Origin of the sequence: Caballeronia zhejiangensis (assembly GCF_022879815.1) — a bacterium.
Taxonomy (GTDB): domain Bacteria; phylum Pseudomonadota; class Gammaproteobacteria; order Burkholderiales; family Burkholderiaceae; genus Caballeronia; species Caballeronia zhejiangensis.
In genome coordinates this window covers 742250-965990 of the sequence record NZ_CP084284.1, presented here as the reverse complement: position 1 = coordinate 965990, position 223741 = coordinate 742250, and the positions used below count along the sequence as shown (strand labels likewise).

Genomic DNA, 223741 nt, shown 5'->3' with positions numbered 1-223741 from the left:
AAGCCGAAGCGCATATCCGTGAAACTCGGGGTTTCCCACTTCATAGAGCCTCCTTGTGCAATGATTGGCCAGACGGATGCCGGGCCATTGCGCGGTTCTTCTGCTGCAGGCGCCGTGCAAAGCCGCGCATCCCAAATCGACGCACTTTAGATGCTAGCGCGAGAACAGGTATGACACGATTGGAAATTGCACCGGCGTTCATTTAAATTTTTTATAGCGGTCTCGGGCGATTTCCCGAATCGTCAGGTGTCGTGCCGATCTTGTCAGGATCATGGACCGGGTCGGGTTCCATTGCCTCTCCCGGCCGAGGGATGACCCGGTCTGCTTCAGCAGGGTCGATATTGCTCAGATTATTGCCTCCGGGCGCACGCGGCTTGTCGTGCGTATCGGGAGCTGCGGGTTTTTCGGCCATTACATTTTCCTCGTCAAACACGTGCCTTGCGGAAAGATCGAAAGCGTGGGGCGGCAGGATTGAATGCCGCATTGCGGAATAAGCGAAAGTTATGTCGCTGTTACTCGACGCGCGTGGCTTCGCGCAGCACCGCATCTTCGCTGTCGAAATTGCGATCGGTCATTTTGTTGAGCACGGCCAAGACCTCGCCGTCCGCGCCATTGCTTTTCGCGAGCGTCAGAAGTTTTTCCTTGCCCATCGGATAGTCGGCGCCCTTTAGCACGCGCGCGATTTCTTCCGGGCGCGGCTCATCCGGATGCCGGTGATTCTGCGAATGCGCGGGATGCTGTGCCATTTCCGCCTCCTTTTCGATTCGACGATAACCCTGACGATTCAGCAACGCGCGTACCCGTCACCGGGATCGGTTGATGCTGAATTGTCGATACGTTCCAACCGAAATCGAGGCGAGACATAACATGGCTATTGCAGCAGACCGCATCTCCGACACCGAAGTCAAGGTCGGCGAGATCATCTATAGCTTCGACACCAAGGCAACTGCCGATGGCTTTCAGCAATGCCTCGGCAGCGACTCGGTCGAGACCTGCGCGAAGAACCACGCGCCGGTGTCGACACGCGCCGTGGCCGATGAGAGCGGTGCGCCGAAGGGCGAGCCGGGCAGCATCATTTCACCGTCGCTGGGCGGCATGCCTTGATGCACGCGGCTACAGTGCCGCGCTTGCCGTCGTCGCGCGCGGAGCGAGCGCGGTGCGTGTGAGCGCGTCGAGCGGCAGCGGCTTGTCGAAGAAATAGCCCTGCGCCTGCGCCGCGCCCATGTCGCGCAACACGGCGAGCGTCGCCGCATCTTCGACGCCTTCCGCGACGAGCGTCAGATCGAGCGATTCCGCCATGCGCACGATCGCGCGCACGATCGCACGGCTGCGCGGGCTTTCGGTCAGTTCGAGAATGAACGACTTGTCGATCTTGAGGCCGGTGAACTGGTATTGATGCACATAACTGAGCGACGAAAAACCCGCGCCGAAATCGTCGAGCACGACAGACATGCCGTTGTCGGCCAGTCGCTGCATGGTGCGCCGCGCGAGATCGGGCTCGGCCACGAGCGCGCCTTCGGTAAGCTCGAGGCACACGCGCGACGGCGAGACGCGATAGCGACGCAATAGCGCCAGAACGTCATCGGCGAATTCGGGGCGCGTCATGCTATAGCTGGAGCAGTTCACATGCACCGGCGGCCAGTGCGCGAAGCGCGCATTCGAGAGAATCGCGGCAACGCGTTCGAGCATGTATAGATCGAGTCTGCCGATGAGCCTCAAGCCTTCGACCGAAGGAAGAAATTCACCCGGCCCGACGATATGGCCATCGGGTTGATGCCAGCGGATCAACGCTTCGAGCGCGACGATCTCACCGCTCTTTACGTCGACGATAGGCTGGAAATAAGGCAGCAGTTCGTCATCGCGCTTGATCGCATTGCGCAATGCGCCCTCACGTTCCACCTGGTCCGACACCTGACGTCGCAGTTCCTGATTGAACACGACGAAGCTGTCGCGTCCCGCATTTTTCACGCGATACATCGCGGTATCGGCGTCGCGCAACAGGTCGGCGGGCTCGGTATGGAACTGGCTGTCCGCGCTCACGATGCCAATGCTGCACGACGAAAACACGACATGCTCTTCGATGTGAAAGGGCAGATCGAACGCGGCCAGAATACGCTTGGCGATCGATACCGCATCGCGAACGTGTGCATCCGGGGAGAGCACGGCGAATTCGTCCCCGCCGAGGCGCGCGAGCAGATCCGTCGAACGCAGGCAATCGCGCAAGCGCGCCGCGGCCTGAACCAGCAGCATGTCGCCGAAGTGATGGCCGAGGCTGTCGTTCACGACCTTGAATCGGTCGAGGTCGATGAACATCACCGAGAGTTGGTCGCCGCGCGTCTGATAGTCCTGCCATGCGCAGCGCAGCTTGTGCATCAGATGGCTTCGATTCGGCAAGCCCGTCAATGAATCGTGCGAGTTCTCATAAAGCAGGCGTGCGTTGACATCGTCGAGTTCGCGCGTGCGCGCCTGGACCCGCGCTTCAAGTTCGAGGTTCGCGGCATGCAGCGCTTCGGCATCGCGCCGACGCGAAAGCGCCGTATCGATATGCCGCGACACGAAGGTGAGCAGTTCCTGATCGCGCAGCGAATAGCGCACGAGCGGCGAATAGCTTTGCACGGCGAGCACGCCGCGCACGACATCGCCATCGAAGAGCGGAATGCCGAGCCACGATCGCAGACGCACTTCGCTATGCTCGATCTCGAACGCGCCTTCTTCGATGAGACGCAGCGCCTCCGCATGATCGATCAGCCGCGCGCGCCGCTCGCGGATCACATATTCGGTGAGGCCGCGTTGTCCGCGTCGCGGCGCGGGGCGCTCCTGCACGATTTCATCGACGTAATACGGGAACGACACTTCGTCCGTTTCCGGTTCGATGAGTGCGATATAAAAATTGCGCGCGTAAAGCAATTCGCCGACGATCCCATGCAGGCTGCGCAAGAACTCCATCATGTCGCCGGGACGGCTCGACAATTCTGCGATCTGGTAGAGCGCAGCTTGCAGATGCTCGGATCGTTCGCGCTCGGCGATGCCGTGACGCAGCGCCGCGTTGAGCTTCGACAGTTCGGACGTGCGGTGCGCGACCTGCTCTTCGAGATCGGCGCGATGCAGGATGCGGTCGAGCGCCATCGCCACATGTCGTGCGACGACCAGAAAGAGCGCGCGGTCCTCGACGGTATAAATGCGCGATACGTCATAGACCTGCATCGCGAGCATGCCGAATACCTCGTCGCTCGCATTCTTGAGCGGCGCGCCCATCCAGAACTCGGGGCGGTCGCCGATGCAATAGAAATGGCCCGCGCGCTCCGCCGCGCAAATATCCCCGGCGGTGATGAAAAGCGGCTGCGCGCTCGTGAGCACGCGACCCGTCATCGAAAGACGTTCCGGATTCAGGATGTCGTAGTTTTCGGCCGCGACGACGTCGGTATCGATGACGTCGACATAATACGGATACGTGATCTTGCCCGTCTTGCGATCGTAGAGTGCGAGATAGAAGTTCTCCGCGTCGATGAGCGTGCCGAGCCGTTCATGCACGCCGCGCAGAAAATCGGCGCGCTCGGGCACGGAACTCGCCAGATAGGCGATTTCATAAAGCACGCGCTGCGTGAGTTGCGCGCGTGCGAGGGCATCGGCCTGCACGCGCTCGCCGAGCGTGCGCGCGAGTTCGGCGAGATGCGCGTCGTCGCGATGCGTGACCGGCGCGAGCAGCCAGCCGAGCACGCTCTCGCCGCGTCCGGTCGGCCAGCAGTGCCAGCCGTTATCGATGCACACCTCCGTCAGGCGTTCCTCGGCGATGCCATGCGGCCATTCCTGCGCATCGGGAAGCGCTGCATCGCCGCGCCGCTCGAGATGCAACTGCTCGCCCGCGCGATACCACGCCCATTGCTGCGGGCAGCCCATCGCGGCGGCCTCGCGCAGCAATGCGTCGATCGATGACGCCACGCTCGCGAAAATCTTTTCATCGGTCGCCGCCACGGTTGCAGGCTCGACCGCGGTTGCGCGGGCAACCTGCGCGTCGTACGCGGGAAACACACTCATCGGCGCTCCAGGCCATATTGCCGCCACGTCGGGCGGGTCTCGTTCAGCGACTGCGCTCGCACGCTGCTCCGGGCGCGCGTAACAAGCAAAGGCTCTATATGGGTAACGGCACGGAGCATACAGCCTTGAGCATGCGGTTCAAAAAAAGCCGCTCGTGCCGCAATGCATACGGGCATTCATGCCGGATGCGCGGTTTCGACGCGATCGTGCCCGGTAAATCTCTCGCGATACGCCTGCGGCGACACGCCCAGCGAACGCAGAAAACCGCGCCGCATCGTTTCCTCGGTGCCGAATCCGCAGCGCGCGGCGATGCGCTTTACGGGAAGCGCCGTATCGCCGAGCAGGCGGCGCGCGGCTTCGAGGCGCATGCGTTCGATCGAGCGCGCGGGCGTCATGCCGGTTTGCGCGCGGTAATGGCGCACGAAGCTGCGCTCGCTCATGCCGACACGCGCGGCAAGCACGCCGACCGAAAGATCCGCCGCGAGATTTTCAGCGATCCACGCATGCAGCTCGCCGAAACGTTCGCCCGACTTCTGCAACGACAGCGCCGCGCTGAACTGCGCCTGCCCGCCGGGGCGCTTGAGGAACACGACGAGATGGCGCGCGACGTCGAGCGCGAGCGCGCGGCCGAGATCGTCTTCGACGAGCGCAAGCGACAGGTCGATGCCCGCCGTGACGCCCGCGGATGTCCATACGTCGCCGTCGCGGATGAAGATCGGATCGGGCTCGACGTGGATCGCCGGGAAGCGCGTGGCGAGTTCCCCGCAGCGCGTCCAGTGCGTCACGGCGCGGCGTTCGTCGAGAAGGCCGGCGGCGGCAAGCAGAAACGCGCCCGTGCAAACGGACGCCGTGCGCCGCGCGTGCGCCGAACGCGCGCGCACCCAATCGACCAGTTCACGGTCGTGCACCGCTTCGTGCACGCCCCAGCCGCCCGCGACGATCAGCGTGTCGCACGCTTCGCTCGCATCGGGCAATGCCTCGCCGACGAGCCCCAGTCCCGCCGACGCGTTCACCGTGCCGCCCCGCGCAACCACGCGCGGCTGATACGGCCGCTGCAAGCCCGCCGCGACCGCCAGGTCATTGGCGGACGCGAACACCTGCAACGGGCCCGCGACGTCGAGCAACTGCACGTTGGGGAAGGCGAGCACGTCGATGGTTCGCATGGCGTTTTCCACGAAAGACAAGTTGGCGTAAAACGTGGGTTATGTGTCGAATTCGCCATAGCGTAGCGGCGTAGCATCGGTTCGTCCACACGAAAAACACGCTCGATCAAGGAGAAAACGATGACGCTACATATCGGCCTGTTGCTTTTTCCTCGCGTGCAGCAACTCGACATGACCGGCCCCTACGACGTGTTCGCGCACATGGCCGACACGAAGGTGCATCTCGTCTGGAAGACGCGCGAGCCCGTCCGGTCGAGCGCCGGCATGATCCTGACGCCCGACGTGACCTACGCGGATTGCCCCGTGCTCGATGTGCTGTGCGTGCCGGGCGGTTCAGGCGTCGGCGATCTGATGGAAGACGAGGAAACGCTCGCCTTCCTCCGCGAACAGGCGGCGGGCGCGCGCTACGTGACCTCGGTTTGCACCGGCTCGCTCGTGCTCGGCGCGGCGGGGCTTTTGCGCGGCAAGCGTGCGACGACGCACTGGGCGTATCACGATCTGCTCCCGGATTTGGGCGCGATTCCGGTGCACGAGCGCGTCGTGCGCGACGGCAACCTGTTCACGGGCGGCGGCATCACGGCGGGCATCGATTTCGCGCTGACGCTCGCGGCCGAACTCGTCGGCGAGCACGAAGCGCAGGCGATTCAATTGCAGATGGAATACGCGCCGGCGCCGCCGTTCGACTCGGGCGATCCGGCGCGCGCGCCCGCCGCGGTCGCGAACGATGTGCGCGAGCGTTGCGCGCCGTCGCTGGCCGCGCGCAGTGCGATCACGGCGCGTGTCGCGGAACGGCTGAAATCGCATGCTTAATTCAAAATGCGCTTTGGTCTCATGCATGCGAAATGCAAAACGCCAAATGACTAGAAGCGCTTTTGCATGAAGTAGCGCGGCTGACCCGCATGAAAATCCGCGAGTTCGCCGAAAAGCTCGTAACCACAGCGCGCGTAGAGGGCGCGCGCTGCGGGGTTGACCGTATCGAGCCACGCGGCGCGGCATCCTCGTTTTTTTGCTTCGCTTTCGGCGGCTTCGAGCGCGCGTGCGCCGAGTCCGGCGCCGCGCGCGTCCTCGCGTATCCACAGCCATTTCACGAAGAGCCAGTCCCACGCCGTGTAGCCTGCGAGCCCGCCCAGAAAGTCGTCATCGCGATAGAGCGACACCGCCAGATCGCGTTGATGGCTCGGCCCGAGTTGCGCGCGATTGAACGCGGCAAGCCCGCCCGCGACGTCGCGCTCGAACGTCGCGTCGATCCAGTCGGTGATGGCGAGCGTGACGCCGGCGTTCATCGACGCGTGAGCGATTACGCTGCCGGGGCAACCGATGCCCCCTTGATACCGTGCCGTGCAAGCGCAGCGGCGACGAAGCCCGAGCGCTTCACATCCTCCACGAAGTCGCGCAGATAAAGCGCGGCTTCGTCGCCGCGGCGCTTCGGCAAGCCCATCGCCTGCTGGATCACCATGAAGCGTCCGTCGAGCAGGCGCAGTCCGGGCGTGCGTGACGCGTCGGCTTCGAGTTGCTGCTTCACGCCCGCGGCGACTTCGAGGCCGTCACGCAGGAAGGCTTCGACGACGGCCTGCGACGACGCCGTGCGTACGATCTGCGCATGCTTGATCTCGCGCGTGAGAAAGAGGTCATACGCGCTGCCCTTGCCGACCATGATGCGATTGCCTTCGCGATCCACATCTTCATTGCGCGTGAGCGGCGATGCCTCGCGCACGAGATAACAGCCTTCGATCAGCACGTACGGCGCGGTGAAGGCGATGCCCGCACCGCGCAGCGGATCGATCGCGAAGAAGCCGACGTCCGCGCTTTCGTTCGTGACGGCTTCGACCGATTCGGCGGCCCGGTCGAACGACGTGAAAGCGACAGGCACGCCGAGCCGCGACGCCAGCTCGCGCGCGATGTCCACCGATACGCCGCCCGGCTCGCCGCTGTCGGTGCGATGCGCGAGGATCGGATTGCCGAGATTGATCGACGCGCGCAGCGTGCCGGTCGGCGCGAAAGCGTTGAGCAAGGAAGAAGAAAGAGTCATGGTGTTGGTCGATGAGTTGAAGAGCATGGCGATACGAGCAATCCGATGCAGAATACGCGAACCGCAACCGCTCTGCCAAAGGAACGACATGCAACGCGAACGCATCGACAGCAGCGAAATCATTCGGCGTCTGAAGCTCGAGCCGCATCCCGAAGGCGGCTTCTTTCGCGAGACGTATCGCGCGAGCGGCAACGTCGTGCGCGAGGACGAACGCGAAACGCGTTCGGCGTCCACCGCGATCTACTTTTTGCTTTGCGATGGCGCGCATTCGGCATGGCATCGCATTCGCTCCGATGAAGTCTGGCACTTCTACGCAGGCGATCCGATCGACGTGCATGTGCTCAAAGCGAACGGAACGCTAGTCACGCATCGGCTCGGCAATGCGCTCGATCGTGCCGATGCCGTGTTTCAGACCGTCGTCGAAGCGGGCGACTGGTTCGCGGCGGAATGTCACGATAGAGAAGGCGTATCGCTCGTCGGCTGCACGGTGGCGCCGGGTTTCGAGTTCAGCGAGTTCGAACTGGCCGTGCCGGGCACGCTGGAGGCGCGCTATCCGCAACATCGCGAATTGATACAGCGCCTGAACCCCGAAGTATGACGATACGCACGCGAGTGCGGTTATCATCGCGCGCATCGTGGACAACAACACAAGGTCAGGCATGAGCGCAGTGCGCCGCGGGATTCAATCGATCGAAGTAGGCGGAGCGCTTTTGCGCGCGCTCGTGGACCACGGCGGCCCGATGCTGCTCGGCGATCTTGCGAAGAAAGCCGGCATGCCGTCGGCGAAGGCGCATCCTTATCTCGTGTCTTACGGCAATCTCGGCCTGATTCAGCAGGATCCCGCGACGGGCCGCTATGAACTCGGGCCGTTCGCGCTGCAAATGGGTCTGATCAGTCTGCAGCGCGTCGATCCGGTGCGCCTCGCGATTGCGGAAGTAGCGAACGTGACGCCCCGCATCGAGCATACGGTCGCGCTCGCGACTGCGGGCAGCTATGGACCGACCATCGTTCACATCCAGCAGGCGAGCGTGCCCATCCACGTCACGATGCGTACGGGCACGGTGATGTCGTTGCTGCAGACGGCGACGGGCCGCGCATTCGCGGCTTATCTGCCGCCGATGACCGTCGATGCGCTCGTCGCCATCGAGCGTGCGGGCGCGTTGCAGGTCGGCGCGCAACGGCGCGACTACACGCGTGCGCAAACCGACGCGATGCTCGCCGAAGTGCGCGAGCACGGCATCGCGCGGGCGATCGACGAGCCCGTCGCGGGCATCAGCGCGATGAGCGCGCCGGTCTTCGATCACACGCGCAATATCGTGCTCGCGATCACGGCGATCGGCCCGAGCGGATCGTTCGACGGCGCGTGGAACGGCGACATCGCGACGGCGCTGCACGCGTGCGCGCAGCGCGTATCGAAGATGCTCGGCTTCGTCGCAGTCTGATCGAAGTCGCGCGATCAAACGGGGCGCCAGTGCCCCGGCATTCACTTTTCATCCTCTGAAGTCCATATGGGCTTTGCTGCGTTTGCACGCCGCATTCCCGTGAACGGGCGTACCTTGAAGAAACCGTAAGCGGATGCAAGCGCTCGTCCGTGGCATTCGGGTAAACCTAAATTCAACAATGTAAAACGGCTTGTACAATGATGAACAACTAACCGAAAGCGAAGCGATTCGCGCCCGAGCCGACCTAGTCCTGTCAGACGAAAGCGACTCGACGATGGAGACGACCGAATGTCCGTGAACTACGCCTCTCTGCGCTTCGAATATGAACGCGCGCCCGATCACGATGCGCCCGCGTCGTCGCCTTATCCCGTTGCGATAGTCGGCGCAGGTCCGGTCGGACTGGCCACGGCCATCGATCTCGCGCAGCAGGGCGTGCGTACCGTGCTGCTCGATAACGACGACACCGTGTCGAGCGGCTCGCGCGCGATCTGCTTCGCCAAGCGCACGCTGGAAATCTTCGATCGTCTGGGCTGCGGCGACAGGATGATCGAGAAGGGCGTGAGCTGGAATGTCGGCAAGGTATTTCTGCAGGATGAGCTTGTCTACACGTTCAATCTTCTGCCGGAAACCGGCCATTCGCGACCCGCGTTCATCAACTTGCAGCAGTACTACGTCGAAGGCTTTCTCGCCGAACGCGCGATGCAACTGGAGCCATTGCAACTGCGCTGGAAGAGCAACGTGACCGGCGTGACGCAGCACGAGGATCACGTCGAACTGCAAGTCGAAACGCCGGATGGCGCGTATCCGCTCAAGGCGCGCTACGTGGTGGCCGCCGATGGTTCTCGCAGCGCGATGCGCAAGCTTCTCGGTCTGGACAGCCACGGCCGCACGTTCAAGGACCGCTTCCTGATCGCCGACGTGAAGATGAAGGCGCCGTTCCCGACCGAACGCTGGTTCTGGTTCGATCCGCCGTTCCATCGCAATCAGTCGGTGCTGCTGCATCGTCAGCCGGACAATGTATGGCGCATCGATTTTCAGCTCGGCTGGGACGCGGACCCGGTCGCGGAAAAAGAGCCCGAGCGTGTGATTCCGCGCGTGAAGGCGTTGCTTGGCGAAGACGCCGAATTCGAACTCGAATGGGTGAGCGTCTACACGTTCTCCTGTTTGCGTATGGACGACTTCAGGCACGGACGCATCATCTTCGCGGGCGATTCCGCGCATGGCGTGTCGCCGTTCGGTGCGCGCGGAGCGAACAGCGGCGTGCAGGATGCGGACAATCTCGCTTGGAAACTGAAGCTGGTCGTGAACGGCGATGCGCCGCATACGCTGCTCGAAACCTACGCATCCGAGCGCGAATACGCCGCCGACGAAAACATCCTCAACTCGACGCGCGCCACCGACTTCATCACGCCGAAGAGCGCCGTTTCGAGGCTCTTTCGCGATGCGACGCTCAATCTCGCGAGGGACTGCGCGTTCGCAAGACGCATGGCGAACAGTGGACGGCTCTCGGTGCCCGCGGTGCTGCGCGACTCGACACTCAATACGCCCGACAAGGAAGGCGACGCCTTCAATTGCGCGATGATTCCCGGCGCCCCGTGCGTCGATGCGCCCGTGCGCGTCGATGACCGCGACGCATGGCTGTTGCCGCAGACGCACGGCAGCGCATTCACGGGCATCTATTTCTGCGGGCTCGGACACGGCCCGGAAGTCTGCGCGCAAAGCCTGGCTGCTTTGTCGAACGGGCGGCTTCCGGTTCATGCGCTCGTCGTCGTGCCTCGAGGCATGATGTGTACCGTGCCCGGCGTGACGGTCGTGGAAGATGTGGAAGGCATGGTCGCGCATCGCTTCGACGCGCGTCCCGGCACGTTCTATCTGCTGCGTCCCGATCAGCACGTATGCGCGCGCTGGCGTGCCTTCGATGCCGCATCGGTGACGGCTGCGGTCAAGCGTGCAACCTGCAACGGATGATGAATCGTATGAAGCTCAATCTCGAACTGAATATCGCCGATCACGATGCGTTCTACGAGCGCCTCATCGACACGCACAACGGCCTCTCCGACGAAGCCAGCCACATGCTCAACGCGAAGCTCGTGTTGCTGCTCGCGAATCACATCGGCGATAACGAAGTGTTGAAAGAAGCGCTCGCGATGGCGCGTCAGGGCCTCGCCGCGAACTAGTCGTTCAGCGCGATGCCCATGCGCTCGCAAATGAACGCGCCGATGCTCGCGATGTCGTTCAGATCGAGCTTCGGCAAGTTTGAATCGAGGGCGGCGGCATCATCGGTTGCGATTGCAACTATCTCCACATCGCTCTTGTAAAGCGGATCGCGGCCCGCCGAGGGCCGCACGACTTCGAGGCGCGGCATTGTTTCGCGCGCGAATCCTTCGACGATCACGAGGTCCGCGTCACTGAGTCGCGCGGCCAGTTCGCTCAGCGGCGGCTCTGCGTCGCCATTCAACTCGCGCACGATCGCATAGCGGTACGGCGATGCGATCAACACTTCTCCCGCGCCCGCGCGACGAAAGCGCGCACTGTCCTTGCCGGGCGGTTCGAGCTCGATCGAATGATGACTGTGCTTGATGACGTTGACGGTGACGCCGCGTGCGCGCAGCCACGGCAGAAGCGCTTCGATCAACGTGGTCTTGCCTTGGCCCGAGCGGCCCGAGATGCCGAAGAGCGGCGGATGACGCGAGTTCATGCGAATGGTCGGCTGATTGTCCTGGTTTCGATCAAGCGAGTTTAACGGCTCGATGGCGAGCGGGGAGAAATCGCGCTATCGTCGGGCATTGCCTTTGCGGCGGAACGCGTCGGCGCATAGCGGGTTTCCGACCCCGACGCCTGCCGCCTCAGTGATTCAAGGAACCGACATGGCCGAAGACAATCCCAGCACCGCTATCGCACCGCAGCAGTTTTCCATCGACGTGATGCTCGAAAAATACGCCAAGGGCGACGAGACTCGCGTCGACGATATTTATCGCCGCGTGGCGCGCGGTGTCGCGCGGGCCGACCCTGAAGAAACGCGCGCGAAGATCGAAGCGGAGTTCGTCGATAACTTCAAGCGCGGCGCGCTAGGCGCGGGGCGCATCATGAGCGCGGCGGGCGCGGGCATCGATGCGACCCTCATCAACTGTTTCGTGCAGCCGGTCGGCGATGCGATACAGGGCGTCGATAGCAACGGCTTGCCGGGCATCTACGTCGCGCTGTTGCAAGCGGCCGAGACGATGCGTCGCGGCGGCGGCGTCGGCTATAACTTTTCCGCCATACGTCCGCGAGGCGCGCGCGTGCATTCAACCGGATCGGCGGCGTCAGGCCCATGCAGCTACATGGATGTATTCGATGCATCGTGCCGCACGGTCGAAAGCGCCGGCGCGCGGCGCGGTGCGCAAATGGGCATTCTCGACTGCACGCATCCCGATCTGCTCGAATTCATCGCGGCGAAGCACACGAAAGGACGCTGGAACAATTTCAACGTATCGATCGCGGTGACGGACGAGTTCATGCAGGCCGTCGCCGACGACGCGTCGTGGCAGCTCGTGCACAAGGCCGAGCCATCGCCCGCGCAACGCGCAGCCGCGGACATGCATCAGCGCGATGATGGCTTGTGGGTCTATCGCGAAGTGCAGGCGCGCGAAGTGTGGAACACGATCATGCGCTCGACCTACGATGTCGCGGAGCCGGGCGTCGTGTTCATGTCGCGCATGAACGATGACAACAACCTGCGCGCGATCGAGTCGATCCGCGCGACCAATCCATGCGGCGAGCAGCCGCTGCCCGCATACGGTTGCTGCAATCTCGGCCCGCTCAATCTCACGCGCTTCGTGCACGACCCGTTTGCGCAGATGCGTGGCGGCGCGCCGTCGTTCGACTGGGACGGCCTCGCGCACACGACGCGCACCCAAGTGCGTTTTCTCGACGACGTGCTCGACGTCACGCTCTGGCCGCTCGAAGAACAGGCGCGCGAAGCGGCGGCGAAGCGGCGCATCGGCGTGGGCTTTACGGGCCTCGGCGATACGCTCGTGATGCTCGGTTTGCGCTATGACGCGCAGGAAGGCCGCGATTTCGCTACGCGCGTCGCACGCACGATGCGCGACGAAGCATATCGCGCATCCGTCGAGCTCGCGAAGGAGCGCGGCAAGTTTCCGCTCTTCGATGCAAAGCATTATCTGCAAGAGGGCACATTCGCCTCGCGCTTGCCGGACGACATCAAGCGCGCGATTCGCGAGCACGGCATTCGCAACAGCCATCTGCTTTCGATCGCGCCGACAGGCACCGTGAGCCTCGCGTTCGCGGACAACGCATCGAATGGCATCGAGCCCGCGTTCTCGTGGACGTATCAGCGCACGAAGCGCATGGCCGACGGTTCGCGTCAGACCTTCGCTGTCGAAGATCACGCATACCGGCTGTATCGCGAGATGGGCGGCGATGTGAATGCGTTGCCCGACTACTTCGTGAGCGCGCTGGACATGTCCGCGCACGATCACATGGAAATGATGGCGGCGGTGCAGCCTTTCGTCGATACGTCGATCTCGAAGACCGTCAATGTGCCCGCCGATTATCCGTTCGACAAGTTTCAGGATCTCTATTTCGAAGCGTGGCGGCGCGGCTTGAAAGGGCTTGCAACGTATCGGCCCAACGAGACGCTGGGCGCGGTGCTGTCCGTCGCGCCTGCCGAAACGCCGAGCGATTCGCCGGACCCCGAGCTCGATCTCGATCCGTTGCGCATCGCGATCGATCATCGGCCCAAAGGAGAGCTGCCTGCGATCATCGAGAAGGTCGAGTATCTGACGCAGGCGGGCAAGAAGTCGCTCTATCTGGCGGTGTCGTTCATCGAAGTGACGGGGCGCATCGGCGGCGAGGACGTGACGATCGAACGGCCCATCGAGTTCTTCATTCCCACCGGGCAGCGCGACGAATCACAGCAATGGATCACGGCGACGATGCGTTCGATCTCGCTGGCCGCGCGCGGCGGCTTCGCGGCGCGCACGCTTCAGGACATGCGTAAAGTGTCGTGGGATCGCGGACAAGTGCGTCTCGGCGATGTCGAAAGGCTCGACGGACATCGCAGTCCGCGCTGGCACGATTCGGAAGTGGCCGCGCTAGCGTATGCGATCCAGCAGATTCTTCATCGACGCGGTTTTCTCGATGCAGAAGGCAACCAGGTACCGTCGCGCGTGCTTGCGCGCAAGGGCGCCGATCGCGCGCCGCATCCGGTAGCTGTAGCCGATGAACGCGATGACATATCCGAAGGTGCCGCGCAAGGCGAAATCGATCCACATAGCCTGCCCCTGATGCACGGCCGTAAATGTGCGACATGCGGCGCCAATGCAGTGATCCGCAAGGACGGCTGCGACTTCTGCACGGCATGCGGCGAAATCGGCGCGTGCGGTTGAGTTGAAAAAAAGGCGCGGGCATTCGTCCGCGCCTTCCTGTCACGCTCAATGCGAGCGTTCAGTGCTCTCCTGCTTCGTATCTTGTGCAACGCCCGGTTCATGCGCGCTGTGCTGCGTGAACGGATGCCACACCGGCGTGAGCGTTGGCAGTTCGTCGAGAAGCGAGAACTGATCGAGCGACGTGTTTTCGAACATGATGACCTCTTGATTCTTTTGCCGATCGCGCAATCAACGCGCGATCACGTTGCCTTGCGTCGCCGAGCCATTGGCGTATTCGACGATCCCGCGATTGCGCGCTTCCGCTTGCGCCGCATCGCGTGCGCGTTGATCGCTTTGCGCGGCGATGGCATCGCCCCACATGCTGCGATCCGGATACGTGTTGCGATTCAATGCCGGCAACGAGCCGTTCGAGTACGCGGCCGCGAGTTCGGCACGCACTTGCGCTCGTGTCTTGGGCGTATCGCTCGCATTGGCCTGAGTTTGCGTCTGAACCTGATACGTGCCTGCGTGGCCGATGCCCTGGCCGCTCTCCGCGAAAGCGGTCGTCGTGACGACGGCGGAGATGGCTGCGAGAGAAAACCCCGTGATGAGTTGTTTCATGCTTGCGACTCCTTTCATTCCGATGCAGCGTGCGGGCAAATGCGGATTGCATTCGGCGTTGAGCGTGCTGCGTTGGGATTGAATGTAGCCGCGCGATACCGGCGGATAAATGCCGTATCAGCGAATAGATTTATCGATTTCGGCGAATAATCGCGCAGAGGCTTGATGCGTGGGCGTTTGCAGGCGCGCTAGGCAAGCTGCTTATGGAAGAACGTAGTCCCGCAGAGCGTGCCGTCGGGCATCAAGGCGTAGTTCGGCACGACGCCGACACGCTGCCATCCGGCGCGTTGGTAGAGACGTTCTGCATCGCCGCCGGTGACGGTATCGAGCACGAGAACGGACTTGCCGGCTGCACGCGCGGCATCGTCGGCGGCGCTCATCAGATGCTGTGCAATGCCACGGCGTCGCGCGCGGCGCGCGACGAGCATCTTCGCGATATCGGCGCGATGCGGCTGATTTTCCGGCTGATCGATGACGACCTGCACCGTGCCGAGCACATGCCCGTCCGCGCTCTCTGCAACGAGCAGGATGCGTTCGTTGCGCACGACGCCATTGGCGACGCGCGTCCAGAATTCGACGGCGGTCGCGCGCGAAATAGGCAACATGAAACTGACCGACGCACCGCCTTCGACGCAATCGATGAGCACGTCCGCCAGCGCTTCGATATACCGCGTGACTTCATTCGCGCCGAGGCGGCGCACGGTAATCTCATTGTTCATGATTTGTTTTCCGTGGCCGCCTCTCGGCAGATGCTTAGCTATGCAACTATGTCCTCGGTGCCCGCGACTTCCGGCGTGCCATGCCGCACGATGGTCGGCGACGGCGTGCTCGTCGGCAGGCAGCGTTCCTCTGCATCCTTCTGACCTTGCAGCAACGGGCAGCGCTCGAACAACTCCGCGGCCCAGTCGACGAACACGCGCACCTTCGGCGACAGATGCCGGTTATGCGGATACACCGCGGAAATAGGCATCGGCAGCGGATTCCATTGCGGCAGCACTTCGATGAGCTCGCCCGCGCGCAGATGCGGCAGCGCCATGAAGCGCGGCACCTGGATGATGCCGACGCCCTTCAGGCCGCAGCTCAAATACGCTTCGGCGTCGTTCACCGCGATCATGCCGCGCATCTTCACTTCGATGGTTTCATCGTCGACGACGAAATCCATGTCCATGATGCGGCCCGTGCGGCTCGAAAAATAATTCACCGCCGTGTGATTCTGCAAATCGTCGATGGTTTTCGGCGTGCCGTTGCGTTCCAGATATTGGGGCGCGGCCACCGTCACGCCCTGAAACACGCCGATGCGGCGCGCGACGAGACTCGAATCCTGCAGCGTGCCCACGCGAATCACGCAATCGACGCCTTCCTGAATCAGATCGACCGGCTTGTCGCCGAAGCCCATCATCAGTTCGACTTCCGGATAGCGCGTGTGGAAATCGCATAGCTGCGGCATCACGATGAGCCGCCCGATCGCGCCGGGCATGTCCACGCGCAACTTGCCGTGCGGGCCTTTCCCGTTGTTCGAAAACGAGCCTTCCGCTTCTTCGATGTCCGCGAGGATGCGTACGCAGCGCTCGTAATACGCTGCGCCGTCCGGCGTGAGATTGAGCCTGCGCGTCGTGCGCTGAAGCAGCCGCACGTTCAGATGCGCTTCCAGATTCTGGATGATCGTCGTGACCGAGGCGCGCGGCAGATTGAGCGTGTCCGCTGCGCGGGAAAAGCTGTTGGTGTCGACGACGCGAGTGAAGACCTGCATTGCCTGAAGCCGATCCATGTTCTCTCACCTTCTTTACTTAGCGATGCAACTATTTAAGCGCGCGCTAAAGAATGACGGAAGAACAATCGCGAGGGATAACCACGATTGTTCGGTGCGACCGAATTGTGTTGCCGGATTATAGGCATTTATTAAAAAAGGCGCGGCCTCCAGAATTCGCAGCATCGCAACTTATGCGTGAAGGCCTTGCAGCATGGGCCTCGCACCGAGAATAACCATGGCAACACTGTTGGATCTGGAGTCGAGTCCGCGCTTGTGCATCGAAGATGTGCACATCACGGGACACGCGCAGCCGATCACGCTGCGCAGCTATCGTCCCGCATCGGACGGCACGATCCTGCCCATCGTTCTTTACTTCCACGGCGGCGGATTCATTCGCGGCGGACTCGACGACGCGGATATCGCAGCAGCGACGATCGCGCGCGATACGCCCGCGTGGGTCGTGTCTGTCGGCTATTCGCTCGCGCCGAAGTTTCCGTTTCCCGCCGCGCCCGAAGACGGCTATCGCGCCGCGCAATGGGCCGTCGCGCATGCGCGTTCGCAGCGCGCGGACCCGCAGCGCATCGGCGTCGTGGGCCATGACGCGGGCGGCAATCTCGCGACCTGCGTCGCGGCCATCGCGCGCGATCGCGGCGATATTCGCATGTCCGCGCAAGCGCTGCTCGCGCCGTTGCTCGACCCGAGCATGACGCGCCTCGCCGACGAACGCAAAGTGCTGTGCCCCGATTTCGAAGCATGCGAATGCGCGCAGTGGTATCGCGCGTATCTGCCGAATCCGTCGCAACGTCTGCATCCGTACGCCGCGCCGCTCGAATCGCGACGTCTCGGCGGATTGCCGCCCGCGATGATCGCGAGCGCCGAGCACGATCTGCTGCATATCGAGGCCGAGAAATACGCGGGCGAATTGATCGCAGCGGGTGTGCCGACCGAAGTCACGCGTCATTGCAAGACCTCGCATCAGGCGCTCGCCGCGCATCCCGAAGCGCTCGCGGATGTCGTCGCGTTCTTCAGGAAGCGCCTCGCACGCGCGAAGTAAGCGCGAAGTAAGCGCGAAAGATAACCGCAAGATTCGGCACGCCAGCCACGCATCACACAACAACAATCTCAACGCTAACCGGAGCCTTCACCATGTCATTCACTCGCAAACGCATCTACGCCGCGCTAGGCGCGGTGCTGATCGTCGCCGGCGCGGGCGGTTATACCGCCTTGCGCGGCCACGGCGATTCGGCGATCAACGAAGCCAAAGCCGCCGCGCACAGCCCGACTGCAACGGAAGTGGACGTCGCAGCGGTCGTGTCGAAGACCATCACCGACTGGCAAAGCTATTCGGGCAGGCTCGAAGCGGTCGATCACGTCGACATTCGTCCGCTCGTTCCCGGCACGATCGTCGCGGTGCATTTCAAGGACGGCCAGCTCGTGAAGAAGGGCGATGCGCTCTTTACGATCGATCCGCGTCCTTACGAAGCCGAAGTGGACCGCGCTCAGGCGCAGCTCGCGGCGGCGCAGGCGCGCAATGGTTATACGTCGACGGATGCAGCGCGCGCCGAACGCCTGCTCGCCGACAACGCGATCGCCAAGCGCGACTACGACGAGAAACAGAACGCTGCGCGCGAGGCCGTCGCCAACCTGAAGGCCGCGCAGGCTGCGCTCGAAGCCGCGAAGATCAATCTCGCGTACACGCATATCGTCGCGCCGGTGTCGGGCCGCGTGTCGCGCGCGGAACTTACTGTGGGCAACATCGTGTCGACGGGGGCGAATGCGCCTTTGCTCACGACGCTTGTTTCCGTATCGCCGATCTACGCATCCTTCGATGTCGATGAACAAACGTATCTGCGCTATCTCGGCCGCGATGCGGGCAGCACGGTGCCGGTGTCGCTCGGTCTCGCGAACGAAGATGGCTATTCGCGCGATGGCGTCGTCGATTCCGTCGATAACCGGCTCGATACGACGTCCGGCACCATCCGCGTGCGTGCGCGCTTCAACAATCCCGACGGCACGCTCGTGCCCGGGCTCTATGCACGCGTGAAGGTCGGCGGCGGCTCGCCGCATCCGGCCGTGCTCGTGGAAGACGAAGCGATCGGCACCGATCAGGACAAGAAGTACGTGATGGTCGTCGACAAGGACAACCGCGTGCAGTATCGCGAAGTCACGCTGGGTCAGACGCATGAAGGCCTGCGCGTGATCTCGAAGGGTTTGCAGCCGGGCGAGCGCATCGTCGTCAACGGCCTGCAGCGCGTGCGTCCCAACGATGTGATCAAGGCCAACAACGTCGCGATGAATGACGACGACAAAGCGCCCGCCGTGAAGACGGCATCCGCACAGTGATGCGCGTCATCCGCAACAGACAGAACTCGTCATGAACATATCCAAATTTTTCATCGATCGCCCGATCTTTGCGGGCGTGCTATCGGTGGTCGTGCTGCTGGCGGGCGTCATCGCGATGTTCAAGCTGCCGATCTCCGAATATCCGGAAGTCGTGCCGCCTTCGGTCGTCGTGCATGCGCAGTACCCCGGCGCAAACCCGAAGGTGATCGCGGAGACCGTGGCCTCGCCGCTCGAAGAGCAGATCAACGGCGTCGAGGACATGCTCTACATGCAGTCGCAAGCGAACAGCGACGGCAATCTCACGACGACCGTAACGTTCAAGCTCGGCACCGATCCGGACAAGAACACGCAGCTCGTGCAGAACCGCGTGAACCAGGCATTGCCGCGTCTGCCGCAGGACGTGCAGCGTCTCGGCGTGACGACGATCAAATCGTCGCCGACGCTGACGATGGTCGTTCACCTCAATTCGCCCAACGGCCGTTACGACATGACGTATCTGCGCAATTACGCGCTGATCAACGTGAAGGACCGGCTCGAACGCATCGCGGGCGTGGGCGAAGTGCAGCTGTGGGGCTCGGGCGATTACTCGATGCGCGTGTGGCTCGATCCGCAAAAGGTCGCGCAGCGCGGCATGACCGCGACCGATGTCGTCAACGCGATCCGCGAGCAGAACGTGCAGGTCGCGGCGGGCGTGATCGGCGGATCGCCGACGCTGCCGAACGTGCCGCTGCAACTGAACGTGAATGCGCGCGGCCGCTTGCAGAACGAGTCGGAGTTTCGCGACATCGTGCTGAAGACGTCGCCCGATGGCGCGGTCACGCATCTCTCCGATGTCGCGCGCGTCGAGCTGGCTGCATCGGAATATGGTCTGCGTTCGTTGCTCGACAACAAGTCGGCAGTTGCAATCGCAATCAATCAGCAACCGGGCGCGAACTCGCTGCAGATTTCCGACGAAGTCCGCAAGACGATGAAGGAACTGAAGGCGGACATGCCCGCGGGTCTCGAATACGAGATCGTCTATGACCCGACACAGTTCGTGCGCTCCAGTATCGAAGCCGTGATTCATACGCTCGCTGAAGCGATCGCGCTGGTGGTGCTCGTCGTGATCGTGTTCCTGCAAACGTGGCGCGCGTCGATCATCCCGCTGCTCGCGGTGCCGGTGTCGATCGTCGGCACATTCTCGCTGCTGCTTGCATTCGGATTCTCGATCAACGCGTTGTCATTGTTCGGGATGGTGCTTGCGATCGGTATCGTCGTCGACGATGCGATCGTGGTCGTCGAGAACGTCGAGCGCAACATCGAAGCGGGGTTATCGGCGAGAGAAGCGACGTATCAGGCGATGCGCGAAGTGAGCGGGCCGATCATCGCGATTGCATTGACGCTCGTTGCCGTGTTCGTGCCGCTCGCGTTCATGTCGGGTCTCACGGGCCAGTTCTACAAGCAGTTCGCGATGACCATCGCCATCTCGACGGTGATCTCGGCCTTCAACTCGCTGACGCTGTCGCCGGCGCTCGCCGCGCTGCTGCTGAAAGGCCACGACGAGCCGAAGGACTGGCTCACGCGAGGCATGGACCGCGTGTTCGGCGGCTTCTTCCGCGGCTTCAACAAGGTCTTTCATCGCGGTTCGGATGCGTACGGCAAGGGCGTGAAGAGCGTCATCAACCGCAAGGCATTGATGATGGTCGTGTATGCCGTTCTGCTCGGCGGCGCGGTGCTGATGGGCAAGATCGTGCCGGGCGGCTTCGTGCCCGCACAGGACAAGGAGTACCTCATCAGCTTCGCGCAGTTGCCGAACGGCGCATCGCTCGATCGCACGGAAGGCGTGATCCGTCAGATGTCGGATATCGCGCTGAAGCAGCCGGGCGTGGAAAGCGCGGTGGAGTTTCCGGGCTTGTCGGTGAATGGCTTCACGAACTCGTCGAGCGCGGGCATCGTGTTCGTCACGCTGAAGCCCTTCAAGGAGCGCGTGCATGACAAGGCGCTGTCCGCAGGCGCGATTGCCGGCGCGCTGAATCAGAAGTACGCGGGCATCAAGGGCTCGTTCATCGCCGTGTTCCCGCCGCCGCCGGTGCTCGGTCTCGGCACGCTCGGCGGCTTCAAGATGCAGCTCGAGGATCGCGGCGCGCTCGGCTATGCGGCACTCGCCGATGCGACCCAGGCGTTCATCAAGCGCGCATCGCAAACGCCCGAGCTTGGACCGACGTTCTCGAGCTATCAGATCAACGTGCCGCAATTGAACGTCGATCTGGATCGCGTGAAGGCGAAGCAGCTGGGCGTCTCGGTGACGGACGTCTTCGACACGATGCAGGTGTATCTCGGCTCGCTCTACGTGAACGACTTCAATCGCTTCGGACGCGTGTATCAGGTGCGCGTGCAGGCGGATGCGCCGTTCCGCGCGAATCCGGAAGACATCGGCTTGCTGAAGACGCGTAACGCGAATGGCGACATGGTGCCCTTGTCGTCGCTCGTGAAGGTGACGCCGACGTATGGTCCGGAGATGGTCGTGCGCTACAACGGCTATACCGCCGCCGATATCAACGGCGGTCCTGCGCCCGGCTATTCATCGGGCCAGGCGCAGGCGGCGGCGGAACGCATCGCGGCCGAAGTGCTGCCGCGCGGGATCAAGTTCGAATGGACCGATCTCACGTATCAGCAGATCCTCGCGGGCAACGCTGCGCTGTGGGTCTTCCCGATCAGCGTGCTGCTCGTGTTCCTCGTGCTCGCCGCGTTGTATGAAAGCCTGACGCTGCCGCTCGCGGTCATTCTGATCGTGCCGATGAGTATTTTGTCCGCGCTGGTCGGCGTATGGCTCACCGATGGCGACAACAACATCTTCACGCAGATCGGTTTGATGGTGCTCGTGGGCTTGTCGGCGAAGAACGCGATTCTGATCGTCGAGTTCGCACGCGAACTGGAGATGCAAGGCCGCACGATCGTGCAGGCCGCGATAGAAGCGAGCCGCCTGCGTTTGCGCCCGATTCTGATGACGTCCATCGCGTTCATCATGGGTGTGGTGCCGCTCGTGCTGTCGACGGGCGCGGGTTCGGAAATGCGTCATGCAATGGGCGTGGCGGTGTTCTTCGGCATGTTGGGCGTGACGCTCTTCGGCCTGATGCTGACGCCGGTGTTCTACGTGATCCTGCGCAAGCTCTCGCGCACCGAGCACGTAACGGACAAGCACGGCACGCATCCGCAGATGCGCGGTATTGGTGCTTCGGTCGAAGCGCAGTGAGGTGAATGATGAATAAGCTGCATGTTTTATCGAGTCTGATGGCGTCGTTGTTGCTGGTCGCGGGCTGCTCGCTCGCGCCGACCTACGAGAAGCCCGACGTCAATGCGCCGTCCGCCTACAAGGAAACGCCGCAAAAGACGCTCGATGCATCGGAAGCGGGTACGTGGAAGACCGCGCAGCCGTCCGAAGAGATGATGCGCGGCGAATGGTGGACGATCTTCGACGACGCCACGCTCAACGATCTGGAAAAGCAGGCGCAGGACGCGAACCAGAACCTGAAGGCGGCGGCCGCGCGCGTGAAGGAAGCGCGCGCGATCAACCAGACGGCGCGGGCGGGCTTGTTCCCGACGCTCGATGCGGGCTTCGGCCCGACGCGCGAGAAGTTCTCGCCGGCATCGCAGTTCCTGCCCGCCGATGGCAACGTGCCTGCGCAAACGCTGTGGCGCGCGCAGGCGAGCGTGTCGTATGAAGTCGATCTGTTCGGCCGCGTGTCGAACTCGGTGCAAGCCGCGAACGCGGACACGCAGCAAAGCGAGGCGTTGTTCCGTTCGGTGCAGTTGGCATTGCAGGCTGACGTCGCGCAGAACTACTTCAATCTGCGCGAGCTCGATGCGGAAAGCGATGTCTTCACGCGCACCGTGCAGCTACGCGAGGAAGCGTTGAAGCTCGTGCAACGCCGCTACACCGAAGGCGATATCAGCGAACTCGACGTGGCCCGCGCGAAGTCCGAGCTCGCGACAGCGCGTTCGGATGCGATGACGGTGCAACGTCTGCGCGCGGCATCGGAACATAGTCTCGCGGTATTGCTCGGCAAGTCGCCCGCCGAATTCACGATGGCCGCGAATCCGCTCAAGCCGGTAACGGTGCGCGTGCCGCCCGGTTTGCCTTCGGCGCTGCTCGAACGTCGTCCCGATGTCGCGGCGGCGGAACGCGCGATGGCTGCGGCCAATGCGCGTATCGGCGTGGCGAAGGCGGCGTTCTTCCCGTCGCTCACGTTGACGGGCTCGGGCGGCTTCGAATCCGCGACGCTCGGCGATCTCTTCAAGTGGTCGAGCCGCACATTCCTGCTCGGGCCGTTCGCGGGTACGGCGCTGAATATCCCGATCTTCGATGGCGGCCGTCGCAAGGGCAATCTCGCGAATGCGCGCGCGATATATGAAGAGGATTCGGCGAACTATCGTCAGCAGGTGCTCGTTGCGTTCCGCGAGGTCGAGGACAATCTGTCGGATCTGCGCATCCTCGAAGATCAGACCGCGACGCAGGACGATGCAGTGAAGGCGTCGGTGCGTGCCGCGCAGTTGTCGCGCACGCAGTACACCGAAGGCGCGGTGAATTACCTCGACGTGATCGATGCGGAGCGCACCGTATTGCAGACGCAGCGCGCCTCGGTGCAGTTGCGGGGCACGCAGGCGGTATCGACGGTGAATTTGATCCGCGCACTGGGCGGCGGCTGGGGCGATGCGAAGCCCACGCCGGTGCCCGAGCCGAGTCTCGCGCAGAAGTAGCATGAAGATGGCCCTGCATCGCGCAGGGCCATTTTTTCTCGGGGCGCGCATCGATGACAGCTCGATTGTTCGCCTCCCGGAACATATGTCTTCACCTGCGGGGCGTTTATCCGCACGGCTCGAATCCATAGAATTTCAATCATGGGATAGGGAGCCGATGATGAAAGACTTGATCGCAAAACAACTGTATCAGCCGGCGGTGGTGTTGCCACTGCTACTGTTGACGCGCCTGATGGTCACGCTCGACTTCAATCTCGCGCAAGTAATGTTCGTAATGGTATTGAGAGGTTCGCAGCACGCATATCAGTTCGCGCTGCGTCATGCGGTTTCGCGTCAGCGCAATGGCGCGAGCGTGAAGCATCTGCCCTGCAACAACTGCTGCTGACGCGCGCCGCGCTATCGACCTCAATACACTTCGGGAACGTACATCTCATCCGGCACGGGCTGGCGCAAATAATCGGGATTGAACACGCGGTCGGGCAGTTCGATCGGCGGATGCTCGACATCGTGATACGGCACCTGACTCAGCAAGTGATGAATGCAGTTCAGGCGCGCACGTTTCTTGTCGACGGCATGCACGACCCACCACGGCGCTTCGGGAATGTGCGTGCGCTGAAGCATCACTTCCTTGGCCGCCGTGTAGGCCTCCCATCGGCGGCGGCTCTCCAGGGCCATCGGGCTCAGTTTCCACTGCTTCAAAGGATCTTCGATACGCGCCTGGAAGCGCACTTCCTGTTCGTCGTCGGTGATCGAGAACCAGTACTTCACGATCTGAATGCCGCTTCGCACGAGCATCTTCTCGAACTCGGGAACCGAGCGGAAGAATTCCTCATACTCTTCGTCCGTGCAGAAGTTCATCACGCGCTCGACGCCCGCGCGGTTATACCAGCTTCGATCGAACAGCACGATCTCGCCCGCCGCCGGCAAATGCGACACGTAGCGCTGGAAATACCATTGCGTGCGCTCGCGATTGTTCGGCGCGGGCAGGGCGGCCACGCGGCACACGCGCGGATTCAGCCGTTGCGTGATGCGCTTGATCGCGCCGCCTTTGCCCGCCGCATCGCGTCCCTCGAACAGCACCACGAGCCGATGCCCCTCGTGCACGACCCAGTCCTGCAGCTTCACGAGTTCGCCTTGCAAGCGAAACAGCTCGCGAAAATAGGTCTTGCGTAACTGACGCTCTTCATCGGAGAAAGTCGATTCGCCGTCCAGGAAGCGATCGTCGATCTCCATCTCGAACTCTTCGTCGTAGCTGTCGATGATGTCGGCGTGGAAACGGCGCTGCTTTTCCGTCGTGTTCATGAGGGGCTCCGTGGCGTTCTTGGGCTGCCGCCGTCGCGATGACGGTCGCGGCGCGGGACGGCCGATTGTGACGACATTCGATGGCAGTCACATGACAGCGGCTGATTCGTTCATTCTAGCGAGCGATTCGCTGCTTTATGACGCGGCGTCGCGCGCCGTTAGAATGTTCCGGCACTTCGATGGGATTTTGAAGTTCGATTTCATCTTCCCCATATCAAGCGAGCGAACGCGATGACCGCAACGATCCATAGTTTCGACGAAGCTCAAACCGCGCGCCTCGTGCCGTATGATCGGCTCGTCGACACCCTCGCCGCGACGATGCTCGATTACGCGGCGGGACGCATCGTGAGTCCAGAGCGCATGGTGGTGCCGATCGAAGGCGGCGTGATGTTGTCGATGCCCGCGAGCGCCGCCGATCTCGCGATGCACAAGCTCGTGAACGTTTGCGCGGGCAACGGCGCGCTCGGCCTGCCGACGATCCACGGTCAGGTGACCGCCTACGATGCCATGACGGGCGTGCCGCAATTCATGCTCGATGGCCCGACGGTGACGGGCCGGCGCACGGCGGCGGTATCGATGCTCGCGATCCGCGCGCTTCACGATGCCGCGCCGCGCGAGGTGCTCGTCATCGGTACGGGCAAGCAGGCTGCGTATCACGTCGAGGCGCTCGCCGCTATTTATCCCGATGCGCGCATCGTCGTGCAAGGCTCGCGTCCCGGGCGCGCGCGCGAGTTCTGTGCGGCGCATGCATCGCTTTCGAAGCAGCTTGCCGCGCTCGACGAGACCACGATTCCCGATTCGATCGATGTCGTCATCGCCGCGACCACGAGCAAGACGCCGGTCTATACGTTGCCCGCGCGCGCGGGCCGCCTCGTGATCGGCGTGGGCGCATTCACCGCCGATGCCGCCGAGATCGCCGCCGCGACCGTGCATGCAAGCGCGCTTTACGTCGACGACCCTGCGGGCGCGCGTCACGAAGCAGGCGATTTCATTCTCGCGAGCGTCGAATGGAACGATGTGCACGCATTGGCGCTCGCGCTCGCGGCGCCGTCCAAAGCCGTTGATGCATTGCAACCGGTGATGTTCAAATCGGTCGGCTGCGCGGCTTGGGATCTTGCGGCATGTCGCGTCGCGCGTGCGGTTTTGTCGGAGGAAAGCGTCGCGGCGCGCTAGGCCGTGCAAGGGGAACGCCAGCTTGGAACGGTACTTGCTGTAAGTCTCTTTAATGACAGAGACGCCATAAGCGTCACATGACAAACGGCGCCAAGGTGCGCCACAGCAATCGAGCCAGCGAACTAACCCATGAAAAGTCGATACGACAGCAAGTGGCACCCGTGGATTCCGGCGCGCGACGACGGACGTGAGGGCGCGGGTGGCGCGGCGGACGGGGAACGCCAGACGACTCCGCATGCGAGCGCGGCGCCGCCTGCGGCTTATTTCATCTCGGTTCTTGAGCTTGCGACGGGCGAGAAACTCGGCAATGACGAGCGTCTGCGCGCCGTCGCGATGCTGGAATCGCAATTCGGTGCGGGGCGTCCGCGCACGCTGAAGGAAGCGGTGCGAATCTGCGCGGCGGCGATCGATTCATCGACGCTGCAGCGCATGGCGCGCGGCGCAAAGGCCTAGAACACGTCTGAAAAGACAGCTTCGGCGAAGCGCGTTTTTTCACACGTGTGTAAAACGCGCGTGCTCGCCGAAAAGTGCGCGAACGTTCGGTTGCGCCTTGACCGCTCTATTTGACGGTCTGAATGACTTCGAAGCCCTCGAATTCCGGATGACCGAGATAAAGCTGGCGCGTCTCACCGCCGGCATTGCGATGCGCGGCGCGAAACGCGTCCGAACGCGTCCAGTCTTCGAAGGCTGCCTGATTCGCCCATATCGTATGGCTCGAATACAGAACGTGATCGTCTTTCACCGGTCCTTTGAGCAGATGAAACTCGACGAACCCGGGCACATCCTTCAGATGCGTATCGCGGCTCGTCCACAGACGTTCGAAGTCGGCTTCGGCGCCGGGCACGATCTTGAAGCGGTTCATGGCGATATACATGTCGATGCGGTTCCTTCGAAGTAGTGACTCGATTGAGCGGATAAGAACGATCAGTCGCGCCCGAGTTCGACGATGGTCGTGAAGCCGCCGAAGAACATGCGTTGAGGATCGAACGGCGTCTCGCCGGATTCCATCATCGTTTTGAGGCGCGGGTCTTCCATCACTTTGGCGTTGACGCTATCGCGCTGCTCGCGCGATTCGTAGACGATATACGAGAACGCGACGGTCTCGCCTTCCTTCATCTGCACGCTCTGTGGAAACGATGTGAGCTTGCCGGGCTTCACGTCGTCGGCGATGGTTTCCACGAACTCCAGTGCGCCGTGTTCCAGCCAGATCTTGCCGGCGGCTTCGGCCATGCGGCGATAAGCGTCGACCTTGTCGATCGGTACGGGTACGACGAATCCATCCACGTAATGCGCCATCTGAGTCTCCTGGTTGAGTCGAACGCGCACCGCGCACGCGATGCGCTGTCTGCTTTGAGCTATTCGTATGGAGCGAAGTTCAGGGCGGTCCACGTATCGGCGGGCGAGGCGCGTTCCAGCACCGTGGACGAGAGCGGCGCGAAGTTCATCCCATAGATCGATGCGAGCGGCAGGCGAAGCGCATGCGCGAGCGCCACTTTCACGACGATCGCATGCGTGACGACGATGCAGCGCCCCGCGTCGAGCCGGTCGATCGAAGCGAAGCCCTCGGCGACGCGCGCGGCGAGCATGGCGACGCTTTCGCCGCCGTGCGAACGCGCATCGGGATCCGCGAGCCAGGCAGCGACATGTTCCGGTTCGCGCTCGCCCGTTTCGCGTATCGAATGCCCGCGCCAGCGGCCATAGTCGATGTCGTCGAACGCGGGAACGATCTCGAATGCATCCGCGATCCACGCCGCCGTTTCACGCGCGACGCGCGCGGGACTCGCAATCACGCGCGTGTCGGGCAAGGCGTGCAATGACGCGAGCTGCGCGCGCGCATCGCGCTCGGGAGGTTCGTCGCCGGTGGGAAAGTGCCCGGTTTTCATCGCGCGCGTGGCGGCGTGACAGAGAAGAATGAGTTCCAAGGCAGGTGGCGGTCGAATCGGAATCGTTTTACTTTGCAGCGGATCATCATAGAATGGCAAGCTTGCAGTGCGAGGAAGCCGGTGCAAACCCGGCACGGTCGCGCCACTGTGTGCGGTACGTCAACGCGAAAGCGCGGCGCCGCGAGTCAGACCCCGCTGCATGCTCTTCGTCAATCGGGACGCGCTTTTCCCTGGAGAACCACCATGAATGCTTCCAACGCGCCGGTCTTTTCCGCTCCGGTTTCCCCGTCACTCGATGCACCCGTGCCCATTCCGGTGCGTGAAGTGTTGCCGTGGGCCGTCTTCATCGGCCTCATTCTGCTGATCGCAATCTATTTCGTCGGCGCCGAACAGGGCGCGACGTCGATTTTCTCGGGCACGTACGTCCACGAATTCGTGCATGACGGCCGGCATTTGCTCGGCTTTCCGTGCCACTGAGGAAGCATCATGATTCGCACTTTGCTGATACGCGGCATGATCGCGGGACTGGTCGCGGGCCTGATCGGCTTCGGCTTCGCGCGTGCGTTCGGTGAACCGTCGGTGGCACGCGCCATCGCGTTCGAGGAACAGCACGAGCATGAACACGAACATGAGCACGGTCATGCCGATGCGGCTGCCACGCAAGCGCATTCGCACGATCACGGCGACGAAGCGCTCGTGTCTCGCGATACGCAAGCGGGCCTCGGCCTTCTGACCGGCGTCGCCGTGTTCGGCACCGCGCTCGGCGGTCTCTTCTCGCTCGTGTTCGCGTTTGCTTATGGACGGCTCGGCGCGTTGCGCGCGCGCGGCACGTCGGCATTGCTCGCGCTGTTCGGCTTCGTGAGCGTCGCCATCGTGCCGTTCCTCAAGTACCCGCCCAATCCGCCCGCTGTCGGCAATGCCGAGACCATCGGGCCGCGCACGGCGCTTTTCTTCGGCATGGTGGCGATTTCCATCGCGGCTGCCGTCTTCGCCGTGCGCTTGCAGCGGCGCATGGTGGCGCGGCATGGCGGGTGGAACGCGACGCTCATCGCGGCGGCTGCGTATATCGTCGTGATCGTGGCGGCGCAGGTCGCGCTGCCGTCCGTCGATGAAGTGCCCCCGGATTTCTCCGCTTCGCTGCTGTGGAATTTCCGCGTGGCCGCTATCGGCATGCAGGCGCTGTTATGGACGACGCTCGGTCTCGTGTTCGGTGCGCTCGCAGCGCGTGAACTCGAGCGGCCGGCGGTGAGAAGAATGGCTGCGGCGTAAGCGGTTCGGCGTCGCTCATGAAGCTCGCGCTTCGTCAGGAACGCGGGCTTTTCGTTTGCTCTTTCGCCGCACGACGCTTGAGCAATTCATCGAACAGATCGAGCTTCGCGGCATCGTCCATCGATCTGAAGGTCTTGATTTCCTCGCGGCTTCGGAAGCAGCCGAGGCACAGGCCCGTTTCCTGATCGAGCTTGCAGACATCGGTGCATGGCGAGCCGATGGGTTCCTGCGCTTTCGCGCGTTCGATGGTGAAAGCGAGATCGTCTTGCGTCGTTGTCATAGTGATTCGCCGCGAAAGAGCGCAGCGGCCGCGGCCGGATTCGACGGCCAGTAAGCGTGCATGTAAGTGGCCGACACCGAACCATGCCGATAGAGCGCTTCGCCTTCGGTGCCGGTCGTGGCATGAGCGGCCTTGAGCGCCGGCTGCATCGGCGTGTCGAGCGTCGAGTAGTGGAATGTGTGACCCGTCATCGCTCCATGCGTCGTGTCGATGCGCTGCATCGCGAGGCGCGACAGCTTGCGTTGCATCGCCGCGTCGCCGGGAAGGATGCCGAGCATCGCATGCCGCGTGCCTTCGATGTCGGTCAGCGTGTCGAGCAGATACAGCATGCCGCCGCATTCCGCGACCAAGGGCTTCGCTCGCTCGACGTGCGCAACGATCGATGCACGCGCGCGTTCGTTCGAAGCGAGCGCCGCGGCATGCAGTTCGGGATAGCCGCCGGGAAGATAGAGCGCGTCGGCATCGTGCGGCGCGGGTTCGTCGGCGAGCGGAGAAAACGTGCTGATGCGCGCGCCCATGGCGATGAGCACATCGACATTCGCCGGATACACGAACGAGAACGCCGCATCGCGAGCGATGGCGATATGCGCGCCGTCGAGCAGACGCGGCGGCGCGGGCAGCGTCGCATCGTCGAAATGAACGGGCGGCGGAAGATCGGCGAGCGTCGTTTGCGCGATTGCATCGGCGGCGCGGTCGAGCCGTGCGTCGAGGCCCGCGATTTCATCGGGCTGCGTGAGACCGAGATGACGCTCGGGCAAGGCGATATCGTCCGCATTCGACAGATGGCCGCAATAACGCAAGTCGACGGGGATAGTCTCCGACAACATCTGCGCATGACGCGCCGATGCAACGCGATTCGCGAGCACGCCATGAAAGGGCACATCTTCGCGATAACGCGCGAGCCCGAACGCGATGGCGCCGAACGTCTGCGCCATGCCGTGCGCGCCGATCACCGCGAGCACCGGTACGTTGAACGTGGCGGCCAGATCGGCGCTGCTCGGCGTGCCGTCGAAGAGACCCATCACGCCTTCGATGAGAATGAGATCGGCCTCGCGCGCGGCCTTGGCGAGCAACGCGCGGCACGCATCGAGCCCGACCATCGACAGATGCAGCGAATAAACGGGCGCGCCGCATGCACGTTCGAGAATCATCGGATCGAGAAAATCCGGGCCGGTCTTGAACACGCGTACCTTCAGTCCTCGGCGCGTGTGATGACGCGCAAGCGCCGCCGTCACCGTGGTCTTGCCTTGATGCGACGCACTCGCGCCGATGAAGAGAGCGGGGCAGTCGGGCATCGCTCAGAACTCGACGCCGCGTTGCGCTTTCACGCCTTGCTCGCGATACGGATGCTTCACGAGCCGCATTTCCGTGACGAGATCGGCAAGTTCGATCAACGCATCGGGCGCGTGGCGACCGGTCACGACGACATGCAGCATCGCGGGCCGCGCCTTCAGCACGTCGAGCACTTCATCGAGCGGCAGATACTCGTACTTGAGCACGGTGTTGAGTTCGTCGAGCACGACCATCTGATATTCGCCGCTCTCGATCATGCGGCGCGCTTCGTTCCAGCCCTTGCGCGCGGTGGCCATGTCGGCTTCGCGATTCTGCGTGTTCCAGGTGTAGCCATCTCCCATGGTGACGAAATCGCAATGCGCGATTGCGCCGAGGAAATCGCGCTCCGATGTATGCAGCGCGCCCTTGATGAACTGCACGACGCCGAGCTTCATGCCGTGTCCGAGCACGCGCACCGCCATGCCGAACGCGGCCGTTGTCTTGCCCTTGCCGTTGCCGGTATTCACGATCAAAAGGCCTTTCTCGTGATCGGCGGCGGCCTGCTTTTTCTCGTGGCCTTCCTTGCGGCGCTGGGTCATGCGCAGATGCGATTTGGTATCGGTTTTCACGGGAGCTCCAGAGAAAGACGGCCGTATCGTACAACAGGCGGCGGCTTAATTCTGCGCTAACAGACGGCAGGCATCATGCAATCAACGTAATCACCGACTCGAGGAGCAAGCAAATGGACGCGCTCTATCTCTATCTGGAACTCGTCGCGCTTGGCGTTCTCGTCTGGCTTTGCCGCGACAAGTTCAAACCGGTCGTGGCGAAGCCGCTCGCCGAAACGCCGCGTCCGCGCACGACCGCAAGACCGGTATTCATGTTCCGTTCGCGCGGGGCGCATGCATCGCTGCGATCGCGACGGTTACGCCACAATCGATCGTCTTTGGCACGATGAGCGTTCGCGCGTTGCCCGCGAGCAGCGCGCAAGGCTCGCATACGCCATCGACGTTCATATGCGCCATTGCATGATGCGATATCGCCGTGCGCGGCGCTTGCGCGATTTCATCGGCGCCGTAGAAGCGCAATGTCAGACGATGACGCTCGCAGAACGCGAGCAGTCCCGCCTCGTGCCGTTTCGCGTCGATGCTCGCGATGATGGCGATGTCGCCGAACGCAAGCGTGCCCAAAGCGCCGCGCACGGCGTGCTCGATTGCGTCGGCGCTCGCGCCCCGCCTGCAGCCGATCCCCACGGCAAGACGCGTGACAGCGGGCTGATTCATGTGAGCGATGACGGATTCCATGTGCGCCGACCTTACCACCTTTCTTGACGCTCGCGCCCGCCGGGCCTAGACTTTCACGCAGTTTTGGTGCTCGCGCGCGGATTCTCTCGTGCGCAGTTAAACGGGAAGCAGGGCGCGTTCCTTTCGATTCGTCGAACGCACGTCAACCTGCGCTGCCCCCGCAACGGTAAGCGATTCACCGCGCACGGCATTTTCATCGCGTGTACGGGAAGCCGGCTTCGAGGCCACTGCGCGTGAGAAACGCGCGGGAAGGCGAAGCGGCGTCGTCGTCAGCCCGGATACCGGCCAGACTTTGAGCGGGGCTTGCTGTCGCGGGGATGCGGCGCGGCCCATGATCCATAAAAGCGTGCGTTTCCCTTTCATCCAGCCGCGTTGCCAGGCATCGCGCGACATGAAGCGCATGCAACCGAAGCCACGGAGCGACGATGCAAACCCGCAAGATTCCCGTCACGGTCGTGACCGGCTTTCTCGGCAGCGGCAAGACCACACTGATGCGGCATATCCTCTCCAATGCGCAAGGCAAGCGCATCGCGGTGATCATCAACGAGTTCGGCGAGCTCGGCATCGACGGGGAGATCTTGAAGGGTTGCGGCATCGGTTGCGAGGATGAAGCCGGCTCGAAAGACCGCAATCTGTACGAGCTCGCGAACGGTTGTCTCTGCTGCACCGTGCAGGAAGAGTTCTATCCGGTCATGGAACAACTCGTCGAGCGGCGCGAGAGCATCGATCACGTGCTGATCGAAACGTCCGGTCTCGCTTTGCCGAAGCCGCTCGTGCAGGCGTTCAACTGGCCGTCGATCAAGAACGCATTCACCGTCGATGCCGTCGTGACCGTGGTCGATGGACCCGCTGCCGCGAGCGGTCAGTTCGCGGCGAATCCCGTCGCCGTCGATGCGCAACGCAAGGCCGATCCCAATCTCGATCACGAATCGCCGCTGCATGAACTGTTCGAGGACCAGCTTTCGTCTGCCGATCTCGTCATCGTCAACAAGACCGATCTCATGGATGATGAAGCGCTGCGAAAGGTCGAAGCGCTCGTGCGGCCCGAGATTCCGCCCGAAGTGAAGATCGTGCCCGCGCAGATGGGCAGGCTCGATGTGCATACATTGCTCGGTCTCGAATCGGCATCGGAAGAGACGATTCATTTGCGGCACGATCATCACGGTTCGCCCGATGAAGCAGGCCACGCCGATCATCATCATGACGAGTTCGATTCGGTCGTCGTGCATGGCAACGTCGAATCGCGCGAGCAGGCGCTGGCCGCGCTGCATGCGCTCGTCGAGCAGCACACGATCTATCGCGTGAAGGGTTTCGCTGCGTTGCCGGGCGCGGCGATGCGGCTCGTCGTGCAAGGCGTCGGACGACGCTTCGACAGTTACTTCGACCGCCGCTGGGAAGCGGGCGAAGCGAAGACCCAAAGCCGCTTCGTGCTGATCGGCGAAGACCTCGAACGCGCGACGCTGCAACGCGCGTTCGACGCCGCGCTCGCGAGCGCGCCCGTGCAGGCGTAACCGCGATGCATCTGCTCCGCACGACGCCGGGAGGCTTCGTCGACGACGCGCAGGGCGTCATGCGTATCGATCAGACGAGCGCGCCGATCGTCGTGCTCAGCTCCGCCGATACGACGCTCGCGTTGCTCGCGAGCGCGTTTCCGCGTCTCGAGCCGGGCTTTCCCGACGTGCGGCTCGCGAATCAATCGTTTCTGCGTCAGCCCGCATCGGTCGATTTCTATGTCGACGATGTATTGCGTCACGCGAAGGTCGTGATCGTCGATCATCTCGGCGGCGAATCGTACTGGCCGTACGGCATCGAGCGGCTCGTCGCGCTCGCGAAAGAGCGCAAGCAGATGCTCGCAATGTTTTCGGGCGATCTCACCGAGGACCCGAATCTTATCGGCAAGAGCACGGCCGATGCAGCGTTTTGCCGCGAGCTGTCGCGCTATCTGCGCGAAGGCGGCGCGCGCAATGCCGAGGAGTTTCTACGCGCGATCGCGCATCGCGCGTTCGGCTTCGGGCGCGAGCCGCAGCCGCCGAGTCCGCTGCCCGCCGTCGCGATCTATCATCCCGAGCGCGATATCGCGGTCATCGACGACTGGCAGGCGCGCTGGACCGAAGGCGCGGGCGTCGCCGCGATCCTGTTTTACCGCGCGCATTTGCAATCGGGCAATACGGCCGTGTTCGATGCGCTCATCGAAGCGCTCGAAAAAGAAGGCATGAATCCGTTGCCGATCGCGATTTCGTCGCTCAAGGAAAGCGTGAGCCGCGAAGTGGTCGAGCGTTTGTGCGCGCAGCATCGCGCATCGCTCGTATTGAACACGACGGCTTTTGCGGCGAGCGTGATCGGCGAGGACGAAGCGTTCGAAGTCGCGGGCGATGCGCCCGTGCTGCAAGTCATCCTGAGCGGCGGCAATCGCGATGACTGGCAGAAGGACAATCACGGCCTGAATTCGCGCGACGTCGCCATGCATGTCGCGCTTCCCGAAGTCGATGGCCGCATCATCACGCGCGCCGTGAGTTTCAAGGGGCTCGCATATCACTGCAAGCATACGCAGGTGGATGTCGTGCGCTATCAGGCCGACGCGGAGCGCGTGCGCTTCGTCGCCGAACTGAGCCGGCGGTGGACCAAGCTGCGTCATACGCCGAACGCGCAGAAGCGCATCGCGCTCGTGCTGGCGAACTACCCGGCGAGCGAAGGGCGCATCGGCAATGGCGTGGGACTCGATACGCCTGCATCCGCGATCAACATTCTGTCGATGCTCGCGCGAGAAGGCTATCGCGTCGGCACGATGCCGCCGAACGGCGATGCGCTCATCGCCGCGTTGACGGAAGGCGTGACCAACGATCCCGTCGTCCGCGATATGCGCCCTGCGTTGCAGAGTCTTTCGCTCGATGACTATCTCGACGCGTATCGCACACTGCCCGCCGATGCGCGCGCCGCGCTCGAAAAAACCTGGGGCGCACCCGAAGACGACCCGACGATCAGACGCGGCCGTTTCATGATCGCGGGCTATCGCTGCGGGGAAGTGTTCATCGGCATTCAGCCCTCGCGTTCGCGGCAGCGCAACGATTACGCGAGCTATCACGATGCCGAACTCGTGCCGCCGCATTCCTATCTCGCGTTCTACTTCTGGCTGCGTCTGCGCTTTCAGGCGGATGCGCTCGTGCATGTCGGCAAGCACGGCAATCTCGAATGGCTGCCGGGAAAGAGCGTCGCGTTGTCGTCATCGTGCTGGCCGGATGCGATTCTCGGACCGATGCCGCATCTCTATCCGTTCATCGTCAACGATCCGGGCGAAGGCAGTCAGGCGAAGCGCCGCGCGCAGGCCGTGATCATCGATCATCTTATGCCGCCGCTCACGCGCGCCGAGAACTATGGGCCATTGCAGGATCTCGAGCGTCAGGTCGACGAATACTACGAAGCGTTGATGGTCGATGTGCGCCGCGCCAAGCTGCTGCGCAAGACGATTCTCGCGAACATCGTCGAGAACCGGCTGCACGAGGAACTCGGGCTGGATGCGCCACGCGATACCGTGGGTGAAGACGCGTTGCTCACGCGCGCCGATGCCTATCTCTGCGAACTGAAGGAAGCGCAGATTCGCGACGGCCTGCATGTATTCGGTGTCTCGCCGCAAGGCGTGCAACGACGCGACACGCTGCTCGCGCTCGGCCGCTTTCCGATCGGCGACGGCCAGGGCGCGAACGCGAGCCTGATCGTCGCGATCGCACGGGATCTGCAATTGCCCGATATCTTCGATCCGCTCGATGCGGATTGGGCCGCGCCGTGGACCGGCCCGCGTCCGCAAGCACTTGCCGATGTGAGTGAAGCGCCGTGGCGTCATCAAGGCGATACGCGCGAGCGCCTCGAATCGTTAGCGATGCAACTATTGTCCGATGCTGACGCAGCCGCGCCCGGACCGCGTGCATCGCTCGTGCTCGAACGTCTGCGTGGCGATGTGCTCGCGCGGCTCGATGCGTGCGGCCCGCAAGAGCTGACGCAACTGAAGCGAGGTCTCGAAGGCCGTTTCGTGCCGCCGGGTCCGAGCGGCTCGCCTTCGCGCGGCAGACCGGACGTGCTGCCCACCGGCCGCAACTTCTATTCCGTCGATACGCGCGCATTGCCGACGCAAGCCGCATGGTCGCTCGGCGTAAAGTCGGCGAACGCATTGGTCGAACGCCATGTGCAGGATCACGGCGATTTTCCGCGGGCAATCGGCTTGTCGGTGTGGGGCACGGCGACGATGCGGACCGGCGGCGACGATATCGCGCAGGCGTTCGCGTTGATCGGCGTGCGGCCCAAGTGGGCGGCGGGCAGTCATCGCGTGACCGACTTCGAGATTCTGCCGATCTCGATCTTCAACCGGCCGCGCATCGACGTGACATTGCGCGTATCGGGCTTCTTCCGCGATGCGTTCGCGAATCTCATTCATCTCTTCGATGCGGCGGTGCAGGCCGTCGCCGAATTGGACGACGAGCCCGCCGATGTCAACCCGATCCGCGCGCGCATCCTTCGTGAGCGCGACGAGCTGATCGCGCGCGGCATCGAGACGAAGGACGCGCGGCGTCGAGCGGGCTGGCGCGTGTTCAGCACGAAGCCGGGCGCATACGGCGCGGGTCTGCAGGAACTGATCGACGCAAAGCAATGGCAGACCGATGCGGATCTTTCCGCCGCGTATCAAAGCGCGGGCGGCTACGCGTATTCGCAATCGGGCGACGGCGTCGAAGCACGCGCGAGCTTCGGCGCGCGGCTATCGACGCTCGATGTCGTCGTGCAGAACCAGGACAATCGCGAACACGATCTGCTCGATTCGAACGACTATCACCAGTTCCAGGGCGGCATGGTCGCGGCCGTGCGCTATCTGTCGGGCGTGCAGCCGCAGACGTATAACGCCGATCACAGCAATCCCGCTGCGCCGCGCGTTCGCACGCTGAACGAAGAGATTGCGCGCGTGGTGCGTTCACGCGTGGTCAATCCGAAGTGGATCGATGGCGTGAAGCGGCACGGTTACAAGGGCGCGTCCGAACTCGCGGCGACCGTCGATTACCTGTTCGGCTACGACGCCACCGCGCGCGTCGTGTCGGATCATCAGTACGCGCTGGTCACCGATGCCTATGTGAACGATGCCGACACGCGCGAGTTCATTGCGCAGCACAATCCGCACGCCTTGCAATCGATCTGCGAGCGTCTGCTCGAAGCGATGCAACGCGGTCTGTGGCAGCAACCCGCTGGCTATCGCGAGCAGGTCGAACGGCATCTGCTCGATGTCGAACAGCACATCGAAGGCCGACATTCTTGAACGAATCCATCACATCTGCCGTGTTTCCTTTTTCGGCGCTCGTCGCACAGGCGCCCTTGCAGCAGGCGCTTTTGCTCGCGGCCGTCGATCCTTCGATCGGCGGCGTGCTCGTGAGCGGGCCGCGCGGCACGGCGAAATCCACCGCGACGCGCGCACTCGCGGAGTTGCTGCCCGAAGGGAAGCTCGTGACCTTGCCGCTCGGCGCGAGCGAGGAACAGTTGATCGGCACGCTCGACATCCAAAGCGCATTGCGCGACGGCGGTGTGAAGTTTTCTCCGGGCCTGCTTGCGAAGGCGCATCGGGGCGTGCTGTATGTCGATGAAGTGAATCTCCTGCCGAATCCGCTCGTCGATCAGTTGCTCGATGTTGCGGCGAGCGGCGTGAACATCGTCGAGCGCGATGGCATTTCGCATCGGCACGACGCGCGCTTCGTGCTGATCGGCACGATGAATCCGGAAGAGGGCGAGTTGCGGCCGCAATTGCTCGATCGTTTCGGTCTTGCCGTGGAGATGAACAATTGCTTCGATGCGCTCGTGCGGCAACGTATCGTCAAGGCGCGTCTTGCATTCGATGCCGATCCTGATGCGTTTCGCGCGCGGCATCGCGACGAGCAGGCTTCGCTGGAATCGCGCATTCACGCGGCGCGCGCGGCATTGTCGTCATTCGATTTCGATGATGCGGTTCATGCGCGCGTGAGCGAGCTTTGCATCGAGGCGCATGTCGACGGCTTGCGTGCGGACATCGTCATGCTGCGCGCGGCGCGAGCGCTGGCTGCGTTGGAGGAAGCAGCGGGCGTGAACGTCACGCACGTCGAACGCGTCGCCGATGCGGTGCTTAAGCATCGGCGAAGAGAAGGGGAAGCGCCTTCACGCGAACCGGCAGGCCGCGAGTCGACGTCGCCCGATGCAGGCTCGAACCAAGCGGATTGGGGCTACATGCCGCCGGAGCCGACGGGAACCGCGAAGGTCAAGCAAGTGAGGCCGCTCGCCGCAAAAAAAGCCTGAACCATCGAAGGCGCGACGCGAATGCCTTCGACACAAGGCATCGTCTTCGATGGAACGAAGCGTTCGCGAAAGGCCGCAGCGCGACGCGCGAGGGCGAAGTCAGCGCGTCGATCGACTGGATGGCGACATTGCGCGCAAAGCGTTCCGCGCGTTTTGCTACGGAGCATTTGCGATATCGGCGCACGCAGGGCGACGGTGCGGTGCTGCATTGTTTTCTGCTCGATTGCTCCGGCTCGATGCTCGCCGGCGAGCGCCTTGCGCGCGCGAAGGGCATGCTCGTCGCGCTGTTCGATCGCGCTTATCGTGAGCGGGCGGAGATTGCGCTGATATGTTTCGGCGGTGCACGCGCGAAAGTGCGTCGTCAGCCGGGCGCGGCGCACTGGTTCAATGAGCGGTGGGTCGCGCCGATCGGCGGCGGTGGCGGCACGCCTCTCGCGCTTGGGCTGGCGAGCGCGGGAACGGTGCTTGAAAAAGCGGCTCGGCGCAGACCAGCGCAACGGCGCTGCTTGTGGGTGCTCACCGACGGGCGAACGAACGAGCAACCGCAAGCACCTCACGCAGCGGATGAGATCGTCGTCGTCGATTTCGAGGAAGGCGCGATTCGGGTCGGGCGCGGCGAGGCGCTCGCGCGCGAGTGGAGCGCGAGATATGTGCTTGCGGATGCGCTGATAAGAATCTCGGATTGTTGAGCAATCGATTCGAATATTGCCGACTGCCACGGTGATTGTCCGAATTTTGCGCGATCAGGCTTGCAGCGATTCAGCGAGCTATATCGACTTTATAATCGCCTGCATATTTCCGAGTTGTTTGGCTATGAATAATTAGGATAACAAATGTACAGACCAAGCTTTGCGGCCGCGTGGTCGGCATCCATGGAAATCTTCGATCCATCGAATCCGAGGGGAAGGTCGCGACGGTGATTGGTGGGAAGGTAGCCGCCAACATCAACGAGGTGGGTGCGGAAGCGAGGTGGAAGAACACGTGCGCGGTTCGCATGAGCTATATCTTGAATCACTCGGGCGTGACCATTCCAGCCATCGATGGGAAGGCGGTTTCAGGCGCTGATCGTCGACGCTACTTCTTTCGCGTGGTGGACCTCATCGAATTTCTCAAACAGCGTTGGGGCAAGCCGGAAACGATTGAATATCCGCCCTCGGGAGGCGGCAGGCTCGCAGGCAAAAAAGGTGTGATTCTCTTTGAAACGTCGGGATGGCGAGACGCACAAGGCCATGCCACCTTGTACAACGGTATCGTTTGCTACGACAGTTGTTACTTCAACGAACCTGGGGTTCGATACAGGACCGACCAGGCGCATTTTTGGAGCCTGTCATGAAGCGATGGACCAGCCTGGTGATTCTCGCGCTGGCGTGCGCTACGGCAAGCGGACAGACCATTCCCCCCAACGAAAACTCGCCGGAAGCGCCATCGCGTACCTACGCCCAGAATTACAAGGACATGGTCTTGGCCATATGCGTCGCCACAGCGTACAAAGGCAGTAACGACGCAGCCGTCGATGCCGGAAGTAGCGCGAGCGCACTGAGAGACTGGACTTATTACGACCTCGATAAAAGTCCCGCGGAAGTGGAGGCGCTAGTGCGCAAGTATCTACGGCGCGATTACTATAATCCGCTTGTCGAGGCCGAAGCGAAGGGAGCGGACATTCGCTTCGATTTTCTCAAGTGCCTCGACCTGTACCACAGCAAGGAATTGGAGCGGCTGGTCAAACGACGGGTAGCGCACCCTGACTGGACGGTACGTTCGCGTTCAAAAGCGGGCAAGCATTGACTCTCGACGCATCCTCAGTCATACCACCGCGGCGTATAAACCCAATCCCCGACGACACGCGTCATCGATGATCCGACGATGACCATCGTCCTCATGTCGACGAGCTCGCTCTTCAGTTCACCGAGCTCAATGACGCGCAAAGCCTCCGCCGGACGTCCGATATCTCTTCCCAGCACGACCGGCGTGTCCGAGTCCCGATATCGCTTCACGACGTCGATCGCACGATCGAACTGCCACGGCCGCGCCTTCGACAGCGGGTTATAGAAAGCCATCACAAGATCCGCTTCGCCTGCATGCGCGATGCGCTTCTCGATCACGCTCCACGGCTTCAAGTTATCCGACAACGACAACACGCAGAAGTCATGGCCGAGCGGCGCACCCGCGCGCGCGGCCGTCGCGAGCGAGGCCGACACGCCCGGCACGATCTGAAGCTTCACCGCATTCCATTCGGGATGCGTGGCGCGTCCTTCGTCGAGTGCTTCGAGCACCGCTGCGGCCATCGCGAACACGCCGGGATCGCCCGATGACACCACGATCACGCGTCGGCCTTCACTCGCGAGTTCGAACGCGTGTCGCGCGCGCTGCAGTTCCTCGCGATTGTCGGTGATGTGCACGCGCTGGTCGTCGCGAAACGGTCCCGCCATACGCACATACGTCTCGTAACCGAGCACGTCTTGTGCGTCGTGAAGCGCGCTTCTTGCGGCGGGCGTCATCAGTTCCGCCTTGCCGGGACCAAGGCCGATCACCGTCAGCGTGCCGCGCGCATGGCCGATCGATCCCGCATCGATCGGCGTATCGCTGACGTGCAGCGCAACGCCTCGCGCATCGTTGCGAGCGAATGGCGGGGCATCGCAGAAGCGCAACGGCACATCGAGCGCACGCGCCGCATCTTCGAGCGGACGCGAAGCCATGTAGCGAGCGGGCGCGGTCAACGCCGCGAGCGCAAGCGGTGCGAGACCACGTTCGTTCAAGGCAGCTCGCACGCGTTCGGCGACGTCATCGTCGTGTGAAATATCTTCGATCCACGCAAGCACGCAACGCGGATGAATCACGAGGCTGTTTTCATCGCGCGTGGCAAGCGGCGTGATGCGAACGGCAAGACGCGCATCGTCGTTGCGAGGCAGCGCGGCATCGTCGAGCCAGGGCGCGTGGCCTTCGATGCGCGTCGTCGCGCCCGCCAGCAGGTCGGACACGAAACGCTTGCCTTGCTCGATATCCGCAAGTGCATAACCTTCGGGCGGCGCCAGCAGACATTTCCCGAAGCGCAATTCGCCGCTCGTCGTGATCGCGGGTGCGACTTGCAAGGCGTCGCCGATCTCGCGCGCAAGCACATTCACGCCGCTCATGCCGCCCAGCAGCGGCACGATGGCGCTGCCATCCTGCGCGATGGCGAGCACGGGCGGTTCGTTGCCTTTGTCGGCGAGACAGGATGCAAGCGCGCGAATCACGATGCCCGCGGAACACAGCGCGACGATCGCCGCGCCCGACGCATACAGACCACGCACGTGCGCGCCGAAGTCGTCATACGCGATGTCCGCGCTCACGCGGCTCGCCAGTCCATGCACGCGCGATTGCGGAAAGCGCGCCTGAATGCGACGCGCGGTATCGAGCGCGCCCGCGCCGAGCACGACGATCGCCATCGGCATGGAAGCCTTCATGCGCGCCATTTTTTCCCCGGCACGACGAGCAGCGAGAAATACGGCGATGCCATCGGATCGACTTCATCGAGCGGCACGATGCGCTGGTTGGCCATCGTCGCGCGCTCGACATACAACGCGCGATCGTCGAGGCCGAGTTCGCCCAGCACGCGCCGCACTTTCTCGAAGTTGCGGCCGAGCTTCATGATGACGGCCGCATCGGCTCCTTCGAGACGGCGCTTCAGATCGTCTTCAGGCAGCACGCCCGACAGCACCGACAGACTCTGATTGCGATACACGAGCGGCACGCCGAGCACGGCCACGCCGCCGAGCATCGAGCACACGCCCGGCACGACCTCTGCATCGAAGCGTGCTGCGAGACGATCGTGCAGATACATGTACGAGCCGTAGAAAAACGGATCGCCCTCGCAGATCACGGCGACATCGCGGCCGGATTCGAGATGACCGGATATCGTGAGCGCGGCTTCGTCGTAGAACGCGCTGATGATCGTCTCGTAGCAGAGCGGCGGTTCGAGCGCTTCGGTCGTCACCGGATAGACGAGCGGCAGGCGCATCTGCGTATCGTCGAGATGCGATTCGATGATGCCGAACGCATTACCCTTCTTGCCCTTTGCGACGAAATACGCGACCACCGGCGCGGCCTTCAAAAGCCGCAGCGCCTTCACGGTGATCAGCTCCGGATCGCCCGGGCCGACGCCTAATCCAAAGAGACGTCCACGCATCATTCGGCCTCCGAAGCAAGTGCGTTCACTGCGGCCGCTGCCATCGCGCTGCCCCCGCGCCGGCCGAGCAGCGCGACGAAGGGCACGCCGCGGCTATCGGCGGCGAGCATCGCTTTCGATTCCGCCGCGCCGATGAAACCGACCGGAAAGCCGAGAATGAGCGCGGGCTTCGGCGCGCCGGCATCGATCATGTCGAGCAGATGGAAGAGCGCGGTCGGCGCGTTGCCTATCGCGACGATCGCGCCTTCGAGTTGCGCACGCCATAGTTCGAGCGCGGCGGCCGAGCGCGTGTTGCGCATCGCGCGGGCGCGCTCGGGAATCGAGGGATCGCTCAAGGTGCAGATCACGCGGTTGTCGGCGGGCAAGCGCGCGCGCGTGATGCCCTCGGCGACCATGCGCGCATCGCACAGGATCGGCGCGCCCGCTGCAAGCGCCTTTCTTCCGATGCTGCCCGCGCCGGGCGAGAAGCGCAGATCGCTCACGATATCCACCATGCCGCACGCATGGATCAGTCGCACGGCGAGCTTCTCCAGATCGGCGGGAATGGCGGCGAGGTCGGCTTCGGCGCGGATCGTCGCAAAGGACTGACGATAAATCTCCGCGCCGTCGCGGATGTAGTCAAGCATCGGCATGGCTCCGGGCGAGCCGTTCGGCCGCCTCTTCGATGGTCAGATTGCGCGCGACGGCTCGTGCGTCGCGATGTAAGTCGTATCGTCCGGGCGCGACTGCGTAGAGCGTGACCGGAACCGGATGCGCCGCCGCGCACGAACGCTCGCAGCCGCTCAGATGCACCTGCGTCTCGTCATCCGAAGGCAGGAGCGCGGCGAGCCGGTGAGCATCGGCTTTGGTATCGGCACGGCTCTTTGCGCAGCCTTCCGAACCCGCGCACGCGATGAGGCGCGCGAGCGGTTCGTGCGCGCCGGTTGCAAGGCCGAGCGCGTGCAGCCCTTGCAGCACGTCATGCGCTGAATGCGCCGCGAGGCCGGGAATCAGCACGCTTTGCCACGGCGTCATCGTCAGGCGGCTTGCGCCGTGTGCGTCGGCGAGATTGGCGAGCGCTTCGAGCGTCGTCGCATCGAGACGGCCCAGCGGCGTTTGCGCACCCGCGTACCACGTCGCGCGATGCGGCTCCTCGTGCGCGCCGAGACGCAGCGATGCATCGGCGGGTGCGCGTGTCCATGTCGCGATATCGGCGTCGAAACGTAAGGCGTCGAGAAAGCGCGCAACGCCGATACGCGCAAGCAGATCGCGCATGCGATGTTCTTCAGGCGTCGCCAGCGCGAGAAAGCTGCGCAACACGTTCAGGACGAACATCACGAGATCGTCGCGCGAGATCGCGCCGAGCGCCGGATCGCGCATCGTTCCGGCGAGGCCGAATGCGAAGCGCGCGCCATCCTCGATGGCGGAAAGCCAAACATCGTGCGGATGATCGAGCATCGCGAGGCGCTCGCCGGCGTCGAGCTGGAGCGCGAATTTCGGCGACAGCGCATGCAGCGACGCATCGGCCTGCATCGCATCGACGATCCGCGCGGCGAGCGCGCGCGTGCCGTCGTCCGCAAGCGGGCTCAGCATTACGTTGCGGATGTCGTCTGCGCCCGCCGTCGACGGGCCGAGGCCCGCGTCGAGGGCGATGTCGACGAGCGCGGCGTGGGCATCGTCGCGAATGCCGCGCAGTTGCAGATTCGCGCGATTGGTCACTTCGATCACGCCCGAGCCGTACTCGCGAGCCGCGCGCGCGACGGCCCGCGCCGCCCGCGTGCTCAACACGCCGCCCGCGAGACGCAGACGCGCAAGGCCGCCATCGCGCGCGGGCACGATGCGCATCAGGCCCGGGCATGCGGAAGCACGCGGCGTTGCGTTGAGCGATGAGCGGTCGAAAGAATTCAAAAGCGTGACCCGTTGGGCTTCGCGCGTGATGAGCGAACCGGTACACCCCGCCCGGTCGGCGTCGCGCGAATGCGTTGGATCGGCAGGTCTCTTGGCTGGCAGGTCGACATTCGCGCCGGCCTTCCCGGTAAAAACCAGTGGCAGTGGAGCGCGGACTCGCTGCGTACAATTGCGGGGGCAGCCACAGTTTTGCTGTGTTCCCTTTTAAGCCCTCGGTCTCACGACCCCGGGCGCCGACGGACCTGTATTATGCCCGCTTTTATCGACCCTCCGAGCGCTTCCGGCATGTATCCGGGAACGCGATCGGAATCGCTGCAAGGAGACCGCGCATGTCGAACTGGCTGACCGTGGTGGGCATCGGCGAAGACGGCTGGCACGGACTTTCCCGCGCCGCGCGTCGCGCGCTTCTCGACGCCCAGTCGATTCACGGCGGCGAACGTCATCTCGCGTTGCTGCCGGATCGCATCGCCGCGCGCCGCATGCCGTGGCCGAAACCCTTCTCGCTCGATGCCGTGCTCGCCGAACGCGACGGCAAGACGCGCATCTGCGTGCTCGCGAGCGGCGATCCGATGTGCTTCGGCGTCGGCGCGACGCTCGCGCGCGAAGTCGCCAACGGCGAAATGCGCGTCATTCCCGCGCCGTCGTCGCTGTCGCTCGCGGCGGCGCGCCTGTGCTGGGCGCTCCAAGACGCCGTCTGCGTATCGCTCGTCGGGCGGCCGGCGGCGTCGCTGCTCGCGAATCTGCATCGCGGCGTGCGCCTCATCGTGCTGAGCGCGGACGGCACGACGCCCGCCGCCGTCGCCACGCTTCTGACCGCGCATGGTTTCGGCGCGAGCCGCATGACCGTCTTCGAGCATCTCGGCGGCAGCGACGAACGCCGCATCGACGAGCGTGCCGACGACTGGCGCGAGCCCGTCGTTGCCGCGCTCAATCTCATCGCGATCGAGTGCCGGACGCACGCCGGCCACGCCGGGCCGCCGCTCACGCCCGGTCTCGCCGACGACGCCTACCGCCACGACGGCCAGTTGACGAAGCGCGACGTGCGCGCCGTGACGCTCGCGCGCCTCGCGCCGCAGCCCGGCGAACTGCTGTGGGACGTCGGCGCGGGCTGCGGCTCGATCGGCATCGAATGGATGCGCGCGCACGGCGCGTGTCGGGCGATCGCGATCGAAGCGAACGAGAGCCGTCAGCGTCTCATCGAATACAACCGCGATGCGCTCGGCGTGCCCGCGCTGCAACTCGTCAGAGGCGAAGCGCCCGCCGCGCTCGACGGCCTTCCCGCGCCGGACGCGGTGTTCATCGGCGGTGGATTGACGGTGCCGGGCCTGCTCGATGCGTGCTGGGCGCGTCTGCGTCAGGGGGGGCGGCTCGTCGCCAATGCGGTGACGCTGCAAAGCGAGGCGGCGCTCGTCGAATGGCGCGCGCGGCACGGCGGCGAGCTGACGCGCATCGGCGTCGCGCAGGCGGAACCGCTCGGCAGCTTCGATACGTGGCGTCAGGCGCTGCCGATCACCATCCTGCACGCGAGCAAACCGTGATGCGTCATGCGTGAAGAGACACCGGAGAAAGCCGCGCCGCTGCGCAGCGGCTACACGACAGGAAGCTGCGCGAACGCGACGAGTCTCGCGGCCGCGCGCCTCTTGCTGCTCGGCGAGACGAGCGAGCGCGCGGAGATCGTCCTGCCGAAGGGCCAGCGCGTGACGATGATGCTTTCGTTCTGCCGCCGTTTACCCGATGAAAGCGCCGCCGCCGAAGCCGGCGTCATCAAGGATGCGGGCGACGATCCCGACGTCACGCACGGTGCGCTCGTGTTCGCGCGCGTGCGACTGTCGGAGGAACCGGGCGTGCGTTTTCATGCGGGCGCGGGCGTCGGCACGGTGACGCGCGCGGGCCTCGCGCTCGCCGTCGGCGAACCGGCGATCAATCCGATGCCGCGCAAGATGATGACCGAGCATCTCGACGCGCTCGCAAAAAGCGTCGGCTATCGCGGCGGTTTCGACGTGACCATCGGCGTGGAGAACGGCGAAGCGCTCGCGCAGAAGACGATGAATCCGCGCCTCGGCATCGTCGGCGGATTGTCGATACTCGGCACGACCGGCATCGTCAGACCGTTTTCGTGCTCGGCGTACATCGCGTCGATTCATCAGGGCATCGATGTGGCGCGGGCGAACGGGTATCGGCATATCGCCGCGTGCACCGGCAACCAGAGCGAGGACGCGATGCGCGCGCGCTACGGCCTGCCCGACATCGCATTGATCGAAATGGGCGATTTCGTGGGCGCGGTGCTCAAGCATTTGCGCCGCGCGAGCGTCGACAAGCTGAGCCTGTGCGGCGGCTTCGGCAAGCTGTCCAAGCTCGCGGCGGGGCATATGGATCTGCACAGCCGCAGTTCGAGCATCGACTTGCCGCTGCTCGCCGTCTGGGCCGCCGATGCGGGCGCGAACGCCGAACTGCTGGCGTCGATGCGCGCGGCCAACACGAGTCAGGAAGCGCTCAAGCTCGCACGCGCCGAAGGCATCGCGCTCGGCGATATCGTCTGCCGACGCGCGCGCGATGTCGCGCTCGACGTGCTGCCGCCAGGCATCGAAGTCGAGACCTTCGCGATCGACCGGCAGGGCAATATCGTCGGGAGCGCGGCATGACGCGCGTGCTGCTGCTCGGCGGCACCGGCGATGCGCTCGCGATCGCGCGTGCGCTTCCTACGACGCACGTCTACAGTCTCGCGGGCCTCGGGCGCGTGCCGGGCGATCTGGCGTGCACGGTGCGCGTCGGCGGTTTCGGCGGCATCGACGGGCTCGTGCGATATCTGCGCGACGAGCACATCACGCTCGTCGTCGATGCGACGCATCCCTATGCCGCGCAGATGAGCCGCCACGCGTTCGATGCCTGCGCGCTCGCCGACGTGCCGCTCTGGGCGGTGCGCCGTCCCGCATGGCAGCCGCAGGCGGGCGACGACTGGCGCGAGGCGTCGGACTGGCGCGAGATCGTCGAATGCATCGCGCCGTTTCATCGGCCGCTTTTCACGCTCGGGCGCGAGGCGCTCGCGCATCTGCACGACATTCCCGCGTCGCAGCACTGGACGATTCGCTGTCTCGACGCGCATCCGGGCAACGCGCGCGCGAGCATTGTCGATGCGCGCGGTCCGTTCGATCTCGCCGGCGAGCGCGCCTTGTTCGACGCGGCGCGTATCGATGTCGTCGTCAGCAAGAACAGCGGCGGGCGGGCGACCGAGGCGAAGCTCGCGGTCGCGCGGGAACGCGGTATCGCCGTCGTCATGCTCACGCGGCCCGCGCTTCCCGACGCCGACCGTATTTTCGACGACGCCGCCAGCGCCCGCGACGCGCTTCAACACTGGCTCACCAGACCATGACCGTTTATTTCATCGGCGCCGGACCGGGCGATCCCGAACTCATCACAGTAAAGGGGCAGCGGCTGATCCGCGCATGTCCCGTGATTCTCTACGCCGGCTCGCTCGTGCCGACGCAAGTCCTCGACGGACATCGCGCGCTGAAATGCATCGACACGGCCGAGCTCGATCTCGACGCGATCGTCGCGCTCCTGCAGGAAGCGCACGCGAACGGGCACGACGTGGCGCGCGTGCATTCGGGCGATCCGTCGCTGTACGGCGCGATCGGCGAGCAGATTCGCCGGCTCGACGCGCTCGCGATTCCCTACGAAGTGGTGCCGGGTGTCACGGCGACGGCGGCATCGGCGGCGGCGCTGAAGCGCGAACTGACGCTGCCCGGCATCTCGCAGACCGTGATCTTCACGCGCTACGCGACGAAGACGTCGATGCCCGAAGGCGAGAGCCTCGCCGATCTCGCGCGTCATCGCGCGACGCTCGCGATTCATCTGGGCGTGCGGCATATCGAGCGCATCGTCGCGGAGCTCGTGCCGCATTACGGCGCGGACTGTCCCGTCGCGGTCGTGTTTCGCGCGAGCTGGCCGGACGAGACGTGCGTCGAAGGGACGCTCGCGAACATCGCGCCGAAAGTGCGCGAGGCGGGCATGGAACGCACGGCGATGATTCTCGTCGGACGCGTGCTGGCCGCCGACGGCTTCGCGGAGTCCACGCTCTACGCGAAGGATCGATGACGCGATGCGCGACCTCGACGCCGTCTTCGATGCGCTCGCGAAATCGGCATTCCGGCGCCGTTTCGCGCTCGGCGTGCGTGAGGGGAAAGTTTTAAGGGAGAAGGGCGTCGACACGGTCGTCGCGCAGGCGCATGAGCTGATCGGCAAGCGGCTTGCGCCGCAAGCGCCGCTGAACGACGGCAAGCAGACACCGTTTCGCGGGCATCCTGTCTTCATCGCGCAGCACGCGACGGCGACGTGCTGCCGCTCGTGTCTCGCGAAATGGCACGGCATCGCGGCGGGAAAAGCGCTCGACGACGCCGAGCGCCAACATGTCGTCGATGCCATCGAACGCTGGCTGCGCGCGCAACCGCTGCCGGCGGCGTCGAACCAGCCCGCGCCCGACAATCCGCAGCGCGAACTGCCTTTCTGACGCGCTCTAACGCGACGGATCGGCGCCCGCGGCTTCGAGACGCGCGCGCCGCACCGCCACGAAAATCAGCAACGCGAAAACCAGCGGTCCTACACCTACGCCGCAGTCCTTGGCCAACTGATTTCCCAACTGCGGATAGATCCACGCGAAAAACAGGATCGCGGGCTCGCCGCGCAGCCATCCGTCGCGCAGCGCGCGCGCGGCGATGAGTGCCAGCGGGATGCCGAGCCACACGCCGTCGTAGTTATAGATGTAGGGGCTGATCATGAACGTCGCGGCGACGAGCGCCGTCGCGCGAACTTCCAGTCCTTTCGCATTGCGCCATACCCACGCGACGGCGCAGATCGCCACGGTCGCCTGACACGCCTGCGCGACATAGGCGGGACCGGTCGCGACGTGCGCCATGCGCAGGCTCGCGAAGAGGCTCGCCATCTGGAACCAAGGAAGACTGCCGCTCGCGGTGAAACCGTTGGCATCGTGCAGTCCGTGCAGAAAGACCGGCAGGATGTCGAGGCCGAAGACGGCGACCGAAACCGTGGTGAACAGGATCGTCGTCAGCGCGGCGGCGATGAAGGTCGTCCACATGCCCGCGCACGCCAGCGCGAGCGGAAACAGGATGGCCAGATGCGGCTTGATCGAAAGCAGGCCGATGAAGACGCCCGCGAGCATCGGCCGTTTTGGCATCGAGAGAAATGCGGCGAGCGCGAGACTCGCGGTGAGCGCGGCATTCTGTCCCTGGGCCGCGTTGAGCCAGATGCCGGGAAACGCGACGATCCACATGATCATGTCGGGGATCGGCAGCGCGCGGCGGGCCAGCAGCACGAAGACGACCGACGAAATCGAAGCGAACAGCGCGTAGGCAAGCGGCGCCGACAGGAAGCCGAACGGCTGCACCAGCAGCAGAAAGTTCGGCGGATAGAACCACGGCCCCGGCAGGATGATGTGCGGCCCCAGTTGCTGCGCGACGTGCTTGATCGCGTCCGCCGAATAGGCGTCGAGCGGATGCCCCGCGAGCGCGAGGCGCGCAGCCGACCAGAACGTCAGAAAGTCCCAGCCGGCCGGATGACCTTTCTCCGCCACGGCACTGCGCACGGCGAGAACGAGCCCGTAACACTGGAGCACGACGAGGATCGTCGCGCAATAAGCGCTCACGCGCGAGCCGTTGAGCCAGCGCCGACCGGGCGCGCGTTCGATGGAAGCGGGTTGGGTGCTCATCCGTCCGATATCGGCCGGATGGCGCCGAAACTTTAGCGAACGTCCGCCCGCGCGCGTTACTCGCGAACGCGTCCCTTGGCGCGCCGCGCGAGCATGTTCAGGCCCTCGACCAGCGCCGAGAACGCCATCGCCGCATAGATGTAGCCCTTCGGCACGTGTGTTCCGAAGCCTTCGGCGATCAGCGTCATCCCGATCACGAGCAGGAAGCCGAGCGCGAGCATGACGATCGTCGGATTGCGCTCGATGAAGCGCGACAGCGGACCGGCCGCGAACAGCATCACGGTGACGGCGGCGATCACCGCGACGAACATGATCGGAATGTGCTCGGTCATGCCGACCGCCGTCACGATGCTGTCGATGGAAAACACGAGATCGAGCAGCAGGATCTGGCCGATCGCCGACAGCGGCGTCAGGCTCTTGCCCGACGCGGGGCCGGCGTGTTCGTCGGCGTCGTGCGTGACGTGATGGCGGATTTCCGTCGTCGCTTTCCAGACGAGAAACACGCCGCCCGCGATAAGAATCAGGTCGCGCCAGGAAAAGCCGTGCCCGAACGCTTCGAAGATCGGCGTGGTGAGGCGGACGATCAGCGCGACCGTGCCGAGCAGGCCGAGCCGCATCACGAGCGCGAGCGCGATGCCGATGCGCTGCGTGCGTTCGCGGTGCGCCGCGGGCAGCTTGTTGGTCAGGATCGAAATGAAGATCAGGTTGTCGATGCCGAGCACGACTTCCATGACGACGAGCGTCGCGAGTGCGGCCCAGGCGGCGGGATCGGCGAGAAGGGCAACGAGATAGTCCATGGTTCGGGAGCGTTCGAGATGAGGGCGAGATATTAGCCTGTTCGGCGGGAAAAATGAAATGAACTTGAAAGCTTGCGCCTGATCGAAACCAGCCGGTGACAATCCCCGACGCGAGATGTTGTTCAAACCGACAAATATCGGATTTGAAACGCTTATTTGCATCTGTTCGCGTGATGCACTGCCGCAAATACGGGTAAACTCCAATGCTTTCGCGCCGCGTGTTCGCGGCCGTGTTTAACTGTCGCCGCAAGGACACTGAGCAAGCCGCATGCAGCAAAAATCAAAACGTCTCGTCGAGCTGGACTTCTTCCGGGGACTGGTACTGCTGATCATCGTCGTCGATCATATCGGCGGCAGCATGGTGTCGCGTTTCACGCTGCATGCCTTCGCGCTCAATGACGCCGCCGAAGTCTTCGTGTTCCTCGGCGGCTTCGCCACGGCGACGGCCTACGCGTCGCTCGCGGAGCGCCGCTCCGAAAGCGCGGCGCGCAGGCGCTTCGTGAAACGCGCGTTCGAGCTTTATCGCGCGTTTCTCGTCACGGCGGCGCTGATGCTCGTCGCATCGTTCCTGCTGCGGCCCTTTTTTGGCCACGCGCCGAATCTCGCGCTGCATGACCTGGACACGCTGATGTCGCAGCCGGTTTCCTCGATCGCGGAAATTCTCACATTCGAGCGCCAGCCTTATCTCTCGGCCGTCCTGCCGATGTACGCGCTCTTCGCACTCGCCGTGCCGCTCATGCTGCCGCTCGCGCGCAGCAAGCCTTGGCTGCTGCTCGGTCTAAGCCTCGCGTTGTGGGCGTTCGCGGCGCAGATCGGCGAATTCATGCCGTCCGTCGACGACAATCTGTGGGACTTCAATCCCGCCGCCTGGCAGTTGATGTTCGTGCTCGGCGTGCTGGCGCGCTGCCAGCCGATCTATCAACGCGTGAGCGCGAACCGCTTCGGCTGGATCGTGAGCGCGGGCGCCGTGGCGCTGATCGCCGGCATGGCGTATTACAAGCTGCTCGTGCTGCCGCCGGTGCTGGACAGCGCCTTCAAGCGCGACCTTGCTGGTCCGCGCGTCGTGAATTTCCTCGCCATCGCGTGGATCGCGGCGAATCTGGCGCGCTACGGCGTCGTCAAGGCGGTGGCGACGCGCCTGCCGTGGGTCGGCGCATTGGGACGCGCGGGCATGGTGTCATTCGTGGCGGGAACGGTGATTTCGCTCGTCGTCGATTCGATCCTGTTCACGTTGACCGATGGCCTCATCAACGTGCCTGCCGGACTCGCCGCCGACGCCATCGCGATCGGCGCGCTGCTTGCCGTGCCGCATGTGCATCAGCGGATCTCGAACTGGCTCGGCACCCGTCAGCCGGTCCCGGCGACGGCCGCCGCCGCACCCGCGACGGTCGCCGCAGCCGACAATCGGGGGCGCGGCATACGGTGATCTCTTCGAAGCGGGCAGTCGAACTGCCCGCTTTTTTATCGCGCTTTCATTGCAACTAACGGTCTGATTTTGCCGCCGACTTCGATAAGCACCGCCCGCGAAGAACCGAGGCACAGGTCTTGCAAGCAGTCACCGAATACAACACAAAAATCGGACCTGCCATGCTCAAGCTCGCCATTCTGTTCGCGATCATTTCTGTCGTCGCCGGATTCTTCGGCTTTACGCGCGTATCGTCGGGTGCGGCGGGCATCGCGAAGATCTGCTTCTTCATCTTCCTGATTCTGTTCGTCATATTCCTCGTCGTCGCGATTTCGGCGGGCTCGCTCGTGCTGTAGCGCGGGAAAGCGCCGGGCGCCGTACCGCGTGGTTCCTCGCATCGACCCGCGTGCGGCGACGGTGTTACATTGCCCCGAGAAGACGTTCACGCGACCGTGAATCGAAAAGGAGGAGGCGATGCAGCATGCCATCGGCGCGGCCTTGCAGCCGGCGCAACGCGACGTCATCCGTCATTCGCACGAGCGCTCGGCCACGTTCGGGCTGTGCGAGACGATGCGCCCGGATTACGCCGTGCTGTCGGGCACGGAGCTCGCCGTCAAGCTCGATGAAAGCCGTGCGCTCTTCGCTCACGCGCTGCCGGTGATGGAAACGCTGTACGCGCAGATCGCCAATACGCACAGCATGATCGCGCTCACCGACGCGAGCGGATTGATCCTGCATTCACTCGGCGACGACGACTTCCTCGCACGCGCCGAAAAAGTCGCGCTGCGCGCGGGCGCGCTCTGGAGCGAGGAGCATCAGGGCACGAACGCGATCGGCACGACGATCGCCGAGCGCACGGCCGTCACCGTGCACGGCGACCAGCACTACCTGCGCGCCAATCACTTTCTGACGTGTTCCAGCGTGCCGATCCTCGATCCGCACGGCAATCTCTCCGGCGTGCTCGATGTCACCGGCGACCGACGCGGCTATCACCAGCACACGATGGCGCTCGTGAAAATGTCCGCGCAGATGATCGAGAACCGACTGATCGCGAGCGGGTTCAGCGACGGCCTGCGCATCCGTTTCCATAGCCGGCCCGAGTTCATCGGCACGTTGATGGAAGGCATCGCCGTATTCGATCTCGACGGGCGCCTGCTCTGCGCGAACCGCAGCGCGCAGTTTCAGCTCGGTCTCGAACTCGGCGCTTTGCGTTCGCAGACGCTCGATGCGCTGTTCGGCGAGCGCGTCGATGAACTCATCGCGCGCGCGGGCGATGCGCCTTGCCGGCTCGAACTGCATAGCGGCGTCGCGGTGTTCGCGAGCGTCGATTTTCACGCGCGGAACATGTCGAGCGTCCCGAGCACGACGAGCACGATTCCCGCACGCGAGCGCGCCGGTTCGAGCCTCGCCGATCTCTGTACCGGCGATGCGCAGATGAACGACATCGTCGCGCGCGTGCGCAAGGTCATCGGCAAGAACATACCGATTCTGATCGGCGGTGAAACGGGCGCGGGCAAGGAAATGCTCGCGCGCGCGATCCACGACGATTCGCCGCGCCGCGCGGGGCCGTTCGTTGCGGTGAACTGCGCATCGCTGCCGGAGACGCTGATCGAATCGGAGCTTTTCGGCTATGCGCAGGGCGCGTTCACGGGCGCGGCGAAGCGCGGCGCGATCGGCAAGATCGTGCAGGCGAACGGCGGCACGCTCTTTCTCGATGAAATCGGCGACATGCCGCTCGCGATGCAAAGCCGTCTGCTGCGCGTGCTGCAGGAACGCGTCGTCGAGCCGCTCGGCGCCGCGCGCGCGGTGCCGGTCGATTTCATGCTCGTCTGCGCGAGCAATCGCAAGCTGCGCGAGCGCGTCGCGCAGGGCGAATTCCGCGAAGATCTGTATTACCGGATCAACGGTCTTTCTGTGACGCTGCCGCCGCTTGCCGCGCGCTCCGACCTGCGCGCGGTCGTCGACAAGATTCTGCGGCACGAGCGTTTCGCCGGGCGCGTCGTGTACGTCGACGACGACGTGCTCGCGCTCTTCGCGCGTCATCCGTGGCCGGGCAACATACGGCAGTTGAGCAATGTCCTGCGCACGGCGTCCGCGATGCTCGACGATCACGACACGCATATCCGCATCGAACATCTTCCGCACGATTTCGTCGATGAACTCGGCGAACAGCCCACATTCGATAACGCAACGCCGCCCGCGAACGTCGCGCGTCTTGTCGACATCGAAGCGAGCGCGGTGAGCGCCGCGCTCAAGGCGCACGGCGGCAATGTATCCGCGACGGCGCGCGCGCTCGGCATATCGCGCACGACGCTGTATCGGAAGTTGCGCGTTTAATCGGCTGGCAATTTCGCGTCGGACGCGGGCAACGCGCCGCTGTGATCCTTCAGCCCGACGCCGGTGAGCTTCAGGCGGCGCGCTTCGTTCAGCAGCCACATCAGCTTGAATGCGGCGATTTCGTAGTCGAGTCCTTCGGGCCGCACATTCGATATGCAGTTGCGCTCGGCGTCGTTGCGTCCGGCGCGCGGCGCGTAGGTCACGTAAAGACCGAGGCTGTCGGGCGAACTGAGCCCCGGCCGTTCGCCGATCATTACGACGACGATCTGCGCCCGCAAAAGCTCACCGATGCGATCGCCGAGGGCGACGCGCGCCTGCGTCGCGATCACGACGGGACCGACGTTCCATCCGTCGAGCCGCGCACGCAATGTCGCGAGCAAGGGCGCGACGTGACGTTGCGCGGCGAAGGCCGACAAGCCATCGGCGGCGACGAAAACGATATCGCTTTCGGATGCGTGCGCTGCAAGCCGTTGCGCGCTTTCATCGTTCAGCACGCGGCCCAGATCCGGCCGACGCAGATAGCGATCGCGATCGGGCGCGGCGCTTTGCGCATCGAGCGTATCGAAGCCGGCGGCGCGAACGGCTTCGCGCAACGCGACGGTATCGAGCGGCTGATGCACCGCGTCGCGCGCCTGCGCATGCGCGAGTTCGAATGCGAGCAAGGGCGCGGTCGGCAGGCTGCTGCCCGCGCGGCCGAGCGCGATGCGCGCGTTGGTGAAGCGCCGCAGCGCGTCCCAGGCATCGGCGTTCGTCATGAGTCGATCCAGTCGAGCAAAGGTTGCGTGGGCGCGGCGAGCAGATTGCCGCGGCCATCGGTGACGCGCATCTTCGCGAGCCACGCTTCGAATTCCGGCGCGCGTTTCAGGTTCAGCGCGCGGCGGATATAGAGCGCGTCATGAAACGACGTGCTTTGATAGTTGAGCATCACGTCGTCCGCGCCCGGCACGCCCATGATGAAGTTGACGTTCGCCACGCCGAGCAGCGTGAGGAGCGTGTCCATGTCGTCCTGATCGGCTTCGGCGTGATTCGTGTAGCAGATGTCGCAGCCCATCGGCACGCCGAGCAGCTTGCCGCAGAAGTGGTCTTCGAGTCCCGCGCGGATGATCTGCCGTCCGTCATAGAGATATTCCGGGCCGATGAAGCCGACCACCGTGTTCGTCAGAAGCGGTTGGAAGCGGCGCGCGACCGCGTACGCGCGCGCTTCGCAGGTCTGCTGATCGACGCCGTGATGCGCGTTCGCCGACAGCGCGCTGCCTTGCCCCGTCTCGAAGTACATGACGTTATCGCCGACGGTCCCGCGTTTGAGCGAGAGCGCCGCGTCGCGCGCTTCCTCCAGCAACGCGAGCGACACGCCGAAGCTCGCGTTCGCGCGCTCCGTGCCCGCGACGGACTGGAACACGAGATCGACGGGCGCGCCTTGCTCGATGGCGGCGAGCGTGTTGGTGACGTGCGTGAGGATGCACGACTGCATCGGCACGTCGTAGCGCTGGCGGAAATCGTCCATCATCGCGAGCAGCTTGCCGATGGCGGCGGGCGAATCCGATGCGGGATTCACGCCGATGACGGCATCGCCGCAGCCGTACAACAGGCCGTCGAGCATCGATGCGGCGATGCCCTTCGGATCGTCGGTCGGATGATTCGGCTGCAGGCGCACCGAGAGATGCCCCGGCAGGCCGATCGTCGTGCGAAAGCGCGTGACGACCGGGCGTTTTCTGGCAGCGAGGATCAGATCCTGATTGCGCATCAGCTTGGAAACGGCGGCGGCCATCTCCGGCGTCACGCCCATCGTGATGCGTTCGAGCGCGGCGGTGTCGGTGGTATCGGCGAGCAGCCACTCGCGGAATTCGCCGACCGTCAGGTGCGCGATCGGCGCGAACGCTTCGCGCGAATGCGTATCGACGATGAGGCGCGTGACTTCGTCGTCCTCGTAGGGAATGAGCGGCTCGTCGAGAAACGCGGCGAGCGGCACCTGCGCGAGCGCCATTTTCGCGGCCACGCGTTCTTCCTCGGTGGCGGCCGCGATGCCCGCGAGTTCGTCGCCGGAGCGCCGCGGGCTGGCGCGCGCGAGCAGCGTCTTCAGATCGTCGAAGCGGTAGCGGCGCGCGCCAATCGTCTCGTGAAAGCTCATTGCTTTCCTCTCGGAAGCATCGATTCATGCACTTTAGCCGCTTTCGCGGGCATCGCGCGTCGGTCAAAAAAAGCGCGTCCGGGCCGAAATCCGCCCGCATGCGATAATTTTTCGCTCGATTCAGCCAAAACCCGCCCGCAAGCCCGTGAAAAACCTGCTCGTTCCCATCGATCGCCTGAGCGAGTTCGATGAAATCGTCGACGTCCGCACACCGCTCGAATTCGCCGAGGATCACATTCCCGGCGCGATCAACGCGCCCGTGCTCAGCAACGAAGAGCGCGTGATCGTCGGGACGATGTACAAGCAGGTCTCACCGTTCGAGGCGACGCGCGTCGGCGCGGCGATGGTCGCGCGCAATATCGCGATGCATCTCGACACGATCTTCGCCGACAAGCCGCGCAACTGGCGTCCGCTCGTCTATTGCTGGCGCGGCGGCAAGCGCTCCGGCTCGATGACGACGTGGCTCAACATGATCGGCTGGCAGGCCCGGCAACTCGACGGCGGCTACAAGAGCTATCGGCGCGACGTGATCGAGCGGCTCGGCACGCTGCCCGGACGTTTTCGCTATGTCGCGCTGATCGGCCATACGGGCAGCGGCAAGACGCGGCTGCTGAAGGCGCTCGACGCGGCCGGCGCGCAGACGCTCGATCTCGAAGGACTCGCCGCGCATCGCGGTTCCTTGCTCGGCGCGCTGCCGGGACGCCCGCAGCCGACGCAAAAAGCGTTCGATTCGGCGCTCCTGAAGACGCTTTCGGGCTTCGATCCGGCGAAACCGGTTTTTGTCGAAGCGGAAGGGCGGCGCATCGGATCGATCACGATGCCCGACGCCATCCTCGACAATCTGCACGCGGCGTCGTGCGTGGAAGTCGAGGCGCGGCGCGAGGACCGCATCGCGTTCTTGCTGCAGGATTACGCGCATCTTTTCGACGATCCCGTGTTTTTCAAGGCGCAATTGTCGAAGCTCGTCGCGCTGCATAGCCGGGAGCGCGTCGCGCACTGGCATCGGCTGATCGATGACAACGCGCGCGCGGAGCTTTTCGCCGAACTGATCGACCGTCATTACGATCCGGCGTATGGACGCAGCAGCCAGGCGCTCTATACGAAGCTGCCGCATGCGGCGCACGTGCTGTTCCGTCCGAACGACGCGGACAGCGTCGATCAGGCGAAAGCCTTGCTCGCCCGGCTCGCCGAGACGACGCCCGCGCTCTGATTCAATTTCATCACTCGAAAGAAAAAGATATGACCACGTTTTCACAACCTCGCGTCGCACGCGGCTGGCTGGTATTCCTGCTGATCGCCGTCGTGGGCCTGTTCTACGTGAAATGGTTTCCGTACTACAACCGCGCGTTCGTCGCGGCGAGCCAGCATTCGATCGGCAAATCCATTCTGATGGGCACGTCGGCGAGCGCGCCGGAGCCGTCGTGGCAAGCCGCGCTCGACTACGCGATCGCCTACGGCAAGGCCATCTGGCAGGCGATGGTGCTCGGCCTTCTGCTCGGCTCCGCGGTGCAGGCGCTGATTCCGCCGCGCTGGGTCGCGCGGGCGCTGGGCGAGCACAACTTCGGCAGCGTCGTGAACGGCGGGTTGATGTCCTTGCCCGGCATGATGTGCACGTGTTGCGCCGCGCCCGTCGTCGCGGGGCTGCGTGCGCGCGAAGCGGCGCCGGGCGCGGCCGTCGCCTTCTGGCTCGGCAATACCGTGCTCAACCCGGCGGCGCTGGTTTTCATGGGCTTCGTGCTCGGCTGGCAGTGGACCGGTTTGCGGCTCGTGCTCGGCGTATTGATGGTGTTCGGCCTCGGCTACGCGATCAACCGGATGGTGACGCCGGCGCAGGCGGCGTCGTCGCGTCAGGCGCTTGCCAAGCTGATCGAAGAGGACGAGCCGGGCACGGCGTTTTCGCGCTGGATCAAAATTCTCGGACGCATGACGTTGCGGCTCGTGCCCGAATACATCGTGCTCGTGCTGCTGCTTGGCGCGGCGCGCGCCTGGCTCTTTCCGCACATCGGTCCGGATATCGGCAACGGCATGTGGTGGATCGCGGCGTTTGCCGTCGCGGGCACGCTCTTCGTGATTCCGACCGCCGGCGAAGTGCCCATCATTCAGGCGATGCTTTCGCTCGGCATGGCGACGGGACCGGCCGGCGCGCTCTTGATGACCTTGCCGCCCGTCAGCGTGCCGTCGCTCGCGATGCTCGCGCGGTCGTTTCCGCCGCGCGTGCTCGCGTTCGTGGCCGCGTCGGTCGTGGTGTTCGGGATCGTTGGCGGGGTGATTGCGGCGGCGGTGTTCTGAACGCGCGCGGCGCCTCAATGAATCGCCGCGCCCGCCTTGATCAGCAACTTGAACGGCAGCGCGAGCAGCATCGCGCCGCCGACGCCCGCCATCCACAACGCGACGAACCAGAACACCTTGCGCGCGCGCTCAATGGTAGTGATGTTCGCCATGACGCACCTTTCCTCTGAAGACCCAATAGCCTAGCGTCGTGTAAGCGACGATCACAGGCAGAATCACCGCCGCGCCGACGATCGTGAAGAGCTGGCTCGAACGGGGCGCGGCCGCATCCCAGATCGAAACGCCGGGGAAAATCTCGTGCGGCGACACGCTCAGCACCAGACCCGAGTAGCCGAGAAACACGAAGCCGAGCGCGACGGCAAACGGCCGCTTCTCGTGACGCGATGCGATCGAGCGGCGCATCGCCCACGCGCAAACCGCGACGAGCACGGGCACCGGCAACATGCGATAGAACCACGGCGAATCGAACCAGCGCGACGCGATGCCCGCGTCTTGCAACGGCGTCCAGATGCTGACGACCGCGATCGTCGCGAGTTGCAGAACGGTCAGCGGCCACACGACGCGATACATCCGCCGCTGCAGATCGCCTTCCGTTTTCGCGATCAGCCAGCACGCGCCGAGCAGCGCATAAGTGACGACCAGCGCGCCGCCCGTGAAGATCGAGAAGGGCGTGAACCAGCCGAAGGCATCGCCGGAAAAACGGCCGTCGGCGACCGGAATGCCGTCGAGAAACGCGCCGAGCGCCACGCCCTGAAAGAACGTCGCGCCCGCCGATCCACCGATGAACGCCAGATCCCACATATGCTTCGTGCGCTGCGCCTTCGCGCGGATTTCAAACGACACGCCGCGGAAAATCAGGCACACGAGCATCAGCACGAGCGGCAGATACAGCGCGGACAGCACGGTCGAATAAACCATCGGGAACGCGGCGAACAATCCCGCGCCGCCGAGCACGAGCCACGTTTCGTTGCCGTCCCAGACGGGCGCGACGGTGTTCATCATCACGTCGCGATCGTGCTGATCCGGAAAGAACGGGAAGAGAATGCCGATGCCGAGGTCGAAGCCGTCGAGCACGACGTAAAGGAACAGGCCGAACGCGATGATCGCGGCCCAGGCGAGTGTGAGGTCCATGTTCTTAAGCTCCTTCGATGGACTGATTCGGAAGGCTGAGCGGACGCCGCGCGCTGCCGTCCGACGGCTGCGTCGACGCGCCCGGCAACGCGGGGCCGTGACGCAGCAGCTTCAGCAAGTAGTAGATGCCCGTGCCGAAGACGAAGGTGTAGACGATCACGAACGCGAGCAGCGACACGCCGACTTGCTGCGCCGTGACCGGCGAGACGGCATCGGCAGTACGCATCACGCCGTACACGACCCAAGGCTGGCGTCCGGCTTCGGTCGTGACCCAGCCCGCGAGCAGCGTGATGAATCCGCTCGGACCCATCGCAAGCGCAAAGCGATGGAACCAGCGCGCCTCGAACAGCTTGCGCCTGCGATGCAGCCACCACGCCGCGAACGACATCACGATCATCAGCACGCCGAGTCCGGCCATCACGCGGAAGCTCCAGAACACGAGCGTCGAGTTCGGACGGTCTTCCTTCGGGAATTCCTTCAGGCCGCGAATCTCGCCGTCCCAGCTATGCGTGAGGATCAGGCTGCCGAGATGCGGAATCTGCACGGCGTATTTCGTCGTTTCGGCTTCCATGTCGGGAATGCCGAAGAGATTGAGCGCGGTGCCGCCTTTCTCCGTTTCCCAGATGCCTTCGATCGCCGCGATCTTCGCCGGCTGATGTTCGCGCGTGTTGAGGCCGTGCGCGTCGCCGACGAGCGCCTGAATCGGCGTCAGGGCGAGCAGCAGCCAGAGCGACATCGAAAACATCTTCTTGATGGCCGGATCGCGCCGGCCTTTCAGCAGATGCCACGCGCCGGTCGCGGCCACGACGAGCGCCGCCACGATGAACGCCGCAATCGCCATATGCGCGAGCCGGTACGGAAACGACGGATTGAAGATGATCGCCCACCAGTCGACCGGCACGACATGATCGCCTTCGATGCGAAAGCCCTGCGGCGTCTGCATCCAGCTATTCGAGGCGAGAATCCAGAAGGTGGAGATGAGCGTGCCGATGGCGACCATCAGCGTTGCGCCGAAGTGCGCCTTCGGGCCGACCTTGTTCCAGCCGAACAGCATGATGCCGAGGAAGCCCGCTTCGAGGAAGAACGCGGTCATCACTTCATAGGTGAGCAGCGGCCCGGTGATCGGACCGGCGAAGCTCGAAAAGCCGCCCCAGTTGGTGCCGAATTCGTACGCCATGACGACGCCCGACACGACGCCCATGCCGAACGCGACGGCAAAGACTTTCGACCAGAAGAGACACAGCTCCTTGTAGACCGGCTTGCCGGTTTTGAGCCACGCGCCTTCGAGCACGGCGATGAAACTCGCGAGCCCGATGGAAAGCGCCGGAAAGATGATGTGGAACGAGACGGTGAACGCGAACTGGATTCGGGCCAGATCGAGTGCTTCGGGAGTCGAATGCATGATGACTTGTGCCTTGAAATTCACGCGCGCCCGCAGTCGGGAGCGGTTGTGTCCTGTGCTGATCGAGACGTGCGACGGGCCGGAGCTTAGCTCTGTTTCGAGACGGGTGTTGCGCTGCGTCAGTGAATTGTCATTGCGCGCAAATGCCGCAGTTTCAAGGGTTTAGCACCGCTATCGGATTGATTTCTCGATGATTTCGAGATGGAGATTTAGTGCGCTGCGGCAAGATCGCGCACGCGTTTTCGCGACAATCGACCGCACTGGAATCGCCGCGCGCAAGAGGCGCCGGTTTTGATCGGTTCAGAAAGAACTTTTACGTTGTCGCGGCACGGGACGTGCGACAGGCGCGGTTACCATAATCGCTTTTGACACGCGCGACGTGCGCGTAGGAAGGAGAAGCATCATGCGCCTCGATGACCAGCAGGAAAGTCAGAATGTAGAGGACCGGCGCGGCGGGGGCGGTTTTCGAATGGGCGGCGGATCGATCGGCATCGGGACGATCGTCGTGGCGCTCGCGGCGTCGTATTTCTTCGGCATCAATCCGATGACGATCATCAACGGCGCGCAAGTTCTGCATGGCAACGCGCCGCAACAGCAGGCCGCACCGTCCAATGCGCAACCGGCCAACGATCCCGGCGCCGTGTTCGTGCGCCGCGTGCTCGGCAACACGGAACAGACGTGGCAGCACATCTTTCGCGCGCAGTTCAATCAGGACTATCCGGCGCCGCGGCTCGTGATGTTTTCCGGCGCCACGCAAACCGCGTGCGGCACCGGGCAGGCAGCCATGGGCCCGTTCTATTGCCCGAACGACCGCAAGGTGTACATCGATCTTTCGTTCTATCGCGAGTTGCGCGACCGCTTCGGCGCGAGCGGCGATTTCGCGCAGGCGTATGTGATCGCGCATGAAGTCGGGCATCACGTTCAGAACGCGCTCGGCATCATGAACAAGGTCGATCAGGCGCGCTCGCGAATGTCGCGCGAGCAGGCGAACGCGCTGTCGGTGCGCGTCGAGTTGCAGGCGGATTGCTTCGCGGGCGTCTGGGCCGCGGTCGCGCAGCGCGAGAACGCCAAGCTGATCGAGCCGGGCGATTTCGAGCAAGGCTTGAACGCGGCGGCCGCGATCGGCGATGACCGTCTGCAACAGCAATCGCAAGGTCGCGTCGTGCCCGAGGCGTTCACGCACGGGACGAGCGCGCAACGCCAGCGCTGGCTGCGGCGCGGCATGTCATCGGGCGATGTCGCCCAGTGCGACACGTTCTCGACGCGTTCGCTCTGATCGACGGGCGCGCGTCGCGGCAACCGGACGCTGTGAATTGGTCTATTCTGAAGCCGTCGCAGCGTCCGTTTCCGGATAGTCCTTACAAACGCTGACATCGCGTTCGTCTCAAATTCATTAGAATCGCTGGTTTTCCGGGTTCGGCCCAGCATTGCCGCTGGCCGCGACTCGCACCGGAACATTCTCGTCCCGTTCATGAAGCGAATTCTGATCGTCAAAGTCACGTCTCTCGGCGATATCGTCGAGACGCTACCCGTCGTTGCCGATCTGCGGCGCGCGTTTCCTTCCGCCAAAATCGACTGGGCCGCGGACGCCGCCTTCGCCGATATCATCCGCTGGAATCCCGGCGTCGATCGCGTGCTGAGCGCGCCCTTGCGCAAGTTCAAGAAGGCGCGCAGCTGGAACGATCTGAAGGAGATCGGCGCGTCGATCGGTGAGTTGCGCGCGGAAAAATACGACGTGATCGTCGATATTCACGGTGTCTACAAGAGCGCGATCATCGCGTTCATCGCGCGCGGACGGCGGCGTTACGGGTATCTGAATCAGGATCTCGGCGAGCGCGGCGCGGCTTTCGCGTACAACGCGCGCTTCGGTCCGCGTCCGCTCACCGATGCCTGGCGCGGCATGCGCGTGAGCGTCGCGGATGCGCTCGGCTATCGTCTGGAAGACCCGCCCGACTTCAACATCCGCCTGCCCGCGCCCACCCGCGAACTGAACATTCCGCGCGACGCGCGCATCGCGATGCTGTTTCATGCGACGTCGGCGGACGTGAAGAAGTGGCCGCAGTCGCATTGGGGCGAAGTCGGCCGCTGGCTGACCGCGCGCGGTTATTCGATCGCGCTGCCGTGGGGAACGGAGCGCGAGCAGGACGAGGCGCGAGCCATCGCCGCGCTCGTGCCGGGTGCGACCGTGCTGCCGAAGCTGTCGGTCGTGGAATGCGCCCACTGGATTCAGGCGTCTGAACTCGTTGTCGGCGCGGATACCGGGCTCGTGCATCTCGCGCACGCCCTGCAGCGCCGCACCGTGATGTTGTTTGCCGCGACCTCGCGAGAGCATTTCGGCGTGAATGATCCCGGACGGTCGGTGTCGATCGGCGAAGAGGGCGCACCTCCCGACGTGCCGCAAGTGCTGGCTGCCATCGAAAGCGTGACGAATTCGCCGCAAAAACCCGTTCCTCATTCGGCCGAATCGGGCGCTACGGTTCGCTGAACATGAGTCGCAGCGAAACTTTGTGCGCATAAACTCATGCGACGCTTGGCCCGGTAGAAAATCCATCGCGCGGAAAAAATATCAGTACGCTAACGTAAAACTTGCCATACAGCACTTGACGGCAACCCCGGCAAGCACGACGATTGCGGAAAACACCTAAGAATCGTCCGATAAGATGACCGAAGAAACCGTCGCAGATGCGCGCCAGTCGCTGGCGCGTCTCGAACCGTCCGAGATTCCGCTTGGCACGCCGCTCGAATGGCCGATCGTCGCCGCAGATGGCGCGATGTTGTTCGACGCCGGCGCCGTCGTGCCGGACGGCGCGGCGCTCGAATTCATGTTCCGGCACTTCGAGCCGAATCGTGCGATTCAGGCGGCAGCGCCGAGCGCGCCCGAGGAAGAGTTCGCGAAGGACGGGCCGCTGACGCTGGAGGACATCGGTCTCACGATCGGCGCGCGGGTCGGCTTGCGCGGCACGGGCGGCACGGGTTCTGCCATGTACGCGAGCCGCGTGATCGGCTTTTCGACGCCGCGCCGCAATGGCGAGCGTTCGCTCTTCGTGACGCAGCCTTTGATGGCGGGATTCGATCCGCTCGTTCTGACGCTGGGCGAGCAGGTCGATCTGGTCGCGCTGACGGGGCGGGGCGTGTTCCGCTTCGCCTGCACCGTCGATGCCACCTGCCGCGAGCCGTTCAATTACGCGGTGCTATCGGCGCCGGGCGCGATCCGCCGATTGCGCACGCGCAAGTTCGCGCGGATGCCGACTCGTCTCGCGGCGCATTTCGCGGCCGTCGGGGAGCCGCAGAGCGCGCTGCAACTGGGCCGCGTGAGCGACATCAGTCCGTACGGCATGTCGCTGACCGTCGCGAATCCGGTCGCGCACATGGGCGAGCGTCTGCAACTTTCATTTCAGTTCAGGACCGATGGCGTCGAGGTGAAGATCGAGACCATCGCGATCGTGCGCCATGTCGGCGCGACCGATCCTGCCGATGGCAGCGCGGCGTACGGGCTCGAGTTCGAAACGCTCGAACCGTCGCAGCGGATCGCGCTGAAATCGTTTATGGCCGAGCACAGCTAAGCGGCCTCGACGCGCTTCAGGCGCCCGGAAAGCCGTCGGGAAAGAGCCGCTCGACCGCCGCCTCGAAATGCTGAATCGGCGCGGCGCCGCGCAGCGCGATCGGCGGCGGCGGTTCCTGGCCGGGCGCGGGCTCGCGCGACAGCACAGCGAACGGCACGCCCGTCACGCCGAGCTTCTTCGCGAACTCTTCGTCTTCGATCACGAGATCGGTGTACGTGCCGTCATCGAGCGCTTCCTCGAGCAGTTCGGGATCCACGCCGCAGGTCGCCGCGATGTCGAGCAGCGCGTCGGTATCGCCGATATCGATGCCTTCCTCGAAATACGCCTTGAAAATCGCCCGATGCACGAGATCGTAGCGGCCGGATTCGCGCGCGAACATCGCCGTCTCGAATGCCTTGCGGCTGCGCGGCGCGACCGGCGGCATACGCATCGTCACGCCGCGTTCTTCCGCCAGCGGACGCACCGATTTCTCCCACGATTCGACGATCTGCTCGCTGTTCGGATCGACGAGCGGCGTCGGCTCCGGACGCAATTCGAACGCGTGCCAGCGAATCTCGACCGCATCGCCGTATGCGTTGCGGAACTGGTCGAGCACGGGCGTCTCGAGATAGCAGAACGGACACACGAAGTCCGACCAGACGTCGATATAAAGAACTGACGTGGATGCCATGTGAGCCTCAAAAACGAACGGCGCGTGTTTGCGCCGTTTGACTGAACCGGGCGAACGCCGCGTTTCCGGCGACGTCCGCAAAACCGGTATGTTAGCGCGTGCGCGCCGCCGACGCGCGGTCGCGCGACGCATCAGAATCCGCCGTCGAGCTCGATCTTGCTGCCGTCGAAGAAGCGCGACAGGCGAAACGCGCGGGGATCGACGATCGGTGCGTCGTTCGCGACGATATCCGCCATCAGTCGGCCCGCGCCCGGACCGATGCCGAAGCCGTGCCCCGAGAAACCCGTCGCGATGAAAAGCCCCGGTTTGCCATCCACGCGGGAGATGACCGGCACGGCATCTGGCGTCACGTCGATATAGCCCGCCCACGCTTGTTCGATGCGCAATGGATTCAGCGCCGGAAAGAGCTTGCGGAACTCCGTGACCGCCGCTTCGTTGAACGATTCGACCGGCACCGGATCGAGCGTGCGCGCGGTTTCGAAGACGGTCGGCCGGTCGAGCGGCCAGCGGCGCGGGCGTCGAAGTTCCTCGAAGAAGCGCGCGTTGAGTCCGAGCTTGATCGAACCGATCTGGCTCCTGAGCGCGGGCAGGAATTTGACGAGGAGCCGAAAGCTGTCGGGCGTGATGTCGTGATAGCTGTGAAACGCATTCGCGATGGTGTAGCCGCCGTCCAGACGCTTGCGATAGCCCATTTCCTGATTGCACGCGCTGACGTCGGGTCCGCCGTCGAGCGGCGCGGTGCGCATGACCGACGAACGCACCATGAGTTGCGGCACATCTACGCCGAGACTGCCCGCGAAATAGCGCGTCCACGCGCCGCCCGCGATGACCACGCTCGAACAGCGGATGCGTCCGTGTTCCGTGACCACGCCGTGTATCGCGCCGCCGCTCGTTTCGATGCCGCGCACCGCACAGGGCGTGAGCACTTTCACGCCGCGTTCGCGCAGCGCTGCGGCCATGGCGGGCACGGCGCGTTGCGGTTCCGCGCGGCCATCGCTCGGTGTGTAGATGCCGCCCGCGAAGCGTCGCGACGTGCCGGACATCAACGCGCCGGTTTCGTCGGGCGACGTGATACGCGAATCGAGCGCGTCGCGGCCGACGAGCGCGACGGCGCGCGCGAGCCAGGCTTCGTGATCGGCGAGGGCTTTGGCATCGTCGGCGGCGTAGAGAATGCCGCATTCGCGAAAGCCGGTGTCGATGCCCAGTTCCGCATCGATGCGCCGCCAGAGCTTGAGGCTTTCGAGGCTCAGTTCGAGTTCGCGCAGGTCGCGATGCGTCGCGCGGCACCATCCCCAGTTGCGGTTCGATTGCTCGCCGGCGATATAGCCCTTTTCGCACACGGCGACCGACAAGCCTTTTTCGGCGAGCGCGCGCGCCGTGCTGATGCCGATGACGCCGCCGCCCACGACGACGACATCGACGTGATCGGGCGGCGTGCGGTCTTCGGTGATGCGTTCGGTAGGTGGACCCATGTGATGTGGTGTTGTGTTAAACGCGAACGGGCGATGATAGTCCAATGCGCAGGCTCCCTGCACCCGCTCGAGCGATCGGCTACGATGCAAGCGCTCGGGCTATCGAAGGGCGCCGTTCGGGCACGGCGCGTGCGAATCGTCGGTTCCAATTTATCTTCTGGAGAACTCTCGTGCAAAAGACAGCATCGGCAAAATGGAGCGGCGGCATCAAGGACGGCAAGGGTTTCATCTCGACGCAGACCGGCGTGCTCAACGAGGCGCCGTACGGCTTCAAGTCGCGCTTCGAGGAAGGTCCGGGCACCAATCCGGAAGAGCTGATCGGCGCGGCGCACGCGGGCTGCTTCACGATGGCGCTCTCGCTGCAACTCGAGCTGGCCGGCATGAAGGCCGAGAGCCTCGAAACCAAGTCGACCGTGACGCTCGATAAAGACGGCGACGGCTTCACGATCACCGCCTGCCAGCTCGATCTCAAGGCGAAGATTCCCGGCGCCGACAAAGCCGCTTTCGACAAGGCTGCGCAGGCCGCGAAAGAGGGCTGTCCGGTGTCGAAGCTGTTTGCGGGCAACGCGAAGATCACGTTGAACGCCGAGCTGGTGTCGTAAGCGGCGTGGCAGTCGAAGCCGAAAACGCGGACGGCCACATCACCCGTCCGCGTTTTTTTCGCGCGTCAGTTCCTCGATGATGAGCCGCGCGGGCGCCGGCAATGCCGCGCCTTTTCTGGTCACGACGCCATACGGCTCCGTGCGCGAACGCACCGCGATGGCAAGCCGCTTCGCGAGTCCGTGTCCGGCGAGAAACGTCGCCATGTCGAGCGGCATCATTGCGACGAGCGTCGGATCGCGCTGCAGCAGCAGGACGGTCGTGATGGTCGATGCCGTTTCGATCGGATGCAAGGGCAGCGGCAGCCCCGCTTCCTTGAACTCGCGCTCGTAGAGGCTGCGGATCGGCATGATGGCCGGATAGACGATCCATCGGCTCGAAGCGAGTTCGCTCAACTCGACGCGCGGTGCATCGACGAGCGCATGGGAGACGCCCGCGACGATCGCGAGCGGTTCGTCGCGCAACTCGACGTAGTGGTAATGATCCGGCTGACGCGCGACGCTCGCACGGCAGATCGCGACGTCGAGCCTGCCTTGATCCAGCAGCGCGAGCAGGCGCGCGCTCGTGTCTTCGACGACTTCGATGGTCAGCGCCGGCTGCCGCTCGCGCAGTCGCGCGAGTGCATCGACGAGCACGCCCGACACCGCGCCGGTGATCGCGCCGATGGCGAGCCGTCCGCCCGTGCCTTGCAGAATGCCCGCCATTTCCTCGCGTAAATGCGCGACGTCCATGTGAATCAGCCGCGCATAGCGGATCACGCAGCGCCCGAGTTCGTTCGGCTGAATGCCTTGCGCCGAACGCGTGAAGAGCGTGGCGCCGAGCGTCGCTTCGATCTCGCGCAGCGCCTTGGTCGCGCCGGGCTGCGTAAGCGCCATTTCGTCGGCGGCGCGATGCAGCGAGCCATGATCGTCGAGCGCGATCAGCAGGCGCAGTTGCTTGAGCCGCAAGCGCGCGGCGATGGAATCGGCATTCGGCAGCATGGTTTCGGCAGGCATAGGGACAACGAGAAGATAACGGAAAGTTATTGCCCCGGCAGCAGCTTTCATTATTCAAGCGATGCAGCGTTCTCTACATTGTGGGTTCCGTTCACCTCGTCAAGGAAATACCGACTCATGAAGCTGCTGCGATACGGCGCTCCCGGCCGCGAAAAACCCGGCCTTCTCGATTCCAGCGGCGCGATCCGCGACTTGTCCGGCGTCGTCGGCGATATCGCGGGCGATGCGCTCCTGCCCGAATCGCTCGCACGTCTCGCGAAGCTCGATCCATCGACACTGCCCGTCGTGCCTTCGAACGAACGCATCGGGCCGTGTGTCGGACGCATCGGCAAGTTCATCTGCATCGGGCTCAATTACGCCGATCACGCGGCGGAATCGAATCTGCCGGTGCCGTCGGAGCCGGTCGTGTTCAACAAGTGGCTCTCGGCGGTCGTCGGCCCGAACGACGATGTGCGCATTCCACGCGGCTCGAAGAAGACTGATTGGGAAGTGGAACTGGGCGTCGTGATCGGCAAGGGCGGCGCGTATATCGACGAAGCCGATGCGATGAGTCACGTCGCCGGTTACTGCGTCATCAACGATGTCTCCGAGCGCGAATATCAGATCGAGCGCGGCGGCACCTGGGACAAGGGCAAGGGCTGCGATACGTTCGGCCCGATCGGTCCGTGGCTCGTCACCGCCGACGAAGTGCCCGATCCGCACAAGCTCCCGCTCTGGCTCGAAGTCGACGGCAAGCGTTATCAGAACGGCAACACGAGCACGATGATCTTCAAGGTCGGCGAGATCGTCGCGTATCTCTCGCGCTTCATGAGCCTGCAACCGGGCGATGTCATTTCGACGGGCACGCCGCCGGGCGTCGGCATGGGGCAGAAGCCGGACGCCATCTATTTGCGCGCGGGACAGACGATGCGCCTCGGCATCGAAGGTCTGGGCGTTCAACAACAACGCACGGTGGACGCATGAACCGATACGACTTCACGAATCGCGCGGCTGTCGTGACGGGCGGCGCGCAGGGCATCGGCTACGCGGTGGCGCAGCGTCTATTCGAAGGCGGCGCGCGCGTCTCGTTGTGGGATCGCGATGAAGCCGCGCTGGCGAATGCCCGCGCGCGTCTGGGCGACGTTCAGACCGTGCTCGTCGATCTGACGGATCGCGATGCAGTTGCCAACGCGACGTCGCGCACGCTGGAGCGCTTCGGGCAAATCGACGTGCTCGTGCACAGCGCGGGCATCGCGGGCGCGAACGCGACGGTCGCCGATTACGCGCCGGAAGAATGGTCGCGCGTGATCGACGTCGACCTCAACGCGGCGTTCCATGTGAATCAGGCGATCGTCAGGGCGATGATCGCGCGCGGCTATGGACGCATCGTCAACATCGCGTCGATCGCGGGCAAGGAAGGCAATCCGAACGCGTCGGCGTACAGTGCGGCGAAGGCGGGCGTGATCGCGCTGACGAAGAGTCTCGGCAAGGAAACGGCCGGCCTCGATATCGCGGTGAACGCCGTGACGCCCGCCGCCGCGCGCACGAAAATCTTCGAGCAGATGAAGCAGGAGCACATCGACTACATGCTGTCGAAGATTCCGCGCGGACGCTTCGTCGAAGTGAACGAGATCGCATCGATGGTCGCGTTCCTCGCTTCGTCGGAGAACTCGTTCACGACGGGCGCGGTCTTCGATCTCTCCGGAGGACGCGCGACTTACTGAACACACGCGTCAAGACAAGAAAATCAAGGAGACAAGCCACATGAATACCTTCGCCGCCCCGCGCGAGGCGACGCTCGACGACAGCCGCATCTACAAGAAAGTGTTCTGGCGCTTCGTGCCGCTGTTCGTCGCGTGCTTCGTGTTTTCGTATCTCGATCGCATCAACATCAGCTTTGCGAAGCTGCAGATGCAAAGCGAGCTCGGCTTCTCCGACGCCATGTACGGCTTCGGGGCGAGCGTATTCTTCGTCGGATACTTTTTATTCGAAGTGCCAAGCAATATCGTTTTGCATCGCGTCGGGGCGAAGCGCTGGATCGCGCGCATCATGATTACGTGGGGCATCGCGTCGGCGTGCATGATGTTCGTGCGCAGCGAAACGTGGTTCTACGTGCTGCGCTTTCTGATCGGCGCGCTCGAAGCGGGCTTCGTGCCGGGCGCGCTGTACTTCTTCACGAAGTGGTTTCCGTCGTCGCGGCGCGGGCGCATCAACTCGTTTTTCATGGCGTCGATCGCGCTGTGCGGGATCATCGGCAGCCCGCTGTCGGGCGCGATCATGAAGTTCTGCGATGGCCTGAACGGCATGCCCGGATGGCAATGGCTCTTTCTGCTCGAAGGCATTCCGTCGGTGCTGCTCGGCTTTGTCGTGCTCGCGTTCGTCGATGACGACGTCGATCACGCAAAGTGGCTCGACGCCGGCGAAAAGCGCGCGCTGAAAGCGCAACTCGCGCGCGATCCGAAAGTCGGCGAAGTGCATTCGCTGAAGGCCGCGTTCAGCCAGCCCGTCACGCTCGTGATGGCGCTCATCTATCTGTTCCTCGCGATGGGCATCTACGGGCTCGTCTTTTGGATGCCGCAGCTCGTGAAAACCGCGGGCACGAGCGATCCGTTCATGATCGGCCTGATCTCGATGCTGCCTTACGCGGTCGCGGGCATCGGCATGATCCTGATCGGCAAGCATTCGGACCGGACCGGCGAACGGCGCTGGCACCTCGGCGCATGCGCGCTCGCGGGCACGATCGGTTACGTGCTGTGCGGCTTTTTCCCGACGAACACGGTGATGCTCGTGATCGGCCTCACGATCGCCGCGACGGGCATCATTACGTCGCTCGGGCTGTTCTGGATTCTGCCGACGCGCTTTCTCACCGGTATCGCAGCGGCGAGCGGCATCGCGCTCATCAATTCGGTCGGGCAGTTCGGCGGGATCATCAGTCCGTACATGGTCGGCAAAGTGAAGACGATGACCGGCAGCGCGACGCCCGGCCTCTATGCGATCGCGTGCGCGTGCCTGCTGGGCGCGATGCTGATAGTGTGGGGCCTGCCGCGCCGCCTGTATTTCCGCGAGAGCGGCAGCGAGTGAAGCGAACTCGACCGCGGGTCAGTGAGGCGCGTTGACCACCACGTACTGAACGGACGTGCCCGAGTATTGCGGCTGATACCACGTCGAGCCGCATTGCTGATACGTCACGCCGTTGACGCTGATCGCGGAGCAACTGGGCGGCAGTGTATGAACGATGGAGCCGACTATGGCTGCCGTCGCGACCACGGTTGTCGTGACGGCGGCAGCGGTTGCCACCGGATGGTCGTTGTACCAGCCGCCGTTGTTGTAGCAGCAGCCGTGGTTGTCACTGATGTTCTGCGCCGCATTCATCCGGTTATTGCTGATGTTTGTCGCCGCGTTCGTTCGGTTCGAACTGACCTGCTGAACGGTGTCCTGCCGGTTGCCCTCACGCGTCGTGCGGTTGGCTTGCCGTGTCGCGACATTGGTTTCATGCGCGCTCTGCCAGGCGCCGCTATTCACGGACGTTTGAGCGCCGCCGCGGACTTGAAAGGCGCTTGCCGTCGACGCGATTGTTGCCAGTAAGAGCGCCGCGCATGCCGTGCTTGAGAAGTTCTTCAAATTCATGATGATGATCTCTACATTAATCGATTATTGCGTGTCTTTGACCTGCACGATTTTGATTTCGCGCGCGTTCTCAGGGGCCGAGAATGCGAATGCGCCATTTCCGATTTCAGGATTGAGGTTCCAGCGATAAATCGCCGTGTATTGCGGCCGCTCCTTGTCCGACAATGTCACGATATTCAACTTGCACGGCAGCGGTTTATCGCCTTTCTGAACCCAGAGCTGCCAATCGACCGATTTTTCGTGGTATGCATAATGTGAGCACGTCGCGCCGTTTATTGTCTCGTCACCGAGATAGGCGGCGGAAAGCACTCTTTTCATGTCGTCCGGATTCGCTCCCAGCGTGAAAATATCGCTTAACGGCAATTCGATTCCGTACTTGTCGCCGAGATCGCTGATCAGTTCCTTGATGGTGGCCGGCGCCGGCACCGTCGCATAGTATTTGCCCGGCTCAGTGTAAAGCGTGAAGTGCTTTCCGTCGAAATAGGCGTGACGACTGCTGCCAGGCGCACCGCCGGAAATATCCGCCTTGAGATGATCGGGGCGATTTACGGTCAGCTTCGTCGTGTGCGACAACTGGACCAATTGTGCCGTTTTACCGTCCACCATGATTTGATCTGTCGTCGAATCGACATCCAGAACGAACTGCTTCACGGTTTGCATATAAGCGCTCATTTTGGCCAGCGCTTCCATTGCGGCGGGATCTGGTTTATGCGCGGTCGCCGTTTCCTTCGCCGATGCGCTTACCATGCTGCATAACGCGCCTGCAACCGCGGCGCACAGCGCGAGTTTCGCGAAGATAGTCGTCATTGTCTTCTCCTGAATTGATGATTGAAATTCGACGAGATAATCATCAGAGAATACCTTTTTGTTATAGGAACATGATTTAGTCCGCGTAAATTTTCTTTGCCGATTGAAATAAATTATATGATGGAAGTGCGTCAGTTCAACTGAAACACTGATTTTCGGTTTTTGCTTCGTGCCCGGCTGACGCGATTATTACGTTTTTTGACGTCGAACTTATTCCCGCCGTATTTTCGGCGCGTTGAATAAGTATTTCGTTTGGCGGCGCGCTGGACAATCGCTGCCTGCGACGCCTTTTATTTGAATAAACGCAATCTGTTTCGGATCAAAGCACAGATCGCAACGCTCGTTGGCGCTAGCGCGCCGGAGCGCTTTTGCGGGCGGCTTTCTGCGCGTACATCTTGCTGTCGCTTGCCGCGAGCAGATCGATCACCGACGAATGCCGATCGGCGTCGAACTGTGTCTGCCCGACGCTGAAGCGAATCCGATAACCCGGCGCCGATGCCGCATTGCTCGCGGCGAGCAATTCGCGCAGGCGATCGAGCGCGCGGCGCGTTTCGTCTTCGCGGGCGTCGGTCAGAAGGGCGACGAATTCGTCGCCGCCCAGACGGCCGATGACATCGCTCTCCCGCAGCGATTCGCGCAGCGCGGCGGCGAAGGTCACGAGCGCGCGATCCCCTTCCGCATGACCGAAGGTGTCGTTGATCTGCTTGAAATCGTCGAGATCGAAGAAGAGCAGCGACGCGTCGCGCTCAAGGCGCTTGCAGACGTTCAGCGCATGCTGCGCGAGCGCTTCGAAGCCGCGCCGGTTCGCGATGAGCGTCAGCTCGTCGACGGTCGCGAGCTCGATCGCCGCGATCTCCTGTTCCGCGATATGCGCGAGATCGCGCAACAGGCCGCGTTCGTCGCCGTCCAGCTCGCGCGGGCGCGTGTCAATGAGACAGAGTGTGCCGAGCTTGCTGCCGTTGGGCACCATGAGCGGCTGACCGGCGTAGAAACGGATGCCCGGATGGCCCGAGACGAGCGGGTTGTCGTGAAAGCGGACGTCTGCGCGGGCGTCGGGAATCATGAAGACGTCGTCTTGCAGGATCGCGTGTCCGCAGAAAGAAATGTCGCGCGAGGTTTCCTGCACGCCGAGACCCGCGCACGACTTGAACCACTGACGGTTTTCGTCGATGAGCGAGACGAGCGCGATGGGTACGTCGAAGACGCGGCGCGCGAGACGCGTCAACCGGTCGAAGCGTTCTTCGGCGGGCGTATCGAGGATGCCGAGCGTGCGCAGGGTGGCAAGGCGGGCGGATTCGTTCTCGGGTATCGGTGCGACGAGCATGTGTCTCCGTGCTTAACGTAACCACTGGAGCCGTTATTCTCTGACAATTGCGCAATAAATACACCCGTTCGTGCCGAAGGCGCGCGGTTGCGTTTTCGCTATGATGCCGATGGTCTGCGGCCCTTTGTCACGGCAATCCCTTCGCACGCGCGGCGCTCGCGCAGGTCCGATGCATTCGGCGCGTTTTTGCTGCAACCTCGTGGCTACATCGCAAGAGCCGACGATCCCATTCAACCGATCCGCCCGGAGCGCCGATGAAATTCAAGCTGGACTGGACCCTCGTTTCCCCGATTCTCGCGCTCGTCGTGCTGGCCGCGGCCGCTTTCATACACAGCGGCGCGCTGATCGTGCTCGCGGCCATCGCGCTGGCGTTCGCCGTGTTCGCGGCGGTGCATCACGCGGAAGTGGTCGCGCATCGCGTCGGCGAGCCGTTCGGCACGCTGGTGCTCGCGGTCGCCGTCACGGTGATCGAAGTCGCGCTGATCGTCTCCGTGATGCTTTCCGGGGGTCCGGAAAAAGCCGGTCTGCCGCGCGACACGGTGTTCGCCGCGATCATGATCTGCAGTTGCGGGATCGTCGGGCTGTGTCTGCTGATCGGCGGCTTGCGGCATCACGTGCAGGATTTTCAGCTGCAAGGCGCGAGCGCCGCGCTCGCGATCCTGTGCGCGCTTTCCGTGCTTACACTGGTCTTGCCGAATTTCACGAGCACGGTCGCCGGTCCCGCGCTTTCGACGTCGCAACTGATCTTCGTCGGCGTGATTTCGCTCGTGCTGTACGTGACGTTCGTGTTCGTGCAGACGATCCGCCATCGCGATTATTTCCTGCCGTTCGCGCCGCCGGCCGCCGCGGGCGTGCAGGACGAGGACGAGGCGCCGCACGCGCCGCCGCCGAGCAACCGGGAGGCGTGGGTCGCGCTCATCTTTCTGATGCTTTCGCTGGTTTCGGTGGTCGGGCTGGCGAAGCTGCTGTCGCCGGCGGTGGAAGCGGGCGTCGCGGCGGCGGGCGCGCCCGAGGCTGTGGTCGGCGTGGTGATCGCCGCGCTCGTGCTGCTGCCGGAAGGACTCGCCGCCTTGCGCGCGGCGCGCCTGAACCGCCTCCAGACGAGCTTGAATCTCGCGCTCGGTTCGGCGCTCGCGAGCATCGGATTGACTATTCCCACAGTGGCCGTCGTGTCGATCTTCATGGGCCAGCCGATTTCGCTCGGGCTCGCGCCCAAGGAAATCGTCATGCTCGCGCTCACGCTGCTCGTGTCCGTCATTACGCTCGGCACGGGCCGCTCGACCGTGCTCCAAGGCGTCGTGCATCTCGTGATCTTTGCGGCTTTCCTGTTTCTTTCGGTCGTGCCTTGACGCGCGTCGTCCGATCAATCGTGCGATTTTGTTACCATTCACGGTTTTTCGCGCGCGTCCGCGCGCGACGTTTCGCGGTCTCATCGAAAGTCCTGAAGGAAAAGCATGTCATTGAAGAAGTCCGCATCGTTCGCGATGCTTGCAGCACTCGCCGCCGTGTCTTTCTCGGCGCAAGCGAAGGAAATCACGCAAATCCGTTTCGCCGTCGATCCGTCCTATCCGCCGTTCGAATCCAAGCAGGCCGACGGCAAGCTCGCCGGCTTCGATATCGATCTCGGCAATGCGCTCTGCGCGCAGATGAAGGTCAAGTGCGTGTGGGTCGAAAACAATTTCGACGGCATGATTCCCGGCCTCAAGGCCCGCAAATTCGACGCCGTGTTGTCCGACATGGGCATCACCGAAGAGCGCCTGAAGCAGATCGATTTCACCGATCCGCTCTATGACACGCACGCGCAACTCGTCGCGCGCGCCGGCTCGGGCATCCTGCCGACGCCGCAGGCATTGAAGGGCAAGCGCGTCGGCGTCGAGCAAGGCACGGTGCAGGAGCGTTACGCGAAAGTGAAATGGGAGCCGCAAGGCGTGACCGTCGTGGCTTACGGCGATCAGGAACAGGTCGAGGCCGATCTCGTCGCGGGCCGCATCGACGCGATCTTCACCGACGCCGCGCAAGCCGCCATCGGCTTTCTGAAGAAGCCGCAGGGCAAGCCGTTCGCGCTCGTCGGCCCGATCGTCGAGGACAAGGCGATCATCGGTCCTGGCACGGCCATCGGTCTGCGCAAGGGCGACGCCGATCTGAAGAACGGCCTGAACAACGCGTTCGCCGAGATCAAGAAGAACGGCACGTTCAAGCGCATCATGGCGAAGTATTTCGAGACGGATATCTCGATCCAGTAAGCGCCGCCCGCCGCATTCGTTTTCGACCGGAAAGGCATCGTTCGCGATGCCTTTTCTTTTCGCTTTCGACGAGAGATACATCGAAGATGCAGGTTCATCATCATCCGCTCGTCGGCGCGTCGCTCGGCACAGGGCGCGCGATCACGAGCTATCGATTCGGTCCGCAAGACGGCGACGCGGCGCCGAAGGTCTATATCCAGGCTTCGCTGCATGCCGACGAATTGCCGGGCATGGTCGTCGCGTGGTATCTGAAGCGGCGCTTCGCCGAACTGGAAGCAGCGGGGAAGCTGAACGCGCGTGTCGTAGTCGTGCCGGTCGCGAATCCGGCGGGATTGAACCAGCATTGGTTCGGCACGCAAATGGGCCGCTTCGAGATGCGCTCGGGGCAGGACTTCAACCGGCGCTTTCCCGAGTTCGGCGCGGAATTGGCGCTCGAACTCAAGAACCGTCTGACGGGCGACGCGACGCGGAACGCTCGGCTCATCCGCGCGGCGCTGCGCGAGCATCTGGCGGCGCTCGAAGCGGCGACCGAGCTCGGATCGCAACGCATCGAGCTGATGAAACTCGCGTGCGACGCGGATCTCGTCATCGACCTGCATTGCGACTGGGAAGCCGTCGCGCATCTCTACACGACGCCCGGCGCGTGGCCCGCGATCGAACCGCTCGCGCGCTATCTCGGCAGCGAGGCGCAATTGCTTGCGGACGTGTCGGGCGGCGAGCCGTTCGACGAGGCGTGCACGGCGGCGTGGCGCTATCTGCGCGGTGCGCTCGGCGAGCGCTTTCCGATTCCGATGGGCGCGCAATCCGTCACGCTCGAACTGCGCGGCGTGCGGGACGTGTCGCACGAGATGGCGGCGCGCGATGCACAGGCGATCGTCGATTATCTGACGCACATCGGCATGATCGCAGGCGATGCGCCGAAGCCGCCGCCGCTGCGCAATCCCGCGACGCCGCTTGCGGGATGCGAGTACATCCACGCGCCGATGTCGGGCGTGATTCTGCATCGGCGCGAAATCGGCGAGCGGATTCGCGCGGGCGACGTCATCGCCGACGTGCTCGATCCGCTCGACGATCGCCTCGTGCCGCTCGTGGCGCAGACGGAAGGGCTGCTCTACGCGCGGCACTGGACGCGCTTCGCGACGGCGGGAATGCTGGTCGCGCGCATCGCGGGCGCGGACGCGGCGCGGCAGGGCGACCTGCTCGTGCCTTAGCTGCGCCTCGGTTGCGCGGCGGCGGGTACCATAGATTCGGCTGGCCTTACGTCATGGAGAACAAGAAACATGCTCAAGAACATCGATCCGCTGCTCAACGCGGACATCCTGCACGCGCTCTGCGCGATGGGTCACGGCGACGAAGTCGTGATCTGCGACGCCAACTTTCCCGCCGATTCCGTCGCGCGACAGACGGTGCTCGGGCGCGTGCTGCGGCTCGACGGCGTGAGTTCGCCGCGCGCGGTGCGGGCGGTGCTGTCGGTGCTGCCGCTCGATACGTTCGTCGATCATCCTGCTCAGCGCATGGAGGTCGTCGGCGACGCGGCCGCGCTGCCCGCCGTGCAACGCGAAGCGCAGCGTGAAGTCGATGACGCCGAGGGGCGCGCCGTGCCGCTGGCGTCGATCGAGCGTTTTGCCTTCTACGAGCGCGCGAAGAACGCGTATTGCGTGATCGCCACCGGCGAATCTCGGGGTTACGGCTGCTTCATCTTCAAAAAGGGCGTGCAGTTGGCGCCCGACGCGCCGGAGAAAAATTGACCGATCGACCTAGGGAATACCCTGTTGCTTTTTTGAAAACGTGTTGCGGTGCAGCGAGAAAGGCGTATAGTTAGGGTTATTCCCTAGCTACTTACCCTGAGAGACCCACATGAAAACCACCGCACAACAATCCCTGGTCGTTTCGTTCGGTTCCTGGCTGCGCGCGGCAAAGGCTGCGGTGCGTCGTGAGTGGAACCGTGCGCTGCAACTGCATCTCCAGAACTGCGAGATTCTCGTCGAATCGTATCGCCGCAAGTAAGCCGCGCGCGACAGCATCCCGGTCAAGAGCATCATCCGCAACGCCCCGGAAGTGAAGAGCTTCCGGGGCGTTGTCGTTTTCGCGCTTGACATGCAACCAAATGGTTGCATAATCCGTTCATGGATGACGATTCGGTTTTTCGCGCGCTCGCCGACGCGAGCCGCAGGCAACTGCTCGACCGGCTTCGCGAGGCGAACGGCCAGACGCTCGGCGATTTATGCGACGGCCTCGGCATGACGCGGCAGGCCGTGTCGAAGCATCTCGCGATACTCGAAGACGCGAATCTCGTGTCGACGCAGCGTCATGGCCGCGAGAAGCGTCATTTCCTTAATCCGGTGCCGATCCACGAGATCGCGCAACGCTGGATCAGCAAGTTCGAGCGTCCGCGGCTGGACGCTTTGTCCGACCTGAAACGCACGCTTGAAGGAGACGATCATGAGTAGCGACACGTTTGTGTATGTGACCTACATCCGCACGACGCCGGGAAAGCTGTGGGAAGCGCTGACGACGCCTGAGTTCGTTCGGCAGTACTGGTTCGGGATGCATCAGGAATCCGACTGGTCAGCAGGCTCCGCGTGGAAGATGCTGTTTTCCGATGGACGCGTCGCGGATGCCGGAGAAGTGCTCGAAGCCGAGCCGGGCAAACGCCTCGTGCTGAAATGGCGCAACGAATTTCGCGACGATCTGAAGGACGCGGGCTGGTCGCGCTGCACCTACGACATCGAGGCGCTCGGCGATGCGGTCAAGCTCACGGTCACGCACGTCAGCGAGAGCAAACCGTTCATCGAGGCCGTGTCGGGCGGATGGCCGAAGATTCTGTCGAATTTGAAGTCGTTGTTGGAGACGGGTTCCGTCGCGCTCGTCACGAAGTAACACGGCCATGAAAAACGGCGCGCTGTCCTCTCGGGCAGCGCGCCGTTTCGCTTCACGCGATAGAGCCGTCGATCAGATCGCCCAGCCGCCGAGATAGAAAACCGCGAGCACGACCGCGATCGCCACCGTGCCGACATTCAGCTTGCGCCATTCGCCCGCGACGATGCGGCCGATCACGAGCGTGCAAAAGCCGAGCATGATGCCCGTCACGATATTCGCCGACAGCACGATATACACCGCGCAAACGAGGCCCGACATCGTGTCGACCGTGTCCTCGAAATGCAGCTTGCTCACGTTGCCGAGCATCAGCAGGCCGACGTACATCAGCGCAGGCGCCGTCGCGTAGGAAGGCACGAGCGCGGCGAGCGGCGACAGGAACATCACCACCAGGAACAGCACGCCGACGACGCTTGCCGCGAGACCCGTCTTCGCGCCCGCCGCCACGCCCACCGACGATTCGATATACGCCGCAGCCGGCGCGCCGCCGAAGCAGGCGGAGAAGATCGAGCTGAGCGAATCGGCGGTCAGCGCGCGGCCGCCGTTGACGATGCGTCCGTTCTTGTCGATCTGGCCCGCTTGGCCCGCGACCGCGCGGATCGTGCCGGTCGCGTCGAACACGGCGGTCATCACGAGCGCGAGCACGCTCGGCAGTACGGCCATCGAGAGTGCTCCCTTGATGTCCATCGCACCGATCAGCGATGCATGGCCCGGCGCCGACAACGCCGGCAGCGCGAACACGCCATGAAAGCGCACGGACGGATCGAAGATCAGGCCGATCGCCGACAGGCCGATCACCACCAGCAGGATGCCGCCCGGCACGCGCCGGCGCTCCAGACCGAAGATCGCGGCGAGGCCCGCCACCGACATCAGCACCGGAAACGCCGTGATATGCCCGAGCGACACCGGCATGCCGGGCGCGGGATTCTTGATGATGAGCCCGACATCGTTCGATGCGATCAGCAGCAGGAACAAGCCGATGCCGATGCCCGTGCCGTGCGCGACGCCCGTCGGCAGATTGCGCAGGATCCACGAACGCACGCCGGTGACGGAGATCGCGGTGAACACGACGCCCATCAGGAACACGGCGCCGAGCGCGATGTTCGGCGTCAATCCCTTGCCGAGCACGAGACCGAAGGCCGTGAACGCAGTCAGCGAGATTGCGCAGCCGATCGCGATCGGCAGACGCGCCCACACGCCCATCAGCAGCGAGCCGAACGCGGTCGTGAGGCACACCGCGACGAACACCGCGCTCGTGTCGAAGCCGGCCTTGCCGAGCATGCCCGGCACGACGAACACGGAGTAGACCATCGCGAGGAACGTCGTAACGCCCGCGACGATCTCGCGTTTTTCCGTGCTGCCGGTTTTGGAAATGCCGAAATAGCGATCGAGAAATCCGCCGCTGGCGGTCTGAACGCTTTCCTCTCGTTCTGTGGGGGTGATGTCGATGTCGCCAAGCTGCTGGGCGGAGGATTCCAACATGAGCTGCTCCTTTATCAGCACGCTGAAACGGAACGCCGTGCGCCGCGCTTGTCAGCTCGCCGGCACCGCGGGTCCATCGTCAGGGTCGTCTCGTATGTAGTTCTGGATGAATGCCGGGTGACGCGCTCTGATGGCTGCACTCGGTCAGGACAGAGACTAGGGGAACAGAACGCGGGGTCCAATCCCATGAAAAACATGCCGCTCATGCCGAGCGGCTTATATGCCGCGAATCCCGCGCGGGGCGGGGCTCTCGCATGAGCGAAAAAAGGCCGGACTAGGGGAAACGCCTAGTCCGGACCGGGCCGCTATTTTACTCGTTCGACGTTGTAAGGCGCGTTACTGGATGACGCGCGACACGCCGCGTCCGCGCGGATCGGACATCGGTTCGGGCTTGTCGCCGTCGATGCGGATCGCCTGAATGTCGCCATTGAAGTTCTGCATCGTGAACTTGTAGCCCTTGTCTTCGAGCTGCTTGACGACGCTCGCGTCGAGCTGATGGAACGGCTCCTGATAGATCGTGTCCGGCGGCAGCAACTGATGATGGAATCGCGTCGCGCCGACGGCTTCCGCCAGCGGCATGTCGAAGTCGTACACGTTCGTGATGACCTGGAAAATCGACGTGAAGATGCGCGAGCCGCCCGGCGTGCCGATCACCATCGCGACCTTGTCGTCCTTCGTGAGGATGGTCGGCGTCATCGACGAAAGCGGACGCTTTTTCGGCGCGATGGCGTTCGCATCGCTGCCGACGACGCCGAACATGTTCGGCACGCCCGGCTTCGACGCGAAGTCGTCCATTTCGTCGTTGAGCACGACGCCCGTGCCTTCCGCGATCACGCCCGAGCCGAAATACCCGTTGATCGTGTACGTGTTCGATACCGCGTTGCCCCATTTGTCGACGACCGAAAAGTGCGTCGTTTCCGCCTTCTCGGGCATCGACGTGCCGAGTCCCGGCTGCACGCTCTTCGTGTCCGAAGGCTTGTCGGGATTGACTTCCTGCGCACGCTTCAGGATGTAGTCGTCGTTGGTGAGCTGCGCGACCGGCACCTTGTAGAAGTCCGGATCGCCGAGATATTGCGCGCGGTCCGCGAACACGCGCTTCTCGATTTCGGCCACGAGATGGATGTACTGCGCGGAATCGAGCGGCACGTCCTGGAACTTGTCCTTGAGGTCGGCCTTCATCTTGAGCAACTGCACGAGGCCGACGCCGCCGGAGCTCGGCGGCGGCGCGGTGATCACGCGATAGCCGTTCCAGCTCGCCGTGATCGGCTGACGCCACACCGCCTTGTAGTCCTTCAGGTCGCGCGTCGTGATGAGGCCGTGGCCTTCCATCGACTTGGCGATCAGCTCGGCGGTTTCGCCTTCGTAGAAGCCTTTCGCGCCTTTATCGGAGATGCGCTGCAAGGTCTTGGCGAGATCCGGCTGCTTGAACACCTGACCGGCCTTCATGCCGCCGAAGTACAGATCGAAGTTGGTCTTGCCGGCGAACTCCTTCGATGCGTTGTCGCGTCGCGAGACGAGCTGATCGTCGACTTCGAAGCCGTCCTGCGCGTACTTGATGGCCGGCGCGAGCACCTGTTTCCACTTCAACTTGCCGAAGCGCTTCTGCGCTTCCCACATGCCCTGGACCGTGCCCGGCACGCCCACCGCGCGATGCCCGATGAGGCTCATGCCCTTGATGACCTCGCCCTTGTCGTCGAGATACATGTTGCGCGTGGCCGAAAGCGGCGCGCGCTCGCGATAGTCGAGGAAGTACGGACGATGATCGACGTAGAGCGTCATGAAGCCACCGCCGCCGATATTGCCCGCTTCCGGATACGTCACGGCGAGCGTGAAGGCGATCGCGACGGCCGCATCGACCGCATTGCCGCCCAGCTTGAAGATTTGTTCCGCGGTGTCGGCGGCGTATTTGTCGGCGACCGCGACAGCCGACGCGGTCAGCACCGCCGGCTGATTGTCGGTGGTTTTTGCGTAAGCCGGCGCCGTCTCGACGAATCCCGCCGTCATGAGCGCCGACGCGACGATGGCGCCGAGTGCGACCGAGCGGATGCGAAGTTCCTTTTTCAAAAGCATCTCCTGCGTTCTCCTTTATTGCATGCGACGAAAGACCAGCGCTTTATATACCACGAGCCGCGCGACGCTCAGGGCATCAACTGGCCGCCGTTCACGTCGATGATCTGGCCCGTCACATAGCGCGACATCGCTTCCGACGCGAGATAGAGGAACGCGCCGCTGCAATCGTCCGGCTCGCCGATGAAGCCCATCGGAATTGCCTTGCGGAAGGATTCGAGTTGTTCCGGCGATGTGAAGCGCTCCTGAAACGGCGTCTGGATCACGCCGGGCGCGACCGCATTCACGCGGATGCGATCCGGCATCAGTTCCTTCGCCATGCCCTTGGTGATGGTGCTGACGAAGCCCTTCGACGCCGCGTAGAGGAGCGCGCCCGGCCCGCCGCCGTTGCGCGCCGCCACCGATGTCACGTTGATGATCGAGCCGCCGCCGCCCGAGCGCAGCGACGGCAGCGCCGCGCGCGTGAACGCGACGACCGAGCGCGCGTTGATGTGCATGATCTCGTCGAAGAGCTCGTCGCTCGCGGACGCGATCGGCTCGCGTTTCACGAGACTGCCCGCGTTATTGATGAGCACGTCGATCTTGCCGAAGGTATCGGCGACTTGCGCGACGGCGGCATCGATGGCTTTTGAATCGCGCACATCCGCGCCGACGGTGATCGCCGTGACGCCGAGCGCGCGCACGTCCTTCGCGACTTCCTCGGCCTTGTCTTTCGAGCTGTTGTAGTGCACCGCGACATTCGCGCCGTATTGCGCGAACGCCCGCGCCGCCGCCGCGCCTATGCCGGTGCTCGCGCCGGTGATGAGAATCGACTTGCCTTTCAGATCGTGCATGTGTGCTCCGTATGGATGAGGGTTTGAAGCGGGCGCAACAGACGAGAGTATGAAACGGAAAACCGATCGGCGGCCGAGTGGCGCGCGGTGCGTCAGTCCTCCGCGAGAGGCGCTTCTTCGGCGGCCTCGAACGAATAGTGCTCGACCACGCGCTTCACCGAACTTCGGAACGATGCGACGAGATCGGAGCGGATGCCGCTGCTCGGATACGACAGCACGTATTCATACTCGATGTCGGTCTCGAACGGCCGCACGACCACGCCGTGCGCGCGCCAGACCTTGGCCGCGAACGGCTCGACGATCGAAATGCCGAGCCCGCCCGCCACCATCGCGTAACGCGTGTGCGCCGTGTCGGTGAAAACGGTGTAACGCGGCCGGTCTTCCGTCGATGAAATCAGCGATTGCTCCGCCTCGTACGGCTGGCGCGCGTTCGGCAGCCAGCCGATGAGCTTTTCGCCGCGCAAGTCGGAAGGGCGCACGATCTTCTTCTTCGCGAGCTTGTGCGTCGTGGGCATCGCGCACGACGCGCGCGCCTTGAGCAGCGTCTCCACCTCGATGCCCGCGACCGCCGGAAACGCCAGGCTCAACGCGACATCGGCCTTGTGGTTCTGCAGGTTCACCAGCACTTCCGGCACTTTCACCGAATCGACCTTGATCGGCACGCCGGGATGACGTTCGGTGAAATCGGCGAGTACGGGCGGCAAAAGCGTGGTCGCGAGCACGGGCATGCATGCGACCGTGAGGCTGTCTGAAGCTTCCTCGCGAATCATTGCGGCGACCTGCTTCAAGCGCTCCAGGCCGAGGAAGTTTTCCTCGACGGACTTGTAGAAGCGCAGGCCGGCGGTCGTCGGATTGAGACGGCCGCCGATGCGCGAGAACAGGCTGAAGCCGAGATCGGCTTCGAGATCGGCGATCAGGCGGCTGATTGCGGGCTGCGTCACATGGAGTTTTTTTGCTGCGCCGACACTGGTGCCGGTCATGATGAGGCTGCGAAATGCCTCGATCTGGCGGAAACGGATCATCTTTCGGACGGCTCTAAAGCGGCGGTTATACGGCGACGCAATCTTATAGGAAACAAACACTTGCTGCCTTAACCCTGTTCAGCTAACCAAAGCCCGAAAGTGCGTTAAACCAACAAATTGAACGACTATTCGAAAAATTTAGTGACTATAAGCACATGTGAGTGGCATCCGTCTTATTGATACGAAATACTCGCCGCCAGCCTGAAGCACGAATGAAAGCGTCTACGTAAGAAATATCCGCCAGACGCGCGGTTTTCAACGAGTTATCGGCATTGGCGCGCCGACAGAAGATAGAAAGCAATACGTTAGATTCTCCGGGCTTGAAGCTGCTTTGTTTATCCCAACGGCGATAAACGATCCGCTACACGAAGGACTGCCAAATTTCGAAAGCCCGGCGAAAGGCAACAATCGATAAACGAGACAGGAAAGAGGATTCCCCATGACGTTTTTTGCCGTTCCCCACGCATCGATCCAACGCACGAAACTCGCCGCCGCCGCGGCGCTGCTCGCGTTCTCCGCGCTGAACGCGTCGGCCGCCATCGTGCCGCCGGGTGTTGCGCTCGCCGCGAAGCAGGAACTCGTGCGCAACAACGGCTCGGAGGTCGAGACGCTCGATCCGGCGCTGGTCGAAACCGTGGTGGCGGCCAACGTCTCGCGCGACCTGTTCGAGAGCCTGACCGCGACGAATTCGGACGGCACGGTCGTGCCCGGTGTCGCGGAAAAATGGGAACAGAAGGACGCGACGACCTGGATTTTCCATCTGCGCAAGAACGCCCGCTGGTCCAATGGCGACGCCGTCACCGCAAACGATTTCGTGTACGGCTGCCAGCGCTTCCTCGACCCGAAAACGGCGTCGTCGTATGCGAGCGTGTACGGCCCGTTCCTGCTGAACGGCGCGGATATCGCCGCGGGCAAGAAGCCGGCGAGCGCGCTCGGGGTGCGCGCCATCGACGCGAGCACCGTCGAAATCAAGACCGCCGGACCCGTGCCGTTCCTGCCGGAACTGATGTCGAATCCGAACCTCGGGCCGGTGCATCGCGCGACGATCGAGAAATTCGGCAAGGAATGGACGAAGCCGGGCAACATCGTCAGCAACGGCGCGTTCCAGTTGAAGGACTGGCAGGTCAACAGCAAGCTCGTGCTGACGAAGAACGCGAACTACTGGGACAAGGCGAACGTTCAACTGACGCAAGTCACGTATCTGCCGGTCGAAGACGAGAACACCGACGTCAAGCTGTTCCAGTCCGGCGAGAACGACATGACGTATCAGCTTCCGACCGGCACCTATGCGAAGTACAGCCAGCAGTTCCCGAAGGACATCCGCAACTCGCTGATTCTCGGCACGCGCTACTACAGCTTCAACAATCGCGATCCGCTGCTGAAGGACGTGCGCGTGCGCAAGGCGCTCTCGATGGTCATCGACCGCGACCTGCTCGCGCAACGCGTGACCGCCGATGGTCAGACGCCGCTTTACGGCCTGCTGCCGAAGGGCGTGAGCGGCGCCGACGTGTCGAACTACGAATGGGCGACGTGGCCGATGGCCAAGCGGGTCGAGGAAGCCAAGAAGCTGCTCGAACAGGCGGGCGTGAAGCCCGGAACGAAGCTGCGATTCGCGATGAACACGAGCGATTACAACAAGAAGATGGCGATCTTCGTCGCATCGGAATGGAAGTCGAAGCTCGGCCTCACGATGGACATCGAATCGATGGAGTTCAAGGTGCTGTTGAAGAAGCGCCATGAAGGCGACTATCAGATCGCACGCAACGGCTGGGTCGCCGATTACAACGACGCGACGACCTTCCTCACGCTCGTGCAATGCAAGTCGGAGCAGAACGACAATTTCAGCTGCAACCCGAAGGCCGACGCGCTCATCAAGGAAGCCGGCGAAACCACGGATCAAGCCAAGCGCACGCAGTTGCAGACGCAGGCCGCGAAGATCGTAATGGACGACTATCCGATGCTGCCGCTCCTGCAATACGGCCTGCCGCGCCTCGTGAAGAGCTACGTCGGCGGATACTCGCTGAAGAATCCGATGGATCATTACGGCAGCAAGGATCTCTACATCGTCAAGCACTGACGGCAAGGAGCCTTTCATGTGGTCCTATACCTTGCGGCGCGTGTTGCTCACGCTGCCGACGCTGCTGATCGTCGTGACGATCTGCTATCTGCTCCTGCACGCAACGCCGGGCGGTCCGTTCGATGGCGAGCGCAAGATTCCGGCGGAAGTGCTCGCGAATCTGCAGGCGAAGTATCACCTCGACGAGCCGCTGTGGAAGCAGTATGTGTTCTATCTTCGAGACCTTCTGCACGGCGATCTCGGTGCGTCGTTCCGTTATGCCGACTGGAGCGTGAACGATCTCGTGCTTCGTGCGCTGCCGGTGTCGCTGACGATCGGCGGCGTGTCGATGCTGCTTGCCATCGTGATCGGCGTCGCGCTCGGCATCGCCGCGGCACTGCGCCGCAATAGCATCGCGGACTATGTGCTGATGCTCGCCAGCAACGCGGGCAATGCGTTCCCGTCGTTCGTGCTCGGGCCGGTGTTGATCCTCGTCTTCGCGATCCTGCTCAAGTGGCTGCCCGCGGGCGGCTGGAACGACTTCCAGTTGCGCTATATGGCGCTGCCCGTCGCGCTGCTCGTGATGATCAACGTCGCCACGGTCGGCCGCGTGACGCGCGCGAGTCTGATCGAAGTGCTGAACACGAACTACATCCGCACCGCGCGCGCGAAAGGCTTGCCGATGCGCACCATCGTGCTGCGCCATGCGCTGAAGCCGACGCTCATTCCTGTCGTCTCGGTGATCGGCCCGCTCGCGATCTCGTCGATCACGGCGGCGGTCGTCACGGAATCGGTGTTCTCGCTGCCGGGCATCGGCAAGCTGATCGTGAACGGCGCGGCCAATCGCGATTACACGCTCGTGCTCGGACTCGTCGTGCTCGTCACGGTGGTGGCCGTGCTGCTCAACCTGCTGGTCGATCTCGCGTATGCGTGGCTCGATCCGAAGATTCGTTACTGAAAGGGCGCGCGATGAAATCTGCTTCTCTTGCACCGATGCTCGAAAAGGCGGTCGCCGGCCGCAGCCCGTGGCAGGACGCGCGCGCGCGTTTCCTGCGCAACAAGGCGGCGGTCGTGAGTCTCGTGCTGCTCGTGCTGATCACGCTCGCGTGCATCGTCGGACCGTGGTTGTTGCCGAACGAATTCGATTCGACCGACTGGAACGCGACGAGCGTCGCGCCGACGCTCGCCAACTGGCATCTGTTCGGCACCGACGACACTGGCCGCGATCTGCTCGTGCGCTGCCTGATCGGCGGGCGCGTGTCCCTGATGATCGGCGCGCTCGCCACGCTCACGTCGGTGACGCTCGGCATCCTGTGGGGCGCGGTCGCGGGCTTCGTCGGCGGACGCGTCGATAACGCGATGATGCGTATCGTCGACATGATGTACGCGATTCCGTATCTGCTCATCGCTATCCTGATGGTGACGCTGCTCGGCCGCGAGTTCTATCTCGTCGTCATCACCATCACGATCTTTTCGTGGATGGACATGGCGCGCGTCGTGCGCGGCCAGACGCTGTCGATCCGCTCCAAGGAATATGTCGAAGCGGCGCGCGCGATCGGCGTGCCGACGCGGCGCATCATCGCGCGGCATGTGGTGCCGAATCTGCTCGGCATCGTCGCGATCTATACGACTGTCACCGTGCCTGCCGTCATCCTCACGGAATCCGTGCTGTCGTTCCTCGGCCTCGGCGTGCAGGAACCGATGACGAGTTGGGGCGTGCTGATTCAAGACGGCGTCGGCGTGATGGAGTCGTCGCCGTGGATTCTGCTGTTCCCGGCGGCGCTGCTCTCGATCACGCTTTACTGCATCAACTTTGTCGGCGACGGGCTGCGCGACGCGCTCGATCCGAAGGACAGGTGAGCCATGCCGCTACTCGAAGTCAACGATCTGCAAGTCGAATTCAGGACGCACGACGCCGCCGTGCGCGCCGTCAACGGCGTGAATTTCACGCTGGAAGAGGGCGAGACGCTCGGCATTGTCGGCGAGTCGGGCTCGGGCAAGAGCCAGAGCGTGCTCGCGATGCTCGGCCTGCTCGCATCGAATGGGCGCGCGAGCGGACGCGCGATGTATCGCGGCGAGAATCTCATCGGCATGACGAATCGCGCGATGAACCGCATCCGCGGCAATCGCCTGTCGATGATCTTCCAGGATCCGATGAGCTCGCTCAATCCGTATCTCACGATCGAGCGGCAGATGACCGAAGTGCTCGAACTGCACAAGAACGTCACGCGCCGCGAAGCGAAGAGGCGCGCAATCTCGTTGCTCGAAGCCGTGCGCATTCCCGAGGCCGCGCATCGCATCGGGCAGTATCCGCACGAGTTGTCGGGCGGCATGCGTCAGCGGGTGATGATCGCAATGGCGTTGCTGTGCGAGCCCGAAGTGCTGTTCGCCGACGAGCCGACCACCGCGCTCGACGTCACCGTGCAAGCGCAGATTCTGCAATTGTTGCGCAATCTCCAGCATGACTTCGGCACGTCGATCGTATTGATCACGCACGATCTCGGCGTCGTCGCCGGCTTGTGCGAAAAAGTCATGGTGATGTACGGCGGGCGTGTGATGGAACAGTGCGATGCGAACACGTTGTTCGCGCAGCCTTCGCATCCGTACACGGTCGGCCTGTTGCGCGCGTTGCCGCGTCTCGATCACGACGGCGGCGAGCTGACCGGCATCCCCGGCAATCCGCCGAACATGGCCCATCCGCCGGCGGGCTGTCCGTTCCACGAACGATGCGCCGATGCAAGCGATGAATGCGCCGTCGATGCGCCCGCGCTGAAGGCGATCGGACCGGGCTGGCTGCGGGCCTGTCATCGTCCGGTTCATCTGATCAAGAAGGAAGCGAGCCATGTCTGACGCGACGATTCTCTCCGTGCGCGACATGCGCGTGCATTTTCAGGTGAAGCCGAAGAACCGTCTGCCGTGGGCGGCGCGCCGCACGCTAAAGGCCGTCGACGGCGTGAGCTTCGATCTCAAGGCGGGCGAGACGCTCGGCGTCGTCGGCGAATCGGGTTGCGGCAAGTCCACGTTGTCGCGCGCGATCCTCAATCTCATTCCCGCGACGAGCGGCGACATCGTGTGGATGGGCGCGCGCTTGTCGGGCGCTTCGACGCGTGAATGGCATCGCGTGCGCGGCGACGTGCAGATGATCTTTCAGGACCCGCTCGCATCGCTCGATCCGCGCATGACGATCGGGCAGATCATCGCGGAGCCGCTCGTCGAGCATCGGCCGGGCATGAACACGCGCGAAGTCGAAGAACGCGTGCGCGCGATGATGGCCAAGGTCGGTCTGCGCGAGCAGATGATCAACCGCTATCCGCACGAGTTTTCGGGCGGGCAGTGTCAGCGCATTGGCATTGCGCGGGCGCTGATCGTCGAGCCGAAGCTCGTCATCTGCGATGAACCGGTGTCCGCGCTCGATGTGTCGATTCAGGCGCAGATCGTCAATCTGCTGAAGTCGCTGCAAAAAGAGATGAAGCTCGCGCTTATCTTCATCGCGCACGATCTGGCCGTGGTGCGGCACATCTCCGATCGCGTGATGGTGATGTATCTCGGCCGCGTGATGGAGCTCGCGGAGAAGCACGCGCTCTATGACACGCCGCGCCATCCGTATACGCGGGCGTTGCTGTCGGCGGTACCGGTACCCGATCCGGCCGTCGAGCGCGCAAAGACCGTGCAGATTCTGTCGGGCGACATTCCGAGCCCGATCGATCCGCCTTCGGGCTGCGTGTTTCATACGCGCTGTCCGATGGCCGACGCGCGTTGCGCACGCGAAGTACCGGTGTTGCGCGCGCTTGGTGAGAGTTCGTCGGCCGCCTGTCTGTATGCGATGGCCCCGGCGTAAAGGGACACTTTCTCTTTTACTAGCGCGTCCCTGAACGGACCGTTCGTGCCGATCCTTCGCGATCGACGGGTACGGTTCACTTTGTCGAGTAATTCGGAATCCTTTCTAGTTGTTCATTTCATGTTGTTTGCGGGTCGAGTCAGTGGAGATACTTTTCATGAAAAAACAAAAAACGTCAGCGGCATTGTCCATTTTGCTTTTCGGCGCTTATATCGCCGCAGCCGTTCCGGCACATGCGCAACAGGCGCCGACGCAGGCCGCGCAGGCGCAGCAGCCATCCGCCGACGATGATCTGCTCACGCGTCAAAAGGCGCTGGCACCGGATTCGCCGCCCAACACGGAAGCCGATGCGCCCGTCAGCAATCAGGCGAAATCGAAGGGATTCATCGAGGATTCGCACTTGAATCTGTTGATGCGGTCCTTCACAGAGCATGACGAATTCAAGGGCGCAGGCAAGAAGGACGCGTGGGTCCTCGGTGCGCAGGCCGTGTTCGAGTCGGGCTATACGAAAGGGCTGATCGGCGTGGGTGCGGACGTGTCGCTCTTCGGTGCGTTCAAGCTGAACGGCGGGCAGGGCGCGGGCAATCGCGTGCACGTTTCCTCGAGCGGCGACCCGAGCGGCGCGAACCAGCTCGCGTGGGCGTATCCGGGCGTGTGGGACGTGAAGGCGCGCGTGTCGAACACGGTGCTTAAATACGGTCAGCAACTCTTCGATAACCCGTTCCTCGTGCCGCACGACAACCGCGCGTTGCCGCCGACGTATCGCGGCTTCTCGCTTGCCAGCGACGAGATCAAGAACCTGACGCTCAAGGCCGGCACGGTCGATGGCGTGATCGCGCGCGGCATGACGACCGTCACCGGCCTCACGACGGAATACGGCGGCACGCACGTCTCGCAGTTCACGTACTTCGGCGGCGACTGGACACACGGTGACGATACGGCCGTCTCGCTCTACGGCAGCGTCGCGAACAACGTATGGCAGCAGTACTACCTGACGGCGACGCAGAGCATCGGCGATCCGAAGAGCATCCGCTGGACGGGTTCGTTGAACTACTACTACACCGGCGCGATCGGCGACAAGCGTCAAGGGTCGATCAACAATAACGCGTATTCGCTCGCGCTCGCCGGCACGCACGGCGCGCATACGGTGCAGTTCGCGTTCCAGCAGATCGTGAGCGATCAGACGTTCGACTACATGGGGCAATCTGCGGGCGATTATCTGTCGAATTCGCTCGATGTCGACTACAACCAGCCGCATGAAAAATCGGTGAGCCTGTCGTATTCGCTCAACCTCAAGGAATACGGCCTGCCCGGCGCGAAGTTCGCGTTGTGGGGTGCTTACGGCTGGGGCGCGGATGGCAGCGCGATGGCTAACGGCGACAGCGCTCAGGCGGCTAACTATCTGGTGAACGGCAAGCCGATCAGCGGTACGCACTACGAAATCGGCGTGATCCCGAGCTACACGATTCCCGACGGCAAGTTCAAGAACACGTCGATCAAGTTCTACTACATGCATCATCACAGCAATAGCGCGTACTATCCGGACGGCACGAGCGACGTCTACCGGCTGATGGTCAATGTCCCTGTGAACGTGTTCTGAAAACGCCTAAAAACACCGCAGCGTAAACCCTACAAAAATACCCGTTTACATTACGTTTAACTTTCATTTATAAAGAGAGGGCGTGCTGCGGATTGCCATGTCTCGCCCACGCTCATCGCCCGGCAGGTCTCCCTCTGCCGGGCTTTTTTTCGTCTGTACGATCCGCGCTCACTGCAGCTTTCATGCGCTTACACCGTTTCATCCTCTAAGTGAAAACCCCGCCATTTCTTTCGCTTGACTTACTTGATATATCACATACTGTGTATATGCGCGCAGCATGAATGGGCGTCGCGGGAGGCGTCGTTCGACGTCCGCATACACAAGGCATATTTGCCAAGGAGACAGGCATGGGAATGAACCAGATGGGCCGCGATGACAAGGCGTCGCGCCTCGCGTCGCCGTGGGTGCAGTTGGTTTTCGGCGTGATCTGCATGGCGATGATCGCGAACATGCAGTACGGCTGGACGCTCTTCGTCAATCCGATCGACGAGAAGTACCACTGGGGCCGCGCGGCCATTCAGGTGGCGTTTACGATCTTCGTCGTGACGGAGACATGGCTCGTGCCTATCGAGGGTTATCTCGTCGACAAGTACGGTCCAAGGCCGGTGGTGGTCGGTGGCGGGCTGCTATGCGCGATCGCGTGGGCGATCAACTCGGTGGCGTCGTCGCTGCCGCTTCTGTACTTCGCCGCGGCGGTCGGTGGCGTGGGTGCGGGCGCGGTGTACGGCACGTGCGTCGGCAACGCGCTCAAGTGGTTCCCGACGCGGCGCGGACTTGCTGCGGGCATCACGGCGGCAGGCTTCGGGATGGGTTCCGCCGCGACCGTCGTGCCGATCGCGCACATGATCAAATCGAGCGGCTATGAAGCGACGTTCCTGTGGTTCGGTCTCGGCCAGGGCCTCGTGGTCTTCCTGCTCGGCATGGCGCTCTATGCGCCGCCCGCGCAGTTGCTCGCGACGGTGAAGAGCACGGTCAAGGCCGCGGTCTACAACGCGAGTCCGAAGCAGGTGCTGCAGTCGCCGATCTTCTGGGTCATGTATCTGATGTTCGTGATGATGGCCGCCGGCGGCCTGATGGCGACCGCGCAGCTCGGTCCGATCGCGAAGGACTTCGGCTTGCACGATTCGCCCGTGTCGATACTCGGCTTGACCTTGCCCGCGCTGACCTTCGCGCTCACGATCGACCGCGTGCTCAACGGTCTGACGCGGCCGTTCTTCGGTTGGGTCTCGGATCGCATCGGACGGGAAAACACGATGTTCGTCGCGTTCGCGATCGAGGCGGTGGGCATCGTCGCGTTGTCGAAGTACGGGCATAGCCCGATCGCGTTTGTCGTGCTGACGGGCATCGTGTTCTTCGCGTGGGGCGAAATCTACAGTCTCTTCCCGGCGACGTGCGGCGATACCTTCGGTCCGAAGTTCGCGGCGACGAACGCGGGCCTGCTGTACACGGCGAAGGGCACGGCGGCGTTGCTGGTGCCGTTCTCGAGCGTCATCACGACGATGACCGGCAGCTGGCACGCCGTGTTCATGCTTGCGGCGGGGATGGCGGCGATATCGGCGCTGCTCGCGCTTTTCGTGCTGAAGCCGATGCGCAATGCACATTCGCAGACCCAGCAAAGTCTCATGCAACAAGGGCTAACCAAAACGAACCAGATATCTTCCTGAAATTAGCCTGGTTTTCACTGTCGTCCGCGAACGTCCTTGTGCCGGTTCGTGGCCGAGCAGTGCTCGTGTGAAGGTCCTCTCCGCGCGTCTTCGGCTGAAGCCGCGCGGAGAAGGGAGCGGGTCAAACGGGCCGCCGCTTCGGCAACTTATTAATTTGTGTCACACCGCGTTACAATTCCGCCTTCCACATAGGCGGCATTCATGAGAACGCTGGGACAAGCTTTTAATAAGAACGGCCGAGAGGACAGTAATAATTTCCTGCTGTTGCGTCTTATCGCCGCTTCGCTCGTTGTCTATGGGCATTCGTTCGCGCTTGCCGCCACGACCAACGGTCTCAGAGATTTCACGACGTCGATCCTGCATTACCGATATTCGGGCGATCTCGGTCTGCATATCTTTTTCGTCATCAGCGGATTTCTCATCACGTTCAGCTTCGATCGTCGGCACAGCGTGAAAGACTTCGTCATCTCGCGCGCCCTGCGTCTGTTCCCGGCGCTGGTCGTTTGCATGGCGCTGCTCGCCTTCGTGCTCGGACCGTCGTTGACGACGCTTTCGCGCGGAATCTACTTCGAGTCACCCGAGACGTACGGCTTTGTCTGGCGCAACGCCTCTCTGTATGAGTATGCCGAGCGCTTGCCCGGCGTCTTCACGGACAATCACGCGCGGAACGCCGTGAACGGAACGCTGTGGAGCATCTGGGTCGAGGTCCGGCTTTACGTCCTGGTACTGGTGTTCGGCGCGCTCGGCGCGCTTCGCAGTCGATGGGTCGCTAACCTCTGCATCGCCGCCCTGGTCGCGATCGGACTCTTCGCGCCGACCTACATGCCGTTCATCACGGGCGATCCGTCCAACCTTCGCGTTGCCGTGTTTTTCGCCGCTGGTGTCTTTCTCTACGTCAACCGGGATTTCATCCCGCTGAACCGCCAGGGTCTCTTCGCGCTGCTGCTTGCGGCGGTGCTTTCCTACCGTCAGCCGGCGTTCGAGATTGCCTGCGGCGCGGTGATTGCCTATGGCGTGTTCATGATCGCCTTCGCGCCAAAGCTCAATCTCGGACCCATCGAAGACTATTCGTACGGGATCTATCTCTATGGCTGGCCGATTCAGCAGGTCGTGAATCACTTCTATCCGGACGGCTCCGCGCTACAGATGATGCTGATCGCGCTGCCCGGTTCCTGGCTCGCGGGCGCGCTCTCTTGGTATTTGATCGAGAAGCAGGCGCTCGGATTGAAGGCGAGGTATTCGGGCGCCAAAAAGGCGAAGGCCGCGGGCGGCGTTGCGCTGTGATGACGATGATCCTTGCGACCCGGCTTGTCGCCCGCCTCGCGCCATCGAATCAGAACCGCGTGCCGACGCTGCAGCCGCCGAAGCCGCCGCCGTTGGTGGCAAAGCCGCTGCATCCGAAGAGGCCGCAGCCGGAAAGGGCGAGCAAAGCGGCGATGAGCGTCGCCGCGGCGCAAAGAGAACGAAGGTGCTTCATGGCGGGATCGGAATCGGAATCGGGAAAGCCGGACGCGATTCTCGCGGAACCCTCGCTTCCCGATGTCAAAATCCGTCGCCGTCTCAACCTGGCTTGCCATCCGCGCGCGGCTTGAAGAGCGGCGCGGCATAAGCGGCGACGTAGAGCCCGAACGCAAGAACCCAGCACGACCCAGCCGCAAAGACCCACGTCGAATGCCACGAAGGCGCGACGAGCGGCCCGAGCACGCGCAGTGCGCCCGCTGACATCACGAGCGCGTAGCACGCGACATCGCGGGTGTCCGCGACGAGCGGCCGTCCGGTATGCCCGCGCGCGGTGCGCGTGATCATCGCGATGATCGCGCCGCCGATCGCGCCAGCCGCGAACGCATGCATCGCGAGACTGTGCGGCACGCGTGTCCATCCGAGCGCCGACAGCGCGAGCAGTGCGAAGCCGAGCGGCAGCCACGCATAAGCGAGATGCAGGATCGCGAGAATCGGCCGGCCGCGCACCGCGTACGAGCGCCAGCCGATCATCCGCGCGAGATGCACGCCGCAGGCCAGCAAGGCGATCGGCGCGACGATCGCGCCATCGAGCGCGAAGGCGTCCGCGACAAACGCCGCGATCGTGAGCGGCGCGGCCATCAACTCGACGAAGCGCCAGCGCCGTGCGATGAAACCGGGCATTGCATTGGCGGTGAACATCGGGATCACGCGTCCGCCGATCACGCCGACGAGCAACACGACGATGCCCGCCGACGCACACACCGCGCGCATCGCGAGATCGGGGCGCGCGTCGATGGCGAACGCGTGGAACGCGGCGTTCAGCGCGCCGAACGCGAACACAACGACCGCGATGAAGTAGTTGCGCCGGTTGCCCGCCTCGACGAGCACCCGCAGCAGCAGAATCGCGGCGACCGGCAGGAACGCGCTATCGACGATCGCCGCCGGCAGCGCCGGGCCGCTCCACACGAGCACGCGCCCGGCGAGCCACAGCAGCACGAGCGATGCGAGTGTCGCGCCCTTGGCCGTGTCGCGTCCGGTCCACGCGCGCACGGCCGTCAGCAGAAAGCCGGCGACGATCGCCGCCGCGAACCCGAACACCATCTCGTGCGCGTGCCAAGCGACCGGATCCGCGCGCAGCAGATAGCCGCCGAAGAGCGGCACGCCCGACAGCACCAGTAGCCACACCGTCACCGAGAGCGCGCCGAACGCCGCGCCGCACAGGTAGAACGGCCGGAAGCCGAGATCGAACAGCGCGAAACGCGGCCGATGCTCCGGCGAACGCTTCTGCGGCGTCGCGATGAAAACGGTGTCGGGTTCTGCGATCTTCATGTTGTCCTCAATGCGGGATCGGCTGCTTGACCGGATCGCCATCGCCGACGATCGCGAACACGAGCAGCTTTGCCGGCTTCGTCGCGCTCGCATTCTTCGACACGATGTGATGCGCGCCCGGCGGTTCGTACCACGATTCGCCGGGGCCATACGTCTTCGCGCTTCCGCCTTCGAGCTGCGAAGTCACGCGGCCCTCCAGCACGTAAGCGAAGATCGACCCCGGATGCATGTGCGCCTCCGACGACTGTCCCGGCTTGTACGAGACGGTCGCCATCAGCACGTTCTTGCCGGCCACTTCCGGCACGGCCTGCTTGATCATCGGCGTGACGAGTTCCGCGCCCGCCGCGTCGTGCGCGCCGGCGCTCGCTGCACCGATCATCAGCGCGGCCGCCAGCACGAGAATTTCGCGCTTTCTCATGTCGATGCCCTCACGCCGGCAGCTTGCGGAAAGCGATCGCGAAACGGTTCCAGCTATTGATCGCGGAAACGAGCAGCGTCAGGTCGACAATTTCATCGTCGCTGAAATGGGGCTTCACGGCTTCCCACACGGCATCGGGTACGTGGTCTTGCGACACCAGCGTCAACGCCTCGGTCCATTCGAGCGCGGCGCGTTCGCGATCGGTGAAGAACGGCGTCTCGCGCCAGACAACGACCGTCGCCAGCCGCCGATCAGTTTCGCCGCCCTTGCGCGCATCGGTCGTATGCATGTCGACGCAAAACGCGCAGCCGTTGATCTGCGATGCGCGCAGCCGTACCAGTTCGGTCAGCGATTTCTCGAGCGCGGACTTCGCGATGCGCTCCTCGACGCCGACCAGCGCCTTGATTGCTGCGGGATTGGCTTTGTAGAAGTCGAGACGGGGTTCCATTTGCGTATCCTCTTTGCCTGGGTTCTGAAAGTGCGCCAGATCGGCGCGGCAAGAGCAGATTAGGCGTCTGGCTGGCCTTTTGAAATGGCCGGTTTCTACAAAATCGAGGTAACCACTTGCAAAGGCTGGAACGCGCAAAAAAACCCGCGGCCAAATGCGCCGCGGGTCGAGGGCCGCACCACGCACGGAATCAGTCGAGCGCGGCGGCCGGGCCGAAGAACTCGTAGCGGCTCTGCGCTTCGGGCACGCCGAGCGCCTTCAGATGCTTCTTCACCGCCTTCATGAACGCCTTCGGCCCGAGGAAGTAGGCATCGACATCGCGGTTCTTCGGCAGCCACGTATCGAGCAGCGTTTCGTCGACAAAGCCGATGCCGTGCGCTTCGAGATCGCCATCGCGCTTGTGCTCGTAGCAGTAGAAGCGCTTCAGTTGCGGATGGCGCGCCGCCAGTTCCTCGATCGCCGCACGGAACGCGTGCACGCCGCCGTGCCGCGCCGAGTGGATGAAGTGCACCGGGCGTTGCGTTTTGAGCGCGGCTTGCAGCATCGCGAGCGTCGGCGTGATGCCGACCCCGCCGCTGATGAGCACGAGCGGCTTGTCGTTGTGTTCGAGCTTGAAGTCGCCTGCGGGCGGATAGAGATCGAGCACGCTGTTTTCGCCGACGTGTTCATGCAGGAAATTCGACACCTTGCCATTCGCCTCACGCTTCACGCTGATGCGATATTCGCGGCCGTTCGGTGCGGCCGAGAGCGAGTAGTTGCGGCGCAGTTCCTCGCCGTCGATGAACAGGCGCAAGCCGATGTACTGACCCGGATGGAAGTCGAGCAGCGCGCCGCCGTCTTCCGGCACGAGATAGAAGGACGTGATCTCGTCGCTTTCCTTCTCCTTGCGCGCGACGACGAAACGCCGCGTGCCGCGCCAGCCGCCCGGCGCGTTTTCGCGCTCGCTGTAGATGCCTTCCTCGAGTCCGATCAGCAGATCCGCAAGTTGCCCATAGGCCGCGGCCCACGCCTCGATGACGGCGTCGGTGGCGATTTCCGCGCCGAGCACCTCACGGATCGACGCGAGCAGGCAGCGTCCGACGATCGGATAATGTTCCGGCTGGATGTCCAGCGCGACGTGCTTGTTGATGATCTGGCCGACGAGCCCGCCGAGCTTCTCCAGTTCGTCGATGTGCCGTGCGTACATCAGCACGCCGTTGGCGAGCGCGCGTGGTTGCGCGCCGCTTGCCTGGTGCGCCTGGTTGAACATCGGGCGGACCTCGGGATACTCGCTGAGCATCTTGTTATAGAAGTGCGTGGTGAGGGCTTCGCCGCCGCTTTCCAGAAGGGGAACGGTCGCTTTGACGATGGCACGGTGTTCTGCTGACAGCATTGTTCGTTTCCTCGTGTGATAAAGGCGAAAGCAGGGCGCTTTCGCGTCTGAATTCTTCGGCAGAATCTATACACGATCCGTGCCAGAGTAGAATCGTCGATAAATCAATCGTTTATTATCAAACATGGTCGATTCGACTCTAGTCAAAAGGACTGCTGACGTAGTCGCAATGACTTCACGCGTGCTGCTCGATGCGCTCGTTCCGCTTATCGAGGACCTGTCGAGCGAGATGCCCGACACCGAGCGCTACCGCCGTTTGCTGCACACATCGCGCGCGCTGTTTCCGAGCGATGCGTCCGCGCTCTTGCGGCTCGACGGCGACACGCTCGTGCCGCTCGCCATCGACGGTCTTTCGGGCGATACGCTCGGCCGGCGCTTTCGCGTGAGCGACCACCCGCGGTTCGCACGCATTCTCGCGCGCGCTGAACCGACGCGCTTCGCCGCCGGCTCGGACTTGCCCGATCCCTACGACGGACTGGTCAAGGGCGTGAGCGGCGGTCTGGAGGTGCACGATTGTCTAGGCTGCCCGCTCGTCATCAACGGGCGCGCGTGGGGCTTGCTGACGCTCGACGCGCTCGATCCCGCGCGCTTCGACGGCATCGACATGGCTTCGCTGCAGGCGTTCTTGAGTCTCGCGGCGGCGACCGTGAGCGTCGCCGAGCGCATCGATGCGCTCGCGAAATCGAGCGAGGCCGAGCGTCAGCGTGCGGAGGTGTATCGGCAGGCGAGCGGGCCGCGCAGGCGCGAAATGATCGGCAGCAGCGAGCCGCATAACCGCTTGCAGGAAGAGATTGCGATCGTCGCGTCGAGCGATCTGACCGTGCTCATCACCGGCGAGACGGGCGTCGGCAAGGAGCTCGTCGCGAGCGAGATTCACGCGCTTTCGCCGCGCGCCGACAAACCGCTCGTCAGCCTGAATTGCGCGGCGCTGCCCGATACGCTCGTCGAAAGCGAGCTCTTCGGGCATGTGCGCGGTGCGTTTTCGGGCGCGTCGTCGGACCGGCGCGGGAAGTTCGAACTCGCCGATGGCGGCACGCTCTTTCTCGATGAAGTCGGCGAGCTGCCGCTGCCCGTGCAGGCCAAGCTGCTGCGCGTGCTTCAGAACGGCCAGTTGCAGCGGATCGGCTCGGACAGCGAGCACAAGGTCGACGTGCGGCTCATTGCCGCCACCAATCGCGATCTCGCCGAGGAAGTGCGTGAAGGGCGCTTTCGCGCGGACTTCTATCATCGGCTGTCGGTGTATCCGCTCGTCGTGCCGCCGTTGCGCGAACGCGGACGCGACGTCTTGCTGCTCGCCGGCTACTTTCTCGAAGAGAACCGCTCGCGCCTCGGCCTCCTGAGCCTGCGTCTTTCCGCCGATGCGCAAGCCGCGCTGCTCGCGTATCGCTGGCCCGGCAACGTGCGCGAACTGGAGCATCTGATCGGACGCAGCGCATTGAAGGCGCTCGCGGCGCATCGCGAACGTCCGCGCATCCTCACGCTCACCGCCGCCGACCTCACGCTCGCCGGCGACACCGCACTGGCCGCCGATGCCGCGACGCGCGTCGAAGCCGCGCCGCTGCCCGCGCCGGGCGCCGACTTCCGCGACGCCGTGACGGCCTACGAACGCACGCTCATCCTCGACGCGTTGAAGCGTCACAACCAGAACTGGGCGTCGGCGGCGCGCGAGCTCGGTCTGGATCGCGCGAATCTCAATCGCCTCGCCAAGCGCCTCGGGCTCAAATGAGCAACACCTCGTTCATCTCGAAAGGATGGACATGGCCGCGCAAAGCGACTATCTACAGTCCTTAGCAGATCGGGTCGACGTCGTTGCTCGTCTCAAAAAGATGCGGTTCATTGTTCGAACGCAAAAAACACTCGGATTTGTCACGCGCATCGATGTGACAGATTGAGACAATCTCTGAGTTGGGAAAAACGGGCGATCTCTTCTAAGATCAGAAAAGCCTAGCGCAACCCATCTGCAGCAAGAACATTGCAGCGCCTTGAAGAACCGAGCCGGACGAGCAGCACGCGCCCGGCACATCGAACACGGCAAATCGACAACGGGGGTTACGTGCGAAACGTGGCAAAGCTCGGCACATTCTTTTGGTCCGCGCTCTTCGCGTTTTTCAGCATCGGAGCGTTCGCGGCCGACAACGCGCCGCTGGAGCGCGCGCCCGACACGATGCAGGCCCGCGTGATGGGATGCGCCACATGCCACGGCTCGCAGGGCCAGGGCACCGACAACGACTACTTCCCGCGTCTGTCCGGCAAGCCCGCCGGCTATCTGTACAACCAACTGCTCGCTTTTCGCGACGGCCGGCGCAAGTATCCGCCGATGAATTACCTGCTCGCGTATCTTCCCGACGCGTATTTGAAGCAGATCGCGGAATACTTCGCGAGCGAACATCCGCCGTTTCCGCCGCCGTCGCCCGTCACCGTCGATTCGAAGACGCTAGAGCTCGGCAAGACGCTCGTCACGAAGGGCAACGCTACGCGCAACGTGCCCGCCTGCGTGAGCTGCCACGGCGCGTCGATGACCGGCATGGAGCCGGCGATTCCCGGTCTGCTCGGCCTGCATGCCGACTACATCAGCGCGCAACTCGGCGCATGGCGATACGGCACGCGCTCGACGGTCGCGCCGGATTGCATGGGGCAGGTCGCGAAACTGCTCTCCGACCGCGACATCACCGCGATCGCGGCCTACCTCGCGACGCTGCCCGCGCCGGCCGATCCGGTGCCGGTCGCCGCCGGTTCGCTCAAGATGCCGCTCGCGTGCGGCAGCGTCCACAACTAAGCGAGGACCCGACGTGCTCCGTTTTCGCCCATTCCGAGCGCTGACCGTCGCGGTCTTCATGGCGGCGTGCGCCGCGCCGATCGAACATGCCATCGCGCAGAGCGCCGACGCCGCGACCGTCAAGCGCGGCGAATATCTCGCGCGCGCGGGCGATTGCATCGCGTGCCATACGCTGCCGGCGGGCAAGACGTTCGGCGGCGGCCGTCCGATGGACACGCCCTTCGGCACGCTCTTCACGCCCAACATCTCGTCGGACAAGGAGACGGGCATCGGCAGCTGGAGCGCCGGCGAGTTCTACACGATGATGCACTCGGGCAAGTCACGCGACGGCTCGCTGCTTTATCCCGCGATGCCCTATACGTCCTATACAAAAGTCACGCGCGCCGACTCCGACGCAATCTACGCATTCCTGATGTCCACGCCGCCGGTGCATCAGCCCAACCGGCCGCACGAATTGCGTTTTCCGTTCAACCGACGCGAGCTGCTGTACGGCTGGCGTTCGCTCTTCTTTCGCGAGGGCGAGTATCAGCCGGACGCGACGCAATCCGCGGAATGGAACCGCGGCGCGTATCTCGTCGAAGGGCTCGGTCATTGCTCGATGTGCCACACCGCGATCAACGCGCTCGGCGGCAATGTGAAGTCGAAGGCGTTCGAAGGCGGGCTGATCCCGATCCAGAACTGGTACGCGCCGTCGCTCACGTCGAACAAGGAAGCGGGTCTCGGCGACTGGAGCATGGAGGACATCGTCGGCCTGCTGCATGCGGGCGTGTCGAATCGCGGCGCGGTGTATGGACCGATGGCCGAAGTTGTCTACGACAGTCTGCAATATCTGAGCGAGGAAGACGTGCGCGCGATGGCCGTCTATCTGAAGGCGCTGCCCGCGCGTTCCGGCGACAAGCCCGCGCCGCCGAGCCAGGCGGCCGTCGAGGCGCGCTCGGATCTCGCGCCGCTCGGCAAGAAGGTCTACGACCAGCACTGCGCCGAATGTCACGCGACGCAAGGCCAGGGCAAGCCGCCCGATTTCCCGCCGCTCGCGAACAATCAATCGATCGTGATGAACTCGTCGGTGAATCCGATCCGCATGGTGCTGAACGGCGGCTATCCGCCGGGCACGTTCAAGAACCCGAAGCCTTACGGCATGCCGCCGTTCGCGCAGTCGCTCTCGGATGTCGAGGTCGCGGCGGTCGTCACGTATATCCGCACCGCGTGGGGCAACCACGGCACGCCGGTTTCCGTGAAGGAAGTGAACGAGCTGCGTTCGGCGCCACTTTATTGAGCATCGACGACACCATGACCGAAGACCCGAATGAACTCGCGAAGGAAGACGCGCAACTCGACGAGATCGTGAAGCGCGGCCCGTCGGGCGCGATCGCGCTCGCGGGCATCTCGACCGCGATCGTGATCGGCATCTGGTTCATCTTTTACTTCGCCGTGTTCCTGCCGCGCGGCGTGATCCAGTGATTCATTAAGGCGTCGCATATGGCCATCCATCCAAGCTCGCACGATGTCGCCGAACGGGTCGAACGGCGCTGGGCGATTCTCGTGCTCGCGATCGTCGTCGTGCTGGTCGGCATGGTCGTCTACACCGGCGTGCACTGGGCGATGATGCCGCCCTCGCGCGTCGAGACGGTCCGCCCGGAAACGCTGCACGTATCGGGCGAATTCATCGAAAGCAATCTCGGCAGCGCGCCCGAGGCGGACGGCTCCGTGACGGTGCGTATCGTCGCGCAGCAGTATTCGTTCACGCCGCAATGTCTTGTCGTGCCGGCGGGCGTGCCGGTCACGTTCCGCGCGACGAGTTCGGATGTCGTGCACGGCTTTCTGATCACCGACACGAACATCAATTCGATGCTGGAGCCGGGCTATGTCTCGACCTTCAAGACGACCTTCGACAAGCCGGGCGACCATCTGATGCCTTGTCACGAGTATTGCGGCACCGGGCATCAGAACATGTGGGCGCATGTGAAGGTGGTGGATCGCGCCGAATTCATGCAGATGGCCGACAAGATGCCGGCCAATTCGCGGAGACTGTCCTGTGTTCAATAGCAAGCGCCTCGTCCTCGCGCATTTCTGGCTGGCGTTCATCGCCTTCGGTGTCGCGCTGCTGCTCGGCGCATGGCAGATGCTCGTGCGCAGTCCGCTGCATCCGTGGCTGCAGAATCCGGAGCTTTACTATCGCTCGGTGACGGAGCACGGCACGGTGATGGGCTACGCGTTCCCGACGCTCATCGCGATGGGCTTCGGCTATGCAGTCAGCGAGCTTGCGTTGAAGCGCCCGCTCGTGGGTTTGCGCTTCGCGTGGCTCGGCTTCTGGCTCGTCGCGATCGGCGCGGTGACGGCCACTGTGCCCGTCGCGATGGGTCTCGCATCCGTGCTCTATACCTTTTATCCGCCGATGATCGGCAACGTGTTCTATTACGTCGGCGTCGTGTTCGTCGTGGTCGGATCGTGGGTCTGGGTGGCGCTGATGTCGGTGAATCTCGCGTCGTGGAAGCGCGAGAATCGCGGCAAGCCGATCCCGCTCGCGATGTTCGCGACCGTCGCGGGCGCGTATCTGTGGGGTTGGACGGCGGTGGGCGCGGCCATCGAAGTGCTGTTCATGATTCTGCCTGTCGCGATCGGCTGGAAGACGACCATCGACGCGGGACTCGCGCGCGTGTTCTTCTCGTGGACGCTGCACGCGATCGTCTACTTCTGGCTGATGCCGGCGTATATCGCGTATTACACGATCATTCCGCGCGCGATCGGCGGCCGTCTCTACAGCGATGCGATGGCACGCATCTCGTTCATCCTGTTCCTCGTCGTGTCGATGCCCATCGGCATTCATCACTTGTTTGCCGATCCGCAAGTCGGCTCGGGCTTCAAGTTCATGCATTCGGTCTTTACGACGCTCGTCGCCGTGCCGACGTTGCTGACCGTGTTCACGATCTGCGCGTCGGTGGAGATTGCGGCGCGGCTGCGCGGCGGACGCGGCCCGCTCGGCTGGATCAAGGCGTTGCCGTGGGATAACCCGATGATGCTTGCGCTCGCGTTCTCGTTCGTGATGCTCGGTTTCGGCGGCGCGGGCGGGCTCATCAACATGAGCTATCAGCTCGATTCGACCGTGCACAACACGCAATGGGTGACGGGGCATTTCCATCTGATCTTCGGCGGCGCGATCGTCATCATGTACTTCGTGATCGCCTACGATCTGTGGCCGCATCTGACGGGCCGCGCATTGCAGAGCGTGAAGCTGATGCGCTGGCAATTGTGGCTGTGGTTCATCGGCATGATCGTGCTGACTTTTCCGTGGCATTTCGTCGGCATTCTTGGCATGCCGCGACGCATGGCGTTCTACGACTACAACGATCCGGCGCTTGCGGCGCAGGCGCTGTCCGTCGTGATATCGGTTGTCGGCGGGCTGATTCTGGTTGTGTCGGCGGTGCTGTTTTTCATCGTGCTGATAAGGGGACATCGCGCGCCGCTGGTGCAGCCCGAGGCGTTCCGCTTCAGCCGCGCGGTGCATGAGCCGCGCACGCTTCCGGTGGCGTTGAACAGCTTTGCGCTGTGGCTCGTGCTGATGATCGGGCTTACGCTCGTCAACTACGGCTATCCGATTGCGCAGTTGCTGGCGCGTTCGGACACGGCGGTGCCTGCGGTGCCGATCGGAGCGCAGCGATGAGCGACGAACGCCTCTTCACATTTCGCAATCGCTGGTTCACGGTCAGCGTGTTGGGGACGATCGCGGTTGCGGTGGTATCGGCGCTGATAGGGTTCGTGTGGCTGCCTTCGGTGCAGCGCGATGCGCAGTTCGCCGGCATCTGGAATGCGATCTGCAGCGCGGCGGGCGTGCCGCGCGAGTGGTATGCGAGCGGCGCGGCGGTCGAGCCGAAAGAGAAGCTGACGAGCGTCGAGATGACGCCTCAACTGCTCGACAAGGTGAGCGCGAATTCGATCGGACGTGGCGCGACGCTGGCTCTACGCTGCACGATGTGTCACGGCGAGCGTGGCATGAGCGAGGCCAACTCGCCGAATCTGGCGGGGCAATATGCGTCGGTGATTTACAAGCAATTGATCGATTTTCAGAAGGGCGCGCGGAGCAACGCGGTGATGTCGCCGATGGCGATGAATCTTTCGGATCAGGACATGCGCGATCTCGCTGCGTATTACGCGAACTTGCCGCGGCCGCCGGCGCAGCGCAAGGTGAGCAGTGCGCTTGCGCCGCCGATCGTCGCGCACGGTGCGCCGATGAGAAATATCGCTCCTTGCGCGGTGTGTCATGGGGGCATCGATACGAAGGCGGGGAGTCCGTGGCTCGATGGCTTGCCGGCGGCTTACACCAAATCGCAGTTGCTGGCGTTTGCCAATGGGACGCGGACCAACGATATCGATGGGGTCATGCGCAATGTCGCGCGCAACATGACGCCCGAGGAGATCGATGCTGCTGCCATGTATTACGCGCGGGAGTTGAATTCGGGGGCGAATGCGAAGTGATGTTTGGTTTGCCTTCGGCTTCTATCAAATCCGATTACGCGTCGCTCTATTGGCACTTCCCCTGTGCGGGGCTGCAGTAACTAAAACTAAAGAAAGCAGCTACTGATAGGCCGGCGGTCATGCGCGATTTGGCAATCGGGGATGCGTGTGCTTCGCTAGTGACATCGCTATCGCACTGCGTGCGCAAACCGATGGTTTCCCTTGAATGCCCGGCGGCAGCGCGTAGCGCTGTGCCGATGCTTTTTCGTGCTGAACCAGCGCGCTCAACGCATTCGGGCGGCAGACCGTGCGCGATCCAAGCTGGATTGGGCCTATGAGGGCACTCTTTAGGCGAGTGCCATCTGCGATGAGAGAACTACCCAAATTGCGTGTGACCGCGGGCCTGAAAAGCTGCTTTCTTTGCTTACTTTCTTTGCAGCGGCAAAGAAAGTGAGTGCCGCCCCGCACAGGGGCAACGCCAACAGACCGACACGAAAACGGGATCCGGCGACATAGCCCAGAGCTAGAATGCACGCCTCACCACCGCAAGACAGAGCACCCTATGAAGGCATCCACATCAATCCGCCACGAGCAACTCAGCGACATCGACGCGATCGAAATACTGACCACTGCCGCATTTCTCGATATGCCCTATTCGAGCCACACCGAGCAGTTCATCGTCAACGCATTGCGAAAAACGGGCCGCCTCACGCTATCCCTCGTTGCGGTGGAAAACGGCGACATCATTGGGCATATCGCGATCTCGCCCATCAGCATCAGCGCAACCGCGAGCGGCTGGTTCGGCCTCGGTCCGCTTTCCGTGACGCCCGCGCGTCAACGCGAAGGCATCGGCGGCGAACTCGTGAAGGAAGCGCTCGCGCACCTGAAGCGCGATGGCGCCGCGGGCTGCGTCGTGCTCGGCGATCCAGGTTATTACGGACGCTTCGGCTTCCGACCCGAATCCGCGCTCACGCTCCCCGGCGTGCCCGCCGAATACTTCCAGGCGTTAGCTTTCAGCGAAAAAGTCCCCGCCGGAACCGTTTCTTTCGACAAAGCCTTCGATGCCCGCGCCTGACGCCTGAAAGCAATCGCCGCTAAGCCGCAAGGGGTTTCGTTGCCGCGAGAGAACGCTTTCTGTATCGTGGCCCGAAGAATGCTGAAAAAGTCAGCAGGCCAAGGAAAGAACCCCGAAATGGAACCTCAAAGCGAAGCGATAAAAACCGACGTGTTGATCATAGGCGCGGGCCCGGTCGGGCTATTCGCGGCCTTCGAGGCGGGCGTCATCGGCCTCTCGTGCCAGATCGTCGATACGCTCGGCCGCATCGGCGGACAGTGCATCGAGCTCTACCCCGACAAGCCGATCTACGATATCCCCGCGATTCCCTCATGCACCGCGCGCGAGCTCGTCGATCGCCTGCTGGAACAGATTCGTCCCTTCGACGTGCCGATCCACCTCGATCAACGCGTGCAATCCGTCACGCAGCGCGATGACGATCATCGCTGGACCGTGACTACCGAAAACGGCATGACTTTCGATTGCGCCGCGATCCTCATCGCCGCGGGCAACGGCGCGTTCGTTCCGCAGCGTCTGCAGTTGCCCGAAGCCGCCGCGCTCGAAGGCCGCGACGTGCATTACAGCGTCTCGCGCGCGGCCGATTTCGCGGACAAGGAGATCGTCGTCGCGGGCGGCGGCGACTCGGCGCTCGACTGGGCGCTCGCATTGAAGGACATCGCCAGGAAGCTCACGCTCGTGCATCGGCGCAACGGGTTTTCGGCAGCCGCGAATTCCGTCGCGACGATGAAGCGCGCGGTCGAAGCCGGTGAGATGTCGTTCGTCGTCGGCATGATCGAATCGCTCGATGCGCCCGATGGCGTGCTGCGCGGCGCACGCATCAAGCAGGTGGAAGGCTCGACCGATCTGGCCGTCGACAAGATCGTCGCGCTCTACGGTCTCGTGTCGGAGCTCGGGCCGATCGCGACATGGAATCTCGACGTGCGCGGCGGCCGCATCGAAGTGGATACGTCCAACTATGAATCGTCGCGGCCGGGCATTTTCGCAGTCGGCGATATCGCCAACTATCCGAACAAGCAGAAGCTCATTCTGTCGGGCTTTCACGAAGCGTCGCTCGCGTTGCGCAAGGCGTATTCGTACGCGTATCCCGAGAAAAAGCGCGTGCATGTACATTCGAGCTACGACGCCAAGCTCGCCGAGCGCGTGAGCGCGGCGCACACGGCCGATCACGCGTGATCGCACGCATCGTCGGATGGCTGTTCCTCGCGTTGCTCGCCGGCGCGGCGATGTTCGGCTACGCGGTCTATTCGAAACGCATCGTGCTGCCCGAGCGTTACGATCCTTTCGCACCGCTCGACGTGCGCGCGCCGCAAGGTCCGCTCACGCGCTTCAAATTATGGCGCACGATGCACGACGCGCAACGCTGCGATGCCGCGCTCGCACGCTCGGGTCTCGTCTATCGCGAGATGGCCGATGCGACCGGACCGGGCGGATGCGCGCTCCAAAGCGTCGTACGCGTCACGCAATCGCAAGACGTGCGCTTCAGCGCGCCGTTTCTCGCGACGTGTCCGCTCGCGCTCGGCATCGCCTACTTCGAGCATCAATATCTTCAGGCGGCCGCGCTCGATACATATGGCGAGCGCATCGCGCGCATCGAGCATGTCGGCAGTTATGCTTGCCGCAATGTGAATCATCAGCAGGACGCGGCGCTGAGCCAGCACGCGAGCGCGAACGCCATCGATCTAACCGGCTTCGTGCTCGATGACGGACGCCGCATCACGCTCGCTCGTTGGGACGATGCCGCGTCGCCCGACGGCCAGTTCCTGCGCCGCGTTCACGAAGGCGCGTGTCATGCCTTCGATACCACATTAGGCCCCGACTACAACGCCTTGCACAAGACGCACTTTCACGTCGACATGGGTCCGTATCGCGTTTGTCGCTGAACTACGCGTGTCGATGCGAAGGATTGCGGCACGTCGCATGATCGTGCGGCTGATCGTTCCACGCCGATCCGAGGATGATGCTGCAGAAGTTCAGGCGCCTGTAGTTCGGGTCTTTCAGCGCGAGGACATCGGCCTTGACGTTGCCGAAAGTGGATTCCGGCTTGGCGATCGTCCCTTTGGCGAAGGCGTCGATGATGCCTTCCTTGAAGTTCGCCTCGCGCGGATGCGCCGCAACGACGAGCCGGCGTTGATCGGCGCTGAACTCGTCGTAGGCGAGACCGAGCACATCCATCTCGACGCCCGCCGTGACGAGCGCGACCACCGGTTTCTTGTGCTGCGGAATGCCGGGCGTCGTGTGCAGCGCGATCGCATCCCACACCTGCTCGATCTCGCTTTCGCCGATGCCATGCCCGCGCAGGAAATCGCGCGCCGCGTTCGCGCCATCGACTTCGAAGCGGTCGTGCGGGCTGCTGTATGCATCGGTGAGGCCCATGTCGTGGAACATCGCGCCGATATAAAGCAGTTCGGGATCGTATTTCAGCCGCTTGCGTTCGCCCGCGAGCGCGCCGAACAGGAACACGCGGCGCGAGTGATGATAGAGCAGGTCGGGTTCCGTATCGCGTACGAGTTGCGTGGCTTCGCGCGCCATCTGGCTGTCGGGAATGCTCATGCCTGCGATGATTTCGCTCATGTTTGAAGCTCCGGAATGTGAGTCGATGAAAGACGCGAAGCGTCGTGCGTTGCTAAAATCGCGCAGCGCGTCCGATGCCTTCAGTCTCTTCAAAAGGCGCTCGCGTCTCAATCGAAACGACGCGTCGAACTCTGCCAGGCGCACGCCGTCTTCCGCCACGCGCGCTCATCACCGACTTTCTCTCCGATGCCGACAGTTGCAATCGCAATCTTTCAGGGCGTGCAGGCGCTCGATGTGGCCGGTCCCGTCGATGTCTTCGCGGAAGCGAACGGCTTCATCGCTGCCTCGGACGCGTATGAGATCACGCTTGTCGGACCGGAGGAGCGCATCGTGCGCGCGTCGAACGGCACGCGGCTCGTCGCGGATCTGCCGTTCGACAAAGCCGATCGCCATTACGGCACGGCGCTCGTCGCGGGCGGTCCGAGCCTTCCCGTCGATGAACCCGATCGGCGCCTCTGCACCTGGCTCGTCGATACGGCGTCGCGCTGCGAGCGTTACGGCTCGATCTGCACCGGCGCATTCGCGCTCGGTCACGCGGGCCTGCTCGACGGCCGCAATGTCACCACGCACTGGCAGAATGCGCCGCGGCTCGCGGAGCGTTTTCCGCGCGCACGCGTCGAACTCGATCGCATTTATATGCGCGACGGCAATCTCGTCACGTCGGCGGGCGTGACGGCGGGCATCGATGTCGCGCTCGCGCTCGTCGCCGAAGATCACGGCGCGCAAGTCGCGCTCGCGGTCGCGAAACGGCTCGTCGTATTCGCGCAGCGGCGCGGCGGACAATCGCAGTTCAGCCCGTATCTGAGCGCCCCCGCCGACGACACGTCGCCGGTCGCGAAAGTGCAGGCGTACGTCATGGAGCACATCGGCGAGCGGCTGTCCGTCGCGCGCATGGCGAGCGTCGCGGGCATGAGCGAGCGCAACTTCGCGCGCGCCTTCGTGCAACTCGCGCAGTTGACGCCGCACGAGTTCGTCGAACGGGCGCGCGTCGACGCGGCGCGCAATATGCTCGAAAGCAGCGACAAGCCGCTGAAAACCGTCGCCTACGACTGCGGCTTCGGCACGGCGGACCGCATGCGGCTCGTGTTCACGCGGCGGCTCGGTGTATCGCCGAATGATTATCGACTGAGCTTTCGCACGCGCTTTGTGAAGTGATCGGGGCGTTGGCGCGCCGACGCGTGACGCCGGGTTCGCTAAAATTCGAGATGAACGCGGCCCGTGCGACAGTGCGCGCGCCGCAGAATCCACCCTCGACATATCGGAACAGCGAATGACGAAACAAGAGACCGCCACGCAAGATCCCTACGAACGACGCGCACTGCTGCTGCATCTCGGCGACGTGCTGGAGTCCGTGTTTTGCCTGAGCCAATGCGCCGACGAATACGCGAGCATCGGCGAAGCGGTGAAGGGCAACGACGCGCTCGCGGGCTTCACGCTGCTCGGCTTCGTCGACGCGACCATGCCGCCGCGCGATTTCATCCGCCGTGCATCGGGTGCGTTTTTCGTTTGGCCGAAAGCGCTGCTCGATGAAACGCTGAATCGCCCGATGCTGGCGAACACCGTGAAGCACGATCTCTTCGCGGACAACGCGAAGGGCTGGAACGCCTACATGGAAGAGCGGCGCAAGGAAGTGCCGTGGTTCGGCGAGGATCTCCCCGAAGTCGCAACGAGCGCGGCGCCTGCGCACGAAGCCACGCCGGCAGCGGAAGCGGAAAAGCCGTCGCGCTATTCGACGTGGCCGTGGCCGGACAAGCCGGCCGACGCGTGATCTACTGCTTCTTGCTCATGCCGCTCGCGCCCGAGTCGAAGCCGAGTCCGTTCGGCCGGTCGGGCGCTGCGCCCTTGCCCGATGACGTCTTGCCCGGCCGCGTCTTCAGCGCATCGCTGGCATTCGCGGCGGCCGCAGCGGGCGGCGTCACGTTTTTCTCCTGATACGCGGGCGTACTGTCGTAATCGAGCTTGTTCGGTTTTTGCGGCGCCTGCTGCGCGCTCGCCACGACGGCCAATGTGCCGCCGAGCAGAATCCCCGTCATGCGCCCGAGTGTGCCGATTGTGGGTCTCATCTGCTTCCTCCCTTTGTTCTGCACGTTCTCTTCGTTCAGCAAGGCGCGGACCCGCCCGCAAGTGGCGCGCGGTCGCAGACCCGCCGATGCGTAAAGCATGCTTGTCCGCGCGCAAGGCTTGCTGCGATAGGCGGCGCGCGTCTGGCGCGCGTTGATTGTGGTCAAAGGCGCGACCGACCCTCGCTCGGACAATTCTCACTTTTAACGTGAGTGAGCTAAAAATGAGAAAGGGTCTCGGGGCAATCGTCATGGCATGCGCGGCGTTGTTCGCGGGCGCGGCGCAGGCGGCAGGCGATGCATCGTCGAGCGATGCGATGGGCGGCATCCACGCCGGCGATGTGCTGGTTCGCCTGCGCGCGATCAGCATTCAGCCCGATGTGACAGCGGGGGGCACGCTCGGCACGCTCGGTGTCAACGTCAACAACGCGATCGTGCCGGAGGTCGATTTCACGTACATGATCCGCGATGACATCGGTGTGGAATTGATTCTCGGCACGTCGCGGCATCAGGTGACATCGAACATCGGCGGGCTTGGCGGCGTGGGCGTGCTGCCGCCGACGCTGCTCCTGCAATATCACTTCAATCACGCGGGGCGCGTGCGTCCGTATGTCGGCGCGGGCGTGAACTATACGTACTTCTACAACGACAAGCTCAAGGCGGGCGACACGCCGGTGTCGATCAAGCACAGCAGCTTCGGCCCGGCGTTGCAGGTGGGCGTCGACGTACAGGTGGCGAAGAATTTGTTCGTCAACGCCGACGTGAAGAAGATCTGGATGCGAACGAGCGCATCGGCGGGCGGCGCCGATCTCGGCTCGCTCAAGATCGATCCGTGGGTGATCGGCCTTGGCGTCGGCATGAAGTTCTGATGCGCGGTTCATCGCGGCAAATGTGCGCCGCGCCGCGCATCGTCTGAAAGTTGGCGGAAGATGCCAGTGCTTCTGGCGTGGACGGTTCGGCGGGCGCGGTATCCTTGACAGCAGGCCCGGCGCAGACTCGCGTCGCTCGAAGTGTGTCCGAGCGGCGCAAGAAACTGCAACGACTAATAAAACCGCATCGGGGAACTGCAAGCCAATGAGACCTTCCACTTACGCGGGATTCGTTTTGCTCGCGGCGTGTGGCGCCGCCTTCGCGCAACAGCCGCTCACCGTGCCAGGCCGCAGCCAGAGCGCGTGGCAGCAATCGATCGATAACGCCGCCTGCTACGGCTACGCCAATCAGACGACCAAAGTGAACATGGCGCGCGAGTCGCAAGCGCCATCGCGCGACGCTCAGGCGCAGCGCGACACGCGCACGCTCACGCCGCCGCGTCCGGTCGAGCCGCCGTTGCCGGCGAGTGCGGCGGGCGCATCGGGTGCGCTCGCGGCGTCTGCGGCGGCGCCTGCATCGGGCGCATCGGCGGCGATCGCCGCGTCGGGTGCGTCCGGCGCGACGGGCGTGACCGCCTTGCCGCATCCCGCATCCGGCGCGATGCCCGGCATGCCGGCGATGCCCGCATCGATGGCGGCGGGCGCATCCGGCGCATCCGACGCGATCTACGGCGGCGACATGAAGATGCCGCCGCTGCCGCCGCCCGAGCCGCCGATGACGCGCTACTGGCGCGCCTACAGCGAATGCATGCAGAACCGCGGCTACTTCACCCGATGAATCAGCCGCTTCACGAAGGCGGATGTGCGTGCGGCGCGGTGCGGGTGCGCGTCGCGGGCGCGCCGAAGGAAGTGAATCTGTGTCACTGCATGACGTGCCGGCGCATCCACGGTGCGCCGTTCGGCGTTTACGCGATCTTTCCGCGCGATGCGTTTGCCGTGACGGGCCAAACGGTCGCGTGGGCGAGCTCCGCGACGGGCAGGCGGCATCATTGCCCGCTGTGCGGATCGCCGGTCTATCTGGCGTTCGACGGCGTCGACGAAATCGAGGTGCCGACCGGCATCTTCGATGAAACCGGCCTTTATCCGCCGCAGTACGAAATCTGGTGCAAAAGCGCCGAGCCGTGGCACGACGCGCAAGGACGGCCGCGCTTTGTACGCGGCGCGCCCTGATTCAACCCGTCAGCATTCGACGATCGCTTTCACGACGCCCGCTTTCGGATCGAGCAGCGACGAGAACTGCGTCGGCACATCGCTCAGCGTCAGACGATGCGTGTTGAGCGCATCCGTCGGCACTTCGCCCTTGCGCATCGCGGCGAGCACGGTCTCGAAGTCCTCGGGCGTCGCGTTGCGGCTCGCGAGCAGCGTCGCTTCGCGCTTGTGGAACTCCGGATCGGCGAAGGAAATGCGATCCGGCACGATCGACACCAGCACGTACTTCCCGCCGTGCGCGATGAATTCGAAGCCGCGTTCCATCGCGCGCGAATTGCCGGTCGCGTCGAACACCACATCGAAGAATTCGCCATTCGTGAGCGTCGACAGTTGTTCCTTGTCCTGCTCGCCGATCTGCACGGTCGCGTCCACTTTCAGTTCGCGCTTGCAGAACGCGAGCCGGTCTTCGCGCGTATCGAGCGCGGTGACGTTCGCGCCGCGCAGCCGCGAGAAGGTGATGGCCGCCATGCCGATCGGACCCGTGCCGACAACCAGCACGCGCTGCCCCGGCTGCACGTCCGCGCGACGCACGGCGTGCGCGCCGATCGCGAGGAATTCGACCATCGCGGCCTGATCGAGCGTGACGCCCTCGGCCTTATGGACGAATTGCGCGGGCAGATTCAGATATTCGGTGAACGCGCCATCGCGATGCACGCCGAGCACCTGAATGTTCACGCAGCAATTCGTCTTGCCCTGACGGCACGCGATGCACTTGCCGCACGACAGATACGGCATCACGTAGACGGTGTCGCCCGCCTTCAGCCCGCTCGATGCGTCCGCTTCCTCGATCACGCCCGACAGCTCGTGGCCCATCACGCGCGGATACGACAGATAAGGCTGATTGCCGGTGAAGATGTGCAGGTCCGTGCCGCACACGCCGACGCGCTTCACGCGCAGCAGCACTTCGTTGTCGGCGCGCTGCGGTTTCTCGCGCTGTTCGGCTTTCAGGGTTCCGGGCGTTTCGCAGATGACGGTCAGCATGCTGGATGTCTCGATATGTCGTTGGAGTGGGGCGTCCGTCAATCTAACGATGCGCGCCGATTTGGTCAAGCCAATTTCAATATCGAAAAAGTGGTAAGGCCGGATGCGCAGCCAGCGGCGCGGGCGGTTTCGCCTTATATTTCCACCAGAGCAAATCGCTCGGACAAGCGAAAAAAGGACGGCAAGTGCAGCAGCTTCATGAATTCGTCGAGCGGCATCCGCGGCTTTTCGTGCTGTCGGGCGCGGGCATCAGCACGGAATCGGGCATTCCCTGTTATCGCGATCGCGAAGGCCAGCGCACGGGCCGCGCGCCCATTCTGCTGAAGGACTTTCTCGGTTCGGACTACGCGCGCCGGCGTTATTGGGCGCGCAGCCTCATCGGCTGGCCGGTCGTGCAGAACGCGCAGCCGAACGCCGCGCATCACGCGCTGCGCGCGCTCGCCGCGCGTTCCCGGGTACATCGGCTCGTCACGCAGAATGTCGACGGATTGCACACGCGCGCCGGCAATCCCGATGTGATCGAGCTGCACGGCAATATCGGGCGAGTGCGCTGCATCGAATGCGGCGAGCGGCATACGCGCGCGGCCGTGCAGCGGATGCTGGAAGCGGCGAATCCGGATTTCGTCGGCTATACGGCGCCCGCGGTGCCCGACGGCGACGCGCATATCGAAGATCTCGATTTCGCCGCCTTCGACGTGCCCGGCTGCACGCGCTGCGGCGGCGTGCTCAAGCCCGACGTCGTGTTCTTCGGCGAGAGCGTGCCGCGCGCGCTCGTCGACGACGCGGCACGCTCGCTCGAAGCCGCCGATGCGATGCTCGTCGTCGGCTCATCGCTGATGGTGTATTCGGGCTATCGCTTTTGCGAGTGGGCCGCGAAAAGCGGCAAGCCGATCGCGGCCATCAACATCGGCAAGACACGCGCCGACGCGCTCCTCGCGCTGAAAGTCGAAGCGCCGTGCTCGGACGCGCTCGAACGCCTGATCGAGCATCTCGACGCACGGCCGGTGACGCGCTGACGCTTACTTCGCTTCGCGCGCAAGCGCCGCGATGCCTTCGACGAGACGCTCGGCATCCGACATGCGCGAGAAGAGCGCGGGCGTCACGCGGACGACTTCGCCCGCGTCGGGGCCGGGCCGCGTCACCGTGAAGACGCCGAAGCGATCGCGCAGCGCGGCGACGATCGCATCGCAACCTGCTTTCGTCGCGCGCCCGTTCAGGCGGAACGCAGTGATGCCGGCGGTCATCGACGGATCGTGCGGCGTCAGAATCTGCACGCCGGGAAGCTCGCTCGCGGGCTTCGCCCAGGCATCGCGCAACGCACGCAGACGCGCTTCCTTCGCCTTCGCACCGATGCGCCGATGCACGTCCAGCGCCGACGGCAGCGTGAACCACGCGGCGAAGTTCGGCGAGCCGGTATGCACGCGCGCGCGGATATCGTCGGCGGGCCAGGAGCGGTCGCCGAGATACGGATCGATCGACGCGACGTGTCCCTTCCGGATGTAGATCGCGCCGCAGCCGAGCGGCGCGCCGATCCACTTGTGCAGGTTCAGCGCGGCGAACGGCGCGTTCAAGTCGGGCACGTCGAAAGCGAGTTGCCCCCACGAATGCGCGGCATCGACGATCACGTCCGCGCCGGCTTCCTTCGCCATCGCCGAAATCTCCGCGACCGGGATCACGAGGCCCGTCGCGAAGCAGACGTGCGACAACAGCACGAGCCGCGTGCGCGGATGCGCGCGCAGCGCCTTCGCGTAGGTGTCGAGCACCGCTTCGCGCGTCGCGGGCTCCGGCATCGTAATACGCACGGGCGTGACGCCGCGCCGCTCGCGCAGCCATTCCATCGCGTCCTTGCCGCACGGGTAATCGAGATCGCTGTAGAGCACCGTGTCGCCCGGCGCGAGGCGGTTGTGGCCGCTGATGAGCGCGAGCAGCGCTTCGGTCGCGTTGCGCGTCAGCTCGATCTCCTCGACCGCGCAGCCCATTTCCATCGCGACGCGCTCCCGCAAACCCTGATACAGCGACATCAGATGCGGGCGGATCAGAAGCGTCGTCTCGCGGTTCACGCGCTCGGTCCAGTAATGGAACATCGCCTTGACCGGCTCGGTCATCGCACCCCAGAAGCCGTTCTCAAGGTTGATGAGCTCGTCGGAGTGACGCCACAGCGCGCGCACCGCATCCCAGTAGCGTTCGTTCGTGGCGAGACCGGCGGTTGGCGTCGGCGGAAGCGTCGCGAGCGCATCGGCGAATCCGGGCGTGCGCTGATCGAGGATCTCGGGCATCGGAATGTAGAAGTTCGTGGAAAGAAAATGAAATGCTTACCTAACTTCGCGCATCTGTATGGTAACGGTATTACCGAACGTCGTGGACAAAGTGCAGACTATTTGCATCTTTTCCCTTCAGTCCAAAAATCGTGAGCCGTAATCAGCTTTAGAGCGTCGCGCATCTTTTGCGCTCGATCGTTCGCTCGCGTAGCAGTATGCCGCGCGAAGCGATCACACGGACGCCGTATGTCCCCCGAACGGACCCTGAGAGAACCCTGAAAATGAACCTCAAGAACATCACGATCAAGAACAGGCTGATCGCTGGCTTCGGCATTCTGGCGGTGCTGGTCGTGCTGGTGGCAGGCATGTCGCTGCGCGCGCTGTCCGTCGCGACGGACGGCTTCGCGCACTATGTCAACGGCATCAACGCGCGCGCCGATGTCGCCGGTCAGATTCGCACGGCCGTCGACCGCCGCGCGATCGCCGCGCGCAATCTCGTGCTCGTCACGAAACCGTCCGATATCGAACTCGAGCAAGCCGAAGCCACGCGCGCCCACGAGGACGTGCAGGCGCGCCTGAAGCAACTCAACGACATGCTCGCCAGCGCGAGCGATACGAGCGACAAGGCGAAGAGTCTCGCCGCCGAAATGATGCGCGTGGAGGCGCTGTACGGTCCCGTCGCGACGAAGATCGCCGGGCTGGCGCTCGCGGGCAAGCACGAGGAAGCGGTGACGGCGCTCGACGACGAGTGCCGTCCGCTGCTCGCGCAACTCGTCAAGGCCACCGACGACTACGCGGCCTACACCGCGACGCGCCGCGAGGAAATCGTGCGCGCGGATCAGGCGAGCTATCGGACGCAGCGCAACGTGCTGATCGCGCTATGCGTGGTGGCGGCGCTCTTCGCGGTGATCGGCGGCGTGCTGGTCACGCGCTCGATCACGGCGCCGATCGGCGAGGCGGTCGGCATCGCGCAGACGGTGGCGCGCGGCGATCTGACGAGCCGCATCGTCGCGAATACGAAGGACGAAACGGGCGATTTGCTGCGCGCGCTCGCCACGATGAACGCGCGCCTCACCGACATCGTGAGCCGCGTGCGCGAAAGCAGCGGCGCGGTCGGCGGCGCGGCAAAGGAGCTCGCGACCGGCAATACCGATCTGAGCCAGCGCACCGAAGAGCAGGCCGCTTCCCTGCAGGAGACGGCGGCGAGCATGGAAGAGCTCACGTCGACGGTGCGTCAGAACGCCGAGAACGCGCAGCAGGCGAGTTCGCTTGCATCGAACGCGTCGGATATCGCGAAGAAGGGCAGCGATGTCGTCGGCCGAGTCGTGAACACGATGAACGGCATCAGCGACAGCTCGGACAGGATCGCGGATATCACGGGCATCATCGAGGGCATCGCGTTCCAGACCAACATTCTCGCGCTCAACGCGGCCGTGGAAGCGGCGCGCGCGGGCGAGCAGGGCCGCGGTTTCGCGGTCGTCGCGAGCGAAGTGCGCAGCCTCGCGCAGCGTTCGTCGACGGCGGCGAAGGAAATCAAGGAACTGATCGCGGATTCGGTGGGCAAGGTGCGCGACGGCTCGCTGCTGGCAAGCGAAGCGGGCACGACGATGGCCGAAGTGACGCAGGCCGTCGCGCGCGTGACGGACATCATGCAGGAGATCGCGGCGGCGTCCGCGGAGCAGGGGCGCGGCATCGAGCAGGTGAATCTCGCGATCACGCAGATGGACGAGGTCACGCAGCAGAACGCCGCGCTCGTCGAAGAAGCCGCCGCCGCCGCGACGTCGCTCGAAGAGCAGGGGCGCAGGCTCAACGAGGCGGTCGCGTTCTTCACGGTGGAAGGCGCGACGGCTGCGATCACGCAGGCCGCGCCGCGCGTGGCGCACGCGCCGCGCACGCCGGTTGCGAAACCCGCGCCGCGCGTCGCTCAAGCGGCCGTGGCGCAGCCCGCCACCGCCGACGGCTGGAGCACGTTCTGACGCCGCTTCAGGCGTTCACGTCGACGATCACGCGCCCCTTCACCTCGCCGCGCAGCAGACGCGCGGCGACGTCGGGCGCATCGGCGAGCGGGATCGTCGTCGCGACGCTTTCGATGGTCGCGACCGGCACTTCATCGGCGATTGCCCGCCACGCCGCGATGCGCCGCTCGCGCGGCACGTAGACGCTGTCCACGCCGAGCAGCGCGACGCCGCGCAGGATGAACGGCGCGACCGACGCCGGCAGATCCATGCCTTGCGCGAGGCCGCACGCGGCGACTGCGCCGCCATAGCGCAGGCTCGCGCAGATGTTCGCGAGCGTGTGACTGCCGACGCAATCGACGGCCGCCGCCCAGCGCTCTTTCTGCAGCGGCTTGCCCGGCTCGGAAAGCGTCGCGCGCTCGACGATATCCGCCGCGCCCAGTTCGCGCAGCCGCGCGGCTTCCTCGGGACGGCCCGTCGACGCGATCACGCGATAGCCGCGCTTTGCCAGAATCGCGACCGCGAAGCTGCCGACGCCGCCGTTCGCGCCCGTCACGAGCACGTCGCCGTCCTGTGCGCCGATGCCGTGCTTTTCCAGCGCCTGCACGCAAAGCATCGCGGTATAGCCCGCGGTGCCGACGGCCATCGCCTGGCGCGTCGTGATGTTCGCGGGCAGCGCGATCAGATGAGCGGCGCTCACGCGCGCCTTCTGCGCGAGCCCGCCCCAATGCGTTTCGCCGGCGCCCCAGCCGTTCATCACGACTTTGTCGCCGGGCTTGTAATCCGGATGCGAACTCGTCTCGACGACACCCGCGAAGTCGATGCCCGGCACCATCGGCCAGGTGCGTACGACGGGCGCCTTGCCGGTGATCGCGAGTCCGTCCTTGTAGTTGAGCGTGGAGAAGTCGACGCGCACGAGCACGTCGCCGCCATCGCCGGATGAAGCGAGTCGGGCTTCGTCGATCGACTGAATGGACGCGACCGTGCGGTCGTCCTGTTTGTCGAGGATGAGGGCTTTGAACATCGGCTGGCTCCGGTTGAACGCGGGCGAGGCGGCGCGCGGCCGCCCCGTCAGGCACTACGGCGAATCAATGATGCTCGAATTGCGCGCGCGGGATCGGCGTCGCCTTCACCTTGTTGTACTGGAACTCGGGCAGCGCCTTGATCGCCTCCTTGGTCGCGCCCGCGAGCACGAACTGGCCGTTTTTCACGTCCAGTTGCTCGATCGGAATCGCGACGTCGTGACGCGCCACGCCGAGGAACTTGTTAGCGGCGATGATCGCGAACGAAACGGACTTGTCGGGCGCGACGATGATGTCGTTGATGACGCCGACGCGTTGTCCCTGTTCGTTGACGACCGGCTTGTTCAACACGGATTTCTTGATGCTCCAGCCATCGATGATGGCGGTCGATACTTCGACGGATACGCCGAGCGGCTGCGTGCCTGCGACTTGGGCGAACGATGCCGTGGAAGTCAGGCCAAGTGCCGACGATGCAACGAGCAGTGCCACGAGTTTCGATTTCATTGGTTCGATTCCTCAAAGGATTGGGGCAATCCGGTTCAATTGAAATGCGCGATTCAAGCTTCCAGCGCGGTAGAAGTTTGAACGTTTATCGTGGTTTCTGCAGGAACGGTGTCAGGTGGCGTCGCGCGCACTGCAATAGTGCGAACGTGCGGTGCGCGCGGTCAATGCGAGATCCGCTTGAGCGCGTCGCCTTTGTGAACGGCGCGCTTGCCGCTCTTGTTGCTTTCGACTTCGAAATGCGGATCGTCGTGCGATGCGTTGACCGTGTGGCCGTCGAGCGTCGTGCGCTCGGTGACGATGCGCACGATGCGGCCCGTCGTTTCGCCTTGCGGCGTATTCCAGCGGACGTGATCGTGCAGCTTGAAGGATTGGCCCATGGCTTGCGCTCCCGGAAAAAGTGGACGTTTCCCGAAGCGCAACGGCCATGCCCGTCATGTCAGGCGGGAAAGCGTCGCCTCGTCGGACTGGCCGTCGAAATATCGGCGCAGCGCTTCTTCGAAGACGGCGGGATCGTCGGCGGTGTGCGCGAAAAGGGTCATCGACGAATGGAATTTCATGTCGTCCGGATAGCCGAAAATCTGCCCGGCAGTGCGTCCCTGCAGCCCGTTGACGATGCGCGTCAGCTCGACGAGCCGCGCGCCCAGCACGGGATGCGCGAGATAGGCGCGGGCTTCGTCGCGCGACGAAATCGCGTAGTGCTGCGCCATTGCGCTGTGCCCGAGGCCGACGATCTGCGGGAACACGAACCACATCCAGTGCGTGCGTTTGTGGCCGGCGGAAAGCTCGGCGCGCACGTCGTCGATGACGCTTTCCTGTGCGTCGACGAAACGCTGCAGGTCGTACGGATCGCTCATGCTCATCTCCTTACGCGACCGCATCGGCGATGCGCTTTCGCATCGCTTCATCGGGATAGTTGCCGATGCCCGCGCGCGCGTTATCGATCATGTATTCGCGGCGTCCGGTGCCGGGGATCACGCAGGTCACGGCCGGGTTGCCCAGCACGAACTTCAGCAGGAGCTGTGCCCACGACGTGCAGCCGATTTCCTGCGCGAAATCCGGCAGCGGCCGGTTGCGCAGGCCCGCGAGCAGCGATCCGCCGCCGAACGGCTGATTCACGATGACCGCGACGCCGCGCTCGGCGGCGAGCGGCAGAAGGCGCGCTTCGGCATCGCGGTCGTTGGCGGCGTAGTTGATCTGCACGAAATCGATGCGCTCCGAGCGCAGCACCGCCTCGACCTGCGCAAACGCGCTCGACGTGTAATGCGTGACGCCGATGTAGCGGACCTTGCCGGCGGCTTTCCAGTCGCGCAGCGTGGCGAGATGCGTGCGCCAGTCGAGCAGATTGTGAATCTGCATGAGATCGACGCGATCGGTCTGCCACAAGCGCAGCGATTGCTCCATCTGCGCGATGCCGGCCTCGCGTCCGTCGGTCCAGACTTTCGTCGCGATGAACGCTTTGTCGCGCGTATGCGATTGCGCGAGCAGCGCGCCCGCGACGGCTTCGGAGGAGCCGTACATCGGCGATGAATCGATTACCGAGCCGCCCGCGGCGAAAAGCGCGCGCAGGACCTCGGCGAGCTCGCGGCGGCGGGCGGGGTCGTCGCCGGCGTCGAAGGTGCGCCAGGTGCCGCAGCCGATGACGGGCAAAGGCTCTTTCGTCGACGGGATCGGGCGGGTGTGCATGGGTTGGGCTGCCTGTGCCGTGTCGAATGCCTGCGTGGCGAGCGCGGCGGCGGTCAGGCGGAGGAAAGCGCGGCGGTTGGGCATGGGCGGGGCGATGTCAGCGGGAGAGTTTGCATAGTAGAGAACATCGGGCGATCCGTTTCGAACGTTCGTCAGCGAACGCGCAATCCGACGCCGATGCTTTCATCGGCACAGCCCAGTGCCACCCACGATTCTTTCTCTCCCCGAAACGCCTTTTGACGCAAAGTGCCTTCCCCCATTGGGCCGATACATCTACCTTGGATTGACGCTTTTTTGCGCTCGCGATGCATCGGGGAACTAACATACCGCCTCCCGCCCGCAGCCTTCCTACAAAAAATCAGCATGGCCGATATCGACAACATACGAGACATGGCGCCGCTCGACCTCATCCGCACTTTGCGAGCAGCAGGACGCGCCGCCGAAGCCTGTGCGCTCGCCGGGCAACTCGCCGCGTCGGCGAACCCGGATTGCTGGCTTGCCCAACTCGGCGTCGACCTGAGCTTTCTCGGGATGCACGCGCAAGCCGAGAAATTCCTGAAGCTCGGACTCGAAGAGCCGCTTTCGCAGGCCAATCGATACGCGCTGACCGAAGAGCTATGCATGGTGCAGTTCGCCCTCGGCAAGTTTCACGAGGCGAACGAACGCTATCGCACGATCCGCGGCAGATCGTATGCCGAAGTCTTTCATCAACTCGTTCTCGAATCCGATCCCGATTGGGCCGGCGCGCTCCCGGACAAGCTGCTCGGCATGGACGAGTCCGTCGCGGGCAAGCGAATTTTCATTTCCGCGGAGGGCGGCTTCGGCGATTTCGTGCAGTTCTCGCGCTACATCGACGCGCTGCTGCGCGAAGGGGCGAGCATGATCGTCTCCGAGCAATTTTCGGGTTGGGAGGAAGTCTTCCGACAGAGCGAGCAGGTCAAGCTGTCGATGGCGACGCAAGAGCAGCGCGCGGCCGAACTCGCGTGCTGCGATCGCGTGACCTTCGGTTTCAGTCTCTACGCGCGCTATCAACGCTCGCCATACTTTCCGATGGAAAATCCCGCCGCGCGCATCGCCATCGATCCGGCCAAGCGTTTGTCCGATGACGCCAATGCGCTGCTGAACGTCGAAACGACGCGCCCGAAAATCGGCCTGATCTGGAGAAGCGCGAGCGGCGTGCGGCACGAACCGTATCGTTCGATGCCGCTTCAGCGGCTCGAATCCTTGCTGACGAATCAGGCTTGTCAGTTCTATTCGCTGCAAGTCGGCGAACTCGGCGACGACGAACGCGCGATCATGAACCGCCACGGCGTGACCGATATCGCGCCGCATCTCTCGACCTTCGGCGACACGGCCCGCGTGCTGGAGAAGCTCGATCTGCTCGTCACCATCGATACGGGCACGGGGCATCTCGCCGGCGCGCTGAATCGGCCGGTGCGGGTGTTGCTGTCGCGGGCCTGCGACAGCCGCTGGCTCGACTGTCAGCGCTTCACGCCGTGGTATCCGTCGATGCGGCTCTATCGTCAGACCCAACTGGGCGACTGGACGCAGCCGCTCGCCGATCTCTGCGCCGACCTCGCATCCTTCAGTGCTTCTTCAGCGCCGGCGCCGTCCGCCGAAAGCCCCTGAAGCGCTCGCGCCGATGTTCCTCGTCGAAGTGCGCGCGCGCGGGCTTCACGAGATCGCTGCGCGACACGATGCCGACGAGCCGCCGCGACGCCTCGTCCGCGACCACCGGCAGGCGCTCCAGTTCATGCACGGCGAGACGCGTCGCGGCAAGGCGGCACGGCTCGCCCGGCAGCGCGAACGCCGGCGCGCCGTGCTCCATGCGCTGCAAGGCATCGCCGATGCTGACGCCCGACTGCGCCACCGGCGACGCCCCGATCAACGTCCCGAGCGACGCCCGGTCCAGCATGCCGACGAGCACGCCTTCGCGCACCACCGGATACGCCCGATGCACCTGTTGCGGCCCGAAATGCTTCGCGAGCACGTCGGAAAGCGGCGTGGCGGCGTCGATCGTCAGCACGTCGCGCGTCATGACTTCATCGACGTGATGGCGCTCCAGCGGATCCACGCCGTATTCGCGATAGATGTGATAACCGCGCCGCGCGATCTTCTCGGTCATGATCGAGCGCTTCATGACGACGGTCGCGAAGCCGTGCGCGACGAGCGTCGCGGCGAGCAGCGGCAGGAGCGCGTTCGCATCGTGCGTGAGGCCGAAGGCGAAGACGATCGCGGTGAGCGGCGCGCCCAGCGTCGCGCCGAGCGTCGCGGCCATGCACACGAGCGGCCAGAGCGCGGTGTCGTGGCCGGGCAGGATCGCGCCGAGCGCGGTGCCGAGGCCCGCGCCGAGCATCAATAGCGGCGCGAGCACGCCGCCCGAGGTGCCCGAAGCCAGCGCGACGACCCAGATGATCGCCTTCACGGCGAGAATCGACAGCGCCACCTGAATCGCGATGTGCTGATGCAGCAGATCGCCGATCACGTCGTAGCCCACGCCGAGCGCGCGCGGCTCGAGATATCCGCCGATACCGACGATCACCGCGCCGAGCGCCGGCCACCACATCCAGTGAATCGGCAGCTTGTGGAACAGGTCTTCGAGCTTGTAGAGCGCAGCCGACAGCCCCGACGCCAGCGCGCCCGACAACAGCCCGGCCACGAGGCACGAAAGCAGCGAAATCATGTGCGGCGGCGGCGTTTGGAGCGGAAAGAGCGCGCCCGTACCGAACACCGCCGCGCGCGCGAAGCCCGCGACCGCGCAAGCGAGCGCGACCGGCAGAAAGCTGCGCGGCCGCCATTCGAACAGCAGCAGTTCGACCGCGAGCAGCACCGCCGCGACCGGCGTGCCGAACACGGCCGTCATGCCCGCCGCCGCGCCCGCGACCAGGAGCGTCTTGCGCTCCGCGGCGGTCACGTCGATGCATTGCGCGATCAGCGAGCCGAGCGCGCCGCCCGTCATGATGATCGGGCCTTCCGCGCCGAACGGCCCGCCGCTGCCGATCACGATCCCCGACGACAGCGGCTTCAGGATCGCCACCTTCGGCGACATGCGGCTCTTGCCGAACAGGATCGCCTCGATCGCCTCCGGAATGCCGTGTCCGCGAATCTTGTCCGAGCCGAAGCGCGCCATCATGCCGACGATCAGTCCGCCGATCACCGGAATGCCGATCACCCACGGCCCGAGCGTATTGAGCGCGGGCGAGTTGTCCTCGAGCGAAAGCGCGCCGAAGAAAAACAGGTTCGTGAACAGATGGATGAGCGCAAGGAGTACGACGGCCGCGAGCGTGGCGATGCCGCCGATGACGGCGGCGAGTCCGCATATCTTCAGCAGCCGGTCGTTGACCGAAAAGTCACGTTTGTGATGGTCCATGAAGGCGCTCCAGGAATTCAGAAATCGATCTGCGGCACGCGGAACGCGCCATCGAGAGACTTGATCTCCGCGCGATGCAGCGCGGCGAGGCGCGTGAGCACTTCTTCGCCGCGCGCTTCGAGATGCACCCGCACCTGACGGCGATCCTCTTCGCTCTGCGCGCGTCGCACGAGCCCGGCCGCCTCGCAGCGCGTGACGAGCGCCACCACGCCGTGATGATGCGATTGCAGCCGCTCCGCGAGTTCGCCGACCGTTGCCCATTCGCGCCCCGGATAGCCCTTGATGTGCAGGAGCAGCAGATATTGCAGCGGCGTGATGCCTTCGTTCTGCGCGGCCTGCTCGGAGAAGCGCTCGAAGCGCCGCATCTGATAGCGGAATTCGGACAGTTGCTCGAAGTCCGGCTTGTCGAGTTTGCGCGGAGTGTTCATCGGATTTCAGTGGACGCGCTCAGGCGGTCTTGCGCTCGCCCGCGAACGATTGTCGATAGAGGCCGGAGATCAGATCGGCTTCGGTGATCATGCCCGCGAGCTGATCGTGCGCGCCGACCACCGGAATGTGGTGATGCCCCAAGTGCGCGAACATCGGCACCAGATCGGCGATGGCGGTGCTCGTCTTCACGGTGCAGACGTCGGTTGTCATCAGCGAGGCGACGAGCGGCGGCGTCGTCGACGGGCCGCGCATCAGCCGCTCGATCGCCTGCTGCGCGCGTTGCCCGATGCCGTCGCGGCGCACCGGCGCCAGGTCCGCGCGCGTGACGATGCCGCACACGCGGCGCGTCGCGTCGATTACCGGCAGCGCCTTCACCTGATGCCTGTCGATGAGCGCGAGCGCCGCCTGCGCGCTCGTCTCGGGCGTCACGGAGACGATCGCGCGCGACATGATGTCGGCGCACGTGAACTCCGTGAACCGGCGCGCGTAGGCCTGCAACTGCGCTTCGCGAAGCAGCGCTTCGAGATCGTCCGGATCGACGTCGAGCAATTCGCTGCGGCGCGACAGCACGGCCTGCAGGTCGGCGCGCGTGAACGAGTCGGCGCCGGGCGGCGCGACCGCGGGTTTCGGCGCGGCGTGGCCGTGCGGATAGCGATGCCCGGTGAGCGCGTGAAATGCGATCGCCGACACGAGCAGCGCCGCCGACTGGATCGCCACCGGCGCGAACACGAAGCCATAGCCGAGCGCGTGAATCGACGGCCCGCCGAGCACGGCGGTCAGCGCGACCGCGCCCGAAGGCGGATGCACGCAGCGCAGCGCGAACATCGCGCAGATCGCGAGACAGATGGCGAGCGCGGCAGCGTCGACGGGATCGTGAACGAACATCGCGCAGCTGACGCCGACCGTCGCCGACACGATGTTCCCGCCGATGATCGACCACGGCTGCGCGAGCGGACTCGCGGGCACGGCGAAGAGCAGCACGGCGGACGCGCCCATCGGCGCGATGAGATACGGAATCGCGGATGCATCGCCGATCAGCAGATGCGCCAGCCCGCCCGTCAGCGCAATGCCGATCAGCGCGCCGAGCCCCGCGCGCAATCGCTCGGTCCAGCGCAGCGTGACCGGAGCGGGAAGAAAGCCTTGGAGCCAGCGAAGCAATGCGATACGCGTCACTTTTCAGCGTTCCGGGAAGAGTCAGTGGAAGGTCACACTGGCTGGCCGGATCGAGGGCGCGAAAAGCAAGCGTGCGACAATCGTAAAATTGTATCGCAATATGATACAAAATGTCGCGCGCTTCGATTCGTCCCAGGATTCGTCGCACTTTTGATCCGGTTGAACGGGCGTGCGCGGCCGCCATGTCCTCCTGTACGATGAGTTTTCCCTTGCGCGGCGCGGACACTTCGACATGGCACGTCGCAACATTTCCCGGATGGCGTGCTACATCGCGTTCGCGTGCGCGTGGCCGTGCGCGGCGGTCGCGGCGGACGAAGACCCGTCGACGATCGTCAGCGACGTTCATGAGTTCGTCGTCGCGAGCGACGGCTCGCTCACCGAAGACGACATCACCGTGCTGCGCGCGAACACGTCGGCGGGCGTCGACGAAATCGCGCAGCGCTACGTCTGGTATGACAAGAGCGTGTCGAAGGTGGAGATCGTCGAGGCCTATTCGATCGATGCGAGCGGCGCGCGCCACGACGTCTCGCCGGATCAGATCCGCGACGTTCAGGAGCCGCGCTCGGCGGGCGCGCCGACGTTTCAGGACGCGAAACTGCGCGCGGTGATCTTTCCGGCGATGGGCATCCGCTCGACCGTGCATCTGCGTTTTCGCAAGAGCCAGGCGGCGGCGGTCATTCCCGGGCAATTCAACTATTACGTCGATCCGGGGCAGCGGCCCGTCGTGCAGCAGACGCTCGTCTTCGATCTGCCCGCCGACAAGCCGCTTTATGCCGATGCGCGCGGCTATGTCGCCGAGCCGCCCGTCACGGCGAACGGGCGCACGCGTTACGCGTTCACGTACCGGCACGATCGTTTCGCGCGCATCGAAAGCGGCTCCGTGGGCTATGCGCAATACGGCGATCGGCTGATGGTCACGACCTTTCCCGATTACGCGAGCTTCGCGAAGGCCTACCGCGACGCCGCCGCCGATCCGGGCGCGACCGATCCCGCAATCCGCGCGCTCGCGCAATCGCTCACGCAAAACGCCGCCGACGACCGCGCCAAAGCCAAAACGCTCTACGACTGGGTGCGTCACCATATCCGCTACGTCGCGATGTTCATCGGGCAGAGTCCGGCCGTGCCGCATCGCGTGACGGACGTGCTCGCGAATCGCTACGGCGATTGCAAGGATCACGTCGCGCTCTACGGCGCGCTGCTCGATGCCGTCGGCATTCGCAACGAGCCCGCGCTCATCGGGCTCGGTTCGGTCTATACGCTGCCGTCGGTGCCCGGTTACGGATCGGGCGCGATCAACCACATCGTCACCTGGCTGCCGGATCTGAACGTGTTCGCGGACAGCACGGCGGCGAGCGTCGAATTCGGCTTTCTGCCGCTCGCCGACATGGACCGGCCCGCGCTGCTCGTGAATACCGGCGCGCTGGCCCGCACGCCCGCGACGCAGCCGCTCGCGCGCACGGCACGGCTGCAGATCGAGGTCGCGGACAAGGGCGAGGCGAATTTCGCCTACTGGGTCGAGGACGCGGGATGGAGCGCGGAAATCGAGCGGATCAACCTGCGTCTCGCGAATGCGCAACGGCGCGACCAGATCGCGGCGGACCGGCTCCGTTACACGAATCTGCGCGGCGCGGGGGCGTTGACGACGAGCGACGTCGATGCAACCGGCGGCCCGTTCGCGACGACGCTGCGCGGCACGCTCGACGACATCGTCTGGCCGACGGGCACGACGGCATTGCCCGCGCTGTCGAGCCTGTCGGGCGGCATCGCGACGGCGGTGCGCAACTGGCTCGCCGAGCGCACGCGCACGCAGCCGTATCTGTGCATCGGCGGCACGTTCGACGAAACCGCGCAGATCACGCTGCCGAAGACGACGCACGTCGCCGAAGTGCCCGACGATCTCGATCTGACAAGCGATGTTTTTCGTTATCGCGCGCGCTATGTGTTCGATCCGTCGACCAACGTGATCCAGATATCGCGCACGCTCGACGCCCGCTTCGGCAGGCAAGTCTGCACGCCCGACGATTTTCGGGCGGCGCTGCCGCTGCTCAAGAAAATCGAGCGGGACACGCAGGCGCAGATCATCCTGAAAGCGCTGGGCGGATGAACCTCACTCCATGTCCCGCGCGACGCGAAAGCCGTTCTGCGATTGCCGCACGCTCGAGCTGTACTTGAAGCGCGTCGCCGACTGCATGTAGGCCGCGCCTTCGCGCCACGAGCCGCCGCGAATCACGCGCACGCTGCACGACGGATCGTCCCAGGCGCGGCCATCGGCGGGCGCGTTCTTGTAGGAACTGTGCCAGCAGTCGGCGACCCATTCCCAGACGCTGCCGTTCATGTCGTAGAGGCCGTACGGGTTCGCGGCGAACGATCCGACCGGCGTCGGCGCTTCGGGCTTGTACGGATCGCCGCAATCCTTGCAGTCGGCGGTGCCTTTTTTCATCTGATCGCCCCACCAGTACGTCGATTGCGTGCCGCCGCGCGCGGCGTATTCCCATTCCGCTTCCGTCGGCAAGCGATACGGCTTGCCGCCCACCTTGCTCAGCCATTTGACGTAGACCTGCGCGTCGTCCCAGCTCACGTTGCGCATCGGCGCGTTGCCGGGCGGCGTCGATTCGCCTTCGGGCGCGACGCGCGTGCATGCGCCCGCATCGGCGCAGGCGTTCCATTGCTCGACGGTGACTTCGTATTTGCCGATGGCGAACGCACGCCCGACCGACACGCGATGCGGCGGCTTCTCGGCGGGATCGTCGTTGTTGCTGCCCATCGTGAAGCTGCCCGCGGCGATCGGGATCAGCACAGGGCACGCCGGGCAATCCTTGATCTCGCCGCCGCTCGCCGTCTTGGCGGCCGGTTTGGTGGTCACGGCGGCGGGCGGCGCGGCAGGCGCTGCCGCCGTGCTCGGGCGCGGTTTTTCAGGCGCGGCAGCGGTAGCCGGCGCGGACGGCGCGGGCGTCGGCTTCGGCGCGGGTGCGGGTGCGGCCGGTGCGGCGGTCGCGGCAGGTGGCGCGGAAGCGGCGGGCTTTGCATTTCCGGCTGCGCGCAAACGCTCGATGCGCGCCTTCGCGAGCGCCGCGAATCGGCCGTTCGGATAAGCCTTCAAATAGGCTTCGTAATCGCTCGGATAGGTGCTGTCCTTGATCGAATCCCAGAACGTCAGTTCGTACTGCTCGTTGCTGTCTTTCGGCAGAATGCCGCGCGTGCGGACGATGCTGGCGGATTCGGCAGGCACGATGGCGGTCGCGTCCGCTATACGCATGTTCGACGTCGTATCGGCGATGGCGAAGCCGTCATCGAGCGTGGACGCGATCCACGGCCGCTGCGCGCCATGCGATGCCCGCGCGACATCCGATGCCGCCGCAGCGAACGCCGCCGGCGTCACCGATGACCGCGCGCCCAACGCGTGCAGCAACGCCGCGGTATAGCGCCCGTTGCGCGCGTCTTCGGATGCGGCATCGCCCGTCGCAGCCGCATACGCGACGAGCGTGCGCGGCGGCAGCGTCCACGTCCGCGCGCGCGTTGTCTCGAAGGGATCGGTGAGACACATGTCGAGCACGACGATGTTCGCCGCGTCCGGCCGCGCCCGCGTGATGCGCTCGACGATGTCCCGCGCGGAAATCGCATCGCGCACGAGCGTCGCGGGGCGTTGCTCGCGCGCGTCGAGCGGCACGAGCAACGCATCGCCGCCCGCCTGCAATCCGTGGCCGGCGAAATAGACGAGCGCCGTATCGTCGGGGCCGAGGCGCGCGGCGAACGCATCGAGTGCCTGGCGCATCGCGGCTTCGTCGAGATTCGTGCGGCGCGTGACGTCGAAACCGAGCGCGCTCAGCGCGATGCTCATGTCGTCGGCATCGCGCGATGCGCTCGCGAGCGGCTGATCGAGATAGTCGGCATTGCCGATCACGAGCGCGAGATGACGGGGCGCGTGTGCGATCGTCGAGATCGGGGAAGAGGGCGGCGCTGTGACCGATGCCGCGTTCGCTGATACGAGCGTCTGGCCGATCGTCAGGACAACGCTCGCGATAAGAAGAGTTCGCCACATGTTCACACCCTGTCCGTCCGGCTTTGAGTGGAGGGCATCGCACTGCATTCGCGTGCGATGCCAACGCTTCGGGTACGGCATCAACAACGATAGCACGCGCTCAGACGCCGCTTAATCCCCTGAAAGGAGGTATTCGTCATGAGGTTAATCAGGCCCCCCGCGTGACCGTATCTTTTTTAAACGTTACGTCCTAATCTAAAAACCAGCGACGCAGCATCAGGTAATCCGCATCGCGCTCGAGCACGAGCGTTCGTCCGTGCCCGGAGCGATTTCCCTGGCCCATCCGCGAGGCCTTTCAACGAGAGAGGCGTGCATAACATGCTGAGAAGAACCGTGCTTGGCGCGCTGGCTTCCCTGGCCGCATTGGCCGCCGATTCGTCGTTTTCCGCCGCGCGTGCCCGCACGCCCGCGCCGCCGAACGCCGAGGCGTACATCATCTGGCCGCCGGACGGGGCCGTGATCACGGGCGGCAAGCTATGGGTGCGCATGGGCTTGCGCAACATGGGCGTATGTCCGAAGGGCGTCGATCTGCCGAACGTGGGGCATCACCATCTGCTCGTCGATACCGATCTGCCGCCGCTCGATCAGGAGATCCCGTCCGATCGCAATCACCTGCATTACGGCGCGGGCGAAACCGATGCTCGCCTCGAATTGCCGCCGGGCAAGCACACCTTGCAGTTGCTGATGGGCGACTACAACCACGTTCCGCACGACCCGCCGGTGTATTCGAAGAAGATCACGATCATCGTGAAATGAGCTGTGCACTTGCCGAGGGCACATGACATGAACAAACGATCCGCTGATGCGCTCGCGCTGCCGCGTTCGCTCCTCGTCGCCGCCACGCTCGCGACGGCGTTCGCCGCGCCTCATGCACTCGCCGGGACGACGCCCGCGCCGGCCAACGCGTATGCGTACATCGGCTTTCCGAACGATGGCCAGACCGTGCCCGCGGGCAAGCCGTTCCGCGTCTGGTTCGGGCTGCGTTTCATGGGCGTCGCGCCGCGCGGCGTGAAGTTTCCGAACACGGGGCATCATCATTTGCTGATCGATGTGGACCTGCCGCCGATGGATCAGGAGATTCCATCGGATCGCAATCATCTGCACTACGGCGCCGGCGAGACCGAAACGATGATCGAACTGCCGCCGGGCAAGCACACGCTTCAGCTTTTGATGGGCGATGACAAGCACATACCGCATAACCCGCCCGTCTATTCCCGAAAGATCACGATCTACGTCAAGTAAGTCCGGGCGCCGCGTGATGCATCGAGCGGCGCCTTTCCCGATTGCTTTCATCCAACTCGTATCCGCGTGCGTATCGCGGAGGGGATCGTTCGTCCCCTGCAAATCGCACGGGTGTTGCCGGGCAACAGACAGTGAAGATCGGAAGTGTCGGGCGGGCAGCATCATCGGCTTAGAAGGACAGATGCAGCGTAAATCGGCGCAGCCCATATGCAGCGCGGCGCGCAGAGAAAAACGCATGACGCATGACGCGATTGGCACAGCCTGTGCATTGAATGGCGGCGAGCAGACAAGTTGCTCCGAGCCACCACCGAATGCGCGACGCGCACCCAAGGAGAGCGGAAATGAAGACGCTGACCATCAAGGACCTTCCCGTCACCGAAGATCTCGACACGCGTGCAATGTCGGCGGTGCGCGGCGGCTCCGCGGTCCTGTTTCCCGGCTTCATCTCGATGAACGGCACGACGCTCTCGATGCCGTTCAATCCGCAGCAGATCATCAATCAGACGCAGACGACGTTCAATCAGAACGGCAGCAACATCGCCTTCGCCGAAGCGCTGAAGTCGCAGTCGACAGTCACGCCGACGCAGAGCGCGAAGAACATCGCCAACGTGAACTTCGGCATCGCGGGCGATCTCGCATAAGCGAAACGTCGCGAGGAATGAACCGCATATCGGTGCGGTAAGCATCGAGGTAGTCGCAGCAAAGGCGGGGCGCGGGGAGCTTCGCCGTAACACCGCCCTCAGCATCGGGCGTAGTGGTTCGCGCGCGGGTCGCATCCGTCGCCGGACCGCGTCACGACGACGCGCGACGTGCCTCAAGAGCACGCGCGCGCAACGTGACTTAACCCGTATGGAGTCGCGGCGCGCCGTGTGATTTACTTGAATGACCGGACGGCCGGCGCCGTGCTTCTCACCCATGAAACTGACCGTCGGTGCGCGTTCACCGGGAGCGAGATCGTGCGAGCCTTGTTGCCATCGTTAGGGCTGGTTGCAGCCGCGCTGCTTTCGGGCTGCATCGACGTGACGCCGCCGACGTATCAGCGGCCCGACACGCCCGAGAAAACCGCCTTCACGAAGACCGACGCAGCGAAGGTCGCCGCATCCGACACGATCCGGCCCGACTGGTGGAAGCAGTTCAACGACCCGTATCTCGACTCGCTGGTTGAAAAGGCCATCAGCGGCAACTTCGACATCAAGGTGCTGGCCGCGCGCATCCAGGTGGCGGGCGCGCAGATCGGCGAGGCGCGCGCGGGCGCGTTGCCGTCGATGGATCTCGGCGCGGGCGCGAGCTTCGAGAAGACGACCGGCCAGCAGTTCTCGAAGCAGTACAACCTGGCGACGCAGGTGAGCTGGGACATCGATATCTGGGGCTCGGTGGAGAAGGGCGTGCAGGCGCAGAAAGCCGAATTCCGCGCGACCGAGGCCGACTGGCGCGCCGGTTATCTCGAACTCGTCGCACTCGTCTCGACGACGTACTTCCAGATTCTCCAGTTCGACGATCAGATCGATCAGCAGAAGCAGACCATCGCGACCAACCAGCAGATCCTGACGATCTTCGAAGGCATGCAGAAGAACGGCCTCGTGCCGAAGACGCAGGTGCTCACGCAGCGCGCCGAACTCAACCGGCTGACGCGCGAGTTGCTGGAGTTGCGCCGCTCGCGCGATCTCGCGAACAACGCGCTCTCGACGCTGATGGGCGTGCCGGCAGGCGAGTTCCGGATGCCCGACGGCAAGCTGCAAAAGCGCGTGCAGATTCCGCCGGTGCCGGAGGGATTGCCATCGCAGTTGCTCGCGCGTCGCCCCGATCTGATCGCGGCCGAATATCGCGTGCTCGAAGCGTATGACCTCGTCGGCCAGGCGAAGCTCGCGCAACTGCCGACCATCAACCTGACCGGACGCGCGGGCACTGCAAGCTTTCAACTGACCGATCTCCTGAAGATCTTCACGCTGAGTTTCGTGCCGAGCATCAATATCCCGATTCTCGATCCGTCCGTGCGCGCTCACGTCAAGACGACCGAGGCGCAGACGACGGTGGCCGAACAGCAATATCGCAGCACGGTGATGAACGCGTTCGAAGAAGTGGAGAACGCGCTGGTCAATCTCGATTCGCATACGAAGCAGCGCGTCGAGCTGCAACAGGAAGTGGATCAGTTGACGATCGTCGCCGCGCAGATCGACGCGCAACTGAAAGAGGGCGTGATCTCGCAGCTTCAGGTGTTCGAGACGGAGCGCACGCTGCTCGCGGCGCAACTCGCGCTGCTCGCGAACCATCAGCAAATTCTGTCGGACACGGTGACGCTTTATAAGGCGCTCGGCGGCGGCTGGCCGACCGTCGATGTGCAAAGCGCAAGCAAGGACGGATTGAAGTGAAGCACTCCATGAATAATGTGCACCAAATTAATAATATGAATTGCTAACGATCGTGCCGGATCGCTCATGGATGGCGTGATGCAGCGGTGCAGCACGATTGACTACGACGATGCGTGACTTAAACTCTCAACAGCCGCCGGCTGCAAATGACTTCGATTACGGCGCGGTCCAACTTGTCCATGCGCCCGACGTTGCCGGGCAATCCTCTGGCGCGTCGGCGGCAGCGGCTGGACGTACCTCGTGACATGGACATGGCTCAAGGCTTTTCCGTGGCGGATCCGCAGCCGAGCGTGGGCGAGGCGTTCGACGTCGTCCTGAAGCCCGCGCCGCATGGCGAGCTTGCGCGCGAGCTGGCGGAGAGACTCACGGAGATCCGTATCGACGAAAATCTCTTCGCTATCGGCCGCGCCGAAGCGCCGTTCGATACGAGTCCGCCCGAAGCCGTGGCGCAGCTCTCGCGCCGTCATGCGCGCATCTTCATCGAGCACGGGTTCGTCTATATCGCCGATCTCGCCAGCAAGAACGGCACGGCCGTAAATGGCACGCCCGTGCGCGAGACGCCCGCGCGCGTGCGAAGCGGCGATGTCATTTCGTTCGGCAGCAAGCTGTCGTATCGCGTGCAGTTCGCGCCGCGCGCGCGGCGTCTGAATGCGCCGAAACCAATCGGCCTCACGCTCACGCCGCAGCGCGACGATCTCGGTCTTCAGCCGATCGAACTCGCGCAGTTTCCGTTTCTCGTCAGCAAGACCGACGACACGTTTTCGCGTTATCGCGATGAGTATCCGCATCAGGTCAATTACGTGTCACGGCGCCACGCGCATGTGTTCATCAAGGGCGGCGCGCCGTTCGTCGAGGACCTCGGCAGCACCAATGGCACGTTCGTGAACGGCGAGCGGCTCGGCGCGTCGGCGGTCGAACTGAAGAACGGCGATACCGTCGCGTTCGGCGGAACGCACTTCGCGTACGTGGTGCATCTGCACGGCGACGAAAGCGAATCGACGCTCACGGAAATTGTCGCGCAGGTCGCCGCGCCATCGCACGACGACGAATCCGACAGCGACAAGACGACCTTCGTCGGCTCGGCGCATTCGTTTCTCGACATCTTCTGCGTCGATCAGGCCGCGGCGCGCGAGGATGAAGTCAACGAAGAGGCGCAGCCGACACCCGCCGAGGAAAAGCGCCCGGACGCGCGCGCCGCGAAGCGCAGCAAGTTCGGGCTCTTCGTGTCGGAGTTGCGCCGTGTGCTCGCGAACGACGATGCGCGCGCCGCGCGCCGCGCGCGCATCATCGTGGCGTGCGTGCTGACGGCGCTCGTTGCAGTCGGCGCCGCGCTTTTCTATAGCGGTTCGAACGAGCGTGAGGCCAAATCGCTGATGGAGCACGGCGAGTACGCCGAGGCCGCGGCCGTCACGAACGATTATCTGAAGACGCATCCGAAGGACGCGCCGTTCACGTCGATGAACACCGAGGCCGTGCTCAAGTCGAACGTGCCGCGCTGGCTTGCTGCACTGAAAAAGGGCGATTTCGCGAACGCAGACGCGATCATCGCGCAGATGCGTTCGCTCAGCGAGCACAACGCAGACGTGCATTCGCTTATCGACGAACTCGAATGGATCGGCAAGCTGGAAAGCTTTGTGATGAGCCGTGGCGGCGCCGAAGCGCCGATCCGCATGTACGGCGACGAGCCGCGCATCGGCGCAATCCTGAAGCATTGGGAAGCGGACGCGGCGGGACATCAGCGCGATCTGGACCGCATCGCGGGCTATGTGCCCGAGTTCCGCGATCCGTATGCGCTCGCGCTGAGTCATCTGCGCAAGCTGCAAAGCGACGATTCGGTGTATCTCGCGGCCATCGAGAGGCTCGATGCCAGCATCGCGAAGAATCTCGGCCAGGACGATCCCGATGCGATCGGCGCGGCGTTGAAGGAATATGCGGACAAGTATCCGCGGCTCGCGGGTCTCGATCGCGTGCGCGCCGATCTCGATGCCTACGCGGGCTTGCGACGCAGCATCAACGGTGCGAGCCTCGCGCCGCTCGCGGGTTCGGTCAGCAAGGCCCATTTCTCGACGCCGCCGTTCCAGGAAAAATTTCGGCAGATGACCGCGAGCCAGTTGCCGCCGCCCGACGTGCTCGCGCAATACACGAGCGTCGCGGATGCATGGAATCGCGGACAGAGCGCGCAGGCGATCGACGCGCTGCAAAAGCTGCCTCAAGGCTCGTGGACGCAGACCGTGCAGAAGGAACTCGCGCACAAGAAAGCCGTGGCCGCGCAGTTCGCCGAGCTGCAAAAGGCGCGCGGCTCGAAGGGCTACGAAGACGCGCTGCTGTCGTTCTACGAGACGCTCGATCTCGAGAGCGACGCGTTCTACGCGAAAGCTGTCGCGCCTGAATTCACCGCGTTGAAGGACAGGGCGACGGCCCGCGCGCAAGCGTTGATGACGCAGGCGCAAACGTCGTGGCAGCAGTATCGGACGAACGGCGGCATCGGCGGATCGCAGCGGCTCGAATCGGGCGTCTCGGATGTGTTCCGGACGCAGGCACGGCTGCTGTCCGACGCGGAAGACGCGGCCACGCGCGGCATGCGTATTTTCCGGCAGGTTAAGGCGGACAGCGCGACGGCGAAGTGGACCGCGCTCGCCAATGAGATCAGCACCGAAGCGGATCTGCAACGGCGTTCGCTGCAGGATCTGCGGATGGTGCTCGAACCGGGGCTTCTCAATACCAAGCTGAGTCTGATCGGCGGAGGCACGAGCAGTGAAGAGAGACGCACACCTTAAGCCGCTGTCGGAGGCGCTAGGCGAACACGGCGCCGAAGGCATCGCGATTCTCACGGCGGAGCCCGCGCGGCTCACGCAGGGCCTTGTCTTCGCGATGGTGGCGCTCGTCGCGTCGGCGCTCGTGTGGTCGTTCGTCGGCCATGCGGACGTGATGGTGACGGCGCAAGGCACGCTCGCGCCGGAATCGGAAGTGCGGCGTTTCTATGCGCCGATCGACGGCGAGCTCGCCGATCTCTATATCGCCGAAGGGCAGCCCGTGCGCAAGGACGATGTCGTCGCGCGCCTGAATGCGCGCGGTGCGATCGAAGCGGCGACCAATGCGCTCGAAGCGCAGCTCAAGCTCGACGATGCCGAGCGCGAATGGAAGCAGTTCCCCGAAAAGAAGCTGCTGATGGAGCGCAAGATCGCCGCGCTCAAGGATCAGATGGATGTGGAAGAGCATCAACATCAGCAGCGCGTGGCCGAAGGCACGAGCAAGCTCGCGGAAGGTCAGAAGGCGCAGTTGCAGGAAGCGCGCAGCACGCTCGAAAACGCGCGCCGCGCCCGCGATGCCGCGAAGGTCGAACTCGACCGCTTTCAGCGTCTGCTCGCGTTGCCGGGCGGCGGCGGCATTGCGGAAGCGCAGGTCGATCAGAAACGCAATGCCTATCTCGAAGCGGACGGCGCGTATCGCGTCGAGCAATCGCGGCTCGCGGAACTCGACTTCCGTCTGAGTCACGATTTCACGCAGGCCAAGCGTCAACTGGAAACGAGCGGTCAGGAAGCGACGAGCCTGCGTCTGCAATACGAAGCCGCGATGCGCGAAGTCGCGAGCACCGAAGACAAGTTGCGTTTGCAACTACAGACCGCGCGCCTCGTCGCGGATGCGGCCGCGCGCATCAAGTTCGAGAACATCGACAAGGACAATTTCCTGTTGATTCTCGCGCCGGTGTCCGGCGTGGTGACGGACGTGACATCGACGCAGCCCGGCGACAAGATACAGGCGAACACGCCGCTCGGCGGCATCGCGCCGGCCAATGCGAAGCCGGTGCTCAAGATCGAGATCGCCGAGCACGACCGCGCGTTTCTGCGCGAAGGGCAGCGGGTGAAGCTCAAGTTCAATGCGTTTCCTTATCAGCGCTATGGCGTGATCGAGGGCACGCTCGCGTTCATTTCGCCCGCGACCAAGCCGAGCCCGACGAGCAAGCAACCCGTCTACGAAGGACGCGTGACGCTCGATCGCGATTCCTATCAGATCGCGGACACGAAGTATCCGCTGCGTTACGGCATGACGGCGACCGCTGAGATCGTCGTGCGCGAGCGGCGCCTCATCGATCTCGGGCTGGATCCGTTCCGCAATGTAGCGGGATAAATATGGGGGGTTACACGGGCGCCGCAACGCGAACATGATGCGCAATTCAACATGGAACCGAACGGAGAACGATATGACGGCGATTGTGCGTATCGACGACGAAGTGGTCGACGTCGGCGAATTCATCAGGTTATTGAAGTTGAATGGTCAGTTCGACAGTCTCATCGAGCAGCTCGTGCGCGACAAGCTCACGGTGCGCGCGGCGAAGAAGTCGGGTATCGCCGTGAGCGACGATGAAATCCAGAATCGCGCCGATCAGTTTCGGCGCATTCGCGGTCTGCATCGCGCGGCGGACATGAACAATTATCTCGATGCGCTGCATGTGAGCCTCGACGAGTTCGAGGTCTTCATCACCGACACGCTGTATCAGGAAAAGATGCTCGACAAGGTAGGCACGGCGCGCGAGATCGAAGAGTACTTCCAGCTCAACTCGCCGAAGTTCGACAGCATCGAAGTCAGTCATATCCTGCTCGACACCGAAGGCAGCGCGAAGGAAATGATCTCGTATCTGAACGACGATCCCGACAGCTTCGCCGACATGGCGCGCGAGCACTCGCTCGCCGACACGCGCGACGCGGGCGGCGTGATCGGCCGCGTGATGCGCGGACAGATGAAACCGGACGTCGAAGCGAAAGTCTTCAACGCGGAGGTCGGCGATCTGCTCGGGCCGTTCGTATCGGCGGACGGCGCATCGTATGAGATTTTCGCGGTGACGGCGAAGTATCCGGCGAAGCTCGACGAGGACGTGTCCGCGGAAATTCGCCGCCTGCTGCGCGAAGACTGGATGATGGCGCGTGCGCAGGAACACGTCATCGAAGCACGCTGATCGACCGGAACGCGACACGACATGGACGCTCCATCGAGCCTTGATTCGCCTGCCGACTTTCTTTCGTCGGTGGAGATTCTTTCGCCCTTCACGCGCGAGGAAATCGAGCAATTCGCGGCGCAAGCGGAGTCGCGGCGCTTCGGTTTCGGCGAGACCGTGTGCAACGCGGGCGATGCGGCCGATGGACTCTATATCGTGAAAGCGGGGTCCGTGCGTATCTTCACCGAAGAGCACGGCAAGGAAATCAGCATGGGGGTGAAGAAGGAGCGCGAGACCTTCGCGGATATCGCGATGCTGCGCGACTATCGCCATGAGTCGTCGGTGCGCTCCTCCGGCAAGACCGAGCTGCTGTTCATCCCGCGCACGGCGATCGACCCCGTCATCGCGAAGAATCCCGCCGCGCTCGCCTTCGTCACGAGCTATGTCGCCATTAACTCGGCGGGCGGCTTCGTCGCAAAGCTCTTCGATCTGCGCGGCAAGCTCGACAAGGCCGAACTCGAAGAATGCGTGCGCAGCGTCGGCGTGAAGCGTGTCGCGGAAGGCAAGGAGATTCTCAAGCAGGAGTCGCGCGACGACCGGCGTCTCTATGTCGTGCGGCAAGGCGAAGTGCGGATCGTGCGCGAAGAGGGCGGCGAGCGGCATGTGCTCGCGACGCTCGGTCCCGGCGAGATCTTCGGCGAGAAGGCCTGCGTGATGCGCCAGGAGCAGATGGCCTCCGCCATCGCGAGCACCGATACGCGCCTGCTCGTGATTCCCGAGAAGACCGTGCACTTCATCATCGAGCGAAACGTGAAGCTGCGCGAAGTGCTCGAAGAGCGCATCCGCTTCACCGAGCGCGAATTGCAGCGGCAGAAGAAGATTACCGAGCGCCGCAAGTTGCCCGCAATGCTCGATCTGCACACGAAGCCCGAACTAGGCGAGCGCGTCATCAAGCGCTTCGCGTGGATCGAGCAGGCGGAGGAGATGGATTGCGGCGCGGCCTGTCTCGCGATGATCTGCCGTCACTACGGCATCAACATGACGCTCGGCAAGCTGCGCGAACTGGCCAACGTCACGACATCCGGCGCGACGCTGGATTCACTCGCACGCGCCGGCGAATCGCTCGGCTTCACGACGCGCGGCGTGCAGTGCACGTTCGAATCGTTGCGCGGCTTCGAGATGCCGTTCATCGCGCATTGGGAGGGATACCACTACATCATCGTCTATGGCGTGTCGAGCGAGAACGTATGGGTCGCGGACCCGGCGATCGGCTTCAGGAAGATGACTGTCGGCGAGTTCGAGCGCGGCTGGAGCGGGACGTGTCTGCTTTTCACGCCGGGGCAGGATCTCACGCAAAAGGCCGTGTCGCGTTCGCCGTGGCTGCGTTTCGTCGGCTATCTGAAGCCGTACAAGAAGATCCTGCTGCATCTCTTTCTCGCGACCTTCGTCATTCAAGTGCTGGGCGTGATACCGCCGCTCATCATCCAGAACATTCTCGATGGCGTGATCGTGCATCAGAACGTGAACCTGCTTCATGTGCTGATCGCAGGGCTCATCATCGCGAGCCTGTTCACGCAGCTCATGACGACGATACGCGCGTATCTCGCGAACTTCATGGTCCGCAACATGGACTTCGCGATGATGTCGCAGTTCTTCAGGCACACGTTCTCGCTGCCGTTCGGCTTCTTCGCGAAGCGCAAGACCGGCGATGTGTTCGCGCGCTTCCAGGAGAATCACACGATTCGCGCGTTTCTCACCGAATCGACGGTATCGACCGTGCTGAACCTGCTGATGATCTTCATCTACTTCACGATCATGTTCCTCTACAACGTGAAGCTCACGTTGCTGCTGATCGCGTTCGTCATCCCGATGATGGTGCTCACGGTCGTCGCGACGCCGCGCATCAAGCAGAACGCGCGCGAAACGTTCTCAGCGGGAACGGATGCGCGTTCGTATCTGATGGAAGCACTCGGCGGCGTCGAAACGGTGAAGGGCATGGGTATCGAGCGCGCGGTGCGTCTCAAGTGGGAAAAGAAGTATGCGAAGTCGCTCGAAGTGCAATACAAGTCGCAGCGCTTCAATATCGTGGTGGGCTTGTGCAGCCAGTTGCTCAATGCGGCGACGACCATCGGCGTGTTATGGGTCGGCGCGAATCTCGTGCTTGCGCGCGAACTGACCATCGGGCAACTGATCGCGTTCAATGCCTACATGGGCAGCGTGCTCGCGCCGCTGATGGGTCTCATCAACTTGTGGAGCCTGCTGAACGATGCGGGCGTCGCGATGGAGCGGCTCGGCGACGTGCTCGATATCGAGCCGGAGCAGAAGCCCGAAGACATGCAGCAGCGCGTCATGCTGCCCGACCTGCAGGGCGATATCAGTTTCAACGGCGTGTACTTCCGTTATGGCGAAGGCGATGCGCCCTACGTGCTGGAGAACATCAGCTTCGATATCAAGCCGGGCGAGCTGATTGCGATCGTCGGGCGCAGCGGCTCCGGTAAAACGACGCTCGCGAAACTGCTCGTCGGTTTCTATGCGCCGAGCGAAGGCAAGATGACCGTCGATGGCTACGATATCAACGTCGTCGATAAAGGGTTCTTTCGCGCGCAGATCGGCTATGTGATGCAGAGCAACCTGCTGTTTTCGGGGACGATCGCGGAGAACATCGCGAGCGGCGATGAAGCGCCGGACAGAAGGCGTATCGAAGAAGTCGCGAAGATGGCCGACGCGCACGCGTTCATCGCGAAGATGCCGCTCGGTTATGAGCAGGTGGTCGGCGAGCGCGGCGTAGGGTTGTCGGGCGGACAGATTCAGCGCTTATGCATCGCGCGGGCGCTGTATCACGATCCACGTCTGCTCGTATTCGACGAAGCGACGTCCGCGCTCGATACGCAATCTGAAAGCAATATTCTCGGCAACATGCAGGAGATTTTGAAAGGGCGCACGGCGGTCATCATCGCGCACCGCCTTTCGACGATCATGCGCGCCGACAAGATTCTCGTGCTATACGAAGGCGGCATCGTCGAACAGGGCAAGCATGACGAACTCGTCGCGAGAAAGGGCATGTACTACCAACTCGTGCAAAAGCAACTGAGCGCAGCATGAAAATACTCGACCAACCGGAAAGCGATACCAGCGCGCCCGCGTCATCGGCGATTTCGTATGCGGGGCTCATCGAGAAGATCGAGATCTTGCGCTCGACGCTTCGATGGACCTCGCGGCTCGAGCGTCCCGAGATCGAAAAGCTGTTGCGGCAGGCGAGCACCCTGCGCGACGAAGTCATGCAACTGTCGCACAAGGAGCGCTTCGTGCAGGCGGCGGCCGCCGAACCGAAGCGCGATCTTCCGCCGGGCGCGCGGCGGCAGGCGCTGATCGAACGCAGCTTCGTATTCGAAGGCACGTTCGGCGATAACCCGAAGTTGCTGGAAGCGCTGGAAATCGCGGAAAAAGCCGCGCCGACGGACTTGCCGGTATTGATCGATGGCGAAAGCGGCACCGGCAAGGAATTGATGGCGAAGGTCATTCACGCGAACGGATCGCGTGCCGACAAGCCGTATATCTCGGTGAACTGCGGCGCGATTCCGGACAATCTGCTGGAGTCCGAACTATTCGGGCATCGCAAGGGCGCGTTCACCGGAGCGAGCAATGATCGCAAGGGAAAATTCGAAAGCGCACACACGGGCACGATCTTTCTCGATGAGATCGGCGAACTGCCTTTGCAGGGGCAGGTGAAGCTGTTGCGCGTACTGGAAGCGCATGAAATTCAGCGCGTGGGTTCGGACGAGCCCATCGCGGTGGATACGCGCATCGTCGCGGCAACCAATCGCAACTTGCGCAAGTTCTGCGACGAGGGGCGTTTTCGCGAGGATCTGTTTTATCGGCTGAGCGTCATTCATCTGACGCTGCCTGCTTTGCGTGAACGGCGCGATGAAATTCCGCTGCTGCTCGCGTATTTCGGCGACGAAGCGGCCGCGACATTGAAGCGCCGGCCGGTGAAGTTGTCGCCGCGGCTACGGGATTTTCTGCGCAACTATGACTATCCGGGGAACATCCGCGAGTTGCGGAACGTGGTGTACCGCCTCGCGTGTCTTGCGGGCGATATGGCCGACATCGATCATCTGCCGGTCGATATACGGCCGAAGTCATCGCTCTCGCTCGCAATGGGCGGGCCGGCGGCGAGCGGAAACGGCATCGCGACGGCGAGCTCGCTCGCGGAAGCGAAGCGCGTCGCCAGCGACGAAGCGGAGCGCGCGTTTCTCGAACGAGGCTTGCAGGAAACCGGCGGAACGGTGGCCGAGCTTGCGAGACGGTACGAGATGAACCGCTCGCATCTGCAGATGCTTTTGAAAAAGCACGGGCTGCATTCGAAGGAGTTTCGAGCGGCGGCGCAGAAGAACAAGGAGGCGGGCGGTTGAGCCGCCTTTAAATCGACGGATTCACCTGCGTCTTATCCGTCGCCATCAAATCGACCGCATGCGCGACGACCACTGAAATATTGTCGCGCCCGCCCCGCGCGAGCGCGATTTCCAGCAGCCTTTGCGCGGCGACATCGCAATTGCCCGGCGCGAGCTCGCTCATCATTTCGGCTTCGCTGACTTCGTTCGATAAACCGTCGCTGCATAGCAGGAACGTATCGCCGTCGTTCAGGGCGAGCGTGTTCTCGTCGAGTTCGAGCACATCGAGCGCGCCGACCGCGCGCGTGATCAGATGCTGCGCCGGATGATGCAGCGCTTCTTCCGCCGTGAGTTGCCCGCGCGCCTTCAGTTCCTCGACGTGGCTGTGATCGCGCGTGAGCTGCACGAGCCGTCCCTGGCGCAGCAGATAGATGCGGCTGTCGCCGGCCCATACATAACCGCACGCGCCATCGCGCGCAGCGAGCACGACGACCGTGCTGCCGATGCGCGACACCTGGCGCCGCGCCGCTTCCGCACGCAGCTTGTCGTTCACGTCGAGAAGACGCGCGCGGGCATCGGCGATGGTGCCCGCAAGATTGTTCGCCGGCGATACCTTCGCGAGGCTCTCGATCACCATCCGGCTCGCCAGATCGCCGACCGCGTGGCCGCCCATGCCATCGGCGACGGCCCACAGTCCGCGCTCGGGCGCATCGAGCAGCGCGTCTTCGTTGATCTGCCGGACGCAGCCGGTGTCGGTGCGGGCGGCGGATGTCCATCGAAACTCGGTGGTGAAGGTCACGGCAACCTCCGGAATGCTGGGTGACGCGGCGTCGGGCGGGCCTTGCGGACGATCCCGCTCATTGTGTACCAACGCGCGTCCGAAGCGAATCTTGATCTGCACCGCTTTAGCCCGCGCGATTCCCCGCGACCGAATTCGGGCTGACGGTAAGGGTCGCGCCGTTGCCCGTATTGCTGACCGCGACGTTCTGAAACTGATTGACCATCTGGCCGACCGTGATGTTCGTCACGTTATTGGTGATGTTGTTCGTGACCGCGTAGATGTTGTTGGTCACATCGACCAGCGTAATCGCGCCGGCTGCGGCCCCGCCGCCCGATGAACGCTCCACGAAAGGCGTGATCCAGCCGAACACCCACGGCGCACCGCCTCCGCCGCTGATGGCCGACATCGCCGCGTGATCCAGCACGCGGTCGTATTCGAGATCGCTGACGGTCAAGGCGCACATGTCGTTTCTCCGGGATGGCCTGTGAGCAGGACGCACGGATCAATGCAAGGCCCATGCCGACGCACGCCAAATGGCGGAGATTGCGTCCGAATCGCCGATGGGGCGGCGTTCTGGCGGCATCGGCGCAAACGAAATGGCAGGGTGCCGAATCGCATCCGTTGGATCGTCGCCAACAAGCGATGTTGGCGTCGCGCCGCATAACCAACACACGCGGCGCGCGTCCGATCGGCCCGCACGACGCGAATTCTGGTGCAGCAGGTCCAACAAACACGCAAGAAAACTGTTGGCCCATGAAAAACACAACGCCGTCGAAACACGCTCGCGATTCCGCAATAACCACACGTAATCAATGGCTTATCGAAACTGGCAAGGAAGATGCAAAAGGCTAGGCAACCCGGCGCCGAACAAACACCTGGCGCCAGCAAAGAAAAATCGGAGCCAGCCATGTCAACCAACCAGCAAATCGGACTGATCGAACAGCAAGCCGCCGCGAACGGCTTCTCGCTCGACGACGAACCCGCGCTCGGCACCGAACTCGTCACGCGCCGTTCCGGCTATGAACATCACGGCATCTACGCCGGCAACGGCATGGTTATCCACTATGCCGGTTTCGCGAAGTCGCTGCATCGCGGCCCGGTCGAGGAAGTCCCGGTCGAGCAGTTCGCCGCCGGTCATGAAGTCACGATCCGCCAGAACCCGGCCGCGAAGTTCGTCGGCATGGAAGCGGTGCGCCGCGCCCGCAGCCGCCTCGGCGAAGACAACTATCACCTGCTCACCAACAACTGCGAGCACTTCGTTACGTGGTGCCTCGACGGCCGCGCCCGCAGCCGTCAGGTGCAAGCGTGCTTCATCGATCCCCACGCGGCCGTCAGAGCCGTGGCGGGACTCTTCCGCGCCTATGTCGCCGCCGAACGCCGCCGCCGCATGAATGTGGCGCTCGCAGCCTGAACCTCACGTTTTGCCGATCGATTCCGAGGAGACCATCATGCAAACCACCGAAAACTCGCTGCACTGGGCCGTCGACAAATGGCTCGCCCCGACTGCCGCGCATCCGGCACGCGTCGTGCGTCTGTGCCGTTCGCATGTCACCGGCGCGCGCTACGTCTGCATCGAGGCCCAGCATCCGGGCGGCCCGCTCGCGATCATCTTCTTCCGCCATGACGACGGCACCTGGAACGTGTTTCCGCCGCAAGCGAAGCGTCCGTCGATGAGCGCGGCGCGCCTCGCCGCCTGAAGGCGCGTACGATCGGCCGGGACGCGTCGGGCGGCCCCGGCTTTGACACGGCAATCCCGCTGCCGCTACTCTAGGCGCATCGTCGCGGCCATTTGGATGAAGCCGCCGGTCGCACGGAAGCAGCAGGTCGTGGTAGTTTTGCGTCCGTGAACCAGATCGTACATTTTCGAGGTATTGCCGATGACCCAGCCCGACTCCTCTTCCTCCGCCCGCGCGACGCCCGATTCGAACCTCGGCGACAATCCGCTCGGCATCGCGGGGCTGGAGTTCGTCGAGTTTTCCAGCCCCGATCCTGCAGGGCTCGCCCGACTGTTCGAGACGCTCGGCTTCGTGCCCGTCGCGCAGCACATCAGCAAGGCGGTGACGCTCTTTCGCCAGCGCAGCATGAATTTTCTGTTGAACGCGGAGCCGGATTCGTTCGCGTCGCGCTTTGCCGAGTCGCATGGCGTCGGCATCGCGGCGATCGGCATTCGCGTGCTCGATGCGCAGGTCGCCCACGAGCGCGCGCTCGAATACGGCGCGTGGGATTTCGAGGGCGAAAAAATCGGCCCGAACGAGCTTGCGATTCCGGCGATTCAAGGCATCGGCGATTCCCATATCTATTTCGTCGATCACTGGCCGGGCAAGAACAGCGGCGAGACGTCGATCTACGACATCGACTTTCGTCCGATTCCCGGAGCACGCGCGGATCTCAACGGCACCGGCCTGCTCGAAGTCGACCACTTCACGCAGACGGTCGGCGCAGGCCGCATTCAGGAATGGCTCGATTTCTATCGGGAAGTGCTGCACTTCTCGGAGATTCATCAGGTGCATCCGGACTGGCACGTCTCGCAGGATTCCGCCGTCACGCTTTCGCCGTGCGGCGCGATCCGCATTCCGGTGTACGAGGAAGGCACCTATCGCACGGATCTGATGCAGCAATATCTGCCCGATCACGAAGGCGAGGGCGTGCAGCATATCGCGCTGGCATCGGCGGATATTTTCGCTTCCGTCGATGCATTGATGGCGCGCGGCGTGCGCTTCCTGCAGCCGCCGCCGCGCTATTACGACGAGATCGACGAGCGTCTGCCGGGCCACGGTCTCGACATCGGAAAGCTGCGCACGCGCGGCATTCTCGTCGACGGCGAGATTCTCGGAGACGGCACGCCGCAGCTTTTTCTGCAGACGTTCGTCGAGCGCAAGCCCGGCGACATGTTCTTCGAGATCGTCGAGCGGCGCGGGCATCACGGATTCGGCGAGGGCAATCTCGCCGCGATCGCGAAGGCGCGCGGCTGACGCGACTCATTGCACGACGACCGTCCCCGTCATGTGCGGATGCAGCGAACAGAAGTACTTGTACGTGCCCGGTTTGTCGAACACATGCGAGAAGCTGTCGCCGCTGTCGAGCGGATCGGACTTGAAGCTCTTTCCCTCGTCGGCGACGGTATGCAGCATGTCGTCGTGATTCACCCACGTCACCTTCGTACCGACGGGCACGGTAATCGTCGCCTGATTGAACGCGAAGTTGTCGATGGAAACGGTCGGCGCGTTCGCCAGCGCGACCTGTTGCGCGGGTTCTGCCGCGCACGCCGACGGAATCGCCACGCCGATGACGCCTTTCACGACCAGCGCAAGCGCGGCCTGGCGCAGCAGCTTGCCGGCGAGCGGGCGGAGATTGTCGGGCGAAACGTAGTGCGCAATCGTCGATGCGATCATGACTGCACCCCCGCGAGCGACGTATCGGTGACGGCAAGTTGCCCGCGTCCCGCGATATGCGTGACTTCGCGCAGGCCGAGCATCGTGCGCAATTGTTCGGATGGCACTTTCATCGGCCCCGGACCGGACGGTGCGCCCGGCGCGGGCTGCGGAAACGCCGTCGACATCGCCGAATAAAAGCGCATCTCTCCCTCCACTTTCTGCGCCACCTGATGGACGTGGCCGTTCAGCACCGTTACCGAGCCGAAGCGTTTCAAGAGCGCGAGCGCCTGCGCGCTGTCGTCGGTGCCCCATCCCCATTGCGGATACAACGCCCACAGCGGAATGTGCGCGAACACGACGATCGGCGTGCTGCTCGATTTGCCCTGCAGATCCGCCTTGAGCCACGCGAGCTGCGCATCGCCGAGAAAGCCGAGGCCGCCGCCCTTCAGGTCGATCACGTTGGTCAGGCCGATGAAATGCACGCCGCCCTGATCGAAGCTGTACCAGTGACGCGTGCTGCCTTTGCCGTATTGCCCGGAAAAGCGGTCGAAAAACGCGTTGCCTTCTTCGACCAGCACGTCGTGCTCGCCGGGCACGTAATGCACGTCCATGCCCGACTTGCCGATGATCTGCGTCGCCGTGTCGAATTGCGCAGGCTTCGACAGATGCGTGATGTCGCCCGTGTGGATCATGAACGCGGGGCGTCTTTCCATCGCGCTCACGCGGTTGATGGCTTCTTCGAGCGTGCTCGTCGGCTCCGTGTTCGGATCCTTGTTGAAGCCGATGTGACTGTCGCTGATCTGCACGAAGCTGAACGAGCCGGTCTGCTCGGCCGCTTCCACCGACGAGATCAGGCGCGAAACGGGCACGCCGCCGCTCACCGTCCAGATGACGCCGGCGCCCGCCCAGGCCATGCACGAAAGTGCGGTGCGGCGGCGCTTGCCGTGCTCGTCGAGTTCGTCGCGTTGCTGCGCGGGCGGCAGTGCGTTCGGGTCGGGTTTCATGATGGTTCCTTTGATGATGACGGCCGCGGTTCTTGTCGTTCGAATCGGTGAAGTCGGGCCCACGGCGGCTCGGTGCATGGGCGCGAAGCCGGCGATGCCCGTTGCGGCGGGCAGGATCGCGTTGGCATCCGTCCATCGAACCAGCGAATGCGGCGGGATATTCCCGCTATATTTTTTTGAGTCGCCGTTGCAAACGGGAATAAAGCGCCCGCGTGAGGAGTAACGGATGGGAAGGCGCGGAAAAGCGATGCCGCCGCGCCCGAACGAAGTTTTCCGAACGTGATTGTGGAAAGGAGACCCGCGCGATGTGGCCAGGCAGGTCGAAAGAAGACAGGTCCGGGCGCCGCGGCCAGGCGGACGCCGAGGCGGTCCACGCGCGCTTCGAAGCGACGGTGATGCCGCATCTGGACGCCGCGTACAACCTCGCGCGCTGGCTGTCGGGAAGCGCGAACGATGCCGACGATGTCGTGCAGGAAGCCTATCTGCGCGCGTTCCGTTTCTTCGGCGGATTCGAAGGCGGCGAGGAGGCGAACGCGCGTGCGTGGCTGCTCGCGATCGTGCGCAATACGTGGTTCACGGAGTGGCGGCGGCGCGTGCAACTCGCCGACGCGACGCCCTACGACGAGGAACTGGGCGGCGACGAAGCCTTGCCGGGATGGTCGGAGGAAGGCGCGGCCGATCCCGAAACGCTCGCCGTGCGCCGCGACGAAATTCATCTGGTGCATCGCGCGCTGGAGGCGCTGCCGATCGCCTTTCGCGAGGTGCTGGTGTTACGCGAACTCGAAGACATGAGCTACAAGGAAGTCGCATCCGTGACCGGCGTGCCGATCGGCACGGTGATGTCACGGCTCGCGCGCGGCCGCAAGATGCTGGCGGGGGCGGTGCGCGCGGCCCAGGGCGGGCAGGACAAGCCGAGCGTGCGCCTCGTGCGCCGCGCGGGACCGGGTCACGCAGAGGAGTCGGGAAATGGAAAATAACGACATTGCCTCGCTCGATGCGAGGCTTACCGATGGTTCGCTGTATCAGCGCGCGCCGGTGCATCTGCGCACGCAAGTGCTGGCGCGCGTGCGGGCTCAGGCCGAGGAAGAGGCGTGCAGGCGCGAGCCGGCGCGTCCGGCGAAACGCGGCTCGCGCAATCCGTTTGCCGCGCCGTGGCCGTTCTTCGGCGGCGCATTCGCGGGCGCGACGCTCTCGGCGCTCGTGCTCGGCACGATGCTGTGGTTCCAGGCGCTGCCGCTCGTCTCGTCCGTATCGACGGGCTCGCCCATCGCGCAGGAGATCGTGTCGAGCCATGTGCGCGCGCTGATCTCGGATCGTCCGATCGACGTGTTGTCCAGCGACAAGCACACGGTGAAGCCGTGGTTCAACGGCCGGATCGACTATGCGCCGCCGGTGATCGATCCCGCGGGTCCGGGCTTCGCGCTCGTCGGCGGACGGCTGGATTACATCGATCATCGGCCGGTGGCGGTCGTCGTGTATCGCTACCTGAAGCATCCGATCGACGTGTACGTATTTCCCGAGCGCAAGGGCGAAGCGAAGACGGAGCCGGTCGTCACGCAATCCGACGATGGTTACGCGCTCGCGCGCTGGAATCACGATGGCATGACGTTCTGGGCCGTCACCGATGCATCGGGCGCGGTGCTGCGTCAGTTCGCGCACGCGATCGAAACCGGTGCGCCGCGATAACAAGTGCATCGCGCAAACGCTGTCATCGCTGCGATAGCCTGAAGAGTGCGCAAGGTTACGCGCGGTCATCCTCCGGGATGCCGCGCGTTTTTTTCTTTGGCGTTACGCGTATACCCGCTGTTTTCTCCGTTTCGAAAGCCATGAAAACGCTTTGGGATGCTGTCTAAATTCGCATCTTTTCCGGGTTATGCCGGGCTTTGCACAGTTGCGATGCATTGGGTGTGGCCTAACGCTCGTGCTCTTCGGGTATGTCCGAATATGGTCATATCCTTACATTTTTCTAAACTCGCTCACAGTCTATGTAATCGATAACGCGGAATGCGTTTAAAAGGCATTGCGAAGTTCGCCGCGTTGCATGGGACTTTCAAATAACGAATCAGGCGACGGAGACACACATGAAGATGAAGCTCATTGCGAGCACGCTCGCGTTCGGCGTTTTCTCGTTGGCGCACGCGGCCGACCCGATCAAGATCGGCGTCGATGGTCCGTTCACGGGCGGTTCGTCTTCCATGGGTGTCAGCATGCGCGATGGCGTGCGTCTTGCCACCGCCGAGATCAACAAATCTGGCGGCGTGCTTGGGCGTCAGATCGTGCTGGTCGAGCGCGATGACGAAGCGAAGAACGAGCGCGGCGTGCAGATCGCGCAGGAGCTCATCAACAAGGAGAAGGTTGTCGCGGTTGTCGGCTATATCAACACGGGCGTAGCGCTCGCATCGCAGCGCTTCTTTCAGGAAGCGAAGATTCCGGTGTTCAACAATGTCGCGACCGGCACGGTGGTGACGAAGCAATTCGACGATCAGCCCGATAACTACGTGTTCCGCAACGCTGCCGCCGATCGCATTCAGGCACCGATGATCGTCGAGGAAGCGGTGACGAAGCGTGGCTTCAAGAAGGTCGCGATTCTCGCCGATTCGACCAACTACGGCCAGCTCGGCCGCGAGGATCTGGAAAAGGCGCTTGCCGCGAAAGGCGTGAAGCCCGTCGCCGTGGAGAAGTTCAACATCAAGGACGTCGACATGACGGCCCAGTTGCTGAAGGCGAAGGAGGCGGGTGCGGAAGCGGTGCTGACTTACGGCATCGGGCCCGAGCTTGCGCAGATCGCGAACGGCATGGCCAAGCTTGGATGGAAGGTGCCTTTGATCGGTAGCTGGACGCTTTCGATGGCCAATTACATCGACAATGCCGGCACTAACGGCGAAGGTGCGCGCATGCCGCAGACTTTCATTCAGGAAGCGAACACGCCGAAGCGCAAGGCCTTCATCGAGGCTTATCTGAAGGAATTCAAGCCGAAGAACGAGCGGATCGATTCGCCGGTTTCTGCTGCCCAAGGTTACGACTCGGTGTATTTGCTTGCTGCGGCCATCAAGCAGGCGGGGACGACGGATGGGCCGAAGGTCAAGGAAGCGCTCGAGAATTTGAACACTAAGGTCGAAGGTGTCGTGATGGTGTACGACAAGCCCTTTACGAAGGGCGATCACGAGGCTATTACGCCGAATGTGCCGGTTATCGGGGAGGTGAAGGGCGGGCGGGTGATCTATGCGTATGACGCCGATAAGAAAGGCGGCGGGACTCTGCGGTCCAAGCAGACCACTACTGCGTCGAATTGATTTTTTTATATCGCCGGATCCCGTATTCGTGTCGGTCTATTAGCGTTGCCCCTGTGCGGGGCGGCACCTACTTTCTTTGCTGCTGCAAAGAAAGTAGGCAAAGAAAGCAGCTTTTCAAGCCCGCGGTCACACGCAATTTGGGTAGTTCTCTCGTCCTCGATGGCACTCGCCTAAGTGTCGCCCTCAAAGGACCAATCGGGCTTGGATCGCGCACGGTCTGACGAGCTAGTTTCAGATGGCCGCTGGTTCAGCACGAAAGAGCTTCGGCACAGCGCTACGCGCTGCCGTTGGGTATGCAAGGGAAACCAAAGGGCGGCGATTGCAGTGAGATGGAGACGTTAGTAGAGAAGCACGCGCGGACCCGATTGACCGGTCGGCCGCGAAGCGGGCCGGAGCTATTTGGTGCTGAACCCGTTTGGCGTGTGGTGCGATGAGACGGACCGTGCGCGAGCCAAGCCCGATTAGGTGTTTGAGGGCACTCTTTAGGCAGCCCACGAAGGACGAGAGGACTACCCAAATTGCGTGTGACCGCGGGCGTATCAGAAGCTGCTTTCTTTGCTTACTTTCTTTGCAGCAGCAAAGAAAGTGAGTGCCGCCCCGCACAGGGGCAGTGCTAATAGACCGACGCGAGAGCGGGATCCGGCGACGACACCGAGCCGACACGAAAACGCGATCCAGCAAAACAGCATCACGCAAAAGCTATAGACCGAAGCGAAATCAGGAATCTCAAGAAGCGCAGACCTGCACAAGAAAAACCCCGACCATGATCCTCCTTCAACTCGTCTATAGCGGCATAGCACTCGGCATGATCTACGCCGTGATCGCGTTCGGCTATCAACTCACCTTCGCCACATCCGGCACGCTGAACTTCGGCCAGGGCGATGCCCTGATGCTCGGCGCGCTCGTCGGCCTCACGCTCGTATCCGCTGGCGTCAACTACTGGCTGATGATTCCGCTCGTGTGTCTCTTCGGCCTCACGCAGGGCGCGTTCGTCGAACGCATCGGCGTGCGGCCCGCCATCAAGATCAAGTCCGAGTTCGGCTGGATCATGTCGACGATCGCGCTCGGCATCATCTTCAAGAACGTCGCGGAAAACGTCTGGGGCCGCGACGATCTGCGCTTTCCTTCGCCCCTGCCCGAAGCGCCACTGAAGGTCTTCGGCGCAAACGTGCTGCCGATGGAATTGCTCGTCGTCGGCGGCGCGCTCGTGATGATGCTCGCGGTCGAGTTCTTCAACCGCAAGACGATCTTCGGCAAGGCCGTGGTCGCGACCGCGAACGATCGCGATGCAGCGTCGCTCATGGGCATCAACACCGGCCTCGTCATCACGTTTTCATATGCGCTTTCGTCGTTGACCGCTGCATTTGCAGGGGTTTTGATCGCGCCGCTGACATTGACCGGCGCGACGATGGGCGCGGTGCTCGGCCTCAAGGCGTTTGCCGTGGCGATCATCGGTGGCTTGTCGAGCGGCATGGGCATCATCGTCGGCGGGATGATCCTGGGCATCGCGGAGACGACGACCGGCTTCTATATCTCCACCGGCTACAAGGACGTGCCGGGACTCGTGCTGCTCTTGATCGTGCTCGCGGTCAAGCCCGCAGGTCTCTTCGGCAAGACGGCGATCAAGAAAGTCTGAGGCGGCGACGATGAAAGCAAAGAACTGGATCGCGGCGCTCGTCGGACTCGCCGCACTCGCAATTTTCCCGGTGGCGTCGGGCAATCCGTACTACATCCACCTCGTCGAAACCATCATGATCTACGCGATCCTGCTGTTCGGGCTCGATATCGTCGTGGGTTACACGGGGCAAGTGTCGCTCGGTCACGCGGGATTGTTCGGCGTGGGCGCATACACGGCGGGCGTGCTGTTCATCAAGCTCGGCATGCCGTTCTATCTGACCGCGCCGCTTTCGATTCTGATCACAGCCGGCTTCGGCGCGATCCTTGCATTGCCCGCGCTGCGCGTGTCCGGTCCGTATCTCGCGATGGTGACGCTCGCGTTCGGCACGATCATCCAGATTCTCATCAACGAGATGGATTTCCTCACCAACGGACCGATGGGTCTCAAGATCCCGAAGCCGATGTTCGCGGGACACAGGCTCGATGAGGTGCAGTACTACTGGCTCGTCGCGGCGCTGCTCGTCGTGTCGCTGATCGTCGTGCATCGCGTGCTGAAGTCGCATCTCGGGCGCGCATTCGAAGCGCTGCGAGACAGCCCGATCGCATCGGACTGCATGGGCGTGTCGGTGTATCGCTACAAGGTAATTGCATTCGTAATCAGTGCGGGATTCGCGGGCCTCGCGGGCTGCCTGTACTCGTATTCCGAGCAATACATTTCGCCTAACACCTATAACTTCGAACTGACCATCCTCTTCCTGCTCGCCATCATCATGGGCGGACGCAAGACGCGCACGGGCGCGATCATCGGTTCGACGGTGATCGTCATGTTACCCAAGCTGCTCGACGATATCTCCAACTTCCGCGTCGTCGCGACGGCGCTGGCGGTCGTCGTCGTCGCGGGCGCCGCGCTTGCGCTCGCGAAGAAGACCACGACGCCGCAGCGCGTTGCGGTGCCGATCGTCGGCACGGCGGGACTAGCGGTGTTTTCGTTCTGGATCGAGGCGCTCACCGACTGGCGTCTGACCATCTTCGGTCTGATGATCCTGCTCGTCGTTTATTACCTGCAGGATGGCATCGTCGGCTTCGTGCGCAAGACGCTGAACCTTGGCCGCGTGCGCGTGACGAAGGTCGATACCGATGAGCTCGCGAGCCATACGCGCCAGGACGATGCCGTCGCGGCGGTCGATACGGAAGGCGCGGATACGATCCTCGACGTGCGCGGCGTGCTGATGCAGTTCAGCGGCCTGAAGGCGTTGAACGATGTGAATCTCACTGTGAAGCGCGGCACGATCCACGGCCTCATCGGTCCCAACGGTTCCGGCAAGAGCACGATGATGAACGTGCTGACGGGCATCTATGTCCCGACTGCTGGCGCGATCGAATACGAGGGGCAATCGCTCGCGGGGCGTACGTCGTCGAAGATTGCGCTGTCGGGCATCGCTCGGACGTTTCAAAACGTGCAGCTCTTCGGCGAGATGACGGCTTTGGAGAATGTGCTCGTCGGCTTGCATCACACGTTCAGATCGAACATCGCGGATGTCGGCGTGATGAGTCCGCGATATCGGCGCGAAGAGCGCGCGGCGCGCGAGCGTGCGTTCAACATGCTTCGTTTTGTGGGCCTGGAGCATGTCGCCGGAGAGGAAGCGCGCAATCTGCCCTACGGCAAGCAGCGTCTGCTTGAAATCGCGCGTGCGTTGGCGCTCGATCCGCAATTGCTTCTGCTCGATGAACCCGCGGCCGGATTGACCGCGCCGGATATTCGCGAACTCGTCGCGATCATTCGCAAGGTGCGCAATCATGGCATCACGCTTGTGTTGATCGAGCATCATATGGATGTGGTGATGAGCGTTTGCGATACGGTTTCCGTGCTGGACTTCGGGCAGAAAATCGCCGAAGGGAAGCCTTCCGAGATTCAGGCTAATGAGAAGGTTATCGAGGCTTATTTGGGGGGGCAGGCGGCGCAGGTGGCTTAGGTTTTGTTTTCGCCGGATCCCGTTTTTTAGTGGTCTATTAGCGTTGCCCCTGTGCGGGGCGGCACCTACTTTCTTTGCTGCTGCAAAGAAAGTAGGCAAAGAAAGCAGCTTTTCAAGCCCGCGGTCACACGCAATTTGGGTAGTTCTCTCGTCCTCGATGGCACTCGCCTAAGTGTCGCCCTCAAAGGACCAATCGGGCTTGGATCGCGCACGGTCTGACGAGCTAGTTTTAGATGGCCGCTGGTTCAGCACGAAAGAGCTTCGGCACAGCGCTACGCGCTGCCGCCGGGTCCGCAAGGGAAACCAACGTGAGGCAAGTGCAGTGAGATGGAGACGTTAGTAGAGAAGCACGCGCGGACCCGATTGACCGGTCGGCCGCGAAGCGGGCCGGAGCTATTTGGTGCTGAACCAGTTTGTTGTGTGGTGCGATGAGACAGACCGTGCGCGAGCCAAGCCCGATGGGGCCTATGAGGGCACTCTTTAGGCAGCCCACGAAGGACGAGAGGACTACCCAAATTGCGTGTGACCGCGGGCGTATCGGAAGCTGCTTTCTTTGCTTACTTTCTTTGCAGCAGCAAAGAAAGTGAGTGCCGCCCCGCAGTGCTAATAGACCGACACGATCACAGGATTCCCCCAAAAGCCGAAAAAGAAAAATGCTGACGATAACAAACCTCCACGCCGGTTACGGCAAAGTCAAAGTCCTCCACGGCATCTCACTGAACGTGCCGAAGGCAAAAGTCGTCACGCTGATCGGCTCGAACGGCGCCGGCAAGACCACGACGATGCGCGCCATCTCCGGCATGATCAAGCCGACCGAAGGCGAAATCACAATGGGCGTCGGCAGCAACTCCAAGCGCATCGATTCGCTCGATTCGCACAAGATCGCGCGCCTCGGACTCGCGCATTCACCGGAAGGACGCCGCGTATTCGCGACCATGTCCGTCACCGATAACCTGCTGCTCGGCGCTTTTCCGCGTCTCACATGGTCGCGCCCGAAGGGCGATGTCAGCGCCGATCTCGAACGCGCGATCGAACTCTTTCCGCGTCTGAAAGAACGCCGCAATCAACTCGCCGGCACGCTATCGGGCGGCGAACAGCAGATGCTCGCCATGGCGCGCGCCATCATGCTCAATCCGGACCTCGTCCTGCTCGACGAACCGTCGATGGGTCTCGCGCCCATTCTCGTCGACGAAGTCTTTCGCATCATCGAGCGCCTCAAAGCGGACGGCGTCACGATGCTGCTAGTCGAACAGTTCGCAGCCGCAGCGCTCAATGTCGCGGATTACGGCTACGTGCTCGAAAACGGACGCGTCGCGACGCACGGCCCGGCAGAGCAGTTGCGCAACGATCCGTCGGTGAAGGCGGCCTACCTTGGCGCGAGTCACTGATTGCCGCACTGCGGCAGACGCAATCCGCTCTATCATGATCGGAGCGCGACCGCGCGCGTCCGACATCGTGAAAGGAGCTGCCATGATCAGCGGCAAGACCACTCTGATTGCTCACCTCGGCTACCCGACCGAAGCGTTCAAGGCGCCGATGATCTACAACCCCTGGTTCGACAAACAGGGCATCGATGCGGTCGTCGTGCCGATGGGCGTCAAACCCGACGATTACGTCGCGTTCCTGCCGCATCTGTTCAAGCTGACGAACATCCGCGGCGCGCTCGTCACCATGCCGCACAAGATCACGACCGTCGGCCTGATGGATGAAGTGAGTCCCACCGCGCGCATCGCCGGAGCCTGCAACGCAATCCTGAAGCGCGAAGACGGCAGGCTCGTCGGCGATCAGTTCGACGGCGCGGGCTTCGTGCGCGGCGTCGAGCGCAAGGGCCGCAAACTCGCGGGCACACGCGTGCTCGTGCTCGGCAGCGGCGGCGTCGGCTCGCCGATCGCGGCATCGCTCGCGGCGGCGGGCGTCGCGGAACTCGCTATCTTCGACACCAACACGGCGTCCGTCGAAGGGCTCGCCTCGCGCTTGCGCGAGCACTATCCGAACCTGATCGTCAGAACCGATACGAAAGATCCCGACGGCTTCGACGTCATCGTCAACGCGACACCGCTCGGCATGAAGGACACGGACCCGCTGCCGTTCGATATCGACCGCATCGCGCCAGGCACGTTCGTCGGCGAAGTGGTGATGAAGTCGGAATACACGCCGCTCCTGCGCGCCGCGAAAGACAAGGGCTGCGCCGTGCAGGTCGGCACGGACATGCTGTTCGAGATGATTCCGGCGTATCTGGAGTTCTTCGGCTACGGCACCGCCACTGCCGACGAGCTGCGCGCGGTCGCTCAGATCAAATACGCGTAACGAAGCCTGCGCGGACATAACCGCGCTTCGTTCCTATACTTTTATCGACACAGCAAGGCAGACGCTCATCCTCTGACAAATAGGCCGCCCGCATGCGCGGCTCGGAAAAGCAGGGAGGAATCATGGGATCGACTGCACCCGGCTTGCCGGCCGATGACAATCACGCGCCGAAGCCGCACGGCCATCCGGCATTGATGGGGCTCTCGCTCGCGGCGCTCGGCGTAGTCTACGGTGATATCGGCACGAGTCCGCTCTATACGCTCAAGACCGTGTTCGATCCCGCGGGCGGCCTGCCTTTGCAGCCGGCGAACGTGATCGGCATCGTGTCGCTGATCTTCTGGTCGCTCACCATCATCGTGTCGCTCAAGTACGTGACGCTGATCCTGCGCGCCAACAATCACGGCGAAGGCGGCATCATGGCGCTGCTCGCGCTCGCGGCATCGTCGGTGGAATCGAAGAAGCGGCTGAAGCATGTGCTGCTGCTCGTCGGCGTGATGGGCGCGGCGCTCTTTTACGGCGATGGCGTCATCACGCCCGCCATTTCCGTGCTGAGCGCAGTGGAAGGCCTCGAAGTGGCGGCGCCCGGCCTTCAGCCTTATGTCGTGCCCCTCACGCTCGTCGCGCTGGTCGCGCTGTTCGTGATGCAAAAGCACGGTACGTCGGGCATCGGCGCCGTCTTCGGGCCGGTGATGGTGCTGTGGTTCATCGTGCTGGCCGTGTCGGGGCTCATGAACATCAAGGATTCGCCGCATATCCTCGCGGCGCTCAATCCGCTCGAAGGACTCGAGTTCTGCATGCGGCATCGGTGGCTCGCATTCGTTGCGCTGGGCGCGGTCGTGCTTTCGCTCACGGGCGCCGAAGCGCTCTATGCCGACATGGGCCACTTCGGTTCGCGGCCGATCCGCCTGACATGGTTCGCGATCGTCTTCCCCGCGCTCGCGCTCAACTATCTCGGTCAGGGCGCGCTTCTTATCGCCGATCCCGCCGCGTTGCAGAATCCGTTCTACCGGCTCTTTCCATCGTGGATGCTGTATCCGATGGTCGTGCTCTCCACCATCGCGACCGTGATCGCATCGCAGGCCGTGATCTCGGGCACCTATTCGATGACCAAGCAGGCGATGCAGCTCGGCTTTCTGCCGCGCATGAGCGTCGTGTACACATCGGCGCGGGAGATCGGGCAGATCTATGTGCCGGGCATCAACTGGACGCTCCTGCTCGCAGTGGTCGCGGCCGTGCTCGGCTTCGGCTCGTCGACGGCGCTCGGCTCCGCATACGGCATCGCGGTCACGGGCACGATGCTCATCACCACGTTGCTGACGTTCTTCGTGATCCGCTATGCGTGGCGATACAACTGGGCACTATGTATCTTCGCCACCGCATTCTTCTTCGTGATCGACGCGATGTTCTTTTCGGCGAATTGCCTGAAGATTGCGGACGGCGGCTGGTTCCCGGTGGCGATCGGTCTCGTGATGTTCACGATCATGGCGACGTGGGGACGCGGTGCGCAGATGATGATTCAGGAAGCGCGCGCGCGTGCGGGCACGATGCCGCTCAAGCCGTTTCTCGCCAACCTGCTCGAACGTTCGCCGGCGCGCGTGGAAGGCACGGCGATCTTCATGTCGAACGATCCGAGCGGCGTGCCGCATTCGCTGCTGAACAACCTCATGCATAACCGCGTGCTGCACGAACACACGGTCTTTTTGACGGTCGCGACCGAGCCTGTGCCATGGGTCGACGAAGCGCGCCGCGTGTCGATCGAAACGCTCGGCAACGGCTGCTTCCAGGTGACGGTGAACTACGGTTTCAAGGACGAAGTCGATCTTCCCGCCGCGCTGGAAAAGTGCCGCGGGGCCGGGCTGAAATTCGATCGCGCGACGATCTCGTACTTCATGTCGCGCGCGACCGTCGTGCCGACGCCCGGCGCCGGCATGGCCTTATGGCGCGAACGGCTGTTCGCGATCATGTTGCACAATGTCGGCAACGTCGCGGCCTATTTGCGATTACCGGCCGATCGCGTGATCGAACTCGGCGCGCGCGTCGAGATATGACGGCGCAAGTCAGCGGATTTGCGTGCGTTCGACGCAAGCAGGCGGCGCGTATTCAAGCGAAACTCACGATAAGAAATGCGGCAGACAGGAGACGCCATGACCGCCAGCAACACGCCGACCCGCCATCCGTTTCCATCGACAGCGCGCCTCGTCGAACGCGGCAAGATCTCGTCCGCGCGCGAGGCCGTGCGGCTGATACGCTCGGGCGACACGATCGCGACGAGCGGTTTCGTCGGCATCGGCTTCGCGGAGGAAGTGGCGATCGCGCTCGAAGAACGCTTCGTCGAAGGCGACGATCCGATCGCGGACCTCACGCTCGTGTATGCGGCGGGCCAGGGCGATGGCCGCAGCAAAGGCCTCAATCATCTGGCGCGCGAAGGGCTCGTCAAGCGCGTGATCGGCGGGCACTGGGGACTCGTGCCGGGCCTTCAGAAGATGGCGATAGAGAATCGCATCGAAGCGTATAACTTGCCGCAAGGCGTGATCTCGCAGCTCTTTCGCGATATCGCCGCGCATCGGCCAGGGCAACTTTCGACGGTCGGGCTCGGCACCTTCGTCGATCCGCGCAACGGCGGCGGCAAGCTCAATGCGCGCACGACGGAAGATCTCGTGCGGCTCATGGAGATCGACGGCACGGACTATCTCTACTACAAGACCTTTCCGATCGACGTCGCCATCGTGCGCGGCACGACCGCCGATCTCAACGGCAACGTCACGATGGAAAAGGAAGCGCTGACGCTCGAAGCGTTGTCCATCGCGATGGCCGCGCGCAATTCGGGCGGCATCGTGATCGCGCAAGTCGAGCGGCTTGCGGAATCGAACACGCTCAACTCGCGCCAAGTGAAGATACCCGGCGTGATGGTCGACTGCGTCGTACTGGCAAAGCCCGACAATCACTGGCAGACCTTCGGCGAGCAATACAGCGCGGCGTTTTCGAGCGAATTGCGCGTGGCCGCGAGTTCGGTGCCGCCGATGTCGCTTACGGAACGCAAGATCATCGCGCGGCGAGCGGCGTTCGAATTGATGGCCAATAGCGTCGTGAATCTCGGCATCGGCATGCCGGAGGGCATCGCGAGCGTCGCGAACGAAGAGCAGGTGATCGATCTCTTCACGATGACGACGGAGCCGGGCGTGATCGGCGGCATTCCCGCGGGCGGCCTCAATTTCGGCGCGGCGACGAATACGCAGGCGATCATCGATCAGCCGTATCAGTTCGACTTCTACGATGGCGGCGGCCTCGACATCGCGTTCCTAGGTCTTGCGCAAGCGGACGGCGAAGGCAATCTCAACGTGAGCAAGTTCGGGCCGAAGCTCGCGGGCGCGGGCGGCTTCATCAATATCAGCCAGGCGGCGAAGAAGGTCGTGTTCGTCGGCACTTTCAATGCGGGCAAGCTCCATGTCGCGATCAACGAAGGCAAGCTCGAGATTCGCCGCGAAGGCGAATGCCGCAAGTTCGTCGATGCCGTCGAGCATCGCACGTTCAGCGGGCGTTATGCGGCGGAGCGCGGGCAGACCGTGATCTATATCACCGAGCGCTGCGTGTTCGAACTCACGGACAAGGGACTTGCGCTGACCGAGGTCGCACCGGGCGTCGATATCGAGCGAGACATCGTCGCGCAAATGGGTTTCGCGCCGATCATGGACACGCCGCCGCGTCTGATGGACGAACGCATCTTCCGCGATGCGCCAATGGGCTTGCGCAATATCCTGCTGAGGCTCGATCTCTCCGAACGCTTCAGCTACGACGCGGAGAAGAATCTCTTCTTCATCAACTTCGAAGGCCATGAAGTGAAGAGCCTGAGCGATGTCGAAGCGATTCGCCGCGAAGTCGAAAAGCAGTTAGCGGGCGTGACGACGAAGCCGCACGCGATCGTGAACTACGATAACTTTTCGATTCGCCCCGACATGCTCGACGCGTATTCGGAAATGGTCACGAAGCTCGTCGATGGACACTATGACCGCGTGACGCGCTATACGACGAGCGGCTTTCTAAGGCTGAAACTCGGCGACGCACTGAAACGTCGCGGCGTCGCGCCGTATATCTACGAAAGCCCTGAAGAAGCGCGCGAACACGAATCGAAACGCGCGTCGGAATGAAGCAAGGGCCGCGATTCGAGCGGCCCTTCGAATGTCATCCGCGAGCGGGGCGACGCGGCGCGGCTTCTCGCTGATTGCGCAGCCTGCTATGACGTATGCCGTAGCCGAAGTAAATGACGACGCCGATCGCCATCCAGACGATGAGCCGTATCCACGTATCGGCGGGCAGGCCGGACATCAGAAAGAGCGATGACAACGCGCCGAGCGGCGCGACCACATACACCGCGGGCGTCTTGAATGCGCGTTCGAGATTCGGCTGCGTGATGCGCAACACGAGCACGCCGATGCACACCACCATGAACGCGAACAGCGTGCCGATGCTCACGAGTTCACCGACGAGACCGATGGGCAACAGTCCCGCAAGAATCATCACGATGATGCCGGTGATGATGGTCGTGATATAGGGCGTGTGAAAGCGCGGGTGAATCTTCGATGCGAACGGTGGCAAGAGTCCGTCCTTCGCCATCGAATAGAAGATGCGCGGCTGCGACAGCAACAGCACGAGAATCACCGACGTCAGACCGAAAATCGCGCCCAGTTTCACGATGGGCGAAAGCCAGCGCATGCCGATCGCATCGACGCCGACTGCGATCGGGTCCGACACGTTCAGCTTGTCGTAAGACACGATGCCGGTGAGTACGTACGAAACGAGCACGTAGAGAATGGTGCAGATCGTGAGCGAACCGAGAAGGCCGATCGGCATGTCGCGTCGCGGATTGCGCGTCTCCTGCGCGACGCACGATACCGAATCGAAACCGATATAGGCAAAGAACACGACGGCCGCGCCACGCAACACGCCGCTCATGCCGAACACGCCCGACTCGCCGGTATTCGGCGGTATGAACGCGCCGGTCGGATTTTGCGCCGTGACCCAGTGGTTCGTATCGACATAGGCGATGCCCGCCGCGATGAACGCGAGCACGATCAGCACCTTGATGACGACGATGAAGCTGTTCACACGCGCCGACTCGCGTATGCCGATAACCAGAAGAATCGTGATGAGCCCGACGATCACCATCGCGGGCACGTTGAGGATCGCGCCGACATGACTCCAGCCGTGACCGGGATCGTAAGCGAAAGGCGCTTTCGCAAGCTGCTCGGGTATGTCGATGCCGATCGAATGCAGAAAGCTCACGACATAACCCGACCATCCGATCGCGACGGTCGTTGCGCCGACCGCGTATTCGAGTATCAGATCCCAGCCGATGAGCCACGCAATCAGTTCGCCCATCGTCGCATAAGCGTAGGTGTACGCGCTCCCCGATACGGGCACGGTGGAAGCCATCTCTGCATAACACAGGCCAGCGAGCGCACAAACGATTGCGCCGAGCACGAAAGAGATGATGATCGCGGGGCCGGCGTTGGTGGCGGCCGCGTGGCCCGTCAGCACGAAAATCCCCGCGCCGATGATGCAGCCGATGCCGAGCAACACGACATCGAGCGCGGTGAGCGAACGCTTCAGCGCGTGGCCGCCGTGTTCCTGAAGCACTTCCTCGCTTTCGGCCGCTTCGCTTTGCAACGCAGCAACGGACTTTCTTTGCATGACGGTCACGATCGCCTCCTTATGCGGCGGCAGCGTGGCCACGCCGGGTGGCGCGGCGAATTCTGTCGCCTGTTCGACTGCGCGATGATCCAGGTGCCTGCGGCCTTGCACTTGCACGTTCGGTCTGACGTATGTGTCTCGTGATAGCAGATTTCGCCGGCGAATTCGAGCGCGGCGCCGTGCGAAACGCGAGCAACGGACATTTACGAAATATGCTTATTCACGGCGTCGCGGGTACGGAGCAGGAAACGTGCCGCTGGCTATATCCGCCGTGGCTCGTGCGGCGCGACGCATGACCACACGACGCCAGCGGTCATCAATTGCCGATGCATCGCGCACTATAATCACATTCACGATTGCAATCCTTAACCCGGAAACCGTTCTTATGCATATGGAACGTTCACCGGCCTTTTCCTCACGTGGAGATTTGATATGGCTATACGCATTGGTGATGAAGCCCCCGATTTCACGGCAGAGACGACCGAAGGCACGATTCGCTTTCACGAGTGGATCGGCGACAAATGGGCAATCCTGTTCTCGCATCCGAAGGACTTCACGCCGGTTTGCACGACCGAGCTCGGTTATATGGCCAAGCTCAAGCCCGAGTTCGACAAGCGCAATACGAAGGTGATCGGCCTCTCGATCGACCCGGTGACGAATCACTCGCAGTGGGCGAAGGACATCGAGGAAACGCAGGGCACGGCGGTCAACTATCCGATGATCGGCGACGCGGATCTCAACGTCGCGAAGCTCTACGACATGATCCATCCGAACGCGAGCGGCGCGAATCCGCGCACGGCGAACGACAACGCGACGATCCGCGCGGTGTTCATCGTCGGTCCGGACAAGAAGGTGAAGGCCACGTTCACGTATCCGATGAGCGCGGGCCGCAACTTCGACGAAGTGCTGCGCCTGCTCGACGCGCTGCAACTGAACGCGAAGCACACGGTCGCGACGCCGGTGAACTGGAAGCCGGGCGACGACGTCATCATTCCGACGTCCGTCTCGGATGAAGACGCGAAGAAGAAGTATCCCGAAGGCTTCAAGACGCTGAAGCCCTATCTGCGCACGGTCGCGCAGCCGAAGTAAGACACGGCGCTTCCGGGCGTCTCAGGCGCCGGCCCGCGAAATGCGGACCGGCGCTTTTCATTTCGCTCAGTTATGCCCCGTGCGTCGCTCGGGCGACGTTTCGACTTCGCCGGGCCTGCGCAGCATCTTGTCCACTTCGCCCGCGTGCAGTTCCTCGACCTGGATCATCTGCCGCGCGTATTCCTCCAGCGCGACGGAACGGTCTTCGACGAGCGAGAGCAACTCGCGATATTGACCGAGCGCGACGTTTTCCGATTGCAGCGATTCGCGCAGGATCGTCGCGATGTCGAACGTGTGATTGTCGAGCAGCGGGCCTATCTCAAGCGACGGATACGCGCCGAGCGTCGTGATCCATTCGCCGGCCTGATGCGCGTGCAGCAGGGATTCATCGGCCTGTGCGCGCAGCCACGAGACGATGGGAATGCGTCCGAAGCCGAAGACGAGAAACGAATAGTGCGTGTAACGCACGACACCCGCCAGTTCGGATTCGAGAATCTTGTTCAGGACGCCGACGACCCTTTCCTTTTCGAGCTCTGCCATTCTTGCCTCCGTTTTTCAACGCCGCGCATGCACAGGCATGACTCATTGTAGTCACGCGCGCGGCGCATGCGAGGCGAAAGTGCGGCGTCCGGGCGCGCAAGATGCGCTCCCGGCGGGCCATGAAGGCGATGCGGGCGGCCTGCCCGCCGCTGCATCCGAATGGTGATTCAGAACCGGCTTCAGGCGATTTCTTCGATCCAGAGCGAGGCCGTGCGCGACAGCACTTGCGACATGGCCGCTCGCGCGCCGTCGCCGTCGGCGGTTTCGATCGCGCGCACGAGCCTGCCGTAATCGCCGAGCTGCGAATCGGGCACGCGCGGCAGCGCATGGGGCTGATTGCGCAGCGCCGCCTTCATGGTGCGGATGCCGACGCGCACGACGCTGCCCATCTGCCGTAGCACTTCATCGCCGCTTGCATCGACGATGGCGGCCTGCAGCGCCTCTTCGGCGGCGGACTGCAAGGGTTCGGACGGGCTCGCATGCAGGAGCCGCTGATAGGCCGCGTTGATGGCGATGCGCTGATGCCGGTTCGCACGCGTCGCGGCGAGCGCGGCGGCAGGCGGATCGACGAGCGCACGAAATTCCATCAGCCTGCGGATGCAGTCGGGATCGTGCAGCGCACGCATGCGCCACTCGGCGACTTCCGGGTCCATGATAAGCCATTCGCGTGCAGGCTTGATGCGCGTCCCCGTCTTGGGCCGCACGTCGAGCATGCGGCGCGAGATGAGAATGCTCAACGCCTCTCGCATGATGGTCCGGCTCACACCGTGCTTCTTCGAAAGAATGACTTGTGGCGGAAGCACGTTGTCCTGGTATTCGCCGCTCACGATGCCCGCGACGAGTTGATTCACCACGCGCTTGACGAGCGATGCTTCATATCCATGATTCATGTTTTTGTTCTCGTGATAACGCCCGCGCCTGCGGCTTCGAGCTGCTCGTCGCCGAGCGGCAAGGCCAGCGCTTGTCTAAGTTCACGGCGCCTCGGTGCGCCGCACGGTCGACCGCTCGCGTGATGCGCTTGCCCGGCACGCCGTGTATTTGGTCCCCCGGATTTGACTACTCGATGCGGCCTTGGCCGCACACCCCGCAGCGGTCGGCATTGTTTGGACAGCGTCGTCGATCCGCTGAAAGAAGCGTATTGTGCGTGGCCCGTTTTAACAATATGGTGAGCCGCGAATTCGACTGACTATGGTGCGTCCGACCACAAAATCGCGTGGACACGGGCAGATGCGCGAATCCATGCGAAGTCCGCAAGCGTTTGCGCAACATCCGTGACGTAACGGACAGTCCGCAGCCATGTGTTACCTTTTCGAGCCACAGTTCAACATCGCAACGGGAGAAGCGAAACATGAAAGTCGCCGTCATGGGTGCGGGCGCGGTCGGTTGTTATTACGGCGGCATGCTCGCGCGCGCGCGTCACGAGGTCGTGCTGATCGCGCGGCCGCAGCATGTCGAGGCGATCGAACGCGACGGCTTGCGGCTCGACACGCAGCATTTCGACGAACGGGTACACGTCGCCGCGAGCACCGATGCGAGCGCCGTGAAGGGCGCGCAACTCGTGCTCTTCTGCGTGAAGTCCACGGACACCGAAAGCGCCGCGAAGGCACTCGCGCCTTATCTCGAACACGATGCGCTGCTGCTGTCGCTGCAAAACGGCGTCGAGAATGCGGAGCGCCTGCGCGAACTGTTGCCGCAAGAGGCGGCGGCCGCTGTCGTGTACGTCGCGACGGAAATGGCGGGGCCGGGGCACGTGAAGCACAACGGACGCGGTGAACTCGTGATCGAGCCATCGACGAAGAGCGAAGGCGTTGCGCGTGCGCTCGTGGCGGCGGGCGTGCCGACCGAAATCTCCGACAACGTGCGCGGCGCGCTATGGGCGAAGCTCGTGCTGAATTGCGCCTACAACGCGCTGTCCGCGATCACGCAGTTGCCTTATGGAAAGCTCGTGCAGGGCGAGGGCATTACACGCACGATGCGCGATGTCGTCGACGAATGCCTTGCGGTCGCGAAAGCGGACAACGTGACGATTCCCGGCGATGTCGATGCCGCCGTGCGCCGTATCGCCGAGACGATGCCGAATCAGTTCTCGTCGACGGCGCAGGATCTCGCGCGCGGCAAGAAGAGCGAGATCGATCATCTGAACGGGCTGATCGTGCGGCGTGGCGAAGCGCTCGGCGTGCCGACGCCGGCGAATCGCGTGCTGCATGCGCTCGTCAAGGCAATCGAGAGCAAGGGTTCGTAGGCGCGTTTTAGACGGACGACGGTCGTTGCCGGGCACGGGCGATGCTGAGTATGAAGCACGCACAGAAATCACCGTGCGCAGGCCAACATACCGGAGGTTCACCATGAAATCGTTCGTCAAAGCCGTGGCCGTCGCCGCTGTAGTGGTGGCGCCGGCGCTTTCATTCGCGCAAACCGATTCGTCGCTTACGCGGGGTCAGGTGAAGGAAGATCTGAGGCAGGTCGAAGCAGCGGGCTACGATCCGTCGCGCTCGGACCAGACTTCGTATCCGTCGGATATCCAGCGCGCCGAGCGCCGCGCATCGGGGCAGAACAATGCCTATAACGCCGATATGAATTCCTACGGCGGCGCAACCAGCGGCCGCTCGGCTGCAGGCATGCGCGCGATGCCGCGGATGGACAACGACGGCACCAAGCCCCTTTATTTCGGTCATTGATGCTGCGAGGGGCCGGGTTCTGCGTGTTCGACGCAACGGCGTTACCATCGATTCTTCCGTTCGCTATGGTGCGTTCGTTCGCAGGAAGACACTCATGGATAAAGCCGTCAAGATTCCCGGTCCCGATCATCCGATCACGATCGAGCGCAGTCCGTCGCGCGTGCTGGTCAAAGCGGGCGGACGCGTGATCGCCGATACGACCGAAGCGCTTTCATTGCGCGAGGCATCGTATCCCGAGGTGCTATATGTGCCGCGCAAGGACGTGGACATGTCGCAACTCGAACGCACGTCGCACTCGACATACTGCCCTTACAAGGGTGAGTGCAGCTATTACAGTATCCCTTCAGATGGACAAAAGTCGGCCAACGCGGTGTGGTCGTATGAGTCTCCTTATGAGGCTGTTGCGTCGATAAAAGATCATCTCGCGTTCTATCGAGATCGCGTGGATTCGATCGAAACCCGCGAAGCGTAATGCTCAATCGAGAAACGATCTGGCGCGATGTTTGAGCATCGCGCTGAAGTCGTCCAGCCAGCCGATCGAAAGACGCCAGCTCTGCCAGTAAAGATCGACGTCGAAGCGCGCACCGGGCGACACTTCCACCAGGTCGCCGTTTTCGACGTGCTGCGCGACGAGCCGTTGCGGACACATTCCCCACGCCAGCCCCGACGTGCACGCGCGCACGAAGCCCTCGCCATGCGGCACGACATGCGCGGGCGGTTCGATCTCCGCGCGGCTCATGCGTTTGATGAAGCGCTTCTGCAATTCATCCTTTTCGTTGAAATTGACGCAGGGCGCGCGGCGCAACGCATCGCGCGTGAGGCCATCGGCGAAATAGCGCGCGAAGTACGCGGGCGAACATACCGCGCGATAACGCATGCGTCCGAGCTTCATCGAACGCCAGCCGGGAACGGGCTCGGCTTGCGTGGTGATCGCGCCTTGCACATCGCCTTCGCGGATGCGTTGCGCCGTGTGATCCTGATCGTCGACGACGACATCGAGCAGCAGTTCACGTTCGATGCAAAAGTCCGCCGCGGCGTCGATGAACCATGTGCTCATGCTGTCGTCGTTCACCGCGATGCGCAATTTCGCGCGCCGCCCGCTCTGCGCGCCCGGTAAGGCTGGCATGTGCCCGCCGAGTTCGGCTTCGAGCAATTGCACGCGTTCGGTGTGGCGGCACAAGAGCGCGCCGGAAGCGGTTGCTTCGCATGGTTGGCCGCGCTTGACGAGCAGGGCGCCTACGCGCTCTTCAAGGAGCTTCACGCGCTGCGAGACGGCCGAAGGCGTGACGTTCAGTTCGCGCGCCGCACGCTCGAAAGAACCGGTGCGCACGACGGCAAGCAGCGAATCGAGGAGAGCGTACTCGAGCATTAGCGTTCCTTAATCGGAATTAGAAAGTTTAGCTGTGTGAATGTACATCAGACGCGCAAACTAGAGCCTTCTTCCATTCCGATCAAGCGACGCGATGCAACCGAACCCGTTCAAACTCGAACGCTATTTCTCGCAGCACGAATTCACCGCGCGCCATCTGTTGTGCACTTCCGATCCCGAATCGATGTCGATCGGCGAACTGCTTGCATATGAACCGGACTCGATCGACGGTCTGCGCGATACCTGGCTCGGTTATACGGAATATCCCGGCGCACCCGCGCTGCGGCGCGAACTGGCGACGCTGTACGAGAACATCGATGCTGACGAGATCATCGTGCACACGGGCGCTCAGGAAGCGATCTATTCGTTCATGAACACGATGCTCGCGCCAGGCGATCACATGATCGTGCATATGCCGGGCTATCAGTCGCATTACACGGTGGCCGAGGCGCTGGGCGTGAGCGTTGCGCCGTGGAAGGCGCGGGAAGAAGCGGGCTGGTCGCTCGATCCGGCGGAGCTCGAAACGCTCGTCACGCCGGCCACACGCGCGCTCGTGATGTGCGTGCCGCACAATCCGACCGGTTATCTGCCGTCGCGCGACGTGTTCGATGCGATCGTCGCGTTCGCGCGCAAGCATGGACTATGGCTATTCAGCGACGAGGTGTATCGCGGGCTCGAACATGATCGCGCGGATCGTCTGCCCGCCGCATGCGATGTGTACGAGCGCGCGATTTCACTCGGTGCGCTCTCGAAGACGCACGGGCTCGCCGGCCTGCGCCTCGGCTGGATCGCGACGAAGAGCGCGCAAGTGCTCGAACGCATGAGCACGTTCAAGGACTATCTCACCATCAGCAACAGCGCGCCGAGCGAGTATCTGTCGGCGATTGCAGTGCGCCACACTGATGCGCTTATCGAACGCAATGTTTCGATGATCCGCGCGAATCTGGGCGTGCTAGACGCCTTCTTCGCGCGCCATGCGGATCGTTTCGAGTGGCATCGTCCGCGCGCGGGCACGATCGGTTTCGTGCGGTTGAAGCGCGAAGGCGCCGAGCGGTTCTGCGCAGAACTGCTCGAACGCACGGGCGTGCTCCTCTTGCCCTCGACGCTGGTCGATCACGGCGACGAGCATGTGCGCCTCGGTTTCGGCAGGCGCAACATGCCCGATGTGCTCGCGATCGTCGATGCCTATTTGGATGCGACCGTCACGAGCACCGCGTCCTGACGATAGGCGTCCGGAAACATCTGCTTCAGGTTCGCCACTTTCGGCAGATCGTTGATCGCGATATAAGGGCTTTCCGGATGCTCCGTCAGATAGTTCTGGTGATAGCCTTCGGCCGGATAGAAGCCCTTGTAGTCTTCGATCTTCGTGACGATCTTGCCGCCATACACATGCGCCTTGTCGAGCTGCGCGATATACGCATTGGCGATCTCGCGCTGCGCTGCGTTCGTCGGGAATACGGCCGAGCGATATTGCGTGCCGTGATCGGGGCCTTGATAGTTCAGTTGCGTCGGATTGTGCGCGACCGAAAAGAAGATCTGCAGCAGCTTGCCGTACGACACCTGCGCCGGGTCATACGTGATCCGCACCGATTCCGCATGACCGGTATCGCCTTCGCTCACGCGATCGTATTGCGCCGTGCCGGCCGCGCCGCCCGCATAGCCCGACAGCGCTTCCTTCACGCCGCGAACGTGCTGAAACACGCCTTGCACGCCCCAGAAGCAGCCGCCCGCGAATACGGCCGTTTCCGTATGCACGGCCGTCGCGCTTTCGTCATGCACGGGCGGCGGAATCTTCACGGCTTCCTCGCTCGAATGCGCGACGCGCTGCAGTGCGAACGCGCCCGCGAACAATACGGCCACGCTGACGGCCTTGAATGTCATGCTGTTGGTCCTGAACATGTCTGCTCCTCAAGAAGTCGCATTCAACCGAACGTGAAGGCATACGCTTCGACGCCGGGGTCGAGAAATTCGATGGTGAACGTGCGGTCGGCGACGGGGCCCGCCTGCCGCACCAACTGATAGAGGCGCTGTTCGGTCACGGTGCCGCTTCCGTCCGCCTGAATGTCGCTGCCATGCGATGCGCCCGGCGCCGCGCCATCGATGCTCACGCGAAAGCGCACCGGCTTGCCATCTTTCGACGGCCCGAGCACGAGATGCAGATCGCGCGCATGAAAGCGATACACGATGCGCCCCGTCGCGCCTTCGAGCGTCGCGTGCTCGGCGCCGACCTTCCACGCGCCCGCGAGTCCCCAGTCGTTGACGTCGAGGGCGTTGGGCGCGGCATAGTCGTGAATGCGATCCTGCGTTTCGCCGCCCGGCGACATGAACTGCTGCGCGCGTTCGTAACCGATATACGTTTCAGGCGAACGCATGTCCGCGTTGTCGGCCTGCATCATCGCGCCCTGACCGATGTCGTTATCGTCATGCTTCGCGCTCATCGCCATGGCAGGCGCGGCGCCGTGACCCGCTTCGGCAAGCAGTTGCTGAATCACCTGCTCGGAGTGCGCATAATCGCCTTCGCCGAAGTGGTGATAGCGGATATCCCCCTTGGCGTCGATGAAATAATGCGCCGGCCAGTACTGATTATTCAACGCGCGCCAGATCGCGAAGTTGTTGTCGATCGCAACGGGATAATCGATACCGAGATCGTGAACCGCCTTCTTCACGTTATCGACGTTGCGCTCGAATGCGAACTCCGGTGCATGCACGCCGATCACGACAAGCCCCTGATCGCGATACTTCTGCGCCCACGTCTTCACATACGGCAACGTGCGCAGGCAGTTGATGCACGAGTACGTCCATACATCGACGAGCACGACCTTGCCACGCAACGCTTCCTTTGTAAGCGGCGGCGAGTTGAGCCATTGCACCGCGCCATCGAGCGAAGGCAGCGTGCCTTCCACGGGCAGCGGCGCGGGGTTCGGCGACTTCGGCGGCTCGGTGCTCGCGCGCATCATCGCGGGTCCGTTGTTATCGACGTTCGCCGTGTTCGCGGACATCATCATCGCGCCCTGGTTCTTGTTCGAGAGCTTGTCGACGAGCTGTTGTTCGATGCCCGAGGTCGCGACCGTCGATACACGAGCGAGCACGCCGGTGTCCAGCCCGAGCCCGATCGCGACAACGCCGAGCAGCATCGCCCCGCCGATGCCGCGCCGCACCCATTCGCCTGCGCCGAGCGAGCGCTTCATCGCGGCGAACACGCGTCCGCCGATCAGCAAGGCAACCGCGAGCGAGGTCGCCGCGCCCGCTGCATACGCGAGCAGGAGCAGAGTCGTGCCGACGCTCGCGCCGTTGAGCGCCGCGCCCGTCAACACGAGTCCGAGGATCGGGCCTGCGCAGGGCGCCCACAGAAGACCGGTCGCGATGCCGAGCATGAACGATCCGACGAAGCTCGGCTTGCCGTCGCCGCGTTGCGCGAATGCGGTGAGACGATTGCCCGCGCTCACGAGCGGATGCATCACGCGCTCGGCGAGACTCGGCAACAGCAGTGTGAGGCCGAACACTGCGAGCAGGACGATGGCCGCCCAGCGACCGTATTGATTGGCCTGCGTGACCCAGCCGCCACCGACGGCCGCGAGCGTCGCGACGACGGCGAAGGTCAGGCCCATGCCCGCGAGCAACGGCAAGCCGCTTTTCACGAACGGCTGATCCGCGCGCGAGAACACGAAGGGAAGCACCGGCAGGATGCACGGACTGAGAATCGTCAGCGCGCCGCCGAGATAGGCAAGAACGATGAGCAGCATGATGGTATCGGGTGGTCGAGGTTGATCGGAGTGCTGGCGCGATTCAGGCTGCGCCGGGCGTGAAGTTCATCGCGACGCCGTTCATGCAGTAGCGCAGGCCCGTGGGCTTCGGACCGTCGTCGAAGACGTGGCCCAGATGACCGCCGCAGCGCCGGCAATGCACTTCGGTACGCACGACGCCGAACGAGCCGTCGATGCGCGTCGCGACCGCATGATCGAGCGGCGCCCAGAAACTCGGCCAGCCGGTATGACTGTCGAACTTGGTGCGCGAGGAGAACACCGCCAGCTTGCAACCCGCGCAACTGAACGTGCCCGCGCGATGCTCGTCGTTGAGCGGGCTCGTATAAGGGCGTTCGGTGCCTTCGCGGCGTAATACGTCGAATTGCACCGGATCGAGTAGACGATGCCATTCATCGTCGCTATGGACGATTTCGAAGCTTTCCTGCGTCTTCGGATCGGCCGCGAGCGCGCGAAAGCGTCCGCCCAGTGCGAACGCTGCGGCGGCGGCCGCGGTGCCTGTGAGGAGAAAGCGGCGGCGGGTTTGCATGATGCGTGCCTCGTGTTCGAGTGGTGTAGCGGCATCGTATTCGCGCGCGCATCCCCGAGTCCTCACCGAAAGTTAAATTAAATGTGATACTTGGCCGCGCGCTTTTCTGCACAATGGCACAGACGCTCGTCCATTGTTCTGCGGATTGGGCGCGCGTGTTTTTCTCTGCCGATAACATTCCTCATGGATCATCCGAAACGCATTCTGATTGTCGAAGACGACATGCATATCGCCGATGTGCTGAGTCTCAACCTGCGCGACGAACGCTACGAAGTCGTGCATAGCGCCGATGGCGCCGAAGGGCTGCGCCTGCTCGAACAGGGCGGATGGGATGCGCTGATTCTGGATCTGATGCTGCCCGGCGTCGACGGCCTCGAAATCTGCCGGCGTGCGCGCGCGATGACACGCTATACGCCGATCATCATCACGAGCGCGCGTTCGAGCGAGGTGCATCGCATTCTCGGCCTCGAACTCGGCGCGGACGACTATCTTGCGAAGCCGTTCTCGGTGCTCGAACTCGTCGCGCGCGTGAAGGCGCTGCTGCGCCGCGTCGATGCGGTCGCGAAGGACTCGCGGCTGGAGACGGGGCGCATCGAAGTGGCGGGCATCGCGATCGATCCGCTCGCGCGCGAAGCATGGGTGGATGGCGCGCGCATCGAACTCACGCCGCGCGAGTTCGATCTGCTTTATCACTTCGCGCGTCATCCGGGCAAGGTGTTCTCGCGCATGGACCTGCTCAATGCGGTGTGGGGTTATCGGCATGAAGGTTATGAGCACACGGTCAATACGCATATCAATCGTTTGCGCGCGAAAGTAGAGAAAGATGCCGCCGATCCGAAGCGCATTCTCACGGTATGGGGCCACGGCTATAAGCTCGCGGCGCAATCGCCTGACGGCAAGGATGGCGCGTCGTGAAGCTCACCTTGTCGCAACGGCTCTTCGCGGTGTTCTGCGTGCTGTTGCTCGCGTGCTGCGGCGCATCGGCGTGGCTGCAGATTCGCGCGAGCGATCTGCGCGAGAAGGAAGTCATTCAGAGTCTTTCGCGCGGGCTTGCGGCGCATATCGCGCGTGACGGCGCGCTCGCCGATGCCAACGACATCGATGCGCCCGCCGTGCGCCGGCTCTTCAGTCAGTTGATGGTGGTGAACCCGAGCGTCGAAGTCTATCTGCTCGATAACACGGGGCGCGTGCGTGCCGACGATGCGCCGCCCGGACATCTCAAGCGCGATCATGTCGATCTCGCGCCGGTGCGGCAGTTCCTCGACGGCGCCGTGTTGCCGATTCTCGGTGACGATCCGCGCAGCGAGGGCAAGCGCAAAGTCTTCAGCGCAGCGCCGCTCGCCGCGCCCGGCAAGCCGCCGTTCGGCTATGTCTATGTCGTGCTGCTCGGCGAGGAGCACGATGCGCTGGCTGCGAAGGCATCGGCGAGCGCGGTGTTGCGCACCACGCTCGCGTCGATGGGCCTCGTCACATTGCTCGGGCTCGTCGCGGGCCTGGTTGCATTCGGGCTCGTTACGCGGCCGCTGCGCCGCCTCACCGAAGCAATGCGCAAGTTCGACGCGCGTGGCGCGCCAGCAGAACCGCCGGCGCTCGCGCGCATCGACACGCCCGATGCGCGGGCGAACGAACGCGACGAGATCGTCGTGCTCGAAAGCGCGTTCGCGCAGATGGCGGAACGCATCGGCGAGCAGTGGCGCGCGCTGGGTCAGCAGGATCGCGAGCGTCGCGAGATGGTCGCGAACATCTCGCACGATTTGCGCACGCCGCTGTCATCGCTGCATGGTTATCTCGAGACGCTGTCGCTCAAGTCCGACACGCTGCCGGATACCGATCGGCGTCGTTATCTGTCGATCGCGCTTGCACAGAGCGCGAAGGTGGGTCATCTCGCGCAGTCATTGTTCGAACTGGCGAAACTCGAACACGGCATGGTCGCGCCCGAAGCCGAGGCGTTCTCTCTCGCCGATCTGGTGCAGGACGTATTCGAAAAGTTTGAACTGCCCGCGCAATCGCGAGGCGTGCGCCTGAATGCCCAGATCGCGCCACGCTTGCCGAACGTAACGGCGGACCTCGGCATGATCGAGCGCGTGTTCACGAATCTGCTCGATAACGCGATCCGTCATACGCCTGCGCAAGGCGTCGTCGACGTGACACTTGCACTTGCGCGCGAACAATCTGACAGAGTGGAAGTCACGATCAGCGATACGGGTACGGGCATTCCGCCGGAAATGCGCAAGGCGCTTTTCATGCGTCCGTTCGCTTCGGGCGGCGCGCATCGCGGCGGGCTAGGGCTGCTTATCGTACAACGCATGCTGCAATTGCACGGCAGCCAGATTCGCCTGATCGATTCGAAAGACACGGGCACCACGTTTCACTTCGATCTGCCCGTCGCCTTTACGCAGACCGGCAATGGCGCGCCGCAAGTGCGCGGAGGGCGCGGTTAAAAAGAAGCCCGGCATTTCTGCCGGGCTGAATGGGATGGTCGTCGCCTGCGCCTGATCGCGCTGTTGGATTGCGCGTGCGGCGTTGCCCGGCCTGACCATCCGCGTGGACGTTTTCGTGAAAACCGAACGAAGCAAATTGCAGGGGCACTATCTTGCCCGTTTGATGACGTTTTAGTCTCTCAGACTTAAACCAATCTTAAGAAGTGTGCCGCGTGTGAAGTGCGCGTCGAGCGGCGCAGGTGAAACGGCGCGTAATCTGCGTGGCGTCTTTGCTTAAGCAAGTTATACGGTTTCTTTAGAGGCTCCTCTTCATTGCATTGCGAATTGATCGGCCGATATGGCCGCAGGCGACGATGGAAAAAAATGCCGAACGACAGCCGCGCGAAAGCGCGGAACGTTCTTTCATGTGGAATCTTTCCTTGGTTTCCTGCAATATGTTTGCTAGCATGTAATCGAGTCGCAGCCGCCGCGCATGGTTGCTGGTCAAAAGTTACGGCGCTGTGGCGTGGCAATCAATAAGACCCGCCGAGGTCAATATTAAGCGAAAGCGCACACAAGTCGCGCCGAGTCGCTCGTGTCAGAAGGTTCCCGCGAGTCCACTGCTGCATCATGCAGCGGTGCGGATTCGTGCGCAATGCTATATGTGCATTGTGAAAGGTCTAATAAGCATAGACGTTTATCGCATTTCGTGTTCTTCGCTATATGAGTTCTTTCTTTCAGCGTGGGAAATAGAAACATGCGAATTATTAAAACGTGCTCAACTGAATCTTCATAGACAGGTTTCTTCGACCTGGCCGCAGTGCATGACGCTTTCGGCGATGCGCGCAAGGCGATTTGGCGCAATGGCGAGCGTTGCGCATATCTTCTGGCGTTGCAGGTGATTTTCCAGGCAACCGCATGCCGTCTTCGAAATCCGAATGACGGTGGAATGTCACACTCATACGATCCGCGCACCTTGCGGGAGGAAACGTGGAAACGGAACTCAGTCAACGGCTTGCGAAAGTGTTATGGCGGTGTGCATCGCACGGACAAGTGCTGACCTATCAGCGCTTTCATGCGCTATGCGACAAGGGGGTGCCACTGCCGCAGCGTTATGCCGCGCTCGAATCCGCAATCAAGGCACTCGGGGATGTGCACGACATCGACTACGGCGTGCTCATGGCGCTCGACAGCGGCTTGCCCGGCGCCGAGTTTTTCCAGCGCTACCTGCGTCATCGTCACGGTGAATACGTGATGCAGATGGGTGACCCGAAATATCATCGACAGACGCTTGCACGCAAGCGCACGCTCGTCGCGCGCGAACGCGATCGCGTGTATGCACACGCCCGGATGGTCGAGGAGGAGCGGGCGAGACAGGCGGCATGATTTCGCCTCACGCTTCGACTTCTTTCGCGTCTTCGAGGCCAGCCTTCGCCAGCACCCAGTCACAGAAACATTTCACTTTTTCGACATCACGTTCGTTGGCGCGATAAGAGAGAAAGTGCGTCTCCCTTGCGAGCGGCGCGAACACACCCGCGCCCAACTCGATCAGATCGCCGCGCGCAAGCTCGCGCTCGGCGAGGCGCGTCGTTTCCAGCGCGACGCCCATGCCATCCACCGCCGCGGATATCGCGAGCGCCGCACGGTCGAACGAAGGCCGCGGCCCGCGTGGCATGTCGAGCCCATTGAGCTCGAACCAGCCGGGCCACGTCACACGGCTGAGTTGCGAGTCGATCAGCGTCATCCTCGCAATGTGCTCCGGCGCTGGCACGCCTTCCTGCAACAAGGACGGAGAACACATCGGGATGATGCGCTCCGTGCCCAGTGCGCGCGAGACGACACCGGCACGTTCGTGTGCGAAGCCATATGAAATGGCAACGTCGACTTCGCGCGCGCGTGCGAGATCGGCGGGCTCAGCGTCCGACGACAGACGTATCGTCACGTTCGGATGGGCCTGCATGAATTCGGGCAGACGCGGCCCGAGCCATTTCACGGCGAAGCTTGGCGCGCAATGAACGGCGAGCACTTGCGCGAGCGGATCGAGCGTGACTTCGGCGCATGCGGCTTCGATGACATCGAACACGCGTCCGAGACTTTCATGCAGGCGACGGCCTTCGGACGTCGTCTCCACGCGCCGGTTGCGCCGATGAAAGAGCGGCCTGCCGAAATACTGCTCGAGTTCCTTGACCTGATGACTGATCGCCGATTGCGTGAGATGAAGCTCGCTTGCGGCAAGCGTGAAGCTTTCCAGACGCGCGGCTGCTTCGAATGCGCGCAGGAGTACGAAGTTCGGAATGCGCCTCATGGAAACACCTTATGCATGAGAGCCTGTCATGGATGGATGAACAGGCATCGTTTGTCTTTCTGGTTTGAGGTGACGAACATGTGAGCGATCCAGACGCATGACATAACCAGGAGACAAAGCATGAGTTCCCACAGTCCGGTTGCGTATCTGACAGGCGATGAATCGTCGACGTATGCGAAGGTGACATGGCGTCTGCTGCCATTTCTCTTCGTGTGCTATCTGTGCGCGTATCTCGATCGCATCAACGTGAGCTTCGCGAAGTTGCAGATGCTCAACGATCTGCATTTCAGCGACGCCGTCTACGGTGCGGGCGCGGGCGTGTTTTTCGTCGGCTATCTGCTGTTCGAGGTGCCGAGCAATCTCATTCTGTTGCGCGTGGGCGCACGTCGCTGGATCGCGCGCATCATGGTGACGTGGGGCGTGATCTCTGCCGGCATGATGTTCGTCACGACGCCGACGAGCTTCTACATCATGCGCTTCATGCTCGGCGTGGCCGAAGCAGGCTTCATTCCGGCGATCCTGCTGTATCTCACGTACTGGTTTCCCGCTTCGCGCCGAAGCAAAGTAACCGCGCTCTTCATGACGGGCATTCCGATGTCCGGCGTCGTTGGCGGGCCGCTGTCCGGCTGGATCATGACGCATATGGGCGGCGCGCACGGCATCGCGGGATGGCAATGGCTCTTCCTGCTCGAAGGCCTTCCGACGGCCGTTCTGGGCGTGGTCGCGTACTTCTATCTCGACGACAAGGTCGCCGATGCAAAGTGGCTCAACGACTCGCAAAAAGCAATGCTCGAAGCCAATCTGCGCGACGAAGAGCCGGCGCATGCGCTGCATTCGGTAAAGGATGGATTGTTGCATCCGAAAGTACTGCTGCTGTCCGTGACGTACTTTTTCTTCACGATGGGGCTCTACGGCGTGAGCTTTTGGCTGCCGACGCTCGTCAAGGCGAGCGGCGTGACCGATCCGCTCGATATCGGCCTGCTCTCGGCGATTCCCTATGCAGCGGGCGCCATTGCAATGCTCGCGGTCGGCCATAGCTCGGACAAGCGTGGCGAGCGACGCTGGCATCTTGCGGGCGCGGGTTTCGTCGGCGCGCTCGGCCTTTTTATGAGCGTGATGTACGCGCACTCCACGTTCTTCGGCATGATCGGTCTCACGCTCGCGACGATGGGCGTGGTCACGACCATCTCGCAGTTCTGGGTTCTGCCGTCCGCGATTCTCAGCGGCGGCGCTGCGGCCGCGGGCCTTGCGCTTGCGAATTCCGTGGGCAGCATCTCGGGCGTCGTGAGTCCCTGGCTCATCGGCGTGATCCAGACGCAGTCGGGTTCGACGGGCAGCGGCGTGCTCGGTCTCGCGGCGAGTTGCGTGATCGGCAGCCTGCTCGTGTTCGCGGTGCCCGCCGCGCTCGTGAACAGCCGCCGTCGCAGCGACTGACTCGCGCACGCCAAGCGAAACGGCCCCTTGAAACAGGGGCTTTCGCCGTCGATGCAACTCGCAACCCGTGCGTGAGATCACGTTGCTTCCGATTCCCGTTCGCGTTGCTCGCTCAGCACGACGCCGAGCCGTTCGACGAGGTTTCTTCGCGCGTTGGCGGTATGCAGATCGGTAAGTTCGGCGGCACGGTGGCCGTTGCCTTCCGCGATGGCCGCCGCGATGGCAGCATGTTCGTCCCAGATCGATTTGCGTTGTCCCGATGCCTGCAGCACGGCGCCCATCACGCGGCGCAGATGAACCCAGTGCGTCTGCGCGGTCTCGGCGATCAACGGATTGCCCGATGCCACGTAGATCGCGTTATGAAAGGCCATGTCGGCATCGATCATCGCCTTGACATCGTCGCTCTTCGACGCGCGCCTGCCATTGGTGATGATCGCCTTGTCGATCTTCGCGCCGCGTTCGGCGGCGAGACGCGCAGCGAGCGAATCCAGCGCGCCGCGAATCTCATAGAGATGACTGATCCATGCGGGGTCGAGCGGCGTGACGAGGAGACCGCGTCCGGGCGCATCGACGACAAGACCGTCTTTCTTCAGCAGACGCAGCGCCTGCAGGACGGGTGAGCGCGAAATCGCAAGCTGTTCGGCGATCTCTTCCTGCGTGATGCGCGTGCCGGGCGCGAGCGAACCCGAACTGATGGCGTCGAGCAGAACTTTGTAGACCTCGTCGACATAGTCGGTGCGGGCCTGGAGCTTGAGAAGTTTGGCGGGCATGATTCGAGCGTAAGTTCTGGATACAGAATACGGCAAGGGTACAGCGGGCCGGCCTTACGCGTCAACGCAACGTTATCGCGTGCCTGTTTTCATTCACGTTTACCCATAGAGACAACGCCGATCCAAATCGCTAATCTTTGTATACAGAGTTCGGAGTTCGGAAGGCAGAATTCAGGTCTCAGGCATCGATCGATTCAACCCCACTCGAAACAGGATTTCCCATGACCATCAAATCGGACAAGCTGGAAGGGCATCAGAGCAGCGGCGGCGCGGCCGCGACAGTCAAGAAGCTCGTGCCCTACGGCGGTTACTACGTGAACAAGGTGCCGGGCCACGATCCGGAACTGACGGAGACGGGCCCCGGGACGCCGATGGGTGAATACATGCGCGCCTTCTGGCATCCGGTCTGCATGTCGATGGAGCTGACCGACACGCCGCGCTTTCTGAAGATCCTCAACGAAGAACTGGTGGCATTCCGCGACGGCAGCGGGCGTGTGGGTCTGCTGCACGCGCATTGCGCGCATCGCGGCGCATCGCTCGAATACGGCGCGATTCAAGAGCGCGGCATCATGTGCTGTTATCACGGCATGGTGTTCGACGTGGACGGCGCGTGCCTGCATGTGCCGTTTCCGAAGGGCGAAGAGAAAGAGGCCGAAAAGTACGCGTGTTCCATTCGGCAGGGTGCGTATAAGGCAGTCGAGCGTCACGGTCTCGTGTTCGCTTACATGGGACCGCCGGAAAACGAGCCGCCGTTTCCGGAGTGGGAAGGCGACTACACCGTGATGCCCGGCGACGAACTCGTGCCCTACAGCAATTTCCAGCATTGCAACTGGTTGCAGGTTCAGGACAACGCCGCCGATAACTTTCATCCGACCGCATTGCATGCCGCGAAGAACGTGGTGAAAGGACAGTTCCAGGGCACGACGTTCGACGAAGTCGGCGCAGCGTCGATGGAAGTCGCGCCCGACATGCATTTTCAGCCGGTCCAACAAGGCCGCAGTCTCGCGTGCGCGGGCGCGCGCCGCGTGAACAAGGACCGCTTGTTCGTGCGCGTGCAGCATCAAGTGCTGCCAAATCTGAGCCTGCATGCCTATACATCGGAAGATGGTTCGAAGAAGAAGCTCTTCAGCCGCTTTCATATCATCCGATGGACGGTTCCGGTCGACGACCAAAACAGCAAGATGATCGGCTGGCGCGTCATGGGCCCCGGCATCGATACGCGCGGTATCGGCAAGAAGGAACTGGTGGGCTATGAGTCGATCGACTTCCTCGACGGCCAGGTCGCGATGCGTCGTCCCGAGCGCTTCGCCGAATACACGATCGAGGACATCGTGCCGATTCCGCCCAACCATCGCGAGCGTGCGAACTACAAGCTGGCGCAATACGCGCCCGGCGACTACGAAGCCATCATCAGCCAACGGCCAATCGCGGTGCATGCGCTCGAGAATCCGACCAAGTTCGACGCGGGCCTGTTCCTGTTCCGCAAGATGCTGCGCGACGCGTTGCGCGGTTCGAATCCGGCCGCGTCGGCGCAAAACTTCGCGGAATGGTTTCGTGAGAACGCGGGCGCGCCGAATAGCTTCTGCTCGGGCAATGTGTTCGAGATTCCCGAAGGCGAAACCGTCGAAGAAGAAGTCGTGCGCCGTCGCAAGGTGACGAGGCAGATCGTTGCGATCCTTGCGGAAAGCGAAAAGCTGAAGGGTGATGCACGTACCGCATTCGTACGCGAACGCTTCGAGGAACTCGAACTCGCGATGAAGCAATAAGCCGGCCGACGAGGGCGCACGGCGCTCTCGCGATGCGGGATCATCGATTCGAGGAAGTCGACCATGTCAACACAATCCATCTCGACCGACGCGCAGAGTCAGACCTTGAATCTGCTCGTGCGTCAGGTCCGCTTCGAAGGCCGAGGCATCAATTCATACGAACTCGTCGATCCCGACGGTGCGCCGTTGCCGCCTTTCACGGCGGGCGCGCATATCGACATTCATCTCGCGGGCGGCGTCGTGCGGCAGTATTCGATCAGCAATGCGCCACGCGAGCGGCATCGCTATGTGATCGCCGTATTGCGCGATGAACGCGGGCGCGGCGGTTCGAAGGCGCTTCACGAGCAATTGCGCGTGCAGGACATCGTGCGTGTAAGCCGGCCGCGCAATAACTTTCATCTCGTCGACGGCGCGCGCCGCGTGTTGCTGATCGCGGGCGGGATAGGCATCACACCATTGAAGGCGATGGCGCATGAACTCGACGATGCCGGTATCGAATACGAAATGCATTACTGCGCGAAAGATGCGGGCAGCGCAGCGTTCGCCGAGGAATTCGAGCTCATGCGCGCAAGCGGGCGTCTGCATTTTCATTTCGATGGCGGCGATCCATCGGCGGGCCTCGATATCGGGGACTTGCTGAATGCGCCCGGCGAAGGCGAGCACGTCTATTACTGCGGTCCAGGCGGCTTCATGCAAGCATGCGCGGATGCGGCGCGGCACTGGCCGTCCGGAACGGTGCATTTCGAGCACTTCAAGGCACCTGAGCGCAACGCTGGCGAGCAGGCCGCCAACGATGCGAACGACAGCTTCATCGTGCGTATCGCGAGCACAGGACAGGAAATCGAAGTGACGAAGGACGAGAGCATTGCCGATGCACTGGCGAGAGCGGGCGTGTTCATCGACACATCATGCTGCGCGGGCTTGTGCGGTACGTGCAAGGTGCGTTATCTCGAAGGAGACGTCGAGCACAACGACTGCATCATGAGCGAAGAAGAAAAGACCGACTATCTGACCGCGTGCGTGTCGCGTGCGACGAGCAAGGTACTCGTATTGGATCTCTGATAGAGAATCGATCTTCCAAAAAGTCATATAGGCAGGCGAGGGGACTCGTCTGCGGCCAATCTGACGTTATGCCGACGAACCTTGCATAAAGAAATGAGCGGTAGCTCACACAAGCCATGTCTTATGCGCCAATAGGTAGCTCATTCGCACCTATTCGCCGGTGCAACCCGTGTTACGAAGAGGACGCTTAATATAATCGTCTCAATACCTCGCGATCCCGTATTCGGCGGGACGTTGACGGCCAGGCATTGCAAGAACGGGACGACGAGTCATCGATCCTTGCGCGCCACCAAAGACGAGGACGAGATCGATATGAGACCGGTTGTATTCGGGAACCGATTCGGATGGCTGCACGCCGGAAGCGGCACGCGCGGCGTAGTGCTCTGCAATACCTATGGGCACGAATACGTGTGGACATATAGCGGCATGCGGCATCTCGCCGAAGCGCTGTCTGCGCGAGGCATATGGGTGCTGCGTTTCGACTATCGAGGCACGGGCGACTCGGCGGGCGCCGATCTCGCACCGGATCAATTCCAATCGTCTGTCGACGACGTCGACGCGGCCATCGAATGGCTGAAGACATCGACAGGCATAGAGCACGTCACGTTATGCGGCTTTCGCGTGGGCGCCGCGTTCGCGCTCGAGGCCGCATTGCGTCAACCGGTCGATGACCTCGTACTGCTCGCACCCGTTGCGAGTGGCCGCGTGTATATGCGCGAGTTGAGCATCGTGCGCAAGACATGGCTCGAACTGCTTGCACCGCCTTTGCGTGAGATGCAAAAGGACGACGCGCGGCTCAACGTCCTCGGCCAGGTTTATAGCGATGAATTCAAAGGCTCATTGCAGGCGATCGATCTCGTCGCGAGCGTAAGAGACGCTGCGGCGGCACCAGCGCGTCGCGCGTTGGTCATGAATATGAAGGCGGGCGGCACGGATCCATTGTGCGACGCGCTCATCGAAAAGGGCGTGGAAGCACAGGCGCGTCCGTTCGAAGATCTCACTGGCTTTCTTCAGGAAACTGCATTCAACGCATTGCCGCGCGCAGCGTTCGCCCAAGTCGTGGAATGGATCGCTGGCAAGGATTCATCAAACAGGCAAGCGCCGTCGTCGGCCGATGCCTTTGACTGGTCCGCTCTAAAGATAGACACACCCGAAGCTATCGAACGCCCAGTACGCATCGGCGACGAAAAGCTTTTCGGCATTTTGTGCGAGCCGCGCACGGGGGCCGCGCGAGGTCCGGTGTTTCTCATTGCGAATACATCGGCGAGTGCGCGCGTCGGCGACAGCCGGCTATCCGTTCGCATTGCACGCGAGCTTGCGCGGCGCGGCATCGCATCATTGCGTTTCGATGCGCGAGGCCGAGGCGACAGTCCGGCCGCGCCCGGCGCAGTGCAATCGGATACGGCGTTCGGCCGAATCTATAACCAGATCGCGACTGACGACACCGCGGCCGCCGCACGCTGGCTCGCGCGGCAGGGCTACAAGTCGATCTTTGCATTCGGCGTGTGCTCGGGCGCTTATCACGCGCTCAAGGCGGCGGTCGCCGAGAATGCGATCAACGGTGTCGTCACAGTCAATCTGCCGACGTTTAAAAGACCGGCGGACGTCGCGCCCGACGGCTTGCGTCAATCGACGCGCAATTCCATGGCGGGTTATGCATTCTCGATGCTCGATCCGCAGAAATGGAAAGCGATCCTGCGCGGCGAAAAGCAGTTGATGCGCGTATTGCGCTTCGTGCTCGGCTATATGGCGACGCGCGCGCGTTCGCGTATCGTCGATGTGTTGAGGCTCGACCGCCTGAGCAGCACGGCGCCGGAGCTCGCGACCGAACCGGGACCGATCATTCGTGCGCTCGATGCCAAAGGCGTAAAGACAGCGCTCGTCTATGGCGCGTACGATGCGGGCATGGATCTGATCGCCGCGCATTTCGGCAAGCAGGGCGCGCGACTGTCGCGCTATCCATCCGTGCGAATGGCGATCTTTTCGGACCTCGATCACGCCCTCTTCATGACGACCGGTTCGGCGCATGTGGTCGCGGTGTGCGAACGTATCGCGAAGGAAAACACATCGCCCGTTGCAGATCCGGTCTTTTCAGGCAGAGAACCCGTCGTCTTGTGATTGAAGCGAGCTTGCTTCGGCGCGTCGGTCATGCGTCAGGCGAGCTCGCCGTGACTTGAGTATCCTTCGCTATTGGAACGTGCCCATATCGGGCAGCGTCCAGTGGGGAACTCATGTCGGCGGACTTCGTCCGGCACATGCGCGCCGCGAGATCCGCTCAACACAACGCACAGGAGTCTGGCGATGTCGATTGAAAAGGTTCTATACCGTGCACATGCTCATGTCACTGGCGGGCGCGACGGCCGCGCGACCGTGCCCGAAAGCAATCTGGATCTCAAGCTGACAACCCCGAAAGAACTCGGCGGCGGTGGTGGCGATGGCACCAATCCCGAGCAACTCTTCGCCGCAGGGTATAGCGCGTGCTTTATCGGCGCGATCAAATTCGTCGCCGCTCGCGACAAGATCACGCTGCCGAAAGATGTCGCGGTGGATGGCAGCGTGGGCATCGGTCAAATCCCGAACGGTTTCGGCATCGAGGTCGAATTGAAGATCTCGCTACCGGGAATGGATCGCAGCGAGGCACAGGCGCTTGTAGACAAGGCGCATATCGTCTGTCCTTATTCGAATGCAACGCGCAATAATATCGACGTCAAATTGACGCTGGCATAAGCATGTCGAATGTTCGGGGGCCTTTCTCCTGAACGCTCGAATGCACGCGGAGGAAGCGATGCTGACATCTGGAATCGATCACGTAGGTCTCACTGTGCGCAATCTCGACGCAACGCGTGACTTTTTCGTTCAATGTCTCGGCTGGCAGATCGTCGGCGAGCGGTCCGAGTATCCCGCCGTATTCGTATCGGACGGAAAGCTGCTGGTTACGTTATGGCAGGTGAAGGATGAATCGGCGCCTATAGCATTCGATCGGCGAAAGAATATCGGGCTTCATCATCTCGCATTGCGCGCAACGGATGAAGCCGCACTCGCGACGATTCTCGAGCGCGTGTCGACATGGCCGGGAGTGGCAGTGGAATTCGCGCCGGAACTGCTAGGAGCCGGTCCAAAGCGCCACATGATGATTTACGAACCGGGCGGCATCAGGATCGAATTCGATTTCGATCCGCGTGTATAGATTGAAACTCCGGACCGCAAAGAAAACGGCGGAGTCGTGCACGAACTCCGCCGTTTGTGTGAATACAGTGTCAGGCAATCAGAAACGGCGTCCGATCTTTAACCGATGCGAGCCATGCGGGTGCGCGGCCACGACCGCTCCACGTTGCGCCGCTTTCCGGATCGCGATAGAGCGCGGGTTGAGGGCCGCGCGGTTGTCCCTTTGCTTTGCGCTTGACAGCAGCGCGCGTTTTTCCTTTAGCCTTGGTTCCCTGCGCGCTTGCTCCAACCGCAAACTTGCTACGGTCCTTTGCATTGGCGATCCAGCCCGGCGCGCGTCCGCGGCCGCTCCAGGTCGCACCGGTCTTTGGATCCCGATAGGCGACTGCGCCGGGCTTCTTCGCGGAAGCCGAACTGCCCGCCTTCTTGCGTGAACCGGAATAGCTTTCGATGTCCGAGATGGTCAATCCATGGCTCGACATCAGGTGATGAATCTTTTGCAGCGCATTCTCGGATTGTTTTGCAACGAGCGCATCCGCTTTCGCTTGAAGTGCTTCGATACGCGCCTGAATACTTTCTAGCGTTGACATGAGTTACCTCTAATAGATCGTCGATCGCACTATGCCATGCACATCCGCAATGCGCTAGAGGAGATTCGTGTAAATGCGTAGCAGTGGAAAGTCTAGAATATCGCTCCAGGACGGTAAGTGGTGAGACGCACATTGCAAATCCAGATTTCACTCCGGTTCGAATAAGAAATGGAAGTTGCTTTAGACATTTTCTTATCCGTTCGTGCGCGTCTCCATGTTGCGAAACATCAATCGTCAATTGCAGTAAGCGCTGATTCAACTTCCGCGATAGGTGCCGAAACTCCAAGGCGAACAAAGCAGCGGGACGTGATAGTGCTGCGTCGCATCGGCGAGCGTGAAGCGAACCGGCACGACGTCCGCGAATACATCGGGCGTCTTGAAGTAATCGGCGACCCAGAAGCGCAACTCGAAATTCCCCGCTCGCGCTTGCGCCGCCGGCAGGATCGGCGAGTCGGTGCGTCCGTCGCGATTGGTGCGCGTGCGCGCGAGCAGCGTGGGCGGCTCGCTGCCGATATCGAACAATTCGATCTGCATCCCGGCGGCGGGTTTGCCGAGTGCGACGTCGAGTACGTGCGTGGTAATGCCTGCGGCCATGATGTTTTCTCCTGATCTCGCGTTCGAGTACTTTCCGGCTCAACTGCCGCGGTAGTAGTTGTAGCTCCACGGTCCGAACAGCACCGGCAAATGAATGCGCTGATTGACGTCCGTGATGCGAAAGCGCAGCGGGATCTTCGAGAGAAACATCGGCTGCGGAAGATCCGCCTTGCGTGCGGCGAAGTATTCGTCCACATGCAGCAACAACTCATAAGTCCCCGCGCGATAGGTATCGCCGATCAGGAGGGGAGGCTCGCTGCGTCCGCTTGCAGCCAGCGTGATCGTCTGAAGGAACTTCGAACGCCCGTCGTCGATCGCAAACAGCTCGACGCGCATACCCGAAGCGGGCGTGCCATGCCATGTGTCCAGGCCGTGCATCGTGAGGCGTGGGCTCAGGCCATCCTGTTGCACCGGGCCGGTCGCCTGATTTGGCGCGGGTGCATCGGCGGACAGCGCCGTCTTCGCGATCAGCATGCTGCCGCCAAGTGCCACAGATTGCAGAGCAAAGCGACGGCGACTCACGTCGAATGCAGGGGATGATGTGTTCTTGTCGCGCATGTCAGGCCTCTTGTTTGTTGCCGAGCTTGCGGATGCCGACGATCACGAGCACCGCGGCCAGCACTTCGATTACGGCCACGAGGTACAGGCCGGTCGTCACCTTGCCCGTCGCGTTCTTGATGAGTCCCATCACATAGGGCGCGCCGAAGCCTGCGAGATTGGAGACGGAATTGATGAGCGCCACGCCGATTGCGGCCGCACTGCCAGCGAGATAGCGGTTGGGCAATTGCCAGAAAACGGGAATCGCGCTCATCGTGCCGATGAGCGATGCGGTCATCGCAAGCAGCGCGATCACCGGCGAGATCTTGTCGAAACCCATCAGCATCGCGAGCGCGGCCATCGATATGCCTCCGACGATTGCCGCACCGCTGAAGTGCCAGCGCACTTCATTGCTGCGATCCGAGTGCGCGCCGTTGATGATCATGCTCGCAGCACCGCACAAATAGGCGACCGCCGCGATCCAGCCGACCGCCATCGGCGTGCTGATGCCAACGTCCTTGATGACGGTGGGAATCCAGAAAGTGAGCGTCGAGTTCGCACACAGCAGGCAGAAGAAGATCGCGATCAGCAGCCACACCTTGCGGTTCTTGAAGAGCGAGCGCCAGTCGTGACCGCGTTCGCCCATCGCTGCGTTGTCGCGTTGCAGGGCATCGAGCACGACGCGCTTTTCATCATCGGAAAGCCAGCGCGCCTGCTCGGGCTTGTCGGTCATGTAGAAGTACGCGAACACACCGGCCAGCACCGACGGAATACCTTCGATGATGAAGAGCCACTGCCATCCGTGCATGCCGTGCACGCCGCCCATCGACGTCATGATCCAGCCGGCGAGAGGACCGCCGAGCACGCCCGCGATCGCAGAAGCCGACATGAACGTGCCGAAGGCGCGCGCACGCCGCTGCGACGGATACCAGTAAGTGAGGTAAAGAATGACGCCCGGATAAAACCCTGCTTCGAATGCGCCGAGCAGGAAGCGCAGGACATAAAACTGCGTGGGCGTGGTGACATGCGTTTGCAACATGCAGATGACGCCCCAGCATATCGTGATACGCATGATGGTCTTTTTCGCGCCGATCTTCTGCAGCAGCATGTTCGACGGCACTTCGAAGAGAAAGTAGCCGATGAAGAAGATGCCCGCGCCGAGACCGTATACGGCTTCGCTGAAATGCAGCGAGTCGAGCATCTGCAGCTTCGCGAAGCCGATGTTGACGCGATCCAGCCAAGCGAGCACCCACAGCACGCCGAGGAACGGCAGCAGGCGCCATGAAACCTTGCGATAGACGCTTGCTTCGGCGCTTTCGACCGCGCTCGCGAAAACCGGCATCTCCTGTTTGATGAGCGACATGGTTTCTCCTTTCCAGTCGGTTTGCGTCGCGCGGACACGGCCGTGCGCTCGGTTGGAAGCAAGTATAGAAACGGCCAAAAAATCGGGAACGGGGGACGAGCCAATAGGCCCCATAGCAACATGTATATGGGTTCGAAAGCCTTGTGCGATAGGGCTTTGCACGGTTTTTCGCCGCACTTTTCACGCCTTATGGATTACCCTAGCGCGCCTCGCATGAAGCGGTTCCCGCAGTGCCGGCTGGCAAAATAGCGGCGCAGCCACGCGAACAATAGAGACACCGAAATCATCATGAATCGCACCGACGATCCATTCGATACCTATCTGCTGCGCGTGCTGTGCACGCTGATCGGGGAACGCAGCGTGTCACGCACGGCCATTCGTATGAACCAGTCGCAGCCGGCCATCAGCTCGGCGCTCAAGCGTCTGCGCGCCATCTTCAACGATCCGCTGCTTACGCGCGAAAAGAACGCGATGGTGCCGACCGAACGCGCGATTCAGCTCGCGCAGAGCGCACAGGCCGCATTGAGTGCGCTCGATAACCTGCTCGTATCCGACGATCATTTCGATCCCGCGACAACCGAGCAAAGCTTTACCGTCGGAATGCCCGATTACCTGGCGCCCCCGTTTTTTGCGCATGTCGTGCGCGAATTCAGGCACGCTGCACCACGCGCGCGCCTCATTGCGGTACCGCTTTCGGCTTCATTCAATTACGAACAGGGGCTTTCCGAAGGCTCGCCCGATATCGTGATCGGCAACTGGCCCAATCCGCCCGAGCATCTTCATTTGTCGGTATTGCTGGAGGACGATGTCGTGTGCGTGGTCGCGCGCGATAGCGTCTATGCGCAATCAGGCAAGTTCGATGCCCAGGACTATCTGAGTGCATCGCATATCGTGCCCACGCCATATTCGCGCGATCAGCGCGGCGTCGTCGATACGGGACTCAGCACCATGCGCGTGCATCGCGATAACCGCGTGAGCTGCCCGTACTTCAATCTCGCGCCGAGCCTGATTCCGGGCACCGATCTTATTCTCACGACCGGCAGGCATTTCGCGAATTATCACGCGCAGCATCTTCCGCTCGTTGTGCTCGACGCCCCGATTGAGTTTCCATTCATGCGCTTTTATCAGTTGTGGCATCCGTCGCGGCATCGCTCGGCATCGCACGTCTGGCTGCGCGGCATGCTGACGGCGGCCGCTCAGGAATTGCGCGCGCTGCGCGACATGCATCGCGCATAGCGCTATCGTGTTCTGTTATGCGGTCAATAGGATCGGCTGTCTCGCCGCTCGCTCGCGCGGTTCCTATACTCGGCACGAATTGCCATCGACACGCCATAGGAGACGCGAGCATGTCACAGTCGATCAACCTGGAGCCGGTCAATTCGCTGGACCGCGCGGCATTCATTGGTGCATTCGCAAGCGTGTTCGAGCATTTTCCGCAAGCGGCGGAGGGCGCGTGGAGCGTGCGGCCGTTCGCATCCGCCAATGCCTTGCATGACGCGATGATGGATGTCATCCGCAATCTGGACGATAAAAGCCAGCGCGCATTTCTGAACCTGCATCCGTTGTTATCGGGCGCAAACATTCGCTCGGGAACGATGACGGCCGATTCCGATGCCGAACAAAAGAGCGCCGGGCTCGATGCCATGTCGATGGAACAGGAAGCGTCGCTCGATCGTCTCAACAGAGCTTATCTCGAGCGGCATGGCTTTCCATTCATCATCTGCGTGCGGCACTACACGCGCGAAGGCATCTTCAGCGCGCTCGAACGTCGCATTGGACGCAGCACGCAGCAGGAACTCGATGAGGCGCTCGCGCAAATCGCAGCGATCACGCGTGCGCGGCTGAATACGCGTCTTTCGGCGTTGAATTGATCAGTGTGCGCGAGCCTGAAAACGAATCAGGCTCGCGCACGCACTACCGCGCATCACATGCACGCGGCACGCGATGAAAGTTTCGATCGAAATAAATCAGGCTATCGCCGTCGTCGCGCACGCGGATCGCGGTGGTTTGCACGAACATCACCGAGTGCGATCCTACTTCCTTCGCCTCGACGATCGTGCCTTGCAGGCTGGCGAGCGCATCGCGCAACACCGGCACGCCGTTCGCGCCTTCGTCCCACACCGGTAACGAAAAGCGCTCGTCCATCGACAATTGCGTGAGACCGGCGAAGTGTCGCGCGATCTGTTCGAGATGACCCGGCAACACGTTCACGCACACATTGCGATTGTTCACGAATGCGGCATGCATGGCGCTCGACCTGTTGATGCAGACGAGCAGCGTAGGCGGCGCATCCGTGACCGAGCACACCGCGCTCGCGGTAATGCCGCAACGGCCATGCGTGCCTGTCGTCGTGATGACATTCACTGCTGCGCCCAGATGAGCCATGGCCTGGCGGAACAGCTTGCGCACCTGATCGATATCGGAAAGGTCGGGACGGGGCAGCGCGGACATGGGAGCGTCTCCTGTTCGTTTCATGTTCAGGTTGTGTATAGCAAATGGTCAATCAAGCGTACGCGCTGAACCGCACAAATAAAATCGGCACGTCCCGCCCGCTCGCCCGGCGTAGTTACCGAACGCACTAAAGCTTTTACCTATCTCGCGTCATCGAGGTAAAGAAAGGACTTTCGCGGCGAATTTCGGCTGGTTATCATTGGCGCATCAAAAAACAGACCCTGCGATGAGACAGCCGAATCCTCCGGCGCGCCTGGTCCCTGATGCGCGCATCGAAAGAGCAATCGCAATGAATTCTTCCGCTCCCATGGTCTATATCGTCGATGACGACAACGGCATGCGTACCTCGCTTGCATGGCTGCTCGATTCAGTCGGCGTGAAGTCGGAAGGGTTCGCCAATGCCGCCGATTTTCTGCGCGCATTCGATGTGAGTCGTCCCGCTTGTCTCGTGCTCGATGTACGGATGCCGGAGGCGAGCGGATTCGACGTGCAAGCCGAACTCAACCGCCGCGGTGCGACTTTGCCGATCATCTTCGTGAGCGGTCACGGCGACATTCCGATGTCCGTTCGCGCGCTTCAGCATGGCGCGATCGATTTCGTCGAGAAGCCCTATAACTCCCAGCAAATGCTCGATCGCGTGCAGCGCGCGATGAAGCTCGCGATGCAGCGTCACGCGAAAGACCAGCGGCAACGCGAGTTGCGCGAGCGCGTCGACTCGCTGACCGGGCGCGAGAAGGAGGTCTTGCGCGGCGTGATCGAGGGCAAAGCGAGCAAGCGCATCGCCGCCGATCTGCAGATCAGCGTCAAGACCGTCGACGTGCATCGCGCGAGCATCAAGGACAAGCTCGGAGCTGCGTCCATCGCGGCGCTCGTGCGCGATGTGCTCGAAGTATGGAGCCCATCCGGCGACGAGCGCGCATGATTCGAACTCGCTAACGCATGTAAAGGCCGCCGTTCACGTCCCAGCATGCACCGTTGGCGAAATACGCATCCGGTGATGCGAGCAGCACGGCCACGTCGGCGATGTAATCGGCCGAGCCGAGACGTCCCACGGGAATGCCGGCGATAACCTTGTCGAGTTTGTCGGCAGGCAGGCTCTCATGCACGATCGGAAGGTCAAGCGGACCAGGTGAGATCGCATTGACGGTCACGCCGCGCGCGGCCAGATCGCGCGCAAAAACCTTGGTCAATGTAATCGCACCGCCTTTGGCGGCCGCGTAATGCGCGCCGGTCGCCGAACCGCCGTTCTGTCCCGCCAGCGATGCGATATTGACGATGCGACCCGCGCCGCGATCCGCGAAATAGAGGCCGAATACCTGACAGCCGAAGAGCACGCTGCGCAGATTGATATCGATGACCTGATCGAACTGCTCTGCGGTAATCTCCATCACGGGCACGACTTTCGATGCACCCGCGTTGTTGACGAGCGCATCGATTCGGCCCCAGCGTTCATGCACGGCATCGCGTGCGTGTTCGAAGTCCGTCTTCGACGTCACATCCAGCCTGATGGCGAATGCGCTGCTCTGGTCCGCACTCAGCTCGCATGCGAGCGCTTGCGTTGCTTCAATTGCGATATCGGCCAGCGCAACCCTATAGCCTGCGGCATGAAAGCGGCGCGCGACCACGGCACCGAGGCCGCGCGCGGCACCCGTGATGAGCGCGATTCTCTTGGACATATTCGAGTTCCTTTTCTAATGGGCGAGAGCGGCCGCAATGTATGCGGCGACGGCGCAGAGCATTGCATCACGGTACCGACAATGCACGTCCGACACGCGCCTCGATCTTTCCATAACGCCACAGGTTGTATTCGCCGACGGGCGTCGTGCGATAGAGATTGCATACCGCGGCGGCCGTATCGAAGTCTGCTACGTCGGCCATGATGTAGAAGGTCCACGGCGCGCCATCGGATTGGCCGACGACGAGACGATCGTCGTCCATCACGCCCAGCACGCGCACGTTCTCCATCGCTTCGACAGCAGCGAGCATCTTGCCGTAGGCTTGCCATACTTCGCCGACCTTCTCGCGCGGCAAATCAAAAAAGTTCTGCGTTACGCCGCAGCAAAAGAGCACGCGCAAAGGCAGGTTTCGGTTATCGGTCATGAAGCGTTACTCCTGATGTTATGCGTTATGCGATGAATGGGGATCAAAGATAGCCGGGAATGGGCGGCACACCGACGAACACGGCACCCGCGCCGTCGTAGTTCCCTTCGCCGAGAAATGCGTGTTGCGTGACGACCATCGCGTCGCGCATCAGGCGTTGCAATGGATGCGTGCGATAGATCGCCATCGTGCCGCCTAGTCGATAGGCGCGATTCACGACATCGGCGCCCTCACGCGCAATCTGCGTTGCGCAGAGGCGTAGCAGGCTCACTTGTTCCGGCATAACTTCATTGCCCGCGAGAATCGATTGCCATACGCTGTCGGTCGATTCGTAGAAGAAGGCCCGTGCGCTGCGCAGTTGTGCTTCCGCTTTTGCAAGCTCGATCCGGTAATAGGCGCGGTCGGCGAGTTGCGGCGCGCCTGTCGTTGTCTTGCGGCCTCCGGCCATATGATTCGCGACATCGAGCGCTGCGCGCGCCAGACCGAGATTCACGACGGCGAGCACTTGCGCCGCATAAGCGATGGTCGGATAGCGATAGAGCGGTTCATCGACCGTTGATGGGCCACCTCGAACGAACGTCCAGTCTTCAGCAACGAACTGATCCGTCACGCGCAAATCGTGACTCCCGGTGCCCTGCATGCCGACGACGTTCCAGTTCTCGACGATCTCGACTTGCGCGGGGCGAAACACGGCCGTACGCGGCTTGCCTGGTGCTTCACCCGGCTTGCTGGTGCCGATGCCGACGCCGAGCCAGTCCGAGCCCTTGCAGCCGCTCGCGAACTTCCATGTGCCGCTCACGCGATAGCCGCCCGATGCTGGCTGTGCGTTCTGAACGGGGAAGAGGCCGCCCGCAAACACCTGGTCGGGACCGTCGGCGTAGATTGCAGCTTGCGTCGCAAGCGGCAACGCGGCGAGATAGAGATTCGCTGATCCAAAACTCGCGACCCATGCGGCGGAGCCGTCAGCGACAGCGATGCGCTCGATCATCTGCAGAAATTCTCCCGGCGCGCGCGCGTCACCGCCGAATCGTTTTGGCGTGGCCGCACGATAGATACCTGCGCGCTTGAGTTTGTCGATGACATCGCGCGGTACGTGCGACACGCGGTCGAATTCATCGCGACGCCGGGCGATTTCGGCAATCACATCGTCGAGCGCTATCGCGTCGGGTTGACTGGACAGATCGTCGCGAAGGGCGGCTGCAATCGCGGATGCTGACATGGGGACATCTCCTTTTCGTTCGTATGGCGCATGAGATTGGGTTGAAGTGCTTTCGAGCCACACGCAGTAATGCCAGTCTAGGAATGCAAAAAGGCTGAAACAATTGGGAAGGCGAGCGTGCGATTCGGTGAAGCCTCCCGTCCGGCTAAAGAAATCTTTAGGGACGTGCGGGACGCGCCGATGCTATGGTTAGCGTTGCAACCATGTATCCCATGCGCCACGACATGAACTTCCCCACCGAAGACGATTTCCACCGCCTGCTCGATGCGCTGACGCAATGCGTGCTGCTACACGAGGCCGAAACGAAGGCCATCGTGTGGGCCAATCGCGCAGCATGCATCGCGCTGGGTTTTTCGGTGGAAGAATTGCTTCCGCTCAAGGCGCACGATATGACGCGCGACGACATCAGGTATCGTCGCGAAATTGCCGTGAATGCGATGGATCGCTCCATCACGGAAGGTCCGCAAAGTTATGAGTGGTGTTATCGCTCGCGCGCGGGCGTCGACATGCTGTCCGAGGCAATCGCGACATACGTACCGCTCACGGGACGCGAAGTTGTGATGGTGCAGTTTCGCGACATCAGCGCCGAAGATGCAATGCGGCAGAAATTGCGCCGTTATGAAACACGCTTGCGCGAATACATGCAGGATCTGGGTGAGGGCGTTGCAGTGCTGACGCCGCGCGGCAAGGTGAGTTTCATCAGCGAATCGGGACGACGCGTGCTCGGTGTCGCGAACGATGCGCCGCTCGGCGTCGCGCTCGACTATTGCACGAGAGCCGATCGCGACCGGCTCGTCACCCAGTTGCGCAGTGCGACGCGCCAACATTCGACGCCCGCGCAACGCTATGCGATCACGCGTCGTGACGGCGCGAAACGATGGCTGCGCATAACGTGCAGGCGCATCGATATCGAAGACGGCACACTGGTTCATTTCCGCGACATCAGCGATGAAGTGGCGATCGAGGAAGCCCGGCGAAGCGAAGCGCGGATGCTCGAATACGCGGGACGTTATAACGCTATGGGCGAAATGGCGACCGCGATCGCACACGAGTTGAGCCAGCCGCTCGCTGCCGTGCGCAACTTCATCGAAGGCGCGATTCAGCGGCTCGCGCAGCCAGATTCCATCGACAGCGCGATCTGGGGCCTGCGTGCAGCGGACCGGCAAGCAGAGCACGCGGCGCATATCATCAAGAGCGTGCGCGAGTTCATCGTGAAGCGGGAGCCTGCCGAAGCTCAGACCGATCTTCGCGACGTGCTCGCGGATGTCGCTTACTTCATCCAGTTGCGCGCGCGAGACGAAGGCGTGACGGTCAGGATCGAGCCATCGCACGAGCCGTTGCCGATACGTTGCGAGCGCGTGCTTATCGGTCAGGTGATCCTCAATCTGGCATTCAACGCAGTCGAAGCAATGAGCGGCATGAAACCGTCTGCCGGCACCGTCACGCTTGCCGCGATGATGAACGGAAAGACAGCCGAACTGCATGTGATCGACGACGGACCAGGCGTGCCCGATGATGCGCTCGAACGCCTGTTCGACGGCTTCTCGTCGTCGAAGGCGGGCGGCAACGGCATCGGCCTGTCGCTGTGCAAGAACATCGTGTCGCGTCACGAAGGACGGATCTGGGCGCAACGCGCGGCGGGCGGCGGACTGGAATGCTGCTTCGCGTTGCCCTTGTTGCACCATACGGATTGACACGACGTTGCGCGTTGAGTGAGCAACATGGATCACAAGCGCTCGGCATATCGAGGTGTCGGCGTTGCGCCGCTGGGCATGCTCTCATGCAGGCCCGGGCTATCGATCGTCACGCGCGCTTCACGCGTTTCGCGTTCGAGACTCGATCGGTATTGGCTGCATCCGACGAAAAGCAGCACGGCAGCAAGCCCGATCGCCACGGCATTGATGATGGCCATCGAGTGTCCAACCGCGAGCGGCGATCCGAATACCTTGTCGGTGATAAGCGCGACGAGCGTCGTGCCGAGACCCAGTCCGATGAGATTCGATACCAGCAGGAACATCGCGGATATCTGTGCGCGCATCTGGTTCGGCGCAAGTGCCTGCATGGCGGCGGCGGAAGTCGGCAACGGGAACGACGCGAAGAACATCGCCACGACGAGCCATGCGAGCGATGCGGCGAGGCTCGTCGTCTGAGTGAACGCGATCGCAGGAGCGAGCATGCATGCCGCGCCGATCCACGCTGCGCGCATCGGCGCATCGGTGTGTCCGCGACGCAGCAGCCAGTCGCTGAGCCAGCCGCCGCAGAATACGCCCGTCGTATTGGCGACGAGCATCACGATGCCGAGCATATAACCCGCTTCGACCGGCGAGAGAGCGAAACGGCGCATATAGAACGCAGGTGTCCAGCTCATCAGACAGTACAGGCCCATCGCATAGAACGAGAAGCCGACGTAGTGGCAGAAAAAGGTCTTGTGATGATTGGCGATGAAACGCAGCGCATCGCCCATCGCGACTCGCTTGACCTTGCCTGACCCGTCCTGCGCAAGTCCTTTGCGCGCGGGATCGCGTACCGTCAGCATGAAGACGAAGGCGACGAGAAGACCCGGCAATCCGACGATGAAGAACGTCAATTGCCATGCGCGTAGTTCGCCGACCAGCGGCAAGGCGAACACGCTCGCGTGCTTGAGCAATGCAATCACATAACCGCCGACAAGAAATGCAATGCCGCCGCCGATGAACGAGCCGAGCGAATAGATGCCGATTGCACGGCCCATCTTTTCCTTGGGAAAAAAATCCGCGAGCATCGAATAGGTTCCCGGCGATAGGGCGGCTTCACCCACGCCGACACTCATGCGCGAGACGAACATGTGAACGAAGCTCTGACTCAGGCCGCATGCCGCGGTCGCGACGCTCCACAGCGCAATGCCCGCAGCGATGATGCGAGGACGTGCGAAACGGTCCGCGAGGTACGCGATCGGCATGCCCATCACCGCGTAGAAAAGCGAGAACGCGAAGCCGTGCAAGAGACTGAACTGCGTATCGCTGAGATGCAGATCGCGCTTGATCGGCTCGATCATAAGCGCGAGCACCTGCCGGTCGATGAACGAGAACACATAAGCCAGCATGCAGATCACGACGACATACCACTCGTATGTATAGCGCTTGCTTTTGGGCTTCATGGTGGTTGGGAGGTGAGGTTCGGGTGTGAGGCAGTGTCGATGCGGAGGATATCGGCGTCAAATTCGCCGAAAAGGGATGCGATCATCAGTGAGGCAAATTTGAATCGACATCGGCGGCATTTATCGATAGATGCGCTTTTGACTGATTTGCCGTGTCGCGAGGTCAAAACGCAGACTTCTGATCTGCGAACCTTCTTGGGCGCACTATCAGGGTGCAATCCTTGCGAACTAGTTGTAAAAGTAATTACTGAACTTCGCGATAGCGCGTGATCGCCTACGCATGAGCGCATGTGTTTTTCAATCGTGCATTCCTAGGATTGCGCAACAGGCACTAGAGGAGAAGAATCGAAAAGCTTGACGCAAAAAAATTGAAAACCTATAAGCAGTCGCGTCGAGGCGACGCAAGCAGCAGGAGGAGGGCATGTACGCCAACTACGAAACCTTCGAGGACGCCGACCATCACGCGCATGCGCTGGCGGGGTGGGAGCAGCGCTATGACCAGGTGGGCGAGGGCGCATTCCGCAGCACGGTGAAGCAGGTTTCATTAGCGGGCGTTCAGGTCTTTCAGGAATCTGCGAACGTGCGTATCGTTCAGCGCGGGCAATTGCCGGCCGGATTCGTCACGTTCGGACTCGTGCTCGGCGGTGGCGCGCCGTTCTCGTTTCAGGGCGTGCGGGTCGACGAAAACGCGCTCGTCGTCGCGCCCGGCGACAAGGAATTTCTTCTGCATTCGCCGCCCGATATGTCGATGCTTGGCGTCGCCATCGATGCGCAATTGCTTGCTTCAGCGGCGGACGCGGCGGGCGTCGATGTGCAGGACGAAATCCTCAGCCGTCATGTGCTGAGCATTCCCGGCGCGGCCGGCGCGCGTGCGGGTAAGCGCATCATCGCGGCGGTCGAGACCGTGCTGGCGGACCGGAATCCGATTTTGTCCGATGATGGCGCGCATCGCTTCACACATACGGTCACGGAAAGCATCCTCGACCTCCTGACGTTTCATGTACCGACGCGCGAGGACCGGCTCACTTATGCGTGCCGCGCCGACGTCGTGCGGCGCGCACACGATCTCGTGCTTGCGCGTCCGGAGCAGCCGATATCGGTGCTGGATTTATGCGAAAAACTGCGCGTGAGCCGCCGCACCATTCAAAACAGCTTTCAATCCGTCACGCAGATGAACCCTGTAAGTTATCTGCGAGCCGTGCGCCTTGCTCAGGTGAGACGGCTTCTTACGACGACATCGCAAAGCGAAGTACCGGTTCGCGAGGCTGCAATGCGCTGGGGATTTTCCAACCTCGGCCACTTCGCGAGCGATTACAAAAGCCTGTTCGGCGAACTTCCCTCTCAAACGCCGCGCGCCCGCTGAACAGCGCTTCACGCATTCCTGGTTGCCGATAACAGGCCGCATTGTCGCGGCTTGATATCGGCATTCGTGCTTCGAAAATCTGCGCGAAAAGCCTCATCTCTGTCGGCTCCCTTTCGAATGCTCCATTTCGGCACGCACGCGCTGCCGGTTCCGAAGTGCTTCTTTTTATTGTCGTCTTTAGAGTCGTTTCGACGATAAACAAGGAGACGCACAGATGGAGATGAGACGGCTAGCCACCGCCATGGGGGCCTTACTGTATGGACTGCTTGCGTGTCAGCCGCACGCGGGCGCGGCCGAAAAGCCGGAAGAACTGACGGTTGCGAAGGTCCCGCCCTATAGCCCGCATCGCGTGTTCGTGACGGATGTGTCGTTTGCGAGCATGACCGATGCGCGCGTTCATGTCTTCGACGGCGACACGAAGCGCTTCCTCGGCGAGATCGATGCAGGCTTCGCTCCGGGCTTCACGATCTCCCCCGACCACAAGACGAGCTATGTCGCGACGACGTATTTCGCGCGCGGCAGCCATGGCGTACGCACCGATGTAGTCGAGATCATCGATAACACGACGCTCGAGGTGACCGATGAAATCGTGATCCCGGCCAAGCACGGTCAGACCGTGCCGACGCCTTACAGCACGATCCTCTCGGAAGACGGTAGCCGACTTTACGTGTCGAACATTACGCCGTCGACATCGGTCACGGTCATCGATACGGCCGCGAAGAAGGTTCTCGGAGAGATCGACACCGATGCTTGCGTGCTCGCGTATCCGAGCGGCAATGACCGCTTCTCGGCACTGTGCGAGAGCGGCAAGGCGCTCACCATCAAGCTCGATGCAAGCGGCAAGGAAGCGAGCCGCAAGGTCTCCGACGCGTTCATCGACGTCGATAAAGACCCGGCCTTCATCAACGCGGTGCGCGACGGCAACCAGTATCTCTTCACCACGTTCAACGGCAACGTGCGTACCGCCGATTTCTCCGGCGATGCACCGGTGTTCGGAACGTCGTGGTCCTTGCTGAACGATCAGGAACGCAAGGCAGGCTGGCGTCCGGGAGGCTTGCAGCAGACCGCGCTGAATGTGGGCACACATCGTCTTTACGTGGCCATGCACAAGGGCGCGGACGGTTCGCATAAAGAGCCGGGCACGGAGATCTGGGTCTACGACACGCAGAGCAAGAAGCGCGTAGCACGCTGGGATCTCGCGAAGCAGAAGATCGATCCGCTGCTCGCGATTCAGGTCAGCACCGATGACAAGCCGCTCTTCTACGGCCTCACGCCGACATCCGATCTCGTCGTGATGGACGCGACGACCGGCAAGCGCCAGCATGTCGAAAAGCAACTCGGCACGACGTCGACGTTGCTGCTCAACCCTTGAGGTGACGCGATGATCGATCCCGTCATTCTCATGGTGTGCATCGCAAGCGCGACGATCATCGCACTTGCGGGCACGGCGCCGAAGTGGCGCGAACCATCACGCTTTCGCGCTTCGCTCGAAGCGTTCGCCTTGCTGCCGTCGTTCGCAGTGACGCCGTTGTCGTTCGCGTTGCCTGCACTCGAAGCGGCTGGCGCGATCGGCGTCTTGTTCGCCGATACCCGCATGGTCAGCGCCATCGTGCTGGCCGCGCTTTTCGTGCTCTTCGGCGCGGCGCTCGCGATCAACGTGCTGCGCGGTCATACCGACATCGATTGTGGCTGCTCGGGCTTCGTCGCAGCAAGCTCATCGACGCGCACGCCTAAGTCGATCGGATGGTGGCACGTCGCGCGTGCTCTGATGCTCGCCGCGCTCGCGGCCGCCGCACTCATTCCCGCTACGAGCCGCGCGCTGATGTGGTTCGACTATCTGAGCGCAGGCGCCTGCACGCTTTTCGCCGTCGCCGCGTGGTTCACGCTCGACGTGCTGCTGGTCAATCTTCCCAAGCTCGATTCTCTGAGGAATTCATGATGCAAACCGCCCTGATAATTTCGGCCGCACTGTCGTGGGCCGCTTTGCTCGCGCTCGGCGCGATCTGTCTCGCACTTGTTCGCCAAGTCGGCATTCTCTATGAACGCATGATGCCCGCGGGCGCGCTCATGATCGACAAGGGACCGGCCGTCGGCGCGATCGCACCGGTGTTCGAACTCGGCGATATCGCCGGCCGCGCAGTGAAGGTCGGCGGCCTGTCGAACTCGAAGCGCAACACGCTCGTCTTCTTCCTTTCGCCGACGTGCCCCGTGTGCAAGAAGCTGCTGCCTTTGCTTCCGTCGATCCAGGCGCGCGAAGGTTCGGTCGACATCGTGCTCGCCAGCGATGGCGAATTCGAAGAGCACGCCGCGTTCTATCGCAAGTCCGGTCTTTCGCAATATCCGTATGTGCTGTCGCAGGAACTCGGCCTTTCTTATCAGATCGGCAAGCTGCCCTATGCCGTGCTGCTCGATGACGAAGGCAAGGTCCGCGCGAAAGGTCTCGTGAACACGCGTGAACATCTGGAAAGCCTGTTCGAAGCGAAGGAACTCGGTGTCGCGTCGCTGCAGGAATTCGTGCACGGCAAGCACGATGACCACGCGCATCACGGCCATCACGACCACGAAGCGCAAGTCGGGCAGCACGCCTGAAGACGCCGATAACTTTTCCATTCCTACAGGTGAGCGTCCATGAAATGGCTGGATTCATTCTTCGAACATAAGGCACGCGGCGTCGCGCAACGCAGTTCGCGGCGCAGCGCGATGGCGAAGCTCGGGAAAGTGCTGGTCGGATCGGCAATGGTGCCGCTGTTGCCGGTCGATCGCACCGCCTATGCAACGGAGCCGAAGAAGCCGGGTTCATCGGCGAGCGATGATCCGACGAGTTGCGACTACTGGAAGTATTGCGCGATCGACGGCTGGCTTTGCAGCTGCTGTGGCGGCACGTCGAGCAGTTGCCCGCCGGGCACGACGCCTTCGCCGATCACGTGGATCGGTACCTGCCGCAATCCGCACGACGGCTCGGATTACATCGTGTCGTACAACGACTGCTGCGGCAAGACGAGCTGCGGACGCTGCTTCTGCAATCGCAATGAACGCGAAAAGCCGCTTTACAAGCTATCGCTCAATAACGATATCAACTGGTGCATGGCGAACGGCAATTCGAATTACCACTGCTCGGTATCGGTCCTGTTGGGAGCGGCAACGCAATGAAGACTGCAACTGTTTTGATGGCGGCGTTGCTCGCCGGCGCAATGAGCTTTGCTTCGGGCGCTTTTGCACAGACAGTGCATTACCCGGGCGGCAAATCGACCTTCGATGGCAAATGCGCGGTCTGTCATCAGGCAGGCGGAAAAGGCATGGACGGACTTGCGCCGCCGCTCGTCGAATATCCCGGCAAATATGCGGGCTCTGCCGATGGCCGCGCGCAATTAGGGCACACCGTGCTCTATGGCATGTTCGGCCCGATCAAGGTCAAGGAGAAAAGCTATAACTTCAAGATGCCGAGCTTCGCATCGCTCTCCGATGAAGAGATCGCGGATGTGTTGAACTACGTCGTGTTCGATCTGAACGCGCAGCATGGTTCAGCGAAGCCTTTCGACGTCGCCGAAGTCAAGGCATGGCGCGCGGGCCCGCTCGATCAGACCGCCGTGCACCAGCGTCGCGAAGCAGTCGTGAAGGGCCTGGGGCTATGAAGCCGCGCGCGATGCTCGTCGCTGCGACGCTGGCCGCGCTGTCGACGACGGCGGCATCGCAGACGCAGGCGTACGACGCGGCGCGTGCGCGACAGGACTGGGTGCTCAATTGCATGGGATGCCACACCGCCGACGGCTCGGGCATTCCCGGCAAGGTGCCCGCATTGCGCAACTCGCTCGGTCATTTCGTCTCGCTTCCCGACGGCCGTCAGTTTGTGATGCGAGTACCGGGCGCTGCCAATTCCGCATTGAACGACGCAGAGCTCGCGAACGTCTTGAACTGGTTGCTCGCGACGATGAACGAGCAATCGCGGCCCGCATCGTTCAAGCCTTATACGGCGGAAGAAATTGCGGCGCATCGCAGACCCGCGCTCACCGATGTCGCGCGTATCCGCATGAAGCTCGTCAAGGAATTGCAGGAGAACGGCGTGAACGCCGTCCCGGAACATTACTAGGAGACAACCCGATGAATAACAGCCAGCATCCCGCGATGCTCGATTCCACGCGCGCATTCCTCGCATCGGCGAAAAAAATGCTCATCGATGGCGCATGGGTCGATAGCGCGAGCGGCGCGACACTCGATGTGATCGATCCCGCCGATGGAGAACTGCTCGCACGCGTGCCGAGCGCCGACGAAATCGATGTCGATCGCGCCGTGCAAGCCGCACGCCGCGCGTTCGATGACTCCGCATGGTCGCGCATGAAACCGACCGATCGCGAGCGTCTCTTGCTGCGCGTTGCCGATCTTATCGAAGCGAACGCGCGCGAGCTCGCGGAAATCGAATCGCTCGACAATGGCAAACCGGTCACGGTCGCCCACGGGCTCGATGTGTCGATGGCCGCGCAATGCTTCCGCTATATGGCCGGCTGGGCGACCAAGATCGAAGGCAGCACGCTGGAAGCATCGATTCCATATAGCCCGTCGAACGATTTCTTCGGCTATACGCGCAAGGAAGCGGTCGGCGTCGTCGGCGCAATCATTCCGTGGAATTTTCCGCTGCTGATGGCATCGTGGAAACTCGCGCCCGCGCTCGCGACTGGCTGCACCGTCGTGCTGAAGCCTGCGGAAGACACGCCGCTTTCCGCGTTGCGGCTCGCGATGCTGATCGAAGAGGCGGGCATCGAGAAGGGTGTCGTGAATGTCGTCACCGGCCTCGGCCACACGGCGGGCGCGGCGCTCGCGCGTCATCCGGGCATCGACAAGATCGCGTTCACGGGTTCCACGCCGACGGGTAAAGCTATCGGTCACGCGGCGCTCGATAACATGACGCGCATGTCGCTCGAACTCGGCGGCAAATCGCCGGTTATCGTGCTGCCGGATATCGATATCGATAAAGCGGCAGAAGGCGTCGCCAATGCGATCTTCTTCAACTCGGGACAAGTCTGCACTGCGGGCTCGCGCGTCTATGTGCACGAGAAAGTATTCGATCGCGTGATGGAGCGTGTCGCGGCGATCGCGCAATCCTTGCCGATGGGACCGGGCCTCGATGAATCGACGCAGATCGGCCCGCTGGTTTCCGCACGGCAAATGGATCGTGTGCTGAGCTATATCGAAGCGGGCCGCGATGAAGGCGCGCGTGCTATCGCGGGCGGTGCGCCCAAGGACGGCGCCGGTTTCTTCGTGAAGCCGACAGTGCTCGTCGATACCGATCATTCGATGAAGGTCGTGCGCGAAGAGATCTTCGGACCGGTGCTCGTCGCGATGCCGTTCAACGATATCGACAGCGTGGTCGCCAAGGCAAACGACACGCCTTATGGACTCGGCGCGAGCATCTGGTCGAACGATCTCTCGGCAATTCACAAGCTCGTGCCGCGCATCAAGGCGGGCACGGTATGGGTCAATTGCCACTCGCTGCTGGATAACGCGATGCCGTTCGGCGGATTCAAGCAGTCGGGTTTCGGGCGCGAGCTCGGACGCGCGGTGATCGACATGTACACAGAGACCAAGTCGGTGCTGATCAACTACGCGTGAGGACGCTTGCATGACAACTAAAACGATCGCGCGGCAACTTGTCTCGACAGCGGCGCTCGCCGTGTGCGCGAGCGCATCGGCGCAAAGCAATGTGACGCTGTATGGAACGGTGGATGCAGGGCTGACTTATACGACCAATCAGCAAGTCACCAATGCGGACGGGAGCGTCGGTTCGGGGCATAACTTCGCGTTGTCCGGCGGCAATCTCGTGCCTTCACGCTTCGGCTTGCTCGGTGTGGAAGATCTCGGCGGCGGCTTGCAAGCGAAATTCAACGTGGAGAACAGTTTCTATACGGGAACGGGAAGCCTGGTGCAGGGCGGGGCGCTATTCAACCGTCAGGCTTGGGTGGGCCTCGCGCACGAACAGTTCGGCACGTTGTCCCTCGGACGTCAATACGACTCGTATAGCGATTTCCTCGGGCCTTACGTATCGAGCAATTCGTGGGCGACGCTTTATGGTTCGCATATCGGCGACGTCGATAACCTTAACGAAGCGTTCAACTTCAACAACGCGATCAAATACACGAGCCCGGACTGGAACGGCTTTTCGGTGGGCGGCACTTATAGCCTCGGCGGCATTGCAGGCGACTTCGGGCAACGGCGCGGATATTCGTTCGCCGCGGCTTATACGCGTTTGCCCATCTCGATCAGCGCAGGTTATCTGAACCTGCACAATCCGCTCGATGCGGCTTTGGGCGGAGCAAACGGCTACATCGGCGATTTCGCGTGTTCGAATCCGTCGGCACTCTATTGTCAATTGCAGAACGCGGAAGCGTTGAAGGCGTATGGCGCGGGCGCATCTTATGCAATCGGGCCGGCGACTATCGCGCTGACTTATACGCATAGTCGTCTCGAGCATAGCCAGTACTTCGCCGATAGCGCTAATCCGCAGGGCCGCGACATCGCGTTCGATATCGGCGAAGTGAATCTGACTTATGCCGCGACGCCGTTCCTGCAACTCGGGCTTGCCTACATCTATAACAATGCGAAGCCGGACGGGGTTTCATCGACGCGTTTTCATCAAGTGAACGTCGGCGCGAACTATGCGCTGTCCAAGCGCACTGCGCTGTATGGCGTCGCGATCATGCAGAAGGCGGTCGGCGCGGGACTAGGCATCGATCCGGCGACGGGTGGACCGGCGAATTACGCGCAGATTCCCAATCTGCCGAATTCGAACAGCGATCGCCAGTTGTCCGTGACGCTCGGCATACGGCATAACTTTTAAGTATTTCCAGGGGCGTGCTTTGACCCGGCCGGAACGATTTCCCGCCGGGCTTTTTTTCTCGCGTTCAAGAGATACGCATGATTTCATGATCGTTGATTCGATCGCGACGAAAGTTATCGGCCGCTTCGAAGATCTGCTCGAATGGAAGCGCGCGAATGCTATCGTTGCTGTGGATATGCCGATCGGTCTTTCATCGAATGGCGTTCGGACGTGTGACACGCTCGCTCGAAAAATACTCGGACGTCCGCGCGCAAGCTCTGTCTTTACGCCGCCGATTCGCGCGGCTTTAGTCTCGTCGAGCTATGAAGAAGCGTGTGCGGTCAATCAGGCCGTCACCGGAAAACGAATCTCCATTCAGGCATTTCACCTTCGCAACAAGATTGCAGAAGTCGATGACATGCTGCGCACGCTCGCCGATGATGATGTGCGCGTCTTCGAAGTGCATCCCGAGTTGAGCTTCATGCATCTGCGAATGGAGCAGGGCGGTCCGGCGCACGGCCTGCGCGAAAGCAAGGCGATTGCATCGGGATTCGCATTGCGTCGCGCGTTGCTCGTGCGATGCTTCGGCGGCTCGATCGATACGGCGCTCGCGGCGCGCAAGCCCGCGCAAGCGTCGCTGGACGATGTGCTCGACGCATTCGCGGCGTTATGGACCGCGCGCCGAATCGTTTCGGCAACGACATTCCGTCTGCCCGACGACATCGAGTTCGATTCGGAAAGTCTTCCCATGGCCATTCATTGCTGATGTTGGCGGACGGTTTCGTCAAAAGAATTCGAAATACGACGGCGAGCACGGCGGTATAAAATTGAGACGTACTCGTATCGCGCTCGAATGCGCCCGCTGCCATGGAAACTCCGTCGGGCAAAGAAGCCTCCCGCAAGCGGATGACGCCACGCACGCTCAACGTGCTGACGGCGCTCATCGGACTTGCCACGCTCGCATTGGGCGTCGCCTGGTTGATCTATACGTGGATCGTCCATCTCGAAGTGCCGTACTTCGCGATTCCGCTCGTGCTGACGGTGCCGGTGATCGTCGCGGTGGCGTTCCGCAACTGCTGGGACTGACGCGCCTGGAATGAAAACGCACCGTGGCGATACGATCGCGACGGTGCGTCTGAATGTCGTTGGTAGGCTCGATTGGACTCGAACCAACGACCCCCACCATGTCAAGGTGGTGCTCTAACCAGCTGAGCTACGAGCCTACGGAAGCCGCGAATTATAGGGGAAAGTTTCGCGTTGTGGGGATTCTCAGGCGAAAATTTTTGATCGAGGATTTTTCGGACGTGAAGACCGCTCGACCGCAACTTCGCCGGTTTACATAACACAAATTATCAGCGTTTTGTTTGTAGGTCCCAAGTGAGAAACACCGCAGCCATACCGCGTGTCAGCCGCCGCGAGCCGCCGGTATCACCCGCACGGCCCGTAGCCAAACGATCATCAACTCCTTTTCAAACCCTGCCACGCTTCACCGTCCGGAAAGCGATGCCTGTCGAGCGACGCCGCTTTCATCTCGATGCTGTAGCCCGGTTTCTGCGGCGGCATGTATCGCCCATTGCGAATCACGACCGGATCGACAAAATGCTCGTGCAGATGATCGACATATTCGAGCACGCGATTCTCCAGCGACGCCGACACGCAAACATAGTCGAAGATCGAAATGTGCTGCACGTACTCACACAGCCCGACGCCGCCCGCATGCGGACACACCGGCACGCCGAACTTCGCCGCCATCAGCAGCACGACGATCACCTCGTTCAGCCCGCCAAGACGGCAACTGTCGATCTGACAGAAGTCGATCGCCTCGGCCTGCAATAGCTGCTTGAACATCACGCGGTTCTGGCAGTGCTCGCCCGTCGCGACGCCGATCAGCGGACTCAGGCGCTGGCGGATGGCCGCGTGCCCGAGCACATCGTCGGGACTCGTCGGCTCTTCGATCCACCATGGATTGAACTCCGCGAGACGTCGCATGTTGGTCACGGCTTCGTCGACGTCCCATACCTGATTGGCGTCCATCATCAGCTTCGATTTTTCGCTGATCTCTTCACGCAAGATGCGCGCGCGCCGCACGTCTTCCTCGATGTTTCCGCCGACCTTCTGCTTGAAATGCGTCCATCCTTGCGCGACGCCTTCACGCGCGAGCCGGCGGATCTTGTCGTCGTCGTAGCCAAGCCAGCCCGCCGACGTCGTATAGCCCGGATAACCTTGTTCGAGCATTTCCTTCACACGTTCGCCGCGCGTCTTTTCATGACGCTTCAGAATCGCGATAGCCTCATACGGCGTGATGGCGTCGGTCACGTAACGGAAGTCGAGGCAACGCACGAGCTCTTCCGGCGTCATGTCGACGAGCAGCTTCCACACCGGCTTGCCCTCCGACTTCGCCCACAGGTCCCATGCCGCGTTGACGACCGCCGCCGTCGCGAGATGGATCGCGCCCTTGTCCGGGCCGATCCACCGCAACTGGCTATCCGACGTGAATTCACGCCAGAACGCACCCATGTTCGCGGTGATGTCCGCGAGCTTCTTCCCTACGATTTGCGGCGCCAGCGCATTCACGGCCGCCACGCAGATCTCGTTGCCACGGCCGATCGTGAACGTCAGGCCGTGGCCCGTGTGCCCTACCGGTGAATCGGTTTCGAGCGTGACGTAGGTAGCGGAATAGTCCGGCGCCGCGTTCATCGCATCCGAGCCATCGAGCGAACGCGATGTGGGAAAGCGAATGTCCCTCACGGACAGCCTGGTGATCGTTGTCATATGAACGCCCTCCGAAAGCGTCGTCGACCAAGTCGAGTCTGCGATTTAACCGATGAAAAAGTCGCTACGTCCCAATCTTCGAACTAGGCATATGCACGCGTTGACAACGCCGTCGATGCTTTCTAGCATGCTAGCATCCATCTCGAAAATCAAGCGCCGGTGAACACGTCTCTCGATACAGTGACGACCGTCAGCACTCCCTATGATGCACTGCACAAGATCGGCAGCGGCGAACGCGGCAGCCTGACCGATGCAGTCGAGGTAGCGTTGCGGGAAGCTATCGTCACGCTGGCGCTGGAGCCTGGGATGATGATCGACAAACTGGCCGTCTGCGAGCGCATGGGCGTCTCGCGATTTCCGGTTTCCGCCGCGCTGGCCCGGCTCGAGCACGCAGGTCTTGTCGAAGTGTTGCCGCAGCGCGGCACGCGCGTGAAGCCCATCGCGCTCGAAGACATTCATCAGCATCTGTTCATTCGCAGCGCGCTCGAAGTCGAGACGGTGCGCGGCGTCGCCCGCATTCGCGAGGCCGCGACGCTCGACGCGCTCGCGCTCAATCTCGAACAGCAACGGATGATGCTGAAGACCGATCAGCGTCTCGCCTTCCATACGCTCGATCTCGCCTTCCACGAAATCCTGCTCGACGCGATCAACCTGCCGCGCGTGAAGGAGATCGTCGCCGTGTCGCGCAGCGCGCTCGATCGCGCGAGACAGCTTCTCGCGAGTCCGGAGCGCCTCGTCCATACGCTCGATGAACACGAACGCATCTTCGACGCCATTCGCAGCGGCGACGCCGACACTGCCGCGAAGGCGATGCACGATCATCTCGATCAGGTCGTCGCGGAATTGCGCCGTTCGGCGCAGGAACGGCCCGACCAGTTCGCGCCATAGCCGTTCGACGCACGTATGACAGGTCCAACGAAACCGAGCATTCATGCCACATCCATGACACCCCTCATCTCCGTCAATCAGTTGAGCAAGCGCTTTCCGGGCGTGCGCGCGCTGCATGAAGTGCGCTTCGACGTCATGCCGGGCGAGGTCCATGCGTTGATGGGCGAAAACGGCGCGGGCAAGTCCACGCTCATGAAGATTCTCGCGGGCGTGTACACGCGCGATTCCGGCGACATGTTCGTCGACGGCAAGCCGGTCGACTTCACGAGTCCACGCGAGGCGCAGGCATCGGGCATCGGCATCATTCATCAGGAACTGCAACTGATGAATCATCTGACGATCGCGCAGAACATCTTCATCGGCCGCGAGCCTTGCAAGCTCATGGGCTTGTTGCTCGACGAAGACAAGCTCAACGACGACGCCCGCGCGATTCTCGCTCGCATGCATGTGAATCTCGATCCGCGCACCGTCGTCGGCACGCTCACGGTCGCGAGCCAGCAGATGGTCGAGATCGCCAAGGCGCTGTCCTTCGAATCGCGGGTGCTCATCATGGACGAGCCGACTTCCGCGCTCAACGATGCGGAAATCGCCGAGCTGTTTCGCATCATCCGGCAATTGAAGGAGCGCGGTGTCGGCATCGTCTATATCTCGCACAAGATGGACGAGTTGAAGCAGATTTCCGATCGCGTGACCGTGATGCGCGACGGCGAATATGTCGCGACCGTGAACACGCATGAGACGAGCGTCGAGACGATCATCGGCATGATGGTCGGCAGAACGCTCACCGACCTCACGTCGTTTCTCGGCGGCGCGCATCAGGGCGAAGTGGCGCTCGAGGTGCGTCATCTGAACGCCGGGCCGCTGGTACGGGACGTCAGTTTCAAGTTGCATCGCGGTGAAATCCTCGGCTTCGCCGGCCTGATGGGCGCGGGTCGCACCGAAGTCGCGCGCGCGGTGTTCGGCGCGGACCCGGTGGAATCAGGAGAGATTTTCGTCAAAGGCGCGAAGGCCGCGATCAGAAAGCCGAGCGATGCGGTGAGGCGCGGCATCGGCTACCTGTCGGAAGACCGCAAGCGCTTCGGTCTCGCAACGGGCATGGACGTCGAATCGAACATCGTGATGTCGAACCTCGGCAAGTTTCTCGCGGGCCGCATGTTCCTGCGCCGCGCGAAGATTCGCAAGACGGCCGCGCATTTCATCAAGCTGCTCGCGATCCGCACGCCCTCGCCTACTCAGCCCGCGCGCCTGCTTTCGGGCGGCAATCAGCAGAAGATCGTCATCGCGAAGTGGCTCGAGCGCGATTGCGACGTGCTGTTCTTCGACGAGCCGACGCGCGGCATCGATGTCGGCGCGAAGAGCGAGATCTACAAGCTGTTGCGCGCGCTGGCGCAGGAAGGAAAGGCCATCGTGATGATTTCGTCGGAGCTTCCGGAAGTGCTGCGCATGAGCGATCGCATCGTCGTGATGTGCGAGGGGCGCATCACCGGAGAGCTGTCATCGGGCGAAGCGACGCAAGAGCGCATCATGCAGCTCGCGACGCGGCGCGAATCTTTGCAAGCGGCATAAGCCGGACTTTCGAACACACGAGGTCAACTCATGACACAACCCACGGATACCGCGCCGCTCACCAACGAACGACGCATTGGCGGCCTGCGCGCGCGCGTGTTTTCGCCTACTGCATTGCAGAAGCTGCTGGCGTTCGCGAGCCTCATCTTGCTGCTGGCGTTCTTCAGCTTCGCGTCGCCCGCGTTCATGCAGATGGACAACATCCTCGGCATCCTGCAGGCGACGGCGGTCAACGGCGTGCTCGCGATCGCGGCCACGTTCGTCATCATCACGGGCGGCATCGACTTGTCCGTCGGCACGTTGATGACCTTCACCGCAGTGATATGCGGCGTGTTCCTCACCTACTGGCATTTGCCGATGTGGATCGGCGTGATCGCCGCGATCGTCACCGGCGCGATATGCGGAACCATCTCGGGCACGCTGACCGCAAAGATGAAGATCCCGCCCTTCATCGCGACGCTCGGCATGATGATGCTGCTGAAGGGCTTGTCGCTCGTCGTCGCGTCCGACAAGCCGATCTACTTCACCGACACCGAAAACTTCTACATGATCTCGCAGGACTCGCTGATCGGTTATTTCCTGCCGAGCGTGCCGATTCCGAACGCGGTGCTGATCCTGTTCTTTCTCGCGATCGCGAGCGCCATCACGCTCAATCGCACCGCGCTCGGGCGCTATACGTTCGCGCTCGGCAGCAACGAGGAAGCGGTGCGTCTTTCGGGCGTGAACGTGGACCGATGGAAGATCGCCATCTACGGTCTGGGCGGCGCGATTTGCGGCATCGCCGGACTGCTTATCGCCTCGCGGCTGAATTCGGCGCAGCCCGCGCTCGGACAAGGCTACGAACTCGATGCGATCGCGGCGGTCGTCATCGGCGGCACGTCGCTATCGGGCGGCTCGGGAACGATACTCGGCACGATCATCGGCGCGTTCATCATGAGCGTGCTGACCAACGGCTTGCGCATCATGTCGGTCGCTCAGGAATGGCAGATCGTCGTGACCGGCCTCATCATCATTCTCGCGGTGTATGCGGACATTCTGCGGCGCAAGAAAGGCGGAGCGTGACAGGGAGCATCAAAGCTCGCACGGCGAGCACAAATCGATAACCTGACCTTTGGAGGAGATCCATCATGCTGAAAAGAAGAATCATCGGCGCACTGATCGGAGCGGGCGCGCTCGTCGGCGCAACGAGCGCCGCGTATGCGGACGAGCCGTATATTCCGCTGATATCGAAAGGCTTCCAGCATCAGTTCTGGCAAGCCGTGAAATCGGGCGCGGAACAGGCCGCGAAAGAGCAGAAAGCGCGCATCACGTTCGAAGGCCCCGAAACCGAAGCGATGGTCGACAAGCAAATCGACATGCTCTCCGCAGCGCTCGCGAAGAAGCCGCAGGCGATCGGCATCGCCGCGCTCGACAGCAAGGCCGCCGTTCCGCTGCTCAAGCGGGCGCAGAACCAGAAGATTCCGGTGATCGCATTCGACTCGGGCGTGGATAGCGACATTCCGCTCACCACCTGCGCCACCGACAATCTCGCCGCCGCCGCGCTCGCCGCCGACAAGATGGCCGAAGCCATCGGCAATGCGGGCGAAGTGGGCGTCATCGTTCACGATCAGACGAGCCGCACCGGCATCGACCGGCGCGACGGCTTCCTCAATCAGATGAAGTCCAAGCATCCGAACATCAAGATCGTATCGGTGCAGTATGGCGGCGGCGATCATCTGAAGTCGGCGGAGATCGCGAAGGCGATGATTCAGGCCAACCCGAACATCAAGGGCATCTTCGGCGCCAATGAAGGTTCGGCCGCGGGCGCGGCTATCGGCATCAAGGAATCGGGCAAGAAGCTCGTGCTGATTGGCTACGACTCGGGCAAGGAGCAGAAGGAAGACATCATGTCGGGCCTCATGGCGGGTGCGATCACGCAGAATCCGGTCGGCATCGGCAGGTGCGTCGTCGATTCGGCGATGAAGGCGCTCAAGGGCGAAAAGCTGCCGAAGAAGGTCGATACCGGCTTCTACTGGTACGACAAGTCCAACATGAACGATCCGAAGATCGCCGCCGTGCTGTACGACTGATCGGCAAAGGACGGGGTCGCGCCCGTCCTCTTCTCTTCATGCGATCACGTCCAGGGAACGTGCACGCGATCGAGATTCCTGTCGAGCTGATACGCCGCGCTGATGAGCGCGAGATGCGTCAGCGCCTGCGGAAAATTGCCGAGCGCCTCGCCGCTCGTCGCCACTTCCTCCGAGAAGAGCCCGAGATGATTCGCGTAGGCGAGCATCTTCTCGAACACGAGCCGGCCTTCGTCGACACGTCCGGCGCGCGCGAGCGCCTCCGCATACCAGAACGAGCACGCGGAGAAGCCGCCCTCGGTGCCGGGCAAGCCATCGAGCGTCGAGCCGCGCGTATAGCGGAAGATCAGCGGATCGACGCGCAACTCGCGGCCGATTGCATCGAGCGTGCCGATCCAGCGCGGATCTTTCGGGCCGATGAAGCGCACGAGCGGCATCATCAATGCAGAGGCGTCGAGCGTGTCGGAGCCGGGCGTCTGCACGAAACTCTCGATGTCGTCGTTCCAGAACTGTTCGTGAATGTCGCGATGGATTTCATCGCGCGTTTCGAACCAGCGCGCAAGCGCCGCGGGCAACGAGCGCTTTTCTGCAAGCCGCAGCGCGCGATCCACCGTCACCCAGCACATCAGACGCGAATGCAGCAATGCGCGCGTGCCGTTGCGAAACTCCCAGATGCCGTTGTCCGGCTCGCGCCAGTGTTCGACGACGTAATCGACTGTGCGCGTCACGTGACGCCAGCCATCGTAGGAGATGGCCGCGCCGTACTTGTTGTAGAGATAGACGGAATCGAGCAGCGCGCCGTAGACATCGAGCTGAACTTGTTCGCGCGCTCCGTTGCCGATCACGATCCGTCCCGGCACTTCGCCGACGAGACTCTTCAGCTCGCTTTCTTCGGGCGCGTCGGCGCCATCGACGGAATACATCACACGCAACTGGCCGTGCGCGCTGCAATCGCGGCTGCGCTCGGCGATCCACTTCATGAAGCGTTCCGCCTCGCCGGTGTAGCCGAGGCGCAGCAGCGCGTAGACGGAGAACGCGGCGTCGCGTATCCACGTGAAGCGATAATCCCAGCGGCGCGAACCGTCCTGCGCCTCGGGCAAGCCGAAGGTCGGCGCGGCGACGATCGCGCCGAATTCTTCCGAACTCAACATCTTCAAGGTCAACGCCGAGCGCAGCACGACTTCGCGATAGCGCCCGCGATACGTCGAACGCGACGACCATTCCTTCCAGTAATCGATGGTCTCGGTGAGGATCGAGTCGTGATTCGCGTCGATGTCGGCGAGCCCTTCGGCCTCGCCGAGCACGAAGCAGGCGCAAGCGCCTTCTTCCAAATTCAGCGTCGCGCATGCGCTCTGGCCGTCGATCGTAAGCGGCACATTCGAGCGCAGCCGCAACGACGGCGCACCGTCGTCGCGCATGAATTCGACGCCCTTCTCCACCGCATGGGCCGTGTGCTTCGCGCGCGCGTAATCGAAGCGCGGATCGCAGCGCACGTCGAGCGTCATGCGTCCGAAGACGAGCCGCACGATGCGCAGCACGCAGTTCGGCAACGCATCGGCGCGCGTCCCGTTCGATGCGACCGGCATCAGATCGAGCAGCTCGCACACGCCGTCGCCGGTCATGAAACGCGTGAGGAGCACGTTCGTTTCGGGCAGATACATCTGCTTGACGTTCGCGTTGGGCGCGCGCGGCGTGATGGCGAAAGCGCCGCCGCGATCGCCATCGAGCAGGGCGGCGAAGACCGTGGGCGAGTCGATGCGCGGGAAACACATGAAGTCGATCGCGCCGCAAAGCGACACGAGCGCCGCCGTCTTCATGTTGCCGATCATGCCGCGCCCGTCGACGGGCAGCGCGGCCGGTGGAATCTGCTCAGGATGGTGTCCCATCGCGAAGTGCTCCCGACGAGCGTGGAATGACATCGTCGGAAATCGAGCAAGTCATATTCCTGTCGAACGCGACCGCTACGATGCGTGCGACAAACGCTAGACAGTGCGAATCAGCGCGCGGCGGTCCGGTCGCCCGGTGCGGTCTCCGGATGCTTCGGCGCGTCGCCGAAAGCGGCCGCGCTCGCGGCGCCGTCTTGCGCGGCGAGCACGGAAGGCGTCGGCACGGGGGCATCCGCATGACGCGAACGGCCGAAGCTCGCGATATAGACCACAGCCGCCACGGCGACGCCCACCAGAACGGCCGCCACAGCCACGCCCGACGACTTTCGTCTCATTACTCCTCCCTTTCGGATACGATGACCCCGGCTCGCGGCCCGGTCCCGCGTCGATGGTATCAGCGCGAGGCGTGTCATCTGCGTGGGCCGCCGCGCACTGCCGCAAAAAAATCCCAAACAATCCGAGGACATTCCATGCACGCCGCTACGGCATTCAATCTGGTGCTCGTCTCCTTGATCGCCATCATCGCGCTCGAAGTGCTCGCCAAGCGCGTGCGCCTGCCGCCCGCGGCCGCACTGCTCGTCGGCGGCGTCGCGATGGCGTTCGTGCCGGGCCTGCCGCAATTCGAGCTCGACCCTGAGCTCGTGCTCGTCGTGTTCCTGCCGCCGCTCCTGATGTACGGCGCGTACTTCTTCGTGTGGGACGACTTCAAGCGGAACCTGAGCGGCATTCTGCTGCTCGCGATCGGCGCGGTCGCGTTCACGACGCTCGTCGTCGGCGTCGCGGTACATCTCGTCGTGCCGCAACTTCCCTGGGCCGCGTGCTTCGCGCTCGGCGCGGTCGTCTCGCCGCCCGACGCGGTCGCCGCCAAGGCCGTGCTGGAGCGCGTCGCGCTGCCGCGTCGGCTGATGGTGCTGCTCGAAGGCGAAAGCCTGCTCAACGACGCCGCCGGCCTCGTGCTCTTCCGCTTCGCGCTCGTGGCCGCGATGAGCGGCGTGTTCAGCGCGCCACGCGCCGTCGCGAGCTTCGCGGGGCTGGCGATCGGCGGCATCGTCGTCGGGATCGTCGCGGGCTTCATCGCGGTGAAGCTCATGCGCGCGCTCGAGGACGATTACCTCGTCATCACCACGTCGATGCTGACGTCGTGGGTCAGCTATATCGCGGGCGAGGAGCTCGGCGTATCGAGCGTCATCGCGACGGTCACGTGCGGCATGGTCGTCGGCTGGCACCAGCACGAAGTGTTCACGGCGGCGCAGCGCATGCGCGGCACGGCGTTCTGGCAGGTTGTCGTGTTCGTGCTGGAAGCGCTCGTGTTCGTGCTGATCGGACTGTCGCTGCGCGGCATCGCGGTGCGGCTCGGCGGCGTCGGCGATGCATTCTCTCTCCTCGGACCCGCGACGGCGGCGGTGATCGCGGTCGTGATCCTCTCGCGCTTTGTCTGGGTGTTCGGCGTCGAGGCGATGAAGTGGCTCGCGTGGACTGTCACCGGACGCAAGCGCGCGGACGCCGCAGGCGTTCCCGACTGGCGCGCGGCCACGGTCGTCAGTTGGGCCGGCATGCGCGGCGTGGTGACGCTTGCCGTCGCACTTTCGTTGCCCGAGACGATGCCCGGCCGCGATCTGATTGTGTTTGCCGGCTTCGCGGTGATTCTCGTCACCGTGCTCCTGCAGGGCGCAACAATCGGCCCGCTCATCGCGCTGTTGTCGCTCACGCGCGGTCACGAGCGCTCGTCACGCCATCTCAGCGAGCCGCAGGCGTGGGCGCGCATGGAGACCGCGCAACTGGCGGCGATCCAGCCACTGGTGCACGACGCCGATGGCAATGTGATCCATCCGCGACTGCTCGAGCAATACACGTATCGCGCGGGACTCACGAAGCGCTTCGAGGACATGGAGGAGTTCCCGACGGATGCCCGCCACGCGCACTACGACGTCGTGCTCGCCGCGATTGCCGCCGGGCGCACGGAGTTGCTGCTGATGCATCGCGCGGGGGAAATCCACGACGAGCTTCTGCATTCGCTGGAGCACGACCTCGATCTTCAGGAGATCATCGCGCTTCATGCGCGCGGTTGAGCAGGATCGCGCGCCCATGTTTCGTCGCACTGCATCCACGCATAGGCCGTGACGGTCGCGCGCGCGTTGTTCCTCAGGCGGATGAGCCACTCGCCCGCGGTCGCGCGGCGCACGCCGCTGCGCGTGGCGGTCGGCGCGAGCGCGACGAGGATCATGTGCCCTTCGCCGCGCGCGCCGCGCCCGAGATGCACGACGGTGCACACGGGATCGCCGCCGCGCGTAAACGTGCCGACGTTGCCGAGCCCGATCCATGCACTCGCGACGTCGTCGGGCGGCACGATCTGCACGTCGACGCCAGGCGTTCCATCACGGGTCGACAGCCAGATTTCCGCGAGACTCGGCGATTCGGAATGCGCGCGCACGCGCCAGCGCCACTCCGATTCCGCGCGCTCCGCGAGCGTCGATGCACCGCGACAGCGCGACAAGTCGACATTGCCGGACGGAAGCACGACCGAGCATGCACCGCTGTCCATCAGTTCGTCGAGCGCGCATTCGATGAGCGAACTGCCGTCCTGCTGCCACGCGACATTGCCGATATTCAGACTGACGAGCGCATGACACGCCGCACTGCCGATGTCCTGCGCGCGCTGCACGACATAGCGGACGGCGTCGAGTACTTCCGCATCGGGGCAAGGGCCGAACGCGTCGCGCATCGTGCGATAGCGTCGTTTGAGTTGCACGCCGATCATCGGCAAGGGCGCGTCGCAATCGGCTGTCGATTGCGTGCGCGACGGATCGTACATGCATGCGCCCGCCGCTTCCGCATGAAGGCGCGCGTCGCCCAGAAGCGCGTCCATCTGATGTTTGAGCAGCTCGCTTCCGTAACCGAGCCCGGCTGCGGAGTCGGCGGGATCGTTCTGATTCCAGAAGCATTGAAAGCGCGTGCGCGTTCCGTTTGCATCCTCGGAGAATCGCGGATGCGTGAACGCGATATCTTCATCGCACACGCCGACGATCGCATTGCCCAGCCCTTCGCGCATCGGTGCATGATCGGCAGGCACGCGTTCCGTACGCGCATCGACGTGCGTTGAAATCGCCAGCGCCTCCGTGAAGCGCTCGAACTTGCCCGCGAGATCGGTGTTCAGATGCGCGAAGAATTCGCGCGTCACGTGAGCCGTGCAGAAGCGCGTCGCTTCGAGCCCCGCGGGCGGATCGCGATAGAGCGCCGACATCCAGATCCAGCGTTGCCAGCCGTTACGCTCGATCGTCTGCGCGAACTGCTGCGCGGTCTCGCCGCCCTGCTTCATCTCGATGGCGATGGGAATTCGGCCGCGTGGCATGCCGCCGAGATCGCGATAGCGCGTCGCGTGCGCCCACACGATGTATGGATCGATCCGCGCGATGGGCTCGAACGCTTCGCTCACCGTGCCGATCTCCCAATGCGGGCTCATCTTCGCTCCTGTCGCCTGCATTCCGCCGACGATTGGTCGCCATGGCCGCGACGCGCGCGAATTTGTCGGTTGATTATTTCGGGACCCGAAAGAATTTAGACGTTGGCTAACGAATAACGTAGTCACTCGGACGACGAGAAGCAAGCGGAATTACGCGCGGGAACGCTCGCCTCGCGCTTGCCCTTCGCGCGCCTTGCAAGCAGGTTCAAACCTTCGACGAATCCCGCGAAGCCCATCGCCGCGTAGATGTAGCCCTTCGGCACGTGCGTGCCGAAACCCTCGGCGATCAGCGTCATCGCGATCACGAGCAGGAACGAGAGCGCGAGCGTCACGACCGTCGGATTGCGTTCGATGAAACGCGAGAGCGGTTGCGCGGCGAACAGCATTGTCGCGACGGCGAAGATGACGGCGATAAACATGATCGGCAGATGCTCGGTCATGCCGACCGCCGTAATGATGCTGTCGACGGAAAACACGAGATCGAGCAGCAGGATCTGGCCGATCGCAGCCCACGCCGTCATGCCGCCGACGCTCGACGCGACGCCGGGCACGACATCGTGCTCGCGTCCGACGTGATGACGCATCTCCGTGGTCGCCTTCCAGACGAGGAACAGGCCGCCCGCGAGCAGGATGATGTCGCGCCACGAGAACGCATGATCGAACATGGAGAACACCGGCGTGGTCAGTTGCGCGATCCACGCGACCGTGCCGAGCAGCGCGAGCCGCATGACGAGCGCGAGCATGATGCCGATGCGCTGCGTGCGCGCGCGTTGCGCCACGGGCAGCTTGTTGCTGAGAATCGAAATGAAGACGAGATTGTCGATGCCGAGCACGACTTCCATCACGATCAGCGTGACGAGCGCGGCCCAGACGGCGGGATCGGCGGCGAGCGAAAGGAGATATTCCATGAGTAACAGGGTTTTTGATTGAACGTATCGCGCCATGATCGGCTGAACTCGTACTCGAAAAAATCAGCGATAATCGAAGCCCTACTTCGGTTTTTTCGATGTATCGAAAAGGACGCACGGCACATGCTCAACTATCGTCATCTGCATTATTTCTGGGTTGTCGTGAAGGAAGGCGGATTCGCGCGCGCAGCGGAACGGCTCGACATGGCGGTTCAAACCATCAGCGCGCAAGTGCGTGAGCTGGAAAAATCGCTCGGGCATCAACTGCTCAAGCCGGAAGGCCGCGGCGTCACGATGACCGAAGCGGGACAGGTGGCCTTCGCGCGTGCGGAGGAAATCTTTCATATTGGGCAGTCGATTCAGGACGAAGTGCGCGAGGCGGCGAGCGGCGCGCTCGCGCGTCTCGCGGTCGGCCTGTCGGATGGCATTTCGAAGCTTGCTGCGCACGCGCTGCTCGCGCCAGTGCTCGGCAATCCGTCGCTGCGTCTTCTGTGTCACGAAGGCGAGACCGACGAACTGCTCGGCGAACTGGCGCTGCATCGGCTCGATCTCGTGCTCGCGAGCCACCCCGCGCCGCACAATCACAATCTGCGTCTCACGAGCGAGCGGCTGATCGCCTCGCCGGTCGACTGGTACGGGCCGGCTTCGATCGTGCGCAAGAGCGCGATCGATCGTTTCCCTGAAAGTCTCGCGTCGCTGCCCATTCTTTTGCCGACCGGCCATTCGTCGCTGCGGGCAAGGCTCGATCGATGGCTGGAGGCGCAAGGCATCGCGCCGCGCATCGTCGGCGAATTCGAGGACAGTGCGCTGATGGCCGTGTTCGGCGCGCGCGGCCTCGGGGTGTTTCCGCTCGCGGAATTCGGCGCGGGCGATGCGCCGCTGTTGCGCGGACTGCGCTGGCTCGGCCGCTCGCCGGACGTGAAAGAGGAAGTGCACGCGATCGTGTCGCGGCGCGGACGGCATCATCCGTTGACTCAGCAGGTGCTTGCGCGAGCCACGAGCTAACTTCGGTTTTTTCGAAGCTTAGGTTCCGTTCAGTCTGCTTTTTCGGATCGCGACCGGCCTTTACGCTGAATCCATGTTCAACGAGGAGGCGTCAATGAAAGTCCTGTTCAAGTCCCGCGACCCCGAAGCCATTGCGATGCACGAGCTTGCGAAAGCGCGCAGCGAATTCGTCTTTCGCCGTCTCGCGTGGCTGATCTCGAAGGCGACCGTCAGCTTGTCGGACATCAACGGGCCGCGCGGCGGCGTCGACAAGCGCTGTCAGGTGGAAGTGCAGTTGAATCGGGAAAACAAGGTCGTCGCGACGTCGATTGCGCGCGACTGGCGCGGAGCCATCGATCTGGCGCTGGGGCGCGCCGTGCGCTCGCTGGTGCGCCGGCGTCAGCACGTCAAGCCGACGCGCCGCGTGCGTGCGCGCAGCCTCGCCTGGCATTTCGCGGAGGAGCCGGCGCTGCAGGAAGCAGTCGATCCCCGCGTGCGCCTGATGAGAAAGATGGCCGGCGCGTAAGCCGCGATCACGCGGGTTTGCGGATCAGGAGCGGCGTGCGCGGCGCCGCATGTTCGATGGCTTCGAAGCCGCCTTCCGGCACCGAATCCATCGACATGAACAGCGCCCGCATCTCGGTGCTCAGGCCGTGAAAGTGACAGAGGAACGTGTTCCGGTCCGCGTAATACCAGGGCGTGTTCAGTTCGCGAAAGCTCACGAGTTCGGGCGAATCCATCTCGGGACACAGACCGTGCGCGATCAGTTGCTCCATGAACACATACTGGTCGCCCTGACTCGAAAACGTGTACTGGATGTCCTCGATCTCGCGCACTTTCGCCAGCACGGCGTCGAGCACGTTCGTATTCGCCTCGGTGTTGCGAAAGCCCATTACGCCCGAATTGAAACGCCAGCCGCAGATGTCCGCGGTCAGCACGCGTTCGCGCCCTTCGGTGAACTTCTCCAGTTTCACGCTCCGGTTCATCGCGATGATGTCCGCGTCCATCCAGAAAACCCATTCGTGCTGCGGCAGGTACTTGCTGAGAAGAAAAGGCTTGGCCCAGTTGCCGCACGCATCGCGGCCGAAATCGGCCGGCACTTCGCGATGCACGTAAAGCGTATAACCGTGCTGCTCGCAGTACGCACGCAGACTCGCTTCGCCGAAGCGCGCATAGCTCGCGATGTTGGGCGTATAGAGCATCACGACCGCGATCGGACGTCCCGGCTGATACACCGAAAGCGGCTCGTTCGAATCGCTCGACATCGGCGCTGCATCGTCGAAAAAGCGAAGATCGCCTGACGCGTGACACGCGCTCACATGCCGCGCGAACACCGCGCGCCACAGCGGCCCGTACTTGCTGTAAAGGCGCGGCGTGTAGACGATCGACACCGCGACGACTTCGCGGCCACGAATATCCGGATGCTGGCTCGCCCACATCGACGCGATCGGCACCACGCCGTTCAGGTCGTCCCAGTCGGGCACG

General features: G+C 63.0%; 217 protein-coding genes, 1 tRNA gene and 3 riboswitches (2 of these 221 cut by a window edge). Of the genes, 131 read left to right on the top strand and 87 right to left on the bottom strand.

Annotated elements, in window-relative coordinates:
• Window positions 1-44: the 5' portion of a pyrroloquinoline quinone precursor peptide PqqA gene (pqqA, locus tag LDZ23_RS19005; protein WP_008353049.1), read on the bottom strand. Its footprint begins 31 nt before the window's first position; only the first 44 of its 75 coding nucleotides appear in the window; the start codon lies at window positions 42-44; the stop codon falls past the left edge of the window.
• 468 nt (window positions 45-512) lie between these two features.
• Window positions 513-746 carry a DUF2795 domain-containing protein gene (locus tag LDZ23_RS19000; protein ID WP_008353051.1) on the bottom strand — a complete coding sequence of 78 codons (234 nt, stop codon included), beginning with the start codon at window positions 744-746 and terminating at the stop codon, window positions 513-515.
• 121 nt (window positions 747-867) lie between these two features.
• Between LDZ23_RS19000 and LDZ23_RS18995 the strand changes: the two genes are divergently transcribed.
• Complete coding sequence (locus LDZ23_RS18995; protein ID WP_008353052.1) at window positions 868-1104, top strand: hypothetical protein; 237 nt, start codon at window positions 868-870, stop codon at window positions 1102-1104.
• Between the two features lie 9 nt (window positions 1105-1113).
• Here the strand turns inward: LDZ23_RS18995 and LDZ23_RS18990 are convergent, their stop codons facing one another.
• Both LDZ23_RS18990 and LDZ23_RS18985 read right to left on the bottom strand, forming a co-directional pair.
• Complete coding sequence (locus LDZ23_RS18990) at window positions 1114-4035, bottom strand: bifunctional diguanylate cyclase/phosphodiesterase (protein WP_008353053.1); 2922 nt, start codon at window positions 4033-4035, stop codon at window positions 1114-1116.
• 176 nt (window positions 4036-4211) lie between these two features.
• On the bottom strand, window positions 4212-5198 hold the full coding sequence (locus LDZ23_RS18985) for a GlxA family transcriptional regulator (RefSeq protein WP_008353055.1): 987 nt from the start codon (window positions 5196-5198) through the stop codon (window positions 4212-4214).
• 120 nt (window positions 5199-5318) lie between these two features.
• Here LDZ23_RS18985 and LDZ23_RS18980 point away from each other — a divergent pair, with 120 nt between their 5' ends.
• Window positions 5319-6008 (top strand): DJ-1/PfpI family protein, encoded by a 690-nt coding sequence (locus LDZ23_RS18980; RefSeq protein ID WP_008353057.1) that lies wholly within the window; start codon window positions 5319-5321, stop codon window positions 6006-6008.
• A gap of 50 nt (window positions 6009-6058) precedes the next feature.
• Here LDZ23_RS18980 and LDZ23_RS18975 read toward each other — a convergent pair whose 3' ends face one another.
• Both LDZ23_RS18975 and LDZ23_RS18970 read right to left on the bottom strand, forming a co-directional pair.
• Entirely contained in the window at window positions 6059-6481 is a 423-nt protein-coding gene (locus LDZ23_RS18975) for a GNAT family N-acetyltransferase (RefSeq protein ID WP_008353060.1), read from the bottom strand.
• 14 nt (window positions 6482-6495) lie between these two features.
• The gene (locus LDZ23_RS18970; protein WP_008353061.1) at window positions 6496-7227 is read right to left on the bottom strand and encodes an ABC transporter substrate-binding protein; all 732 of its coding nucleotides are present in this window, start codon (window positions 7225-7227) and stop codon (window positions 6496-6498) included.
• A gap of 88 nt (window positions 7228-7315) precedes the next feature.
• Between LDZ23_RS18970 and LDZ23_RS18965 the strand changes: the two genes are divergently transcribed.
• The 4 genes from LDZ23_RS18965 (at window position 7316) to LDZ23_RS18950 (ending at window position 10846) form a co-directional block, all read left to right on the top strand.
• On the top strand, window positions 7316-7825 hold the full coding sequence (locus LDZ23_RS18965; protein ID WP_008353063.1) for a cupin domain-containing protein: 510 nt from the start codon (window positions 7316-7318) through the stop codon (window positions 7823-7825).
• 61 nt (window positions 7826-7886) lie between these two features.
• Window positions 7887-8669 (top strand): IclR family transcriptional regulator, encoded by a 783-nt coding sequence (locus LDZ23_RS18960; RefSeq protein ID WP_008353065.1) that lies wholly within the window; start codon window positions 7887-7889, stop codon window positions 8667-8669.
• 288 nt (window positions 8670-8957) lie between these two features.
• Window positions 8958-10637, top strand: a complete 1680-nt coding sequence (locus LDZ23_RS18955) for an FAD-dependent oxidoreductase (protein WP_008353066.1) — start codon at window positions 8958-8960, stop codon at window positions 10635-10637.
• 8 nt (window positions 10638-10645) lie between these two features.
• Entirely contained in the window at window positions 10646-10846 is a 201-nt protein-coding gene (locus LDZ23_RS18950) for a DUF2783 domain-containing protein (RefSeq protein WP_033537076.1), read from the top strand.
• Here LDZ23_RS18950 and mobB read toward each other — a convergent pair.
• Complete coding sequence (mobB, locus tag LDZ23_RS18945) at window positions 10843-11367, bottom strand: molybdopterin-guanine dinucleotide biosynthesis protein B (protein WP_008353068.1); 525 nt, start codon at window positions 11365-11367, stop codon at window positions 10843-10845. The two genes, LDZ23_RS18950 and mobB, sit on opposite strands and share 4 nt — an antisense overlap.
• A gap of 169 nt (window positions 11368-11536) precedes the next feature.
• Here mobB and LDZ23_RS18940 point away from each other — a divergent pair, with 169 nt between their 5' ends.
• Complete coding sequence (locus LDZ23_RS18940) at window positions 11537-14059, top strand: adenosylcobalamin-dependent ribonucleoside-diphosphate reductase (RefSeq protein WP_008353069.1); 2523 nt, start codon at window positions 11537-11539, stop codon at window positions 14057-14059.
• 45 nt (window positions 14060-14104) lie between these two features.
• Here LDZ23_RS18940 and LDZ23_RS18935 read toward each other — a convergent pair whose 3' ends face one another.
• From LDZ23_RS18935 to LDZ23_RS18920, 4 genes are all read right to left on the bottom strand, one after another.
• Window positions 14105-14254: a hypothetical protein gene (locus tag LDZ23_RS18935; RefSeq protein ID WP_167561850.1), complete on the bottom strand. Its 150-nt coding sequence runs from the start codon at window positions 14252-14254 to the stop codon at window positions 14105-14107.
• A gap of 33 nt (window positions 14255-14287) precedes the next feature.
• Window positions 14288-14659, bottom strand: coding sequence for a DUF4148 domain-containing protein (locus LDZ23_RS18930; protein WP_008353071.1), 372 nt, complete (start codon window positions 14657-14659; stop codon window positions 14288-14290).
• A gap of 188 nt (window positions 14660-14847) precedes the next feature.
• Window positions 14848-15378: a GNAT family N-acetyltransferase gene (locus tag LDZ23_RS18925; RefSeq protein WP_008353072.1), complete on the bottom strand. Its 531-nt coding sequence runs from the start codon at window positions 15376-15378 to the stop codon at window positions 14848-14850.
• Window positions 15379-15416: 38 nt separating this feature from the next.
• Entirely contained in the window at window positions 15417-16427 is a 1011-nt protein-coding gene (locus LDZ23_RS18920; protein ID WP_008353073.1) for a LysR family transcriptional regulator, read from the bottom strand.
• 217 nt (window positions 16428-16644) lie between these two features.
• Between LDZ23_RS18920 and LDZ23_RS18915 the strand changes: the two genes are divergently transcribed.
• The 5 genes from LDZ23_RS18915 to LDZ23_RS34930 all read left to right on the top strand — a co-directional run bounded on the left by LDZ23_RS18915 (window position 16645) and on the right by LDZ23_RS34930 (window position 23874).
• On the top strand, window positions 16645-17463 hold the full coding sequence (locus tag LDZ23_RS18915; protein WP_008353075.1) for an alpha/beta hydrolase: 819 nt from the start codon (window positions 16645-16647) through the stop codon (window positions 17461-17463).
• Window positions 17464-17555: 92 nt separating this feature from the next.
• Entirely contained in the window at window positions 17556-18752 is a 1197-nt protein-coding gene (locus LDZ23_RS18910; protein WP_008353077.1) for an efflux RND transporter periplasmic adaptor subunit, read from the top strand.
• Between the two features lie 31 nt (window positions 18753-18783).
• Entirely contained in the window at window positions 18784-21984 is a 3201-nt protein-coding gene (locus LDZ23_RS18905; protein ID WP_008353078.1) for an efflux RND transporter permease subunit, read from the top strand.
• 5 nt (window positions 21985-21989) lie between these two features.
• On the top strand, window positions 21990-23489 hold the full coding sequence (locus LDZ23_RS18900; protein WP_033537058.1) for an efflux transporter outer membrane subunit: 1500 nt from the start codon (window positions 21990-21992) through the stop codon (window positions 23487-23489).
• 1 nt (window position 23490) lies between these two features.
• Window positions 23491-23874: a hypothetical protein gene (locus LDZ23_RS34930; RefSeq protein WP_308196618.1), complete on the top strand. Its 384-nt coding sequence runs from the start codon at window positions 23491-23493 to the stop codon at window positions 23872-23874.
• A 20-nt stretch (window positions 23875-23894) separates the two neighbouring features.
• Here the strand turns inward: LDZ23_RS34930 and ppk2 are convergent, their stop codons facing one another.
• Complete coding sequence (gene ppk2 / locus LDZ23_RS18890) at window positions 23895-24791, bottom strand: polyphosphate kinase 2 (RefSeq protein ID WP_244808152.1); 897 nt, start codon at window positions 24789-24791, stop codon at window positions 23895-23897.
• Between the two features lie 231 nt (window positions 24792-25022).
• On the opposite strand from ppk2, the gene lhpI reads away from it, so the two are divergent.
• Together lhpI and LDZ23_RS18880 are read left to right on the top strand one after the other, a co-directional pair.
• The gene (lhpI, locus tag LDZ23_RS18885) at window positions 25023-25964 is read left to right on the top strand and encodes a bifunctional Delta(1)-pyrroline-2-carboxylate/Delta(1)-piperideine-2-carboxylate reductase (RefSeq protein ID WP_008353087.1); all 942 of its coding nucleotides are present in this window, start codon (window positions 25023-25025) and stop codon (window positions 25962-25964) included.
• Between the two features lie 129 nt (window positions 25965-26093).
• A complete protein-coding gene (locus LDZ23_RS18880) occupies window positions 26094-26417 on the top strand; it encodes a hypothetical protein (protein ID WP_008353089.1) in 324 nt (107 codons plus the stop codon).
• Window positions 26418-26523: 106 nt separating this feature from the next.
• Here the strand turns inward: LDZ23_RS18880 and hmuQ are convergent, their stop codons facing one another.
• Genes hmuQ through LDZ23_RS18865 form a run of 3 tightly spaced genes read right to left on the bottom strand, consistent with a single transcriptional unit; the run spans window position 26524 to window position 27886 of the window.
• Window positions 26524-26838 carry a heme-degrading protein HmuQ gene (gene hmuQ / locus LDZ23_RS18875; RefSeq protein WP_008353090.1) on the bottom strand — a complete coding sequence of 105 codons (315 nt, stop codon included), beginning with the start codon at window positions 26836-26838 and terminating at the stop codon, window positions 26524-26526.
• A gap of 50 nt (window positions 26839-26888) precedes the next feature.
• Entirely contained in the window at window positions 26889-27260 is a 372-nt protein-coding gene (locus LDZ23_RS18870) for a DUF1428 domain-containing protein (RefSeq protein ID WP_034471935.1), read from the bottom strand.
• Between the two features lie 59 nt (window positions 27261-27319).
• Window positions 27320-27886 (bottom strand): histidine phosphatase family protein, encoded by a 567-nt coding sequence (locus tag LDZ23_RS18865; protein WP_008353092.1) that lies wholly within the window; start codon window positions 27884-27886, stop codon window positions 27320-27322.
• A gap of 48 nt (window positions 27887-27934) precedes the next feature.
• Window positions 27935-28061: riboswitch (cobalamin riboswitch) on the top strand.
• A 29-nt stretch (window positions 28062-28090) separates the two neighbouring features.
• Between LDZ23_RS18865 and LDZ23_RS18860 the strand changes: the two genes are divergently transcribed.
• Window positions 28091-28324 carry a CbtB domain-containing protein gene (locus tag LDZ23_RS18860; RefSeq protein ID WP_034471940.1) on the top strand — a complete coding sequence of 78 codons (234 nt, stop codon included), beginning with the start codon at window positions 28091-28093 and terminating at the stop codon, window positions 28322-28324.
• Window positions 28325-28333: 9 nt separating this feature from the next.
• Window positions 28334-29116, top strand: a complete 783-nt coding sequence (locus LDZ23_RS18855; protein ID WP_008353094.1) for a CbtA family protein — start codon at window positions 28334-28336, stop codon at window positions 29114-29116.
• 34 nt (window positions 29117-29150) lie between these two features.
• Here LDZ23_RS18855 and LDZ23_RS18850 read toward each other — a convergent pair whose 3' ends face one another.
• The 4 genes from LDZ23_RS18850 to LDZ23_RS18835 form a co-directional block, all read right to left on the bottom strand.
• Window positions 29151-29396 (bottom strand): DUF1289 domain-containing protein, encoded by a 246-nt coding sequence (locus tag LDZ23_RS18850; protein ID WP_008353096.1) that lies wholly within the window; start codon window positions 29394-29396, stop codon window positions 29151-29153.
• The gene (locus tag LDZ23_RS18845) at window positions 29393-30691 is read right to left on the bottom strand and encodes a cobyrinic acid a,c-diamide synthase CobB (RefSeq protein WP_008353098.1); all 1299 of its coding nucleotides are present in this window, start codon (window positions 30689-30691) and stop codon (window positions 29393-29395) included. The genes LDZ23_RS18850 and LDZ23_RS18845 overlap by 4 nt, the downstream gene beginning before the upstream one ends.
• A gap of 3 nt (window positions 30692-30694) precedes the next feature.
• Window positions 30695-31297: a cob(I)yrinic acid a,c-diamide adenosyltransferase gene (gene cobO / locus LDZ23_RS18840; protein ID WP_008353100.1), complete on the bottom strand. Its 603-nt coding sequence runs from the start codon at window positions 31295-31297 to the stop codon at window positions 30695-30697.
• Window positions 31298-31546: 249 nt separating this feature from the next.
• A complete protein-coding gene (locus LDZ23_RS18835) occupies window positions 31547-31972 on the bottom strand; it encodes a cobalamin biosynthesis protein (RefSeq protein ID WP_008353104.1) in 426 nt (141 codons plus the stop codon).
• Window positions 31973-32018: 46 nt separating this feature from the next.
• Window positions 32019-32276, top strand: a riboswitch (cobalamin riboswitch).
• 121 nt (window positions 32277-32397) lie between these two features.
• Between LDZ23_RS18835 and cobW the strand changes: the two genes are divergently transcribed.
• The 6 genes from cobW (at window position 32398) to LDZ23_RS18805 (ending at window position 40054) form a co-directional block, all read left to right on the top strand.
• Complete coding sequence (gene cobW, locus LDZ23_RS18830) at window positions 32398-33483, top strand: cobalamin biosynthesis protein CobW (protein WP_008353105.1); 1086 nt, start codon at window positions 32398-32400, stop codon at window positions 33481-33483.
• A 5-nt stretch (window positions 33484-33488) separates the two neighbouring features.
• On the top strand, window positions 33489-37265 hold the full coding sequence (gene cobN / locus LDZ23_RS18825) for a cobaltochelatase subunit CobN (RefSeq protein ID WP_008353106.1): 3777 nt from the start codon (window positions 33489-33491) through the stop codon (window positions 37263-37265).
• Window positions 37262-38269: a magnesium chelatase ATPase subunit I gene (locus LDZ23_RS18820; protein ID WP_008353107.1), complete on the top strand. Its 1008-nt coding sequence runs from the start codon at window positions 37262-37264 to the stop codon at window positions 38267-38269. Before cobN ends, LDZ23_RS18820 begins: the two co-directional genes overlap by 4 nt.
• Window positions 38270-38388: 119 nt before the next feature.
• Window positions 38389-38958, top strand: coding sequence for a vWA domain-containing protein (locus tag LDZ23_RS18815; protein ID WP_008353109.1), 570 nt, complete (start codon window positions 38389-38391; stop codon window positions 38956-38958).
• A 170-nt stretch (window positions 38959-39128) separates the two neighbouring features.
• Window positions 39129-39602: a type VI secretion system amidase effector protein Tae4 gene (locus tag LDZ23_RS18810; RefSeq protein WP_008353111.1), complete on the top strand. Its 474-nt coding sequence runs from the start codon at window positions 39129-39131 to the stop codon at window positions 39600-39602.
• Complete coding sequence (locus LDZ23_RS18805) at window positions 39599-40054, top strand: type VI secretion system amidase immunity protein Tai4 (RefSeq protein WP_008353114.1); 456 nt, start codon at window positions 39599-39601, stop codon at window positions 40052-40054. Before LDZ23_RS18810 ends, LDZ23_RS18805 begins: the two co-directional genes overlap by 4 nt.
• 14 nt (window positions 40055-40068) lie before the next feature.
• Here the strand turns inward: LDZ23_RS18805 and cobJ are convergent, their stop codons facing one another.
• The 4 genes from cobJ to cobG are packed head-to-tail and all read right to left on the bottom strand — an operon-like array spanning window position 40069 to window position 44321.
• Window positions 40069-41721 (bottom strand): precorrin-3B C(17)-methyltransferase, encoded by a 1653-nt coding sequence (gene cobJ, locus LDZ23_RS18800; protein ID WP_008353115.1) that lies wholly within the window; start codon window positions 41719-41721, stop codon window positions 40069-40071.
• Entirely contained in the window at window positions 41709-42437 is a 729-nt protein-coding gene (locus tag LDZ23_RS18795; protein WP_033537056.1) for a precorrin-2 C(20)-methyltransferase, read from the bottom strand. The genes cobJ and LDZ23_RS18795 overlap by 13 nt, the downstream gene beginning before the upstream one ends.
• Window positions 42434-43060 carry a precorrin-8X methylmutase gene (locus tag LDZ23_RS18790; RefSeq protein ID WP_008353117.1) on the bottom strand — a complete coding sequence of 209 codons (627 nt, stop codon included), beginning with the start codon at window positions 43058-43060 and terminating at the stop codon, window positions 42434-42436. The genes LDZ23_RS18795 and LDZ23_RS18790 overlap by 4 nt, the downstream gene beginning before the upstream one ends.
• Window positions 43053-44321 carry a precorrin-3B synthase gene (gene cobG, locus LDZ23_RS18785; RefSeq protein WP_008353118.1) on the bottom strand — a complete coding sequence of 423 codons (1269 nt, stop codon included), beginning with the start codon at window positions 44319-44321 and terminating at the stop codon, window positions 43053-43055. The genes LDZ23_RS18790 and cobG overlap by 8 nt, the downstream gene beginning before the upstream one ends.
• 64 nt (window positions 44322-44385) lie before the next feature.
• Window positions 44386-44574: riboswitch (cobalamin riboswitch) on the bottom strand.
• Window positions 44575-44650: 76 nt separating this feature from the next.
• On the opposite strand from cobG, the gene LDZ23_RS18780 reads away from it, so the two are divergent.
• The 5 genes from LDZ23_RS18780 to LDZ23_RS18760 are packed head-to-tail and all read left to right on the top strand — an operon-like array spanning window position 44651 to window position 48828.
• Window positions 44651-45859 carry a bifunctional cobalt-precorrin-7 (C(5))-methyltransferase/cobalt-precorrin-6B (C(15))-methyltransferase gene (locus tag LDZ23_RS18780; protein ID WP_008353119.1) on the top strand — a complete coding sequence of 403 codons (1209 nt, stop codon included), beginning with the start codon at window positions 44651-44653 and terminating at the stop codon, window positions 45857-45859.
• Window positions 45860-45865: 6 nt separating this feature from the next.
• Complete coding sequence (locus tag LDZ23_RS18775; protein ID WP_008353120.1) at window positions 45866-46963, top strand: cobalt-precorrin-5B (C(1))-methyltransferase; 1098 nt, start codon at window positions 45866-45868, stop codon at window positions 46961-46963.
• Window positions 46960-47691, top strand: a complete 732-nt coding sequence (locus LDZ23_RS18770; RefSeq protein ID WP_008353121.1) for a cobalt-precorrin-6A reductase — start codon at window positions 46960-46962, stop codon at window positions 47689-47691. Before LDZ23_RS18775 ends, LDZ23_RS18770 begins: the two co-directional genes overlap by 4 nt.
• The gene (gene cobM, locus LDZ23_RS18765; protein WP_008353122.1) at window positions 47688-48416 is read left to right on the top strand and encodes a precorrin-4 C(11)-methyltransferase; all 729 of its coding nucleotides are present in this window, start codon (window positions 47688-47690) and stop codon (window positions 48414-48416) included. Before LDZ23_RS18770 ends, cobM begins: the two co-directional genes overlap by 4 nt.
• A gap of 4 nt (window positions 48417-48420) precedes the next feature.
• Window positions 48421-48828 carry a DUF4186 domain-containing protein gene (locus tag LDZ23_RS18760; RefSeq protein ID WP_008353123.1) on the top strand — a complete coding sequence of 136 codons (408 nt, stop codon included), beginning with the start codon at window positions 48421-48423 and terminating at the stop codon, window positions 48826-48828.
• Window positions 48829-48834: 6 nt separating this feature from the next.
• Here the strand turns inward: LDZ23_RS18760 and LDZ23_RS18755 are convergent, their stop codons facing one another.
• Together LDZ23_RS18755 and LDZ23_RS18750 are read right to left on the bottom strand one after the other, a co-directional pair.
• A complete protein-coding gene (locus LDZ23_RS18755; RefSeq protein ID WP_008353125.1) occupies window positions 48835-50043 on the bottom strand; it encodes a glycosyltransferase family 87 protein in 1209 nt (402 codons plus the stop codon).
• A gap of 56 nt (window positions 50044-50099) precedes the next feature.
• The gene (locus LDZ23_RS18750; RefSeq protein WP_008353127.1) at window positions 50100-50840 is read right to left on the bottom strand and encodes a TerC family protein; all 741 of its coding nucleotides are present in this window, start codon (window positions 50838-50840) and stop codon (window positions 50100-50102) included.
• Between the two features lie 268 nt (window positions 50841-51108).
• On the opposite strand from LDZ23_RS18750, the gene LDZ23_RS18745 reads away from it, so the two are divergent.
• From LDZ23_RS18745 to LDZ23_RS18735, 3 genes are all read left to right on the top strand, one after another.
• Window positions 51109-52266, top strand: a complete 1158-nt coding sequence (locus LDZ23_RS18745; protein ID WP_008353129.1) for an OpgC domain-containing protein — start codon at window positions 51109-51111, stop codon at window positions 52264-52266.
• 161 nt (window positions 52267-52427) lie between these two features.
• Complete coding sequence (locus tag LDZ23_RS18740; protein ID WP_008353131.1) at window positions 52428-52601, top strand: DUF1328 domain-containing protein; 174 nt, start codon at window positions 52428-52430, stop codon at window positions 52599-52601.
• A gap of 118 nt (window positions 52602-52719) precedes the next feature.
• On the top strand, window positions 52720-54582 hold the full coding sequence (locus LDZ23_RS18735; RefSeq protein WP_008353133.1) for a sigma-54-dependent Fis family transcriptional regulator: 1863 nt from the start codon (window positions 52720-52722) through the stop codon (window positions 54580-54582).
• Here LDZ23_RS18735 and eutC read toward each other — a convergent pair.
• Window positions 54579-55337: an ethanolamine ammonia-lyase subunit EutC gene (eutC, locus tag LDZ23_RS18730; protein WP_008353135.1), complete on the bottom strand. Its 759-nt coding sequence runs from the start codon at window positions 55335-55337 to the stop codon at window positions 54579-54581. The genes LDZ23_RS18735 and eutC overlap by 4 nt on opposite strands.
• Complete coding sequence (locus tag LDZ23_RS18725) at window positions 55334-56710, bottom strand: ethanolamine ammonia-lyase subunit EutB (RefSeq protein WP_008353137.1); 1377 nt, start codon at window positions 56708-56710, stop codon at window positions 55334-55336. Before LDZ23_RS18725 ends, eutC begins: the two co-directional genes overlap by 4 nt.
• A 145-nt stretch (window positions 56711-56855) precedes the next feature.
• On the opposite strand from LDZ23_RS18725, the gene mnmH reads away from it, so the two are divergent.
• Window positions 56856-57920, top strand: coding sequence for a tRNA 2-selenouridine(34) synthase MnmH (gene mnmH, locus LDZ23_RS18720; protein WP_244808151.1), 1065 nt, complete (start codon window positions 56856-56858; stop codon window positions 57918-57920).
• A 29-nt stretch (window positions 57921-57949) separates the two neighbouring features.
• Entirely contained in the window at window positions 57950-58999 is a 1050-nt protein-coding gene (locus LDZ23_RS18715; protein WP_008353139.1) for a permease, read from the top strand.
• A gap of 14 nt (window positions 59000-59013) precedes the next feature.
• Here LDZ23_RS18715 and LDZ23_RS18710 read toward each other — a convergent pair whose 3' ends face one another.
• The 3 genes from LDZ23_RS18710 to LDZ23_RS18700 are packed head-to-tail and all read right to left on the bottom strand — an operon-like array spanning window position 59014 to window position 61532.
• Complete coding sequence (locus tag LDZ23_RS18710; protein ID WP_167357759.1) at window positions 59014-59151, bottom strand: hypothetical protein; 138 nt, start codon at window positions 59149-59151, stop codon at window positions 59014-59016.
• Window positions 59129-60130 carry a cytochrome d ubiquinol oxidase subunit II gene (gene cydB / locus LDZ23_RS18705; RefSeq protein WP_008353140.1) on the bottom strand — a complete coding sequence of 334 codons (1002 nt, stop codon included), beginning with the start codon at window positions 60128-60130 and terminating at the stop codon, window positions 59129-59131. Before cydB ends, LDZ23_RS18710 begins: the two co-directional genes overlap by 23 nt.
• 4 nt (window positions 60131-60134) lie before the next feature.
• Window positions 60135-61532, bottom strand: a complete 1398-nt coding sequence (locus LDZ23_RS18700) for a cytochrome ubiquinol oxidase subunit I (RefSeq protein WP_008353141.1) — start codon at window positions 61530-61532, stop codon at window positions 60135-60137.
• Window positions 61533-61935: 403 nt separating this feature from the next.
• Here LDZ23_RS18700 and ypfJ point away from each other — a divergent pair, with 403 nt between their 5' ends.
• The 3 genes from ypfJ (at window position 61936) to LDZ23_RS18685 (ending at window position 65095) form a co-directional block, all read left to right on the top strand.
• Window positions 61936-62808: a KPN_02809 family neutral zinc metallopeptidase gene (ypfJ, locus tag LDZ23_RS18695; RefSeq protein ID WP_008353142.1), complete on the top strand. Its 873-nt coding sequence runs from the start codon at window positions 61936-61938 to the stop codon at window positions 62806-62808.
• 195 nt (window positions 62809-63003) lie between these two features.
• Window positions 63004-64017, top strand: a complete 1014-nt coding sequence (waaC, locus tag LDZ23_RS18690; RefSeq protein WP_008353143.1) for a lipopolysaccharide heptosyltransferase I — start codon at window positions 63004-63006, stop codon at window positions 64015-64017.
• Window positions 64018-64192: 175 nt separating this feature from the next.
• Window positions 64193-65095: a flagellar brake protein gene (locus tag LDZ23_RS18685; RefSeq protein WP_008353144.1), complete on the top strand. Its 903-nt coding sequence runs from the start codon at window positions 64193-64195 to the stop codon at window positions 65093-65095.
• 16 nt (window positions 65096-65111) lie between these two features.
• On the opposite strand, the gene LDZ23_RS18680 is transcribed toward LDZ23_RS18685, so the two are convergent.
• Together LDZ23_RS18680 and LDZ23_RS18675 are read right to left on the bottom strand one after the other, a co-directional pair.
• Window positions 65112-65765, bottom strand: a complete 654-nt coding sequence (locus LDZ23_RS18680) for a DsbA family oxidoreductase (RefSeq protein WP_033537055.1) — start codon at window positions 65763-65765, stop codon at window positions 65112-65114.
• A gap of 131 nt (window positions 65766-65896) precedes the next feature.
• Window positions 65897-67237 (bottom strand): NAD(P)/FAD-dependent oxidoreductase, encoded by a 1341-nt coding sequence (locus LDZ23_RS18675; RefSeq protein WP_244808150.1) that lies wholly within the window; start codon window positions 67235-67237, stop codon window positions 65897-65899.
• Window positions 67238-67407: 170 nt separating this feature from the next.
• On the opposite strand from LDZ23_RS18675, the gene LDZ23_RS18670 reads away from it, so the two are divergent.
• Complete coding sequence (locus LDZ23_RS18670) at window positions 67408-67839, top strand: OsmC family protein (RefSeq protein ID WP_008353150.1); 432 nt, start codon at window positions 67408-67410, stop codon at window positions 67837-67839.
• A 39-nt stretch (window positions 67840-67878) separates the two neighbouring features.
• Here LDZ23_RS18670 and LDZ23_RS18665 read toward each other — a convergent pair whose 3' ends face one another.
• Complete coding sequence (locus tag LDZ23_RS18665) at window positions 67879-68817, bottom strand: LysR family transcriptional regulator (RefSeq protein WP_008353151.1); 939 nt, start codon at window positions 68815-68817, stop codon at window positions 67879-67881.
• A gap of 132 nt (window positions 68818-68949) precedes the next feature.
• Between LDZ23_RS18665 and LDZ23_RS18660 the strand changes: the two genes are divergently transcribed.
• The 3 genes from LDZ23_RS18660 to LDZ23_RS18650 are packed head-to-tail and all read left to right on the top strand — an operon-like array spanning window position 68950 to window position 71892.
• Window positions 68950-69795, top strand: a complete 846-nt coding sequence (locus tag LDZ23_RS18660; RefSeq protein WP_008353152.1) for a fumarylacetoacetate hydrolase family protein — start codon at window positions 68950-68952, stop codon at window positions 69793-69795.
• Window positions 69792-70535, top strand: coding sequence for an SDR family oxidoreductase (locus LDZ23_RS18655; protein ID WP_008353153.1), 744 nt, complete (start codon window positions 69792-69794; stop codon window positions 70533-70535). Before LDZ23_RS18660 ends, LDZ23_RS18655 begins: the two co-directional genes overlap by 4 nt.
• A 40-nt stretch (window positions 70536-70575) precedes the next feature.
• Entirely contained in the window at window positions 70576-71892 is a 1317-nt protein-coding gene (locus LDZ23_RS18650; protein WP_008353154.1) for an MFS transporter, read from the top strand.
• 18 nt (window positions 71893-71910) lie between these two features.
• Here LDZ23_RS18650 and LDZ23_RS18645 read toward each other — a convergent pair whose 3' ends face one another.
• The 3 genes from LDZ23_RS18645 to LDZ23_RS18635 form a co-directional block, all read right to left on the bottom strand.
• Complete coding sequence (locus LDZ23_RS18645) at window positions 71911-72333, bottom strand: DUF6515 family protein (RefSeq protein ID WP_309792415.1); 423 nt, start codon at window positions 72331-72333, stop codon at window positions 71911-71913.
• A 129-nt stretch (window positions 72334-72462) separates the two neighbouring features.
• On the bottom strand, window positions 72463-73245 hold the full coding sequence (locus LDZ23_RS18640) for a DUF2092 domain-containing protein (protein ID WP_008353156.1): 783 nt from the start codon (window positions 73243-73245) through the stop codon (window positions 72463-72465).
• 349 nt (window positions 73246-73594) lie between these two features.
• Entirely contained in the window at window positions 73595-74569 is a 975-nt protein-coding gene (locus LDZ23_RS18635; protein WP_008353157.1) for a GGDEF domain-containing protein, read from the bottom strand.
• Between the two features lie 254 nt (window positions 74570-74823).
• Here LDZ23_RS18635 and LDZ23_RS18630 point away from each other — a divergent pair, with 254 nt between their 5' ends.
• The 7 genes from LDZ23_RS18630 (at window position 74824) to LDZ23_RS18600 (ending at window position 79692) form a co-directional block, all read left to right on the top strand.
• Complete coding sequence (locus LDZ23_RS18630; protein ID WP_008353159.1) at window positions 74824-75918, top strand: calcium:cation antiporter; 1095 nt, start codon at window positions 74824-74826, stop codon at window positions 75916-75918.
• Window positions 75919-76023: 105 nt separating this feature from the next.
• Window positions 76024-76812, top strand: a complete 789-nt coding sequence (locus tag LDZ23_RS18625; RefSeq protein ID WP_008353160.1) for an ABC transporter substrate-binding protein — start codon at window positions 76024-76026, stop codon at window positions 76810-76812.
• An 86-nt stretch (window positions 76813-76898) separates the two neighbouring features.
• Window positions 76899-78023: a succinylglutamate desuccinylase/aspartoacylase family protein gene (locus LDZ23_RS18620; RefSeq protein ID WP_244808149.1), complete on the top strand. Its 1125-nt coding sequence runs from the start codon at window positions 76899-76901 to the stop codon at window positions 78021-78023.
• Window positions 78024-78092: 69 nt separating this feature from the next.
• Window positions 78093-78560: an RbsD/FucU family protein gene (locus LDZ23_RS18615; protein ID WP_008353164.1), complete on the top strand. Its 468-nt coding sequence runs from the start codon at window positions 78093-78095 to the stop codon at window positions 78558-78560.
• Between the two features lie 109 nt (window positions 78561-78669).
• The gene (locus tag LDZ23_RS18610; protein WP_157695790.1) at window positions 78670-78819 is read left to right on the top strand and encodes a hypothetical protein; all 150 of its coding nucleotides are present in this window, start codon (window positions 78670-78672) and stop codon (window positions 78817-78819) included.
• Window positions 78820-78938: 119 nt separating this feature from the next.
• Complete coding sequence (locus LDZ23_RS18605; protein ID WP_008353166.1) at window positions 78939-79262, top strand: ArsR/SmtB family transcription factor; 324 nt, start codon at window positions 78939-78941, stop codon at window positions 79260-79262.
• A complete protein-coding gene (locus LDZ23_RS18600; protein WP_008353168.1) occupies window positions 79255-79692 on the top strand; it encodes an SRPBCC family protein in 438 nt (145 codons plus the stop codon). The genes LDZ23_RS18605 and LDZ23_RS18600 overlap by 8 nt, the downstream gene beginning before the upstream one ends.
• A gap of 72 nt (window positions 79693-79764) precedes the next feature.
• On the opposite strand, the gene LDZ23_RS18595 is transcribed toward LDZ23_RS18600, so the two are convergent.
• From LDZ23_RS18595 to LDZ23_RS18580, 4 genes are all read right to left on the bottom strand, one after another.
• Window positions 79765-81171, bottom strand: coding sequence for an NCS2 family permease (locus LDZ23_RS18595; protein ID WP_008353171.1), 1407 nt, complete (start codon window positions 81169-81171; stop codon window positions 79765-79767).
• A gap of 336 nt (window positions 81172-81507) precedes the next feature.
• Window positions 81508-83175, bottom strand: a complete 1668-nt coding sequence (gene ggt, locus LDZ23_RS18590) for a gamma-glutamyltransferase (protein ID WP_372492488.1) — start codon at window positions 83173-83175, stop codon at window positions 81508-81510.
• Between the two features lie 134 nt (window positions 83176-83309).
• Window positions 83310-84071: an SDR family NAD(P)-dependent oxidoreductase gene (locus LDZ23_RS18585; RefSeq protein WP_008353174.1), complete on the bottom strand. Its 762-nt coding sequence runs from the start codon at window positions 84069-84071 to the stop codon at window positions 83310-83312.
• A gap of 92 nt (window positions 84072-84163) precedes the next feature.
• The gene (locus LDZ23_RS18580; RefSeq protein WP_008353175.1) at window positions 84164-85093 is read right to left on the bottom strand and encodes a LysR substrate-binding domain-containing protein; all 930 of its coding nucleotides are present in this window, start codon (window positions 85091-85093) and stop codon (window positions 84164-84166) included.
• A 439-nt stretch (window positions 85094-85532) separates the two neighbouring features.
• On the opposite strand from LDZ23_RS18580, the gene LDZ23_RS18575 reads away from it, so the two are divergent.
• The 8 genes from LDZ23_RS18575 (at window position 85533) to LDZ23_RS18540 (ending at window position 95535) form a co-directional block, all read left to right on the top strand.
• Window positions 85533-87170 (top strand): peptide ABC transporter substrate-binding protein, encoded by a 1638-nt coding sequence (locus LDZ23_RS18575; RefSeq protein WP_008353176.1) that lies wholly within the window; start codon window positions 85533-85535, stop codon window positions 87168-87170.
• A 16-nt stretch (window positions 87171-87186) separates the two neighbouring features.
• On the top strand, window positions 87187-88107 hold the full coding sequence (gene oppB / locus LDZ23_RS18570; RefSeq protein ID WP_008353177.1) for an oligopeptide ABC transporter permease OppB: 921 nt from the start codon (window positions 87187-87189) through the stop codon (window positions 88105-88107).
• Between the two features lie 11 nt (window positions 88108-88118).
• A complete protein-coding gene (locus LDZ23_RS18565; protein ID WP_051079066.1) occupies window positions 88119-89009 on the top strand; it encodes an ABC transporter permease subunit in 891 nt (296 codons plus the stop codon).
• Window positions 89010-89012: 3 nt separating this feature from the next.
• The gene (locus LDZ23_RS18560; protein ID WP_008353179.1) at window positions 89013-89999 is read left to right on the top strand and encodes an ABC transporter ATP-binding protein; all 987 of its coding nucleotides are present in this window, start codon (window positions 89013-89015) and stop codon (window positions 89997-89999) included.
• Window positions 89992-90987: a murein tripeptide/oligopeptide ABC transporter ATP binding protein OppF gene (oppF, locus tag LDZ23_RS18555; protein ID WP_008353180.1), complete on the top strand. Its 996-nt coding sequence runs from the start codon at window positions 89992-89994 to the stop codon at window positions 90985-90987. The genes LDZ23_RS18560 and oppF overlap by 8 nt, the downstream gene beginning before the upstream one ends.
• 157 nt (window positions 90988-91144) lie before the next feature.
• Window positions 91145-92587 carry an OprD family outer membrane porin gene (locus tag LDZ23_RS18550; RefSeq protein ID WP_008353181.1) on the top strand — a complete coding sequence of 481 codons (1443 nt, stop codon included), beginning with the start codon at window positions 91145-91147 and terminating at the stop codon, window positions 92585-92587.
• A gap of 347 nt (window positions 92588-92934) precedes the next feature.
• Window positions 92935-94251: an oxalate/formate MFS antiporter gene (gene oxlT, locus LDZ23_RS18545; protein ID WP_008353183.1), complete on the top strand. Its 1317-nt coding sequence runs from the start codon at window positions 92935-92937 to the stop codon at window positions 94249-94251.
• 201 nt (window positions 94252-94452) lie between these two features.
• Window positions 94453-95535 carry an acyltransferase family protein gene (locus LDZ23_RS18540; RefSeq protein WP_033537053.1) on the top strand — a complete coding sequence of 361 codons (1083 nt, stop codon included), beginning with the start codon at window positions 94453-94455 and terminating at the stop codon, window positions 95533-95535.
• 49 nt (window positions 95536-95584) lie between these two features.
• Here LDZ23_RS18540 and LDZ23_RS18535 read toward each other — a convergent pair whose 3' ends face one another.
• From LDZ23_RS18535 to hmpA, 5 genes are all read right to left on the bottom strand, one after another.
• Window positions 95585-95728 carry a hypothetical protein gene (locus tag LDZ23_RS18535; RefSeq protein WP_167561851.1) on the bottom strand — a complete coding sequence of 48 codons (144 nt, stop codon included), beginning with the start codon at window positions 95726-95728 and terminating at the stop codon, window positions 95585-95587.
• Between the two features lie 83 nt (window positions 95729-95811).
• Window positions 95812-97041 carry an NnrS family protein gene (locus tag LDZ23_RS18530; RefSeq protein WP_008353189.1) on the bottom strand — a complete coding sequence of 410 codons (1230 nt, stop codon included), beginning with the start codon at window positions 97039-97041 and terminating at the stop codon, window positions 95812-95814.
• 7 nt (window positions 97042-97048) lie between these two features.
• Window positions 97049-97459, bottom strand: coding sequence for a cupin domain-containing protein (locus tag LDZ23_RS18525; RefSeq protein WP_008353191.1), 411 nt, complete (start codon window positions 97457-97459; stop codon window positions 97049-97051).
• A gap of 10 nt (window positions 97460-97469) precedes the next feature.
• Window positions 97470-97907 (bottom strand): carboxymuconolactone decarboxylase family protein, encoded by a 438-nt coding sequence (locus tag LDZ23_RS18520; RefSeq protein ID WP_008353193.1) that lies wholly within the window; start codon window positions 97905-97907, stop codon window positions 97470-97472.
• Window positions 97908-98097: 190 nt separating this feature from the next.
• Entirely contained in the window at window positions 98098-99279 is a 1182-nt protein-coding gene (gene hmpA / locus LDZ23_RS18515) for an NO-inducible flavohemoprotein (RefSeq protein ID WP_008353194.1), read from the bottom strand.
• 124 nt (window positions 99280-99403) lie between these two features.
• Here hmpA and norR point away from each other — a divergent pair, with 124 nt between their 5' ends.
• From norR to LDZ23_RS18465, 10 genes are all read left to right on the top strand, one after another.
• On the top strand, window positions 99404-101005 hold the full coding sequence (gene norR, locus LDZ23_RS18510; RefSeq protein ID WP_033537052.1) for a nitric oxide reductase transcriptional regulator NorR: 1602 nt from the start codon (window positions 99404-99406) through the stop codon (window positions 101003-101005).
• 438 nt (window positions 101006-101443) lie between these two features.
• Window positions 101444-102055, top strand: a complete 612-nt coding sequence (locus LDZ23_RS18505; RefSeq protein WP_081851858.1) for a c-type cytochrome — start codon at window positions 101444-101446, stop codon at window positions 102053-102055.
• A 58-nt stretch (window positions 102056-102113) separates the two neighbouring features.
• A complete protein-coding gene (locus tag LDZ23_RS18500) occupies window positions 102114-103331 on the top strand; it encodes a c-type cytochrome (RefSeq protein WP_008353197.1) in 1218 nt (405 codons plus the stop codon).
• Window positions 103332-103345: 14 nt separating this feature from the next.
• On the top strand, window positions 103346-103516 hold the full coding sequence (locus LDZ23_RS18495; RefSeq protein ID WP_033537070.1) for a hypothetical protein: 171 nt from the start codon (window positions 103346-103348) through the stop codon (window positions 103514-103516).
• An 18-nt stretch (window positions 103517-103534) separates the two neighbouring features.
• The gene (locus LDZ23_RS18490) at window positions 103535-104101 is read left to right on the top strand and encodes a cupredoxin domain-containing protein (protein WP_008353200.1); all 567 of its coding nucleotides are present in this window, start codon (window positions 103535-103537) and stop codon (window positions 104099-104101) included.
• Window positions 104091-105716: a b(o/a)3-type cytochrome-c oxidase subunit 1 gene (locus LDZ23_RS18485; RefSeq protein WP_008353201.1), complete on the top strand. Its 1626-nt coding sequence runs from the start codon at window positions 104091-104093 to the stop codon at window positions 105714-105716. Before LDZ23_RS18490 ends, LDZ23_RS18485 begins: the two co-directional genes overlap by 11 nt.
• A complete protein-coding gene (locus LDZ23_RS18480; RefSeq protein WP_008353203.1) occupies window positions 105713-106528 on the top strand; it encodes a c-type cytochrome in 816 nt (271 codons plus the stop codon). The genes LDZ23_RS18485 and LDZ23_RS18480 overlap by 4 nt, the downstream gene beginning before the upstream one ends.
• 541 nt (window positions 106529-107069) lie before the next feature.
• Entirely contained in the window at window positions 107070-107582 is a 513-nt protein-coding gene (locus LDZ23_RS18475; protein WP_008353205.1) for a GNAT family N-acetyltransferase, read from the top strand.
• A gap of 117 nt (window positions 107583-107699) precedes the next feature.
• A complete protein-coding gene (locus LDZ23_RS18470) occupies window positions 107700-108755 on the top strand; it encodes an NAD(P)/FAD-dependent oxidoreductase (RefSeq protein ID WP_008353206.1) in 1056 nt (351 codons plus the stop codon).
• On the top strand, window positions 108752-109462 hold the full coding sequence (locus LDZ23_RS18465) for an extensin-like domain-containing protein (protein ID WP_008353209.1): 711 nt from the start codon (window positions 108752-108754) through the stop codon (window positions 109460-109462). Before LDZ23_RS18470 ends, LDZ23_RS18465 begins: the two co-directional genes overlap by 4 nt.
• 1 nt (window position 109463) lies before the next feature.
• Here the strand turns inward: LDZ23_RS18465 and LDZ23_RS18460 are convergent, their stop codons facing one another.
• Complete coding sequence (locus LDZ23_RS18460; RefSeq protein ID WP_033537069.1) at window positions 109464-110153, bottom strand: HD domain-containing protein; 690 nt, start codon at window positions 110151-110153, stop codon at window positions 109464-109466.
• A gap of 186 nt (window positions 110154-110339) precedes the next feature.
• On the opposite strand from LDZ23_RS18460, the gene LDZ23_RS18455 reads away from it, so the two are divergent.
• Together LDZ23_RS18455 and LDZ23_RS18450 are read left to right on the top strand one after the other, a co-directional pair.
• Window positions 110340-111308: a GlxA family transcriptional regulator gene (locus LDZ23_RS18455; RefSeq protein ID WP_008353212.1), complete on the top strand. Its 969-nt coding sequence runs from the start codon at window positions 110340-110342 to the stop codon at window positions 111306-111308.
• 115 nt (window positions 111309-111423) lie between these two features.
• Window positions 111424-111921 (top strand): hypothetical protein, encoded by a 498-nt coding sequence (locus LDZ23_RS18450; RefSeq protein ID WP_008353214.1) that lies wholly within the window; start codon window positions 111424-111426, stop codon window positions 111919-111921.
• Window position 111922: 1 nt separating this feature from the next.
• On the opposite strand, the gene LDZ23_RS18445 is transcribed toward LDZ23_RS18450, so the two are convergent.
• Complete coding sequence (locus LDZ23_RS18445; protein ID WP_144403815.1) at window positions 111923-112216, bottom strand: hypothetical protein; 294 nt, start codon at window positions 112214-112216, stop codon at window positions 111923-111925.
• Between the two features lie 248 nt (window positions 112217-112464).
• Here LDZ23_RS18445 and LDZ23_RS18440 point away from each other — a divergent pair, with 248 nt between their 5' ends.
• The 3 genes from LDZ23_RS18440 (at window position 112465) to LDZ23_RS18430 (ending at window position 114252) form a co-directional block, all read left to right on the top strand.
• Window positions 112465-113082, top strand: a complete 618-nt coding sequence (locus LDZ23_RS18440) for an OmpW/AlkL family protein (protein WP_008353218.1) — start codon at window positions 112465-112467, stop codon at window positions 113080-113082.
• 205 nt (window positions 113083-113287) lie between these two features.
• A complete protein-coding gene (locus tag LDZ23_RS18435) occupies window positions 113288-113860 on the top strand; it encodes a hypothetical protein (RefSeq protein ID WP_033537049.1) in 573 nt (190 codons plus the stop codon).
• Window positions 113857-114252 (top strand): GFA family protein, encoded by a 396-nt coding sequence (locus tag LDZ23_RS18430; RefSeq protein WP_008353220.1) that lies wholly within the window; start codon window positions 113857-113859, stop codon window positions 114250-114252. Before LDZ23_RS18435 ends, LDZ23_RS18430 begins: the two co-directional genes overlap by 4 nt.
• A gap of 9 nt (window positions 114253-114261) precedes the next feature.
• Here the strand turns inward: LDZ23_RS18430 and LDZ23_RS18425 are convergent, their stop codons facing one another.
• Window positions 114262-115272: a zinc-binding alcohol dehydrogenase family protein gene (locus LDZ23_RS18425; RefSeq protein WP_008353221.1), complete on the bottom strand. Its 1011-nt coding sequence runs from the start codon at window positions 115270-115272 to the stop codon at window positions 114262-114264.
• Between the two features lie 185 nt (window positions 115273-115457).
• Here LDZ23_RS18425 and LDZ23_RS18420 point away from each other — a divergent pair, with 185 nt between their 5' ends.
• Window positions 115458-116288 (top strand): NAD-dependent protein deacetylase, encoded by an 831-nt coding sequence (locus LDZ23_RS18420; RefSeq protein WP_008353222.1) that lies wholly within the window; start codon window positions 115458-115460, stop codon window positions 116286-116288.
• A gap of 3 nt (window positions 116289-116291) precedes the next feature.
• Here LDZ23_RS18420 and LDZ23_RS18415 read toward each other — a convergent pair whose 3' ends face one another.
• A complete protein-coding gene (locus LDZ23_RS18415; protein WP_008353223.1) occupies window positions 116292-117548 on the bottom strand; it encodes an aminotransferase class V-fold PLP-dependent enzyme in 1257 nt (418 codons plus the stop codon).
• A 263-nt stretch (window positions 117549-117811) separates the two neighbouring features.
• Between LDZ23_RS18415 and LDZ23_RS18410 the strand changes: the two genes are divergently transcribed.
• The gene (locus LDZ23_RS18410; protein WP_008353224.1) at window positions 117812-119506 is read left to right on the top strand and encodes a methyl-accepting chemotaxis protein; all 1695 of its coding nucleotides are present in this window, start codon (window positions 117812-117814) and stop codon (window positions 119504-119506) included.
• 7 nt (window positions 119507-119513) lie between these two features.
• Here LDZ23_RS18410 and acuI read toward each other — a convergent pair whose 3' ends face one another.
• From acuI to LDZ23_RS18385, 5 genes are all read right to left on the bottom strand, one after another.
• Window positions 119514-120509 (bottom strand): acrylyl-CoA reductase (NADPH), encoded by a 996-nt coding sequence (gene acuI / locus LDZ23_RS18405; protein WP_008353225.1) that lies wholly within the window; start codon window positions 120507-120509, stop codon window positions 119514-119516.
• A gap of 64 nt (window positions 120510-120573) precedes the next feature.
• Window positions 120574-121011, bottom strand: a complete 438-nt coding sequence (locus LDZ23_RS18400; RefSeq protein ID WP_008353227.1) for a PRC-barrel domain containing protein — start codon at window positions 121009-121011, stop codon at window positions 120574-120576.
• Window positions 121012-121172: 161 nt separating this feature from the next.
• Window positions 121173-121388, bottom strand: a complete 216-nt coding sequence (locus LDZ23_RS18395) for a hypervirulence associated TUDOR domain-containing protein (protein WP_008353229.1) — start codon at window positions 121386-121388, stop codon at window positions 121173-121175.
• A 54-nt stretch (window positions 121389-121442) separates the two neighbouring features.
• Window positions 121443-121865 (bottom strand): DUF1810 domain-containing protein, encoded by a 423-nt coding sequence (locus LDZ23_RS18390; RefSeq protein WP_008353230.1) that lies wholly within the window; start codon window positions 121863-121865, stop codon window positions 121443-121445.
• Window positions 121866-121875: 10 nt separating this feature from the next.
• Entirely contained in the window at window positions 121876-122778 is a 903-nt protein-coding gene (locus LDZ23_RS18385; RefSeq protein WP_008353233.1) for an aldo/keto reductase, read from the bottom strand.
• A 279-nt stretch (window positions 122779-123057) separates the two neighbouring features.
• Here LDZ23_RS18385 and LDZ23_RS18380 point away from each other — a divergent pair, with 279 nt between their 5' ends.
• The gene (locus tag LDZ23_RS18380; protein ID WP_144403814.1) at window positions 123058-124323 is read left to right on the top strand and encodes a glycosyltransferase family 9 protein; all 1266 of its coding nucleotides are present in this window, start codon (window positions 123058-123060) and stop codon (window positions 124321-124323) included.
• Here LDZ23_RS18380 and LDZ23_RS18375 read toward each other — a convergent pair.
• From LDZ23_RS18375 to LDZ23_RS18365, 3 genes are read right to left on the bottom strand one after another with little or no spacing between them, the layout of a single operon-like run.
• Window positions 124280-126064, bottom strand: coding sequence for a chloride channel protein (locus LDZ23_RS18375; RefSeq protein ID WP_008353237.1), 1785 nt, complete (start codon window positions 126062-126064; stop codon window positions 124280-124282). The genes LDZ23_RS18380 and LDZ23_RS18375 overlap by 44 nt on opposite strands.
• 17 nt (window positions 126065-126081) lie before the next feature.
• Window positions 126082-126492 (bottom strand): MarR family winged helix-turn-helix transcriptional regulator, encoded by a 411-nt coding sequence (locus tag LDZ23_RS18370; protein WP_008353238.1) that lies wholly within the window; start codon window positions 126490-126492, stop codon window positions 126082-126084.
• 19 nt (window positions 126493-126511) lie between these two features.
• Window positions 126512-127666, bottom strand: coding sequence for an HPP family protein (locus tag LDZ23_RS18365; RefSeq protein ID WP_008353239.1), 1155 nt, complete (start codon window positions 127664-127666; stop codon window positions 126512-126514).
• A gap of 256 nt (window positions 127667-127922) precedes the next feature.
• Here LDZ23_RS18365 and LDZ23_RS18360 point away from each other — a divergent pair, with 256 nt between their 5' ends.
• Complete coding sequence (locus LDZ23_RS18360) at window positions 127923-129770, top strand: DUF3857 domain-containing transglutaminase family protein (RefSeq protein WP_008353240.1); 1848 nt, start codon at window positions 127923-127925, stop codon at window positions 129768-129770.
• Between the two features lie 3 nt (window positions 129771-129773).
• Here LDZ23_RS18360 and LDZ23_RS18355 read toward each other — a convergent pair whose 3' ends face one another.
• Complete coding sequence (locus LDZ23_RS18355) at window positions 129774-131705, bottom strand: SUMF1/EgtB/PvdO family nonheme iron enzyme (protein ID WP_008353241.1); 1932 nt, start codon at window positions 131703-131705, stop codon at window positions 129774-129776.
• Between the two features lie 318 nt (window positions 131706-132023).
• On the opposite strand from LDZ23_RS18355, the gene LDZ23_RS18350 reads away from it, so the two are divergent.
• The 9 genes from LDZ23_RS18350 (at window position 132024) to LDZ23_RS18310 (ending at window position 144661) form a co-directional block, all read left to right on the top strand.
• On the top strand, window positions 132024-132461 hold the full coding sequence (locus LDZ23_RS18350) for a DUF4399 domain-containing protein (RefSeq protein ID WP_033537047.1): 438 nt from the start codon (window positions 132024-132026) through the stop codon (window positions 132459-132461).
• Between the two features lie 27 nt (window positions 132462-132488).
• Window positions 132489-132947, top strand: coding sequence for a DUF4399 domain-containing protein (locus LDZ23_RS18345; protein ID WP_008353243.1), 459 nt, complete (start codon window positions 132489-132491; stop codon window positions 132945-132947).
• A 341-nt stretch (window positions 132948-133288) separates the two neighbouring features.
• On the top strand, window positions 133289-133588 hold the full coding sequence (locus tag LDZ23_RS18340; RefSeq protein WP_008353246.1) for a hypothetical protein: 300 nt from the start codon (window positions 133289-133291) through the stop codon (window positions 133586-133588).
• Window positions 133589-133903: 315 nt separating this feature from the next.
• A complete protein-coding gene (locus LDZ23_RS18335) occupies window positions 133904-135316 on the top strand; it encodes an efflux transporter outer membrane subunit (RefSeq protein ID WP_239294402.1) in 1413 nt (470 codons plus the stop codon).
• A 251-nt stretch (window positions 135317-135567) separates the two neighbouring features.
• Window positions 135568-138093, top strand: a complete 2526-nt coding sequence (locus LDZ23_RS18330; RefSeq protein ID WP_244808204.1) for an FHA domain-containing protein — start codon at window positions 135568-135570, stop codon at window positions 138091-138093.
• On the top strand, window positions 138071-139444 hold the full coding sequence (locus LDZ23_RS18325; RefSeq protein ID WP_008353252.1) for a beta-barrel domain-containing protein: 1374 nt from the start codon (window positions 138071-138073) through the stop codon (window positions 139442-139444). Before LDZ23_RS18330 ends, LDZ23_RS18325 begins: the two co-directional genes overlap by 23 nt.
• A 73-nt stretch (window positions 139445-139517) precedes the next feature.
• Window positions 139518-140270 carry a peptidylprolyl isomerase gene (locus LDZ23_RS18320; protein WP_008353254.1) on the top strand — a complete coding sequence of 251 codons (753 nt, stop codon included), beginning with the start codon at window positions 139518-139520 and terminating at the stop codon, window positions 140268-140270.
• A 21-nt stretch (window positions 140271-140291) separates the two neighbouring features.
• Window positions 140292-143351 (top strand): peptidase domain-containing ABC transporter, encoded by a 3060-nt coding sequence (locus LDZ23_RS18315; protein ID WP_008353255.1) that lies wholly within the window; start codon window positions 140292-140294, stop codon window positions 143349-143351.
• Window positions 143348-144661, top strand: a complete 1314-nt coding sequence (locus LDZ23_RS18310; protein WP_008353257.1) for a sigma-54 interaction domain-containing protein — start codon at window positions 143348-143350, stop codon at window positions 144659-144661. Before LDZ23_RS18315 ends, LDZ23_RS18310 begins: the two co-directional genes overlap by 4 nt.
• Before the next feature lie 7 nt (window positions 144662-144668).
• Here LDZ23_RS18310 and LDZ23_RS18305 read toward each other — a convergent pair whose 3' ends face one another.
• Window positions 144669-145439 (bottom strand): PP2C family protein-serine/threonine phosphatase, encoded by a 771-nt coding sequence (locus LDZ23_RS18305; RefSeq protein WP_008353259.1) that lies wholly within the window; start codon window positions 145437-145439, stop codon window positions 144669-144671.
• Between the two features lie 106 nt (window positions 145440-145545).
• On the bottom strand, window positions 145546-145884 hold the full coding sequence (locus LDZ23_RS18300) for a hypothetical protein (protein WP_008353260.1): 339 nt from the start codon (window positions 145882-145884) through the stop codon (window positions 145546-145548).
• Window positions 145885-146328: 444 nt separating this feature from the next.
• Between LDZ23_RS18300 and LDZ23_RS18295 the strand changes: the two genes are divergently transcribed.
• The 3 genes from LDZ23_RS18295 to LDZ23_RS18285 all read left to right on the top strand — a co-directional run bounded on the left by LDZ23_RS18295 (window position 146329) and on the right by LDZ23_RS18285 (window position 148393).
• Complete coding sequence (locus tag LDZ23_RS18295; RefSeq protein WP_008353261.1) at window positions 146329-146832, top strand: lecithin retinol acyltransferase family protein; 504 nt, start codon at window positions 146329-146331, stop codon at window positions 146830-146832.
• Window positions 146833-146869: 37 nt separating this feature from the next.
• Window positions 146870-147118, top strand: a complete 249-nt coding sequence (locus tag LDZ23_RS18290; protein WP_033537064.1) for a hypothetical protein — start codon at window positions 146870-146872, stop codon at window positions 147116-147118.
• Between the two features lie 180 nt (window positions 147119-147298).
• Window positions 147299-148393, top strand: a complete 1095-nt coding sequence (locus LDZ23_RS18285) for a 4-hydroxyphenylpyruvate dioxygenase family protein (RefSeq protein WP_008353263.1) — start codon at window positions 147299-147301, stop codon at window positions 148391-148393.
• 6 nt (window positions 148394-148399) lie between these two features.
• On the opposite strand, the gene LDZ23_RS18280 is transcribed toward LDZ23_RS18285, so the two are convergent.
• Window positions 148400-148813 carry a cupredoxin domain-containing protein gene (locus tag LDZ23_RS18280; protein WP_008353264.1) on the bottom strand — a complete coding sequence of 138 codons (414 nt, stop codon included), beginning with the start codon at window positions 148811-148813 and terminating at the stop codon, window positions 148400-148402.
• The gene (locus LDZ23_RS18275; RefSeq protein WP_008353265.1) at window positions 148810-149799 is read right to left on the bottom strand and encodes a metallophosphoesterase family protein; all 990 of its coding nucleotides are present in this window, start codon (window positions 149797-149799) and stop codon (window positions 148810-148812) included. The genes LDZ23_RS18280 and LDZ23_RS18275 overlap by 4 nt, the downstream gene beginning before the upstream one ends.
• A gap of 305 nt (window positions 149800-150104) precedes the next feature.
• Between LDZ23_RS18275 and LDZ23_RS18270 the strand changes: the two genes are divergently transcribed.
• The 9 genes from LDZ23_RS18270 (at window position 150105) to LDZ23_RS18230 (ending at window position 163134) form a co-directional block, all read left to right on the top strand.
• A complete protein-coding gene (locus tag LDZ23_RS18270; protein ID WP_008353267.1) occupies window positions 150105-150776 on the top strand; it encodes an RNA polymerase sigma factor in 672 nt (223 codons plus the stop codon).
• Window positions 150766-151485, top strand: coding sequence for an anti-sigma factor family protein (locus LDZ23_RS18265; protein ID WP_008353269.1), 720 nt, complete (start codon window positions 150766-150768; stop codon window positions 151483-151485). The genes LDZ23_RS18270 and LDZ23_RS18265 overlap by 11 nt, the downstream gene beginning before the upstream one ends.
• A gap of 395 nt (window positions 151486-151880) precedes the next feature.
• The gene (locus LDZ23_RS18260; RefSeq protein WP_008353271.1) at window positions 151881-153092 is read left to right on the top strand and encodes an ABC transporter substrate-binding protein; all 1212 of its coding nucleotides are present in this window, start codon (window positions 151881-151883) and stop codon (window positions 153090-153092) included.
• Window positions 153093-153855: 763 nt separating this feature from the next.
• Complete coding sequence (locus tag LDZ23_RS18255) at window positions 153856-154728, top strand: branched-chain amino acid ABC transporter permease (protein WP_008353273.1); 873 nt, start codon at window positions 153856-153858, stop codon at window positions 154726-154728.
• Between the two features lie 10 nt (window positions 154729-154738).
• Window positions 154739-156682 (top strand): branched-chain amino acid ABC transporter ATP-binding protein/permease, encoded by a 1944-nt coding sequence (locus LDZ23_RS18250; RefSeq protein WP_008353274.1) that lies wholly within the window; start codon window positions 154739-154741, stop codon window positions 156680-156682.
• A 653-nt stretch (window positions 156683-157335) separates the two neighbouring features.
• Window positions 157336-158070 carry an ABC transporter ATP-binding protein gene (locus LDZ23_RS18245; RefSeq protein WP_008353276.1) on the top strand — a complete coding sequence of 245 codons (735 nt, stop codon included), beginning with the start codon at window positions 157336-157338 and terminating at the stop codon, window positions 158068-158070.
• An 82-nt stretch (window positions 158071-158152) separates the two neighbouring features.
• Window positions 158153-158989: a shikimate dehydrogenase family protein gene (locus LDZ23_RS18240; RefSeq protein WP_008353278.1), complete on the top strand. Its 837-nt coding sequence runs from the start codon at window positions 158153-158155 to the stop codon at window positions 158987-158989.
• 122 nt (window positions 158990-159111) lie between these two features.
• A complete protein-coding gene (locus LDZ23_RS18235) occupies window positions 159112-161037 on the top strand; it encodes a potassium transporter Kup (RefSeq protein WP_008353280.1) in 1926 nt (641 codons plus the stop codon).
• 96 nt (window positions 161038-161133) lie between these two features.
• Entirely contained in the window at window positions 161134-163134 is a 2001-nt protein-coding gene (locus tag LDZ23_RS18230; RefSeq protein WP_008353281.1) for an acyl CoA:acetate/3-ketoacid CoA transferase, read from the top strand.
• Between the two features lie 34 nt (window positions 163135-163168).
• Here LDZ23_RS18230 and LDZ23_RS18225 read toward each other — a convergent pair whose 3' ends face one another.
• Window positions 163169-164677: an amino acid permease gene (locus tag LDZ23_RS18225; protein WP_033535977.1), complete on the bottom strand. Its 1509-nt coding sequence runs from the start codon at window positions 164675-164677 to the stop codon at window positions 163169-163171.
• A 432-nt stretch (window positions 164678-165109) separates the two neighbouring features.
• Between LDZ23_RS18225 and LDZ23_RS18220 the strand changes: the two genes are divergently transcribed.
• Window positions 165110-165766: a peroxiredoxin gene (locus LDZ23_RS18220; RefSeq protein ID WP_008353285.1), complete on the top strand. Its 657-nt coding sequence runs from the start codon at window positions 165110-165112 to the stop codon at window positions 165764-165766.
• Window positions 165767-165832: 66 nt separating this feature from the next.
• Here the strand turns inward: LDZ23_RS18220 and LDZ23_RS18215 are convergent, their stop codons facing one another.
• On the bottom strand, window positions 165833-166306 hold the full coding sequence (locus tag LDZ23_RS18215; RefSeq protein WP_008353286.1) for a ferritin-like domain-containing protein: 474 nt from the start codon (window positions 166304-166306) through the stop codon (window positions 165833-165835).
• A gap of 37 nt (window positions 166307-166343) precedes the next feature.
• On the opposite strand from LDZ23_RS18215, the gene LDZ23_RS34850 reads away from it, so the two are divergent.
• Window positions 166344-166472, top strand: coding sequence for a hypothetical protein (locus LDZ23_RS34850; RefSeq protein WP_268811586.1), 129 nt, complete (start codon window positions 166344-166346; stop codon window positions 166470-166472).
• 13 nt (window positions 166473-166485) lie between these two features.
• On the opposite strand, the gene LDZ23_RS18210 is transcribed toward LDZ23_RS34850, so the two are convergent.
• Entirely contained in the window at window positions 166486-167196 is a 711-nt protein-coding gene (locus tag LDZ23_RS18210) for a FadR/GntR family transcriptional regulator (protein WP_008353287.1), read from the bottom strand.
• A gap of 458 nt (window positions 167197-167654) precedes the next feature.
• On the opposite strand from LDZ23_RS18210, the gene LDZ23_RS18205 reads away from it, so the two are divergent.
• The 3 genes from LDZ23_RS18205 (at window position 167655) to LDZ23_RS18195 (ending at window position 169456) form a co-directional block, all read left to right on the top strand.
• A complete protein-coding gene (locus LDZ23_RS18205; RefSeq protein WP_008353288.1) occupies window positions 167655-168548 on the top strand; it encodes a ketopantoate reductase family protein in 894 nt (297 codons plus the stop codon).
• 103 nt (window positions 168549-168651) lie between these two features.
• Window positions 168652-168984 carry a DUF4148 domain-containing protein gene (locus tag LDZ23_RS18200; protein WP_008353289.1) on the top strand — a complete coding sequence of 111 codons (333 nt, stop codon included), beginning with the start codon at window positions 168652-168654 and terminating at the stop codon, window positions 168982-168984.
• 94 nt (window positions 168985-169078) lie between these two features.
• Complete coding sequence (locus LDZ23_RS18195; protein ID WP_244808148.1) at window positions 169079-169456, top strand: DUF427 domain-containing protein; 378 nt, start codon at window positions 169079-169081, stop codon at window positions 169454-169456.
• A 3-nt stretch (window positions 169457-169459) separates the two neighbouring features.
• Here LDZ23_RS18195 and LDZ23_RS18190 read toward each other — a convergent pair whose 3' ends face one another.
• On the bottom strand, window positions 169460-170353 hold the full coding sequence (locus tag LDZ23_RS18190) for a LysR family transcriptional regulator ArgP (protein WP_008353291.1): 894 nt from the start codon (window positions 170351-170353) through the stop codon (window positions 169460-169462).
• 94 nt (window positions 170354-170447) lie between these two features.
• Here LDZ23_RS18190 and LDZ23_RS18185 point away from each other — a divergent pair, with 94 nt between their 5' ends.
• Window positions 170448-171575, top strand: coding sequence for an aminotransferase class I/II-fold pyridoxal phosphate-dependent enzyme (locus LDZ23_RS18185; protein ID WP_008353292.1), 1128 nt, complete (start codon window positions 170448-170450; stop codon window positions 171573-171575).
• Here LDZ23_RS18185 and msrA read toward each other — a convergent pair.
• From msrA to msrB, 3 genes are read right to left on the bottom strand one after another with little or no spacing between them, the layout of a single operon-like run.
• Window positions 171539-172234: a peptide-methionine (S)-S-oxide reductase MsrA gene (gene msrA / locus LDZ23_RS18180; protein ID WP_008353293.1), complete on the bottom strand. Its 696-nt coding sequence runs from the start codon at window positions 172232-172234 to the stop codon at window positions 171539-171541. The genes LDZ23_RS18185 and msrA overlap by 37 nt on opposite strands.
• A gap of 41 nt (window positions 172235-172275) precedes the next feature.
• The gene (locus LDZ23_RS18175; protein ID WP_008353295.1) at window positions 172276-174096 is read right to left on the bottom strand and encodes a cytochrome c biogenesis protein DipZ; all 1821 of its coding nucleotides are present in this window, start codon (window positions 174094-174096) and stop codon (window positions 172276-172278) included.
• A 43-nt stretch (window positions 174097-174139) separates the two neighbouring features.
• Window positions 174140-174643: a peptide-methionine (R)-S-oxide reductase MsrB gene (msrB, locus tag LDZ23_RS18170; RefSeq protein WP_008353296.1), complete on the bottom strand. Its 504-nt coding sequence runs from the start codon at window positions 174641-174643 to the stop codon at window positions 174140-174142.
• A 183-nt stretch (window positions 174644-174826) separates the two neighbouring features.
• On the opposite strand from msrB, the gene LDZ23_RS18165 reads away from it, so the two are divergent.
• From LDZ23_RS18165 to LDZ23_RS18155, 3 genes are all read left to right on the top strand, one after another.
• The gene (locus tag LDZ23_RS18165) at window positions 174827-175558 is read left to right on the top strand and encodes a response regulator transcription factor (protein WP_008353297.1); all 732 of its coding nucleotides are present in this window, start codon (window positions 174827-174829) and stop codon (window positions 175556-175558) included.
• Window positions 175555-177084 (top strand): sensor histidine kinase, encoded by a 1530-nt coding sequence (locus LDZ23_RS18160; RefSeq protein WP_008353298.1) that lies wholly within the window; start codon window positions 175555-175557, stop codon window positions 177082-177084. The genes LDZ23_RS18165 and LDZ23_RS18160 overlap by 4 nt, the downstream gene beginning before the upstream one ends.
• A 1032-nt stretch (window positions 177085-178116) precedes the next feature.
• Complete coding sequence (locus LDZ23_RS18155; protein WP_008353299.1) at window positions 178117-178449, top strand: hypothetical protein; 333 nt, start codon at window positions 178117-178119, stop codon at window positions 178447-178449.
• Between the two features lie 7 nt (window positions 178450-178456).
• On the opposite strand, the gene LDZ23_RS18150 is transcribed toward LDZ23_RS18155, so the two are convergent.
• Complete coding sequence (locus tag LDZ23_RS18150; protein WP_008353300.1) at window positions 178457-179368, bottom strand: LysR substrate-binding domain-containing protein; 912 nt, start codon at window positions 179366-179368, stop codon at window positions 178457-178459.
• A gap of 120 nt (window positions 179369-179488) precedes the next feature.
• On the opposite strand from LDZ23_RS18150, the gene LDZ23_RS18145 reads away from it, so the two are divergent.
• Window positions 179489-180802 carry an MFS transporter gene (locus LDZ23_RS18145; RefSeq protein ID WP_033536145.1) on the top strand — a complete coding sequence of 438 codons (1314 nt, stop codon included), beginning with the start codon at window positions 179489-179491 and terminating at the stop codon, window positions 180800-180802.
• A gap of 77 nt (window positions 180803-180879) precedes the next feature.
• On the opposite strand, the gene LDZ23_RS18140 is transcribed toward LDZ23_RS18145, so the two are convergent.
• Window positions 180880-181572 (bottom strand): GntR family transcriptional regulator, encoded by a 693-nt coding sequence (locus LDZ23_RS18140; protein WP_244808147.1) that lies wholly within the window; start codon window positions 181570-181572, stop codon window positions 180880-180882.
• A gap of 221 nt (window positions 181573-181793) precedes the next feature.
• On the opposite strand from LDZ23_RS18140, the gene LDZ23_RS18135 reads away from it, so the two are divergent.
• From LDZ23_RS18135 to LDZ23_RS18115, 5 genes are all read left to right on the top strand, one after another.
• A complete protein-coding gene (locus LDZ23_RS18135; RefSeq protein ID WP_008353305.1) occupies window positions 181794-183338 on the top strand; it encodes a Rieske 2Fe-2S domain-containing protein in 1545 nt (514 codons plus the stop codon).
• A 63-nt stretch (window positions 183339-183401) separates the two neighbouring features.
• Window positions 183402-184400, top strand: a complete 999-nt coding sequence (locus LDZ23_RS18130; RefSeq protein ID WP_034471765.1) for a PDR/VanB family oxidoreductase — start codon at window positions 183402-183404, stop codon at window positions 184398-184400.
• Window positions 184401-184712: 312 nt separating this feature from the next.
• Window positions 184713-186518, top strand: coding sequence for an alpha/beta fold hydrolase (locus LDZ23_RS18125; protein WP_033536175.1), 1806 nt, complete (start codon window positions 184713-184715; stop codon window positions 186516-186518).
• Between the two features lie 183 nt (window positions 186519-186701).
• A complete protein-coding gene (locus LDZ23_RS18120; protein WP_008353310.1) occupies window positions 186702-187127 on the top strand; it encodes an organic hydroperoxide resistance protein in 426 nt (141 codons plus the stop codon).
• 58 nt (window positions 187128-187185) lie between these two features.
• Entirely contained in the window at window positions 187186-187587 is a 402-nt protein-coding gene (locus LDZ23_RS18115) for a VOC family protein (RefSeq protein ID WP_033536174.1), read from the top strand.
• A 70-nt stretch (window positions 187588-187657) separates the two neighbouring features.
• On the opposite strand, the gene LDZ23_RS18110 is transcribed toward LDZ23_RS18115, so the two are convergent.
• The 4 genes from LDZ23_RS18110 to LDZ23_RS18095 all read right to left on the bottom strand — a co-directional run bounded on the left by LDZ23_RS18110 (window position 187658) and on the right by LDZ23_RS18095 (window position 190649).
• Window positions 187658-188155, bottom strand: a complete 498-nt coding sequence (locus LDZ23_RS18110; RefSeq protein WP_008353314.1) for an H-NS family nucleoid-associated regulatory protein — start codon at window positions 188153-188155, stop codon at window positions 187658-187660.
• 255 nt (window positions 188156-188410) lie between these two features.
• Window positions 188411-188749: a hydroxyisourate hydrolase gene (uraH, locus tag LDZ23_RS18105; protein ID WP_008353315.1), complete on the bottom strand. Its 339-nt coding sequence runs from the start codon at window positions 188747-188749 to the stop codon at window positions 188411-188413.
• A gap of 39 nt (window positions 188750-188788) precedes the next feature.
• Entirely contained in the window at window positions 188789-189307 is a 519-nt protein-coding gene (locus LDZ23_RS18100) for a hydroxyisourate hydrolase (protein ID WP_008353316.1), read from the bottom strand.
• Between the two features lies 1 nt (window position 189308).
• A complete protein-coding gene (locus LDZ23_RS18095; protein WP_008353317.1) occupies window positions 189309-190649 on the bottom strand; it encodes an MFS transporter in 1341 nt (446 codons plus the stop codon).
• Between the two features lie 288 nt (window positions 190650-190937).
• On the opposite strand from LDZ23_RS18095, the gene LDZ23_RS18090 reads away from it, so the two are divergent.
• Window positions 190938-191885 carry a LysR family transcriptional regulator gene (locus tag LDZ23_RS18090; protein ID WP_008353318.1) on the top strand — a complete coding sequence of 316 codons (948 nt, stop codon included), beginning with the start codon at window positions 190938-190940 and terminating at the stop codon, window positions 191883-191885.
• Between the two features lie 110 nt (window positions 191886-191995).
• The gene (gene uraD, locus LDZ23_RS18085) at window positions 191996-192520 is read left to right on the top strand and encodes a 2-oxo-4-hydroxy-4-carboxy-5-ureidoimidazoline decarboxylase (protein ID WP_008353319.1); all 525 of its coding nucleotides are present in this window, start codon (window positions 191996-191998) and stop codon (window positions 192518-192520) included.
• A 43-nt stretch (window positions 192521-192563) separates the two neighbouring features.
• Here the strand turns inward: uraD and hpaC are convergent, their stop codons facing one another.
• Complete coding sequence (hpaC, locus tag LDZ23_RS18080) at window positions 192564-193100, bottom strand: 4-hydroxyphenylacetate 3-monooxygenase, reductase component (RefSeq protein WP_008353320.1); 537 nt, start codon at window positions 193098-193100, stop codon at window positions 192564-192566.
• A 289-nt stretch (window positions 193101-193389) separates the two neighbouring features.
• On the opposite strand from hpaC, the gene LDZ23_RS18075 reads away from it, so the two are divergent.
• Entirely contained in the window at window positions 193390-194022 is a 633-nt protein-coding gene (locus LDZ23_RS18075; protein WP_008353321.1) for a response regulator transcription factor, read from the top strand.
• 10 nt (window positions 194023-194032) lie between these two features.
• Here the strand turns inward: LDZ23_RS18075 and LDZ23_RS18070 are convergent, their stop codons facing one another.
• The 3 genes from LDZ23_RS18070 to LDZ23_RS18060 all read right to left on the bottom strand — a co-directional run bounded on the left by LDZ23_RS18070 (window position 194033) and on the right by LDZ23_RS18060 (window position 196419).
• Window positions 194033-194776, bottom strand: coding sequence for an SDR family NAD(P)-dependent oxidoreductase (locus LDZ23_RS18070; RefSeq protein WP_008353322.1), 744 nt, complete (start codon window positions 194774-194776; stop codon window positions 194033-194035).
• Window positions 194777-194843: 67 nt separating this feature from the next.
• Entirely contained in the window at window positions 194844-195200 is a 357-nt protein-coding gene (locus tag LDZ23_RS18065; protein WP_008353324.1) for a hypothetical protein, read from the bottom strand.
• A gap of 43 nt (window positions 195201-195243) precedes the next feature.
• Window positions 195244-196419 carry an acyl-CoA dehydrogenase family protein gene (locus LDZ23_RS18060; RefSeq protein ID WP_008353326.1) on the bottom strand — a complete coding sequence of 392 codons (1176 nt, stop codon included), beginning with the start codon at window positions 196417-196419 and terminating at the stop codon, window positions 195244-195246.
• Window positions 196420-196643: 224 nt separating this feature from the next.
• Here LDZ23_RS18060 and LDZ23_RS18055 point away from each other — a divergent pair, with 224 nt between their 5' ends.
• Window positions 196644-198113, top strand: a complete 1470-nt coding sequence (locus tag LDZ23_RS18055; RefSeq protein ID WP_033536173.1) for a sensor histidine kinase — start codon at window positions 196644-196646, stop codon at window positions 198111-198113.
• Between the two features lie 32 nt (window positions 198114-198145).
• On the opposite strand, the gene LDZ23_RS18050 is transcribed toward LDZ23_RS18055, so the two are convergent.
• Window positions 198146-199555 carry a spinster family MFS transporter gene (locus tag LDZ23_RS18050; RefSeq protein WP_008353330.1) on the bottom strand — a complete coding sequence of 470 codons (1410 nt, stop codon included), beginning with the start codon at window positions 199553-199555 and terminating at the stop codon, window positions 198146-198148.
• A gap of 421 nt (window positions 199556-199976) precedes the next feature.
• Between LDZ23_RS18050 and LDZ23_RS18045 the strand changes: the two genes are divergently transcribed.
• From LDZ23_RS18045 to LDZ23_RS17995, 11 genes are all read left to right on the top strand, one after another.
• Window positions 199977-200918: a helix-turn-helix domain-containing protein gene (locus LDZ23_RS18045; protein ID WP_008353332.1), complete on the top strand. Its 942-nt coding sequence runs from the start codon at window positions 199977-199979 to the stop codon at window positions 200916-200918.
• Between the two features lie 241 nt (window positions 200919-201159).
• Window positions 201160-202290 (top strand): amine dehydrogenase large subunit, encoded by a 1131-nt coding sequence (locus tag LDZ23_RS18040; RefSeq protein WP_008353334.1) that lies wholly within the window; start codon window positions 201160-201162, stop codon window positions 202288-202290.
• Between the two features lie 9 nt (window positions 202291-202299).
• Window positions 202300-202857 carry a MauE/DoxX family redox-associated membrane protein gene (locus LDZ23_RS18035; protein WP_008353336.1) on the top strand — a complete coding sequence of 186 codons (558 nt, stop codon included), beginning with the start codon at window positions 202300-202302 and terminating at the stop codon, window positions 202855-202857.
• On the top strand, window positions 202854-203507 hold the full coding sequence (mauD, locus tag LDZ23_RS18030; RefSeq protein WP_033536143.1) for a methylamine dehydrogenase accessory protein MauD: 654 nt from the start codon (window positions 202854-202856) through the stop codon (window positions 203505-203507). Before LDZ23_RS18035 ends, mauD begins: the two co-directional genes overlap by 4 nt.
• Before the next feature lie 39 nt (window positions 203508-203546).
• On the top strand, window positions 203547-204068 hold the full coding sequence (locus LDZ23_RS18025; protein ID WP_008353338.1) for a methylamine dehydrogenase light chain: 522 nt from the start codon (window positions 203547-203549) through the stop codon (window positions 204066-204068).
• Window positions 204065-204550 carry a c-type cytochrome gene (locus LDZ23_RS18020; protein WP_033536142.1) on the top strand — a complete coding sequence of 162 codons (486 nt, stop codon included), beginning with the start codon at window positions 204065-204067 and terminating at the stop codon, window positions 204548-204550. The genes LDZ23_RS18025 and LDZ23_RS18020 overlap by 4 nt, the downstream gene beginning before the upstream one ends.
• Window positions 204547-205005 (top strand): c-type cytochrome, encoded by a 459-nt coding sequence (locus LDZ23_RS18015; protein ID WP_008353340.1) that lies wholly within the window; start codon window positions 204547-204549, stop codon window positions 205003-205005. The genes LDZ23_RS18020 and LDZ23_RS18015 overlap by 4 nt, the downstream gene beginning before the upstream one ends.
• 11 nt (window positions 205006-205016) lie before the next feature.
• A complete protein-coding gene (locus tag LDZ23_RS18010; protein WP_008353341.1) occupies window positions 205017-206522 on the top strand; it encodes an aldehyde dehydrogenase family protein in 1506 nt (501 codons plus the stop codon).
• A gap of 10 nt (window positions 206523-206532) precedes the next feature.
• Window positions 206533-207747 carry a porin gene (locus LDZ23_RS18005; protein WP_008353342.1) on the top strand — a complete coding sequence of 405 codons (1215 nt, stop codon included), beginning with the start codon at window positions 206533-206535 and terminating at the stop codon, window positions 207745-207747.
• An 85-nt stretch (window positions 207748-207832) separates the two neighbouring features.
• Window positions 207833-208492 (top strand): DUF429 domain-containing protein, encoded by a 660-nt coding sequence (locus tag LDZ23_RS18000; protein WP_008353343.1) that lies wholly within the window; start codon window positions 207833-207835, stop codon window positions 208490-208492.
• A gap of 101 nt (window positions 208493-208593) precedes the next feature.
• A complete protein-coding gene (locus tag LDZ23_RS17995) occupies window positions 208594-208812 on the top strand; it encodes a hypothetical protein (protein ID WP_033536141.1) in 219 nt (72 codons plus the stop codon).
• 60 nt (window positions 208813-208872) lie between these two features.
• On the opposite strand, the gene LDZ23_RS17990 is transcribed toward LDZ23_RS17995, so the two are convergent.
• Both LDZ23_RS17990 and LDZ23_RS17985 read right to left on the bottom strand, forming a co-directional pair.
• A tRNA-Val gene (locus LDZ23_RS17990) sits at window positions 208873-208949 on the bottom strand.
• Between the two features lie 235 nt (window positions 208950-209184).
• Window positions 209185-210498, bottom strand: a complete 1314-nt coding sequence (locus tag LDZ23_RS17985; RefSeq protein ID WP_008353348.1) for an L-fuconate dehydratase — start codon at window positions 210496-210498, stop codon at window positions 209185-209187.
• Between the two features lie 159 nt (window positions 210499-210657).
• Between LDZ23_RS17985 and LDZ23_RS17980 the strand changes: the two genes are divergently transcribed.
• The 4 genes from LDZ23_RS17980 to LDZ23_RS17965 all read left to right on the top strand — a co-directional run bounded on the left by LDZ23_RS17980 (window position 210658) and on the right by LDZ23_RS17965 (window position 215021).
• Window positions 210658-211386 (top strand): GntR family transcriptional regulator, encoded by a 729-nt coding sequence (locus tag LDZ23_RS17980; RefSeq protein WP_244808146.1) that lies wholly within the window; start codon window positions 210658-210660, stop codon window positions 211384-211386.
• Between the two features lie 54 nt (window positions 211387-211440).
• Window positions 211441-212952 carry a sugar ABC transporter ATP-binding protein gene (locus LDZ23_RS17975; RefSeq protein WP_244808145.1) on the top strand — a complete coding sequence of 504 codons (1512 nt, stop codon included), beginning with the start codon at window positions 211441-211443 and terminating at the stop codon, window positions 212950-212952.
• Window positions 212953-212982: 30 nt separating this feature from the next.
• Window positions 212983-214014, top strand: coding sequence for an ABC transporter permease (locus LDZ23_RS17970; protein ID WP_008353353.1), 1032 nt, complete (start codon window positions 212983-212985; stop codon window positions 214012-214014).
• 65 nt (window positions 214015-214079) lie between these two features.
• Window positions 214080-215021: an ABC transporter substrate-binding protein gene (locus tag LDZ23_RS17965; protein WP_008353355.1), complete on the top strand. Its 942-nt coding sequence runs from the start codon at window positions 214080-214082 to the stop codon at window positions 215019-215021.
• Between the two features lie 44 nt (window positions 215022-215065).
• Here the strand turns inward: LDZ23_RS17965 and LDZ23_RS17960 are convergent, their stop codons facing one another.
• Complete coding sequence (locus tag LDZ23_RS17960; RefSeq protein WP_008353356.1) at window positions 215066-216904, bottom strand: glycoside hydrolase family 15 protein; 1839 nt, start codon at window positions 216902-216904, stop codon at window positions 215066-215068.
• A 110-nt stretch (window positions 216905-217014) separates the two neighbouring features.
• Window positions 217015-217239 (bottom strand): hypothetical protein, encoded by a 225-nt coding sequence (locus LDZ23_RS17955; protein WP_008353357.1) that lies wholly within the window; start codon window positions 217237-217239, stop codon window positions 217015-217017.
• 135 nt (window positions 217240-217374) lie between these two features.
• Between LDZ23_RS17955 and LDZ23_RS17950 the strand changes: the two genes are divergently transcribed.
• On the top strand, window positions 217375-218973 hold the full coding sequence (locus LDZ23_RS17950; protein ID WP_008353358.1) for a Na+/H+ antiporter: 1599 nt from the start codon (window positions 217375-217377) through the stop codon (window positions 218971-218973).
• Here LDZ23_RS17950 and LDZ23_RS17945 read toward each other — a convergent pair.
• Both LDZ23_RS17945 and LDZ23_RS17940 read right to left on the bottom strand, forming a co-directional pair.
• Window positions 218958-220364: a S8/S53 family peptidase gene (locus LDZ23_RS17945; RefSeq protein ID WP_008353359.1), complete on the bottom strand. Its 1407-nt coding sequence runs from the start codon at window positions 220362-220364 to the stop codon at window positions 218958-218960. The two genes, LDZ23_RS17950 and LDZ23_RS17945, sit on opposite strands and share 16 nt — an antisense overlap.
• A gap of 122 nt (window positions 220365-220486) precedes the next feature.
• Window positions 220487-221272, bottom strand: coding sequence for a TerC family protein (locus LDZ23_RS17940; protein ID WP_008353360.1), 786 nt, complete (start codon window positions 221270-221272; stop codon window positions 220487-220489).
• Window positions 221273-221395: 123 nt separating this feature from the next.
• Between LDZ23_RS17940 and LDZ23_RS17935 the strand changes: the two genes are divergently transcribed.
• On the top strand, window positions 221396-222277 hold the full coding sequence (locus tag LDZ23_RS17935) for a LysR family transcriptional regulator (protein ID WP_008353361.1): 882 nt from the start codon (window positions 221396-221398) through the stop codon (window positions 222275-222277).
• 94 nt (window positions 222278-222371) lie between these two features.
• Window positions 222372-222782 carry an HPF/RaiA family ribosome-associated protein gene (locus tag LDZ23_RS17930; protein WP_008353363.1) on the top strand — a complete coding sequence of 137 codons (411 nt, stop codon included), beginning with the start codon at window positions 222372-222374 and terminating at the stop codon, window positions 222780-222782.
• Window positions 222783-222789: 7 nt separating this feature from the next.
• Here the strand turns inward: LDZ23_RS17930 and LDZ23_RS17925 are convergent, their stop codons facing one another.
• Window positions 222790-223741, bottom strand: partial view of a glycosyltransferase family protein gene (locus LDZ23_RS17925; RefSeq protein ID WP_008353366.1) — the 3' portion only. 434 nt of this gene lie beyond the right edge of the window; the window shows 952 of its 1386 coding nt (coding positions 435-1386); the start codon falls outside the window, past its right edge — the gene reads right to left on this strand; it ends in the stop codon at window positions 222790-222792.

Excerpts from the sequence above, each read along its gene's own strand:
- LDZ23_RS19000 (WP_008353051.1), bottom strand. The coding sequence starts at position 746 with ATGGCACAGCATCCCGCGCATTCGCAGAATCACCGGCATCCGGATGAG.
- LDZ23_RS18995 (WP_008353052.1), top strand. The coding sequence starts at position 868 with ATGGCTATTGCAGCAGACCGCATCTCCGACACCGAAGTCAAGGTCGGC.
- LDZ23_RS18990 (WP_008353053.1), bottom strand. The coding sequence starts at position 4,035 with ATGAGTGTGTTTCCCGCGTACGACGCGCAGGTTGCCCGCGCAACCGCG.
- LDZ23_RS18985 (WP_008353055.1), bottom strand. The coding sequence starts at position 5,198 with ATGCGAACCATCGACGTGCTCGCCTTCCCCAACGTGCAGTTGCTCGAC.
- LDZ23_RS18980 (WP_008353057.1), top strand. The coding sequence starts at position 5,319 with ATGACGCTACATATCGGCCTGTTGCTTTTTCCTCGCGTGCAGCAACTC.
- LDZ23_RS18975 (WP_008353060.1), bottom strand. The coding sequence starts at position 6,481 with ATGAACGCCGGCGTCACGCTCGCCATCACCGACTGGATCGACGCGACG.
- LDZ23_RS18970 (WP_008353061.1), bottom strand. The coding sequence starts at position 7,227 with ATGACTCTTTCTTCTTCCTTGCTCAACGCTTTCGCGCCGACCGGCACG.
- LDZ23_RS18965 (WP_008353063.1), top strand. The coding sequence starts at position 7,316 with ATGCAACGCGAACGCATCGACAGCAGCGAAATCATTCGGCGTCTGAAG.
- LDZ23_RS18960 (WP_008353065.1), top strand. The coding sequence starts at position 7,887 with ATGAGCGCAGTGCGCCGCGGGATTCAATCGATCGAAGTAGGCGGAGCG.
- LDZ23_RS18955 (WP_008353066.1), top strand. The coding sequence starts at position 8,958 with ATGTCCGTGAACTACGCCTCTCTGCGCTTCGAATATGAACGCGCGCCC.
- LDZ23_RS18950 (WP_033537076.1), top strand. The coding sequence starts at position 10,646 with ATGAAGCTCAATCTCGAACTGAATATCGCCGATCACGATGCGTTCTAC.
- mobB (WP_008353068.1), bottom strand. The coding sequence starts at position 11,367 with ATGAACTCGCGTCATCCGCCGCTCTTCGGCATCTCGGGCCGCTCGGGC.
- LDZ23_RS18940 (WP_008353069.1), top strand. The coding sequence starts at position 11,537 with ATGGCCGAAGACAATCCCAGCACCGCTATCGCACCGCAGCAGTTTTCC.
- LDZ23_RS18935 (WP_167561850.1), bottom strand. The coding sequence starts at position 14,254 with ATGTTCGAAAACACGTCGCTCGATCAGTTCTCGCTTCTCGACGAACTG.
- LDZ23_RS18930 (WP_008353071.1), bottom strand. The coding sequence starts at position 14,659 with ATGAAACAACTCATCACGGGGTTTTCTCTCGCAGCCATCTCCGCCGTC.
- LDZ23_RS18925 (WP_008353072.1), bottom strand. The coding sequence starts at position 15,378 with ATGAACAATGAGATTACCGTGCGCCGCCTCGGCGCGAATGAAGTCACG.
- LDZ23_RS18920 (WP_008353073.1), bottom strand. The coding sequence starts at position 16,427 with ATGGATCGGCTTCAGGCAATGCAGGTCTTCACTCGCGTCGTCGACACC.
- LDZ23_RS18915 (WP_008353075.1), top strand. The coding sequence starts at position 16,645 with ATGGCAACACTGTTGGATCTGGAGTCGAGTCCGCGCTTGTGCATCGAA.
- LDZ23_RS18910 (WP_008353077.1), top strand. The coding sequence starts at position 17,556 with ATGTCATTCACTCGCAAACGCATCTACGCCGCGCTAGGCGCGGTGCTG.
- LDZ23_RS18905 (WP_008353078.1), top strand. The coding sequence starts at position 18,784 with ATGAACATATCCAAATTTTTCATCGATCGCCCGATCTTTGCGGGCGTG.
- LDZ23_RS18900 (WP_033537058.1), top strand. The coding sequence starts at position 21,990 with ATGATGAATAAGCTGCATGTTTTATCGAGTCTGATGGCGTCGTTGTTG.
- LDZ23_RS34930 (WP_308196618.1), top strand. The coding sequence starts at position 23,491 with ATGAAGATGGCCCTGCATCGCGCAGGGCCATTTTTTCTCGGGGCGCGC.
- ppk2 (WP_244808152.1), bottom strand. The coding sequence starts at position 24,791 with ATGAACACGACGGAAAAGCAGCGCCGTTTCCACGCCGACATCATCGAC.
- lhpI (WP_008353087.1), top strand. The coding sequence starts at position 25,023 with ATGACCGCAACGATCCATAGTTTCGACGAAGCTCAAACCGCGCGCCTC.
- LDZ23_RS18880 (WP_008353089.1), top strand. The coding sequence starts at position 26,094 with ATGAAAAGTCGATACGACAGCAAGTGGCACCCGTGGATTCCGGCGCGC.
- hmuQ (WP_008353090.1), bottom strand. The coding sequence starts at position 26,838 with ATGTATATCGCCATGAACCGCTTCAAGATCGTGCCCGGCGCCGAAGCC.
- LDZ23_RS18870 (WP_034471935.1), bottom strand. The coding sequence starts at position 27,260 with ATGGCGCATTACGTGGATGGATTCGTCGTACCCGTACCGATCGACAAG.
- LDZ23_RS18860 (WP_034471940.1), top strand. The coding sequence starts at position 28,091 with ATGAATGCTTCCAACGCGCCGGTCTTTTCCGCTCCGGTTTCCCCGTCA.
- LDZ23_RS18855 (WP_008353094.1), top strand. The coding sequence starts at position 28,334 with ATGATTCGCACTTTGCTGATACGCGGCATGATCGCGGGACTGGTCGCG.
- LDZ23_RS18850 (WP_008353096.1), bottom strand. The coding sequence starts at position 29,396 with ATGACAACGACGCAAGACGATCTCGCTTTCACCATCGAACGCGCGAAA.
- LDZ23_RS18845 (WP_008353098.1), bottom strand. The coding sequence starts at position 30,691 with ATGCCCGACTGCCCCGCTCTCTTCATCGGCGCGAGTGCGTCGCATCAA.
- LDZ23_RS18835 (WP_008353104.1), bottom strand. The coding sequence starts at position 31,972 with ATGGAATCCGTCATCGCTCACATGAATCAGCCCGCTGTCACGCGTCTT.
- cobW (WP_008353105.1), top strand. The coding sequence starts at position 32,398 with ATGCAAACCCGCAAGATTCCCGTCACGGTCGTGACCGGCTTTCTCGGC.
- cobN (WP_008353106.1), top strand. The coding sequence starts at position 33,489 with ATGCATCTGCTCCGCACGACGCCGGGAGGCTTCGTCGACGACGCGCAG.
- LDZ23_RS18815 (WP_008353109.1), top strand. The coding sequence starts at position 38,389 with ATGGCGACATTGCGCGCAAAGCGTTCCGCGCGTTTTGCTACGGAGCAT.
- LDZ23_RS18805 (WP_008353114.1), top strand. The coding sequence starts at position 39,599 with ATGAAGCGATGGACCAGCCTGGTGATTCTCGCGCTGGCGTGCGCTACG.
- cobJ (WP_008353115.1), bottom strand. The coding sequence starts at position 41,721 with ATGGCGCGCATGAAGGCTTCCATGCCGATGGCGATCGTCGTGCTCGGC.
- LDZ23_RS18795 (WP_033537056.1), bottom strand. The coding sequence starts at position 42,437 with ATGATGCGTGGACGTCTCTTTGGATTAGGCGTCGGCCCGGGCGATCCG.
- LDZ23_RS18790 (WP_008353117.1), bottom strand. The coding sequence starts at position 43,060 with ATGCTTGACTACATCCGCGACGGCGCGGAGATTTATCGTCAGTCCTTT.
- LDZ23_RS18780 (WP_008353119.1), top strand. The coding sequence starts at position 44,651 with ATGTCGAACTGGCTGACCGTGGTGGGCATCGGCGAAGACGGCTGGCAC.
- LDZ23_RS18775 (WP_008353120.1), top strand. The coding sequence starts at position 45,866 with ATGCGTGAAGAGACACCGGAGAAAGCCGCGCCGCTGCGCAGCGGCTAC.
- LDZ23_RS18770 (WP_008353121.1), top strand. The coding sequence starts at position 46,960 with ATGACGCGCGTGCTGCTGCTCGGCGGCACCGGCGATGCGCTCGCGATC.
- cobM (WP_008353122.1), top strand. The coding sequence starts at position 47,688 with ATGACCGTTTATTTCATCGGCGCCGGACCGGGCGATCCCGAACTCATC.
- LDZ23_RS18760 (WP_008353123.1), top strand. The coding sequence starts at position 48,421 with ATGCGCGACCTCGACGCCGTCTTCGATGCGCTCGCGAAATCGGCATTC.
- LDZ23_RS18755 (WP_008353125.1), bottom strand. The coding sequence starts at position 50,043 with ATGAGCACCCAACCCGCTTCCATCGAACGCGCGCCCGGTCGGCGCTGG.
- LDZ23_RS18750 (WP_008353127.1), bottom strand. The coding sequence starts at position 50,840 with ATGGACTATCTCGTTGCCCTTCTCGCCGATCCCGCCGCCTGGGCCGCA.
- LDZ23_RS18745 (WP_008353129.1), top strand. The coding sequence starts at position 51,109 with ATGCAGCAAAAATCAAAACGTCTCGTCGAGCTGGACTTCTTCCGGGGA.
- LDZ23_RS18740 (WP_008353131.1), top strand. The coding sequence starts at position 52,428 with ATGCTCAAGCTCGCCATTCTGTTCGCGATCATTTCTGTCGTCGCCGGA.
- LDZ23_RS18735 (WP_008353133.1), top strand. The coding sequence starts at position 52,720 with ATGCAGCATGCCATCGGCGCGGCCTTGCAGCCGGCGCAACGCGACGTC.
- eutC (WP_008353135.1), bottom strand. The coding sequence starts at position 55,337 with ATGACGAACGCCGATGCCTGGGACGCGCTGCGGCGCTTCACCAACGCG.
- LDZ23_RS18725 (WP_008353137.1), bottom strand. The coding sequence starts at position 56,710 with ATGAGCTTTCACGAGACGATTGGCGCGCGCCGCTACCGCTTCGACGAT.
- LDZ23_RS18715 (WP_008353139.1), top strand. The coding sequence starts at position 57,950 with ATGACCACGTTTTCACAACCTCGCGTCGCACGCGGCTGGCTGGTATTC.
- LDZ23_RS18710 (WP_167357759.1), bottom strand. The coding sequence starts at position 59,151 with ATGGCGAACATCACTACCATTGAGCGCGCGCGCAAGGTGTTCTGGTTC.
- cydB (WP_008353140.1), bottom strand. The coding sequence starts at position 60,130 with ATGGACCTCACACTCGCCTGGGCCGCGATCATCGCGTTCGGCCTGTTC.
- LDZ23_RS18700 (WP_008353141.1), bottom strand. The coding sequence starts at position 61,532 with ATGCATTCGACTCCCGAAGCACTCGATCTGGCCCGAATCCAGTTCGCG.
- ypfJ (WP_008353142.1), top strand. The coding sequence starts at position 61,936 with ATGCGCCTCGATGACCAGCAGGAAAGTCAGAATGTAGAGGACCGGCGC.
- waaC (WP_008353143.1), top strand. The coding sequence starts at position 63,004 with ATGAAGCGAATTCTGATCGTCAAAGTCACGTCTCTCGGCGATATCGTC.
- LDZ23_RS18685 (WP_008353144.1), top strand. The coding sequence starts at position 64,193 with ATGACCGAAGAAACCGTCGCAGATGCGCGCCAGTCGCTGGCGCGTCTC.
- LDZ23_RS18680 (WP_033537055.1), bottom strand. The coding sequence starts at position 65,765 with ATGGCATCCACGTCAGTTCTTTATATCGACGTCTGGTCGGACTTCGTG.
- LDZ23_RS18675 (WP_244808150.1), bottom strand. The coding sequence starts at position 67,237 with ATGGGTCCACCTACCGAACGCATCACCGAAGACCGCACGCCGCCCGAT.
- LDZ23_RS18665 (WP_008353151.1), bottom strand. The coding sequence starts at position 68,817 with ATGCTGCCGAATGCCGATTCCATCGCCGCGCGCTTGCGGCTCAAGCAA.
- LDZ23_RS18660 (WP_008353152.1), top strand. The coding sequence starts at position 68,950 with ATGAAGCTGCTGCGATACGGCGCTCCCGGCCGCGAAAAACCCGGCCTT.
- LDZ23_RS18655 (WP_008353153.1), top strand. The coding sequence starts at position 69,792 with ATGAACCGATACGACTTCACGAATCGCGCGGCTGTCGTGACGGGCGGC.
- LDZ23_RS18650 (WP_008353154.1), top strand. The coding sequence starts at position 70,576 with ATGAATACCTTCGCCGCCCCGCGCGAGGCGACGCTCGACGACAGCCGC.
- LDZ23_RS18640 (WP_008353156.1), bottom strand. The coding sequence starts at position 73,245 with ATGACGACTATCTTCGCGAAACTCGCGCTGTGCGCCGCGGTTGCAGGC.
- LDZ23_RS18635 (WP_008353157.1), bottom strand. The coding sequence starts at position 74,569 with ATGCTCGTCGCACCGATACCCGAGAACGAATCCGCCCGCCTTGCCACC.
- LDZ23_RS18630 (WP_008353159.1), top strand. The coding sequence starts at position 74,824 with ATGAAATTCAAGCTGGACTGGACCCTCGTTTCCCCGATTCTCGCGCTC.
- LDZ23_RS18625 (WP_008353160.1), top strand. The coding sequence starts at position 76,024 with ATGTCATTGAAGAAGTCCGCATCGTTCGCGATGCTTGCAGCACTCGCC.
- LDZ23_RS18620 (WP_244808149.1), top strand. The coding sequence starts at position 76,899 with ATGCAGGTTCATCATCATCCGCTCGTCGGCGCGTCGCTCGGCACAGGG.
- LDZ23_RS18615 (WP_008353164.1), top strand. The coding sequence starts at position 78,093 with ATGCTCAAGAACATCGATCCGCTGCTCAACGCGGACATCCTGCACGCG.
- LDZ23_RS18610 (WP_157695790.1), top strand. The coding sequence starts at position 78,670 with ATGAAAACCACCGCACAACAATCCCTGGTCGTTTCGTTCGGTTCCTGG.
- LDZ23_RS18605 (WP_008353166.1), top strand. The coding sequence starts at position 78,939 with ATGGATGACGATTCGGTTTTTCGCGCGCTCGCCGACGCGAGCCGCAGG.
- LDZ23_RS18600 (WP_008353168.1), top strand. The coding sequence starts at position 79,255 with ATGAGTAGCGACACGTTTGTGTATGTGACCTACATCCGCACGACGCCG.
- LDZ23_RS18595 (WP_008353171.1), bottom strand. The coding sequence starts at position 81,171 with ATGTTGGAATCCTCCGCCCAGCAGCTTGGCGACATCGACATCACCCCC.
- ggt (WP_372492488.1), bottom strand. The coding sequence starts at position 83,175 with ATGACGGCGGGATTCGTCGAGACGGCGCCGGCTTACGCAAAAACCACC.
- LDZ23_RS18585 (WP_008353174.1), bottom strand. The coding sequence starts at position 84,071 with ATGCACGATCTGAAAGGCAAGTCGATTCTCATCACCGGCGCGAGCACC.
- LDZ23_RS18580 (WP_008353175.1), bottom strand. The coding sequence starts at position 85,093 with ATGATCCGTTTCCGCCAGATCGAGGCATTTCGCAGCCTCATCATGACC.
- LDZ23_RS18575 (WP_008353176.1), top strand. The coding sequence starts at position 85,533 with ATGACGTTTTTTGCCGTTCCCCACGCATCGATCCAACGCACGAAACTC.
- oppB (WP_008353177.1), top strand. The coding sequence starts at position 87,187 with ATGTGGTCCTATACCTTGCGGCGCGTGTTGCTCACGCTGCCGACGCTG.
- LDZ23_RS18565 (WP_051079066.1), top strand. The coding sequence starts at position 88,119 with ATGAAATCTGCTTCTCTTGCACCGATGCTCGAAAAGGCGGTCGCCGGC.
- LDZ23_RS18560 (WP_008353179.1), top strand. The coding sequence starts at position 89,013 with ATGCCGCTACTCGAAGTCAACGATCTGCAAGTCGAATTCAGGACGCAC.
- oppF (WP_008353180.1), top strand. The coding sequence starts at position 89,992 with ATGTCTGACGCGACGATTCTCTCCGTGCGCGACATGCGCGTGCATTTT.
- LDZ23_RS18550 (WP_008353181.1), top strand. The coding sequence starts at position 91,145 with ATGAAAAAACAAAAAACGTCAGCGGCATTGTCCATTTTGCTTTTCGGC.
- oxlT (WP_008353183.1), top strand. The coding sequence starts at position 92,935 with ATGGGAATGAACCAGATGGGCCGCGATGACAAGGCGTCGCGCCTCGCG.
- LDZ23_RS18540 (WP_033537053.1), top strand. The coding sequence starts at position 94,453 with ATGAGAACGCTGGGACAAGCTTTTAATAAGAACGGCCGAGAGGACAGT.
- LDZ23_RS18535 (WP_167561851.1), bottom strand. The coding sequence starts at position 95,728 with ATGAAGCACCTTCGTTCTCTTTGCGCCGCGGCGACGCTCATCGCCGCT.
- LDZ23_RS18530 (WP_008353189.1), bottom strand. The coding sequence starts at position 97,041 with ATGAAGATCGCAGAACCCGACACCGTTTTCATCGCGACGCCGCAGAAG.
- LDZ23_RS18525 (WP_008353191.1), bottom strand. The coding sequence starts at position 97,459 with ATGAGAAAGCGCGAAATTCTCGTGCTGGCGGCCGCGCTGATGATCGGT.
- LDZ23_RS18520 (WP_008353193.1), bottom strand. The coding sequence starts at position 97,907 with ATGGAACCCCGTCTCGACTTCTACAAAGCCAATCCCGCAGCAATCAAG.
- hmpA (WP_008353194.1), bottom strand. The coding sequence starts at position 99,279 with ATGCTGTCAGCAGAACACCGTGCCATCGTCAAAGCGACCGTTCCCCTT.
- norR (WP_033537052.1), top strand. The coding sequence starts at position 99,404 with ATGGTCGATTCGACTCTAGTCAAAAGGACTGCTGACGTAGTCGCAATG.
- LDZ23_RS18505 (WP_081851858.1), top strand. The coding sequence starts at position 101,444 with ATGCAGGCCCGCGTGATGGGATGCGCCACATGCCACGGCTCGCAGGGC.
- LDZ23_RS18500 (WP_008353197.1), top strand. The coding sequence starts at position 102,114 with ATGGCGGCGTGCGCCGCGCCGATCGAACATGCCATCGCGCAGAGCGCC.
- LDZ23_RS18495 (WP_033537070.1), top strand. The coding sequence starts at position 103,346 with ATGACCGAAGACCCGAATGAACTCGCGAAGGAAGACGCGCAACTCGAC.
- LDZ23_RS18490 (WP_008353200.1), top strand. The coding sequence starts at position 103,535 with ATGGCCATCCATCCAAGCTCGCACGATGTCGCCGAACGGGTCGAACGG.
- LDZ23_RS18480 (WP_008353203.1), top strand. The coding sequence starts at position 105,713 with ATGAGCGACGAACGCCTCTTCACATTTCGCAATCGCTGGTTCACGGTC.
- LDZ23_RS18475 (WP_008353205.1), top strand. The coding sequence starts at position 107,070 with ATGAAGGCATCCACATCAATCCGCCACGAGCAACTCAGCGACATCGAC.
- LDZ23_RS18470 (WP_008353206.1), top strand. The coding sequence starts at position 107,700 with ATGGAACCTCAAAGCGAAGCGATAAAAACCGACGTGTTGATCATAGGC.
- LDZ23_RS18460 (WP_033537069.1), bottom strand. The coding sequence starts at position 110,153 with ATGAGCGAAATCATCGCAGGCATGAGCATTCCCGACAGCCAGATGGCG.
- LDZ23_RS18455 (WP_008353212.1), top strand. The coding sequence starts at position 110,340 with ATGCCGACAGTTGCAATCGCAATCTTTCAGGGCGTGCAGGCGCTCGAT.
- LDZ23_RS18450 (WP_008353214.1), top strand. The coding sequence starts at position 111,424 with ATGACGAAACAAGAGACCGCCACGCAAGATCCCTACGAACGACGCGCA.
- LDZ23_RS18445 (WP_144403815.1), bottom strand. The coding sequence starts at position 112,216 with ATGAGACCCACAATCGGCACACTCGGGCGCATGACGGGGATTCTGCTC.
- LDZ23_RS18440 (WP_008353218.1), top strand. The coding sequence starts at position 112,465 with ATGGCATGCGCGGCGTTGTTCGCGGGCGCGGCGCAGGCGGCAGGCGAT.
- LDZ23_RS18435 (WP_033537049.1), top strand. The coding sequence starts at position 113,288 with ATGAGACCTTCCACTTACGCGGGATTCGTTTTGCTCGCGGCGTGTGGC.
- LDZ23_RS18430 (WP_008353220.1), top strand. The coding sequence starts at position 113,857 with ATGAATCAGCCGCTTCACGAAGGCGGATGTGCGTGCGGCGCGGTGCGG.
- LDZ23_RS18425 (WP_008353221.1), bottom strand. The coding sequence starts at position 115,272 with ATGCTGACCGTCATCTGCGAAACGCCCGGAACCCTGAAAGCCGAACAG.
- LDZ23_RS18415 (WP_008353223.1), bottom strand. The coding sequence starts at position 117,548 with ATGCCCGAGATCCTCGATCAGCGCACGCCCGGATTCGCCGATGCGCTC.
- LDZ23_RS18410 (WP_008353224.1), top strand. The coding sequence starts at position 117,812 with ATGAACCTCAAGAACATCACGATCAAGAACAGGCTGATCGCTGGCTTC.
- acuI (WP_008353225.1), bottom strand. The coding sequence starts at position 120,509 with ATGTTCAAAGCCCTCATCCTCGACAAACAGGACGACCGCACGGTCGCG.
- LDZ23_RS18400 (WP_008353227.1), bottom strand. The coding sequence starts at position 121,011 with ATGAAATCGAAACTCGTGGCACTGCTCGTTGCATCGTCGGCACTTGGC.
- LDZ23_RS18395 (WP_008353229.1), bottom strand. The coding sequence starts at position 121,388 with ATGGGCCAATCCTTCAAGCTGCACGATCACGTCCGCTGGAATACGCCG.
- LDZ23_RS18390 (WP_008353230.1), bottom strand. The coding sequence starts at position 121,865 with ATGAGCGATCCGTACGACCTGCAGCGTTTCGTCGACGCACAGGAAAGC.
- LDZ23_RS18385 (WP_008353233.1), bottom strand. The coding sequence starts at position 122,778 with ATGCCCAACCGCCGCGCTTTCCTCCGCCTGACCGCCGCCGCGCTCGCC.
- LDZ23_RS18380 (WP_144403814.1), top strand. The coding sequence starts at position 123,058 with ATGGCCGATATCGACAACATACGAGACATGGCGCCGCTCGACCTCATC.
- LDZ23_RS18375 (WP_008353237.1), bottom strand. The coding sequence starts at position 126,064 with ATGGACCATCACAAACGTGACTTTTCGGTCAACGACCGGCTGCTGAAG.
- LDZ23_RS18370 (WP_008353238.1), bottom strand. The coding sequence starts at position 126,492 with ATGAACACTCCGCGCAAACTCGACAAGCCGGACTTCGAGCAACTGTCC.
- LDZ23_RS18360 (WP_008353240.1), top strand. The coding sequence starts at position 127,923 with ATGGCGTGCTACATCGCGTTCGCGTGCGCGTGGCCGTGCGCGGCGGTC.
- LDZ23_RS18355 (WP_008353241.1), bottom strand. The coding sequence starts at position 131,705 with ATGTGGCGAACTCTTCTTATCGCGAGCGTTGTCCTGACGATCGGCCAG.
- LDZ23_RS18350 (WP_033537047.1), top strand. The coding sequence starts at position 132,024 with ATGCTGAGAAGAACCGTGCTTGGCGCGCTGGCTTCCCTGGCCGCATTG.
- LDZ23_RS18345 (WP_008353243.1), top strand. The coding sequence starts at position 132,489 with ATGAACAAACGATCCGCTGATGCGCTCGCGCTGCCGCGTTCGCTCCTC.
- LDZ23_RS18340 (WP_008353246.1), top strand. The coding sequence starts at position 133,289 with ATGAAGACGCTGACCATCAAGGACCTTCCCGTCACCGAAGATCTCGAC.
- LDZ23_RS18330 (WP_244808204.1), top strand. The coding sequence starts at position 135,568 with ATGGCTCAAGGCTTTTCCGTGGCGGATCCGCAGCCGAGCGTGGGCGAG.
- LDZ23_RS18320 (WP_008353254.1), top strand. The coding sequence starts at position 139,518 with ATGACGGCGATTGTGCGTATCGACGACGAAGTGGTCGACGTCGGCGAA.
- LDZ23_RS18315 (WP_008353255.1), top strand. The coding sequence starts at position 140,292 with ATGGACGCTCCATCGAGCCTTGATTCGCCTGCCGACTTTCTTTCGTCG.
- LDZ23_RS18310 (WP_008353257.1), top strand. The coding sequence starts at position 143,348 with ATGAAAATACTCGACCAACCGGAAAGCGATACCAGCGCGCCCGCGTCA.
- LDZ23_RS18300 (WP_008353260.1), bottom strand. The coding sequence starts at position 145,884 with ATGTGCGCCTTGACCGTCAGCGATCTCGAATACGACCGCGTGCTGGAT.
- LDZ23_RS18295 (WP_008353261.1), top strand. The coding sequence starts at position 146,329 with ATGTCAACCAACCAGCAAATCGGACTGATCGAACAGCAAGCCGCCGCG.
- LDZ23_RS18290 (WP_033537064.1), top strand. The coding sequence starts at position 146,870 with ATGCAAACCACCGAAAACTCGCTGCACTGGGCCGTCGACAAATGGCTC.
- LDZ23_RS18285 (WP_008353263.1), top strand. The coding sequence starts at position 147,299 with ATGACCCAGCCCGACTCCTCTTCCTCCGCCCGCGCGACGCCCGATTCG.
- LDZ23_RS18280 (WP_008353264.1), bottom strand. The coding sequence starts at position 148,813 with ATGATCGCATCGACGATTGCGCACTACGTTTCGCCCGACAATCTCCGC.
- LDZ23_RS18275 (WP_008353265.1), bottom strand. The coding sequence starts at position 149,799 with ATGAAACCCGACCCGAACGCACTGCCGCCCGCGCAGCAACGCGACGAA.
- LDZ23_RS18270 (WP_008353267.1), top strand. The coding sequence starts at position 150,105 with ATGTGGCCAGGCAGGTCGAAAGAAGACAGGTCCGGGCGCCGCGGCCAG.
- LDZ23_RS18265 (WP_008353269.1), top strand. The coding sequence starts at position 150,766 with ATGGAAAATAACGACATTGCCTCGCTCGATGCGAGGCTTACCGATGGT.
- LDZ23_RS18260 (WP_008353271.1), top strand. The coding sequence starts at position 151,881 with ATGAAGATGAAGCTCATTGCGAGCACGCTCGCGTTCGGCGTTTTCTCG.
- LDZ23_RS18255 (WP_008353273.1), top strand. The coding sequence starts at position 153,856 with ATGATCCTCCTTCAACTCGTCTATAGCGGCATAGCACTCGGCATGATC.
- LDZ23_RS18250 (WP_008353274.1), top strand. The coding sequence starts at position 154,739 with ATGAAAGCAAAGAACTGGATCGCGGCGCTCGTCGGACTCGCCGCACTC.
- LDZ23_RS18245 (WP_008353276.1), top strand. The coding sequence starts at position 157,336 with ATGCTGACGATAACAAACCTCCACGCCGGTTACGGCAAAGTCAAAGTC.
- LDZ23_RS18240 (WP_008353278.1), top strand. The coding sequence starts at position 158,153 with ATGATCAGCGGCAAGACCACTCTGATTGCTCACCTCGGCTACCCGACC.
- LDZ23_RS18235 (WP_008353280.1), top strand. The coding sequence starts at position 159,112 with ATGGGATCGACTGCACCCGGCTTGCCGGCCGATGACAATCACGCGCCG.
- LDZ23_RS18230 (WP_008353281.1), top strand. The coding sequence starts at position 161,134 with ATGACCGCCAGCAACACGCCGACCCGCCATCCGTTTCCATCGACAGCG.
- LDZ23_RS18225 (WP_033535977.1), bottom strand. The coding sequence starts at position 164,677 with ATGCAAAGAAAGTCCGTTGCTGCGTTGCAAAGCGAAGCGGCCGAAAGC.
- LDZ23_RS18220 (WP_008353285.1), top strand. The coding sequence starts at position 165,110 with ATGGCTATACGCATTGGTGATGAAGCCCCCGATTTCACGGCAGAGACG.
- LDZ23_RS18215 (WP_008353286.1), bottom strand. The coding sequence starts at position 166,306 with ATGGCAGAGCTCGAAAAGGAAAGGGTCGTCGGCGTCCTGAACAAGATT.
- LDZ23_RS34850 (WP_268811586.1), top strand. The coding sequence starts at position 166,344 with ATGACTCATTGTAGTCACGCGCGCGGCGCATGCGAGGCGAAAGTGCGG.
- LDZ23_RS18210 (WP_008353287.1), bottom strand. The coding sequence starts at position 167,196 with ATGAATCATGGATATGAAGCATCGCTCGTCAAGCGCGTGGTGAATCAA.
- LDZ23_RS18205 (WP_008353288.1), top strand. The coding sequence starts at position 167,655 with ATGAAAGTCGCCGTCATGGGTGCGGGCGCGGTCGGTTGTTATTACGGC.
- LDZ23_RS18200 (WP_008353289.1), top strand. The coding sequence starts at position 168,652 with ATGAAATCGTTCGTCAAAGCCGTGGCCGTCGCCGCTGTAGTGGTGGCG.
- LDZ23_RS18195 (WP_244808148.1), top strand. The coding sequence starts at position 169,079 with ATGGATAAAGCCGTCAAGATTCCCGGTCCCGATCATCCGATCACGATC.
- LDZ23_RS18190 (WP_008353291.1), bottom strand. The coding sequence starts at position 170,353 with ATGCTCGAGTACGCTCTCCTCGATTCGCTGCTTGCCGTCGTGCGCACC.
- LDZ23_RS18185 (WP_008353292.1), top strand. The coding sequence starts at position 170,448 with ATGCAACCGAACCCGTTCAAACTCGAACGCTATTTCTCGCAGCACGAA.
- msrA (WP_008353293.1), bottom strand. The coding sequence starts at position 172,234 with ATGACATTCAAGGCCGTCAGCGTGGCCGTATTGTTCGCGGGCGCGTTC.
- LDZ23_RS18175 (WP_008353295.1), bottom strand. The coding sequence starts at position 174,096 with ATGCTGCTCATCGTTCTTGCCTATCTCGGCGGCGCGCTGACGATTCTC.
- msrB (WP_008353296.1), bottom strand. The coding sequence starts at position 174,643 with ATGCAAACCCGCCGCCGCTTTCTCCTCACAGGCACCGCGGCCGCCGCC.
- LDZ23_RS18165 (WP_008353297.1), top strand. The coding sequence starts at position 174,827 with ATGGATCATCCGAAACGCATTCTGATTGTCGAAGACGACATGCATATC.
- LDZ23_RS18150 (WP_008353300.1), bottom strand. The coding sequence starts at position 179,368 with ATGAGGCGCATTCCGAACTTCGTACTCCTGCGCGCATTCGAAGCAGCC.
- LDZ23_RS18145 (WP_033536145.1), top strand. The coding sequence starts at position 179,489 with ATGAGTTCCCACAGTCCGGTTGCGTATCTGACAGGCGATGAATCGTCG.
- LDZ23_RS18140 (WP_244808147.1), bottom strand. The coding sequence starts at position 181,572 with ATGCCCGCCAAACTTCTCAAGCTCCAGGCCCGCACCGACTATGTCGAC.
- LDZ23_RS18135 (WP_008353305.1), top strand. The coding sequence starts at position 181,794 with ATGACCATCAAATCGGACAAGCTGGAAGGGCATCAGAGCAGCGGCGGC.
- LDZ23_RS18130 (WP_034471765.1), top strand. The coding sequence starts at position 183,402 with ATGTCAACACAATCCATCTCGACCGACGCGCAGAGTCAGACCTTGAAT.
- LDZ23_RS18125 (WP_033536175.1), top strand. The coding sequence starts at position 184,713 with ATGAGACCGGTTGTATTCGGGAACCGATTCGGATGGCTGCACGCCGGA.
- LDZ23_RS18120 (WP_008353310.1), top strand. The coding sequence starts at position 186,702 with ATGTCGATTGAAAAGGTTCTATACCGTGCACATGCTCATGTCACTGGC.
- LDZ23_RS18115 (WP_033536174.1), top strand. The coding sequence starts at position 187,186 with ATGCTGACATCTGGAATCGATCACGTAGGTCTCACTGTGCGCAATCTC.
- LDZ23_RS18110 (WP_008353314.1), bottom strand. The coding sequence starts at position 188,155 with ATGTCAACGCTAGAAAGTATTCAGGCGCGTATCGAAGCACTTCAAGCG.
- uraH (WP_008353315.1), bottom strand. The coding sequence starts at position 188,749 with ATGGCCGCAGGCATTACCACGCACGTACTCGACGTCGCACTCGGCAAA.
- LDZ23_RS18100 (WP_008353316.1), bottom strand. The coding sequence starts at position 189,307 with ATGCGCGACAAGAACACATCATCCCCTGCATTCGACGTGAGTCGCCGT.
- LDZ23_RS18095 (WP_008353317.1), bottom strand. The coding sequence starts at position 190,649 with ATGTCGCTCATCAAACAGGAGATGCCGGTTTTCGCGAGCGCGGTCGAA.
- LDZ23_RS18090 (WP_008353318.1), top strand. The coding sequence starts at position 190,938 with ATGAATCGCACCGACGATCCATTCGATACCTATCTGCTGCGCGTGCTG.
- uraD (WP_008353319.1), top strand. The coding sequence starts at position 191,996 with ATGTCACAGTCGATCAACCTGGAGCCGGTCAATTCGCTGGACCGCGCG.
- hpaC (WP_008353320.1), bottom strand. The coding sequence starts at position 193,100 with ATGTCCGCGCTGCCCCGTCCCGACCTTTCCGATATCGATCAGGTGCGC.
- LDZ23_RS18075 (WP_008353321.1), top strand. The coding sequence starts at position 193,390 with ATGAATTCTTCCGCTCCCATGGTCTATATCGTCGATGACGACAACGGC.
- LDZ23_RS18070 (WP_008353322.1), bottom strand. The coding sequence starts at position 194,776 with ATGTCCAAGAGAATCGCGCTCATCACGGGTGCCGCGCGCGGCCTCGGT.
- LDZ23_RS18065 (WP_008353324.1), bottom strand. The coding sequence starts at position 195,200 with ATGACCGATAACCGAAACCTGCCTTTGCGCGTGCTCTTTTGCTGCGGC.
- LDZ23_RS18060 (WP_008353326.1), bottom strand. The coding sequence starts at position 196,419 with ATGTCAGCATCCGCGATTGCAGCCGCCCTTCGCGACGATCTGTCCAGT.
- LDZ23_RS18055 (WP_033536173.1), top strand. The coding sequence starts at position 196,644 with ATGAACTTCCCCACCGAAGACGATTTCCACCGCCTGCTCGATGCGCTG.
- LDZ23_RS18050 (WP_008353330.1), bottom strand. The coding sequence starts at position 199,555 with ATGAAGCCCAAAAGCAAGCGCTATACATACGAGTGGTATGTCGTCGTG.
- LDZ23_RS18045 (WP_008353332.1), top strand. The coding sequence starts at position 199,977 with ATGTACGCCAACTACGAAACCTTCGAGGACGCCGACCATCACGCGCAT.
- LDZ23_RS18040 (WP_008353334.1), top strand. The coding sequence starts at position 201,160 with ATGGGGGCCTTACTGTATGGACTGCTTGCGTGTCAGCCGCACGCGGGC.
- LDZ23_RS18035 (WP_008353336.1), top strand. The coding sequence starts at position 202,300 with ATGATCGATCCCGTCATTCTCATGGTGTGCATCGCAAGCGCGACGATC.
- mauD (WP_033536143.1), top strand. The coding sequence starts at position 202,854 with ATGATGCAAACCGCCCTGATAATTTCGGCCGCACTGTCGTGGGCCGCT.
- LDZ23_RS18025 (WP_008353338.1), top strand. The coding sequence starts at position 203,547 with ATGAAATGGCTGGATTCATTCTTCGAACATAAGGCACGCGGCGTCGCG.
- LDZ23_RS18020 (WP_033536142.1), top strand. The coding sequence starts at position 204,065 with ATGAAGACTGCAACTGTTTTGATGGCGGCGTTGCTCGCCGGCGCAATG.
- LDZ23_RS18015 (WP_008353340.1), top strand. The coding sequence starts at position 204,547 with ATGAAGCCGCGCGCGATGCTCGTCGCTGCGACGCTGGCCGCGCTGTCG.
- LDZ23_RS18010 (WP_008353341.1), top strand. The coding sequence starts at position 205,017 with ATGAATAACAGCCAGCATCCCGCGATGCTCGATTCCACGCGCGCATTC.
- LDZ23_RS18005 (WP_008353342.1), top strand. The coding sequence starts at position 206,533 with ATGACAACTAAAACGATCGCGCGGCAACTTGTCTCGACAGCGGCGCTC.
- LDZ23_RS18000 (WP_008353343.1), top strand. The coding sequence starts at position 207,833 with ATGATCGTTGATTCGATCGCGACGAAAGTTATCGGCCGCTTCGAAGAT.
- LDZ23_RS17995 (WP_033536141.1), top strand. The coding sequence starts at position 208,594 with ATGGAAACTCCGTCGGGCAAAGAAGCCTCCCGCAAGCGGATGACGCCA.
- LDZ23_RS17985 (WP_008353348.1), bottom strand. The coding sequence starts at position 210,498 with ATGACAACGATCACCAGGCTGTCCGTGAGGGACATTCGCTTTCCCACA.
- LDZ23_RS17975 (WP_244808145.1), top strand. The coding sequence starts at position 211,441 with ATGACACCCCTCATCTCCGTCAATCAGTTGAGCAAGCGCTTTCCGGGC.
- LDZ23_RS17970 (WP_008353353.1), top strand. The coding sequence starts at position 212,983 with ATGACACAACCCACGGATACCGCGCCGCTCACCAACGAACGACGCATT.
- LDZ23_RS17965 (WP_008353355.1), top strand. The coding sequence starts at position 214,080 with ATGCTGAAAAGAAGAATCATCGGCGCACTGATCGGAGCGGGCGCGCTC.
- LDZ23_RS17960 (WP_008353356.1), bottom strand. The coding sequence starts at position 216,904 with ATGGGACACCATCCTGAGCAGATTCCACCGGCCGCGCTGCCCGTCGAC.
- LDZ23_RS17955 (WP_008353357.1), bottom strand. The coding sequence starts at position 217,239 with ATGAGACGAAAGTCGTCGGGCGTGGCTGTGGCGGCCGTTCTGGTGGGC.
- LDZ23_RS17950 (WP_008353358.1), top strand. The coding sequence starts at position 217,375 with ATGCACGCCGCTACGGCATTCAATCTGGTGCTCGTCTCCTTGATCGCC.
- LDZ23_RS17945 (WP_008353359.1), bottom strand. The coding sequence starts at position 220,364 with ATGAGCCCGCATTGGGAGATCGGCACGGTGAGCGAAGCGTTCGAGCCC.
- LDZ23_RS17940 (WP_008353360.1), bottom strand. The coding sequence starts at position 221,272 with ATGGAATATCTCCTTTCGCTCGCCGCCGATCCCGCCGTCTGGGCCGCG.
- LDZ23_RS17935 (WP_008353361.1), top strand. The coding sequence starts at position 221,396 with ATGCTCAACTATCGTCATCTGCATTATTTCTGGGTTGTCGTGAAGGAA.
- LDZ23_RS17930 (WP_008353363.1), top strand. The coding sequence starts at position 222,372 with ATGAAAGTCCTGTTCAAGTCCCGCGACCCCGAAGCCATTGCGATGCAC.